Origin of the sequence: Rahnella bruchi (assembly GCF_003614975.1) — a bacterium.
Classification (GTDB): Bacteria; Pseudomonadota; Gammaproteobacteria; order Enterobacterales; family Enterobacteriaceae; genus Rahnella; species Rahnella bruchi.
In genome coordinates this window covers 57,672-288,096 of record NZ_QZWI01000005.1, presented here as the reverse complement: position 1 = coordinate 288,096, position 230,425 = coordinate 57,672, and the positions used below count along the sequence as shown (strand labels likewise).

Genomic DNA, 230,425 nt, shown 5'->3' with positions numbered 1-230,425 from the left:
GATATTTTTTGCCACCGAGGTGGCTGATATCGTCTTGTGAGTGCCCACACAGATTGTCTGATAAATTGTTAAAGAGCGTACGTTGCGAGACTTAACTCAGCAACGTGGGAGGCAGATAATACTCTTTCTCCCTGAAGAGTCAACCATTTTCTTTTACAAGATGCGGTGTTTTCACCGGGTTGATTCTTCCTGACTGGGCGACTTGGTTCTCGTTAGAGGAGTCGTTGTTCCCGGTCAGTGGAGGCGCATTATAGGGAGTTCTCTGAAGGCCGCAACCCTTAATTTGAAATAATTTACTGACCGTTCATTAATTCGACAAATCCGCCCGAAATGGGTAAATAACGACCTATTTCAGCGAAAAACACGCCAGTTTAAAGCCAAAGGCTGGAGTAAACTCTCCTTTATAATAAGAGAAAAACATTCAGGAATACCTTACATGCAACTTAATGCCCACCAACAAGCGGCTCAGCGTAACCTTTCTTATCTGCTGGCAGAGAAAATTGCACAACGCGTTTTGTCTGGCGAGTATCCGGAAGGCGCAATACTGCCTGGCGAGAATGAGTTAGGGGAGATTTTTGGCGTCAGCCGCACGGCCGTACGTGAAGCAGTGAAAACGCTGGCAGCTAAAGGAATGCTTTTACCCCGTCCGCGGATTGGTACCCGGGTGATGCCACAATCGAGCTGGAATTTTCTCGATCAGGAATTACTGACCTGGTGGATGACACGTGAGAACTTTGATCAAGTGATGGCACATTTCATTGTTTTGCGCAGAGCCCTTGAACCTCAGGCTTGCGCTCTGGCAGCTCTCACCGCCAGTCAGGAACAAAAGCATCAGCTCTCTCTATATATGTATGAAATGCGCCAGTTGCATAACAGCTTTGATCGGGAACGCTGGATAATGGTTGATACACAGTTTCATCAGCTTATCTATGAGGCGGGGAAGAATCCTTTCCTGACGTCTTTCTCTAATTTGTTCAGTTCGGTGTATCAGAGCTATTTCCGGGCGATTACCGGTAATGAAGTGATTAAGCTGGAACATCACCAGCGGCTGACGGATGCCATTCTGGCTGGTGACGCCAATGCCGCTCTTCTGGAATGCCAGAGTTTGTTACTTGCCGATGAATGATCCGACGGACTGACGCACGACCAGTTCTGGTGTGAGCACTAAAACCTGTGGCTCGGAATCCGGGTCCTGCAACCGATGTAATAAAGCATCAACGGCCAGTTCACCCAGAGAGTCTTTGGGCTGATGAATAGTGGTCAGCGGCGGCATCATATATTGCGCCAGCTGGATATCATCGTAGCCCATTACGGCGACATCATCAGGTACACGTAATCCGCGCTGATAGAGCGCCTGATATACACCCACAGCCATAGCGTCGTTACCGGCAAAAACAGCATGCGGAGGTTCCGGCAGTGCCAGCAATTCCTGCATCGCAGCTAGTCCGCCTTCGAATTCAAAATCACCACTCACTTCATAACCGGGCAAAACATTCAGACCGGCTTTATTCATGGCCTGACGATAGCCGCTCAGACGCTCCTGTGCGGTAGTTTTATCTAACGGGCCGGTAATACAGGCAATACGCTGATAGCCCTGACGGATTAAATACTCCGTCGCCATTTCGCCGCCCAGCAGCGCGTTGTCCTGAATGATATCGATGGCGCCATCGAAGGGTGACCAGTCCATCATCACAATCGGCAATGACGGATAACGGCTGATAGCCTCCTTCGAAGGCCGGTGGTTTTCCGTACACATAATAAGCAGCCCGTCGACCCGCTTTTGCAGCAATGTTTCCAGACTACGGTTCATACGTTCCGCATCATTATCGGTATTACACAAAATCAGACTGTAACCACGCTCATAGCAACTGCGTTCGACGCCACGCACCACTTCTGAATAGAAGGGGTTACTGCTGGCGGTCAGCAACATGCCGAGAGTACGTGTCTGGTTCAGTTTAAGACTGCGGGCTAACGCGGAAGGTGCGTAGTTGAGTTGTTCCACGGCGGCATTCACTTTGTCAGCGATGGATTCGCTAACAAAACGATTCTTGTTGATCACATGGGAGACGGTCGAGGTTGAAACGCCCGCGAGGCGGGCGACATCTTTCATGGTGGCCAATCAGGCCTCCTGTTGTGCAAGAAAATCGTCGATTTCTTTACGCCACGGAACGGAAGGCTGAGCACCAGGACGCGTGACGGCAATCGCCGCAGCGGCGTGAGCAAAACGCACCGCACTGTCCATTGGTTTGCCTTCCAGCAACGCCGTTACCAGCGCCCCGTTAAAAGTATCGCCCGCCGCAATGGTATCGACGGCTTTCACGCGAAAACCTGGGACTAATTTGCCCTCACCGTTCTGGCTTAACCAAACACCTTTACTGCCTAAAGTAATGATGACAGTCGCGATACCTTTATCATGCAGCGCTTTCGCAGCACGTTCGGCATCTTCATTACTGTCGACTTTAATTCCTGTCAGCTTTTCGGCTTCGGTTTCGTTCGGGGTGATCATATCCACCCGCGCCAGCAATTCATCAGGTAATTCGCAGGCCGGAGCCGGATTGAGAATCACCTGCGTGCCGTTGTCTTTGGCAATCTTCGCCGCCTCAATCACCGTCTCGAGCGGTGATTCCAGCTGCATCAATAAAGCCGCAGCGCCAATGACCTGCTGTTTATAGCGATCGAGGTATTCCGGCGTGACGGCTTTATTGGCCCCTGCATCGATACCAATAACGTTCTCACCTTCCGCATTAACGAAAATCAGCGCTACGCCGGTGGTTGTGTCTTTGATGGCTTCAATGGGTTGAGTATCAATATGGTCACTGGCCAGCTGTCTGCGAACACGCTCGCCAATATCGTCATCTCCCACACAGGCAATAAACGAAATATCAGCGCCACTACGACCGGCAGCAACCGCCTGATTCGCCCCTTTACCGCCGAAGGCAACGGTGTACTGCTTACCGATAACCGTTTCGCCCGGCTGCGGGAAGTGGTTGATATTCAGAATGTGGTCAGCGTTGATGCTGCCGAGCACCACCAGTTTGCCTGTCTTCATGTGGAAATCCCTGAGTTAAATAGCGCCCCCGTAAGGAGGCGCAGTGACAGCGTAGATAAAGAGGGTATTACGGCTGAGCAACCAGTTTCAAATCAACAGGGATAACAGCCGGCACTTTCTCGCCTTTCAGCACTTTGTCAGCGGTCTGCACCCCAATCACGCCGATTTGTTCAGGACGTTGTGCCACGGTCGCGCCCATTTTACCGCTGTTAACCGCTTTAATACCGTCTTCGGTGCCGTCAAAACCGACAACCAGAACATCTGTTTTACCGGCAGTCTGCAGGGCGCGCAATGCACCCAGCGCCATTTCATCGTTCTGAGCGAAAACAGCCTGTACATCCTGATGCGCGGTCAGCAGGTTCTGCATGACGTTCAGGCCTTTAGTACGGTCAAAATCAGCTGGCTGGCTGGCGAGGATCTGGAAATGATGCTTTTCAGCTGCCTGAGCGAAACCTTTACCGCGCTCACGGGCAACAGACGTACCGGCAATGCCTTCCAGCTCAATGACTTTGGCGTTTTCGCCCAGTTTCTTGGCGATGTAATCGCCGGCCATTTTACCGCCGAAGGCGTTATCTGAAGCCACGTGACTGGCAACGACACCTTTGGTTGCCTGACGGTCAAGGGTGATCACCGGGATTTTCGCCTGGTTGGCCATCGCCACCGCGTTGCCTACTGCGTCAGAATCTGTCGGGTTAATCAGCATCAATTTGGTGCCGCGAACGGTCAGGTCCTGCACGTTAGCCAGTTCTTTCGCCGGGTTATTTTGAGAATCAAGAACCACCAGGTTATAGCCCAGTTTGTCCGCTTCTTTTTGCGCGCCGTCTTTCATGGAAACGAAGAACGGGTTATTCAGCGTGGAAACGACCAGCGCAATGGTGTCTTTCGCCAGAACGTTTGCACTGAAAGAAGCGGTGATCGCTGCGGCGGAAACCCAGACAGCCAGTTTTTTCATATTCATGGTCATAAGTCCTGTAGGAGAGGTTATTTGTTGCTTTTGTTATCCACCAGAACCGCCAGCAGGATGACAACTGCTTTTACGATCATCTGGTAGTAGGAAGAAACACCCAATAAGTTCAAACCGTTATTCAGGAAGCCAAGGATCAATGCCCCGATTAGCGTTCCTACAATGCGTCCTTTACCCCCGGACAGGCTGGTTCCCCCTAATACCACTGCGGCAATCGCATCCAGCTCATAACCTGTACCTGCGTTAGGCTGCGCAGAAGACAAGCGCGCCACTTCGATGATACTGGCCAGTGCCGCTAACAAACCGCACAGGGAGTAGACAATAATTTTGACTTTATCGACGCTGATACCTGACAGACGCGTCGCAGATTCATTACCGCCCAGCGCGTAGATATAACGTCCTAAGCGGGTGTGATGTAGCATGTACCACGCCGCAATAAACACCACCGCCATCAGCCAGACCGGCGTAGGAATACCCAGCGGGCGACCGATACCAAACCAGCCAAAGACATCAGCGACATCATTAAAACCGGTGCTGATCGGGCTGCCGTTGGTGTACACCATGGTGATACCGCGCAGCAGCAACATCATGACCAGGGTGGCGATGAACGCCTGAACTTTACCTTTGGCGACTATCATTCCAGTCACCGCGCCGACGGCGGCACCGAGCGCCAGCGCGCCTGCAACCGCAACTAATGCATTCACTTCCAGCCCGACAATAGAGGCTGCTACCGCGCCGGTCAGCGCCAGCAGGGAGCCGACGGATAAATCAATGCCCGACGTCAGAATTACCAGCGTCATGCCCACGGCCATAATGGCGTTGACCGACGTCTGCTGAAGGATGTTAAACAGGTTGTTGACCGTAAAGAAATTCGGGCTCATTGAAGAAACCACGGCAATCAACACCAGCAGCGCAATCAGAGACTTTTGCTCCAGCAACCACTCTCTACTGATCCAGCGCTTCTTGGCTGGCAATGTCTGAGAACTCATATCTGATTACTCCTGCGTCACGCCGTATTGCTTGCCGACAGCGGCTGCCATCAACACTTCTTGCGTTGCCTGTTCTATCGGGAATTCACCGCTTAAATGACCTTCATGCATCACCAAAACCCGGTCACTCATGCCGATCACTTCCGGCATTTCTGAGGAAACCAAAATGATGCTCAGCCCTTCGCGCTTGAACTGGTTTATAAGCTGGTAAATCTCTTTTTTGGCACCGACGTCAACGCCACGCGTCGGTTCGTCGAGGATCAGGACTTTTGGCCGCGTCATTAATCCGCGGGCAATCGCCACTTTTTGCTGATTACCACCGGAAAGCAGGCCAATGGTCTGCATCATCGACGGCGTTTTAATATTGAAGAGGCGGATAAAATCGCCGACTGCCTGTTGTTCTTCCGCATGCTTCAGGCGTCCGCCGCCGTGGCTGAAATAACGCAGCGCGGTCAGCGACATGTTCTCTTTCACGGACATGCCGAGTACTAAACCATCGCGCTTACGGTCTTCAGAGATATAAACGATGCCGTTTGCCAGTCCGTCCTGAGGCGAGCGCGTCACGACTTCGCGGCCATCAAGCGCCACGTAGCCACTTTTACGCGGTAATGCGCCGTAGAGAATTTTCATCAGTTCGGTACGTCCAGCGCCCATCAAACCGGAAATCCCCAGAATTTCGCCGCTGTGCAAATCAAAGCTGACGTTATCCACCCCAGGCCCGCTGACATCGCGCACTTGCAGACGCAACGCACCACGCTGATGGTTGATACGCGGATATTGTTCTTCGAGGCGACGGCCGACCATCATTTCAATCAGCGTGTCTTCTTCCAGCGAACTGACCGGACGCTCAGCGATAAACTGCCCGTCACGGAATACCGTCACGTCATCACAGATTTCAAAGATTTCTTTCATGCGGTGGGAGATATATACCACGCCACAACCGGCAGCTTTCAGCTCGCGGATCACGCTAAATAAAGAAGCGGTTTCAGTGTCGGTCAGGGCATCCGTCGGTTCATCCATGATGATGACTTTGGACTCAAAGCTCAGCACCTTGGCAATTTCGACCATCTGCTGGTCGCCAATCGATAACTCGCCGACCAGACGATCACTTTTGTAACGCAGATTCAGGCGTGCCAGCAGTTTATCGGCTTCGGCATACATCTTTTTCCAGTTGATGCGGCCAAAACCGTTCACAAACTCACGGCCCAGGAAGATGTTTTCAGCGATGGTCAGCTGGGGGATCAGGTTCAGTTCCTGATGGATGATACCAATACCGGCTTCCTGAGAAGCCTTAGGGCCATTGAATGCCGCTTCCTTACCAAGAAAATGGACTGAACCGGCATCTTTTTGATAGATGCCGGTCAGCACTTTCATCATGGTGGACTTACCCGCGCCGTTTTCTCCCACCAGCGCCATCACACGTCCCGGATAGACGCTGAGCGCCGCGCCGGAAAGTGCTTTTACGCCGGGAAAGGCTTTATCAATGCCTGTCAGTTGCAGCAAAGGTTGCATAAAGGCCTCAGAAGGTTACGCCGGCACACAGAATAACGTTCGCGTATGGCGAACATTCCCCGCTGCGGATCACAGCCCGACTTTTTTCGCTTTGCGCTTTGAATGCCTCATGACTGACGTAATCCAAAGCAATGGTGTTTCCCTGGTGTTGTTCGAGTTGTGTCAATTGGGCGAGTAACGCTTCATGGAGTTGAGGATTTTTGGTGAGGATTTCCTCGGCGAGGATAGCCCGCTCAACCTGCATCTCATGTGTCACTACCTCTAAGACTTGTAAAAAGGTGGGGACTCCCTGGGTCAGAGCCAGATCGATGCGTTGGCAAGCTGCTGGCACCGGAAGCCCGGCATCGCCAATAACCAGCTGATCGGTGTGACCTAACCGGGCAATAACATTTGAGATTTCGGCATTTAACAGCGGTGACTTCTTCATTGTGAACTCCTACAGCGAAACGTTTCGCTCACTGATGAGTTTATAAAGTTCACCGGACATGGCAACGGGGTTGTGATGGAATTGTGATCAACGTCGAAACGTTTCGCTGAATGATTCGCAAACAACCTGAAAATTTGAGTTTGGCTATTTACTGAGGGGAGGATGAAATAACAAAGGACACCCGGAGGTGCCCTTTGGCTGGCAGAAATAAGCGTTAAATTTCTACCTGCGTACCGAGTTCTATCACGCGGTTCGGCGGAATTTCGAACTGATCCGGTGCGCGCAAGGCATTACGGCTGAGCGCCATAAAGAGTTTGCCACGGAAGTAAAGATACCACGGTCGCTTGGTCAGGATCAGGGATTCATGCGACATAAAGAACGACGTTTCCATCATCCGGCATGGCAATCCTTCCAGACCGCAGCGGTGGAAGACTTCTTCCACATTCGGTGTCTCTTTAAATCCGTAACTCGCCACCACCCGCCAGAACGTCGGCGAAAGCTGTTCGATGGTAACGCGGCGGACGTTATGCACATAAGGTGCATCTTCGGTGCGTAACGTCAGCAAGACCACGCGCTCATGCAGTACTTTGTTGTGCTTGAGGTTATGCAGCAATGCAAAGGGAATGACGTTGATAGCACGCGACATATATACCGCAGTACCCGGAACCCGAACTGGCGGCGATTTCTCCAGGGACGCGATCATCGCTTCAAGAGAATTGCCGTGCTCGTTCATGCGACGCATAAGGCGGAAGCGCTCGCTTTTCCAGGTTGTCATGACGATAAACATGCACAGACCCAGCGTCAGCGGCAACCAGCCACCGGAGAACAGTTTCGTGGCGTTCGCCGCGAAAAGCGGGATATCTATAAACAGCAGACCGATCAGCAAAAGTCCGACCAGGAACGGTTTCCAGTGCCAATTTTTAAGTGCCACCGTGCAGGAAAGAATGCTGGTCAGCACCATCGTGCCGGTTACAGCAATACCGTAGGCCGCAGCCAGATTGCTGGAATGTTCAAAGCTTGCGATAACGATAACCACCGCAAAATACAGCAGCCAGTTAATGGCCGGGATGTAAATCTGACCCGCTTCCATTTCTGAGGTGTGAATAATGCGCATTGGCGGCAGATAGCCCAGACGCACAGCCTGACGGGTCAGGGAGAACACGCCGGAGATAACAGCCTGAGACGCGATAATGGTCGCCAGCGTTGCCAGCACCAGTAAAGGAATTAATGCCCAATCCGGCGCCAGCAGGAAGAACGGGTTTTTAATCGACTCAGGGTTTTTCAGCAGCAACGCGCCCTGGCCAAAATAGTTCAGCACCAGAGAAGGTAGCACAACGGTGAACCATGCGAGCCGGATAGGGAATTTCCCGAAGTGGCCCATATCCGCATACAGCGCTTCCACGCCGGTAATCGACAGAACGACCGCACCGAGTGCCAGGAAGGAAAACGACTTATGCTCGATGAAGAAGTTGACCGCCCACATCGGGTTCATGGCGCGGAGTACTTCAGGGTTCTGCATGATGCTGTTCACGCCAAGCACAGCCAGCGTCAGGAACCACAGCAACATCACTGGCGCAAATAATTTGCCCACGATGCCGGTGCCATGCTTCTGAATAATGAAAAGCAGCGTCAGGACAGTAATAGAAAGAGGGACGATATAAGGATCAAGCGAAGGTGCTGCGATCTCCAGACCTTCCATCGCGGAAAGAACAGAAATAGCCGGGGTGATCACCACTTCACCATAGAAGAAGCTTCCCCCGATCAGGCCGAGAATGACCAGAACGGCGGTGGTTCGTGCAGAGGTGTTTCTACCCGCCAGAGACATCAGCGTCAGAATACCGCCCTCACCTGCGTTGTCCGCCCGCATCACGTAAGTGAGGTACTTGAGCGAAACAATGAGGATTAACATCCAGAAAATCAGAGAAAGAAAACCAAAAACGACGCTGGGTTCAACGTTGAAACCATAATGACCGGAAAAACACTCTCTTAAGGTATAGAGAGGACTGGTACCAATATCGCCATAGACCACACCAATGGCGGCCAGGGTTACTGCGGGGAGTGACCGTTTATGTTCAGTGCTCATATTTCGTTTCTTTTCTTTTTTGCTCGAACATCTGTAAGCGATGCGTGCGCTCAGTCTTATGATGCCCACTAAAAGGCGCACAGTATGCACGAATAAATCAGATTGCCTACCCTTAAATGTGAGGTCAAACCGGCGTTCAGATGAACGGGGTCACATTTTTGATAATAGAAAATTTCTAGTAATCAACAAGCTATAACGATAAAAATAATCGTCGCTTCTCATAAGAACCCAGTACACTATTCAACAACTAAATGGAAACCGGAAGAGACAGTATGGCGCAATCTCCCCTTCTGGCAGAACGGATCGCCCGTCTTGCTAATGCACTTGAACATGGCCTGTACGAGCGGCAGGATGCCATACGACTTTGCCTGCTGGCCGCCCTGTGCGGTGAAAGCGTTTTCCTGCTTGGCCCGCCGGGTATTGCAAAGAGCCTGATTGCCCGCCGCCTGAAATTTGCCTTCCGCCACGCCCGCGCCTTCGAATATCTTATGACGCGCTTTTCCACACCGGAAGAAGTCTTTGGTCCGCTCTCAATTCAGGCCCTGAAAGATGAAGGCCGCTATCTGCGTCTGACCGAAGGCTATCTGCCGGAAGCTGAAATTGTCTTCCTTGATGAAATCTGGAAAGCCGGGCCCGCCATCCTGAATACGCTCCTGACGGCCATTAACGAACGCCGTTTCCGTAATGGCGAACGCGAAGACCCTATACCGATGCGTTTGCTGGTCAGTGCATCCAACGAATTACCCGAAGCAGATGGCGGTCTGGAAGCGTTGTATGACCGTATGCTGATCCGTCTGTGGCTGGATAAAGTGCAGGATAAGCAAAATTTCCGCTCACTGCTTACCAGCCGTAATAATGAAAGCAGCAATCCGGTGGCAGAGTCCCTCAGTATCAGCGATGAAGAATATCAACAATGGCAGCCGGAAATCGACAAAGTTAATCTTTCTGACAGCTGCTTTGAACTGATCTTCCAGTTGCGCCAGCGTCTTGATGCCCTCGATACTGCACCTTATGTCTCCGACCGTCGCTGGAAAAAAGCTTTGCGTCTGTTACAGGCCAGCGCATTCTTCAGCGGCAGAAATGCGATCACACCCGTGGATCTGATCCTGCTGAAAGATTGTTTATGGCATGACCTGAATACCTATAACCTGCTGCAAACACAGATTGAACAGCTGATTACTGAGCAGGCTTACCAGCAGCAAACCTTGCTGATGAAAATCCAGCAACTAAATCAGCAATGGATGCAGCATCAGCAGCAACAGAGTTCCCGTCAGTCCGTCAAGCTCGGCAAGAAAGCCGGAATATTCAGTCGCAAACCGCAATATTCTTTGCCGGATACAATGACCACCTCCAGCCTGACATTATTACTGCAAGCACCTTTGCATCTGCATGACATTAAAGTCACGCATCTGTTGTTCGAACGTACTGTTCTGGAAGAGTGGCTTAATAAAGGTGGCGTCCTGAAAGCCAAAATGAATGGCATTGGCTTTGCTCAGAGCATTGATTTAGAAATCGACGATAAACAGCAATTGCTGGTGCTGGACGTCAGTCGCCAGAGCACGCCGCTGACACTGCCGGGCAATGAGCACATCGCCGTTCCTGATGAGATGAAAAATACGCTCAGCGATCTCACTGCGAAACTGGCTCAGCAAAGGCATGAATTCGGCCAGCAGCAAAACTGTCTGTTTGTACCGGCAGCTTGGATGGCAAAAATAGAAGCCAGTCTGTTGCAAGTCTCCGAACAGTTACGCCTTCAGCAACAGACATTCAGTGGTCACTGATCATGTTCAGCCTGGAATCTCTGGATCTGCTGCTGGCCATCAGCGAAGCCGAACTGATTGAGGAATCCATCATCGGTCTGCTGGCAGCACCCGCAATGGCGGTTTTCTTCAAGAAATTCCCCCGTCTCAAACGGGCACTGACCAAAGATCTTCCCGAATGGAAGATGCGCCTTCGTCAGAGGATCCACGAAACTCCTGTGCCGGAAGAACTGGCGAAAGAGTTCTATCTTTACCAGCATGCTCAGCAGACGGATGCGGTGACATTCCAGACTGAACTGACTTCACTTCTGGCCGAACTCGGGCGGCTAAATTCTCCCTTTCTCACTGAAGCCCGCACGTTGCAGGAAAATCACGAAGCCTCCCGCACAGCCAAAACAGGTAGCAGCTTTCAGACCTTGTTCCTGCAACGCTGGCGCCTGAATCTGACCTTCCAGACGGTGAACGTTCATCAGCAGTTACTGGAGCAGGAACAGGAGCAACTGCAGGAGGAATTGCTGCAACGCCTGGAGCTCAGCAGCGAGCTCTCTCCTTTATTAGCAGAGAACGATACGGCGGCTGGCCGTTTGTGGGATATGAGTAAAGGAAAGCGCATGCGGGGCGATATTCAGTCGCTGGCGCGTTTCGGGGCATTTCTCCAGCAGCAACCTGAACTGATGCACCTGGCCGAACAGCTGGGACGCAGCCAGACTGTCAAAACCAGCCCGCATGAAGATGCGAAAATGGAAACGCACCGGCTGATGGTGCGTGAGCCGGCAACGGTACCGGAAGAAGTGAACGGCATTCATCAGAGCGATGATATTTTGCGCCTGATGCCAACGGAGCTGGTGACGCTGGGGCTTCCCGAACTGGAATACGAATTTTACCGACGACTGCTGGAAAAGCGTCTGATGACCTATCGCCTGCAAGGCGATGTCTGGCGCGAGAAAGTCGTCAAACGCCCGGTGGTGTATCAGCAACAGGAACCGCAACCGCGCGGGCCTTTTGTGGTCTGCGTCGACACTTCGGGTTCTATGGGCGGCTTTAATGAACAATGTGCGAAAGCGTTCTGCCTGGCATTACTGAAAATTGCGCTGGCGGATAACCGCCGCTGTTACATCATGCTGTTTGCCAGCGAAGTGATCCATTATGAACTGACGTCCAACAGCGGCCTGGATCAGGCATTGCGTTTTCTGGGCCAGCATTTTCGCGGCGGAACCGATCTGGCAGCCTGCCTGAATGCCACACTGGATAAACTGACTTCGCCACAATGGCATGATGCCGATGCCGTCGTCATTTCCGATTTTATCGCTCAGCGTCTGCCTGATGAGGTGCAAAGAAAAGTCAGAGCGTTGCAAAAAGAAAGGCAGCATCGCTTTCATGCTCTGGCAATGTCACATTACGGCAAGCCAGGAATTCTGCGCATCTTCGATCATATCTGGCGCTTTGATACCGGTGTTAAAAGCCGCGTCCAACGTCGCTGGCAGAGAAATTAAGCCTACAGAGAAAATAAAACCATGACTGAAATCTATCAGCTCGATGAGCTGGATCGCGGGATCCTCAACGCGTTGATGGAAAACGCCCGTACCCCTTATGCAGAACTGGCAAAAGTGTTCACGGTCAGCCCGGGGACCATCCACGTCCGCGTGGAGAAAATGAAGCAGGCGGGCATCATTACCGGTGCGCATATCACCATTAATCCCAAGCAGCTGGGCTATGACGTGTGCTGCTTTATCGGCATCATTTTAAAAAGCGCCAAGGATTATCCTTCGGCTTTGAAAAAGCTCGAAAGTATAGAAGAAGTAGTCGAAGCCTATTACACCACCGGACATTACAGCATTTTCATTAAGATCATGTGCCGCTCGATTGATTCCCTTCAGCATGTACTTATCAACAAGATCCAGACAATTGATGAGATCCAGTCAACAGAGACCCTGATCTCCCTGCAAAACCCCATCACACGTACCATCCAGCCCTGAGCACTGATTTCTATACCCCTATTATCCACAGGTAGATCCCAGCTCATTCACAGCGTACAATAGCCTCCTTTTCCCGGGTGAGAGCATTATGTCTGACATTACCCTGATCAGTGGCAGTACGCTTGGCAGTGCCGAATATGTAGCTGAACACGTGGCTGAGAAACTGGAAGAAGCCGGTTTTACAACCCAGACGTTCCATGGTCCGGAACTGTATGAAGTTCCGCAGGAAGGGATCTGGCTACTCGTGTGCTCGACACACGGTGCTGGCGAGTTGCCTGATAACCTGCAGCCTTTTATGGAGCAGCTGGAAGATGGTCAGCCGGATCTGTCAAAAGTACGCTTTGGCGCATTAGGTCTGGGCAGCAGTGAATATGACACCTTCTGTGGCGCGATCAGTTCTCTGGATCAAAAACTGACGTCATTAGGGGCAAAACGGATCGGTGATCGTCTTGAGATCGACGTGACTCAACACGAAATTCCTGAGGATCCGGCCGAGGTTTGGGTGATCAACTGGATTAATTTGATCAAATAAGTGTAAATTTCAGGCGATCAGATGTGGATAACTATGCTTAAAAGCAGGGTAAAACCCGTAGTTATCCCTCTAACAACTCCTGTACGCTTTTCATGCTGTGCATAACTCTCAATTCTGATCCCAGCTTATACTGTTCAGGATCACCGATCATTCACAGCATTCGATCCTTCTTAGCATACTGATCTTCATAAACAAAAAAGACTTATGCACAGAGGATCGCGATCTTAATAGAAGTATTAATAAGAGATCTTTAAATAAAAAAGATCTTCTTTTAATTAGTGAAGATCCCCGGGGACTTGTGGAAGCTTAAAACTTGAGTAGAATCCCTCCTCCCAACGCCATACAAAGAAAGTTCGCTTGAACGCCGAGGTGCAGTCGCATGTTTTATCCGGATCAATTTGACGTCATCATCATAGGTGGTGGTCATGCAGGTACTGAAGCCGCCATGGCTTCTGCCCGTATGGGACGTCAGACCTTATTATTAACCCACAATATCGACACGCTGGGACAGATGTCGTGTAACCCGGCAATTGGCGGGATCGGGAAAGGACATCTGGTAAAAGAAGTGGACGCACTGGGCGGACTGATGGCTACGGCTATCGATCATGCGGGCATTCAGTTTAGGATACTAAACGCGAGTAAAGGCCCAGCAGTCAGGGCAACACGAGCCCAGGCTGACCGCGTGTTGTATCGTCAGGCAGTACGTACTGCATTGGAAAACCAGCCAAACCTGACTCTCTTCCAGCAACCTGTTGAAGACCTGATCGTCGAAAACGATCGTGTCGTGGGAGCTGTGACCAAAATGGGTCTGAAATTCCGCGCTAAATCCGTGGTTCTGACCGTCGGTACCTTCCTCGATGGGAAGATCCACATTGGTCTTGAGAATTACAGTGGTGGCCGTGCAGGGGATCCTCCTGCGATCTCCTTGTCTCAGCGCCTGCGTGAATTGCCTTTACGCGTTAACCGTCTTAAAACCGGTACACCTCCGCGTATCGATGCCCGCACCATTGATTTCAGCGTGCTGGCACAACAACACGGAGATAATCCGGCTCCGGTATTCTCGTTCATGGGCAACGTGTCGCAACATCCGCGCCAGATCCCGTGCTACATGACGTATACCAACGAAAAAACCCATGACGTGATCAGAAATAATCTGGATCGCAGCCCGATGTACGCCGGGATCATCGAAGGGATCGGCCCGCGTTATTGCCCATCGATCGAAGATAAAGTCATGCGTTTTGCCGATCGCAATTCTCATCAGATCTTCCTTGAACCGGAAGGCCTGACCAGCAATGAAGTTTATCCAAACGGAATTTCCACCAGCCTGCCATTCGATGTGCAGATGCAGATCGTCCGATCTATGCAGGGGATGGAAAATGCCGTCATCGTTCGCCCAGGTTATGCGATTGAATACGATTTCTTCGATCCGCGTGATTTGAAACCAACGCTGGAAAGCAAATTTATTGCCGGCCTGTTCTTTGCAGGACAGATCAACGGCACTACCGGTTACGAAGAAGCTGCTGCGCAGGGCTTACTGGCCGGTATGAACGCTGCCCGCTGTGCCACTGAGCAGGAAGGCTGGGCACCGCGCCGTGACCAGGCGTATCTCGGTGTACTTGTCGATGACCTGTGTACCTTGGGCACTAAAGAACCGTACCGCATGTTTACTTCCCGTGCCGAGTACCGCCTGATGCTGCGCGAAGACAATGCTGATTTGCGCCTGACAGAAAAAGGCCGCGAGCTAGGTCTGGTTGATGATGCACGCTGGGCGCGCTTCAACGAAAAACTGGAAATGATCGAACAGGAACGTCAGCGCCTGCGTGGTATCTGGGTGAACCCGCACCATGCACAGGTTGAAGAAATTAACGCGCATCTGTCTGCTCCGCTTTCTAAAGAAGCCAGTGCGGAAGAGTTACTGCGTCGTCCTGAAATGACCTATGAGCTGATCACCCGTCTTTCCCCATTCGCACCTTCTGTTCCGGATGTGCAGGCGGCTGAACAGGTAGAAATTCAGATCAAATATGAAGGCTATATTGCCCGCCAGCAGGAAGAGATCGAAAAACAACAGCGTAACGAAAACACCGTGCTGCCAGTTGATCTTGATTACCGTCAGGTGAATGGTCTTTCAAATGAAGTGATCGCCAAGCTTAACGATCACAAGCCGACCTCCATTGGTCAGGCATCGCGGATCTCGGGTATTACACCGGCTGCTATCTCGATCTTACTGATTTGGCTTAAAAAACAAGGCTTACTGCGCCGCAGCGCATAAATCACATCTCTTATGGCCGCCCTTTGAAACCAAGTGGCGGTCAGTTCTTACTTTTCCCATCTTTCTGAGTGTTTTATCATTTCTTCACCGGGCTGTTCCCGGAATATCGACTCTGTCTGAGGATTCACTGTGCAAAAGAAACTGGACTCGCTGCTTGCTGCGGCAGGAATAGCGTTACCCGATCAGCAAAAACAGCAACTGATTGGCTATGTTGAACTGCTGCATAAGTGGAACAAAGCCTACAACCTGACGTCTGTTCGTGACCCGATGCAGATGCTGGTACGTCATATCATGGACAGTATCGTCGTGAATGAACACCTGCAAGGCAGCCGTTTCATTGATGTCGGTACAGGCCCTGGTTTGCCAGGCGTTCCTCTCGCCATTGTCCGCCCGGACTCCCACTTCACTCTGCTGGACAGCCTGGGCAAGCGTGTACGCTTCCTGCGTCAGGTCCAACATGAGCTGGGACTGAAAAACATCGAGCCGGTACAAAGCCGTGTGGAAGAGTTTATGCCAGAGCCGCCGTTTGATGGGGTGATCAGCCGTGCTTTTGCGTCTCTGCAGGACATGCTTTCCTGGTGTCATCACCTGCCGCAAAAAGGGCAGGGGCGGTTTTACGCTCTGAAAGGGGTCAGTCCTGATGAAGAGCTGGCTGCATTACCAGAAGGTATTACTGTGGAATCGGTCATAAAACTGCAGGTACCAGAACTTGACGGCGAACGTCATCTCGTCATTCTTCGCTCAAACTAAAGTTGCGTTTTATCAAATAATATTTAAAAAATGCCTGTGTTAACACAGTTAAAATGAGCAGACTAATTATATAGGGGTGATGAAGTCTTGATCACCGCTTGTTTACAGACTGATAGCATTTCAGAGATGTTTTTATTTTAATCAGGACTGTAATAGTCACTTTTGAAACTGAACAGTCCTCAGTCCTCTGATATTCAATTTGTAATGAAAATGTTGTTATTTGTTGGGTTGTTGTATCAATAAATCGTGGTTATTTTTAAATAAGATTGTTTTACAAGCAGGGTTTTATTAACAAATTGATTTATAAAGGTTTTAAAAGGCCTGATTAGCTAAAGACATTCAAACGGTGCAGGGTATATAAAGTGGTCTGAGTTAATTATGTGATCCAGAGCACGCTTCTTTGTCGGGTGATGAAATAACCGTATCAAACCAAAAAGGGCAAATTCGGCTATAGTTTGGTTGTCAAAATAGTCGTGAAGCGGAAAATTTAAATTATTGTTCACCTTTTCGCTACTTATCCATTGAATTCGTCCCTGTGCACCGTATAATTTGCTCGGTTTTTGCTGCTTGACTCAAAACAGTAAAGGCAGTGATATACGGCATTCAGTCTACCTCCAGCTAGGTACTTGATACGGAGAGAACAAACGTCATGTCTGTATCCGGTATTTTACACAGTACAAATAGTGTGAAGGTTGCCAGAAAGCTGTTGATACTGCAGTTATTGACCTTTGTTCTGCTCAGTGCAGTATTTGGTTTTAAAAGCCTGGAATGGACCACATCGGCTCTTATGGGTGGTTTGGCCGCCTGGGTGCCAAATGTACTGTTTATGCTGTTTGCATGGCGCCACCAGGCGCAAACAACGGTCTCTGGACGGGTTGCCTGGTCCTTTGCTATCGGAGAAGCGCTGAAGGTGCTGGTTACCGTGATCTTAATGGTTATCGCACTTGGCCTGTTTAAGGCGGCATTTACTCCGTTGGGGTTGGCCTATTTATCGGTGTTGATGACACAGATTTTGGCACCGGCCGTCATTAACAGTTACCGAACTTAACTAATAAAGGGTAAGAGGCATCATGTCTGCATCAGGAGAAATCTCTACTCCACAAGAGTATATCGGTCACCATCTGACTCAGCTTCAGATCGGGACGGGATTCTGGTCGATTAACATCGATTCGATGTTTTTCTCCGTGTTCCTCGGAGTACTCTTTCTGGTTATTTTCCATCGCGTAGCCAAAAACGCCACCAGCGGTGTACCGGGTAAACTGCAAACCGCAGTTGAACTGGTCGTTGGTTTCGTCGACAGCAGTGTGCGTGACATGTATCACGGCAAAAGCAAAGTGATTGCACCTCTCGCGCTGACCGTCTTCGTCTGGGTGTTTATGATGAACCTGATGGATTTGCTGCCAATCGATTTGCTGCCATTCATCGGCGAGCACATCCTTGGTCTGCCAGCGTTGCGTGTGGTTCCTACGGCTGACGTGAACATCACGTTGTCCATGGCACTTGGCGTATTCATTCTGATTCTTTTCTATAGCATTAAGATGAAAGGCTTTGGCGGTTTCATTAAAGAACTGACAATGCAGCCATTCAATCATCCGGTTTTCATTCCGGTTAACCTGATTCTTGAAGGTGTCAGCCTGCTGTCTAAACCAGTTTCACTGGGTCTGCGACTGTTTGGCAATATGTATGCGGGTGAGTTGATCTTCATCCTTATTGCTGGCCTGTTGCCGTGGTGGTCACAGTGGATCCTGAATGTGCCTTGGGCCATTTTCCACATCCTGATCATTACGCTACAAGCCTTTATTTTCATGGTTCTGACGATTGTCTATCTCTCGATGGCATCTGAAAAACACTGATTTTCTTTCAACACTACTGCGTTTTAACTGAAACAAACTGGAGACTGTCATGGAAAACCTGAGTATGGATCTGCTGTACATGGCTGCCGCTGTGATGATGGGCCTGGCGGCAATCGGTGCTGCGATCGGTATCGGCATCTTGGGTGGTAAATTCTTGGAAGGTGCTGCACGTCAGCCTGACCTGATCCCTCTGTTGCGTACACAGTTCTTTATCGTTATGGGTCTGGTCGATGCAATCCCAATGATTGCGGTTGGTCTGGGTCTGTACGTGATGTTTGCTGTCGCCTAACACTGAGTTCGCTCAGCGTTAATCGAACTACATCAAATAATTCACTTTGAAAGAGGCATTGTGCTGTGAATCTTAACGCAACAATCCTCGGCCAGGCTATCGCGTTCGTCCTGTTTGTCTGGTTCTGCATGAAGTACGTATGGCCGCCAATTATGGCTGCCATCGAAAAACGTCAGAAAGAAATTTCTGAAGGTTTGTCTTCCGCAGAACGTGCAAAAAAAGAGCTGGACTTAGCGCAAGCCGATGCGACCGACCAACTGAAGAAAGCCAAAGCTGAAGCTCAGGTAATCATCGATCAGGCGAATAAGCGTAAAGCTCAAATCGTCGACGAAGCAAAAGCTGAAGCCGAGCAGGAACGTAACAAGATCGTGACGCAAGCCAAGGCAGAGATCGACGCCGAACGCCAACGCGCCCGTGAAGAGTTGCGTAAGCAAGTCGGAATTTTGGCCATTGCTGGCGCCGAGAAGATCATCGAACGTTCCGTGGATGAAGCTGCTAACAGCGACATCGTTGATAAACTGGTCGCTGAACTGTAAGGAGGGAGGGGCTGATGTCTGAATTTGTAACTGTAGCTCGCCCCTACGCCAAAGCAGCTTTTGACTTTGCCGTTGAGCACCAAAGCTTAGACCGCTGGCAGTCCATGTTAGCGTTCACGGCTGAAGTCACGCGCAATGAACAAATTGAAGAACTGCTTTCCGGTGCTAGCGCGCCTGAAACTTTGTCTAAAACGTTTATTGCCGTATGTGGTGACGAACTCGACGACGCAGGCCAAAACCTGATTAAGGTAATGGCTGAAAATGGACGTTTACGCGTTCTTCCGCAAGTGCTGGAGCAGTTCATCGAACTGCGCGCCTCTCTGGAGGCTGTTGCTGAAGTTGAAGTGACCTCAGCAAATCCGCTTTCGGAAGAACAGCAGGCAAAAATTGCTGCTGCGATGGAAAAACGTCTGTCTCGCAAAGTTAAGCTGAATTGCAAAATTGACAAGTCTGTTCTTGCCGGTGTCATAATCCGTGCAGGTGATATGGTGATTGATGGCAGCGTTCGCAGTCGTCTGGAACGCCTGGCAGACGTCTTGCAGTCTTAAGGGGACTGGAGCATGCAACTGAATTCCACCGAAATCAGCGAACTGATCAAGCAGCGCATTGCTCAGTTCAATGTGGTGAGCGAAGCTCACAATGAAGGTACTATCGTTTCCGTCAGTGACGGGATCATCCGCGTGCACGGCTTAGCCGATGTCATGCAAGGCGAAATGATTGCGTTGCCGGGTAACCGCTACGCTATCGCCCTGAACCTGGAGCGAGACTCTGTAGGTGCCGTTGTAATGGGCCCTTACGCTGACCTCGCCGAAGGCATGAAAGTAAAATGTACTGGTCGTATCCTGGAAGTTCCAGTTGGCCGTGGCCTGTTAGGTCGCGTTGTTAACACCCTGGGTGCACCAATTGACGGTAAAGGTCCGGTAGAGCACGACGGCTTCTCAGCTGTCGAAGCGATCGCACCTGGCGTTATCGAACGTCAGTCCGTAGATGAACCTGTGCAGACAGGTTATAAGTCCGTTGATGCCATGATCCCAATCGGTCGTGGTCAGCGTGAACTGGTCATCGGCGACCGTCAAACCGGTAAAACAGCTCTGGCGATCGATGCGATCATCAACCAGCGCGATTCCGGCATCAAATGTATCTATGTGGCTATCGGCCAGAAAGCGTCCACCATTTCTAACGTGGTTCGTAAACTGGAAGAGCACGGCGCACTGGCAAACACCATCGTTGTTGTTGCAACTGCATCAGAATCTGCTGCACTGCAATACCTGGCACCGTACTCCGGTTGCGCAATGGGTGAATACTTCCGTGACCGCGGCGAAGACGCATTGATCGTTTATGATGACCTGTCTAAACAGGCTGTTGCTTACCGTCAGATTTCCCTGCTGCTTCGTCGTCCACCAGGTCGTGAAGCTTACCCAGGCGACGTTTTCTATCTCCACTCCCGTCTGCTGGAACGTGCTGCGCGTGTTAACGCCGAGTATGTTGAAGCATTCACTAAGGGTGAAGTGAAAGGCAAAACCGGTTCCCTGACTGCGCTTCCAATTATCGAAACGCAAGCGGGTGACGTTTCCGCGTTCGTTCCGACTAACGTAATCTCGATTACTGATGGTCAGATCTTCCTGGAATCCAACCTGTTCAACGCCGGTATTCGTCCTGCGGTTAACCCGGGTATTTCGGTATCCCGTGTTGGTGGTGCTGCTCAGACTAAGATCATGAAGAAACTGTCCGGTGGTATTCGTACCGCTCTGGCACAGTATCGTGAGCTGGCTGCGTTCTCGCAGTTCGCATCAGATCTGGACGAAGCAACGCGTAAACAGCTGAACCATGGTCAGAAAGTGACCGAGCTGCTGAAACAGAAACAATACGCTCCGATGTCAATCGTTGCGCAGTCTCTGATCATCTTCGCAGCAGAACGTGGTTATCTGGAAGACGTTGAATTGTCTAAAGTCGGTAGCTTCGAAGCGGCACTGTTGGCTTACGCCGACCGTGAGCACGGCGAGCTTCTGCAGCAAATCAACCAAACTGGTGCGTATAACGATGAGATTGAGGGTAAATTCAAAAATATCCTCGATACCTTCAAAGCAACCCAGTCCTGGTAACACTAGACGGTCCTGCTGGTATTAAAACCCGGCAGGCCGTTTGGTCTTGAGGAGAAGCAGAGATGGCCGGCGGAAAAGAGATACGTAGTAAGATCAGCAGCGTGCAAAACACGCAAAAGATCACTAAAGCGATGGAAATGGTCGCCGCCTCCAAAATGCGTAAAACGCAGGATCGCATGGCGGCCAGCCGTCCTTATGCAGAAACCATTCGTGAAGTGATTGGTCACCTCGCGCTAGGGAATCTGGAATACAAGCACCCGTACCTGGATGAGCGTGAAATTAAGCGCGTCGGGTATCTGGTGGTGTCTACCGACCGTGGTCTTTGTGGTGGTCTGAACATTAACCTGTTCAAAAAGCTGCTGTCAGAGATGAAAGGCTGGTCCGAAAAAGGTGTTGAAGTTGATCTCGCACTGATCGGTTCCAAAGCAGCCTCTTTCTTCGGCTCCGTGGGTGGCAACGTTGTTGCTCAGGTGACTGGCATGGGGGATAACCCTTCTCTGTCAGAACTGATCGGACCGGTGAAAGTGATGTTGCAGGCTTTCGACGAAGGTCGCTTAGACAAGTTATGCGTTGTCAGCAATAAATTTATCAATACCATGTCTCAGGAACCCCGCATCGTTCAGCTGTTGCCACTGCCACCGGCAGAAGACGGCGAACTGGCGAAGAAATCCTGGGATTACCTGTATGAGCCGGACCCTAAAGCCTTGCTGGACACCCTCCTGCGTCGCTACGTGGAATCCCAGGTTTATCAGGGCGTCGTAGAAAACCTGGCCAGCGAACAGGCCGCGCGAATGGTAGCGATGAAAGCCGCAACCGATAACGGCGGCAGCCTGATCAAAGAGCTGCAGTTGGTATACAACAAAGCTCGTCAGGCCAGCATCACTCAGGAACTCACCGAGATCGTCGGGGGAGCCTCCGCGGTTTAAGCTAGGTTTACGAATTACGTAGAGGATTCAAGATGGCTACTGGAAAGATTATCCAGGTAATCGGCGCCGTGGTGGACGTCGAGTTCCCTCAGGATGCAGTACCGAACGTGTACAATGCTCTTGAGGTAGAAAACGGTACCTCCAAACTGGTGCTGGAAGTACAGCAACAGTTAGGCGGCGGCGTTGTTCGTTGTATCGCAATGGGTACCTCAGACGGCCTGCGTCGCGGTCTGAAAGTGAACAACCTGGAACACCCAATTGAAGTGCCGGTGGGTGTTGCAACTCTGGGTCGTATCATGAACGTATTGGGTGAACCAATCGACATGAAAGGTGCAATCGGCGAAGAAGAACGTCGTGCGATTCACCGTGCTGCGCCTTCTTATGAAGAGCTGGCAAACTCCCAGGAACTGCTGGAAACCGGTATCAAAGTTATGGACCTGATGTGCCCGTTCGCTAAGGGCGGTAAAGTCGGTCTGTTCGGTGGTGCGGGTGTAGGTAAAACTGTAAACATGATGGAGCTGATCCGTAACATCGCGATCGAGCACTCCGGTTATTCTGTGTTTGCAGGCGTGGGTGAACGTACTCGTGAGGGTAACGACTTCTACCACGAAATGACCGAATCCAACGTTATCGACAAAGTTTCCCTGGTCTATGGTCAGATGAATGAGCCACCAGGTAACCGTCTGCGCGTTGCACTGACCGGCCTGACCATGGCGGAGAAATTCCGTGATGAAGGTCGTGACGTACTGCTGTTCGTTGATAACATTTATCGTTATACCTTGGCCGGTACCGAAGTGTCCGCACTTCTGGGCCGTATGCCTTCTGCGGTAGGTTATCAGCCAACGTTGGCGGAAGAGATGGGCGCTCTGCAAGAACGTATCACCTCGACCAAAAGTGGTTCAATCACTTCCGTACAGGCCGTTTACGTTCCTGCGGATGACTTGACTGACCCATCCCCAGCCACCACCTTCGCTCACTTAGATGCGACCGTGGTACTGAGCCGTCAGATCGCGTCACTGGGTATCTACCCGGCGGTTGACCCACTGGATTCTACCAGCCGTCAGCTGGATCCACTGGTTGTTGGTCAGGAACACTATGATGTGGCTCGTGGCGTGCAGTCTATTCTGCAACGTTACAAGGAACTGAAAGACATCATCGCGATTTTGGGTATGGATGAGCTGTCAGAAGATGACAAGCTGGCTGTTTCCCGTGCGCGTAAGATTGAACGTTTCCTTTCCCAGCCATTCTTCGTGGCCGAAGTCTTCACCGGTTCTCCGGGCAAGTTCGTATCGCTGAAAGATACCATTCGTGGTTTCAAAGGCATTATGGACGGCGACTACGATCACCTGCCGGAACAAGCGTTCTACATGGTTGGCACCATTGATGAAGCAGTGGAAAAAGCCAAGAAACTGTAACACTAGCTTGTTGTGAGAGAGGATGACATGGCTGAAAAAGCTTACCATCTGGATGTTGTAAGTGCTGAAAAACGTATGTTTGCTGGCATGGTACAAAAAATCCAGGTGACGGGTAGCGAAGGCGAACTGGGTATTTTCCCAGGGCATGCTCCGCTGCTCACCGCCATCAAGCCTGGCATGGTGCGCATTGTTAAAGAACACGGTGAAGAAGAGTATATCTATCTTTCCGGTGGCATCCTTGAGGTGCAGCCGAATGCAACGACCGTGTTGGCTGATACTGCAATCCGTGGGCAAGACCTCGACGAAGCGCGCGCGCTTGAAGCTAAGCGCAAAGCGGAAGAACACATTAGTGGTTCTCACGGCGACGTTGATTACGCTCAGGCGTCAGCGGAACTGGCTAAGGCGATCGCGAAACTTCGCGTTATCGAACTGACCAGAAAAGCGATGTAACGACATCAGTTAGAAAAGCGACCTTCGGGTCGCTTTTTTTTTGCCTTTAATAAAGTGCATTTTCAGTATTTTTCCCAACGCAAATTCTTGCTTTTAGTGGAATACTTGCGTGATTAATCGACACTTTACCCTCAGTTTTTTTGGTGTAGTCTATACAGCATACAACCCTTGCAGGCTGCGGTCTGTGGGTGGTTTTTGAAGCGAAATATGTAGTAATCCGTACATTGAACGGGTTACTTTTGTCACTCAAACTGGATTTGTCAGGTTACCTATGTCGAACAGCGCACTGAGTGTGGTGATCCTTGCCGCGGGCAAGGGGACACGCATGTACTCCAACCTTCCGAAAGTTCTTCACCCGTTGGCCGGCAAGCCAATGGTTCAGCACGTCATTGATGCTGCCACGCAAGTGGGTGCCCGGAACGTGCATCTGGTCTATGGCCACGGCGGCGATTTACTGAAGAAAAATCTGGCAGGCAGTGATCTGAACTGGGTATTGCAGGCTGAGCAACTGGGTACCGGCCATGCGATGCAACAGGCTGCGCCGTATTTTGCCGATGATGAAGATGTGCTGATGCTGTACGGCGATGTTCCGCTGATTTCTGTCGATACGCTGAATAATTTGCTGAAAGCTAAGCCTGAAGGTGGCATTGGATTACTGACCGTTGTGCTGGATGACCCGTCCGGTTATGGCCGTATCGTTCGTGAGAACGGCATCGTTACCGGCATCATAGAGCAAAAAGATGCCAGTGAAGAGCAGCTGAAGATTCAGGAAATTAACACCGGTATTCTGGTGGCAAATGGTGCGTCATTCAAACGCTGGCTCGGTCAGCTGAATAACAACAACGCACAGGGCGAATATTACATCACCGATATTATTGCGATGGCTCACGCGGAAGGGCACCTGATTGCTACCGTTCATCCGGCACGAAACAGTGAAGTGGATGGTGTGAATAACCGCCTGCAACTTTCCCGACTCGAGCGCGTATATCAGAGCGAACAGGCTGAACGCCTGTTGCTGGAAGGCGTGATGCTGATGGATCCGGCGCGTTTTGATCTGCGCGGCGAGCTGGCGCACGGCATCGATGTGGTGATTGACACGAACGTGATTATCGAAGGTCACGTAAAACTGGGCGATCGCGTCAAAATTGGTACAGGCTGCGTGCTAAAGAACTGTGTGATTGGCGATGACTGTGAGGTCAGCCCGTACAGTATTTTCGAAGATGCGGTGCTGGAAAGCGGTTGTACAGTTGGGCCTTTTGCCCGTCTGCGCCCTGGCGCTGAACTGGCCGAAGGCGCGCATGTCGGCAACTTCGTCGAAATCAAAAAATCCCGTCTTGGCAAAGGCTCCAAAGCGGGTCATCTTTCTTATCTCGGCGACGCTGAGATTGGTGACAACGTCAATATCGGCGCGGGCACCATCACCTGTAACTACGACGGCGTGAACAAACACAAAACTGTCATCGGGAATGATGTCTTCGTCGGTTCTGACACGCAGCTGGTCGCGCCAGTGAGCGTGGGCAATAACGTGACTATCGCTGCGGGTACGACCGTTACGCGCGATGTACCGGACAACGGCCTTCTGTTGAGCCGTGTGCCGCAGGTGCATAAACCTGACTGGCAGAAACCGGTAAAGAAAAAATAAGCTATTCTGAGACTTAAGTATTCAGGCGCAGTTTTCTGCGCCTGATGTGTGTTTATCACGTTGTGTTTTGGTCTGCGTTTTATCGTCGGAATGCAGACCAAAACATAATAATCCCCAACTCTCTACAAGGCTCGGGGAACCGCAAGTACACCGGAAAACGGGGCTTGTGGATAAATCAGGTCAGGCATCAAAAAGGTCCCGAAAGACCTTATATAGGAATAAAACTGATGTGTGGAATTGTAGGCGCTGTAGCGCAACGCGATATTGCTGAAATTTTGTTGGAAGGTTTACGCCGTCTTGAATACCGCGGTTATGACTCAGCCGGTCTGGCTGTGATTGATGCCGAAGGAAAAATGGGACGTCTGCGTCGTTTGGGCAAAGTCCAGATGCTGGCCGATGCGCTGGATGAACATCCTTTGCACGGTGGCACCGGTATTGCCCACACGCGCTGGGCAACCCACGGCGAGCCTTCTGAAGCCAATGCTCATCCGCATGTCTCTGATTACATTGCGGTGGTGCATAACGGTATTATCGAAAACCACGAACCTCTGCGGGAATTACTGATTGAACGCGGCTACCGTTTTGACTCTGAAACGGATACCGAAGTCATCGCGCATCTGGTGCATTGGGAACAACTTCAGGGCGGCACGCTGCTGGAAGTCGTTCAGCGCGTAATTCCGCAACTGCGCGGTGCATATGGCACCGTTGTGATGGACCGACGCGACCCGTCCGTTCTTGTCGCCGCCCGTTCCGGCAGCCCGCTGGTGATTGGCCGTGGCGTAGGTGAAAACTTTATCGCTTCCGACCAGCTGGCGCTGTTACCCGTGACCCGCCGCTTCCTGTTCCTGGAAGAAGGGGATGTTGCTGAAGTTAAACGCCGTTCTGTCAGCGTTTATGACAAAAATGGTCATGCTGTAGAACGTGAAGAGATCGAATCCAAAGTGCAGTACGATGCCGGTGATAAAGGCACTTACCGTCACTACATGCAAAAAGAGATTTACGAACAACCGCTGGCCATTAAAAACACCCTTGAAGGGCGTTTCAGTCACGGCGAAGTGAATCTGAGAGAACTGGGCGAAAAAGCGGACGAAATCTTATCGCGTGTTCAGCACGTGCAGATCATTGCCTGCGGGACTTCCTACAACTCCGGCATGGTGGCTCGTTACTGGTTCGAATCTCTGGCCGGTATGCCATGCGACGTCGAAATCGCGTCTGAATTCCGCTATCGCAAATCTGCTGTTCGTCCGGGCAGTCTTATCATCACGCTTTCTCAGTCCGGTGAAACGGCCGACACGCTGGCAGCGCTGCGTCTGTCGAAAGAACTGGGTTATCTCGGTTCCCTGGCGGTCTGTAATGTGGCCGGTTCTTCTCTGGTTCGTGAGTCCGATCTGGCGCTGATGACCAAAGCGGGCACAGAAATCGGCGTGGCCTCCACCAAAGCATTCACTACACAGCTGACTGTTCTGCTGATGCTGGTGGCGCGTATGGGTCGCCTGAAAGGGATGAGCCCGCAAGTCGAGCACGACATTGTTCACGCGCTTCAGGCTCTGCCTGCGCGTATCGAGCAGATGCTGTCGCTGGATAAAACCATCGAATCTCTGGCTGAAGGTTTCTCTGATAAGCATCACGCCCTGTTCCTTGGTCGCGGCGATCAGTATCCAATCGCGATGGAAGGTGCGCTGAAGCTGAAAGAGATTTCATATATTCACGCAGAAGCTTATGCGGCAGGCGAGCTGAAACATGGCCCTCTGGCGCTGATTGATGCGGATATGCCGGTGATCGTCGTTGCACCAAATAACGAATTGCTGGAAAAACTGAAATCGAATATCGAAGAAGTACGCGCCCGCGGCGGCCTGTTGTATGTCTTCGCCGATCAGGATGCCGGTTTCACCGACAGCGAAGGGATGAAGATTATCCAGCTGCCACACGTTGAAGAAATCGTCGCACCGATTTTCTATACCGTGCCGTTACAGTTACTGTCCTACTACGTTGCGCTGATTAAAGGGACTGACGTCGACCAGCCACGTAACCTAGCGAAATCTGTGACCGTGGAATAAGTTCGTCTGCTTCTGCGACCGATTGTAGAAATTTTATAAGCGCCTTTCGAGGCGCTTTTTTATTGTTTCCGGTTTTTCTCTTTCTCGGCAACTGGTCACGATTTTATTCTCTCAGACTTCGTAACCCGCGCCGGATAAGGTATAGTTCGCGTTTTTCTGAAGGTGCTTTGCTCAATGCTGACCGACTCCTCCATTCGTCTTAACAAATACATTAGCGAGAGCGGAATTTGCTCGCGCCGCGATGCCGATCGTTACATCGAACAGGGAAATGTTTTTATCAATGGCAGGCGTGCCGCGGTAGGGGCTCAGGTATTTGCCGGCGATGTGGTGAAAGTGAATGGTCAGATTATCGAGCCGCGAGATGAAGAAGATCTGGTGCTTATCGCGCTGAACAAGCCTGTCGGCATCATCACCACGATGGAAGAAGGTGAGCGGGACAACATCCGCGATTTCGTTAACCACAGCAAACGCGTCTTCCCGATTGGCCGCCTGGACAAAGATTCACAGGGTCTGATTTTACTGACCAACCATGGTGATCTGGTCAACAAAATCCTGCGCGCCGGTAACGACCACGAAAAAGAATACATCGTGACCGTCAACAAGCCGATCACTGACGAGTTTATTGCCGGTATGGGCGCGGGCGTACCCATGCTCGGTACTGTGACCAAAAAGTGCAAAGTGAAGAAAGAAGCGCCGATGTTGTTTCGCATTACGCTGGTGCAGGGGCTTAACCGTCAGATCCGCCGTATGACCAAGCACTTTGGTTTTGAAGTCACTAAGCTTGAACGTGTGCGCATCATGAACATCAATCTGAAAGGATTGCCGCTGGGCGAATGGCGCGACCTGACCGATGATGAACTGATCGAGTTATTTAAGCTGATTGAAAACTCGTCTTCGGAAGATAAACCGGCGAAAAAAACGCAGTCAAAACCGGCTCAGGCTAAAAAACCGGCGGCCAAACCGGCTGTCACAAAAACAAAAAATTCCGATAAACCGGAAGGTAACGCCGCCTCCCGTAAGCGCTTTGCGCAGCCAGGACGTAAGAAGAAAGGGCGCTAATTTCGTCCTTATCTGCGTCTGCGAAAAGCCTGTCTATTCAGGCTTTTTTTTCGCCTGAGGCAAAGAAGTGGGGATTCCTGCCGTCCCGAGCAAAAAGATAGCGGTCATTATGGTCATGGAAAACAGTCCTGCACGCGTTACGCGCGCACGCACATGTTGATAAACCGGCATGAGTAGGGGAAGGTCTTGCGGGTTGGCTCCTGACTTTACAATCATGGATTGAAATGCACAGTCGCTGAGATAAGGGATGACTCTCAGATTTTTCACGGTCAGAAAGGTTTGCGGGGTAACCGTGGAGATTTCTGCCGTAAACTTTTTCATGCTGAAAGTAATCGCCGTCAGCATAACCATACTGACCAGCGCGATCCCCAAAGCCTGTCCGATATCTCTGGCCGCCGCCTGGATCCCTCCCGATTGTTGCGCGTCCCGTTCCGGTAACGCACTGGTGATGAGATAGGGGGCATTAGCGGCAACGGTTCCCATGCTGGCGCCAATCAGGCACAAGCCCAGTGTAACAAACGTAATATCAAAATGACCGTCGGTAATGCCGGTAGCCGCCAGGACCGAACCGGCTATGCCCAATAATAATCCAGCCCTGCACTGACGCCGGGGATTTCGTTGCTGGAAAATTAATGGCAATCCTATCGACGAGGCCGCCAGGCATACGGCGAAAGGAATGATGAGCAGACCGGTGTGAACCGCATTCAGCCCTCCCACGACCTGCACAAAACTCACCACCACAAAAATGCCCGAGCTGTAAGCGAAGAAAATGTACATCGTCAGGTATAAACCTGCCCGCACCTGTGGCGTTTTCAGAAATGTTTGGGGGATTAATGCGCTGCCACAGCTCCTTTCCCGGTGCTTTTCCCAGCGCAGCATAAATACCAGAACCAGTAGTCCGGCGGCCACCAGCGCAAGTGCCGGGCTCTGGCCGAAAATCGTGAAGGGAGGATTGAAGGGGGTTAGCAATCCCCAGGTGGAGATTTGCAAGATGCCAAATACCACCAGAAACAGACCTAGCGTGGAAAGGATAAAACCAGGTAGATCAAAACGGGCGCGGGAATCGGGTTTAACCGGCAAAGGGATCAGAACAGAACAAAGCAGTATGATAATTGCCAGTCCCCCCATAGTACCGAACGCCCAGCGCCAGCCGAGGTAATCGAGCAGTAACCCACAAACCACAGGCCCCATTGCGAAAGAGAAACCGCTCGCTGCCCCCAGCGCACCAAAGGCGATAGCTTGTTGTCTTCCCTGAAAGCTGCTTGTGATGATGCCAAACACAGCCGGGATCATCAGGCTTCCGCCTATCCCTGCCAGTATTCTTGCCACGCAGGTAAATACCGTCATAGAGGGTGAGAAAACGGCAATCGCTTCCGCGATGAAATAGATCAGGCACCCGCTACGAAAGGTTTTTAACCATCCTGTAATCAGCCCAAGCATTCCTCCTGCAACCATAAAGGTGCCCGCAACCAACGGATACATGGTGTTGGCGGTGCTGATTTGAGACATTGAAGCGCCGAGATCGCGGATAAGTGCACTTGTGGCGATACTCAGCGTAACGTTATCTGCCGATGCCAGAAATTGAGCGAGGCACAGAATCAGAAGGGGCAAGCCAATAGCCTGTCGGTTAAGGCTTCTTTTCTCAGCCATAATATTTTCCTGATGATTTCAGCTACGCAAAAGCGCGCAACCTGAAAACAGGATGCGCGCTAACGACATCTGAATAATAATCCATGGATTACTACCCGGACTGTCAGGTTAGTTTTTCTTTTTACGATCACCTGACACGTTGTCAGGCTGCGCACCTTTGTTTTTGGTGGGTAGATTTCGAGTCCCGAACAGGAACAGCACTGTCATGAGGGCAGTGGCAATCATCCCGGCGCGCGTCGCATTGAGTCTTGAAGTTTGATAAACCTTCGTCAAAGCGGGAACGTCTTTTTGCACGATGCCATGCTCGAGCATCAAAGCTGAAAAACCGGTATCACTCAGATAAGGGATTACTGTCATTTCTGACACTTTGGTTTGAGTATCAGGACTTAATGCCGTATCGCTACGTGCAGCCCCCTGAACGCCCATAGTGACTGCCGTCAGCATTACCATGCCGCATACTGCCACGCCAATCGCCTGACCGACATTGCGCGACGTCGCTTGTACTCCACCTGATTGCTGTGCATCCCGGGGTGGTAATCCGCTGGTGACAATATAACTGGAGTAGGCTGAAACGATACCCATACTTACGCCAATCAAACACATACCCACGGGGACAATGGCGGAGAAGCTGGTAGGGCCGAAACCGAAAATACACAGCACGGATCCCAAAGTGCCAATTAACAGCGCCGCCTGACACATGCGTTTCGGATTGGCATTTTTCCATACGACCGGCAGCCCCAGCGAGAAGATCACCACGCCTAAAGCGAAGGGTAAAATCATCAGGCCAGTCTGAATACCATTCAACCCCGCCACGACCTGTACAAAACTGACGGTCACAAAAATGCCGGAGCCATAGGCCAGGAAAATAAAGGCTGTCAGATATAAGCCGTTACGTACCTGGGGTGTAGAGAGGAATGACATCGGGATCAGCGCACTGCCCACCGACGCTTCACGGTGACGTTCCCATTTCAACATCAGTGCCAGAACCACTAAACCCAATAACACCAGGAACGGCGCAGGGCTTAAACCAAACACAGTGAAAGGCGCGGCAAAGGGTGTAAACAGCCCCCAGCTTGATACTTTGAGGAAGCCAAGAATGACGCTGAACAGACCGATGACCGTCAGCACTACGCCCGGTAAATCGAAACGGACTTTGCGTTCCGGTTTTGCCGGTGTAGGAATAATGAAAGAACCGACGAAAATCACGACGCACAGGCAGGCGATTGCCGCAAAAGCGTAGCGCCAGCCAAACTGGTCTACAAGGGTACCGCAGATCAGTGGCCCCGCGGCGAAAGAAACTCCGCTGGCGGCACCGATAGCGCCGAATGCCACGGCCTGATCGCGGCCTTTAAAGTTACTGGCAATTAGTCCGAGAACGGATGGGATCATAAAGCTGCCACCGACGCCGGACAGCAGACGGGCACCGTAAGTGAAAATTTGCATATTAGGTGAGAAAAAGGCAGTCAGCTCGGCGCAAAACAATAACGCACAGCCGATACGGAAGGTTTTCTTCCAGCCGATAATCAACCCGACCATCCCTGCTGCGACCATCAGTGAGCCTGCGGCCAGTGAGTACATGGCATTGGCAATACTAATTAAATCCATCGAAGCATGCAGATCTTTGACCAGCGCACCGGTGGCGATACTCAGCGTGGCGTTATCGCCGGAAGTGGAAAGCTGGGCCAGACAAAGCACCAGTAAAGGAAGCCATTTGGCCCAGCCTGACACCGAAGCGGTGGAGGACGGTATAGCCAGTGGCTCGGCGGCATGTGTAGCCATAAAAATTACCTCGTCAAAGTATGCAAAAACAAAATTTCATTAAAAATGAGCAGCAGGAAGCCGTCCGGCTGTTTCCAGGCGGAGAAATAGCTTGTCTAAAGGAAGCTCCCTGACCGTGCAGATCAGGGAGGGAAACTCAGGTTATCTGGAAATCGGTTGGACTTTTCCGCCCAGCACAGTGCCCCAGACCTGAATGTCTTTCAGATGCATCGGCTCTACGGTCAGCGGGTTTTCTTCCAGAATCGTGAAGTCGGCCAGCTTGCCGCACTCGATGCTGCCAATCAGATGATCGAGCTTCATGGTGTACGCAGCGCCGACGGTCATGGCGTGCAGAGCTTCTGCTACGCTGATTTTTTCCTGTTCTCCCAGTACGCGTCCCGAAGCAGTCACACGGTTTACCGCGCACCAGCCTGTAAACAGCGGGTTAATTGGCGTGATGCCGCAGTCGCTGTGGAAAGCGAAAGGAATACCATGGCGAACAGCACTGCCGCAGGCGTTCATCCGGTTGGCGCGTTCAGGCCCCATGGTTTTACTGTAATGTTGATCACCCCAGTAATAGATGTGGTTGCTGAAGAAGTTAACGCACATACCGAGCGTTTTTATGCGCTTAAACTGATCTTCGCGCAGCATCTGCGCATGCTGCATACCGGCGCGATGGTTCACTGCCGGAATACGGTTCAGTGTTTTCTCTACCGCTTGAATAAAAGCCTCTGAAGCTTCATCACCGTTACAGTGGCAATGGACCTGATAACCGCGCTTCATGATTTCATACACCTGCACATCAATTTCTGCCGGTGTGGCATTCCAGGCACCGTTATGGCCTGTTTTGAAATAACCCGGCGCCAGCATTCGGCCAGATCCGCCCTGAATCGAGCCGTCGAGGAAAATTTTCATCGGGCCGAACATCATCTTATCGTGGCCGTGTTTCATCACATCTGCGGCAAACTCTACCGCTTCAATAAAGGGTTTCTTCACAAACGGAGGGCCATAAGCCACCAGCAGACGGATTGGGAATTCTTCGGCACGGGTCATACGGATATAGTTGGCAGCCAGTTCCGGATTATCAAAATCGGTTAAACCCATATCGGCAGCGGAAGTACACCCTGCGCGGAAGGCTTCCTGACCAAAATTGCGAATGGCCTGTTCGGTCGTTAACGCATCCCAGAAGCCGTATTTTTGTAATACAGGCCCCATGGCGGCGAATTCCACCAGCTCGCCATGCAGTGAACCGTCTTCATTTTTAACAATGCCTTCAATCTTGCTGTCAGCAAAAATGCCGCAATCGTTGAGCGCCGCCGTGTTGGCCCCCATCAGATGGATACTCATGTGGATCACCGCCACCGGGCGGGTAGTCGATACTCTGTCCAGATGCTCGCGGCCAAGCTTCTCACTGCCGAAATAGATCGGGTCTACGCCCCAGGCAATCAGCGGTGCATGCGGGTCCGTCATGGTTTTTTCAACTTTCTGCAAAGCCTCAACCACTTCATCAAATGAGCGGCAGCCTTTCCATACTTTGCCTGTGTAGTCCGGGCGGTCATAAAAACCGACATACGGGAACTGCCACATTCCGCCGCCAGTAGCGTGAGAGTGCGCTTCAATCAGCCCTGGAATAATGACCTTGTCGGCGAACTGGTCATTGACCACATAGTCGCCCCACTCTTTTAGTTCATCCAGTGAACCCACACCCAGAATCTTTCCGTCCTTCACTGCCACATGGCTCGCTTCCGGTTGGGAAGGGCACATGGTGATGATTTTTCGGGCTGAATAAATAACAGTCGTTTGAGCAGACATAAATAACCCTCAAAGAAATTGAATTTCCCTGGCGTCGCCTGATGCGTTACCAGCGGATTGGTAAGATTGGCGCTATGCTAGTCTTGGTATTGGATGTATAAAAGAGCCAAATTACTTCTATATAAAGGTGCCAATTTGTCTGCGCCACAGTCCTTAGAACTCACCGGGATTACCCTTAAACGGGGGCGTAAGCTCTCGGCCCAGCTCTACGACGCGTTGCGTGAACTGATTATTGGAAATCCCCGCAGCAGCGGCATGAAACTTCCCGCCAGCCGTGAGCTGGCTGAGATGCTGGATATCTCCCGCAATACCGTGGTGAACGTTTACGAGCGACTGTTTGCTGAAGGATTTATAGAAACGCGGGTGGGGGATGGCACCTATGTCGCGCGATTGCCTGCGTTGCCAAAAATATCGGCGCAGAGCGATCCCCTCGTTGTTGAACCGCAAATGCATAAAAGCTACCGGTTGCCCGTAGCCTCCCTTTTCAATCAGCATCGTATTCATGATGGTGCGCCGAAAGCTTTTCGTATTGGTATACCCGCGATAGATCATTTCCCTTTTGAAACCTGGGCCCGTCTGCAAACGCGCTTTTGGCGCAGCAGGCCGGTAAACCATATGGGATACGGTCATCCGGCGGGTGAGCCGCAGCTGCGGGAACTGATAGCTCACTATTTACGCCATGCCCGCGGACTGAAATGTGAGCCTTCCCAGATTATTATCACCGCTGGGGCGCAACAGGCGATTATGATTTGTGCGGCGCTGTTACTGCGGGTAGATGATGAAGTCGTGGTTGAAAACCCCTGTTACTGGGCGGCGGCGGGCGCATTTTCCAGCGTAGGAGCGAAGATCTATGGGCTTGATGTCGATGACGAAGGTATGCAGACCTCGCAACTTCGCCTGATCCCCGACGCCCGGCTGGCCTATGTCAGCCCTTCCTGCCAGTACCCGACGGGTGCGACGCTTTCGATGGCGCGCAGGCTGGAATTATTACAATGGGCGCAGGAAAGAAAGTCGTGGATCATCGAAGATGACTACGATGGCGAATACCGTTACAGCGGAACCCCGCTGACTCCGCTGGCCGCCATCGATCAGAGCAATCGCGTGTTGTACATCGGCTCTTTTTCCAAGGTGATGTATCCGGGTTTACGGCTGGGATATCTCGTGGCCCCCAAACAACTGGTGGAACAATTTCTACTGGTACGTACCATGGCCAGCCGTCAGCCGCCGATGAGTGATCAGATGGCGATGGCGCTGTTCCTCAGCGAAGGACATTTTCAGCAACATAGCCGCCGTATGCGCCGTGCCGCGCTGGCCCGGCGTGATGCTTTGTTAGAAGCCTGGGATCAACATCTGCAACATATCGGTCATATGAGCAAAGTGTCTTCTGGCCTGCATGTCACAATTCGTTTAGAAACTTATGAAAAAGAACAGCGACTGATCGCACTGGCCAACGCCGCAGGAGTTGAAATAACGCCACTCAGCGCCTCCTGGATCCCCGGCAGTTCTGACGCCAGTGCAGGCCGTTATGGCCTTGTCCTGGGCTTCGCCAGCGTTAAAGTGCCGGACATTGTCTTAGCTATAGAGTCCCTGAAAAGAGTGTGGGCGAATGAATGATTTTCCGCATTAACGCCCGCATTGCCTGCTTTGTGACCAGTGTCATAAAACTGTCATATAACGTACATTTTACTGTCACTAAACTGTCCTATTTTCCTCCTGTGCCAAACACTTTAATTAACGTCGACATCAGTCGGGAAGTTTAAAACCACCAGGAGTGGAACATGAAATTGATGCGTAACACCGTCGCCGGTCTTGTAGCAGCGACTTTCTCCCTCACAGCAATGTCTGCTTTCGCTGCCACTAACCTGACTGGCGCTGGCGGTACCTTCCCAGCACCTGTCTACGCTAAGTGGGCTGATGCATACCAGAAAGCAACCGGTACTCAGGTTAACTACCAGGGCATTGGTTCTTCCGGCGGCGTGAAACAAATCATCGCCAAGACCGTAGATTTCGGCGCCTCTGATGCTCCGATGAAAGACGAAGACCTGGCTAAAAATGGCTTGTTCCAGTTCCCTACCGTGATCGGTGGCGTGGTACTGGCGGTTAACATCCCGGGTATCAAATCAGGTCAGCTGACGCTGGATGGCGCCACGCTGGGTGACATCTACCTCGGCAAAATCAAAAAGTGGAACGACGCGGCGATCACCAAGCTGAACCCAGGCGTGAAACTGCCAGACACCAACATCGCAGTGGTTCGCCGTGCTGACGGTTCCGGTACCTCTTATGTCTTCACCAGCTATCTGGCTAAAGTGAGCAGCGAGTGGAAAGACAAAATCGGTGCAGGTTCTACGGTGAACTGGCCAACCGGTCTGGGCGGCAAAGGTAACGATGGCGTTGCAGCCTTCGTACAGCGTCTGCCAGGCTCAATTGGTTATGTAGAATATGCTTACGCTAAGCAAAACAATCTGGCTTATACCAAGCTGGTTGATGCTGACGGCAAAGCGATCAGCCCGACGGAAGAATCGTTCAGTGCAGCGGCTAAAGGCGCTGACTGGAGCAAAACCTTCGCTCAGGACCTGACCAACCAGAAAGGTGACAATGCGTGGCCAATCAGCTCCACCACCTTCATCCTGGTTTATAAAGATCAGCAAGACGCAGCGAAAGGCACTGAAGTGCTGAAGTTCTTCGACTGGGCTTACAAAAACGGTAACAAACTGACTACTGATTTGGATTACGCCGCACTGCCAGATTCTGTTGTAGAACAAATCCGCGCAGCCTGGAAAACCAACGTCAAAGACAGCAGCGGCAAAGCACTTTACTAGGAATATCCGTCATACTTGAAGCTGTACCGGCGTTAGCTGCACTCGTTCACCCGAATCACTTACTTGAGTAAGCTCATCGGGATTCACTTGCTTGCTGCCTTGGTGCAACTCCAATTATTTTGGGTATAGTAACTCTGCTTCATTCCCTCTCCGACCGGGGAGGGAATTAAATCTGAATTAAAAGAGAGTGGTATGGCTGAATACAAGCCGGCTATCAAGGCACCCAGCAAAAACGGGGACATCATCTTCGGCGCTCTGGTCAAACTGGCTGCGCTGATTGTGCTATTAATGCTGGGCGGTATTATCGTCTCGCTGTTTATTGCTTCCCTGCCGAGCATTGAAAAGTTCGGATTATCCTTCCTGTGGAATAAAACATGGGATGCCCCGAACGAACAATTCGGTGCACTGGTGCCCATTTACGGCACAGTAGTCACTTCGATTATCGCCTTGCTGATTGCCGTACCGGTCAGCTTTGGTATCGCCTTATTCCTCACCGAACTCGCACCGAACTGGATGAAACGTCCGCTCGGTATTGCGATTGAACTGCTGGCGGCAATCCCCAGTATTGTTTACGGCATGTGGGGTCTTTTCGTCTTTGCGCCATTGTTTGCCACCTATTTCCAGACGCCGGTGGGCGATGTGCTTTCCGGTATCCCGATTGTTGGCGCACTGTTCGCCGGTCCGGGGTTTGGTATTGGCATTCTGGCAGCAGGCGTTATCCTGGCCATCATGATCATCCCGTACATTGCTTCCGTCATGCGTGACGTGTTCGAGCAAACGCCGGTGATGATGAAAGAATCTGCTTACGGAATCGGCTGCACTACCTGGGAAGTGATCTGGCGCATCGTGTTGCCGTTCACCAAAAACGGGGTCATTGGTGGTGTGATGTTAGGTCTTGGCCGCGCGCTGGGTGAAACCATGGCGGTGACCTTTATTATCGGTAACACCTACCAGCTCGACAGCGCATCACTTTATGCGCCGGGCAACAGTATTACCTCCGCGCTAGCCAACGAATTCGCCGAAGCGGAAGCCGGTCTGCATACTTCCGCGCTGATGGAACTGGGACTTATCCTGTTCGTCATTACCTTTATTGTTCTGGCGCTGTCGAAAGTGATGATCCTGCGTCTGGCTAAGAAAGAGGGCCGTTAAGATGACGACACTCGACATGCAAAGTAACGCAGCATTACTGGAATCACGCCGTAAACGTCAGGCATGGCGCCGTCAGAAAAACCGTCTGGCGCTGATGGTCTCTATGATGACCATGGCGTTTGGCCTGTTCTGGCTGGTGTGGATCCTGTTTACCACCATCGTCAAAGGTGTGGACGGGATGTCGCTGGCGCTGTTCACGCAAAATACTCCCCCACCGAATACCGCGGGCGGCGGTCTGGCGAACGCCATTGCAGGCAGCGGCTTACTGATTTTATGGGCAACGGTCATCGGTACGCCACTGGGCGTGATGGCAGGGATTTATCTGGCCGAATATGGTCGCAAGTCCTGGCTCGCTGAATTCATTCGCTTCATTAACGACATTTTGCTTTCTGCACCGTCCATCGTTGTGGGCCTGTTTGTGTACACCATTATGGTGGCAAAAATGGGGCACTTCTCCGGATGGGCAGGCGTTCTGGCGCTGGCGTTGTTACAAATTCCGATTGTTATCCGTACCACGGAAAACATGCTGAAACTGGTGCCGGACAGCCTGCGTGAAGCGGCTTATGCGCTGGGTACGCCGAAGTGGAAAATGATTTCGGCCATCACCCTGAAAGCCTCTGTTTCCGGCATCATCACCGGGATCTTGCTGGCGATTGCCCGTATTGCCGGTGAAACCGCGCCGCTGCTGTTCACGTCGCTCTCCAATCAGTTCTGGAGCACCGACATGATGCAGCCGATTGCCAACCTGCCGGTGACCATCTTTAAGTTTGCGATGAGCCCGTTTGGCGAGTGGCAACAACTGGCCTGGGCGGGCGTGCTGCTGATTACCGTGTGTGTACTGCTGCTGAACATTCTGGCGCGTGTGATTTTCGCCCCGAAAAAGCAATAACGTAATTCATTACTGAGGGCAGACGATAACGGCTGCCATCACTGTTTACCCGGCGTCGCCACGCGGCGCGCGAATAAGAGAGATGTCTGAGAATGACTGACGCATCCAACAGCAAGATTCAGGTTCGCGATCTGAACTTTTATTACGGCAAATTCCACGCGCTGAAAAATATTTCCCTGGATATCGCTAAGAACGAAGTCACGGCATTCATCGGTCCGTCAGGCTGTGGTAAGTCCACGCTGCTGCGTACTTTCAACAAAATGTATCAGCTGTACCCGGAACAGCACGCAGAGGGCGAAATCCTGCTCGACGGCGAAAACATTCTGGTTGATAAACAGGATATCGCGCTGCTGCGCGCCAAAGTCGGCATGGTTTTCCAGAAACCGACCCCATTCCCGATGTCGATTTACGACAACATCGCGTTTGGTGTACGCCTGTTTGAAAAGCTTTCCCGTACCGATATGGACGAGCGTGTGCAGTGGGCGCTGACCAAAGCCGCACTGTGGAATGAATCCAAAGACAAGCTGCATCAGAGCGGTTACAGCCTGTCAGGTGGTCAGCAACAGCGTCTGTGCATCGCGCGCGGTATAGCGATCCGCCCTGACGTTCTGCTGCTCGACGAGCCTTGTTCAGCGCTGGATCCGATTTCTACCGGCCGTATCGAAGAGCTGATCACCGAACTAAAATCTGATTACACCGTGGTGATCGTGACCCACAACATGCAGCAGGCTGCGCGTTGTTCAGATCGCACGGCGTTTATGTATCTGGGCGAACTGATCGAATACAGCGATACCGACTCGCTGTTCACGTCGCCAGCGCGCAAACAGACTGAAGATTACATTACTGGCCGCTACGGTTGAGGTAAGAAGAATGGACAACCTGAACTTAAACAAACATATTTCCGGCCAGTTCAACGCCGAGCTAGAACACATCCGTACTCAGGTTCTGGCAATGGGCGGGCTGGTAGAACAGCAACTGACCGACGCTATTACGGCGATGCACAATCAGGACGCCGAGCTGGCGCAGCGCGTCATCAAAGGTGATGACAAAGTTAACCTGATGGAAGTGGCAATCGACGAAGCCTGCGTGCGCATTATTGCCAAGCGGCAGCCCACCGCCAGCGATTTGCGTCTGGTGATGGCGATCATCAAAACTATTTCCGAATTGGAACGTATCGGTGACGTGGCAGATAAAATCTGTCGTACGGCGCTGGAAAAGTTCTCGCACCTGCATCAGCCGCTGCTGGTCAGCCTGGAATCTCTGGGCCGACATACGGTAGAAATGCTGCATGATGTGCTGGATGCGTTCGCGCGTATGGATCTTGATGAAGCGGTGCGTATTTACCGTGAAGATAAGAAAGTGGATCAGGAATATGAAGGCATTGTGCGCCAGCTGATGACCTACATGATGGAAGATCCGCGCACTATTCCAAGCGTGCTGACGGCATTGTTCTGTGCCCGTTCCATCGAACGTATCGGTGACCGTTGCCAGAATATCTGCGAATTTATCTTCTACTTCGTGAAAGGCCAGGATTTCCGTCACGTCGGCGGCGATGCGCTGGACAAGCTGCTGACAGACGGCAAAGACGCGCCGAAAGAATAAGCGCTGACTGACATTGCCCCACAAAAAAGGCCTCTTACGAGGCCTTTTTGCTATCCGCTGTATATCAGCGTCCGATCAGCGCAATTACTTCATCACGTAGCGCAGCGCGACCATCACGGCCAGCTGGCGGTAATGGGCGGTCTGCAAATCCACTTCATCGGGATTTTCAAACAATGCACCGAACGTGTACTGGTTGGCGACCTGATGCACACACAGACTGCTGATCAGACGGTGTACGTCGCGGGCCTGGGCATCTTCTTTGAACAGATGGCTTTGCTTACCGCGTGCAAGAATATCTTCCAGCAGCGTTAATGCCGTTTTATTGATTTCACGGATGCTGGTGGACTGGCGAATAAAGCGGCCACGCAGCATGTTTTCCGTTGAAACAATACGAATGAATTCCGGATGTGAAACGTGGAAATCAAAGCTGGCTTCGACCAGTTTGACGATGGCTTCCGCGGGCGGAAATGACGACAGATCCAGATCCAGCTCATGCTGACGGATGCCACGGTAAACGTGCTCCAGCACCAGCATGTACAAGGCTTCTTTGGTCTTGTAGTGATAGACCACCATACGTTTCGTGGTGTTGGCGTTGGAAGCGATATTTTCCATGCGCGCGCCCATCAGACCGGATTCTGCGAATTCAGCCAGAGCGCTGTCGAAAATGCGCTGCTTCAGTCCTATCGGATCATTTTTACGTCCCGGCGCCGGGGAACTTTGGCTGCTCAGCGTCTTATCCTCATCATTAACCACATTCTCGCCACAGAGATTAACCATTGCTTCGCTCAGTTACAATCTGCGCGTTCATACAAGTTCGCTGCACTTGACGAACGTGGCGTGAGGGTCCACTACTGTAAGTATCGAAGCCTGAATAAAAGGACGCTATTTTGCCTGCAACCACCCGTTTACGTTCGATTGCGACAGTTTCAGTCCCAGGAACCTTGCCTGAAAAACTCACGGCGATTGCTGCTGCGGGATTTAATGGCGTGGAAATATTCGAAGAGGATTTGCTTAAAAGCCCGGTCAAACCGGCGGCTATCCGTAACCTTGCCGATTCCCTTGGCCTGCGAATTTTCCTGCTGCAACCTTTCCGTGATTTTGAAGGCGTTCCGGCAGAAAAACGTATCGAAAAACTCGCCAGCGCACGCCGTCAGTTTGACCTGATGCGTGAACTGGGCTGCAATCATTTACTGGTTTGCAGCAACACTGACCCTGAAAGCTCGCCTGAACGTGATGTGCAGATTGCGGATCTCGCTGCGCTTGCCGAAATGGCGGAGCCGTATGATGTCCGTATCGGCTTTGAAGCGCTGGCGTGGGGCAGACACATCAACCGTTACCGGCAGGCGTGGGATCGCGTACGGGAAGTCAATCACCCTGCGCTGGGCATTGTGCTCGACAGCTTCCATATTCTTGCCGTGGGCGACAATCTTGACCGGCTGGACGAAGTACCTCTGGATAAAATCAGCTTCCTGCAACTGGCCGATGCGCCGTACAAAGATATGAACGTGCAGCAATGGAGCCGCAGTTACCGTTGTTATCCTGGGCAGGGCGATTTACCGCTGGTGGATTTCGTCAGTACGCTCAACCGCAAAGGTTTCACCGGCCCGTGGTCGCTGGAAATTTTCAATGATAAAACCCTGCCGCTGGCGGATGGCCTGCGTTCCCTGAGCGAACTGGAAAAGCGCATGCAGGCCTACGAAAAATCTCTCAGCGAGTAATCTGGTACCCCATCTGGCGCCAGATCTCCGGCAGCTCACGCATGTCGTGGAATGTCGTTACCAGCGGATGATCAAGCGGCGGGTTATGCGGGTCTGCGCAGTAATAAAATACCGGGATCCCGGCGGTGATCCCGGCCTGCGCGCCCGCGACCGAATCTTCCACCAGAATGCAGTTTTCTACCGGTACGTTCATGACGTCTGCGGCTTTATACAAAACGGCCGGATCGGGCTTCCAGCGCTGTAAATCATAGCCGCTGAACAATTTGTCACCCATGAAAGGCAGTAAACCGGTCAGGCCGAGAGAGTGCTGCATCTTGGTGACCGGGCCGTTGGAGACGACGCACATCGGCACGGAAATTTGTTCCAGCAACTCGCGCGCACCGTCAATCGGCTCAAGTTTACTGTCGAAAAGACGCGCAACATGCTGGCGGAATACCCCTTCCATCTCTTCTTTCGGCACGTCGATACCGTGCTCTTTATTGACGATTGCGACGATTTCGTAAAGTTTGACGCCTTTGTATTTTTTATACATTTCGTCGAAAGAAACCGTCACGCCAAAATGCGCGAACATCTCGACATAGGCTTCGCAGCACAACAATTCACTGTCCACCAGCGTACCGTCGCAATCAAAAAAGACACATTCAACCTGTGACATACTTTCTCCCTGTGAGCGTTTCATCTATTGGCGTGCATGATGGCACTGTACCCGAACGATAGATTTAATCCCATACATCCAGTGCTGGCGCTTTTGGGCTAAAATCCTTAGGATACCCCCCGATTGTTTTCCCCCCATTTTGGAACTCACCAATGAGCACACCACAGAGCAATGCGACTGCGGGTAAAGGTCTGGCTGAACGTCTGTTTAAACTGACGCAGCACGGCACCACCGTACGCACCGAAACTATCGCCGGTTTAACCACCTTTCTGACCATGGTCTACATCGTTTTCGTAAACCCGCAAATTCTGGGCGTCGCGGGCATGGATAAACAGGCCGTCTTCGTGACCACCTGCCTGATTGCCGCATTCGGCAGCATCCTGATGGGGGTGATCGCCAACCTTCCGGTCGCTCTGGCACCGGCGATGGGTCTGAATGCGTTCTTTGCTTTTGTCGTCGTGGGCGCGATGGGCGTTTCCTGGCAGGTCGGGATGGGCGCGATTTTCTGGGGTGCGGTCGGTTTGCTGCTGCTGACCATTTTCCGCATCCGTTACTGGATGATTGCCAATATTCCGGTCAGCCTGCGCGTGGGTATTACCGCAGGTATCGGGTTATTTATCGGCATGATGGGGCTGAAAAATGCCGGTATTATTGTTCCGAACCCTGACACCATCGTGACCATCGGCAATCTGACCTCGCACAACGTGCTGTTGGGCGTGCTTGGTTTCTTCATTATCGCCGTTCTGGCGTCGCGTAATTTCCATGCCTCAGTGCTGGTGTCAATTGTTGTGACCACCGGGATTGGCATGATGATCGGTGATGTGCATTACACCGGCTTCTGGTCGATGCCTCCGAACATCACCACGGTTGTTGGTCAGGTGGATCTGAAAGGCGCGCTGAACATCGGCCTGGCGGGCGTCATTTTCTCCTTTATGCTGGTAAACCTGTTTGACTCCTCAGGTACATTGATCGGCGTGACCGACAAAGCGGGTCTGGCGGATGAGAAAGGTAAATTCCCGCAGATGAAACAGGCACTGTATGTAGACAGTATCTCCTCTGTCGCGGGCGCATTTATCGGGACGTCTTCCGTCGGCGCTTATATTGAAAGCACCTCCGGCGTTTCCGTCGGTGGCCGTACCGGTCTGACCGCCGTCGTCACCGGTTTACTTTTCCTGCTGGTTATCTTCATTTCCCCGCTGGCGGGTATGGTGCCGGAATACGCGGCAGCCGGTGCGCTGATTTATGTCGGCGTACTGATGACCTCGAGCCTGGCGCGTGTTTCATGGGATGACCTGACCGAAGCGGTACCGGCGTTCGTGACCGCGGTGATGATGCCGTTCAGTTTCTCGATCACTGAAGGTATCGCGCTGGGCTTCATCTCATACGTGGTGATGAAACTGGGCACCGGTCGCTGGAGAGAAATCAGCCCGTGCGTAGTTGTGGTTGCGCTGCTGTTCGTGCTGAAAATCGCGTTTGTAGACGGGCATTAATCCGCTGACGTCAGCTGAACGCCGCTAAAAAAACAGCCCGCATTTGCGGGCTGTTTGCATTTCTGATGACAGGAATTATTTACTGACGCGACGGGTATAGTCTGCAAACGCGGTCAGCTGGCCGCGCAGGAAATCCAGCGTTCCCTGATCAACCACTTCACCCGTCTGTTCATCTACTTTGCTCTGAATGACGCCACCCATGAATTCAGGTTTGTTCATGACCATTGCATCGAGGAAAACCAGAATCTGGCGCAGGTGATACTGGCAACGTGCGCCACCAACCGGCCCCATTGAACTGGTCTGGATGAGCACAGGCTTGCCGGCCAGCGGCTGGTTTGGCAGGCGGGAAATCCAGTCTATGGCATTTTTCAGACCACCCGGCACGGAATAGTTATATTCCGGCGTGACGATAATGACGCCGTCGGCCTGACGAATTTGTTCTGCAATAGCTTCAATATCCGCCGGAAAGCCGTCTTCCTGCTGAATATCCGCATCATAGAGCGGGACTGTACCAATAGACGGCAACGCTTCAATAGCGATGCCCTCAGGGGCGACATTCGGCAATGTGCGCGCCACCATGCCGTTGTAAGACGCTTTACGAAGACTACCTAACAGTGTGACAAACTTCAGTGGTGTAACTGACATGGCTAACTCCTGTTATGGATGATTTTCCGAAAGGGCTGCCTGTAACCATAAACGAAAATCGACACGGCGGAGGAAAACAAACGTGAAGTTTTATTTAGCGGGCGGCAGGCTGATGAATTTCATAAAGTGCGGTGATTCGGATTGCTGGTCTGCGGAGAGGGTTTGCGTGCGGGTGAAGCCGTTTTCGGGTTCATAGCGCCAGCACTGCAACCTGATGATCGAGGGCGATTGCGCGCAGGACCAGGTAATCGACCCTTCAATGTCACTCATCACCTGCGCCTCCGGTGTCACGGTAGATCGCAAACGGCCAGAAGCCGGATTCAGGCTGAGCGTCAGCGGGCTCTGATCGTTCAGGCCGGACATTTTCAGCATGCTTTGTCGGATACACCACAGTTGCAGTGAGGATTCCACCGGATCCGATTGCATGGCGATCCAGGTTTTTTCCACTGGGGAAAGCTGTAACTGCTGTTGCGGATTCACCAGCGCACTGCGGGCATGAATAATTTCGAGGTCGAGGCCGACTTTTCCTTCGCTGCTGATTAACACGCCAACGGTGCTTCCGGCATACGCCAGACTGAAATCAGGGAGATCGGAGGATTCAAAACTCGGGCGGCCACTGGCCAGGGTGATGATGTGAGGAAGTTCAGCAATTCCGTACAGATAGAAAATCATTTCTGCCAGCAGAACGCGGCCATTCAGGAAACGCCTGCGCTGTTTCTCGGAAAGGTGTCTTGCTGATAATACGATTTCTTTGGGCAACCGGTGTGTATCCGGTTCTGCATCCGTCATTGCCCATCTTGCAAAATGGCACGCCATTGTTCACTCCATGATTAATGGTTCGACCGTATTTTCTCAATTGTTCTAAAGAATAACATTAAGAAAAATCATTAAAAACCGCTTAAAACCCGCAGTGGCGCACACTTCTTTCACTTTTCAGACAGTTTTTCATCACCATAAAGTGAAACTAATCACAGATTTAAACGCTTAATGAGAGGAGATCTCGCTGGAATGATGTTCTGGATTTTCACCCATACGATCCGGACACCAGATATATCTACTATAGCAACATAAAGAAACGTCAGAAAATGCCGTTACTAGTTAAGCAGCGATCTCGCTGCTTTGCCTGTGAGTACCCTAAAATGTTAAAAACAACGCAATCCCGCTTTATCGCATTGATCAGCTTGTTTTTTATTGTGCTGGTCATCGTTACGCTCATCGTGATCCAGGTCTTTATTGCTCCTCAACTTAAACAAACAGAAAGCAATCTGGTGGCTAATCAGGTTGATGATGTGGCGGTCGCTATTAACGATCGTCTGAATAAAGTTGAGTCTCAGGTACGCACAATCACCCAGACTGTCGCACAAATGGACAGCGACAGTATCGACCGGTTACTGCCTGCTCTGGTCGATCAGTACGGGGACGCCGCCGTGTTTGGTGGTGGCATCTGGCCGCTGCCGAACCAGCGCGACCCGGCAAAAATCAAATTCAGCACCTTCTTTGCCCGTAACAGTAATAATCAGCTTACGGTGAATACTTTCTGGAACAGCGCAGAATCGCCAAACTATTTCGATCAGTCCTGGTATCTGGCAGCTTCCAAAGGTGAAAAAGGTCAGTGCGTCTGGGCTCCGGCCTATTTCGATGACGCCAGCACCCAGCCACGCACCAACTGCGCCATGCCGATTTATAAAGGCGACAAACAGTGGGGCGTTGCCACCATCGACGTCACGCTGGGTTTCTTTAACCAGCTGGTGACGGAAATGGAGAAAAAGGTTCACGCGACGATTTATATCGTCCAGAAAGACGGCACCATCGTCGGGACCAGTCATTCCTCTGATGAAAAGTTGCCGAAACTGGCTTCACTGGGCGAAGGCTCAACGCTGGCGATGCAGATCCGCAAAAGTCTGGATCAGATCAACGACCAGTCAACTCTGGTCGCGGATTACGACAACGACGGTACCTCACATACGATGTTCATGAGCAACATTCAGGGGCCGTGGTATATCGCCACTGACATGCCAACCAGTCAGCTGCTGGCGCGCAGCCACAGTATTCTGACCAGCCTCGGTCTGGTGCAAATCCCGATGGTCTTACTGCTGCTGATTGTGCTGATTGCGGCGATTAAAGTGTTTATGCGCCAGCTCGGCGCGCTGAACAAAAATATCGCTCAGCTTTCTGCGGGCGGTGCAGATTTAACCCAGCGTTTACCGGAAAGCCGCAGTCCGGAGTTCAATCAGATCAACCAGAGTTTCAACAGCTTCCTGTCTTTCCTGCAATCGATTCTGCGTCAGGTCGGTGATAGCAGTTTGGCGATCACCTCGGCTTCGCGCCAGATTGCCAGCGGTAACCTCGACTTATCTGCGCGAACTGAAGAACAGGCCAGCTCGATTGTTGAAACGGCAGCCTCGATGGAACAGCTGACCAGCACCGTAAAACAGAACGCCGCCAATGCGGAAGGTGCTAACCAGCTGGCGCGTGATGCGTCAGCAGTAGCGGAAAAAGGCTCCGAAGTGGTGAAACAGGTTGTCGATACGATGGGGTCGATCACCCGTTCTTCTCACAAAATCGTCGATATCATCAGTGTGATCGATGGCATTGCTTTCCAGACCAATATTCTTGCGCTGAATGCGGCGGTTGAAGCGGCGCGTGCCGGTGAACAGGGGCGCGGCTTTGCAGTGGTGGCTTCCGAGGTGCGCAGTCTGGCACAGCGTTCGGCGACCTCTGCGCGTGAAATCAAAAAACTGATTGAGGATTCTGTGGCGGATATCTCCACCGGGAGCCAGCTGGTGGCGACGGCGGGGACGACAATGGATGAAGTCATGGGCGGCGTGAATAACGTAGCGACGCTGATGAACGAAATTATGTCTTCTAGTCAGGAGCAAAGTCTGGGCATCGAACAGGTGAATGTCGCCATCACCCAGCTGGATAATGCTACGCAGCAGAACGCCGCGCTGGTCGAGCAGGTTTCTGCCGCCGCGCAGGCGATGCAGGATCAGACCGTTCAGCTGGAAACTGTCGTTGCTGGCTTTAAGCTCTGAGAAGTTGTTATAACGTACTGAAAAGTAATGCCCGAAGTATAACGCTTCGGGCATTTTTTCAATAAACAGGCGTTTTTTTGCTGTATTTTGAAAAAATAGCACAAATTATCCGCAAGTCTGATTCCCTCTTTTTTCGCCTCTCCCTTGCCTTTTATTCTGCCGTCCTCTTTTTTAACCCTCCTTATCCTGTGGTTATTCTTGTATGGCAGTAGAATATTTTTTCGGCAAATAAATACCGGACGTTTTGTAATCATTTGCAACCTAACCTTGATTAACAATCTATATACAAAACCCTATTATTTTAAACGAAATTGTTTATTGATTGTTAATGATTAGTGTGAGGATCACCTATGTCGGAAAAAAATAATATCCCGTCCTCGAGGCGTGGATTTCTCAAAAAGACACTCGCCTTAGTCCCTTTGGTGGCGACAGCCTCGACCGGCGCGCTGGCGCTTTCCCCAAAAAGCAGTAAAGCGGCCGAGGGTGTTTCCCAGCACTACGTGCCGATTTTTTTCAATAACGAAGAGTGGCGTTTCCTGCTGGCTGCTTGTGAACGTCTGATCCCAACCGATGCCAACGGGCCGGGCGCGGTCAGCCAGGGCGTGCCGGAATACATCGACAAACAGATGGAGCTGCCCTACGGCCACGGCGGCCTGTGGTACATGCATCCTCCCTTCGTCGAAGCCGCTCCCACCCTGGGTTATCAGTCTAAACTGACGCCGCGTGACACCTATCGGCTGGGGATCAAAGCCGTAGATGCCCACTGCCAGCAGCAGTTTCAGAAGAAATTCGCCGATTTAACCGTACCTCAGCAAAACGATCTGTTGACCTCCCTCGAAGCTAACCATCTCAAATTCGATGAGCTGACCGGCAATGCATTTTTCACTCAGCTGCTGATGAATACCAAAGAGGGCTATCTGTCAGATCCTATCCACAGTGGCAACCAGAGTCTTGCGTCGTGGAAGCTGATTGGTTTCCCTGGCGCCCGCGCCGACTACAAAGACTGGGCAGGGAAACATAACCAGGCTTATCCGCTTGGCCCGGTCAGTATTTCCAGCAAAAGGAATGCGTAATGAGTACTCAAAAGAATAAGCATGTTGATGTGGTGGTGGTGGGTCTGGGCTGGACGGGCGCCATTATGGCGATGGAACTGGCGGAGGCGGGTCTTGAAGTCCTGGCGCTGGAGCGTGGCGAGCAGCGTGATACTTACCCTGACTTTGCTTACCCGCGTATTGCTGATGAGCTGACTTACGGTATCCGCCTGAAGTTATTCCAGGAGACAGCGAAAGAGACGGTGACCGTACGCCATACCTCGGCAGATTTCGCCGTGCCTTATCGCCAGTTTGGCGCATTTCTGCCGGGCAATGGCGTGGGCGGTGCCGGGGTTCACTGGAATGGTATGCAGTGGCGGGCGCTGCCTGCGGATCTGACCATGCGCTCTACGGTGGTGGATCGCTACGGGGAAAAATTTATCCCTGCGGATATGACCGTTCAGGATCATGGGGTGACTTATGATGAACTTGAACCCTTCTTCGATAAATTCGAGCGATTGTGTGGCACGTCGGGAACGGCGGGTAATATTCAGGGAAAAATCATTGAGGGCGGAAATCCCTTTGAAGGGGTTCGCCAGCAGGGCTATCCGACGCCTGCGCTGACGCAGCTCTATTCGGGTTCACTGTTTGGTGACGCCGCGAAGTCACTCGGCTTCCATCCGTTCCCTATCCCTGCTGCTAACGCCTCAGAACCTTACACCAACTTTTATGGTGTGCAGTTAGGTGCCTGTAACTTCTGCGGTTTCTGCGAACGTTTTGGTTGTTACAACTATTCTAAAGCTTCCCCGCAAAGCACGATTTTGCCTGCGCTCTATCAGAAGAAGAACTTTTCACTCAGGACACGCGCGCAAGTGGTGAGTATCAACACAGATTCCACCGGCAAAAAAGCCACCGGCGTTACCTACATTGATGCTTATGGTGAGAAAGTCGAACAGACCGCGGATCTGGTGATCTTAAGCGCCTTCCAGCTGCATAACGTCCGTCTGTTGCTGATGTCGAAAATCGGTACACCTTATGATCCGAAAACCGGCGAAGGCGTGGTGGGTAAAAACTTTGCCTACCAGATGAACAGTGGTATCTCGCTTTTCTATGATGAGAGCAAAACGTTCAATCCGTTTATCGGTGCCGGAGCAGCAGGCACGGTTATTGATGACTTCAATGCAGAAAACTTTGATCACGCCAAACTCGGGTTCATCGGTGGCGCATACATCTCGGCAGTCCGCACCGGTGGTCGTCCGATCCAGCAAATGTCGTTACCTAAAGGCACCCCGACCTGGGGCAGCGGCTGGAAGCAGGGTATTAAAGATAATTATCTGCATTCGATGTCCATTGGTTCCGAAGGGTCGGTTATGCCCTATAAGCAGTGTTACCTCGATCTCGATCCTACTTATAAAGACAGCTATGGCTATCCCTTATTGCGCATGACCTTTGACTGGCAGGATAACGAATACAAGATGACCGATTACGTCACTGAAGAAATGAAAAAAATCGCCAAAGTGATGAATCCAAAGAGTATGTCAGTCAGTCAGCTAAAACCCGGCGACCATTTTGACGTGAAACCTTACCAGTCTACGCATATCACCGGCGGCGCGATCATGGGTGACTCACCGAAAAACAGCGTTGTGAACAAATATCTGCAGAGCTGGGATGTGCCCAATCTGTTTGTGCTGGGTGCTTCTGCGTTTCCGCAGAATCTCGCCTACAACCCGACGGGCGTGGTGGGGGCGCTGGCCTACTTTGCCGCCAATGCCATTCGTACTCAGTACTTAGCCCATCCGGGACCTTTGGTTCAGGCATAATCAGGACGATATCATGATCAAAGAAAACAAGAGTTCATTATGGCGCTGCGGATTATGGCTGAGCCTGGGAATGACCGGTATGACGCTGACTGCTCAGGTTATGGCGGCAGCAGATAGCGACATCAGTGCGCAGATTAAACAGGGTGAATACCTTTCCCGTGCCGGTGACTGTGTGGCCTGCCACACCACGCCAGGGGGCAAAAGTTTCGCTGGTGGCCTGAAAATGAGCACGCCGGTCGGGGCCATCTACTCAAGTAATATCACACCGGATAAAAACACCGGCATCGGCAATTACACTGAGGAAGATTTCAGTAAAGCCCTGCGTGAGGGGATTGCCAAAGATGGTCACCATCTTTATCCGGCGATGCCTTATCCGTCATTCAGCAAAATGTCCGACGCCGATGTACATGATCTGTATCTCTATTTCATCCATCAGGTTCCGGCGGTTGATCAGAAGAACCGTGACAGCGATATTCCGTTCCCGCTGAATATGCGCTGGCCGCTAGCGGTATGGAACAGCGTCTTCCTGGAGAAAAAGCCCTATCACTCTGATCCGCAGCAGACCGCTGACTGGAACCGGGGTGCCTATCTGGTTCAGGGCTTAGGCCATTGTGGCAGTTGCCATACCCCGCGCGGCATTGGCTATGAGGAGAAAGCGCTCGACCAGAATGACAGCGATTATCTCTCCGGAGGTACGCTCGAAGGCTGGCATGCACCTAACCTGCGCGGCGAAGCCACCACCGGACTGGGACAGTGGAACGAGGAGGAGATCAGTCAGTTCCTCGGGCGCGGACACACGGAGCGCACGGCGGCCTTCGGATCGATGGTGGAGGTGATTCAGGACAGTACTCAGTATCTGAACGATAGCGATCGTCATGCTATTGCGGTGTACCTGAAGTCGTTGCCAACGAATGACAAAGCCGGAGTGCAGGTCAATAACAACAGTACCACTGAGGCTCTGCAGAAAGGGGATGTCTCGAAGACCGGTGCGCAGGTCTATCTGGAAAACTGCTCGGGCTGCCATCTGTCCAGCGGACAGGGGGAGAAAAACGCCTTCCCACAACTGGCGCAGAACCCGGCAGTGCTGAGTGATGACCCCTCTTCGGTGATCAATATTGTGTTAAACGGCTCTCACGCGCCTAAAACACAGGCCGCGCCGACGGGGCTGGCGATGCCTGGCTTTGCATGGCGGCTTGATGATCAGCAGGTCGCGGATGTGGTCAACTTTATCCGCAATGGATGGGGGAATCAGGCGTCTGCGGTCAGTGTCTCGCAGGTGAAAGAACTACGTAAACTCACGAAACCTGCCGAGCCTGAAAAACAGTAACTCACGGGTAATGCTATAAAAAATGAGAGTAAGTGATTGCTCGCTTACTCTCATTCATTACGGATCCAACCTGAATTATTTGCCGATGCAGAAGCTTGAGAAGATGCGTCCCAGCAAATCATCTGACGTAAATTCGCCGGTAATTTCACTCAGTGACAGCTGTGCCAGACGCAGTTCTTCTGCCAGTAATTCTCCGGCCCATGCACCCAGCAGCTGGTCTTTACCCTGCACCAGATGTTGTGCGGCCTGTTCCAGCGCCTGTAAGTGACGGCGACGGGCGAGGAATCCGCCTTCCATATTGTGATTAAAGCCCATCACCTGTTTCAGATGATCGCGCAGCAAATCCACGCCATCTCCGGTACGGGCGGAAAGTCGGATAAGTGAGTGACCATTCACTTCTGTTTGTCCCAGCGCTTCACCGGTGATATCCGCTTTATTGCGTACAACGACAATAGGTAATGTTGCGGGCAGACGGGCCATAAACTCCGGCCAGATCTCCGCAGGCTCCGTCGCCGCTGTTGTCGTGCCGTCGACCATAAATAGCACTAAGTCAGCCTGTTCGATCTCATTCCACGCACGTTCGATACCAATTCGCTCCACTTCGTCACTGGCTTCGCGTAAACCGGCTGTGTCGATGATGTGCAATGGCATCCCATCGAGATGAATGTGCTCGCGTAAAACATCACGCGTGGTGCCTGCGATATCGGTAACAATCGCCGCTTCACGTCCCGCCAGGGCATTCAGCAGGCTGGATTTACCAGCGTTCGGACGTCCGGCAATCACCACTTTCATCCCTTCACGCAGCAGACTGCCCTGACGCGCCTCGGCACGCACTGCGTCGAGATCCCCCATCACCGTGTTGAGTTTTGCCTCGATTTTACCGTCAGAGAGGAAGTCGATTTCCTCATCCGGGAAATCGATAGCCGCTTCGACAAAGATCCGCAGGTGAGTGAGTGCTTCCACCAGGTGATGAATTCGGTTTGAGAAAGCACCCTGTAACGAGTTGACCGCCGAACGTGCGGCCTGCTCGGAACTGGCGTCGATAAGATCGGCAATCGCTTCGGCCTGCGCCAGATCGAGCTTATCGTTAAGGAAAGCACGCTCAGAAAATTCGCCCGGACGCGCAATACGTATGTTTTCCAGTGCGATAATGCGTTTAAGCAACAAATCCAGGATCACCGGTCCGCCGTGGCCTTGTAGCTCAAGGACGTCTTCACCGGTAAAAGAGTTCGGACCGGGGAACCAAAGCGCGATGCCCTGATCAAGCGTGCTGCCGTCTGTATCCTGGAACGGCAGATAATCGGCATAACGCGGCTTGGGCAGCTTACCTAAGACAGCCTGTGCCACATCCCGCGCCGCACGGCCGGAAATGCGCAAAATGCCCACACCACCGCGTCCTGGGGGTGTTGCCTGGGCAATGATGGTATCTGAGGTGCTCATAACGTTTGATCTCTTTGGGTCTTTTTACGGATATGCAAAAGGCGGTCAAAATGACCGCCTTTGTCTTTAATCATCAAGTTTAGCTGTCAGGACGAAAGCCGTCCTGACATTCACTTATGACTTTTTCTTGTCGCGGCTGTGCAGGCCACGTTTTTCCAGCCCGCGATAAATCAGCTGCTGCTGGAGAATGGTGACCAGGTTACTGACGATGTAATAAACCACCAGACCAGACGGGAACCACAGGAAGAACACGGTGAAGATGACCGGCATGAAGGTCATGATCTTTTGCTGCATCGGGTCAGTGACGGTAGTCGGCGACATCTTCTGAATGAAGAACATCGTGATACCCATCAGAACCGGCAGAATGTAGTACGGGTCTTGCGCTGACAGGTCATGGATCCACAGGATGAATGGCGCGTGGCGCAATTCAATGGAACCAGACAGCATGTAATACAGTGCCAGGAAGATTGGCATCTGAATAACCAGCGGCAGACAACCACCCAGCGGGTTCACTTTCTCAGACTTATACAGCGCCATCATTTCCTGACTCATGCGCTGTTTGTCATCACCGATACGTTCACGCATCGCGGCCAGTTTCGGCTGCAACATACGCATTTTCGCCATCGACGTGTACTGAGCGCGGGTCAGTGGATACATGATACCGCGGACAATAAAGGTGATAACGATGATCGAGAAGCCCCAGTTGCCGACAAACCCTTGAATAAATTTCAACAGTTTGAACAGTGGCTGAGAGATGAACCATAACCAACCGTAATCAACAGTCAGGTCAAGGTGAGGCGCGATTGCCGCCATCTTGTCCTGAATTTCAGGGCCAACCCACAGGGTGGAAGCCACTTGCTGTTGTGCACCGGGTGCAACGGTAAACGGCGTGCCTTTGAAACCAATCGAAGAAATGCCGTTATTGGTATTGGTAAAGAAGTTGTTGGTGTCTTTCGCTGACGGGATCCACGCAGTCGCAAAGTACTGCTGCAGCATCGCAACCCAACCGCCCTGAGTGGTGACATTCAGCACTTCGCTCTTATCGAACGCGTATTTCTGATATTTGTCATCGCTTGAGGAGTATGCCGCGCCGCGGAACGTGTGCAGAGCAAAGTTATTGCTGCCTGTGTCACGGTGCTTAGGCAATTCGGTGGTTTGTTTCAGCTGACCGAACAGGGTCAGTTCAAGCGGAGCTGCCGTGGTGTTGTTGATGTTGTATTCAACACTCACCGCGTAAGAGCCACGTTTGATCACGAAGGTTTTGGTGTAAATCGCACCGTTTGCCGCCGTGTAAGTCATCGGAATGCGCAGTTCAGACTGGCCTTCAGCCATTGTGAAGGTATCCGAGCTGGTCTGGAACAGAGGACGTTCGCCGTTCGCCGGATTATCTGGACCGTTTTTACCTGTCAGACCGCTTTGTGCCTGATAGAGGAAATTAGGAGTGGTTTCCAGTAACTGGAAAGGCTGGTCAGAGCCCAACGTTGTTGGGTAAGCAGTCAGCAGAGCCTGCTCAATATCGCCGCCACGGGTGTTGATAGTTAATGACAGCACATCACTGTTAACTGTAATTAATTTGCCCTGTCCGCTACCAGGAACAGCCTGGTTAGCAGCATCACCGTTTGCAGTGTTCGCAGTCTGTTGCGTGGTCTGGTTGGCCGGTTGCGGAGCGTGGTCCGTTTGCCATGCCTGCCAGATCATGAAAGACACGAACAGCAGAGCGATGAGGAAAAGATTGCGTTGCGAATCCATCGTTAGTGTTCTCTGTTATTGTCGGTTTTCGGCGGTACGGGGTCATCACCACCTGGGTTCAAAGGATGGCATTTTAATACGCGTTTCAAAGTCAACCAACTGCCTTTTAACATGCCAAAACGACCAATTGCTTCAATACTGTATTGAGAGCAGGTTGGTCGAAAGCGGCAATGTGGCCCGAGCAACGGACTGATGAATAACTGATAACCACGTATCAGCTTTATCAGGATGCGGGAGCCTGTCGGCAATGTCGACGCCATAATTTCTCCAACGCTTCCGTCAGCGCGCGATTATCTAAATCGGCGACACCCTTCTTGGCGACCACCACAAAATCCATCGACGGCAGCGTATGTTGATTCAACCGGAAACTTTCGCGGGTTAGGCGTTTAATCCGATTGCGTTCATGTGCGCGTTTGACGTGTTTTTTTGCGACGGTGAGACCGATGCGGGGATGCCCCAGCTCGTTCAGGCGGCCGAGTATAGTGATTTGCGGCGTGCCAGCCCGTTGTGGCTGCTGGAAGACGAAAGTGAAATGACGGGGAGTTAACAAACGTAACTCCCTGGGAAAAGCGAGCTTAACCACTAAATAGGTTAGCTTTTATTACTTAGAAGCTGACAGACGGGTACGGCCTTTCGCACGACGGCGAGCCAGAACCTGACGACCATTTTTGGTGGCCATACGAGCACGGAAGCCGTGGCTACGGTTGCGCTTCAATACGGACGGTTGGAAAGTGCGTTTCATGGCGATTTCTACCTAAACTTAAATTATTACTGATCAGTAAACGCGAAGACATTTCGGCGAAAAAACGACCGGTGCCTTTGTCGCAACATATAAAGAAGCGGGATTGTAATAACTGTACAGTCCTGAGTCAATTTACATTGCCAGAAATGGTTCAAGTGTTTACCAGAATTGCCCGTGGTCACACCGCAATATCCATCTGGTTATGACCATCAGGAACACAGGCTTCACACGTAGGGCTGAGGATTATACGGACTCTGTCGCAAATCGCAAGGATCCTCGGCTGATCCTTATCCACAGGGCTGAGATCTTTCTCTCAGTCTGATGATATTTAGCTCAGCGGACTCCTATTTTTTCACCAGAGTGATGATTACATCGCCTAATTTAAAAAGGATCGGCTAAGCTTACCCACTTGCCGATCGCTGCCTGTGGATAAAAAGGATCTAAACTGTCAGGAAGGGGAGGATCTCTGTGTCGGATTGCGTTATGATCCGCCATTCCGATCGCGATCCCGTCTGGGCAGCTGTCGACCAAAACCGCAAAAAGCGGTTCGCACGTAACTTTACGCCACTGACAGGGTGGTGAGAGAAATTTCCCCCTTCTCCTTATAGAGGCAGGCGGGACGTGTGCCAAAAATCATGATTTAAAAATATCCTGATCCTTTTCTTTTTTGATACTTGTTCGAGTGGAGTCCGCCGTGTCACTTTCGCTTTGGCAGCAATGTCTTGCCCGTTTGCAGGATGAACTACCTGCCACAGAATTCAGTATGTGGATACGCCCCCTACAGGCGGAACTCAACGACAATACGCTGGCGCTTTACGCCCCGAATCGTTTTGTCCTTGATTGGGTTCGTGACAAATACTTAAACAATATTAACGGCTTGCTCAACGATTTCTGTGGGACGGATGCTCCGTTGCTGCGTTTTGAAGTCGGCAGCAAACCGGTCATTCAGCGCGTCAGTCAACCTGTTGCGGCCAACGTCAGTTCTCAGTCTGCGCCTGCTATTCCGCGTCTGGCGCCATCACGTCCAAGCTGGGACAGTTCGCCTGTTCAGCCCGAGCTTTCATATCGTTCAAACGTCAATCCCAAACACACTTTTGATAACTTCGTCGAAGGTAAGTCTAACCAGCTGGCACGCGCGGCGGCGCGTCAGGTGGCGGACAATCCGGGCGGCGCATATAACCCGCTCTTCCTTTATGGCGGCACGGGTCTGGGTAAAACCCACTTATTGCATGCAGTCGGCAACGGCATCATGGCGCGTAAAGCCAATGCCAAAGTGGTGTACATGCACTCAGAGCGTTTTGTTCAGGACATGGTAAAAGCCCTGCAAAACAACGCCATTGAAGAGTTCAAACGCTACTATCGTTCCGTCGATGCATTGCTCATCGATGACATTCAGTTCTTTGCTAATAAAGAACGTTCGCAGGAAGAGTTTTTCCACACCTTTAATGCCCTGCTGGAAGGTAATCAGCAGATCATCCTGACCTCAGATCGTTATCCGAAAGAGATCAACGGTGTTGAAGATCGTCTGAAATCGCGTTTTGGCTGGGGTCTGACGGTGGCGATCGAGCCGCCTGAATTAGAAACCCGCGTGGCGATCCTGATGAAAAAGGCCGACGAGAACGATATCCGTCTGCCAGGCGAAGTTGCCTTCTTTATTGCTAAACGTCTGCGTTCAAATGTGCGTGAGCTTGAAGGCGCACTGAACCGTGTGATCGCCAATGCCAACTTTACCGGCCGTGCGATCACCATCGACTTCGTTCGTGAAGCGCTGCGCGATTTGTTAGCGCTTCAGGAGAAGCTGGTCACTATCGATAATATTCAGAAAACAGTGGCCGAATATTATAAAATCAAGGTCGCTGACCTGCTTTCCAAACGGCGCTCCCGTTCGGTAGCCCGCCCACGCCAGATGGCGATGGCGCTGGCGAAAGAGCTGACCAACCACAGCCTGCCAGAAATCGGCGATGCGTTCGGTGGTCGGGACCATACCACGGTGTTGCACGCCTGCCGTAAAATCGAGCAGTTGCGTGAAGAAAGTCACGACATCAAAGAAGATTTCTCCAACTTAATCAGAACATTATCTTCCTAGCGCTATGAAATTTATTGTTGAACGTGAGCATTTACTGAAACCACTGCAACAGGTCAGTAGCCCGCTGGGTGGACGACCGACGTTGCCTATTCTGGGTAACCTGTTATTACAGGTGACGGATGGCGCGTTGTCGCTGACCGGGACGGATTTGGAAATGGAGATGGTGGCGAAAGTCGCGCTGTCTCAACCACATGAAGCGGGTGCTACTACGGTACCGGCGCGTAAATTCTTTGATATCTGCCGTGGACTGCCGGAAGGCGCGGAAATTTCCGTTGCTCTCGATGGCGACCGCATGCTGGTAAAATCGGGCCGCAGCCGTTTCTCGCTGTCGACCCTGCCGGCAACAGATTTCCCTAATCTCGACGACTGGCAAAGCGAGGTGGAATTCACCCTGCCGCAGGCCACGTTGAAACGTCTGATCGAAGCCACGCAGTTTTCCATGGCGCATCAGGACGTTCGTTACTATTTAAACGGTATGCTGTTCGAAACCGAAGGTGAAGAACTGCGTACTGTCGCGACCGATGGTCACCGTCTGGCCGTGTGTTCCATGCCAATCGGCCAGTCCTTGCCTTCACATTCGGTGATCGTGCCGCGTAAAGGTGTGATGGAACTGGTGCGTCTTCTTGACGGCGGTGACAATACGTTGCAACTGCAAATCGGCAGCAACAATATCCGTGCCCATGTGGGTGACTTCATCTTTACGTCCAAGCTTGTTGATGGTCGTTTCCCTGATTATCGCCGCGTGTTGCCGAAAAATCCGGACAAAACCCTGCAGGCTGGCTGCGATTTGCTGAAACAGGCGTTTGCCCGTGCAGCGATCCTGTCCAATGAAAAATTCCGCGGCGTGCGTTTGTATGTCAGCCATAATCAGCTGAAAATTACGGCGAACAACCCGGAACAGGAAGAAGCAGAAGAAATTCTGGATGTCGGCTACGAAGGCACAGAAATGGAAATCGGCTTTAACGTCAGTTACGTGCTCGATGTGCTTAATGCGCTCAAGTGCGAAGACGTTAATCTGCTGCTGACAGACTCTGTGTCCAGCGTGCAGATCGAAGATGCAGCCAGCCAGTCGGCCGCGTACGTCGTCATGCCAATGAGGCTCTAGTCTGAATTAATGGCCTTAACGCGCTTACTGATAAAAGATTTCCGCAACATCGAGGCGGCGGATTTAGATCCGTCGTCCGGTTTTAACTTTCTGGTCGGTCCCAACGGCAGCGGTAAAACCAGCGTGCTCGAGGCGGTTTATACGCTCGGGCATGGCCGCGCTTTTCGCAGTTTGCAGGCAGGGCGCGTTATCCGTCACGATCAGCCGGAGTTTGTACTTCATGCCCGTGTGGATGATGGCGGCGATCGCGAATTGTCGATTGGTTTGAGCAAAAGCCGTCAGGGCGACAGTAAAGTGCGCATTGATGGCAGTGACGGACACAAAGTGTCTGAACTGGCGCAGATGCTGCCTATGCAACTTATCACACCCGAAGGCTTCACCCTGCTAAATGGCGGGCCGAAGTACCGGCGGGCGTTTATTGACTGGGGTTGTTTTCATCACGATCCCGGTTTTTTTATCGCCTGGAGCAACCTGCGACGGTTACTCAAGCAGCGCAACGCCGCGCTGCGACAGGTGAGTCGTTATGCGCAAATTCGTGCCTGGGATCAGGAATTGATCCCGTTAGCCGAGCGCATTAGCGAATGGCGGGCAGCATACAGCGACGCGATCGCGGCTGATATCAGCGCGACCTGTGCGCAATTCCTGCCTGAATTCGCCCTCAGTTTTTCTTTCCAGCGTGGATGGGACAAGGAAACGGAGTACGGCGAGTTGCTGGAGCGTAATTTTGAACGTGACAGAGCCTTAACTTATACCGCATCAGGCCCGCATAAAGCGGATTTCCGCATTCGTGCCGACGGCACGCCGGTGGAAGATTTACTGTCCCGTGGACAGCTGAAGTTACTGATGTGCGCGCTGAGACTGGCGCAGGGTGAGTTCCTCACCCGACAGAGCGGGCGGCGTTGCCTGTATCTTCTTGACGATTTTGCCTCTGAGCTGGACGCCGACCGACGTCGGTTGCTGGCCGATCGCCTGAAAGCCACCCAGGCACAGGTTTTTGTTAGTGCGATAAGCGCTGAACAAGTGACCGATATGATGGGTGAAAAGGGCAAGATGTTCCGCGTGGAACAAGGTAAAATAGCCGTTCTATCACAGGACTAAAAATGAGCGAGAAACGTTGATGTCGAATTCTTATGACTCCTCAAGTATCAAGGTATTAAAAGGGCTGGACGCGGTGCGTAAGCGCCCCGGCATGTATATCGGCGATACCGATGACGGCACTGGTCTGCACCACATGGTATTCGAGGTTGTGGACAACGCTATCGACGAAGCCCTCGCGGGCCACTGTAAAGAGATTCAGGTCACGATCCATGCGGATAACTCTGTTTCCGTACAGGATGATGGTCGTGGTATTCCGACCGGTATTCACGAAGAAGAGGGCGTTTCCGCTGCTCAGGTCATCATGACCGTTCTTCATGCCGGCGGTAAATTTGACGATAACTCGTATAAAGTTTCCGGCGGTTTGCATGGCGTGGGTGTTTCCGTCGTTAACGCCTTGTCGGAAAAACTGGAACTGGTTATCCGTCGTGAAGGTAAAGTGCATACCCAGACTTACATGCACGGTGAGCCTCAGGATCCGCTGAAAGTGATTGGCGATACTGACCTGACCGGTACCACGGTTCGTTTCTGGCCGAGCTTCAATACCTTCACCAATCACACTGAATTCGAGTATGACATTCTGGCGAAACGCCTGCGTGAACTGTCATTCCTGAACTCCGGCGTGGCAATCCGCCTGCTGGACAAGCGTGATGGTAAAAACGATCACTTCCATTATGAAGGCGGTATTAAAGCCTTCGTGGAATATCTGAACAAAAACAAAACCCCAATCCATCCGACCGTATTCTATTTCTCCACGGTGAAAGATGACATTGGCGTTGAAGTGGCGTTGCAGTGGAATGATGGTTTCCAGGAAAACATCTATTGCTTCACCAACAACATTCCTCAGCGCGATGGGGGTACTCACTTAGCCGGTTTCCGTTCGGCGATGACCCGTACTCTGAACGCGTACATGGATAAAGAAGGCTACAGCAAAAAATCTAAAATCAGCGCCACCGGTGACGATGCCCGTGAAGGTCTGATTGCTGTGGTGTCTGTGAAGGTTCCGGATCCTAAGTTCTCTTCTCAGACCAAAGACAAACTGGTTTCTTCTGAAGTGAAAACGGCCGTTGAAACGCTGATGAACGAAAAGCTGGTGGATTACCTGATGGAAAACCCGTCAGACGCCAAAATCGTTGTCGGCAAAATCATCGATGCGGCGCGTGCCCGTGAAGCGGCGCGTAAAGCCCGTGAAATGACCCGTCGTAAAGGCGCGCTGGATCTGGCTGGCTTGCCAGGCAAACTGGCGGACTGTCAGGAACGCGACCCGGCTCACTCCGAACTGTACTTAGTGGAAGGGGACTCAGCGGGCGGCTCTGCAAAACAAGGCCGTAACCGTAAGAACCAGGCGATTCTGCCGTTGAAAGGTAAAATCCTCAACGTTGAGAAAGCGCGCTTCGACAAAATGCTCTCTTCTCAGGAAGTCGCGACGCTGATTACTGCGCTCGGTTGTGGCATTGGCCGTGACGAATACAACCCGGACAAACTGCGCTATCACAGCATCATCATCATGACCGATGCCGACGTCGATGGTTCACACATCCGTACTCTGCTGCTGACCTTCTTCTACCGTCAGATGCCTGAAATTGTAGAACGTGGCCACGTGTTTATCGCACAGCCGCCGTTGTACAAAGTGAAGAAAGGCAAGCAGGAACAGTATATTAAAGATGACGAAGCGATGGATCAGTATCAGATCTCCATTGCGATGGACGGGGCAACGTTACACGCCAACGCCCATGCACCAGCCCTGGCGGGTGAACCGCTGGAGAAACTGGTGGCTGAACATCACAGCGTACAGAAAATGATTGGCCGTATGGAGCGTCGTTATCCGCGTGCGCTGCTGAACAATCTGATCTATCAGCCAACCCTGCCGGGTGCTGACCTGACTGATCAGACAAAAGTTCAGGCCTGGATGGAATCGCTGGTGGCTCGCCTCAATGAGAAAGAGCAGCACGGCAGTTCTTACAGCGCGATCGTGCGTGAAAACCGTGAACATCAGCTGTTCGAACCGGTTCTGCGTATCCGTACGCACGGCGTCGACACTGATTACGATCTGGATGCAGACTTCATTCAGGGCGGCGAATACCGCAAAATCTGTGCGCTGGGCGAACAGCTGCGCGGCCTGATCGAAGAAGACGCTTACATCGAACGTGGCGAACGCCGTCAGCCAGTGACCAGCTTTGAGCAGGCGCTGGAATGGCTGGTGAAAGAGTCCCGTCGTGGTCTGTCGATTCAGCGATACAAAGGTTTGGGCGAAATGAACCCTGATCAGCTGTGGGAAACCACGATGGATCCTGAGCAACGTCGCATGTTACGTGTGACCGTGAAAGACGCCATTGCCGCTGACCAGTTGTTCACTACGCTGATGGGCGATGCGGTTGAACCGCGCCGCGCCTTCATCGAAGAGAATGCCCTGAAAGCTGCCAACATCGATATCTGATAACGGCATAAGCTGATAAAGAGTCCGAAACGGGAAACCGCTTCGGACTTTTTTTTCGTCTGTGCGAACCCGCATTCTGACTGGCTTTAAAGCAGGTAATCGCGATAGCATTGAGGAAGATTTCTTAAACTCTGAGGATGCTATGGCTATTGAATTAATTGCAATTGATATGGACGGGACGTTGCTCAATCCGCAGCATGAAGTGACACCTGCCGTTAAAAAAGCGTTGTCAGAAGCACGGGCGAAAGGTGTGCAAATCGTTCTGGCGACCGGGCGTCCGTTCGTTGGTGTACAGCGTTATCTGATGGAACTGGATTTACAGCAGGACGGATGTTACTGCATCACCAACAACGGTGCGCTGGTGCATAATGCCAAAGATGGCAGCGTGATTGCCGAAGTAGCCCTCAGTATTGAAGATTATCACTACTTTGAGAAACTGGCGCGTGACCTTGGCGTCCATTTCCATGCACTGACCAAAACCGATCTGTTTACTGCCAACCGTTTTATCAGCAAATACAGCGTGCATGAATCATTCACCACCGGTATCCCGTTGCAATTCTGCCCGGCAGAAGAAATGGATCCGGCGCTGACCTTCCCGAAAGTCATGATGATTGATGATCCTGAACTGCTGGATCGCGCCATCAGCCAGCTTCCGGCTGAAGCCAGAGAACGCTATACCATCATGAAAAGTTCGCCGTATTTCCTCGAAATCCTCGATAAACGCGTCAATAAAGGCGCAGGCGTGAAAGTGCTGGCCGAAAAACTGGGCCTCTCACGTGAGAATGTCATGACGCTGGGTGACCAGGAAAACGACATTGCTATGCTGGAATACGCTGGTATTGGCGTCGCAATGGGTAACGCGCTGGACAGCGTAAAAGCCGTCAGCCAGTTCGTGACGAAAACTAACACCGAAGACGGTGTGGCGTTTGCCGTGAATAAGTTCGTCTTAGGCCATTAATCCCTCCTGATCTTCCCGGCCTGTTTTTATTTCTGAAAACAGGCCGTTTCATGACGTCTTTTCCTTCCTCCCGAAAATACCTTCCCTGTGAATAAATGTGGATTGTCTGTTTTGTGATCTTGATTGTAGTACAAGATAATCATTTGGTACTACTATGCTCGTGAATTTAGCAAAGTGACTTATAAGATTGTGCAACAATCCAGAGACCGGAGTGGGTCTGAGCGGTAAAGTAAGGTTTTATCCTTCAGCCCCGGAGTATTTATGTCTTCACACGAACTCAGCAAAACCGACCGTCTGGTACTCGAAATGGGGCAGCAAATTGTCAGCGGAAAATACATTCCCGGCGCAGCGCTGCCTTCTGAAATGGAGCTTTGCGAGCAGTTTGAAACCTCACGCAACATTATCCGTGAAGTGCTGCGCTCTCTGACGGCGAAACGGCTGGTCGAAATCAAACGTTATCGCGGCGCGTTTGTCAGCGCGCGAAATCAGTGGAACTACCTTGATACCGACGTTTTGCAGTGGGTGCTGGCCAGCGATTATGACCCGCGACTGATTGCCGCTATGAGCGAAGTGCGTAATTTGGTTGAGCCGACGATTGCCCGCTGGGCCGCCGAAAGGGCGACATCTGGCGAACTGGCAGTGATCGAAGAAGCGCTGAACAACATGATTGCCAATCATCAGGATCGCGACGCGTTTAACGAAGCGGATATTTGCTTCCATGAAGCGGTGCTGGCGGCGGTGCATAACCCGGTGTTGCAGCAGCTGAGTATTGCAATCAGCTCATTACAACGGGCTGTGTTTGAAAGAACGTACATGCCGGATGACGACAACATGCCGGTGACGTTGCAGGAACATCAGGAATTGTTCCATGCCATCCGGCATCAGGATGCCAACGCGGCGGAGCAGGCGGCCATGAAAATGATTGCCTCTTCGACGAAACGACTCAAGGACATTACATGACAGCAAGCTATATCGCGCTGGACTGGGGTTCAACCAACCTGCGCGCTTTTTTGTACCAGCAGGGAGAATGTACCGCCCAAATCCGGTCAGAACGGGGTATTACCCGGCTGGAAGGCACCACACCAGAACAGGTATTTAACGACACTATTGCGCCCTGGCAGTCCTTAAATCTCCCCGTGATTATGGCGGGGATGATTGGCAGCAATGCCGGATGGGTTGATGTGCCTTATCTTTGCGCGCCTGTTTCACTGGATACCCTCGGACAACATCTTTTCCCTGTCAACGCCGCGCTACCGGCAAAAGCATGGATTGTGCCGGGTATTTGTATCAATCGTGACGACAACTGCAACGTTATGCGCGGCGAGGAAACCCAGCTGCTGGGCGCACTTCACGATTCTCCCGCTTCGCTTTATCTGATGCCCGGCACCCACAGTAAATGGGTTGAGACCGACGGCAGTCAGATTCGTGATTTTCGCACGGCAATGACTGGCGAACTTCACCATCTCCTGATGAATCATTCGCTTCTGGGCAAAGGTTTACCCGCGCAGCAATCTGCTACCGACGTCTTTCGTCAGGGGCTTAGCACCGGCTTCAGCCAGCCGGACATCACCGGCCGCTTGTTCGAAGTGCGCGCCGCACATGTGCTGAACCGGCTGGAAAAATCCGCCGTCAGCGACTGGCTTTCCGGGTTGCTGATTGGCAGTGAAGTAGCCCAGATGCTCAGGCTTTTTGGCCATCAGCATTCGGTCACGATCATTGGCAATCCGCAACTGACAGAACGTTACGCGCAGGCCCTGAGTCTGGCGGGTGTCAGATGGCAGGCTTTCGACGGCGATCAGGCTTTTCAATCAGGTATAAGGAGGATCGTAAATGCAATGGGCGACTAAAATCCCGCTGATCGGCATTCTGCGCGGCATCCGCCCGCAGGAAGTGAGTCAGCATATTTCCGTTTTGCTGGAGGCCGGTTTTGACGCGATAGAAATTCCGCTCAATTCACCGGACTGGCAGGAAAGTATCAGGCTGGCAGTGAGCACTTTCGGTGCGCAGGCGCTGCTGGGCGCGGGCACGGTACTCGAACCGCAACAGGTTGATGTGCTTCATTCACTCGGCAGCAAACTGGTGGTGACGCCAAATATTAACCCGCAGGTTATCCGCCGTGCGGTTGAGCTGGGAATGACGGTTTGCGCCGGTTGCGCGACCGCCACCGAAGCTTTTACGGCGCTGGAAGCCGGTGCGCAGGCACTGAAAATCTTCCCGTCCTCGGCGTTCGGCCCTGACTACATTAAAGCGCTGAAAGCGGTTTTGCCCGCCAGTGTTCCGGTCTTTGCCGTCGGCGGCGTGACGCCGGAAAATCTGGCGGTTTATCTCAGTGCGGGCTGTGCCGGAGCAGGGCTCGGCAGCGATTTATACCGCGCAGGCCAGACGCCAGAAACGACATCGCTCAAGGCCAAAGCATTTATTCAGGCTTATAAGGACGCAACACAATGAAAGTCACCAAACTGACCACTTACCGGCTGCCACCGCGCTGGATGTTTCTGAAGATTGAAACCGATGAAGGCATAACTGGCTGGGGCGAACCGGTTATCGAAGGGCGTGCGCGCAGCGTCGAGGCGGCGGTGCATGAGCTGAGCGAATACGTTATTGGGCAGGATCCGGCGCGTATCAACGACATCTGGCAGACCCTGTATCGCGGCGGATTTTACCGTGGCGGCCCGATCCTGATGAGCGCCATTTCAGGTATCGACCAGGCGCTGTGGGACATTAAAGGTAAAGCACTGGGCGTACCGGTTTACCAGCTTCTGGGCGGTCTGGTGCGCGATAAAATCAAAGCATACAGCTGGGTGGGCGGTGACCGGCCTTCCGAACTGATTGATGGCATCAATAAACTACGCGCCATCGGATTTGATACCTTCAAACTGAACGGTTGTGAAGAAATGGGCATTATCGAAAACGCACGTCAGGTTGATGCTGCCGTTGCACAGGCCGCACAAATCCGCGCTGAGTTTGGCAATGAAATTGAATTTGGTCTGGATTTCCACGGTCGCGTCAGCGCGCCGATGGCGAAAATCCTGATCAAAGAACTTGAGCCTTATCGCCCGTTGTTTATCGAAGAACCGGTGCTGGCCGAGCAGGCTGAATATTATCCGCGCCTTGCCGCTCAAACACATATCCCGATTGCGGCCGGTGAACGAATGTTCTCCCGCTTCGATTTCAAACGCGTGCTGGCGGATGGGGGTCTGGCGATTGTGCAGCCTGACTTGTCACATGCCGGAGGAATTACCGAGTGCTTCAAAATTGCCTCGATGGCCGAATCTTACGATGTCGCGCTGGCACCACATTGCCCGCTCGGGCCGATTGCGCTGGCTTCCTGTCTGCATCTTGATTTCGTCGCACGCAATGCCGTGCTTCAGGAACAAAGTATGGGCATTCATTATAACAAGGGCGCGGAATTACTCGATTTCGTCATTAATAAAGACGACTTTAAAATGACCGACGGTTATTTCTATCCGTTAAATAAACCGGGTCTTGGCGTAGAAATTAATGAAGAGTTAGTGATTGAAAGAAGTAAAAACGCGCCAGACTGGCGAAATCCATTGTGGCGTTATCCGGACGGTGCTGTCGCTGAATGGTAATTATCTGCCATCCTTCGAACGTTCTCTGCGTTGGCTGCTTTCATTCCTCCAGATCACTTACTTAAGTAAGCTCCGGGGATTCATTCAATTGCCGCCTTGATAACGCCAGAATGATTTAAGGTAATAAATTAAGTGATCAACAATATTAAAATATCAGGAAATTCCTGAGTCACGCTTACGTCTGCTCTATACTATAACCATTACCAGGAAATATATAATGGATACGACCCTACAAGTCAAACCAACAAAAAGACGTTACGTCACATTATTCATGATCTTCATTACTGTTGTTATATGTTATGTCGATCGCGCTAATCTGGCCGTCGCGTCTGCCCATATTCAGAAGGAATTTGGAATAACTAAAACGCAGATGGGCTATATCTTTTCCGCCTTTGCGTGGACCTACACCGCCTGCCAGATCCCCGGCGGCTGGTTCCTTGATCGCGTCGGCTCAAGGATTACCTATTTTATCGCCATTTTCGGCTGGTCAGTCGCCACCCTGTTCCAGGGATTTGCTGGCGGATTAGCGTCTCTGATTGGCCTGCGGGCAGTCACAGGCCTGTTCGAAGCACCGGCATTTCCGACTAATAACCGCATGGTGACCAGCTGGTTCCCTGAAGAAGAACGCGCTTCAGCGGTGGGCTTCTTCACCTCCGGTCAGTTTGTCGGCCTGGCATTCCTGACGCCTCTGCTTATCTGGATCCAGGAAATGCTCAGCTGGCACTGGGTATTCATTATCACCGGTGGTATTGGCATCATCTGGTCGCTGCTATTTTTCATAGTTTACCGCTCACCACGTAAGTGCAAACACGTTAATGCTCAGGAACTGGAGCATATCCGCGCGGGTGGCGGGCTGGTTGACGGGGACGCGCCGGCGGATAAAAAAACACGTGTTCCGCTGACATCCGCCGACTGGAAACTGGTCTTCAACCGTAAACTGGTGGGCGTTTATATCGGTCAGTTCGCGGTCGCTTCCACCCTGTGGTTTTTCCTGACCTGGTTCCCTAATTATCTGACTCAGGAAAAGCATATTTCGGCGCTTACTGCTGGCTTTATGACGACCGTGCCTTTCCTGGCCGCATTTTTCGGCGTGTTATTATCAGGCCTGGTCGCGGATAAATTAGTCCGTAATGGAAAATCGATTGGCTTTGCGCGTAAATTACCGATCATCTGCGGATTATTATTATCCACATGCATTATGGGTGCGAATTACACCAATGACCCGATGTGGATCATGATATTAATGGCGCTGGCTTTCTTTGGTAATGGTTTTGCATCTATTACCTGGTCACTGGTTTCATCACTGGCGCCTGTAAGATTAATCGGCCTGACCGGCGGCGTATTTAATCTGGCAGGGGGGCTGGGCGGAATCACCGTGCCGTTAGTGGTCGGGTATTTAGCACAATATTACGGTTTCGCACCTTCTTTAACTTATATCGCCGTCGTGGCATTGCTGGGCGCACTGTCTTATATCTTCCTCGTCGGTGAAGTGAAACGCGTCGGAGATTACTGATGATTGCCACTGCCGTTTGAGTCCCCTATCCTTAGGCATTCCTTGAACGGCAGGGCATTCCTGAACGTATGACTGAAAAACAATTAACCTCTGATGCCCGCGGGCATCAGCTTACCAACATTAACGTCTGGACGCCGGACAGCCAGTGGCTGGTGTATGACGTGCGTCCCCATGGTGGTTCTTTTACCGGCTCAACCATTGAGCGGGTAAATGTCGTGACCGGCGAGACACAAGTGCTTTATCAGGCAAAAGACGGCGCGAACGTGGGTGTGGTAAGTGTCAGTCCGCATGAGCCTGTCCGTTATGCTTTTATTCATGGTCCGGAAAAACCGGATGCCAGCTGGCGGTATGATTTCCACCATCGTCGCGGCGTCATCGTATCTGAGCCCGCGTGCGAAAAGGCGGTCACGCTGGATGCGATGGATATCACCACGCCTTTTACCGCCGGAGCCCTGCGTGGCGGCACGCACGTTCACGTTTTCAGTCCGGACGGTTCGCGTCTGAGCTTTACTTATAACGACCACGTGATGCGTGAGCGCGATCCTGGTTTCGATCTGCGCAATGTGGGCGTCGCCATTTCCGGCTATCCCGTGACCCCACCGAAACAGCACCCGCGCGAATATGATGGCAGCCATTTCAGCGTGCTGGTGAGCGAAACAACGCATAATCCTCAGCCCGGCAGCGATGAAATCAACCGGGCTTACGAGGAAGGCTGGATCGGTCAGGAAGGTTACACAAAAGCCGACGGCTCCCGTCAGCGCTGGGCGCTGGCCTTTATTGGCGACACACTTTCAGTTCACGGTGAAAAGCATCCCGAAATTTTCGTGGTGGATTTGCCTGAGAACGATGCGGATTTTCAGCGTGCCGGTGACAAACCCTTGCAGGGCACGCCTGAAACGTTGCCTGCGCCACCGGCAGGCGTAAAACAGCGCCGTATTACTTTCACGGAAAAGGGCATTGCTCAGCACCCGCGCCACTGGTTGCGCGTGTCTCCGGATGGCGGGCGTATTGCGTTTCTAATGAAAGACTCACGCGATGTGGTTCAGGTCTGGAGGGTGTCGCCCAACGGCGGCGAACCGGTGCAAATCAGTGATTCTGAAAGCGGAATTCAGTCGGCGTTCAGCTGGAGTCCGGACGGAAAATCGCTGGCGCTGGTGTGCGATAACAGCGTGATGCGTCTTGACGCTGAAAGCGGAGAAATGCAGCGGTTAACGCAGCGAACCGAGATTGCGCCTTGCGCCGATGCCGTGGTGTATTCGCCGGATGGCAGCAAAGTGGCGTTTATGCGTCAGTGCGGAGAGTTTGCTCAGATTTTCGTAACGACATAGATTTATGTCGCAGACGTTAAGGCGCCTTTTATCAAACCGGCTTGCTAAGGCCGGTTTTTTTACGCTTATTTCTTATGCGTCGAAGATTTGCGACCGCGTTCGGTGGTGGTCATTGGCGGAATGTGGTCGATATCCACACCGTTGCTCAGCGCAATGTTGTGTTCTTCGCTGGCTTGAACACGATCGCGCGTCGTCACTTTTCCGCTGCGGTAATAATCATACGGCAGCAAAACCGTATCCAGCAGGGCGCTGAACGGTAAATCAATGAGCAGCAGAGGCGTCATCGCCCAGCTGGTATCATCGCTTTTCATCATATTCACATCAGCGCGTGCGCCTGAGTAATATCCGGTGTCTCCGCCGGTATGGCTCATTACGCTGGAACAACCGCTCGTCGCTAAAAAAACACATCCTGTCATCAGCGGCGTCAGTGCAAATCTCATCATGTTAGAACTCATCTTATGCTGTCAGTCTGAGTTTTTAAGTCAAAAATGACTTATACCACTCAGCAAAAAAAATTAACAAAGCAAGCTGTAGCTCTGTGGCTGCGATCCCATTAAGTGTAATTACTATTTGAAATCTTGCAGAAAACCGCCTGCATTCCCTGTTATTTCACTTCAGCCTGTCGTGTATTTTTGCCATCAGGTTGTCAAAAATTTCCTGATTTTTTTGTTTATACCGTCTTGAAAAAATTCCTTTCGTCTCCATTTTTACTGTACGACGCAGGAAGAGATACGCCGGAAGGGATCTCGATTCACGATGTATGACACATCGCTGAATCCGTCGCTGGCCTGTCCAAACGGAAGGCTATTACTCTTTAAAAAGCACTCGCTGAATATCAGGAGAAGCAGTAATGCGCAATTTTGATTTATCCCCGTTATACCGTTCTGCCATAGGTTTTGACCGTTTATTTAATCTTATCGAATCGGGTCAGAATCAGGGCGGCGGCTATCCCCCATATAATGTCGAGCTGGTTGACGAAAACCATTACCGGATTGCTATCGCGGTAGCAGGTTTTGCCGAGTCAGAGCTGGACATCACGGCCCATGACAACATGCTGGTGGTCAAAGGCGCACATGCACCGACTGAAACCGACCGGACTTATTTATATCAGGGTATCGCTGAACGTAATTTCGAACGCAAATTCCAGCTGGCTGAACATATTCAAATAAAAGCAGCCAATTTGTCGAACGGTTTGCTGTATATCGACCTGGAACGCATCGTTCCTGAAACGTCCAAACCGCGGCGTATCGAAATTCGCTGATTTACCCGCGATCTGTCACCTGAGGTCAGCGTTGTAATAAACAGTATTGACCGCCAGAAAATGAAAAAGTTTAGGCTCGCCGTCAGGGAGCTGCACCGTCACGCCCGAACCGGATGACGGAATTATAAATCTCGCTTCAAAGAAGGAGTTATACCATGCGTAATTACGATATTTCCCCATTACTGCGTCAGTGGATTGGTTTCGATAAATTAGCCAGTTCAATGCAGGGCGCGGATCAGGCATTCCCTCCCTACAATATTGAAAAGTCTGACGACAATCATTATCGCATTTCACTGGCGTTGGCCGGTTTCCAGCAGAGCGAGCTGAATATTGAAGTCGAAGGGCCGCGTTTAACCGTCAGCGGTACGCCTGCTCAGCCGGAAGCCAAAGTGGAATATCTGCATCAGGGGTTAGTGATCAAGCCTTTCACCCTGAGCTTCACGCTGGCAGAGCATATGCATGTCTCTGCGGCAGAATTCATCAACGGACTGCTGCACATCAGTCTGGTGCGCGATGTGCCACAAGCGTTACAGCCGCAGAAAATTGCGATTGGTACAGAAAAACCGGCGCTGGAAAATCAGTCTGTATAAAACAGTCAGTGTAAAATAAGAAGGGGAGGACAGATGTCCTCCCCTTTTTTTGTGCTGTGAACGTAGCGGGGTTACTGATTTTCCGCGTGCGCTTTTTCCACTTCTTCCGCCAGAATCTTCACACCGCGCTCGATCTGCTCAGCATCAGGCACGTAGTTCATGCGCATACACTGATGTGTGTGCGGCCACGGATGTTCCAGCCCAGGGAAGAAATAATCCCCCGGCACCATCAGTACTCCGCGCTGTTTAAGACGCTGATACAGCACTTCGGTGGTGATCGGCAAATCTTTGAACCACAGCCACAGGAAAATCGCGCCTTCCGGTTTATGGATAAGACATCGTTCTTCCGGCAGATAGCGACGCAGCGTGGCAATAGTTTCCTGTACGCGCTGGAAATAGAACGGTTTGATCACCTCTTCGGAAAGGCGCAGTAAATCGCCACGCGCAATCATCTCATGAGCAATCGCCGGTCCGACGCTGCCAGGAGACAGGCTGATAATGCCGTTCATGTTACTGATCGCTTTGATAATTTTCTCATCGGCAATCACGATACCGCAGCGCGACCCTGGCAGCCCGAGTTTCGACAGGCTCATGCACAGGATGATATTTGGGTTCCACAGCGGCGTTGCTTCAGTGAATACGATGCCAGGGAACGGCACGCCATAAGCATTATCGATGAGTAATGGAATATCTTTCTGCTGCGCCAGTACATCGAGGCGGACAAGCTCTTCGTCGGTAATCACGTTACCCGTCGGGTTGGTCGGACGGGAAACGCAGATCAGGCCGATATCATCGGTAATGTTCAGGTGATCGAAATCGACGTGATATTTGAACTGGCCTTCAGGCAGTAATTCGATATTCGGCTTGGCCGAAACAAACAGATTTTCGTCCAGTCCGGCATCGGCGTAACCGAGATATTCCGGTGCCAGCGGGAACAGAACTTTGGACATACTGCCGTCGGCGCGACGTCCGGCGAACAGATTGAATAAATAGAAGAAGGCACTCTGGCTGCCGTTGGTCAGCGCAATATTTTGTGCATCCAGCTGCCAGCCGAGCTCTTTCTCTAACATTTCTGCCAGCGCGTGACGCAGGACGTCTTTGCCCTGCGGGCCGTCATAATTACACAGCGCCTCGGTCAGCTTGCCTGCGGCCAGCATTTCCGACAGCAGCGTCTGGAAATAATCCTGCATCTCAGGAATTTGTGCCGGATTGCCGCCGCCCAGCATGACTGCGCCAGGTGTGCGTAAACCGTCATTCATATCGCCCATCAAGCGAGTGATGCCTGAAAAACGGGTAAATTTGTCACCGAAAGCAGAAAACGTCATAGAAAGCTTTGTATGTTATCGAAATGTGTCGTCCACCATAACGCCTGCGGCAAAACAGTGCAATCGGACCACGGGGATTTGAATTTCTCATTCCCTTTCTGATGATGACGAAAGGGAATGAGACGGGGGATTACTTTTTCAGAACTTCCGGGTTCACGCAGAATTCCTTCACGTCGCCTTTCAGGGCGGCGATCAGGTTATCCACCGCACAGGCCGCCATGTCGTAACGAGTTTCGTGTGTGGCGGAACCGATATGCGGCAGCGCCACCACGTTAGGCAGAGTCAGCAGCGCAGAATCTTTTGGCAGAGGCTCCGTCTCGAACACGTCCATACCTGCGCCATAAATCGTACCGGCTTTCAACGCTTCAATCAGAGCCGGTTCATCAATAACCGGGCCACGTCCTGCGCTGATTAAAATCGCGCTGGATTTCATTTTCGCCAGTTCTTCTTTGCCAATCAGATGGAACGTTTGTTCGGTCATTGGCAGCAAAATACAGACGAAATCAGACTCTTTCAGCAGTTCGTTCAGCTCACATTTACGGGCACCGAAACGCTCTTCCGCTTCCTTATGCTGGCTGCGCGCGTTATACAAAATCGGCATGTCGAAGCCGAAATGCGCACGTTGTGCCAGCGCCAGACCGATACGGCCCATGCCGACGATGCCCATGGTTTTATGGTGTACATCGATGCCGAACCAGTCTTCGCCAATGTTTTCGTTCCATTCACCGGCTTTTACACGCTCGGCCACGTTCACCACGCGGCGTGCGGTTGAAAGCACCAGCGCCATTACGGTATCAGCCACGGTATCGGTCAGCGCCGTCGGCGTGTGCATCATCGGGATTTCGCGGCGGGTCAGTTCAGCCACATCAAAATTATCGTAGCCGACGGAAATGGTGGATACCGCACGCAGGCGCGGGGCATGGTCAAACAGCTCTTTATCGATTTTTCCGCCAGAACCCAGCAGGCCTTCTGCGTTTTGCAAAGCATCAAAAACCTCAGCACGGTTTTTGTCGGTGATGCCATCGAATTCGGTAATAGCAAAATGCTCTTCAAGACGTTGATGCAAATCGGCAGGCAGTTTTTTGTACAGAACAATTGACGGCTTATTCATTACAAACTCCAACTCTTCAAATGAGTATTTTCAGATTTCAGGTTAAGGAAACATTCCCTTTCGGTTTAATTTCAGCCTTGCGCGGTCGGACTAACAGCGTTATTCCGGCAGACAGCAGCAGCGAGACGGCCATAAAAATAAACGAGGCGGCAGGACTGCCAGTGTTGCCATTGAGGTAACCGACAAACCACGAACCAAAGAACGAGCCCAGCGCACCCAGGCTGTTGATTAATGCCATGGCTCCGCCGGAAACATTCTTCGGCAGCATTTCAGGAATGATGGCAAAGAACGGACCATACGGGGCATACATTGCGGCAGCCGCGACCACCAGTAAACTGTACGAAAGCCAGAAATTGTTTGTGCCAGCTGCCCAGGAGCCGAAGAACGCCAGGGCGCCGACCAGCAACAGCGGCCAGACAAACAGTTTACGGTTTTGCATTTTGTCGGATGCCCATGACACTAGGATCATCGCGATGGTCGCCGCCAGATAAGGAGCAGAAGAGAGCCAGCCCGCTTCGACCATGCCCATTGATTTACCATCGCGCAAAATCGACGGCAGCCAGAGCACAAAGCCATACACGCCGATGCTCCAGAAGAAATATTGCAGACAGAGGAGGATGACATTTCTCGAGCGGAAAGCTTCGCGGTAACCGCCGACTGCCTGAATATCTTTCTGTTCTTTTTCCAGCTGCGCGGCCAGGGCTTTTTTCTCCTGCTCGCTCAGCCAGCTGACTTGTTCGGGTTTATCTTTGACGCTGAACCACCAGATAATCGCCCAGATCACCGCCGGAATACCTTCAAAGATAAACATCTCCCGCCAGCCAAACGATTTGATCAGATAGCCGGAAAGCACCGACATCCACAGCACCGTCACCGGATTGCCCAAAATCAAAAACGTATTGGCGCGCGAGCGTTCGGATTTCGTAAACCAGTTGCTGATGTACACCAGCATGGCGGGCATCACGGCGGCTTCCACCACGCCGAGGGCAAAGCGGATCACCGCCAGCATCGGGATATTCGTCACCACGCCGGTCAGTGAAGCAAAGCCGCCCCACAGCAATAAGCACCAGAAAATCAGCTTCTTAACGCTGCGCCTTTCGGCATAAATGGTGCCGGGGATCTGGAAGAAAAAGTAGCCAAGGAAAAACAGGGCACCCAGCAGGGAAGACATGCCTTTGGTGATGTGAAGATCATCATTGATACCGGCAGCCGACGCGAAACTGAAGTTTGAGCGGTCGACATACGCCAGACTGTAAGTGATGAACACGATTGGCATAATGTACCACCAGCGGCGCGAGGCCAGTCTGGACTTGTTCATAACGGTATCTCCTGATAATGCCTCAGCTTTCCCGCACCCGTGGGGCGCCGCGAAATCAGCCGCGTAAAACGTCAACGTAATGGCGCGTCACGGCGGTCAAATCATCCCCTTCAAGCGGGAATTCGATGCCGCGCGGGACATCCTGAGGCAACATTTTCAACAAAGATTCCCAGCTGCCATCGCTGTTATCGAGTGCCACGGCGTGCCATTTTCCAGCACGTTTTTCCGCTGCTTTCACATGCACATAACCGACATGACGTGCCAGACGTTCAGCGGCAATCGCCGGATCCTGTCCGACCCACAGCCAGTTGGCCATGTCGAAAGTCATACTCAATGGCAAATGCAGGGATTCTGCGGCAAACATGAAGGCATTAATGCGCGACAGAATTCCACATTCCGGGGTCTGATCGTTCTCCACTACCAGCTTCACCGGGCTTGATGCCAGCACCACCTTCAGCGGTGTCAGATCCTGGCCCGGCTCAAATTCACCGAGAGAAAACTTAATCGTGCGGGCATTCAGAATGCGCGCCTCTTCAAAATATTGTGGTGCATCAGGATTAAGCTCGCCACCCGACAAAAACAGCGGGAAGGGTACCGAGTAAACTGCAAACAGGCCATGATGCTGAATTTTCTCCGCCAGCGCCGGTAAAGAATCCAGTTCCTGCGGGGAGAACAATTCACGGCGGATTTCGACGCCATCGGCCTGTGCAGCGGCAATGACGGAGAGCAGTTCTGCCTGACCACCGAGTTCTTTCACCACGCTGTTGCCGTAGGCGGCGGTGACAATGACGATTTCTTTTTTCATGAACGTTTTTCCTGTGAGGGCGGGTTGCCAGGAAGTGACAGGCAATCATTTCGAAACCTCATTTTAGTCAAGCAAATGAGATATCGTGCCGTTGTTAACGTTTTGTTTCGTTTTATACAAGCTAATTGGAACCGGTTCCAGACGACAGAACAAAAGCCCAAAAATATGATCCCGCTCACGAAGAACGGGCAGGAAATCGGAGAAGTAAATGGGATCAGCGTGCTGCGGTGGAACCGCGCGCAACGAGTTCGCCGGAAAACTCCAGGTCTTTGACCGGTTCAGAATTGCCCTGAATGCGTGTCACCAGCTGTCTGAGCGCTGCTACGCCCATGTCGTATGTCGGTTGTTTTAGCGTGGTTATGCCCACGCCCGCCAGATCGGCCCATACCAGTTCATCGAAGCCGGATAAGCCGATGTCCGGCCCCCAGCGAAGATTCAGCCGCTGCATGGCACGTGCGACCTGTAATGTCAGTGCGCCGTTTACACACATCACGGCTTTGTGTTTATCCGCATGCCGCGCCACAAAGTCGCGCAGTAAATTGTCCAGTCCTTCGGCGTTATACAGCTCAATTTCACCCTGTTCGCCCGTCAGTTGCGGGGACTGCTGCATACGTTGCAGGAACGTACGCAGACGGTCGAAACGGGTATTGACGGTGGCGGGTTCGCTGACGAAAAGCAGTGCCTCGAAACCCTGTTGCACGAGGTGATCGGTCATCATCTGCGTGGCTTCTACGTTTTTCAGGCCGATGACGTCGCAGGCGAAATTCGCGACTTTGCGGTCGATCAGCACCATCGGTAGATTGGCCTGTTGCAGCGTGGAAATCGCCGCCTCGCGCATGCCGACAGCATTCACCACAATGCCGTCAACTCGGTAACTGCTGAGCAATTGCAGGTAATGCTTTTCCTGATCCAGCTCGTTGTTGGTGTTACACACCAACAGCGTCAGTCCTTCCTGACGGCAGGCGGCTTCAACGCCGCGCATCACATCGACAGAATAGGGATTGGTAATATCGGCGAGGATAAGCCCGATTAACCGCGTCTGACCGCTTTTCAGGCTGCGCGCCATCTGGCTCGGTTGATAATCGAGCAGGGAGATCGCCCGTCCGATGCGCTCTTTCAGCGAATCGGACAGCAGGTGTTGTTCACCGTTGAGATAACGTGAAACGCTGGTTTTACCCGTTTTGGCGGCGCTGGCGACGTCACGTATCGTGGCGCGAACCACCGCGCCCGGTTCCTGTTTTTTACTCACAGCCTTTCTCCCCTCATGCTTGTCCCACGGAGACTAGCACAGAGTGCCGAAAGGCTGCATCCGCAAGTCAGCGCAAACCTTCTGCCGTTTGCACCCCGGAAACCGTTTCGGTCTTCGGTCTGCTGCTCAGGGTAAAGGCCGAAATAATCGTCACGCTAAAGGCAATACCGCCGAGGATCAGATAGGTATCGCTGAAACCGATGCGGTCATACAAATTACCGGCGAAAGCCGAGAGGAAGATGGCCGCAAGTTGTTTGGCGAAATTAAAGCCGATCAGATAAATGGTCGCGGAGAACCGGACATCAAAGATTTGCGTGATGTATTTGAACACCCCCACCAGCAGGAACGGGACTTCCAGCGCATGCAGCATTTTCAGCAGGATCACTTCAATGGCCGTCGTCGCGAATGACGAACCGACTATGCGGATGGACATAATCGTACCCGCCAGCAGCAGCGTATTTTTTGCGCCGATGCGGTTAATAATCCACGGTGAACAGAACATAATCAGCGCGTTACACAACTCACCGGCAGTGGTGACGTAGCCAAACATTTCCGTGCCCTGCTGCGGGGAGGCAAAGAAGGTTTTGAAGAAAGTCGCGAACTGCTGATCGAATACGTCATACACACAGGCCACGCCGATGACATATAAAATCAGCATCCACAGTTTGCGTTCTTTCAGCAACAAAGCCGCCGTTTTCAGCGAAAATTGCGGCTGATTAGCACCGAGTTTATCCAGAACCTGCGCGTTTTTGTTTTCCTGCGGACGGGCAATCAGCAGCAAAATCATCAAAATGATCGCTGCGCCGGAACCCATCCAGAACACGATGTCCGGATTGATGTTAAACAGCACTCCCGCCGTCGAGGCGCAAATCCCCCAGCCGAAGCACCCGAACATCCGCGCCTTACCGTATTCGAACGAACTGTTGCGGCTGACTCTTTCAATGTAAGCCTCAGTCGCGCCTGAACCGCCCGCAAACACGAAACCGATATACGCGCCGCCGAGAATGGCGCCGAGTACGATATTCAGTTTTAACAATGGCGCGAAAACGTAAATGAAGAAAGGCGCGAAAAGAAACAGCAGCACGGCGATGATCCACAGCAGGTGTTTTTTCAGGCCAAGCTTGTCAGAAATGATGCCGAAAATCGGCTGAAACAAAATCGCAAACAGCGACATGCTGGAAAACACGATGCCGGTTTCCGTTTTGCTCAGGCCGATCACATCGGAAAGCCAGATCGGTAAAAACGGATAACAGGTCGCCATAATGAAGAAATAGAGGAAGAAATAGCTGCCAAATATCCAGAAGTTAGTATTGTTTTTATAGAAGCAACGATCGGAAGTTTGTGTAGGGTTCATAGTGATTTCCTTGCCGAAACCATGAAAACCGGCACTGTAGTACCGGCGTTTTTTGTTGTTATCTGATTTCTTCGAAGCCGAGAAGCAGGGCGCTTTCCGGATCCAGCACCGGCAATGCCAGCCCTGCATTCGCCAGCCATTCACCGCTCAGTACCGGCGACGCATGCAGCCACGCCGGTTGCACGCGCATGGTGTGACCGCTGCCACCGCCTTTGAGTAATGCCGGTTCGTCGAGCACCGTCACGCGATAGCGGGCATCCGCTTTCAGCCCCGGCACGCGTAACGCACCGGGCAATGACCATGTCGGCATCGCCAACTGGCTGACCAGAAATACGGCCCGATCCCTGCTTTCACTGACCACCCCATTGATCAGCACGGTCTCGTCGTGTGTATCCACGCGGTACACGTCGCCGCTGTGCAGTAACGGACGCAGCTGCTGATGAAGGCGGGTATATTTCGCAAAACCGGCGCGTTCAGCCTCGCCTTCTTTCACCGGATCCAGCTCAATGCCCATATGGCCGAACAGCGCCGTCAGGCCGCGAAATTCAATGCTGTGCTGGCGCGAGGTGGCGTGACACAGCTTGTTGCCAATGTGTGAGCCCATCACTTCCGGCGGGAAGAAGTAGCTCATGCCGCGCTGAATTTTTTGTCGTTCCAGCGCGTCGTTATTGTCGGATGTCCAGAAACGGTGGCTGCGCTTGAGCACCTCGAAATCAATGCGACCGCCACCGGACGCGCAGGATTCAAACTCAATCTGCGGGAAGCGTTCGCCCAGAACATCCAGCAGACGGTAGAACTGCTGCGTTTGTACCGTCAGCGCCGCGCGACCTTCGTGCCCCGGCTGGACGATTTCGCGGTTCATGTCCCATTTCACGTAATCGACATCATGCTCGCCGAGCAGCCAGCTCATACGTTCCACCAGATAATCAAAGACCTGCGGATTGCTTAAATCGAGCACGAACTGATGACGCCCGCTCGGCTGCTGATAACCGGGCAACGCCAGCAGCCAGTCCGGATGGGCGCGATACAAATCGGAATCCGGATTAATCATTTCCGGTTCGACCCAGATACCAAATTCCATACCCAGTTTTTTGACGTGGCTGATGACCGGGGTGAGGCCGTTGGGATACTTTTTCTCATCGAGATACCAGTCACCGAGCGCCGCGCGGTCGTGATCGCGCCCGCGGAACCAACCGTCGTCGATAATGAAGCGTTCAACGCCTAACGCGGCAGATTCTGTCGCCATCTGCATGATATAGTCAGGATCGTGATCGAAATAAATCCCTTCCCAGGTATTGAGATGCACCGGACGCGGCTTTTCGGTCGGGAATCGTAAAATCTGCTCACGTACAAAACGGTGGAATTGCTGACTCATGCGGTTCAGACCGCTGGCGGAATAGCTGGCGTACAGCCACGGCGTTTCCAGCATTTCGCCCTGTTCAAGGCGTTGTTCGCCCGGAAAATAAAGTGCTTCGGCCTGTACCAGACGACGGCCATCGATTTTGATGTCAGCGCGCAGGCGATGATTGCCGCTCCAGCCCAGATGCATTCCCCAGACTTCGCCCTGTTCTTCGCTGAAACCCTGATGACCGATCATCATCGCCGGGAAATATTCAGAGGACGTTTTGCCGCGGCGGTTTTCCTGAATGATGCCGCCGTGATCCAGCTGCGTGCGGTGTGGCTGAAACTCTTTGATCCAGCGCCCATGAAACGCCATCACTTCGGTGGCGCGCTGCGGCAGCGGCAGCGTCACGGCCAGCCGTGTCACCTGATAAGTGCCGGGTTTAAGATTGGTCAGTGCGTTACGTGCCTGCAAAACCCCGTTGTCATCAAGGCGCAATTCGCTGCGAAATTGCAGACCCGCAATCGCGTCTTCGGTATTGATGATGAGCTGATTTTCGTCGTGACTGACCTGCGTGGTATTGAATACTGGCGACCAGTCCTGCCCGTTACGATGGCCTTCCATTCCCGGCGTGCCGAATGAACCGCGTCCGGAATCGACGCTGAAATTCACCGGTGCCTCTACATCAATCCGGCCATTGGGCACGGCGCGGCTCAGCGAAATGATGTCATCAGCCGAAAACTGACTGAGGCGGTTTCCCCAGTAAAGAATTTCAGCGTAAGGCGTACAACGGACGATCAGGCTGGTCTGTCCGCCGGTTAAATGAACAATCTTGTTTTCCATATAGTCACTGCTCCAGACAAAGATTTGCGCTGATAAGACGCGATCAGGTGCAGTAACTATTGATCCGAAACGTTTCGGATGGGAAATGTGAAGGTGAAAAAATGTGATATAGGGTGGAAAAATAACTTAAGAGGGAAGTATCAGCGTGGTGGATGTGCTGTAACGCCTGCCTGCAATTCGGGCTGCCAGAGAACCTGCAAATCCTTCAGCGGTTCGTTGCGGATCAGCGCCATCGTCATAGTGGCGATTTGTAACCCGACCGCTTCACGCGTGCCCTGACGGACGGCTGTGACGGCCACATCGGGCACACTGTCGCACGGCAAGCCGTCAAAGATAATCAGGGAAACACCACCGGTGAGCAGCAGGCCGGCTTCATGCAACGCCAGCGCTGCACCTTCGCCATGCATATTACAGTCGCAGACAATCGCCGTCGGAGGCACTGGCAAGGCCAGCAGCGCCTGAGTAGTCTGATAACCGGCGCGACGACTCGGGCTGATTTTATGCACGTAATCAGGATTATGCAGCAGCATGTTTTCGCGTAATCCGTCGAGATAACCCTGAAAGCGCTGACCGATAAACGATTGCTGATTGCTTTCGCCCAGAAACGCGATGCGCTGATGCCCGAGAGCGGCGAGGTGATCGACCGCCATTTGCATACCCGCGCGGTTGTCGAAATCAAACCAGGCGTAATCCTGCGTCAGACAGCCGCTGCGCCCGAGCGCCAGAAAAGGAAAATTACGCTGCTGCAAATCCATCAGTCGCGGGTCGCTATCCAGCGTATGTGCCACCAGCATGGCATCGACGCGTTTACTTTCGATGAGTCTGCGCCAGGAATATGTGCCCAGTTCATCCGGTACCAGCAGCAAGTCGATTTCATATTTTGCCAGCTCGCGGGTGATACAGCCGACCATTTCGATAAACGCGGAATTGCTTAACGGATGAGAACTGAACGGGAAAATGAGGCCAACGGCGTCGATCTTACCCATCTTTAACCGGCGGGCGAGGGTGTTAGGCCGGTAACCACGTAAATCGGCCGCCGCCTGAACCCGCGCTTTGGTGTCTGCTGAAACGTCATCGTAGCCGTTCAGCGCGCGGCTGACGGTAGTGACAGAGAGACCAAGATCTTTCGCAATAGCTTTCAGAGACATACTGGCATCCGTTACACAGGTGGAAGGGCACGTGGCGGCAGAATATCACAAACGCGAAAACGGAGCCGAATGGCTCCGTTTTTATCAGGGGTAGGACGAAATTTACTGTAACGGGCTGAGGGTAATCTCGACGCGACGGTTCTGCGCTTTGCCCGCTTCGGTGCTGTTGGTCGCAATCGGATTGTCCGGGCCAGCGCCGGTGGTGTGTACGCGGCTGCCTTCAACGCCCTGAGTGATCAGCGCGCTGCCCACGCCGTCAGCACGTTGCTGCGAAAGCTTCATGTTGAGTGCTCGGGTACCGGTGCTGTCCGTATAACCGACAACGTTCACGGCAGTTTTCGGATACTCTTTCAGTACCATCGCCACGCCGGTCAGCGTGTTAGCGCCCGCCGGTTTCAGCGTGCTGCTGTTGGTGTCAAACGTCACATTGTTTGGCATGTTCAGCACGATGTTATCGCCCTGACGGGTCACGCTGACGCCGGTGCCTTTCATTTTGTCGCGCAGTTTAGATTCCTGCACATCCATGTAATAACCTGCACCGCCACCCAGTGCGGCACCCGCTGCAGCGCCGATCAGCGCGCCTTTGCCGCGATCGTGTTTGGAGGAAGACAGCATCCCGACGCCTGCGCCGAGCGCGGCCCCAATACCTGCGCCAATGCCGGATTTCCCTGCTTCTGATTCGCCGGTGTAAGGGTTAGTGGTACAGGCTGACAGGCCCATGGTGACGCAAAGTACGCCCGCAACCACAAGTAATCTTTTGCTCATCTTATTTCCTTCATGATGTTTTTATTAAGAACTTTACCGCTGCATTATGACTGCCTGCTTTCCAACAAGTTGCACAGAAAAAGGTGTCAAAACATAAACAAATGCAACGGGAGGACATCTGTCCTGCGGCGTTCTGGCGCTCTTTATGCGCAATTTTGCGGTGTTAAGCAGTAGGAGAATTCCGGATATCCCTTTTTGTATTTTTACGCATTTCAGGAACTTATTCAGAAAGTGGCAGGAACCAGCGCAGGATATAGGTCGGTAAGTCAGTGCCGGGATGGCGGGTACGGGCCGATATTTCAAACTTTTCTTTATGATAGAACGCAACCGCACGGTGGTTTTGCTGATAGACCTCCAGTAACAGCACCGGATATTCGTCTTTAGCCGCTGCCATCAGCCGCTGCGCGGTGCCGTCGCCGTAGTGAGATTCTTCGACAAACAGCGCACCGATAAACTGCTGATTCATCACGCCGATAAATCCGCAAATTTCATCATTTGTATCGCAATCCACCCAGACGCGGGCTTTGGGGAGAAAATCTTCTCTGACCATTTGCAGACTTTCGATCCAGTAAGAATCGGCAATAAAAGGATGGGAAAGCAATGAGCTGCGCAGCCAGAGCAACAAAATGGCTTCGGTATCGCGCGGTTGCGCAGCGCGGATCATGACGGCTGATTCGCGGGATGGCAGAAGCAATAAGACTGATGATCGTTCACCAGGCCGGCGGCCTGCATGAAAGCGTAACAAATCGTGGATCCGATGAATTTAAAGCCTTTCTTTTTCAGCGCTTTGGACATCGCATCTGACACCGCTGTTTTTGCCGGTACGCCTTCGGGACCGAGGGGATTATTGATGACCGGCTGACCACCCACGAAGTTCCAGATGAACTCAGAGAAGCTTTCTCCGCTGGCTTCCATGGCCAGATACGCCTGTGCGTTGCCGATAATGGCTTTGATTTTACCGCGATGGCGAATGATACCGGCGTCGAGCACCAGACGTTCCACATCGTCATCGGTCATTTTCGCGATGCGTTTGGGATCAAATTTGTGAAAGTTCTGACGATAATTTTCACGCTTTCTCAGCACCGTTATCCACGATAATCCTGCCTGCTGGCCTTCAAGGCACAGCATTTCAAACAGTTGGCGGCCATCCAGGACCGGAACGCCCCATTCTTTATCATGATATTCGAGGTAAACCGGTTCTTTCGAAACCCAGCTGCATCGTGTGGTCGCCATTCTGTTGTCCTTATAAGAGGCTTAAACGCGTGGCGTCAGTGTGTGGCTTCTCGGATAACTCTGCAACGTCGCAATTTCTAAACCTCTGCCTTGACGCTGGTCGGATCTGAACAATATTTAAAGCCAATCATTACGTAATCCTTACGTTAAATCCTATCGTTACCACGCCGATTTTTTAGGGAAATCACACTTATGACCGGCAAAAAAATTTCTGTCCTGCGGCTGACCAAAGGGGCTTTCGCGGTGGCGCTGTGTCTTGGCGTACACACAACGGCACAGGCTTACGATCAGCTTTATGTTTTCGGCGACAGTCTCAGTGATACCGGCAATATTGGCCGCTGGACTTATGACAGCAATATCCATCCGCTCTATGACGAAATTCTGGCAAAAAACATCGGCACGACGTTAACGCCTTCTTCACAAGGCGGGCTGAACTATGCCGAAGGCGGCGGCGTTGCGGTGCCGGGGCTGGATTCTGACTATACCACGCAGGATCAGGTCAAAAATTATCTGGCATCAACTGGCGGAAAAGCCGATCCGAGCGGGCTGTATATTCACTGGATTGGTGGCAATGATCTGGCGGCTGCCGCGCTCAGTCTGAACCCTGTCACGGCGTTACAAATTGCCACCAACAGCGCTACGCAGGCGGCGTCGCAGGTGAATGATTTACTCAAAGCCGGGGCCGGAACGGTCATCGTGCCGACGGTGCCTAACATCGGTCTGACGCCGGTCCTGATGGAGAGCGTGATCCAAATCGGATTGCTGCCGGTGCAGCAACAGGCGCTGGAAGCGGCTTATGCCTATCTGAACGCACAAAACACGCCAAATACGGATGCCCGCACCGAAGCGATTCACAACGCGCTGGCAGCTGCTGCGGTAGAAGGTTCGCGAATTCCTCTGGTGCAGGACACTATCGCTAAAGGGCTGGCGGTCGCGTATGACACCTTAAAAGTGGCGGCGGGCGGCCTGACAGAAACCTACAACACCACCGAAGATATCGCGCTGGCGAAAACTGGCGGCAATATTGCGCGCGTAGATATCAACGGGCTGTTCAATGAAGTGGTGGCGGATCCGATGATGTACGGATTTGCCAACACGGCGGGCACCGCCTGTCCGGTCGGTACATCCGCGTCGGAATGTACCTCCGATATGCCGGGCTTCGATGCCAGTAAAGCGTTCCTGTTTGCCGACCATTTCCACCCGACGCCGCAGGCACATGCGCTGATCGCGCAATACATGCAGTCAGTACTCAACGGGCCGCTGGAAGTCACCGCGCTGAATCAGGGCTCGCTGGCACTGGCGAGAAATACGCAGGGATTGCTCGACAGCCGCTATCAGCAGTTGCGCACGCAGGATAACGATGCCGGTACCTTTGGCATGTTTGGCGGCTACGCCGGACAAAGCGCAGACAGCAAAATTAATCCGTCACTGGGTGATGGTGATTTAAACGCTAATTCGCTGAATATCGGGATGGATTATCAGATGACCGATCGCTGGATGATGGGGCTGATGATCTCCGGTTCAGATGACAAGCAGGATCCGACCGACCATTACAGCTACCGTACTCGCGGCAAGATGACGACGGTCTTTACCGGCATTAAAATCGCCGAAAATGGCTGGATCAACGGCGATATTCATTACGGATCGCTCAACTATGACGATATCAAGCGCAGCATCCAGCTCGGGCCGACGACCCGCACTGAACGTGGCGAAACGGACGGCAAACAGATGGGCTGGCGCGTAGCGGCGGGTTGGGACTTCCCAATCTTGCCGGTGCTGAAAACGGGCCCGGTGGCGCAGTACAGCTGGGATTACAGCAGCGTTAACGGCTACCGTGAAGACGGGGATAACAGTACCTCGATGCGCTTTGGCGACCAGACCTCCCATTCGCAAATCGGTGCACTGGGCTGGCGGCTCAATGCGCAACTGGGCATCGTCAATCCGTATGCGCAGGTCACCTACGACCGCCAGTTTGGCGATGATACTTACACCGCCACCGGCGCAATCAAATCCACCCGAACCCGATTCAGCCGCACCACCGGCGAGCAGGATGACGACTGGGTAGATATGACCGCAGGCTTAAACGTGCAGATAACCCATAGTTTCTCGGCCTTTGCCGCTGTTTCGCAAACCACCGGTCTGGATTCCGGCGAACAAACCTCTTACAACGCCGGGATCAGCGCGCGGTTTTAACGAAAAGGGGCTGTTGCCCCTTTTACTTCCTCTCGAATTAGCGCTGAAAACTAAACACTGCCTCTCCGGATCTCTTAGTCGCCTGATTCTGGCTGATTATCTTCCGTTCAGCGGGTATACTGTCGGACTCTCTTTAAACCCACTTTCTCGCGTGCGAATCCAACATGCAAAAGTTTGATACCAAGACATTTCAGGGCCTGATCCTGACACTGCAAGATTATTGGGCGCAGCAGGGCTGCACCATTGTTCAACCGCTGGATATGGAAGTCGGCGCGGGCACTTCGCACCCGATGACCAGCCTGCGCGCACTTGGCCCTGAGCCTTTTGCGGCAGCGTATGTTCAGCCATCACGCCGTCCGACTGATGGCCGTTACGGCGAAAACCCGAACCGCCTGCAGCACTATTATCAATTCCAGGTGATGATCAAACCTTCACCGGAAAACATTCAGGAGCTGTACCTCGGCTCGCTGAGAGAGCTGGGCCTCGACCCGCTGATCCATGATATCCGCTTCGTTGAAGATAACTGGGAAAACCCGACGCTCGGCGCCTGGGGTCTCGGCTGGGAAGTGTGGCTGAACGGCATGGAAGTGACGCAGTTCACTTACTTCCAGCAGGTCGGCGGCCTGGAATGTAAACCAGTGACCGGTGAAATTACTTACGGTCTGGAACGTCTGGCGATGTACATCCAGGGCGTGGACAGCGTTTACGATCTGGTCTGGAGCAACGGTCCGCTGGGCAAAACGACGTACGGCGACGTATTCCATCAGAACGAAGTTGAGCAATCGACCTATAACTTCGAATACGCCGATGTCGATTTCCTGTTCACCTGTTTTGAACAGCATGAGAAAGAAGCGCAAACCCTGCTGGCTCTCGAAAAGCCACTGGCACTGCCGGCGTACGAGCGCATCCTGAAAGCGGCCCATTGCTTCAACCTGCTCGACGCGCGTAAAGCGATTTCTGTGACTGAACGTCAGCGCTACATTCTGCGCATCCGTACCCTGACTAAAGCGGTAGCTGAGGCGTATTACGCTTCCCGCGAAGTACTGGGCTTCCCGATGTGCAAAAAGAACGAGAAGTGAGATAAGTCAATGACTGAAAAAACATTTCTGGTGGAAATCGGCACGGAAGAACTGCCACCGAAGGCTCTGCGCAGCCTTGCTGAATCTTTTGCAGCTAACCTGACTGCGGAGCTGGATGCGGCGAATCTGCCACACGGCGAAGTTAAGTGGTTTGCAGCACCGCGCCGTCTGGCGCTGAAAGTCTCCGGCCTGCATGAATCTCAGGCTGACCGCGAAGTTGAAAAACGCGGCCCGGCTGTGGCCCAGGCGTTTGATGCTGAAGGCAAACCAAGCAAAGCCGCTGAAGGCTGGGCTCGCGGTTGCGGTATTACAGTGGAACAGGCCGATCGTCTGGTCACCGACAAAGGCGAATGGTTGGTTTATCGTGCGCACGTTAAAGGCGAAAGCGCGCAACAGCTGCTGCCTGCGATGATCGCGACGTCACTGTCCAAACTACCTATCCCTAAACTGATGCGCTGGGGCGATTCCGACGTGCAGTTTGTCCGTCCGGTTCACACTGTCACTCTGCTGTTAGGCGATGAACTGATCCCGGCGAAAATCCTCGGTATCGATTCTGCCCGCACCATTCGCGGTCACCGCTTCATGGGCGAGCCTGAATTCACGATTGATAACGCCGATCAGTATCCGCAAATTCTGCTGGAACGCGGCAAAGTCATCGCTGATTACGAACAGCGTAAAGCGCTGATCAAACAGGATGCAGAGAAAGCAGCGAAAGAGATTGGCGGTATCGCTGATCTGAGCGAAAGCCTGTTGGAAGAAGTCGCGTCTCTGGTTGAATGGCCGGTGGTTCTGACTGCTAAATTCGAAGAGAAATTCCTGGCGGTTCCTGCTGAAGCGCTGGTTTACACCATGAAAGGCGACCAGAAGTATTTCCCGGTGTATGACGCCGCGGGCAAACTTCTGCCAAACTTCATCTTTGTGGCCAACATCGAATCGAAAGATCCGCAGCAAATCATTTCCGGTAACGAAAAAGTGGTGCGTCCGCGTCTGGCCGATGCCGAATTCTTCTTCAATACCGACCGCAAGAAACGCCTCGAAGATAACCTGCCGCGTCTGGAAACCGTACTGTTCCAGAAACAGCTGGGTACGCTGCGTGACAAAACCGACCGTATTCAGGCGCTGTCTGGCTGGATCGCCGATAAAATCGGTGCCAACGTTGAGAACGCAAAACGTGCCGGTCTGCTGTCAAAATGTGACCTGATGACCAACATGGTCTTCGAGTTCACCGACACACAGGGCGTGATGGGCATGCATTATGCGCGTCATGATGGCGAGCAGGAAGAAGTTGCCGTTGCACTGAACGAGCAGTATCAGCCACGTTTCGCGGGCGACGAATTACCGGCTTCGCTGGTCGCGTGCGCGCTGGCAATCGCTGACAAGATGGACACCCTGGCCGGTATTTTCGGCATCGGTCAACATCCGAAAGGCGATAAAGACCCGTTCGCACTGCGCCGTGCAGCGCTGGGTGTTCTGCGTATCATTGTTGAGAAAAACCTGTCACTCGACCTGCAAACCCTGACCGAAGAAGCGGTGCGCCTGTACGGCGACAAGCTGACTAACGCCAAGGTTGTCGATGATGTGGTTGATTTCATGCTCGGTCGTTTCCGCGCGTGGTATCAGGAAGAAGGTCACGCGGTCGATACCATTCAGGCCGTGCTGGCACGTCGTCCAACCAAACCGGCAGATTTCGATGCGCGTGTGAAAGCGGTGAGTTACTTCCGTACTCTCGACGAAGCAGCAACGCTGGCGGCGGCTAACAAACGCGTATCCAACATTCTGGCGAAATCCACCGACGTTCTGCTGGATCACGTTCACGCTTCCGTGTTGAAAGAACCTGCTGAGCTGAAACTGGCGACGCATCTGGTGGTTCTGCGCGACAAACTGGAGCCGCTGTTTGCTGCCGGTGAGTACAAAGAAGCGCTGGTAGAACTGGCTGCGCTGCGCGAAACCGTCGATACTTTCTTCGATACCGTCATGGTAATGGATGAAAACGAAGCGATCCGCATCAACCGCCTGACACTGCTTTCTAAGCTGCGTGAACTGTTCCTGCAGGTCGCGGATATTTCGCTGCTTCAGTAAGTTACGTTTCACTCCCTCCCCTGCGAAGGGGGGAGGGAGCAAGGCACACTATCAGATGCCAATTTCTGCGCTTTTTTAAAAAGCGTTCTCCCCCCAATTGTTCTATCCTATAACCCGCATGGAATGCACAGCATCGGCAGGGAACTGGCCGGAAGAAGAACATTGAAATCAGGAGTCAGGACTCATGGCTGTAGGGATCAGAAGCGGTGTATTTTCTCGCTGGCTGGCGCCGTTTATCGCACTGCTGGTTGTTTTCCAGCTCACTGCATGTGGCGATAAAGAACCGGAACAACGCAAAGCCTTCATCGATTATTTGCAAAATACCGTCATGCGCAGCGGGCAAAACCTGCCTTCGCTGAGTGAAGATCAAAAGCAACGTTTTGGTAATTACGCGAATGACTACAGCATTATCCTGTCGTTCTCCCGCCAGATGAAGGGTGCCGTTGAAGGCAGCCTTGTACCGGTGGTCAGCGCGATTGGTCAGGTGCGTACTCCGCAGGATTACATCACTCAGCGCAGCGCGTTGCAGCAGGCTGCCAGCACGATGAGCATGCTGAATGCACAGTTGCGTGACTCAAAAGTGAAAGCTGATACTGCGATGGCTGCACTGAAACAACCGGACGATCTGAAAGCGGTTTATGGTCAGGTGTACAACACCGTGGTCACTCAGCCGGCGAACGTGCTGACTCCGCTGGTACCAGCGCTGCAAAGCTTCACGCAGGATATCGTCTCTGTCGGTGATTACCTGCAACAGCAGGGCACGCAGGTCGCCTTTGCCAATGGCGGCGTACAGTTCCCGACGCAGCAGCAGGCAACACAGTACAACACCATGATGTCCAGTCTGGTGGGTAAACAGCAGACATTGCTTCAGGCGCAGAAAGTCGCCCAGGGCGATTTCAGCAACTAAGTCAGTTAAAGATGTGATAAACAGAAGCCACGCTCAAACGCGTGGCTTTTTTATTAAAGAAAACCAAACGCAATAAGGCAAATCAGATGCTGATCACAAAATACGATAATAATAAAAAATAATATTTTGCAGTGTGGTTCACAAATAGCCTGTTGCGTTTATTTTTAATTCATGAAAAGCATGTTATTCGTGTGATCGCTGTCGGCTTTTATTATTGCTCTTACGCTTTTTATAATACAGATCACAAATCCTTGTCGGTTTGATTAAAATCATTTCAGAGAATATGCTCCTTAATATAAAGCCTCATCGATATAAATAAGGATGAATAATGTCATCATTAATAAATTTCTTCGAACATGAAAGCATTGCCATATATTCATCCGCTGACGACTGGTCTCAGGCGATAGATTTATCAATGAAAAACTTGCTGGAAAGGAAATATATTACCCCCGATTACATTCAGGCGATTAAAGATACCACCCGTGAAATCGGTCCTTATTATTTACTCGCCCCCGGTATCGCCATGCCCCATGCAAGGCCGGAATGCGGCGCTTTGCAAACGGCGCTGAGTGTTACGCTGCTGCGCCAGGGCGTCAGCTTTGAGGCTGAAAGCCCGCCAGTTCGTTTGCTTATCGGATTAGCCGCTAAAGATTCTGATTCACATATAGAGGCGATCCAAGCGTTAAGTGAAATGCTTTGCGAAAATGAAGTTATTGATGAATTACTCGATGCAAAAAATACTGAGGAATTAATTAATATCATTCAACGTTATTAGTTTTATCCTAACATCACACAGGATTTAAATATGGCTAATAAATCTATGCGCGCCAGAGTGCAGGCTTTTGGTGGATTCCTCACTGCTATGGTCATTCCCAATATAGGCGCGTTTATCGCCTGGGGTTTTATTACGGCGTTATTTATTCCGACCGGATGGACACCTAACCCGCACTTCGGCCAGCTTGTAGGGCCAATGATCACCTACTTATTGCCGCTGATGATCGGTTCTACCGGTGGCCATTTGATTGGCGGAAAACGCGGTGCCGTGATGGGCGGTATCGGTACGATGGGCGTGATTGTCGGGGCCGATATTCCGATGTTTATTGGCGCAATGGTGATGGGCCCGCTGGGTGGATATATCATCAAAAAGGTCGATAAACTGCTGGAGAAGCGCATTCCGGCGGGCTTTGAGATGGTCATCAATAATTTCTCTCTCGGCATACTCGGTATGCTGCTTTGTCTGCTGGCATATGAAGTGATCGGCCCGGCGGTGATGGCAGCCAATAACGTGGTTAAAGAAGGGATTGAAGCACTGGTGGCGACCGGTTATCTGCCGCTGCTGTCAGTGATTAATGAACCAGCCAAAGTGTTGTTCCTCAATAACGCGATTGACCAGGGCGTTTATTATCCGCTGGGAATGCAGGACACTGCCGTTGCGGGAAAATCGATATATTTCATGGTGGCCTCCAATCCCGGCCCCGGTCTGGGCATCCTGCTGGCGTTTTCGCTTTTCGGCAAAGGGCTGAGCAAAAAGTCCGCGCCAGGCGCGATGATCATCCATTTTCTCGGCGGTATCCACGAGCTGTATTTCCCGTATGTGCTGATGAAACCGCTGATGATTATCGCCATGATTGCGGGCGGTATGACCGGCATTTATGTCTTCGAATTGTTTGGCGCAGGGTTAGTGGCGGGACCAAGTCCGGGATCCATCTTTGCTTATCTGGCGCTGACGCCGCGCGGGGGCTTTATGGGAACCTGTGCGGGCGTGCTGGCCGGAACCGTGGTCTCTTTCGTCGTCGCCTCTGCCATTCTGAAATTCGATAAATCTCCTGCTGAAGACAGTTTTGCGGATTCTCAGGCCGCCAGCAAAAAACGCAAAGCCGAAGGCAAAAACGGGATGCAGCCAGTTGCCGCCAGTATCCGGTTAATCGCCTTCGTGTGCGATGCGGGTATGGGATCGAGCGCGATGGGTGCGACGACATTTCGCAAGAAGCTGCAAAAAGCCGGTTATGAAATCGAAGTGAAGCATTACTCGATCGAAAACATACCGGCCAGTGCCGACATCATTGTGACCCACGCCAGCCTTGAAGGCCGTGCTCAGCGCGTGACCGACCAGCCACTGATTCTGATTAAAAACTATCTCGGCGATCCGGCGCTTGATGCGTTGTTTGCCGACATCACTTCCCCGGTTCAGCAAGGAGCAACAGCATGAAAACCAAAGTTGCCGCCATTTACGGTAAAAAAGATGTGAGACTGCGCGAGTTTGAACTGCCGGAAATCACTGATGACGAATTGCTGGTGAGCGTGGTCTCAGACAGCGTTTGCCTGTCGACCTACAAAGCGGCATTGCTGGGCGGTGAACATAAACGCGTGCCGGAAGATATCGCCGAGCATCCGGCCGTCACCGGACACGAATGCGCAGGCGTGATTGTGCAGGTGGGTAAAAATCTCAGGAATCGTTTTGAAGTGGGGAAACGTTTCGTACTGCAACCGGCGATGGGGCTGCCAAGCGGCTATTCCGCCGGATACAGCTACGAAACTTTTGGCGGCAACGCGACGTACATGATCATCCCGAAACTGGCTATCGATCTGGGCTGTGTTTTGCCCTACGAAGGCCGCTATTTCGCTGCTGCCTCGCTGGCCGAGCCGATGTGCTGCATCATCGGCGCCTATCATGCCAGTTATCACACTACGCAATATGTGTATGAACATCAGATGGGCATCAAAGCGGGGGGGAATCTGGCGCTGCTGGCGTGCGCCGGGCCGATGGGCATCGGTGCGATTGATTACGCGATCAATGGCGATATACGTCCGGCGCGGGTTGTGGTTGTGGATATCGACGAACAGCGACTGGCGCGTGCAGAACAGCTTCTGCCGGTGGTGATGGCGGCAGAAAAGGGCATCGAGCTGGTGTATATCAACAGCAAAACATTGTCCGATCCGGCGGCGACTTTGCGCGAATTGACCGGCGGTGCAGGTTTTGATGATGTCTTTGTTTTTGCGGCTGTGGCTGAAGTCATCGGGCTGGGCGATGCGCTGCTGGGTGAAGACGGTTGCCTGAATTTCTTTGCCGGGCCGACCGACAAAAACTTCAGCGTTCCCTTCAATTTTTACAACGTCCACTACGGTTCGACGCACATTGTCGGTACATCCGGTGGTTCGACCGGTGATATGGAAGAGGCGCTGGCGCTGACGGCAGCCGGTCGAATTCAGCCTTCTTATATGATCACACATATCGGCGGCCTGGATGCTGTACCTGAAACTGTCCTCAATCTGCCGCATATTCCGGGCGGTAAAAAGCTAATCTATAACGGAATTTCTCTGCCGCTGACGGCCATTGAGGATTTTGCAGAATTAGGCAAAACTGATCCGCTGTTTGCCCTGCTGGCGGAGCGGGTGGCACAGACGTACGGCGTCTGGAATGAGCAGGCCGAGCAGGCTCTGCTGAACCACTTTGGTGTTTCTACCGGGCTGTAATATCATCGGTTCTCCTCATTACTGATAACGTTTAAGGGAAGGATGACTGTATTCAATGAAGATCAGGTGCTGGAGACGTTATCCAGCCAGACGAATCTCAATGATTTTCTGCATGCCGCTAATGTCATTTTGCTCAGCGGCATAAAACAGTTCCTTCCCCACCTGTTTATTAATAATGACGAGGATATCCGCGAATTTGCCGTAAAGCCTTTACTCGCTAAATCAGGCCCGCTGGACAGTATAGATGTGTCCCTGAGACTGATTTATGCGCTGGGGAAAATCCAAAAACCGGTATATGCAGATATTTTGCTGTTTTCTCAGCTGGACGAGCACCTGAAAGCAGGCACCGAAATTGTGGAATTTCATCAAGAAACCGCTTATGAATTTATCCAGAATTTGAGCTGTGTGACGGATAACACTCTGATGTTCCAGTCTGTTGAGAAAATGAAGTTTGCCGGTTTTGAAACCTTTAGTAAGGCGCGTTACGGCAATTTGGTGAGGACGGCGCTGTCGCTGGCAGTGACGGATTTACTCAAGGAACTGACTTATGAACGTGACGCTGACCATTAATGAACTGACCACGCAGGCTTTTTTCCCCGACGAAGATATCGAACGGCTACACCTTCCCCTTCTGCAACGTTTTTCCTCACAGCAGCGCCAGCTTAACCGACCTTTGGTGGTATTTCTGGTTGCGCCTCCCGGCACCGGTAAATCGACGCTTTCCGCATTCTGGCAAAAGCTTTCCACTCAAACACCCACCCTGGTTCCTGTGCAGACCTTGCCCATGGACGGTTTTCATCATCGCAACGACTGGCTACAGACGCATAACTTACGTCAGAAAAAAGGCGCACCCCAAACGTTTGATGTGACGAAACTGCGCGGCGCACTGATGGCTTTACGCGAACCGGGAAGCCGCTGGCCGGAGTACAGCCGCACACTGCATGAACCGGTCGAAGGAGCCATTCACGTTACCGCGCCAATTCTGATTGTCGAGGGGAACTGGCTTCTGCTCGGCGATGAAGGCTGGCGGCAACTGGCAGAATATTGTGACCTGAGCATCTTTATTCGTGCCAGCCCGGACGTCCTGCGCGGCCGGTTAATTGACCGTAAAATTCGCGGTGGCCTGACGCCTGCACTGGCCAGTGATTTTTACGCTGCCACGGACGGACCCAATGTGGCACGGGTTCTGACCGGGAGTCGCCAGGCCGATATCACCCTGCACATGTCGGGCGATGGCGCATATCATTTTGAGTAATGGCTACGGAGGGATTTATAAAAAATGACAATTTTCCGCCTGCAAATCCGGCTGAATTCCTCTACTTTTGAAGGCAACTGTCCGTTTTTCTCCGTATTTCACTTTAAGGATTTTTGATGAAACGTCAGACGATGACTCTGTTGGCTTCTCTGGTGCTGGCTCCGACGCTGGCTTTTGCTGCTGACAGCGCAACCGCAGACTTCACCCCGGCACAGCAGGAAGCCATTGGTAAAATTGCGGCGGATTACATGTTGCAGCATCCTGAAATTCTGGTGCAGGTCAGCCAGAAATTACAGGCGCAGCAGGCGGATCAGCAGCAACAGCAAACCCTGAGCGCAGTGCTGGCCAATTCCAAGGCGCTGGTAAATGATCCTGCGACCCCAACCTACGGCCCGAAAGATGCCAAAGTGGCGTTTGTGGAATTCTTCGATTACCAGTGTCTGTATTGCAGCCACATGGCGCCGGTGGTCGAGCAGACCGTGAAAGCCAATCCGAACGTACGTTTCGTCTTTAAAGAATGGCCAATCTTCGGTGACCGCTGGAAAGCGTCCATCACTGCCGCTGAAACAGGTATGGCAATCTGGAAAGAAAAAGGTGCTCAGGCGTACTTTGATTATCACAACAGCATTTACCGCACCGGCCATGACGAAGGCAAACTGACGGATGCCGATATCGCGGGCGCAGTGAAAGCCGCGAAAGCCACCGCGCCAACTGACGCGCAGCGTAAAGCGACGCATGACGCTATTGCTGCAAACGATGAGCTGGCCCGTACGCTGGGCTTCAGCGGCACGCCAGGTTTCGTAGTGATGCCAACCAGCGGCGCAACCGCTGAAAACACCACCGTGCTGCCAGGCGCCGTGTCTGCCGAAGAGTTGCAGGCCGCGATCGTGAAGGCACAGGGCGGGAAATAATCCCCTCTCAGAAAACCCTTTAATAAACGGCGGACTGTCAGACAGTTCGCCGTTTTGCTTTTCTTCCCCGACCTGTAATTTTATTTCAACATCTCTCCCGTAAACTCAGTTTTCCATTCCTGGGACACGTCTGAATGCTTTTTAAGCGAAATGGCCAAGCCAGCCTAAAAATACTTTGTGATGAACATCACGTTTTAATGATAAAGACTCGTTAATAAATGGTGACTCAAGTCACATTTTTCCGAGTTGTAAGTTCAAAATATCGCCTGTGTAGCTCGGTTACAGCCTGTTTTTGTGATCGCGATCACCAAAAGGCAGGGGGTGATGGTCCTATACGTGTGATCTCTGTCACGGGCTGTCGGGTGGCTACGCGAGGCCTATAATCACGTGGTAGAGTCCGCCTCGCAGACAGCAATTCGACGGACGGATTTTTAAAGCAGTGGCACAAAAACCGAAACAACCGTCACCGATAATTAACTGATATCACGCGCTCTATTGTCAGCGCGTATCAATAGGGGTGCGTTTTATGTTTTCACCAGACGTTAAGATCAAAGTTCAAAACTTTGGTCGCTTCCTGAGTAACATGGTAATGCCCAACATCGGCGCGTTTATCGCCTGGGGTATCATTACCGCTCTGTTCATTCCTACCGGCTGGATCCCTAATGAAACATTAGCGAAGCTGGTTGGCCCGATGATCACCTATCTTCTGCCATTGCTCATCGGTTATACCGGTGGTCGTCTGGTTGGTGGTGACCGCGGTGGTGTGGTCGGCGCAATCACCGTCATGGGTGTTATCGTTGGTGCGGATATGCCAATGTTCCTCGGCGCAATGATTGCCGGTCCGCTGGGCGGTTGGTGCATTAAGCGTTTCGACCGCTGGGTTGACGGTAAGATCAAAAGCGGCTTTGAGATGCTGGTTAACAACTTCTCTGCCGGTATTATCGGTATGCTGCTGGCAATCCTGGCCTTCCTGGCCATCGGTCCGCTGGTAGAAGCACTGTCTAAAGTGCTGGCAGCAGGCGTGCACATCATGGTTATTCATAACCTGTTGCCGCTGGCCTCTATTTTTGTTGAACCGGCGAAAATTTTGTTCCTCAACAACGCCATCAACCACGGTATCTTCTCTCCGCTGGGTATCCAGCAGGCGACTGAAACCGGTAAATCAATCTTCTTCCTGATCGAAGCGAACCCAGGTCCGGGTATGGGCGTCCTGATGGCGTACATGTTCTTCGGTCGTGGCAGCGCTAAGCAATCTGCTGGCGGCGCGGCAATCATCCACTTCCTGGGGGGTATTCACGAAATTTACTTCCCATACGTTCTGATGAACCCGCGTCTTCTGCTGGCGGTTATTCTGGGCGGTATGACTGGCGTGTTCACTCTGACTATGCTGAACGGCGGTCTGGTCTCTCCGGCTTCTCCGGGTTCCATCCTGGCAGTGCTGGCGATGACGCCAAAAGGCGCGTACTTCGCTAATATCGCGGCTATCGTGGCAGCATTTGCAGTGTCCTTCGTTATCTCTGCTTTCCTGCTGAAAACTACCAAAGCGAAAGAAGGCGATGACCTGGACGAAGCAACCCGTCGTATGCAGGACATGAAAGCACAGTCTAAAGGCGGCAAACCTGCTGCAACTGGCGTGGCTGGCGACCTGTCTACCGTTCGTAAAATCATCGTGGCCTGTGACGCCGGTATGGGTTCCAGCGCAATGGGTGCCGGTGTGCTGCGCAAAAAAGTGCAGGATGCAGGGCTGACCAATATCAGCGTGACCAACAGCGCCATCAACAATCTGCCTGATGATGTGGATCTGGTGATTACGCACCGTGACCTGACTGAACGCGCTATGCGTCAGGTACCCCATGCGCAGCACATTTCGCTGACCAACTTCCTCGACAGCGGCCTGTACACTGATCTGACTTCCCGTCTGGTTGAAGTGAACAAAGCCAGCCAGTACAAAGAGAAAGTGACCACCACGCTCGGCGACAGCATCGTGGCGGATACTGATAACGAAAACCTGTTCCGGATGAGCGAAAGCAATATCTTCCTCGGCCTGAGCGCTGGCACGAAAGAAGAAGCGATTCGTTTTGCGGGTGAGCAACTGGTGAAAGGCGGGTATGTTCAGGCAGAATATGTCGAAGCGATGCTGGCCCGTGAGCAACTGACCTCCACGTATCTGGGTGAATCCATCGCTGTGCCACACGGCACCATCGAAGCGAAAGACCGCGTACTGAAAACCGGTATCGTGTTCTGCCAGTATCCGGCGGGAATCCGCTGGGGCGATGATGAAGATGACCGTGCACGTCTGGTCGTTGGTATTGCAGCACGTAATAATGAGCACATCAATGTCATCACCAAGCTGACCACAGCGCTGGACGAAGACGGTGTTATCGAGCGTCTGGCGAATACCACCAGCGTTGAAGAAGTTCTGTCCATTCTTCGCGGCTGATATTGAGCAGTTAATCGAAAAGTAATTACTAAGCGGGTCTTGCGAGACCCGCTTGTTGATTCGGAGCCCGGTGCTCCTCACGATTTGAAGGAATAAATATGAAAGCATTACATTTTGGTGCAGGTAACATTGGTCGCGGTTTTATCGGTAAATTACTTGCTGATGCCGGGATTGAACTGACGTTTGCCGATGTCAGCCCTGCTTTGCTGGATGCGCTGAACAGCCGTAAAGGTTACGACGTGCACGTTGTCGGTGAACAGGCCACCGTTGAGCCTGTCAGTAATGTGAATGCCGTGAACAGCGCCGGTCAGGATGCCATTAACCTGATCGCTGAAGTTGACTTAGTCACTACCGCCGTCGGCCCGACCGTGCTGGAAAAAATCGCACCAAATGTCGCCAAAGGTCTGGTGCTGCGTCATCAGCAGGGCAACGAAAAGCCGCTGAATATCATCGCCTGTGAAAACATGGTGCGCGGTACCAGCCAGTTCAAACAGCATGTATTCAACGCGTTGCCGGAAGATGAAAAAGCCTGGGTTGAAGCGCACATCGGCTTTGTCGATTCCGCCGTAGACCGTATTGTTCCGCCAGCGGCAGCAGGCACCACCGATCCGCTGGAAGTCACCGTTGAAACCTTCAGCGAATGGATTGTGGACAAAACCCAGTTCAAAGGTGAATTGCCGCAAATCGCCGGTATGGAACTGACTGATAACCTGATGGCTTTCGTTGAGCGTAAACTGTTCACCCTGAACACCGGTCATGCGATCACCGCGTATCTCGGTCAGCAGGCAGGTCACGCGACAATTCGTGATGCGATCCTCGACGAGAAAGTGCGTCTGGTGGTTCGTGGTGCGATGGAAGAAAGTGGTGAGGTGCTGATCCGCCGTTACGGGTTTGACCCGGAAAAACATTTTGCCTACATCGAAAAGATTCTGACCCGTTTCGAAAATCCGTACCTGCATGACGACGTTGAGCGCGTTGGCCGTCAGCCATTGCGTAAACTGAGTGCCGGCGATCGACTGATTAAACCGTTGCTGGGCACGCAGGAATACCGTCTGCCGAACGACAATCTGGTCAGAGGGATTGCTGCCGCGATGCATTATCGCAGCGAGCAAGACCCGCAAGCTAAAGAACTGGTAGTATTGCTGGAGAAACTAGGGCCAAAAGCTGCCCTCGCCCAGATTTCAGGTCTGCCAGAAGATGGCGAAGTTGTGGCGAAAGCCGTCGCTCTCTACGAATCGATGCACTAATACTGCGTTTATTTTGATTTCGCCAACACCAGGCAAAGAAAGCCCTGTCGGGCAGGATGTTTCTGCCCGACATGCGCGCATCATGGATGACGCCAGGGGCGCTGTCAGCATCGGCACTTTACTGCAAATAAGCCCTATGGAAAAAGCTCAGGCGTTTGAAAACCGTGTACTTGAAAAGCTTAATGCGGGTAAAACCGTGCGTAGCTTTTTGATGACTGCCGTGGAATTACTGGCCGAAGCGCTGGATATTCTGGTGGTGCAGGTTTTTCGCAAAGACGATTACGCGGTGAAATATGCAGTCGAACCGTTACTGACCGGTACCGGTCCGCTGGGTGATCTGTCGGTGCGCCTCAAACTGATTTATGCGCTGGGCGTGATCAGTCGTCATGAATATGAAGATGCCGAATTACTGATGGCGTTGCGTGAAGAGCTGAATTACGACGGCGAAGAGTACCGGTTTACTGATGATGAAATTCTCGGCCCCTTCGGTGAACTGCATTGCGTGACCGAGTTGCCTCCGGCACCCACTTTTCTCAAACCGGGTGAAGCTGACGAATCACTGATCGCCATGCAACGTCAGCGTTACCAGCAAATCGTTCGCTCCACCATGGTTCTTTCTGTGACCGGGCTGATCGCCCATATCAGTAATCAGCAGCCGTCACGTTTATCCCCGGTACAAAAGTAAACCCCCGTCATACTTCGAGCCGCAGATGCGTTTTAGTTAAGCGCATGACGCACTTCGCCAATCAGCAGCCACAGTGCGGTCAACGCCATCATGCCGCCCATGATGGTATTGAACATTTTCAGCTTCCATTCAACACGTAACGCCTGACGTAACCTGTCACCCATCACCACCCAGACCAAAATGCATGGCAGATTGATCAGCGCGAAACCGATGCAAATCAGCAGCGTGTGATGCAGCATATTGCCATCCGGCGGCGTGAACAGGATCGCCACGTTAGTCGCCATCAGCCAGGCTTTCGGATTCACCGCCTGAAATAATGCGCCATTAACCATATTCATCGGTTGCTGCTTCTCGCCTTCTTTTGGCGAACCTGAACGGTAAATTTTCCACGATAGCCAGAACAGATACGCGCAGCCGATTGCCGCCATCGGCAGCCGCACCACCGTCATCCAGCTGAGTAAAATCGCCAGCATGGAGGTCATCAGGGCGCATTGCACCACGCAGCCGAGCGTGATCCCGAGCATCATCGGCACGCTGCGGCGCAGTCCGAAATTGACGCCGGAAGCGGCGAGCAACAGATTGTTCGGACCGGGCGTAATCGACATCACGGTGACGTAACTGACAAAAGCGGTATCTATCATTTTAGTTTTCCTGCATCCCCTGTTTTCCAGAGAACCAGAATAATCAGAGACCGGAAAAGGTAACAGAACCAAAAATACGCTATTGTCATGGTTACAGATTGCATTACGAAAAACTGTACCCATCACTTTTTCACGGAACTGACACCATGACTGACACGGCGGAACTCAGCGACACCCGATATAACCAGCTGGCGGAACAACTGGCGGACGCCATCCGCCGCGGCACACTCGCGCCGGGCAGTCGTTTGCCATCAGTGCGGCGCAGCGCGCAAACCTGGTCAGTCAGTATTAATACCGTGGTGGCGGCTTACCGGCGGCTGGAAGATCGCGGGTTTATCGAGGCGCGTCCGCAGTCCGGATTTTATGTCCGTGCCGCTCTGCCAGCTCTGACCCATCCACCCCATGAACAGCCGCAGACGCCCGCCGCAGAACCGGCAGATGAAGTGCTGGACTTGATCGACAAAGTATTCGCCTCGCAAATTGACCCGACTTACACCAATCTTTCGCTGGCCTGTCCGCAGTCGAACGATTTTTATCCGACCGGCAAGCTCGGGCGGATCATGTCGTCTCTTTTGCGACGTCAGCCGAACCTCATCGGACAATATGCGCTGCCGCCGGGCAGTCCGGCGTTACGTCAGCAAATCGCCCGCCGTGCGCTGACGCTCGGCATGATTTTAGAACCCGCCGACATCACCATTACTCACGGTTGCATGGAGGCGTTGCAGCTGGCGCTGCGCGTCACCACTAAACCGGGCGACAGCGTCGGGCTGGAAACGCCGACCTATTTTTATCTGCTGCCGATGCTGGCGAGCCTCGGGCTGAAAGCGGTGGAAATCCCGACCGATCCGCAAACCGGCTTATCGCTGGATGTGCTGGAAATGCTGCTCACCGAAAAGCGGCTGAATGCAGTGATCGCCATGCCGACGGCGCAAAATCCGCTGGGCTTTACCATGCCGCTGGTCGCAAAGAAACGTCTGGCGCGCCTGATGAACGATCACCAGGTGCCGTTGATTGAAGATGGTTTGTATGCTGAGATTCAGTTCGGTGCGACGCTGTCTCCGGCTGTGAAATCTTTCGACCGCGATGGCTGGATCCTGTTTTGCACCAGCTTTACCAAAACGCTGGCACCCGATTTTCGTATCGGCTGGGTGGAAGGCGGGCGCTTTGCCGATAAGCTGCATAAACTGAAAGCCGTGTCGTCGATGGCGGAATCCGCATTACTTTCCCAAACGCTGACGGTGTTTTTGGAATCGGGCGGTTATGACCATCATCTGCGGGCTTTGCGTAAGCGCTACGCGTCACAAGTCGAACAGGCACGCGCGCTGATCGCCCGCCATTTTCCGCAGGGAACGCGCGCCACACAACCGGCCGGTGGCTTTGTGATTTGGGTCGATTTCCCGCCGGGTGTGGATTGCGTCACGCTGTTCCGGCAGTTGCTGAAAGATAAAATTTGTATGACGCCGGGACAGTTATACTCACCGAGCGGGCGCTACAGTAACGGCCTGCGTTTGTCGTGCTGCTATGTTTTTGATACGCGTTATGTTTCGGCGATGATACGGATTGGCGAGCGGGCGTGTGAGATGTGCGGTTTGCCTGCGGGGCTGGCAGAAACGCAGGAGCAAGCTGAAGAATCGCGCACTTCCTGATACACTGACGTTTATTATTCCCAATTTACAGTCGTGCCGGTTTTGGCATGAACGGATCTGAAATCATGAAAGAAGTCGAAAAAGTCGAGATTAAACGCCTCAGCGATATGCTTGATGCACTGAATCACAAAGACGCCACCGTTATTCAGGCAGGTAATTCTGAGCTGATTGCCAAGCATGAAGAAGAAAAAGAGAAACTGGCTGCTGAAATCGCGCGTCTGAAAGATGTACGTGTGAAAAAACTCAGTACCGAAGCGCAGAAACTGGAAAAGCTGTTCAGCCGTGAAATCACCAAGAAAGAACAGGCAGATATGGGCACGCTGAAGAAAACCGTGCGCGGCATCGTGGTGGTTCACCCGATGACGGCACTGGGCCGCGAAATGGGCCTGAAAGTCGTGACCGGTTTTGCGAAAAAAGAATTCTGATGTAACTCCCGGGCTGACCAGTCGGCTCTGCCCCTCCCCTTCGCAGGGGAGGGAGCTACACATCATTTTCCTTCCGTTCCAAACAATCTCCGTCCAAAATCCTCGATCTTCCTGTTAACCAGCCGCATTTGCATGGTTTTGCTCCAGCTGGCAGAAATCCCCGCCGCAGACATCAGACGTCGGTACTGTTCTTCATCGAACGGCATATGAAAAGCGATTGAAATCGCTTCGGCAACGGAGACATCACTGTTGCGCGTCAGTAATTCCAGCGGACGATCGCCGCTGGTTTTGCCGGTGCCGACGACGCGATATAACCATCCGCAGCGGCCGCTTTGTTGCAACAGCGGCGATAAATTCTGGCAATCGAGAAAATGGTTCAGCTTGTAGCAGGGCGCCCGCGGTTGCGTGACCTGAATCAGCGTTTCGCCCCAGCGAAAAATATCGCCGATAAACACGTTATCTTCGGTCATGCCCAGCGTTGAAAGGTTTTCGCCAAAAGCCGGTGGATGGAAACGTTCTTCTTCTTCGGGAAACTGCTGACGCAGCCAGGCGTAATGTTCACGCGGGAAATGACACAGGGCGCGGTCAGCACCACCGTGATATGACTTTTCGGCCTGCTGATCGCCTTCCAGCCCTGAAGGGGTGAGTAACACGCCGCCATCCACCTGGCGTTTAGCAATCGCGCTGGGTGAAAAATCGGGGTATTGCTCGATAGCACCGATGTACACGTCGGGATAATGCATAAGCTCTCCGCTGCTGAAATGTCACTCGTTCAAGCATAACCTGCATTGGGCAGCGGGAATAGAAGGAATACCTGCGCGCAATCAGGCGACTGCGCGCAGAAAACACAGATCAGAACGTTTCCCAGTTTTCCTGGCTGGTTTTGTTTTGTACCGGGGCAAGCATTGGACGACGAAGCCGGGAAGACGCCGGAGCATTCATCGTGTTGCCGTTTTCTGCCAGACGGAATACCGAGACCGCCTGCGTCAGTGTCGCGGCCTGATCTTCAAGGGAGTCTGCGGCGGCAGAAGACTGCTCAACCAGCGCGGCGTTCTGCTGGGTAGTGCTGTCCATCTCGACAATCGCCTGTGAAATCTGAGCGATACCCCGGCTTTGCTCGTCAGATGCCGAGGCGATTTCACCCATGATATCGCGCACGTGTGAGACGGATTTCACGATGTCCTGCATGGTGCGACCGGTATTTTCCACCAGCCTGGCACCCGTACTGACGCGTTCAACCGACTCAGCAATCAGCCCTTCAATCTCTTTTGCCGCCTGCGCACTGCGTTGTGCCAGTGTGCGGACTTCCGAGGCCACCACGGAGAATCCGCGACCTTGTTCACCGGCCCGTGCGGCTTCAACGGCGGCATTCAGTGCCAGAATGTTGGTCTGGAAAGCGATGCCGTTAATGACTGACGTAATTTCGGCAATCCGTTTTGAGCTGCCGGAAATCTGCTGCATGGTATCAACCACTTCGCCGACCTGTTTGCCGCCGAGCGTCGCCGTGCCCGAGGCTTCGCTGGCCAGTTTGCTGGCGTGATGGGCGTTATCGGCGTTCTGCTTCACCGTCGCGCTCAGTTCTTCCATGCTCGCGGCGGTTTCTTCTACTGCCGCGGCCTGCTGTTCGGTACGTGAGGAAAGATCGGTATTCCCCGCAGCGATTTCAGCTGCTGCGTGAGACACCTGCGAAACGCCAGAACGGATCTCATAAATCATGGTGCTGAGATTCTGGCTCATTGCGGACACCGCGTTCATCAGCATACCCAGCTCGTCGCGACGTGTTGTCGGATGTGCGGCGGTCAGATCACCCTGAGCAATGGCTTCGGCGGTTTTCAGCGTATCGCGCAGCGGCTGGGCAATCTGACGGGTAATGCGCCAGGCAATAATAATCCCCGCCAGCATGACGGCCAGGGTAATCACCAGCATGATCATCTGCGCACGGCTGATATCCTGATGTGTATTATCCAGCTCGTTTTTGAAGATTTTCGCAACCAGTGCATTCATTTCCGCTGCTTTTACTGACAGCAGTTGAGAGTTTTTTTGCTCTTCTTCATAGGCGGGCATATATGCCAGAACATTGCCTTTATACGTTGCCAGCGCGCTCATCAGCGGGGCGAGAGTCGCCTGCTGATTTGGCAGCAGCAGCGCATTCAGCTTTTTGGCATTTGTCTGCGTGTCATCAATCGACTGCAAAAGTTTGGCTTCGGATTCTTTATTAATGCTCAGCAACAGGCCGCGCACGTCATAGCGCACGCTGATCAGTTTCTGAATCACTTCAGCAAGAGAAAGACGAATGGACGGATCGGCGTCTTCCACGCGCAACTGATCCTGCAAACGCTTCACCACGGCTTCAGTTTCCGAAAGGTTCCAGCTCGCGCGAACGGCATCTTTTTTATCGACAGCCAGTTTGAATGCATCCTGAGCCTGCTGATATTCGTGGATTTTAACCGGCACCTGATTGAGGTTTGCCAGGCTGGTCGCGTCCCACTCCAGCTTGTCTTTCGACTGTGTAATCAGCTGAGAAAGCGCGTGAATTTTGTCCTGATTTTGTTTGAGGTAAGCGGGATCGTAATTGAGCTGATACAACGTGCGGCTTAGCCGGGCGTCGTTAAGCAACGCATTCATCTGGTTGCTGAAATCGACTTTTTCGGCACGCTGACTGATGTCGTTAAATTTGATCATCCCCGCCGCGGTGATAGCCACTGCGATCAGAAGGACCAGCCCGAAGCCCAGGCCCAGTTTGGTGCCGACTTTAAGATTATTCATCCACTGCGAAAGACCTGTTCCGTTGCTCATTCTCATTCTCCGTCGAACATCCCTTTAAAATTAATAAGTGGTTTTGTGACGCCTTTGTGAACAACCTATCGGTGGACTTAAGAGAAACTTTATAGGGAACGGAGCGTATTTTTGATTAATGCGAGCGGGATCGGCAAAGGACAGAGGGAATATGAATCATTGCCAATAAAACAGTGATCGGGCTTAGAATTGGTGACATAAAAAAAGGCGGGTCAGTGACCCGCCATTGGCGAAAACATCTTGCCCGTTAAGGGCGGTAAAACGAAATTACTTCGCTTCAGCCAGACGTTTTGCTGCTTCGTCCCAGTTTACAACATCCCAGAAGGCTTTGATGTAATCAGGGCGTTTGTTCTGGTATTTCAGGTAGTAAGCGTGCTCCCAAACGTCCAGACCCAGCAGCGGGTAACCGGATGCGCCGGAAACAGCTTCGCCCATCAGCGGACTGTCCTGGTTAGCAGTAGAAACAACGGCCAGTTTGCCGTCTTTCAGAACCAGCCACGCCCAGCCTGAGCCGAAACGAGTGGTTGCTGCTTTCTCAAAAGTTTCTTTGAAAGCGTCAACGCTGCCGAAATCGCGTTCGATAGCAGATTTCAGTTCGCCCTGCAGGGTGGTGCCGGTTTTCAGGCCTTTCCAGAACAGGCTGTGGTTAGCGTGGCCGCCTGCGTTGTTACGCAGTGCAACTTTCTTATCCGCAGGCACTTTGTCCAGGTTTGCGATCAGCTCTTCAACAGAAAGTTTTGCCAGTTCTGGCAGGCTTTCCAGTGCAGCGTTCGCGTTGTTCACGTAAGCCTGGTGGTGTTTAGAGTGATGGATTTCCATCGTTTCTTTGTCGAAGTGCGGTTCGAGTGCGTCGTATGCGTAAGGCAGTGATGGCAGTGAATAACTCATGTTCATCGTCTCCATAGTGTAGGGCGGCACCGTCATTGTGAGCACCGCGTAATCAGTCGGATCATTATAGTTAATTAAATGATATTGAAAATGATTATCTATGCGCCATGCTTTGTGCGGGTACTCGTAAGCGCCTGTTATACGGGGCTTAGAACCAGATAACCGCAAACAATCCTAAATTGTCTAAAGGCACGTGATGCTTAAACCTTTAACGCAGTCTCTGCGGATGCGTATACACCGTGGCGCGTCCTGGTTTGCTGAAACCCACCAGCGTCAGATTACATTTTTCGGCGACATCGACTGCCAGCGTTGTGGCGGCCGAGACGGCAAACAGGATCTCGACGCCGCACATCGCGGCTTTCTGCACCATTTCATAGCTGGCACGGCTCGACACCAGCGCGGCACCGGATTTCCATTCGCTTTGCTTTTCACGCAGGCCGAGCATTTTATCGAGTGCCACGTGACGTCCCACGTCCTCGCAGCCACCCAGTAATTCACCTTGCGATGTTATCCACGCGGCGGCGTGTGTACAGCCGGTCAGCTGGCCAATTTCCTGCACGGATTTCAGCTGATTCAGCGCGTTATCCAGGTTCGCCAGCTCAAACGTTTGGGTAAACGGCAGCGGCGCGAGCGGACGGAACAAATCGCCCAGTTGTTCGATGCCGCAAACCCCGCAGCCGGTGCGGCCCGCCATGGCGCGACGGCGCTCTTTCAGCCCGGCAAAACGGCGGCTCGATAACTCAATGTTAACTTCAATACCGTTACAGTTTGGTGTCACATCCAGTCCGAAAATATCCGCGGCAGATTCGATAATTCCTTCCGACAGCGAAAACCCGAGCGCAAAAGCTTCAAGATCTTTTGGCGACGCCATCATCACCACATGTGAGATGCCGTTATAGACCAGCGCAACGGGGATTTCTTCTGCAATCCAGTCGTCTTCCAGTTCGCCAGGATGTGTGCGCTGCATCACCTGTTTTTGGCTGGCTCCGATGATCTGAGTCACTTTTTTATCATCTTTTTCGCCCGGTTCTTTTACTTGATGGACATCCATTGGCAATAACCTTATAAACATTCCGGCTACATAAGCCGCACAAACTGTCAGGACTTTAAGCCCTAATTTTACCGCTTCCGCGTTGGTCGGGGAAAGCGCCAATTTGAAAGCAATGTGTTAACGAATGATGGAAAGGAGTCTTTCATGCAAGTCAGCAGAAGACAATTATTCAAAATATGTGCGGGCGGTATGGCCGGCACTACAGCAGCATTATTGGGGTTTGCCCCGACAATAGCGCTGGCGGAAACTCGCCAGTATAAGCTGCTTCGCTCACGTGAAACCCGCAACAACTGTACTTACTGCTCAGTCGGTTGCGGTATGTTGATTTACAGTCAGGGCGATGGTGCGAAAAACGTCACTGAAAATATCTTTCACGTAGAGGGTGACGCCGATCATCCGGTCAGTCGTGGATCGTTGTGCCCGAAAGGCGCAGGCGTGCTGGATTACATCCACAGCGAAGGTCGTCTGAGATATCCGGAGTACCGCGCTCCGGGTTCAGATAAATGGCAGCGTATCAGCTGGGATGAGGCGATTTCCCGTATCGCCCGTCTGATGAAAGATGACCGCGACGCTAACTTCGTTGAGAAAAATGAAAATAACGTCACCGTTAACCGCTGGCTGACCACCGGGATGCTTTGTTCGTCTGCGGCCAGTAACGAAACCGGCCTGCTGGATCAGAAATTCACTCGTGCGCTGGGCATGGTGGCGATCGACTGTCAGGCCCGACTTTGTCATGGCCCGACGGTCGCGGCATTAGCGCCAAGCTTTGGTCGCGGTGCGATGACCAATAACTGGGTGGACATCAAAAACGCCAACGTCATTTTGATTATGGGCGGAAATGCGGCAGAAGCGCATCCGGTCGGATTCAAATGGGTGATTGAGGCGAAAACCAAAAATAATGCCAAAGTCATCGTCGTCGATCCGCGTTTCAACCGCAGCGCTGCTGTGGCAGATATCTACGCGCCGATCCGCGCCGGTTCGGACACCGCTTTCCTGCTCGGCATGATCAACTACCTGATTACCAATAATAAAATTCAGACTGAATATGTCAGGGAGTACACCAACGCCAGCCTGCTGGTGCGGGAAGATTATGCCTTCAACGATGGCCTGTTCAGCGGTTTCGACGCGACGAAAAAATCCTACAACAAAGACAGCTGGCACTATCAGCTGGATGAAAAAGGTCTGGCGAAACAGGACAAAACCTTGCAGGACCCGCGCTGTGTCTGGAATCTGCTGAAAGAGCACGTTTCACGTTACACGCCGGAACTGGTGGAGCGCCTGTGCGGTACCTCCAGAGAAGATTTCCTGCTGATAAGTTCTATTTTGGCGCAAACCTGCGCGCGCGATAAAACCTCGACCATTTTGTACGCACTGGGCTGGACGCATCACACCGGCGGCGCGCAAACCATTCGCTGTGCGGCGATGATCCAGTTGCTGCTCGGCAACATTGGTATGCCAGGCGGCGGCGTGAATGCCCTGCGCGGACACTCCAATATTCAGGGTTATACCGACCTCGGTTTGCTGTCGCTGAACCTGCCGGGCTATATGCCTTTGCCTTCGGAAAAACAAACCAACTTTACCGATTATCTGCAACAGATTACGCCGACGCCGCTGGTGGACGGGCAGGTGAACTTCTGGAAAAACACGCCGAATTTCTTCGTCAGTATGATGAAAAGTTTCTGGGGTGATCATGCCACGGCAGAGAACGACTGGGGCTTTGACTGGTTGCCGAAATGGGACAAAAGCTACGACGTCATGCAACAGGCCGAGCTGATGACCGAAGGTAAACTGAACGGTTACATCGTGCAGGGCTTCAACCCGCTGGCGGCGTTCCCGGACAAAAACAAGTCTTCGCGCGCACTTTCAAAACTGAAATATATGGTGGTGATTGACCCGCTGGTGACCGAGTCCTCGAACTTCTGGCAAAACCACGGCGCGATGAACGACGTGCAGACTGCCGATATTCAGACTGAAGTTTTCCGCCTGCCATCTTCCTGTTTTGCAGAAGAAAACGGTTCGATCGTGAATTCCGCCCGCTGGCTGCAATGGCACTTTCAGGCCTCTGAGCCACCAGGTGAAGCGCTGCACGACGGCAAAATCATCGCACGCCTGTTCATGAAACTGCGCGAGCTGTACCAGAAAGAAGGTGGTGCAAATCCGCTGCCGGTGATGAATATGGCGTGGGATTATCAGGATCCGCTCGACCCGCTGCCGGAAGAAATCGCTCGTGAAGCCAACGGCAAAGCGCTGGCCGATATCCATGACGATCAGGGCAATCTGCTGGCGAAAAAAGGTCAGCAAATTTCGACCTTTGCGCATCTGAAAAACGACGGCAGCACCGCCAGTTTCTGCTGGATTTACGCCGGTAGCTGGACAGAAGCCGGTAACCAGATGGCGCGCCGTGATAACGCCGATCCCTCCGGCCTGGGCTGCACGTCAGGCTGGGCATGGTGCTGGCCGCTCAACCGCCGCATTCTGTATAACCGCGCCTCCGTCGATCCGCAGGGCAAACCCTGGGATCCGAAACGCGAAATCATCCGCTGGGATGGCGCGAAATGGACCGGCTTTGATGTCCCGGATTACAGCGCCGCAGCGCCGGGGACAGGCGTGGGCCCGTTCATCATGCAACAGGAAGGCGTCGGACGTTTATTCGCGACCGACAAAATGGCCGACGGCCCGTTCCCTGAGCATTACGAACCGATTGAATCGCCGATTGGCACCAATCCGCTGCACCCGAACGTTATCTCAAATCCGGTCACGCGTATTTTTGCCAGCGATTTGCCGAATATGGGCACCGCCAAAGATTTCCCGTATGTGGCGACCACCTATTCGATCACCGAATTATTCCGCCATTGGACCAAACACGCGTTACTGAATGCCATCGCTCAGCCTGAGCAGTTTATCGAGATCGGCGAAGGTCTGGCCGCCGCGAAAGGCATTGCGCAGGGCGACGAGGTGAAAGTCTCCTCGAAGCGCGGATTCATCGTGGCGAAAGCCGTGGTGACCAAACGCATCCGGCCGCTGACCATCGACGGTAAACACGTCGACACCATTGGCATTCCTTGCCATTGGGGCTTTGAAGGCGCGACGCGTAAGGGCTACTTAGCCAACACGCTGACGCCGTCAGTCGGTGACGCTAACTCGCAAACGCCGGAGTTCAAGGCGTTCCTGGTTAACGTGGAAAAGGTCTAACGGAGGCGAATTATGGCAATGCAATCACAGGACATACTTCGTAAGTCCGCAACCAACGGGTTCACGCCAGCGCCGCGTGCCCGTGACCATCAGCAGGAAGTGGCGAAACTCATCGACGTCACCACCTGCATCGGCTGTAAAGGCTGTCAGGTCGCCTGTTCCGAATGGAACGACCTGCGCGATGACGTCGGGATTAATACCGGCGTTTACGACAACCCGATGGATCTCAGTGCGAAATCCTGGACGGTAATGCGTTTCTCGGAAGTGGAACAAAACGGCAAGCTGGAATGGCTGATCCGCAAAGACGGCTGCATGCACTGCGCCGATCCGGGCTGCCTGAAAGCCTGTCCGGCGGAAGGCGCGATTCTGCAATACGCCAACGGTATCGTTGATTTTCAGTCCGAACACTGTATCGGCTGCGGTTACTGTATCGCCGGTTGTCCGTTCAACGTTCCGCGTATTAACAAACAAGATAACCGTGCCTACAAATGCACGCTGTGCGTTGACCGCGTGAGCGTCGGCCAGGAACCCGCTTGCGTAAAAACCTGCCCGACCGGCGCGATCCATTTCGGTACCAAAACCGCGATGCAGGATTTAGCCGCAGAGCGCGTCAGCGAGCTGAAAGACCGTGGTTTTGAGCATGCCGGATTGTACGATCCGCAGGGCGTTGGCGGAACACATGTGATGTACGTGCTGCATCATGCTGACAACCCGCAGCTGTATCACGGCCTGCCAAAAGACCCGGCGATCAGCGCGGCGGTGACTTTATGGAAAGGTGTCTGGAAACCACTGGCCGCCGTGGGCTTCGCGGTGACCTTTGCGGCTGCGGCCTTCCATTTCCTCGGCGTAGGGCCGAATTACGTGAAAGAGGAAGAGCACGCGGAAGGGGAAGATAAACATGACGATGAGGAGAAACGGCCATGAAAAAAGAGAAGTTAATCCAGCGTTATAGCCTGGCGGAACGCCTCAATCACTGGATCGTAGCGTTTTGTTTTGTGACGCTTGCGCTCAGTGGCATCGGCTTCTTTTTCCCGTCGTTTAACTGGCTGATGAACGTTTACGGCACCCCGCAACTGGCGCGCATTCTCCATCCGTTCTTCGGCGTGGTGATGTTCGTGTCTTTCCTCGGCATGTTCTTCCGTTACTGGAAGCACAATCTGCCTGAAAAAGACGACATCGTGTGGGCAAAAAACATCGGCAAAGTGCTGACCAACCATGAAGTCGGCGACACCGGTCGCTATAACTTCGGCCAGAAATGCGTGTTCTGGGCGGCGATCAGCTGTCTGGTGCTGCTGATGGCCAGCGGCGTCATTATCTGGCGTCCGTGGTTTGCGGACTACTTCCCCATCCCGCTGATCCGCCTGGCGCTGCTGGTGCATTCGCTGGCCGGTATCGGGCTGATTCTGGTGATCATCATGCACGTCTACGCCGCGACCTGGGCGAAAGGCTCGATTGACGCGATGACCGGGGGCAAAGTGCCGGTCTCATGGGCGAAGTATCATCATCCGCGCTGGTATCGCCAGGTGCGCGCTGAAGAGCAGAAAAAAGAACAAGACCAGAGGAAAACCGGATGAGCATCCAGATAGTTGCACAGGACTTGCTGGCTGACGGTAAAAAAACGGCGGGAAACATCCCGCCGGTACTGTTCGCTAACCTGAAAACGCTCTACCAGAATCGCGCCGGTCGTCTGAAAAAACTGGCAGAAGACAGCCCGCTCGACGGGTATCTGAACTTTGCCGCCACGATTTGCAATGCGCAGCAGCACGTGCTTGAGACGTTCCCGCTGGATATCGACCTGAGCGACGAATTACAAAAAGCCGCCGGTAAAGCGCCGCTCGATTGCAGTCTGTTTCCGCGTACGTCGCACTGGCTGACTCTGCTGGATGCGCTGATTGCTGTCCTGAAACCAGGGGCATCGGAGCCTGTACGCGCGGTGCTGGAACGTCTTGAACAGTCTCCGAACCTTCAGCGCGAAATGATGGCGACAGAACTGCTATGCCAGGATTTCAAACATGTTCCCGCCGACAAAGCGCCGTTTATCTGGGCTGCGCTGTCCCTTTACTGGGCGCAGATGGCGGCGCAACTGCGTGGCGTCGGGCGTGCGGATTACGGCGAAAACCGCCAGTTCTGTCCGGTCTGCGGCAGCATTCCGGTTTCTGCGGTGATAGCGGCCAGCGGTCTGCGCTATCTGCACTGCAATCTTTGCGAAAGCGAATGGCACGTGGTGCGGGCGAAATGCAGCAACTGTGATGAGATGGAACACCTCAACCTGTGGTCGATTGACGATGAACAGGCGACGGTAAAAGCGGAATCTTGCGATGACTGCGGGGCTTACCTGAAACTGATTTATCAGGACAAAGACCCGCAGGCCGACGCGGTGGCTGACGATCTCGCCACGCTGCTGCTTGATGACCGCATGGAAGATAAAGGCTTTTCCGGCAGCGGTATCAACCCGTTCCTGTTTCCCGCGCAATAACCTGTAAATCTGGCAGCCGTGACTGGTAAACCCCGGCACGGCTGCTAGCTTTAAAAGAGGTTCCGCTGAAAACGAGGAGGGTCTGATGGAGTTGATCGGCAGTTATACCAGCCCGTACGTGCGCAAAATTTCGGTGATGTTGCTGGAAAAAGGCATTCCCTTTGATTTCATTAACGACACGCCCCACGAACCGGGCTGTAAAATCACGCAGTTCAATCCCCTCGGTAAAGTCCCCGCGCTGGTCGCCGACGATGGCGAAATTTTTTATGATTCCCCAATCATTGTGCAGTTCATCGAGCTGATGAATGTCGCACCGACGCTGTTGCCGTGGCAGCCGTTGGAGGCCTTGCGCGTTAAGCAAATCGAAGCGCTGGCCGACGGCGTGACGGACGCCGCCGTGGCGTTAGTGCTCGAAGGCCGTCGCGATGCCGATAAGCGTAACGAAGCCTGGATTTTGCGTCAGCGGGAAAAACTTCTGCGCGGGCTGGATGCACTGGAAAAACACGCCGCCAGCCGCACGCTGCTCAATTCTGAAAGCCTGAATGTGGCCGATATCGCTGTCGCCTGCTGTCTGGGTTACATCAACTTTCGTCGTATTGCGCCGGGGTGGTGCGTCGAACATCCTGAGCTGATAAAACTGGTTGAACGCCTGTTCCAGCGTGAGAGTTTTGCGCGCACAACGCCCCCCGGAAGTGGTAACGCCAGCGTTGCAGCAAAAAAGGTGTGAAGCCGCTCGAAGAGTTCTCATTACATCCCGCCGGTTAGATTTTCACTGCCTAAACTTTATGCAGCGCTCTGCTAAAACCTGCTGCATAAAGGAGTTCCATCATGGCTTATGATAAAAACCCTCATGCCGTCAAACCGGAAGAATACGGTTTCCCGCTCAAACTCAAAAAACAATACGACAACTTCATTGGCGGTGAATGGGTCGCGCCGGTGAAAAAAGAGTATTACGACAACCTGACGCCGGTGACCGGCGAAGTGCTGTGCAAAGTTGCCAGTTCCAGCACGGATGACGTTGAGCTGGCGCTGGACGCCGCCCATAAAGCCAAAGACGACTGGGGCAAAATGCCGGTACAGCAACGGGCAAACCTGCTGCTGAAAGTCGCCGATAGAATGGAACAAAACCTCGAACTGCTGGCCAACGCCGAAACCTGGGATAACGGTAAACCGATCCGCGAAACCAGTGGTGCCGATGTGCCGTTAGCCATCGACCATTTCCGCTATTTCGCGTCCTGCGTGCGTGCGCAGGAAGGCGGGATCAGCGAAATCGACAGCGAAACTGTTGCCTATCACTTCCACGAACCGCTGGGCGTGGTGGCGCAAATCATTCCGTGGAACTTCCCGCTGCTGATGGCGTGCTGGAAAATGGCACCGGCGCTGGCGGCAGGTAACTGCATCGTGCTCAAACCGGCCAAACTGACCCCGCTTTCTGTCCTGCTGCTGATGGAACTGGTGCAGGATATTCTGCCTGCGGGCGTCATCAATGTGGTCAACGGTGCGGGCGGTGAAATTGGCGAATATCTGGCGACGTCCAAACGCATCGCGAAAGTTGCTTTCACCGGTTCGACCGAAGTCGGCCAGCAAATTGCCGGATATGCCGCGCAAAACCTGATCCCCGCCACGCTGGAACTGGGCGGTAAATCTCCGAACATCTTCTTTGCCGATGTGATGGATAAAGAAGACGAATTCTTCGATAAAGCGCTGGAAGGCTTCGCGCTGTTCGCTTTCAATCAGGGCGAAGTCTGTACCTGCCCGAGCCGTGCGCTGGTGCAGGAATCCATCTATGAACGCTTTATGGAACGCGCCATCAAACGCGTCGAAGCGATTAAAACCGGTAATCCGCTGGATATGGAAACGCAGATGGGCGCGCAGGTCTCTGCCGGTCAGATGAAAACTATTCTGGATTACATCGAAATCGGTAAAAAAGAGGGCGCGGAAGTGCTGACGGGCGGCGCGAAGAAAAAACTGGAGGGCACGCTGAACGAGGGTTATTACCTGCAACCGACCATTCTGCTGGGTAAAAACAACATGCGCGTTTTCCAGGAAGAAATCTTCGGACCGGTGCTGGCGGTGACGACGTTTAAAGATATGGATGAGGCGCTGCAAATCGCCAACGATACGGCGTACGGGCTGGGGGCGGGTGTCTGGAGCCGCGACGGCAACGTGGCCTATCACATGGGACGCAACATCCAGGCTGGCCGTGTCTGGACCAACTGCTACCACGCCTATCCGGCGCATGCGGCGTTCGGCGGCTACAAACAGTCAGGTATCGGGCGTGAAACCCACAAGATGATGCTGGATCACTACCAGCAAACTAAGTGCCTGCTGGTGAGTTACTCGAGTAAACCGATGGGGTTGTTCTAGGGGCGAAGTCGTCTGCTAAACCCGCCTCCCCCTTCGCAGGGGGAGGAGTAAAAGCATCCCTGCGAAGAGGAGAGGTGGAGGGGAAAAGCAGGCAATTCAGTACGAAGTCACACCACGCCATTCGGCGGTAACACAACCTGGCGACTGCGCAGGAAAACCACCACCAGCGCCAACCACGCCAGGCCGCTGAACAGATTGAACATGTTAAACATGCCCGCACCGCCTTCGACGTAAGCCACTTTTGCCAGCTCAATTCCCAGCGTGAAAATCATCATGCTGATCACACCCATTGCAGCAGAAACCGTGCCTTTACTCATGTCGCTGGAGAACAGCGTCAGGCGGTACAAACCGGCGTTGGCAACACCAATTCCGAAAGCGTACAGGCTCAGACCGGCGGTCATCCACAGATACGCATGCGCAGAAAACAGCGTGGCAACGGCGGCGATCAGCAAGCCAACCACCATCGGTCCTGCACCCAGCTTAATCAGATATTCGACCGTGCGTTTGCCGGTCAGGCGCGCGAGTGTCATGTTGCCGATAATCAGCGCGCCGAAAATAGGCACCTGTAGCATGCCGTAATCGTAGGCCGCTAAGCCTTCGCCGCTGATTAAAATGACCGGCGACTGGGCAATCCATGTCAGCAGCGGCAGGCTGGCAAAACCAATCGCCAGCGCGCCACACACGAACTGACGGTTATTCAGCACATGTTTGTAATCACGCAGCAGGCTGGGCATGGAGAACGGTTCACCGAGGCGGGAAGCCGTTTCCGGCATGGATTTCCACAAACCCCACAGCGCAATGGCGGCGAGCACGGCAAATATTACAAACATCAGCTGCCACGGCGCGACGTGGATCAGCGCCGCACCGGCCAGCGGGCCGAGCAGAGGTGCAATCAGCGCGACGTTGGCCATCATGGCGGTAATTTTGATACACACCGATTCTTCAAAAGATTCCTGTATCGCGGCATATCCGACGGCGCCGATAAAGCACAGGCTGATCCCCTGAAGGAAACGCATCACCATGAACTGTTCGATATTTTGTACGAACAAAATCGCCAGACAGGTGATGATGAAAAAGGTCACGCCGGTCAGCAGTACCGGACGACGCCCGCGGCGGTCTGACAACGGCCCGAGCAGCCATTGCAGGAACATCCCGCCAGCAAGATAGGCGGTCATGGATGTCGGCACCCATTCTTCCCCGGCATTGAAATTAGCCACGACGGCCAGCATACCCGGTTGGATCATATCGTTACCGATATAGGTCGCGAACTCGAAAAGTACCAGACACAGAGGGAACAAAAGTGCCTGCCGACCCAAAAGGGACGCAGTATTTGGAGAATTATGCATTTTTAGTTATTTCACAGGCGTAAGGCTAATCGTTTGAAAATTAGCAGAAAATAAGAGACTGTCCGGGCGGGTTTCGCAAGCGAGGCAGCAATGTCGGCTATTTTGCCGATTATTTGAGCGCAACGCAATCTTCTGATTTATGTTCAGCACAATCTGAGATCAGCGCTTTTGCCTTGTTAGCCGCGTAAAAGCTCGCTACGCTGCAAAGACACCATCGTAAAGAAGGAATTCGCAGGTAATGAGCCAAAAAATAAGCTGGATAAATAATCTGCGCGCGCTCGCCTGCATGATGGTGGTGCTGATCCACGCCAGCACGTCGCTGGTGGTCAATTTCGCTGCGGTCCATACTGCTGAATGGACCATCGCCAATTTGCTCAATTCGGCTTCACGTGTCTGTGTGCCGCTGTTCTTTATGATTTCCGGGGCGCTGTTTTTTGGTGAGCGCAGCGCGCAAAAAAGGCATTTCCTGCGCGTCACTTTATGCCTGTTGTTCTACAGCGCCGTCTCGCTGATTTATATTTTCACGATGACAAAAATTGGATTTTGGCCGTCTTTGCGTTTGATTCTGGAAAAACCGGTGTTTTATCACCTTTGGTTCTTCTACGCGATAATCGTGATTTACCTGCTTTCGCCGCTGATTAACGTCAAAGCCGTCTCCGGCAGATACCTGCTGGTCGCAGGAATGCTGCTCGGTGTGCTGGCGAATCCACAACTCCCGGTTCTGACATGGCAGAAAATCCATCTTCTGCCGCTGGATTTGTACATCAGTGGCGATGCGTTTTATTACGTTCTCTATGCCCTGATGGGGCGCGCTATCAGCCAGCTTAATACCGAAAAAACGGCAATCACGCTGGCCGCCAGCGGCATATTCATTCTCAGCACGCTGGCGATTGCCACGGGAACCTACCGGCAGATGCAGATTAATCAGAATTTCGCCGACACTTTCTACGTCTACAGCGGCCCGCTGGTGTTTATCTCCGCCATGTCACTATTTGTGGTTTTCAAAAACGCGGTGGCGCAACGTATCCTGCCGGGATTTGCGCTGATCTCCCGTCATTCGCTGGCTATCTACGGCTTTCATGCGCTGATCATCATCGGCTTACGCAGTCAGCACTTTGATCTCCCACAATATCCGCTGCTGAACGTCGCGTATCTGTTTGCCTGCGGACTGGGCGGTGGTTTATTGCTGGCGATGGCGCTGGGGAAAATAGACCGGCGCAATTGGGTGAGTTAAACACCTTCAGCTCCATCGTTCCTGCGCCCGCCGGAATTGCCTTGCTGATGAGAATCCGGCGGCGAGGGCGGCTTTTTCGATACCCGAGCCTTGTTGCAGGCGCTGCTGTGCGACGGCGATGCGCAGTTGTTCGTGGTAGTCGCGCACGCTGATGCCCAGATGCTGGCGGAATAAACGGGTGAGGTGACGGCCGCTGATGTGCGCTCTGGCGGCGACGTCTTCCACCTGCCAGGCGGATTCAGGCTCGGCGGCCATCAGGTTTTGCGCGCGATGTACGGCGGGATGCAGGTGATTGCGGTAGCGCAGCCACGGGGAAAGTTGCGGATCATCGCCGCCACGACGAAAATACACCACCATTTCGCGGGCGACATCCAGCGCGGCCTGCGGCCCTGAATGCGTGGCGATCAGATGCAGCGCCAGATCGATACCGGCGCTGATGCCCGCGCTCGTCAGTACAAAACGGTCTTCGACAAATATCCGGTTATCTTTCACCTGCGCCGCAGGCACCTGCTGGCGTAAGCGGTCAATCACATCATGGTGCGTGGTGCACTGATAGCCATCGAGCAGCCCGGCTTTCCCGGCCAGCAGGCTGCCGGAGCAGATACAGACCAGCGTTAAACTCCCCGCTTCAATCGCGCTTTTCTGCTGATGCAGCCAGTCACAGGCCGTTTCGGCGACCGGCGAGGCAAAGTTTTCGGCGGATTCCGCCACGCCCGGCATGATCAGAATACTGCCTGCGGGCAGGCTCTCAGGCAATGGCTGCAAATGGCTGACCGTCAGACCGGTCGACATCATGACTTCCGCCTGCGGCCCGATGTAATGCAGGCGGAATTGCCCGCTCAGGCGCAGCGCTTCCGCCGGCCCGGTAAGATCTAACGACATCACGCCGGGGAGCGTCACAAAGTAGACATTTCGCTGCATAGTGTTTCATCCGTCCGCAGGGGAAAACGCTATCTTCACACAGCGCGGTCGAGTTTCGCCAGCGCACCGGATACGTCGGTGACGGTGGCAAAGCGGTCAGCGAGAACCAGTTCGGTACGCAGTTTGATGTCCTGCGCGCTCAGCGTGATGCCGCTGGCGTGGGTCATCGGGAAGGTCAGTGTCGCTTCGGTCACAAAGGTCACGGAATAGCCCAGATCTGACGCCACGCGCGCCGTGGTTTCGCAGCACTGTTCGGTGCGCATTCCGGCGATGATCAGATGCGTGATGTCGCTTTCACGCAGCCAGCCGTCGAGGCCGGATTCAGTCAGGGAATTGTGGACGTGTTTATGCACCACATGTTGCGGCTGATGACTGAGGAAGGACATCGGCGTCACCAGACCGGAATCGAGCGAAAATACGCCATCGGGATTGACGTGAAATACGTCGATGACCGGCACGTTACGGGTCTGACAGCCGTCGATCAGGCGGGTTAATGCTGCGCTGAAAGCCGGTAAATCATCCTGCTGCCAGAAATCTTTTTGTTCGAAGGAACGCTGAACGTCGATGTTTAACAGGGCGCTGTGTGTCATTTTCGGACTCCATCTGATGTGTGTGAAGTCAGTGTGCGCCTGAAAGATAAAAGGGAGAATGCCAAAAACGGACATGATACTGACAGCGGCGGACGACCTGTGCCATCCGCCGGAAGTGAAGCATTTTAATCACAGCATTTTGATCAAAGTTTCTGGTCGGCGCGCCAGTGGTGGTAATCGATATGATCAGCCTGGAAATTCGTGGTTTCAGCGTCACCGGTCAGGCGGTACGCCAGCTGGAAAGCAAAATCGAATGCCAGTCCTAATCCTTTACCGCTGAGTAAATTGCCATCTTCAACAAAGGACTGATTGACGTAAACACCGTCTTTTACGTCTTGGTATAAATCGCCGGAACACACATAGCGACGCCCTTTCAGCAGGCCGTTGCCGCCCAGCACGCGTGCCGCAGCGGAGCACAGCGGACAGATCAGTTTACCGGCTTCATCATGACGCCGGACAAATTCCACGACCTCTTTGCTGGCCGCCAGCGCCACTGAGCCTTCCGGCCCGCCGGGCATGACGACGGCATCGAATAAACGGTCGCCCTGCGCAGAAAGCAATTCGTTGGCTTGCATCTGAATACCGTGATACGTGCGCAGCGTCAGGCTTTTCTGGCAGGCCAGCGTAGTGACCTGAATTTCCAGCCGCTCGAGAATATCGAGCACAATCACTGCTTCGCCTTCTTCAAATCCGTCCGCCAGCAGCAGTGCGACCTGCTTTTTCGCGTTGTCCTTTACCATAATGCCAATGTCCTCTGAGGATAAAAATCAGAGGACATCATAAAATGAAACGGTGTTTTAATATTGTGATTGTCGTTGCAGACTGAACTAGAAAACCAGCTGCACTTTCGATGCTTTGGATTTATCCGTCGCATAATCCAGCGCTTCCACCAGACTTTCCTGCGGGAATTCGGCTGACAGTAACGGCATTGGATCGACGGTTTTATTCGCCAGCCATTCCACTGCGGTATTGAATTCTTCCGTGAAACGGAAGCTGCCGACCCAGTTAATTTCTTTAGCAATCAGCATCATCAGCGGGAATTCATTGACCACTGGTCCCATACCCACCTGCACCAGCGTGCCGCGTGCGCGGGTCACTTCCAGACAACGGCGGATGGAAGACGGATGGCCGGAGGCATCAAAGGAGACATCAAAGAAGCCTTTCTCTGCCTGATATTCGCTGAAATCGCCCTGTGCGGCATCCAGTGCTTTGCTTGCGCCCACGGCCAGTGCCAGCGTGCGGCAGCGTTCGCTGGGGTCTGTCACCACGATTTGCGCGGCACCTTTGGCCTTCGCCGCCAGCACGATCAGGCAACCAATCGGGCCGACGCCGGAAACAAACACTGTTTTGCCATGAATATCGCCTGCCTGATTCACGGCATGAATGGCGACGGCCAGCGGTTCTGCGAACACCATCAGACGGTCACTGACCTGATTGTCGTAAGGAATACACTGATTGCTGTCGACGATTTTGTACTGCGTGAACGCGCCGTTGATGTGCGGGAAATACATCGCGCTGCCGAAAAATTTCATGGTGGTGCACTGATTTTCATCGCCTGACAGACAATATTTGCAGGCCTTGCACGGCTTGCTCGGGTTCAGCGCGACTTTCTGACCGGGTCGCAAATCCGGGTTATCCGATTTCTCTACCACACCGACCACTTCGTGACCGAGCACCATTGCCTCGCGCACCTTGAAATCACCCACTGCGCCGTGTTCGTAATAATGCAGGTCAGAGCCGCAGATGCCGCCGCGGGTGATTTTCACCAGCGTGCCCTGGCCTGTGTAGTTGATGGTCTGGTCGATCACCGAGACGTCTTTTTTCCCGGTCACGACGCAGGATTGTGTGGCAATAGTCATGGAATTCTCGCTCTTTAAAGGCCCTGATTGCGCCCAGTAAAGAGGGTTTATCGGTCAGAAAATGTGATCGTCGTCACTTTGCGCTGTGTTACGAAAACCTGTTACCCATAACTTGAACGGACTCAACCTTTCCCGGCGGATTTATCACGATTTCGTGCCGGAATGCTGAGGATAAGATGCGTGATTACGCCACCCACCAGCCCCCAGAATGCCGAACCGACACCCAGCAGCGTGACACCCGAAGCAGTGATCAGAAAGGTGATAATCGCCGCATCGCGCTGACGCTCGTTTTCCAGCGCGCGATACAAACTGCCCGCAATGGTGCCGAGCAACGCCAGCCCGGCGATGGTGTGGATCAGCGCTTCAGGCAATGCGGTAAAGACCATGCCGATAGATCCGCCAAACACACCGGCAATCAGATAGAAAACCCCTGCCGCGACGGCGGCCATATAACGTTTTTTTGGATCAGGATGGATATCCTCGCCCATACAAATTGCGGCGGTAATGGCGGCAATACAGACGGTAAATCCGCCGAACGGCGCCAGAATTAACGCTGTCAGCGCCGTCCACGAAATCAGCGGTGAAACGGGCAGGTGATAGCCATGCGCTTTCAGCGTGGCGATCCCCGGCGCATTTTGCGAAGCCATTGTCACGACGAAAAATGGTATGCCGACGCCAATCAGGGTAGAAAGCGTGAAATGCGGCATCACAAATGCCGGAGCCGCGAACGTCAGCGTCTGGCCATGCAGCGCAATACCTCCCTGTAATCCGGCGACAATCAGGCCGGCCGCCAGCGCGAGTACCACCGCATAACGCGGCAGGGCGCGTTTCGCCAGCAGGTACACCAGACACATGGTGCCCGCAAGGGCGAAATTGCTTTGCAGCGAGGTAAACGCATTCAGCCCGAAACGCAGCAGAATCCCGCCCAGCATCGCCGCCGAAAGCGCCTGCGGAATAGAGTGCATCAGTCTGGCAAATAAGCCGGTGACGCCGCACAGCAGGATCAGGCCGGTGGCAAAAACAAACACGCCGATGGCGTCGTTAAGCGATGTGCCGGGCAGGCTGGTGACCAGTAACGCTGCACCGGGCGTTGACCAGGCAGTCACTACCGGCGTGCGGTAGTAAAGCGAAAGGCCAATACTGGTGACGCCCATTCCCAGGCCCAGCATGCTCAGCCATCCGCCGATTTGCGCCACACTGGCACCCGCCGCTTCTGCTGCCTGAAAGATAATCGCCGCTGAGCTGGTATAACCGACTAAAACCGCGACAAATCCGGCGATTACCGCCGAAAAAGTGACATCCTGCAAACTGAAACGTGTGGTCATTTGTGAAAATCCTTCGGGTTACCGGTCGCTGGCGGTATGCTGTTGTGCGTTATAGCGCACATCTGATGCGCTCACGATATCACTGTGCGTTATAACGCACAATCGCGATGAACGATCATCGCGCCGAGGAGACAAAATGCAGGAACTCACCCGTCATATTGGCAGCCAGTTGAAAGCGGTACGCAGCGAGCGCGGCTGGAGTCTCACTCAGACGGCAGAGCAGACCGGCGTCAGTAAGGCCATGCTGGGTCAGATTGAGCGCGGCGAATCCAGCCCGACGGTGGCAACATTGTGGAAAATCGCCAGCGGGCTGAATGTGTCTTTCTCAGAGTTTCTCGAAACGCCACCTGAACAGTCAGCGGCGTTGCATCGTCACGGTTTACTGACCACGTTTAACAGCAAAACCTCGGGGATGCGTGTCGTGCCGTTATTCCCTTACGACACAACCTTGCGTATGGACATGTTTGTTATCGATCTCGAGCCGGACGGTTGCAGCGAATCCACGCCGCACGAGGCCGGTGTCATTGAGCATGTGATTGTGATTGAAGGCGAACTGACGATGACCGTGGATGGCGTGACGCGCGTACTGGGTGCCGGTGAAGCGCTGCGTTTTGCCGCCGATTGCCCGCACGCATATCGCAACGAAAGTGGCCATTCCGTGCGTTTCCACGACCTGATACATTATCCGCAGTCGCGTCCGTAACGTTTTCATTTCCTGAGGAGAATGACCTGATGAGCCAGCCGCAAGATGTTGTGATCCGCCCGTTAACGCCCGCTGACCGCGAAGGTTGGGAAATTCTGTGGCGTGATTATCTGGATTTTTACCAGTCAGATTTGGATCCGGCGCAGTTTGATTACACTTTCGAGCGTTTGTCGCAGCCTGACTATGCCGACATGTTTGGCTATGTGGCACAGTACGAAGGGAAACTGGTCGGCCTGGTGAACTGCATCAATCACGATCATGGCTGGCACATGCAGCAGGTGGTCTATTTGCAGGATTTATACGTTGATGACAGCGCAAGAAAACTGGGGATCGGGCAGAAGCTGGTCGAGGCGGTTTACGCTTACGCCGACCAGAATGACAAAGCCAATGTCTACTGGACGACGAAAACCACTAACCACACGGCCCGCAAACTTTACGATCGTATCGGAAAACTCACTGAATTTATCAAGTATTCCCGCTAAGCGGTTTACGCATATTCATTTTGGTCGTGACGTAACCGAGGCTGGCGTACAGCGCCTGTGCACCGGGATTGCTGGCAAAGACATTCAGTTCGATAGCCATGCAACCCTGTTCCCGCAAGTGTTCTTCCATCAGTCTGAATGCTGCCGCCGCATGACCCTGACGGCGAAATTGCGGGTGCACCGTCAGTTCGTACACGAACGCACTGCGCACGCCATAGCGTTCCACGTTGGAAAACCATAAATAACCCGCGGTCTCGCCGTGCGCTTCCGTTCTGATTTCAAAAAGATGATGATCCGGCGTATCAACACCTTGTGGCAGCGCACTTTGCGTAGAACTGCGCGCGCGCTCCAGCGCTGACTCCGCCTGCCAAAGACCGGCGGTCACGTTCTCTTCGGCATAATCCTTCGCCAGCTGTTCGGCGAAACTCTGATAAAACGCGGCACTCATCGGTACTAAAACGGTCATCATTTCCCTCTGATTTATTTAGTGTTTTCCGGCTTCTTATAGGGCGTGACGTAACATTCGCTGATGGTCGTGGAGTGGCTTTCGACCTGCGTGATGATGTAGCCCTTATCGGTCAGCGCCACGGAGCTGTAAGGCGTTTCATTATGCTTGTCGGAAATCACGTCTTCGAATGACTGAATGATTTTCGCTTTCTCATTGGCACGCGCCGGATCGTCCAGCCCGTCAACCTGAATCATGGCCTGCTTGAACTGGTTGTTGAAAGAGGTTTTCCCGGCGCGGCTTTCGATGATCGCCTTGATGTTCACCGTAACGTCATTGCCGAGCAAAAAAAGCGTATTGCTCTGATAAATCAGCACGTTTTTTCTCTTCGAGACCACAAAACCGTTCTCAATGACTTTCATTTTGTTGTTGTTCGCATAGGTCACGTCATCGAGGCAAATGGTTTTATCCCCGACCTTAAACTGGCTGAAGCGCGCTTTGATTTCTTTCGGCGTGGAAGCCGCCTGCGAACACAGTGGGGCAAGCAGCAAAAGAGGTAAGAGCCATGACTTCATAGGAGTTCCCTGGAAAGGTGCTGAATCAGCCGACATAACAGCAGTATAGGGAGACGTGGGCAGGATGCGAACGTTTATCTTTACCGGCCGGTTTTTTAACGACACATCCCGCTTTCTGCGCTATGTTTTTCTTCCTTTGCTTTATTTTTTCAGGAGATTTCCATGAGCCAGTCTTCGCTGATTTTGTATTCTGATGCTAATTTTTTCAGTCCTTACGTGATGTCTGCTTTTGTGGCGCTGACTGAAAAGGGCATCCCGTTTGAACTGGAGACAGTCAGCCTGGCAGATGCGGAGAACCTGCAAGAAACCTATTCCGCGCTGTCCATGACCCGTCGCGTTCCGACGCTGACCAACGGCACCTTTGTGCTGTCCGAATCTTCGGCGATTGATGAGTATGTTGAAGAACTTTTCCCCGCGCCGACGTTTCCGGCTATCTATCCGGCGGATCCGGAAAACCGTGCCAAAGCGCGTGAAGTGCAGGCGTGGCTGCGCAGTGATCTGATGCCCATCCGTCAGGAACGCTCAACGGAAGTGGTGTTTGCCGGGGCAAAATGTCCGCCGCTTTCTGCTAACGGGGAGCAGGCCGCTGAAAAGTTATATGCCGCTGCGGAGCGTTTGCTGGGCGACAAAGAACATTTGTTTGGTGAATGGAGTATTGCGGATGTGGATCTGGCGCTGATGCTGAACCGTCTGCGGCTCAACGGCGATGCAATGCCGGAGAAACTCGCGGCTTACGCTGAGGCACAGTGGCAGCGACCTGCGGTTCAGGAATGGCTGGCCCTGTCTGCTAAATAACTGAAAAACTGCGCGGCCCGTGCAGCCGCGCTTTGATCATTCAGCCTAATTTTTTGGTCAGGAAATACCGCGTATGGGTAGAAGGTGCATCCTCAGGCGTGCGCGTATCGCGGATATAATCTTCCAGCTCCATCTGCATTTCGTACCCCATCCGCTCATAGAATGGCCGGGCCTGAAAACTAAACGTATCGACCAGTGAATAGCGACAACCCCGCGTTTTAGCTTCTGCTTCCGCTTCTGCAATCAGCTGTGTCCCTACATCTTTTCCACGTAACGACTCATCTACCCACAACATTTGGATATACATCCAGTTGCCGACCGTTTCCGCCACAATCCCCGCTTGTTTACTTCCGTTCTCATCTTCCACAAAAATACCTAACGCACGAAACTTCGACTGCGGGACAAAGTTGCGGTTGAAATTACGCAGGGCAGTTTTGATCTCCTCAAGATCGTTTTCAGTCGGGGCATGGCTGAGGCGGGTCTTCATGACAGCATTCCTTTTAGTTAGCGTTTAGTCATAGCGAGTCGTACTGCAAAGGCGAGAAAAACGGTGCCGGTTAAGCGATCAAGCGTTCTGACCACCGCCGGGCGACGTAACCAGCGCGACAGCGGGCGCGTGGCAGAAATCATCGTGACTGACCACAGGGTGCCAATGACGGCGTGCATGGCAGCGAGTCCAAAAATATAAGGCCCGAGCGGATAACCTGTGGCGACAAACTGCGGCAGGAAAGAGACATAGAACACGCCGACTTTCGGGTTCAGTACATTGCCAAACAGCCCTCTCATGAACGGAGAATTGCCGATACGTAGCATTTTTCCGCCGTTCTCAGGCGTGGCCATATTCATTTCGCTGCGGGGTTTGAGAAGCATTTGCAGACCAAGCCAGGCCAGATACGCCGCACCGGTCCACTTAAGTAACGTAAACGCCATTTCAGAAGCTGCCAGCACCGCCCCCAGCCCCAGAGCGACCATCGCGCCCCAGATAAGACAGCCGGTACTGATACCAAATGCTGACGATAACGCTTTTTTGCTGCCCTGACTGGCTGCCGTGCGCAGAACTAAAGCGGTATCAAGTCCCGGCGTCAGCGTTAAAATTCCCGCAGCAAGCGCGTAAGAAAGGAGAGATTCGGTAACAGTCATGGCTTTTCCTGATGAGCGAAAAAACCAGAATAGTGAACAGGATGGGAGAGATGCAATCGCGAAATAAGGAAAAATTTGGCATAAAAATACTGGCAAATAAAAAAGCCTGTGGAAGTCGGGCTTCCACAGGCTTTTCAGAGGGTTTTATGCGGGAGATTATTTATAGATTTCAGCGTCAGCGTGCAGTTTGTTATTACCGGTCACGGAGATGATGCGGTAAGAAGATGCGCCTGCGTCTTTCGCCTGCTGAGATAATTTCGCTTCCAGACCGCCGAGGGTGGTGGAGTTAGCCGCGGAAATTACGCCGATTTTCTGCATGTCTCCGGATGGCTGAGTAATCTGTTGAGCCGCGAAGCTGCCAAAAGAGATCAGGGAAAGGGTTGCAGCTACAGCAAAAATTTTGACGTTTTTCATGATGATTAATCCATTCAGGTTTATGAGAGTGAAAGGTGTTTGCCTTTCGATGGATGCATAATAGGCCGGATGGCTGACGATGAAAAACGGATTGATTTGAGTATCTCATTCAAAATATTTGGTCTAAATTTTACGCAATTTTACGTCCCCGTGCGGGTGGCTGACGAAACCGCATTCGTGCTGACACAGCCTGAAATTGCCTTAGATTTCTCTGCGTTTCTGTCCCTTCCTGCTGATTTTGGGCGGTTTTGTCGAAAGGGTGCTAGACTTTACTTGCAGTTCAAGAAGAGGGGCGTTGGTGTAAAACACACTTTCAGCTCGCAGGGCCTAAATAGTTCTGCTCTTGTTTAGCTAACTTGGTTGAACAATATTCACGGTAACGGAAATTTATTCGGAGGAGTCGAAAATGGGAATTTTATCCTGGATTATCTTTGGTCTGATTGCAGGTATTCTGGCGAAATGGATCATGCCTGGCAAAGATGGCGGCGGATTTATTCTGACTGTCGTTCTGGGTATTGTCGGTGCCGTGATCGGTGGCTATATCAGTACTTTCTTCGGCTTTGGTCGAGTAGACGGCTTCAACTTCGGCAGCTTCGTTGTCGCAGTGATCGGTGCGATCGTCGTTCTGTTTATCTACCGTAAAGTCAGAAGCTAAGGTTTCAGCCTTGTGTTGAAATGCTAAAAGCCGCGCAAGTCGCGGCTTTTTTGTCTCTGTTACTTACTCAACAGGTGATGTAGGCAGCCGTACGATGTCCTGGTTGTCATTGCCCATCCAGTAAACGCCTTCCTTCGCCCAGAACGGGCCTTCGATAAAGTCGAGAAGATCGGAATACTCTTCGTAGAACTGTTTGCCGTCACGGTTGTACACACGCATATAACCGGAATAATGCCCGCCATCGCCTGGCATGGTCATACGCGGGATAAATTCGAATGTCCGGTACTCGCGCACCACATACTCTTTATTCGGGCTCCACTGCTCGGAGACGAGTTTCCCCTGTTTCCACCACTGATAACCTCCCGCGATAACCGCGAACAGTACCACCAGCATGATCCAGCGCTTACGCTGACGCACCAGGGCTTCCTGACTTTTGATTTTCATACTTTGTATTCTTTTCAGCGGGACTTGGAAATGGCTGTAAATGTGGCTGAAAAGTAGCAGCTTGTCTTGAAAAAGTCAGTATCGACTAAATCGCCACCAGCGCCCGCACGCCTTCCGCCTCCATTTCTTCTCCGCGACCGCGTTTGACGATGCTGCCGCGCGACATCACCAGATAGCTGTCGGCGAGTTCGGCGGCGAAATCGTAGAATTGCTCGACCAGCAGGATTGCCATGTCTCCTCGGGCGGCAAGCTGTTTAATCACTGCGCCGATTTCCTTGATAACTGATGGCTGAATGCCTTCTGTCGGTTCGTCGAGGATCAGCAGGCTGGGTTTGCAGGCCAGCGCGCGGCCAATCGCCAGCTGTTGCTGCTGACCGCCGGACAAATCCCCGCCGCGACGATGTTTCATTTCCAGCAGGATCGGAAACAGGTGGTAGATCTCGTCCGGCACCTGCCTGGAATCGCTGCCGGAAAAGCGCGATAAGCCCATTAGCAGATTTTCTTCGACCGTCAGGCGCGGAAAAATTTCGCGACCCTGCGGGACGTAGGCAATTCCCGCCTGCACGCGCTGGTGCGGTTTGCGGTTATTGATCACCTGATCCTGCCAGCTGATGGTGCCGGATTTCGCCGGGACTAGCCCCATCAGGCATTTCAGCAGCGTGGTTTTGCCGACGCCGTTTCGCCCGAGCAGGCACGTCACTTCGCCGATTTTGGCCTCGAAGGACAGGCCGCGCAGAATATGGCTGCCGCCGTAAAACTGATTCAGTTCATTTACCTGCAACATAATGCAATTCCTCAGCGCCCTAAATACACGTCGATAACCTGCTCATTGGCCTGCACTTCCCGCAGCGAACCTTCGGCCAGAACCTGTCCCTGATGCAGAACCGTCACGTGATCGGCGATGGTTTCTACAAACCCCATATCGTGCTCGACCACCATCAGCGAATGCTTTCCCGCCAGCTGTTTGAACAGCTCGGCGGTGTACTCCGTTTCGGCATCGGTCATGCCTGCTGCCGGTTCATCGAGCAGCAACAGATGCGGCTCCTGGACCAGCAGCATACCGATTTCCAGAAACTGTTTTTGACCGTGTGACAGCAGCCCTGCCGGACGATGACGTTCAGCCGCCAGACGCAGTGTGCCGAGCATTTCATCAATGCGGTCGCGCTGTTCGCTGTTCATTTTGGCGCGCAGGCACGCCCACACCGACTTATTGGTTTTCTGCGCGATTTCCAGATTTTCGAACACCGTCAGCGCTTCAAACACCGTCGGTTTCTGGAATTTGCGGCCGATGCCGGACTGCGCAATGCGTACCGGATCCAGCTTCGTCAGGTCGGTGCGCTGATCGTAAAAAACACGGCCACTTTGCGGTTTGGTTTTTCCTGTTATCACGTCCATCAGCGTGGTTTTCCCTGCGCCGTTCGGGCCAATCACACAACGTAATTCGCCGACGCCGATGTTCAGCGACAAATTGGTCAGCGCCTTAAATCCGTCAAAACTGACATTGATGTTTTCCAGCTGCAAAATCGGATCGGTTTGCAGGCGATGCCTGTCCGCCAGATGCGGCTGGGTAAACAGATCTTCGGTCATGGTCATCGGGCTCATCAGGATTTCCTCTTGCGCAGCAGGCCAATCACGCCTTGCGGCAGGAACAACGTCACCAGAATAAACATGCCGCCGAGAACAAATTGCCAGTATTCGGGAATGGCGACGGTGAACCAGCTTTTCGCACCGTTGACGATGCCCGTGCCGATAATCGGGCCGATCAGCGTACCGCGCCCGCCGAGCGCCACCCAGATGGCGGCTTCGATGGAGTTGGTTGGTGACATTTCGCTCGGATTGATGATGCCGACCTGTGGCACATACAGCGCGCCCGCCAGACCGCACAGCATGGCGGAAATCGTCCAGACGAACAGCTTGAAACCTTTCGGATCGTAGCCGCAGAAAATCAGCCGGTTTTCGGCGTCGCGCACTGCCGTCAGCACGCGGCCATATTTACTGCGTGCCAGCGCGAAACCGAGCGCAAGGCTCGCGACCAGCACCAGAACCGTCGCCAGAAACAGGCCGACGCGCGTGCCGGTGGCGGTGACCGGAAAGCCGAGCAGGGTGGTGAAACCGGTAAAACCGTTATTGCCGCCGAAGCCGGTTTCATTGCGGAAAAACAGCAACATACCGGCGTAGGTCAGCGCCTGCGTCATTATGGAAAAATACACGCCTTTGATTTTTGAACGGAAGGCAAAATAGCCGAACACAAATGCCAGCGCGCCGGGCACCAGAACGATCAGGCACAGCGCCCAGGCGAAATGCTGAGTACCTGCCCAGAACCACGGCAACTCGTTCCATGACAGAAATGACATAAAGTCTGGTAACCCGCTGCCTGCGGCCTGGCGCATTAAATACATGCCCATCGCATAGCCGCCGAGCGCAAAAAATAATCCGTGACCGAGCGATAACAAACCGGCGTAGCCCCAGACCAGATCGAGCGCGATCGCGACGATCGCATAACAAAGGATCTTTCCTGCCAGCGTCAGCGTATAGGTGGAGATCGCCAGCGGATTTGTGGCGGGCAGCAGCGCCAGAAACGGCATCACAATCAGGATGATGAGCACCAGCGCGCCCACCGAAATCGCAATCTTCGGCGCTTTTTGTACGCCGGTAATCGTCAGAGGCTGGCTCATCAGTCAATCACCCTGCCTTTGAAGGCGAAGAGTCCTTGCGGACGTTTCTGGATAAACAGGATTATCAGCGCGAGGATCAGGATTTTGCCCAGTACCGCGCCGATTTCCGGCTCAAGGATTTTGTTCACGATGCCCAGACCAAAGGCCGCCACCACGGTGCCTGCCAGCTGTCCGACGCCGCCGAGTACCACTACCAGGAACGAGTCGATGATGTAGCCCTGACCGAGTTCCGGGCCGACGTTGCTCAGTTGCGACAGCGCGACGCCGCCTAGTCCGGCAATGCCGGAACCGAGGCCGAACGCCAGCATATCGACGCGTCCGGTCGGCACGCCGCAGCAGGCCGCCATCGCGCGGTTTTGTGTCACGGCGCGTACGTTCATGCCGAGGCGCGTTTTATTGAGCAGCAGCCAGGTCAGGCCGAGTACCAGCAATACAAAGATGATCACCGCGATGCGGTTGTATGGCAGCACCAGATTGGGCAGCAACTGAATGCCGCCTGAAAGCCAGCCGGGATTCGCTACTTCGACGTTTTGCGCGCCAAACAGCACGCGCACGCCCTGAATCAGGATCAGGCTGATGCCCCAGGTCGCCAGCAGAGTTTCCAGCGGACGACCGTATAAATGGCGGATGACGGTGCGCTCGAGCACCATACCCATCCCCGCCGTGATGAAAAAGGCCACCGGCAGCGCGACCAGCGGATACAGCGCCAGCAGCCCCGGCGCGTAATGCTGAAACAGCGACTGCACCATGTAAGTCGAATAGGAGCCGAGCATTAACATCTCGCCGTGCGCCATGTTAATCACGCCCAGCAAGCCGTAAGTGATCGCCAGACCGAGCGCAGCGAGCAGCAGAATTGAGCCGAGCGATAAACCGGTAAAGGCCTGCCCCAGTAAATCGCCGATCATCAGACGATGCTGCACCGCTTTCAGGCTGGCGAGCGCGGCGTCACGCACCGTGGCATCAGGCTCAGTTTTCGGGTCAGTCAGGCTCTGCAAACGGCCTTGTGTGTCCGGATCGCCCGATGTGCCGAGCAGCTCAACGGCTTTCAGGCGCACCTGCGGGCTGGCATCGGTCAGCTGTAAATTCGCCAGCGCGATGGAAAGGGCGTCGTGAACCGCACTGTCTTTTTCCAGTTCAAGACGATGAGTCAGCAGCGGCAACTGGTCGGCCTGCGCTTCACGCTGTAAGGATTTGGCGGCCTGCAATCGAACGGCGCTGTCGGTGCTGACCAGGCGATGCGCGGAAAGCGCATTGGCAATCAAAATACGCAGGCGGTTGTTCAGCCAGACTTTTTTAGCTTCACCCTGCGGTTTTACGTCGCCTTCCAGCGGTGTCAGCTGATCGCCGTTCCGGATGAACGCGTGTTTCGCTTCGTCGGTGACGACGTTTTCCTGCTTCAGCGCCTCAAGCAGCGGCAGCCTTTCCGGCTGCGGATCCGCCGCCCATTGCTGTAATAACGTCGCCTGCTGACTGCGGCTGGCGGCAGCAAAGTCATTCGCCGCACCCGCCTCGGCCAGAAGCGGAAGGCAACAAAGCAGGAAAAGCAGTGGCCTGATGAGGATTCTCATAATGTTCTCGCCGCATAAAGTTGATGCTGGTTGGCTCCTCCCCCTGCGAAGGGGGAGGCCGGGAGGGGGTTTTGCAGACAACCTGAGATTCCATGTTGCCATTAATACCCCACCCCAACCCTCCCCTTCGCAGGGGAGGGAGCTGACCGGTTTATCCAACCACCCCTTCGTTCGAGGGAGCTTAATCAGTTAACCGTTTTCACCGGGGTATCTGGCTTTTTATCGTTACCCGCGATGTACGGGCTCCACGGCTGGGCGCGGATAGGTTTGTCGGTCTGCCAGACCACGTTGAACTGACCGTTGGATTCGATTTCGCCGATCATCACGGGTTTGTGCAGGTGATGGTTGGTTTTATCCATGGTCAGCGTGAAACCGGAAGGTGCAGCGAAGGTCTGCCCGGCCATGGCGGCGCGGACTTTATCCACATCCGTCGTCCCGGCTTTTTCCACCGCCTGAGCCCACATATGGATGCCGACATAGGTCGCTTCCATCGGGTCGTTGGTCACAGCGGTATCGGCATTTGGCAGTTTGTGAGCTTTGGCGTAGGCCTTCCATTCGGCCACGAATTTCTTGTTGGTCGGGTTATCGACAGACTGGAAGTAGTTCCATGCGGCCAGATCGCCGACCAGCGGTTTGGTATCGATGCCGCGCAGTTCTTCTTCGCCAACCGAGAACGCCACTACCGGCACGTCGGTCGCTTTTACGCCCTGATTCGCCAGCTCTTTGTAGAACGGCACGTTGGAATCGCCGTTGATGGTGGAGATCACCGCAGTTTTTCCGCCCGCGGAGAATTTCTTAATGTTGGAAACGATGGTCTGGTAATCGCTGTAACCGAACGGCGTATAGACTTCTTCGATGTCGCTGTCTTTCACGCCTTTGGAATGCAGGAAGGCGCGCAGGATTTTGTTGGTGGTGCGCGGATACACGTAGTCGGTGCCGAGCAGGAAGAAGCGTTTAGCGGCGCCGCCGTCTTCGCTCATCAGATATTCCACCGCCGGAATGGCCTGCTGGTTAGGCGCGGCGCCGGTGTAGAACACGTTTGGTGACATCTCTTCACCTTCGTACTGCACCGGATAGAACAGCAGACCGTTCAGCTCCTCAAACACCGGCAACACAGATTTACGCGACACCGACGTCCAGCAGCCGAACACCACCGCGACTTTATCCTGTGTCAGCAACTGGCGGGCTTTTTCGGCGAATAACGGCCAGTTAGAGGCCGGATCGACCACCACCGGTTCCAGTTTTTTACCGAGCACGCCGCCTTTGGCGTTGATGTCGTCAATGGTCATCAGCGCCACGTCTTTCAGCGGGGTTTCTGAAATGGCCATAGTGCCGGAAAGCGAATGCATGATACCGACTTTAATGGTGTCGGCAGCCTGCGCGCTCCAGGCTAAGCCCATGCTGACTACGGTGGCGGAAAGAGCAAAGGCTTTAATAAAACGTCGACGTTGCATAGATGTACCCTCTGAAAAAAGTTAAGAGAACGCTGTTATGTAGAAAGTCGAAAAAACATTTAAAAAAGTCATGACGGGTTGCCCTCGTCACTCTCCGCCCGCGCCTGGTGCAGCATATGCAGAGTAATTTTGCGCACCTCGGCTTTACTGACGGCAATGTGATCGTGTAGCTGGCGCTGTGCCTCCTCAGTTTGTTGATGAATGATGGCGAGCAAAATGCTCGCGTGCTCTTGGTAAGTGGCGTTCACACGCTCACCTTTAGTGAAATCCAGCCGCCGGATGATGCGGATTTTCTCCGTCAGCTCGCGGTGGATACGCGCCATTTCGGCGTTTCCGGCCGCAGCCACCAGCGTCATGTGAAACTCTTCGTCATAGCGCGAAACCAGCTGACCATCAGCCAGTTGCGGCTGATCGACCCAGAACGCTTTCAGTTCAGCCAGTTGCAACGGCTGCAAGGACGGCGGAAGGGCGCAAAGACGCTTCACCGCTTCCAGTTCCAGCACGATGCGCAGATCGTAAAGCTGTTCGAAAAAGTCGAAATCGAACGGGCGAACCTGCCAGCCGCTGCGAAAAAACACCTCGACGTAGCCTTCGTGTTCCAGCCAGAACAGCGCCTGACGCACCGGTGTCCGGCTGACGTCCATCCGGTCAGCGATGTCGTTTTCGCTGAACCGGTCACCCGGCAGCAGGCGGAAACTGAAAATGTCGTCTTTCAGCTGTTGATAAATACGTTCCGCCAGTCCTTCCGGACGGCTTTTACTGCGTGAAGATTTCGGGCCCGTCAGTTGCATGAGTTGTTCCCTGTTTGTCGATAGCGTTAAACGGCTGTGTCCAGCCACAGCAAGGCATCACCCGGCCCGACCGGACGACCCTGCTGGCAACTGATTTTCAGTACGGTTCCGGCACAGGGCGCATTCACCGAGAGTTCCATTTTCATGGCTTCGACGACGATCAGCGGCTGGCCTTCTTCGACCTGCTGACCCGGCTCCACCAGGATTTTCCAGACGTTACCGTTCAGATCGGCGCTGACTAAATGACCGTCCTGACCCGCATCGTCTTCTACTAACTGCACGGCATTGGCGGCGGCTTCCACGGCAACGCTTTCCGCTTCCTGCCAGTGCGCAACTTCGCGAGTAAAAGCTTGTGACTGTTTTGTGCGAAAATCAGCAATATCGGCGGCGTTGTCGGCAAGAAATTGCGTATATTGCGCAAAATCGAACTCGGTCTCTTCGATGCGAATTTGAGCGCGGCCTTCGCGGAACGCGTCGCGCTGAATGTCCAGTTCGGCTTCGGTGACCTCGTAGAAGCGCACCTGATCGAAGAAGTGCAGCAGCCACGGCTCGCCGTTTTTGAACTGCTCGTTTTTCAGGAACTTGTTCCAGATAGGCAACGTGCGGCCCACCAGCTGATAGCCGCCCGGCGAATCCATGCCATAAATGCACATGTACATGCCGCCGATACCCACCGTGCCTTCGGCGGTAAACGTGCGCGCCGGATTGTATTTGGAACTGAGCAGGCGATGGCGCGGATCGACCGGCACCGCGCACGGCGCGCCGAGGTACACGTCACCCAGTCCGAGGATCAGATAGCTGGCATCGAAAATGATATTTTTCACTTCATCGCGGTTCGCCAGTCCGTTGGTGCGCTGGATGAAATCGACGTTATTCGGCAGCCACGGCGCGTCGGCGCGCACGGTTTGCTGATAGCGTTCGACCGCGCCGAGCGTGGCGGAATCTTCAAATGCCATCGGCATATGCACGATACGGGTCGGGATTTTGAGCTGGCTGACATCGGTCAGGTTGTGTTCCAGCGTCAGTAAATGCTGGAGCAGCGCCGTCTGATGCAGCACGCGGCTGTCGTAGCGGATTTGCAGCGAACGCACGCCCGGAGAAAGTTCTTCAATGCCTTGCTGACCCGCGGCTTTGATGGCGTTCATCAGCAGATAAATGCGCATACGCACCGCCAGATCCAGCACGTTATCGCCGTACTCAATCAGCACGTAGCCATCGCCCGCCTGACGATATTCCACCGACGGACGCTCTGCTGTGGCCGGTAAGGCCGCAAGAACAGTGGCGGATGCGGTGGTATCCGGCAGCAGTGACGGCACTGGCAGTGCCATTGCATTGACCGGCATCAGCGAATCGAGCGTGCCCTGCTGCGCCAGTTCCAACGCCTGCGCCTGTTCAAAACTGATCGGATGGAAACGGATTTTATCGCCCGGTTTTACCTGTCCGACTTTCCACAATTCGGCTTTCGCTATGGTCACCGGACAGACGAAACCGCCGAGGCTCGGCCCGTCTCGGGTCAGGATGACCGGGAAATCGCCGGTGAAGTTAATCGCGCCGATAGCGTATTCACAGTCGTGCACGTTCGACGGATGCAGACCGGCTTCGCCGCCATCCTGGCGCGCCCATTGCGGTTTCGGGCCGACCAGCCGCACACCGAGACGGTTAGAGTTGTAATGCACCTGCCATTCGGATTCGAAGAAGGTATCGATGGAGGCTTTAGTGAAGAAATCCGGCGCGCCGTGCGGCCCATAAAGCACGCCGATATTCCAGATATCACCGTAAGGCGGCACGATATTTTCCGCTGCTGCCTGCGGCAGACCGACCGGCGCAGGCGTGGTGCAGGCGGCGAGTTCCGGCTGCGAAACGGTGAGCATATCGGCGACGCGCAGCGTGCGACCGGCGTGGCCGCCAAACTGCCCGAGCGCAAAGGTCGAGCGGCTGCCGAGATAGACCGGCACGTCGAAACCGTTACGCACCGCGAGATAGGTGCGGCAGCCCTGCGTCGCGCGCCCCAGTGTCAGCGTCTGACCGGCTTTTACATCCACCGGCTGCCAGTAAGAAACCGGTTCGCCATCGAGCGTGGCGGGACAACGTGCGCCGGTCAGGGCGATAGTGGCGTCGCAATGAAAACGCAGCGTTGGCCCCTGTAATGTGAACTCCAGACCGGCGGCATCCAGGTGATTACCGACAATGCGGTTGGCGAGGCGGAAGGCAAAATCGTCCATCGGGCCGGAAGGCGGCACGCCGATATCCCAGTAACCGAGACGCCCCGGATAATCCTGCACGCTGCTGTACGTGCCGGGCGCGATGACTTCGATGGCTTTTGGCGCGTAGGCAAAACTGTCAAGCATGCGCGTCCACATTTCGCTGTCTCGAAACACCGGCGTGGCGACCACCTGACGCAGATAATCAATGTTGGTGGCGATGCCGTGCAGACGTGTAGCGGCAAGCGCAGCCGACATTTTTGCCAGCGCGTCCAGACGATCCGTACCGTGAACAATCAGTTTGGCGATCATCGGGTCGTAAAACGCGGAGACTTCGCTGCCGGTTGAAACCCAGCCGTCGACACGCACGTCTTCGGGGAAAAACACTTCGGTCAGAACGCCGGGACTAGGCTGAAAATTTTTCAGCGGATCTTCGGCGTAAATACGCACTTCCATCGACGCGCCCTGCGGGGCTTTTTCCATCGCAGGCCAATCCAGAGGCTCGTCTGCGGCGACTTTCAGCATGCAGTCGATGAGATCCAGACCGGTGACCATTTCGGTGACCGGATGTTCCACCTGCAAGCGGGTATTCACTTCGAGGAAATAGAATTCGTCACGCGCGGCGTCATAGATAAATTCAACGGTACCGGCGCTGCGATAATTCACCGATTCACCCAGCTGCACGGCGGCGCGGTGTAATGCTTCGCGGCTGGCCTGTGGCAGATTCGGCGCAGGCGTTTCTTCCACCACTTTCTGATTACGACGCTGCAACGAACAGTCGCGTTCACCGAGCGCTACCACGCGGCCTTTGCCGTCGCCAAAAATTTGTACTTCGACGTGACGGGCACGATCGACAAACCGTTCCAGAAACACACCGGCGTCGCGGAAAAATTGCTCGCCGAGACGCTTCACGCTGTCCCACGCGGCGCGTAATGCCTCTTCGTCGTCACAACGTGTCAGGCCAATGCCTCCGCCGCCAGCGGTGCTTTTCAGCATGATCGGATAACCGATGTCCGCAGCAGCTTTCACGGCATCTTCAATACTTGCGAGCAAACCGGTACCCGGCGTCATTGGAACATTCGCGGCCCCGGCTAATTCGCGGGCGCGATGTTTGAGGCCAAACTCGCGGATTTGTCCGGCGGTCGGGCCGATAAAGGCAATCCCCGCCGCTTCACAGGCATCGGCGAATTCTGCGCTTTCAGATAAAAAGCCGTATCCCGGATAAATTGCCTGCGCGCCGGTTTCTTTCGCGGCGGCCAGAATTTTGTCGATCATCAGGTAGCTGTCACTGGCCTTTTCGCCGCCCAGTGCGATAGCGATATCGGCCTGCGCGACGTGTGGCGCATTGCGGTCAGCGTCGGAATAGACAGCCACGCTGGTGACGCCCAGACGTTTCAGCGTGCGGATGGCGCGGCAGGCGATTTCGCCACGGTTAGCAATTAATACGGTGTTAAACATGTGCGCGCCCTCAGTTTTTTACCGGTGATGAATTCAGGCTTTGGATGTAACTTCTCCAGCCGCCAAATACCGTGATATCCGTGGCTTCCGGGATCGCCCACGGCTCGCAGATAAAGCCTTTCACGGTGCGACCATCGGCGAGTTCAAGCGACCCGATACCGAGTGGTGCAGGGATTTCAGCGACGAATTCTCCAAAGCGCGCCAGCGGGATATCCCACAATTCGACGATAATTGCGCTGCCGCTTTCAGCCCGCACCAGCCCCGGTTTTGGCGGTTTGGTGTTGGCGAGGGCGTAAAGTTTGTAGGTCGCGGCGGTCGTGGTTTGCTCGACGCGCACCGCGTTTCGGCTGGTGAGCTGGAAATTGAGCGGCATACCGGTCAGATGAGCACCCACCACGGCGACGCGCACGCTGGCAGCACTGGCCGGCGCGGCGGTCATGAATTCTTCGGGCTTCATCGCAAGCCCGGTAGCACCGAGCGGCAGGCTCAGGCTGCGCTGCCATTGGCGGCCAAAGCTCGCCAGCGCATCGTCATGCCAGGCAGGGGCGATCAGCGTGATACCGGCGGGCAGGCCGTCGGCGCGCAGACTGGAAGGCAGTGCCAGCGCGGACAAATCCGCCAGATTAGTGAAGTTGGTGTAAATGCCGAACTGCGAGTTGTAGAGCACCGGCTCCTGCACCATCTCTTCCTGCGTGCGGATGGTCGGGGAGGTGGGCACGACCAGCGCGTCAAATCCTTCCAGTGCCAGATTGATTTTGCGTGAAAGCTCAGCCCGTAAATATTCGGCGCGCCAGGCGTCGCACGCGGTGTAGTTCAGGCCGTTGGCAACAATCCCACGGACTACCGGATCCATCACCTCAGGGCTTTCTTCGAAAATTTCGCCGACGGCCACGGTGCGCTCAGCCACCCATGCGCCGTAATACAACTGCTCCGCCAGCTCGCGGAACGGAGTGAAATCAATCGCTTCCAGCGTGACGCCATTGTGACGCAGGCGATCGATTGCCTCACTGAACGCTGCTTGTGCCAGATCATCACCAAAAAATTCCACACGGTCAGGGATGGCGATGCGCGGCTGAGCCGGAAAGGCCACCGGCGCGGTATGCGGATTTTTGCGCGAATAGGCATCGGCGGCGTCATATCCGCCTGCGGCATGGGCTATGGTTTGGGCGTCGCCCACGGTGAGTGCAAAAATGGAGACGGCATCATTGAGGCGACAGGCCGGAACCACGCCGGTATTCGACAGCCAGCCTTTGGTCGGTTTCAGCCCGACGACATTGTTAAAGCCAGCCGGCACACGCCCGGATCCGGCGGTATCGGTGCCCAGCGAAAAGGCGACCAGACCGCGTGCCAGAACAGAAGCCGAGCCGGAGCTTGAACCGCCGCTGACGTATTCAGGATTGAAGGTATTGCGCACCGCGCCGTAAGGGGAGCGGGTACCGACCAGTCCGGTGGCGAACTGATCGAGATTGGTTTTACCGATGACCACCGCGCCTTTGGCTTTCAGATTGGCAATCACGGTGGCGTCGGCTTCTGCGGTATAGGCAAATGCCGGACACGCCGCCGTCGTCGGCCAGCCCGCGATATCCATATTGTCTTTAACGGCAAACGGCACGCCAAACAGCGGCAGGGCGCTCAGCGAACCTTCGGCTTGGTCTCGCAGGGTTTCAAGACGGATGATTTGTGCTTCAAGCTGTTCTGCCGTGGCGAGATAAATCCAGGCATTGTCAGTTTCACTCAGGCTCCCGAGAACCAGAGAAAGCGTGGTGCGCAGACTGCCCGGCGCACTGCGGTAATGCTGCTGCCATTCCCGCAAGGTAAAACCGCGAAAGGGTGATGCGACTGTATCTGGAGCTGGAGGCATGGTTTGAATCCCATCTGGTATACAAGATTGAATTCATCTAAGCAAAGCCTGTGCCATATTATTATTCATTGATATTGTTGGGTTTATGTTTTGTTGCATGACCGTGTTGTATATTTGTTGCACCACAGAGGGAATGCAACTGAACAAAAATGGGGCGAAAATTTGCGCTTCGCGCCGTCCTCACCAATCCTGATAACATTATGGTGTTTCTCTTATTGCTCAGAAGCGGCATATTTTTTAACTCAATCTTTGCGCCAAACTTTCTTTAGGAATCTCCGACCTGATGCAACTTCGTCGTCTTTCTGAACGCCTGAAAAAACTGTTACTGGCGCTGATTCTGGTGATTATTACTCTTTTGGGTGTGCGGACTTATGACGCCTTGCAGGGGCCGCCGCTCGAGCCGTGGCACAAACTGGTGCCGGACGAGCTGAGTACCGAGCAACTGGATAACAGCGACTGGCCCGCCTATCTGCGCGCCGAGCAGCGGGCTTTTGTTGAAGTAAAGCAGGAAGTGACGGACAAACTCGACAGAGAAGACCGTATCCCGCTGAACCGCTATTACGATCGCAGTCCGATTTATCCTGAACATTTTGCGCAGGACTGGAACCGTTCTTATGAGCTGATGCCAAAAGGAAAACCGGTCGGTGCGGTGGTGCTGTTGCACGGCCTGACCGATTCGCCTTACAGCCTGCGCCATATAGCTGAAGATTATCGTCGTCGTGGGTTTGTCGCGGTCGGTATCCGCCTGCCGGGACACGGCACGGTGCCGGGCGGGCTGATCGGCGTGGACTGGGAGCAGTGGATGGCGGCAACGCGGCTGGCAATTCGTGAGGCGCGGCGTGCAGCCGGCGCGGAGGTGCCTTTGCAACTGGTCGGTTTCTCCAACGGCGGCGCGCTGGCGATGAAGTACACGCTGGATTCGCTTGATGATCCGGGCCTGGCGCGGCCATCCCGTGTGGTGTTGATTTCCCCAATGATTGGCGTGACGAGTTTCGCGCGCTTTGCAGGATATGCGGGCTGGCCGGCGATTTTCCCGGCCTTTGCGAAAACCGCCTGGCTGAATCTGATGCCGGAATTTAATCCGTTCAAATACAATTCCTTTCCGGTGAAAGCGGCGCGTCAGTCTTATCTGCTGACCCATGTTTTGCAGCAGCAAATCAGTAAAGATGCGCAGGCCGGTAAGCTGGCACAGTTGCCGCCCGTGCTGGCTTTTCAGTCGGTGGTCGATTCTACGGTCAGTGCCCGCGCGGTGGTGACGGCGTTGTTTAATCAGCTTCCCGCCAATGGCAGTCAGCTGGTCCTGTTTGATATCAATCGCAGTGCGTACGTCGGCCCGTTGCTGCGTCCTTCCTCTGAAACCGCCGTGGAGCGCCTGTTGCCAGCGCCTGCGCGTGCTTATCAGACGACGGTGATTACCAATGCTTCGCCGGATGAGGCGGCCACAGTAGCGAAAACCACGTTGGCGGGGCAGGACAGCACTTCCGTTATGCCGCTCGGTCTGAATTATCCCTCAGAGTTTTATTCGCTTTCCCATGTCGCGCTGCCTTTTCCGACAGACGATTCACTGTACGGGCGCAATCCGCAAGGTCCAGCGCAATTTGGACTCCGGCTTGGTACACTGGCCGCACGGGGCGAAAGTGGCGCGCTGGTGGTGAGTATGGATCAGCTGATGCGGGTTTCATCTAATCCGTTTTATCCGTATATGTTGCAGCGAATTGAAGGGTTCTGATCCTGACCGGTTCAGTTAAGAATAAAAAGAGCTTGCGATTATATCGCGTGCTATATATATTGGCGACATGAACATGACAACAGATACCGACTCAACACAAAACGGCATGCTGCATCTGGATCAACAGATGTGTTTCGCGCTGTACTCCGCGAATCTGGCACTGCATAAGGTTTACCGTAAGTTACTCGGGCAACTCGACCTTACGTATCCACAATATCTGGTGATGCTGGTGCTGTGGCAGCGTGATGAAGTGACGGTATCTGAAATCGGCGAAAAGCTGTTTCTCGATTCTGCCACCTTAACGCCGCTGTTAAAGCGTCTGGAAACCGCCGGTTTACTGATGCGTCAGCGGGCGAAAGCGGATGAGCGTCAGGTGATTATCTCCCTGACCGCAGAAGGCAGGGCGTTACGCGAGAAAGCGCAGGGTATTCCCGAAGCTATTTTGTGTGCGACGGATTGTGAGGTCGGCGAAATTGTCGCGCTCAAACAGCAACTGGAAGTATTGCGGTCTAAACTTCAGGATAAAGCGTAAGCCTGTTTGCGTTGAATATTGTTAAACAGACGAGTCTGAAGGAGCATCTTAGATTCGTCTGGTAGAATCAAATAAGTAGCGTGCGATTAAATCGTTTAATATTTTTATAACCCTCACTGATTAAGGAACGAAATATGTCTATTGAAAAAGTTGTGTATCGTGCTCATGCCTCAGCCACCGGTGGCCGTGATGGTCGTGCGACTTCTGACGACGGCGTTCTTGACGTCAAACTGGGTGTTCCAAAAGAAATGGGCGGTATGGGCGGCGGCACCAACCCTGAGCAGCTGTTCGCAGCGGGCTATTCCGCTTGTTTCCTCGGCGCACTGAAAGCTGTGGCAGCCCAGGAAAAGATTAAGATCCCTGCGGATGCGAAAATTGAAGGTGCAGTAGGTATCGGTGCAATTCCTGGCGGTTACGGTATTGAGGTTCAGCTGGATATCACCCTGCCGGGCTTCGAGCGCAGTGAAGCTGAAGCACTGGTCGCGAAAGCCCATCAGGTGTGCCCGTATTCCAATGCGACCCGTGGCAACATCGATGTCACATTGAATATTAAGTAATTTTCCAGTGATACCGCCTTCACCAGGGGCGCTATGAGGAAATATCAGGGAGGCTTCGGCCTCCTTTTTCACGTCTTAAATACTCTCTCTGGATTTGTTAACTCCTCTGTGCAGCGCTTATGTCATGCTGTTCATGCAGGTGTGTATATAAACGTAATCTCAGCATATTCCGTGAACTCGATGAGCATAAACATGTCACAATGATTCAGAATCTTTCAAAAAACTTCCGGAAAATCACATTACATGAATAGAGTGAAGACTCTATCGCAGCAAAATATCTCAATATTGTTAGCGATTTACATTGGCATTTTCCTGAATGTCTCCGTGTTTCAACGCCGGTTTGCCGCTTTAATTAACCATTTCACTTCCATTGAACTGTTGCAGGCGGTCACTGAAGTTTGTGCCATCGTGTTGTTTACCTTTTTCGTCCTGCGTTTAATTTCGCTGGGGGGGAAACTGTTTTTCCGCATTATCGCCTCATTACTGGTGCTGATTTCGGTAGCAGCCAGTTATTACATGGTGATGTTCAACGTAGTGATTGGGTACGGCATTGTGGTTTCAGTTATGACCACAGATATCGATCTCAGTAAAGAAATCATCGGGTGGCATCTGTTTATCTGGATGGTGCTGGTCAGTGCTGTTCCGTTGTTCCTTATCTGGAAAAACAACCTGAGCCTGACATTGAATGAACAGATAAGGACGCCGGGAGCGCGCGCGCTGCCGCTGATCGTTCTGCTGGCGACGGCACTTCTGGTCTGGCTGCCGCTGCGTTATCTCGACCACGAACAAAGTGTGAATGAGAAGAAAACCAACGTTGATTTGCCGAGCTATGGCGGCGTAGTGGCGCACTCCTATCTGCCTTCTAACTGGCTGGCAGCACTGGGTTTATATGCTTATACGCAGGTCGATGAGAGCCAGGACTCCAGTCATTACTTTGATCCGGCCAAGGAATTTACCTATGTGCCGCCTGCGGATATCGACGATACCTACGTCGTGTTTATCATCGGTGAAACGACCCGCTGGGATCACTTAGGCATTCTGGGATATGAGCGCGATACAACGCCGCGTTTGTCGAAAGAGAAGAATCTCGTAGCGTTCCGTGGCACGTCTTGCGATACGGCCACGAAGCTGTCGTTGCGGTGTATGTTTGTGCGTGAAGGCGGTACGGCGGATAACCCGCAGCGTACGCTGAAGGAGCAGAATATTTTTGCGGTGATGAAGTCTCTGGGCTTCACCTCAGAGCTGTTCGCCATGCAAAGCGAGCTGTGGTTCTACAACAACGCGGATACCAACAACTTCTCTTTCCGTGAAATCATCGCCTCCGAGAAGCGTAACGACGGTAAACCGGTCGATGACATGCTGCTGGTCAACGAGTTACAGGAATCGCTGAGGACGCATCCGAAAGGCAAGCATCTGGTGATCCTGCATACCAAAGGCTCTCATTATCTGTATTCGCAACGTTATCCGCGCAGTTATGCCCGTTATACACCGGAATGTAAGAGTAATACCTGTACCAAAGCGGAACTGATCAATGCCTTTGATAACAGCGTGTTGTACACCGATACTTTCATCGACAGCGTGATTGATCAGTTGCGTGATAAGAAAGCGCTGGTGTTTTATGCTTCCGATCACGGCGAATCGATTGATGAGAACTCTCATCTGCACGGTACACCACGCGAAATGGCGCCACCGGAGCAATTCCGCGTGCCGATGATGGTATGGGCATCAGACCGTTTCCTGGAGCAACCGGATCACAAACTGGCGTTTGAGCAGTTACAGGCGCAACAGCGGGTCGGTGCTAAGAAACGTCACGTTGAATTGTTTGACTCAATTTTGGGTTGTCTGGGCTATACCTCGCCGGACGGTGGCATCAATCCGGCGAACAACTGGTGTGCAAAACCTCAGGCAGAACAGAAGCTATAGGTGAATTTGTCGGCGTATCGGATGAAATCTGGTCAGTCAGTTCGGATGTCATAAAAAGCCATTGACGCTCTGAGGGGGTCGCAGTAAGATGCGCCCCATTCGGCGAGTAGCGCAGCTTGGTAGCGCAACTGGTTTGGGACCAGTGGGTCGGAGGTTCGAATCCTCTCTCGCCGACCACATTTGAAAAACCTGCTTTTAAAGCAGGTTTTTTTTCGTCTGTAGTAAATGAGGATGAGAACCTCCGAAGGAGGTTTGAGCCGAGCGAAGCGAGACCACGTTGCTTTAGCAACGGCCCGCAGGGCAAGCATCGAAGATGCGCGTCATCCTCTCTCGCCGACCACATTTGAAAAACCTGCTTTTAAAGCAGGTTTTTTTTCGTCTGTGAACAGCCCGCGGCCTTCAGGTTGCGGGCTTTTCGCTTTATGAGATGTCATTTCATCATCTTCAAATCACCTTTACGGTGATTTTTATGTTCCTGATAGAAGTTCTCATGTGAATCCAGGCTCAGCAGATACAGCTCTATTTTCTCTTCCCGCCAGCAATAGCCCAGCAAAGCCTGCTGTTTTTCGAGCGGAAATTTATGCACTCTTAAATAGCGGAGATCGCCTTTCTTCAGTTCTCCGATCAGCGGATTTCCCTGTATGCGTTCGATTTCATCTTCGACGACAATCTGCTGTGATAAAGGCAATCGTCCAAACGCTCTGGTAAAGCGATGAGATTCAAACGTATCAATCCTTTGACCGCTCAGTCCTTCTGGCATAGCGCGTTACCTTGTTGTTATCCATCTCGCTTTTGGCTAATAACGTTTCCACAATGAACCGGTAAGTCAGATCAGGATTGTCTTCCGCGATCCGGCCGATTTTTGCCCAGTGTTCAATCTGCTTGGGAATGCTCCGGTGGGAGGCTTCCGCATGTATTTTCACTTCACTCACAAAATCGTCGTCTAAACGAATACTGGTTGCCATGGTTTACCTCTGGTCGTTTTTTATACCCGATAGCAGGGTGCGCCATAACATTGCTTTATGCAACAAATTGTCGCGTTTATAACCCAGTTTCCCTATTCCTCAGCACCGAGAATAGACGACGCTCCACAGGCAATGAAGGGAATTTTCGGGGAGTTTTTGAGTACTGCGAGACGTCGTGTAAAAAGATTTTACAGTGGCCTTCCGTTGCACCCGCCTTCAGAGTTATCCCGCAAATCTGCCGGAGGATATACGCGCAAAACCTAGCAATAAGTGCGCCAGACTCAAAAAAAACCTAAATATATTCGTTTCGATGCATGTCCATCCGCCACAACCCTTATGCCGGAAAAACAGCCTAAATCCGTACAGATACTTACCTGCACCACCCGTGTGCAATTGCGCTGTTTTGGGGTTTTTTGCTGGTGCCGGTGTCAACACGTTCCCTGAATGGCCGCAGCCGTTTGCTGCACTTGTCAGCATTTTCAGCTGGTTTCCACCCCTATCTCAAAAATAACCGTTCATATATTCATCATTTAGCCAGAAATTTTTAGGGTTTTAAAATGGGTGATTGAGCCAGGAATACTCTTTTACAAAGTGAATTGTGTGGTTAATTGGTGTTCAGGCTGAACATTCATCCTGATTCTGTTAAAGAAATGTTTTTTTATGTTTGTTTGTTGTAACTCACAGTCTGTGTAAATGCCTGATGGTTATATTGACGTCAAGGATAGGAGTTGCCAAATTGATAGCCCCAAGGAAGACCAGTGATTATTTCCGGTAAGCTTTTGTAAGGAAAACTTTACAGATTGCAGGAAAAAAAATGGCAGTTCACCATGCTCTGGTTGGACTTATTGCAGCACACGAGCAAACACAGTCACCCGCAAATAAAAATAAAGGGTGACGTGAGCTGTATACACAACACACACATCCACATCACCATTAATCGATGGAGCAGAAGCGATGACAATCTCTTTAGGTAAGTCGGGGCTACTGAAATTCAGTATGGGCCTGATTGCGCTGACCGTTGCGGCCAGTGTCCAGGCAAAAACGTTAGTATATTGCTCTGAAGGTTCACCTGAAGGCTTCAACCCTCAGCTGTTCACCTCAGGCACCACGTATGACGCAAGCTCCGTGCCTATCTACAACCGTCTGGTTGAATTCAAGATCGGGACCACTGAAATCCAGCCTGGCCTGGCTGAAAAGTGGGACATTTCTGCCGATGGCAAAACCTACACCTTCCATTTGCGCAAAGGCGTGAAATGGCAGGACAACAAAGAATTCAAACCGACCCGTGATTTCAACGCGGACGACGTAGTGTTCTCCTTTGAGCGTCAGCTGGACAAAAATAACGCATACCACGGTGTTTCTGGCGGCAGCTACGAATACTTCGAAGGTATGGGTATGGGCGATCTGATCAACAAGATCGTGAAAGTGGACGACAACACTGTGCAGTTCGTACTGAACCGCCCTGAGTCTCCGTTCCTGGCTGACCTGGCGATGGACTTCGCTTCTATCCTGTCTGCGGAATACGCTGACAACATGATGAAAGCGAAAACGCCTGAGAAAGTTGACCTGGATCCAATCGGTACGGGTCCGTTCCAGCTTGTGCAATACCAGAAAGACTCACGCATCCTCTACAAAGCATTCCCCGGCTACTGGGGCACCAAGCCGCAGATCGACCGTTTAGTCTTCTCCATCACGCCTGACGCTTCCGTGCGTTACGCGAAATTGCAGAAAAATGAATGCCAGGTGATGCCGTACCCGAACCCGGCTGACATCGCAGCAATGAAAAAAGATAAATCCATCAACCTGATGCAACAACCAGGTCTGAACGTGGGTTATCTGTCCTTCAACGTTGAGAAAAAACCACTGGATGAAGTGAAAGTGCGTCAGGCACTGACCATGGCTGTGAACAAAAAAGCCATCATCGAAGCGGTTTATCAGGGTGCTGGCCAGCCGGCTAAAAACCTGATCCCACCAACAATGTGGGGCTACAACAAAGACGTGGTGGATTACCCGTATGATCCAGCCAAAGCCAAAGAACTGTTGAAAGAAGCAGGACACCCAGACGGTTTCACTATCGATCTGTGGGCGATGCCGGTACAGCGTCCGTACAACCCGAACGCACGCCGTATGGCTGAAATGATCCAGGCTGATTGGGCGAAAATTGGCGTGAAAGCCAACATCGTGACTTACGAGTGGGGCGAATACCTCAAGCGTGCGAAAAACGGTGAGCATCAGTCTGTCATGATGGGCTGGACCGGCGACAATGGGGATCCTGATAACTTCTTCGCGACTCTGTTCAGCTGTGCTGCGGCAAAAGACGGTTCCAACTACTCCCGCTGGTGCTACAAGCCGTTTGAAGATCTGATCCAGCCAGCCCGTGCTGAATCTGATCACGCTAAACGTGCTGCCCTGTACCAGCAGGCTCAGGTTGTGATGCATGATCAGGCTCCTGCGCTGATCATCGCCCACTCCACTGTGTACGAACCTGTTCGTAAAGAAGTCAAAGGCTATGTGGTTGATCCACTTGGCAAACACCACTTCGAAAACGTCTCAATGGAGTGATCGCTTACTGAATAACCCGGGAGCTGCGTTGTGTGGTGCTCGCAATCTTCGCCTACCTGAAGGTATGTCTTGATTGCTTCGCTCCTCCGCCTTGCTCACGGGCCATTCAGTACAGCCTTGATTCTCAAGAAAGAAATGTGAGCCACAATAAGCCCGGCGAGCTACGGTTTTCCGGGCATTTTATACAGAGAGTACGGGATATGTTGCAGTTCATACTCCGACGTTTGGGGTTAGTTATCCCAACGTTTATCGGCATTACTTTGCTGACTTTTGCCTTCGTACACATGATACCAGGCGACCCGGTCACCATCATGGCAGGCGAGCGCGGGGTTTCCCCCGAACGTCACGCCCAGCTGATGGCAGATATGGGGCTCGACAAGCCTCTCTACCAGCAATATTTCAAATACGTGAACGGGGTGCTGCATGGCGACCTGGGCACCTCCTTAAAAAGCCGCACCCCTGTCTGGCAGGAATTTGTACCGCGTTTTAAAGCGACATTGGAACTGGGCATCTGCGCGATGATTTTCGCGATCATTGTCGGCATTCCGGCGGGCGTACTGGCGGCGGTAAAACGGGGATCGATATTCGACCACACGGCCGTGGGGATATCGCTGACCGGCTATTCGATGCCCATATTCTGGTGGGGGATCATGCTGGTGATGCTGGTCTCGGTGCAGCTGAATCTGACGCCCGTATCGGGGCGAATAAGCGATACTGTTTTCCTGGATGACAGCCTGCCGCTGACCGGCTTTATGCTGATCGATACGCTGTTCTGGGGCGAGCCGGGTGATTTCGTTGATGCCGTAATGCACATGATTTTACCGGCTATCGTTCTGGGCACTATTCCGCTGGCAGTGATTGTGCGTATGACCCGTTCTTCCATGCTGGAAGTTCTGGGCGAAGACTATATCCGTACTGCGCGCGCCAAAGGCGTCAGCCGTATGCGGGTGATCGTCGTCCACGCACTGCGCAATGCGCTGTTGCCGGTGGTGACCATCATTGGTTTACAGGTCGGTACGCTGCTCGGTGGCGCCATTCTGACGGAAACCATCTTCTCCTGGCCGGGACTCGGCCGGTGGCTGATCGACGCACTCCAGCGCCGCGACTATCCGGTCGTGCAGGGCGGGGTGTTGCTGGTCGCTACTCTGATCATCGTGGTTAACCTGCTGGTAGATGTGCTCTACGGCGTGGTCAACCCGCGTATTCGCCACAAGAAATAAGGGGCGCACAATGTCTCAAACCACTGAGCCGGTCGCTAACGAGTTAGTGACGGCTGCGCCAGTGCCGATGCCGCCTTTGCGCGAATTCTGGCATTACTTCAAGCGTAATAAAGGGGCCGTTGTCGGCCTGGCTTACATCATTATCATGCTGGTCATTGCGATTGGCGCGAACGTGATTGCACCTCACCTGCCTGCTGAACAGTTCCGTGATGCGCTGCTGCGCCCACCGGTCTGGATGGAAGGCGGCAGCTGGAAATTCCTGTTGGGCACGGACGACGTGGGCCGCGATATTATGTCGCGACTGATGTACGGCGCGCGTTTATCGCTGCTGGTCGGTTGTCTGGTTGTGGTGTTGTCGCTGATCCTCGGCGTGGTTTTCGGCCTTTTTGCCGGTTACTACGGCGGTGTGATTGACGCCATCATCATGCGCGTGGTCGATATCATGTTGGCCCTGCCAAGTCTGCTGCTGGCGCTGGTGCTGGTGGCGATTTTCGGTCCGTCGATCGTCAATGCCTCGCTGGCGCTAACGTTCGTGGCCCTGCCGCACTATGTCCGCTTAACCCGTGCAGCGGTGCTGGTGGAAGTAAACCGCGACTACGTGACCGCCTCGCGCGTTGCCGGTGCCGGTTCTGCCCGCCAGATGTTCGTCAATATTTTACCTAACTGCTTAGCGCCCCTGATTGTTCAGGCATCGCTCGGCTTCTCCAACGCCATCCTCGATATGGCAGCGTTGGGCTTCCTCGGTATGGGCGCACAGCCGCCAACGCCTGAGTGGGGCACCATGCTGTCGGACGTCTTACAGTTTGCTCAAAGTGCCTGGTGGGTTGTGACCTTCCCTGGCGTGATCATTCTGCTGACGGTACTGGCATTTAACCTGATGGGTGATGGCCTGCGTGATGCCCTCGACCCTAAACTCAAGCAGTAAGGGGTTGGAGATGGAAACAACATTAACGAATGACATTCAGGTCGGCAAAACATTGCTGACGGTGGATAAGCTCTCCGTTCACTTCGGTGACGAAGGGACGCCGTTCCGCGCCGTAGACCGTATCAGTTACAGCGTGAAACAGGGCGAAGTGGTCGGGATCGTCGGCGAATCCGGCTCCGGTAAATCGGTCAGTTCACTGGCGCTGATGGGGCTGATCGACTTCCCCGGCAAAGTGATGGCGGAAAAGCTGGAGTTTGGCGGGCGTAACCTGCAAGGCATCAGTGAAAAAGAGCGCCGCCAGATTGTCGGTGCCGAAGTCGCGATGATTTTCCAGGATCCGATGACCAGCCTCAATCCCTGTTACACCGTCGGTTTCCAGATTATGGAAGCTATCAAGGTGCATCAGGGCGGCAACAAAAAGACCCGTCGTCAGCGCACTATTGATTTGCTGAATCTGGTCGGGATCCCTGACCCGGCTTCACGTCTTGACGTGTATCCGCATCAGCTTTCCGGCGGGATGAGTCAGCGCGTGATGATCGCAATGGCGATTGCCTGTCGTCCAAAACTGCTGATTGCCGATGAGCCGACGACGGCGCTTGATGTGACCATTCAGGCGCAGATCATCGAGCTGCTGCTTGAGCTGCAACAGAAAGAAAACATGGCGCTGATGTTGATCACCCATGACCTGGCGCTGGTGGCGGAAGCCGCGCATCACATCATCGTGATGTACGCCGGTCAGGTCGTGGAATCGGCAAAAGCCACGGAAATTTTCCGTGCACCGCGCCATCCGTATACGCAGGCGCTGCTGCGCTCATTGCCAGAATTCTCCGCTGATAAAGCCCGTTTACAGTCATTGCCGGGCGTGGTGCCGGGCAAATATGACCGTCCTAACGGCTGTCTGCTGAATCCGCGTTGCCCGTATGCAACTGACCGTTGCCGTAAAGAAGAACCTGCGCTGCGTGACCTCGCAAACGGTCGTCAGTCGAAGTGCCATTATCCGCTGGATGATGCCGGGAGACCTACTTATGAGTCCTGATAACACCCAATCGCAGCCGCTACTGCACGCGATTGACCTGAAAAAACATTACCCGGTGAAGAAGGGCCTCTTCGGCCAGGAACGCACGGTGAAAGCGCTCGATGGCGTCTCTTTTACGCTTGAACGCGGTAAAACGCTGGCGGTGGTAGGAGAATCCGGTTGTGGTAAATCCACGCTGGGCCGTCTGCTGACCATGATTGAAGTGCCGACCGGCGGGGAGTTGTATTACCGCGGTCAGGATTTGCTGAAACCTGATGCGACGGCTGAAAAGTTGCGCCGTCAGAAGATCCAAATCGTGTTCCAGAATCCTTACGGATCGCTGAACCCGCGTAAGAAAGTCGGTCAGATCCTCGAAGAACCTTTGCTGATCAACACCAAGCTGACCCGCGAAGAGCGCCGTGAGAAATCACTGGAGATGATGGCGAAAGTCGGCCTGAAAACCGAGCACTATGACCGTTATCCGCATATGTTCTCCGGCGGTCAGCGCCAGCGTATCGCTATCGCCCGTGGTCTGATGCTGGATCCGGATGTGGTGATCGCCGATGAACCGGTATCCGCGCTCGACGTTTCCGTGCGTGCGCAGGTGCTGAACCTGATGATGGATTTACAGCAGGATTTGGGGTTGTCGTACGTCTTCATCTCTCACGATTTGTCGGTGGTGGAGCATATCGCTGACGAAGTGATGGTGATGTATCTGGGACGCTGTGTGGAGAAGGGCTCGAAAGACGCCATTTTCAGCAATCCGCGTCATCCGTACACGCAGGCATTGCTGTCAGCGACGCCACGACTGAATCCGGATGAGCGCCGTGAACGCATCAAGCTGACCGGCGAACTGCCAAGCCCGCTGAATCCGCCTGCCGGTTGTGCGTTTAACGCCCGCTGCCGTCGTGCGTTCGGCACCTGCAAACAGTTCCAGCCTCAGCTGAAACAATATGGCGACCAGCTGGTTGCCTGCTTTGCTGTCGATCAGGATGAAACCGGGACTACGCAGACTGTGGCGTAAAACCGGTTTAACCGCAGAAGTGAAAAAGCCCGCGAAAGCGGGTTTTTTTATGAGGGTTAGCCTGAAAAAATGCCAAAAAAAAGCCCGATAACGTGTATTGGGCAAAGGGACTTAATGAAATTTCGGATGCTATTTCTACGATCTAAGTGTGAAGGAAGATCGGTTATTGAGGTTACTGCTACCACATTAATGGTTCATTTATCCGCATGGCGGGCTTCTGAGCACGGTATGAATTCGTGACTCAGCAGCCCGCAGAGGGAAATTTGGGGCTTATTTCTGACCGGTAATTTCAATCACGACACGGCGATCTGGTGCAAGGCAATCCTTCAGTTGTGCGGAAGGCATACCATTATCGCACTGAGTACCGGTGACGGAATTATTGCTACCGCGACCTTCTGAACTGACGTTCTGAGCTGACAGACCCTGAGCAATCAGTGCATCAGCAACGACCTGAGCACGTTTTGAAGAGAGCTGCTGATTGTATTGATCAGAACCCAGACGATCGCTGTAGCCGATAACCATCGTGGAGCTGTTTTTGGCCGCCTGCATTTCCGGGCTGTTATACAGCTGAGTAATGGCTGCGTTACCTTCAGGTGTCAGCGTCGCTGAATCGTAAGCGAACAGGACGTCAGATTTCATGTTGAAGGTGGTGACTTCTGGTGCCGCCTCTGCTGCAACAGCGACAGGAACGACAACCGGGGTTTCGTCATGCTGACCAAATCGGTAAACCACGCCTGCGGAGACGGAGCTGACATCGCTGCTGATGCCGATCTGATTAGAATTACCTACGTTGCTGACCCATTGGTATTCCAGACGGCCAGCCCAGTTTTTGTTAAACGCATATTCAGTACCGACGGCTGCCAGCGGACGTACGCCGGTCTCAAAATTGTCATGACCGGCAATTTTGGTTTCTGCACGATAAGCCATCGCACCCGCACGGCCATAAAGATCCCAGCTGTCGGTCAGGCCATAGCTGGCTTTCAGGGACATTTGCAGACCCTGGCTTTCAAGTTTTGCGCCGGAAGCACCGTGATTGCCGTGAATACCCATATTACCGAGATAATCGTAACCGCCTTCTACGGCCAGCCAGGGAGTAATCTGATAGCCGCCGAACACGCCGCCGCTGACATTATCTTTGTTAAAATCGAAGTCGGTAGCTTTGCTCAGGTTGTCGTCGAAATTGCCTTTGCCGCTGGCATCGAAGTAATGAGACCAGCCAAGTTTTGCGCCGCCGTACCAGGTGTTGGTGTCAGCTGCGGCATAAACGCTGGAAACCGCGCAGGCGTTTACCACGATTAAAGCGATAAGAGTCTTTTTCATATTATTTCCCAGATTTCTTTTCTGCCCGTGCAGGACAGAATCTAATGTGCATGATGCTGTGTGGGGGGAATACTAATTAAAAACGCCGGCGCTTTATAAGGTTAATACGTTTAAATCTAAATTTTGTGAGAATGAGACCCATTTACGCATAATGAGTTATTAAAATTCTTCAGGTAAAGGATTCATTTCCAGTAAATATCCACCGCGGCTTGTAGAAATATAATCACCCTGTTTGAGAGCATGAATAATATTTAATACAGTGCTGCGAGATAAATGTGTTCTCTCCTGAATATATTCCAGAATGGAGATGCGTAAACGGGTCTCGAGAGGCAACTGGATCATTTCCTGCAGATGGTTGCTGATGACTGAGTAGGTGCGCTGCTGCACGACAAGCGCATCCCGATAAAAAAGATAACTGCTGAAGTATGAAAGCGCCGCAGCAACATCCTGCCAGAGGTCGTTCTCGCTGAAAATTGCCATCGCTTGCGCAGCATCCGTACGCTGAATGATTGCCTGGGTATCCACCCGTAATGTCTGGCAGTGAACTGCCTGCATCGCTTCGGCCACGCCAAACAGCAGCGGTTCGTAAGCGGTGGCCATCACCAGTCCGTCAGAGGCGCGCAGGACAGACACTTCACCTTCCAGGAACAGATAAAATTGTGGCTTGCCTTGATACGACCATGACAATCTTTTGCGCGGAACCACGCTCACCGGCGTACTTACCGGCATAAGGGCAGAAATCAGGCGCTGAATTGACGCTTCCGGGCGTTCGGGGGGCATTATTTTCACGGTTTCTTCTCGTTTCAAAAGACAGCTTTATGTTAGCTATTATAGCCAAATAAGCCCAGCTTACTTTTTATCGTAACGGATTCTTATAATTTTCTCTACATTCCGGCGAATGATGCAACATCTGTTGTTTTTCATGCGCGTTTTTATTTAATTCTTAAGTTTGCAAACCAGATCAATAATTATTTAAACAATAATACTAATGTAATGTTCATAGCAAAGTTGCGCGATGTATTATTCGCATGAATTTATTATGATTGGCCATAAGCGAGTTATATCTATTCGCTATGTGAATGGAATGATTTCATTTTATCTAAAAGGAATTTATATGTCACAAATTAGATTGCCTGCTAGAATATATACCACCCCCGCAGGAGCGAGGTCCTCAGACGATTTGCAGTACGGTGATATGACGGAGCAGCAACTCAGGTCTGTCTACCATCTGGATGATGTTTCAGCAAGAGTAAACCCTTATACCCTGACTAAAATTGAAGAGATAAAAGCCTCTCCTTTTTCGGATTTTAATTTCCCTGACCGGCCATCTTCTTTACTCATCGATTACTTTCCAAAAAAGACGTCACGTCTTCTTCATACTTATCCGGAAATAAAAAGTACGCTTTCAGTGAAACAATGCAGCGATATTCTTTTTGATGAAATGAGGGAGCTGTCTAAGCCTTTCGCGTTATATGGTGTTTATAGCGGACTGATCGTGAAGATGATCAACCATATGCAAAAGAACAGTGGGTTGCCATTCAGGGATTATCTTTTAAATAAGGCACTTGAGGAACAGATTAGATATGACATATCAGGTAACAGCAGTTTAAAAAACATACAAATTGCACTTAGGAAAGGAATTGATTGGAAGAAAGAAGAATATCCAGAGGTATTGAGAAGTGAATTGAATAAATCGATGCAGAGAAGTGTCCTTCCAAAATTCAAAAGATTCAAAGATAAGTTTAATGGTTTGGGGATCACTGTTCATGATACTTACGCCACTCAGATAACACTGACGTCACTCTTCATTGCCAATAAGGAATACAGGGCAAATATTAATTATAAAGTTCAGGATCATTTTGGGTTAGATAAGAAAGATATTTCAAATCCTCAATTTAAAATGTTACGTTTTTTCCGAATCTGGTTTGTTTTGCAACGTTGGGAAAAATTGGGATTTAAACCATTTACGACTGAGATGGAAGCAAATGTTTCTATTAGAGGAAGCATTCGTTGAATAAAAATTACGGCATCTTCATAATTTTTCTACTAATTATAGTAACTTATTTTTTTTATTTTAAGAGAACCGAAGATTATCTACGTTCACGAGGATGAAGATAGTACCGTCATCATAGTTAGAAACTTTCCCATTACGCAGTGGGGTAAGATTTACTGGTGGGAAAATAATAAGGATTATATTAAAGAGAAATATAATCTACCCAAAAGTGATATTAACGGTAATTATAATATGGTTATATTTAATGAAAATGGTGGATTTAAGAGGAACACTGGCTCTGATTACTATTGGTTTAGTTTTGAACATGTCGATCTCTATTGCTTCGATGAGATTAAGTCAGAGGAGAGATGCATAGAACGAAGCAATTTAATGATGATTCAAAACGGAAGGGATAACAAAACCTACTACTATATCGACGGGGATTCAATAACAAAATGATAAGGATATTTTTACGCCATTGTATCAAATGGAATGTCAAGTTGCTGACGAGAAGAAATTCTGCAGTCTGCATTGTGTTGTATCCATTTATCCTTGTTAAATATTATTATGAAAATTAAAATGACGATTACACTCATCACGTTAGTGATTACAGTTATTTATTTTATTTTATTTAGAATTCCTGAGGTTATGCTTGTTCAACAAACTGATACCTACACAGATATAGTGGCAAAAAATTTCCCTTTAACAAAATATGGAAAAATAAAATGGTGGAATGAAAATAAATTATTTTTGAAAAATAAATACCAAATCCCCAAGCCAGATCAGCATGGAAACTATAATATAGTTATTTGGGATGGAGGTAGTGGCTTTAAGAAGATGCCTGTAGGCTCAACACTTTTTAGTCTTGGCACCAATGATCTCTACTGTTTTTCGGTAATAGACTCCGATAAAAATTGCATTGAGAAAAATATTTTTATGGAAATAGAAAATTGGAAAAACGGGCAAACAATGATCCGTATTGGGAATGATGAAATAATACAATATCCATATATTAAATGATGTTCGTTTGTTTCTATAATAAGGAATTTATATGATAACAGATCGGACTAAAGAGCAATGTAAACGAGACGTTATGGAATTAGGATATAATTCGTTTAGATTTTTTAGGATTTGGTTTTGTTTACAGCTCTATAACAAAATGGCTTTTAAACCTTTCGTCACCGAGATGGAGTTAACTATACGTATTACAGAGGGAAGGCCATGAGGGTTAAGGTAATACTATTAATTATTGGAGTATTAATTTTCCAAATTTATTTATTTCTTTCTTTAAGGAAAGCTGAAATTATATTAGTACACCAAGGGGAGGAGTTCACAGATATAGTCGTGAGGAATTTTCCTATAACCAATATTGGAAGGGCTAAGTGGTGGCAAGAGAATCAACTTCACATTAAGGAGAAATATAATGCACTAAAAGTAGATGAATTTGGTAACTATCATGTGTTTATTTTTGATATCGGAAAAGGGTTTAAAAAAAATTCAGAGGCTGATTCAATATGGTTTTCTTTTTCTACCACTGATCTGATTTGTTTTGATGAAATAAAATCTGAAGACAGATGTATCGAGAAGAATATTCTTATGCGAGTAACAAGGAAAAAAACGGGTGAGACGAATTACATGTTCGATGGTGACTAATTTCACCAAAACATTCTGATGAAGTATACCAGTGAAGATTTTTAGAATTACTTCGGTAGGGATAAATATAGCATGCTGAAAGTAAAATATAGCACTCTCAGATTTTTCAGAATTTGGTTTGTTTTGCAACACTATGAGAAATTGGCATTCAGACCTTTTGTGACTGAAATGGAAACGGATATTTATCTGTCAGGTGGAAAACCATGAGAAAAATAGTATTGATAGTCACTGTTCTATGTTTTTCTATATCAGCATACTTCTTGTTTTTTAGAAAAACAGAAATAATTTTCGTACACCATGCAGAAGGGGTTACTGACATAGTTGTAAAAAATTTCCCTATAACTCAGATCGGTAAAATACCCTGGTGGGAAGCTCACGAAGGCGCTATTAAAAAGAAATATGGTTTACCGAAGTCTGATGAAAATGGAGTTTATTACATTTCTGTAACAGATGGCGGAAATGGATTTAAGAAAGTATCTCAAGATAATTCAAATTGATTTTCTTTTTCTAACAGAAAACTTTATTGTTTTGATGAAGTAAAGTCAGAAGAAAGTTGCCTTGAATATAATGATGTAATGACAATTATTCATGATGGAAATAATAAAATTTCTTATTTAATAGGTAATGACCAAATAGTGAAGTAGCCACAAAATGAATAATAAAATCCATTTTGTGGCGATGTCTTCATTAACCCAACACGTTATAAAAATAGTGGGGGTTATTTCAAATCGTATTTACCCTTTATGACTCGCCCACCAGCTCAGCAGTTGCAGAGTGGAAGAGTAGTAATCGTCTTTCGGGGCCAGGTTCGCGCTGATGGCACCGGCGTTGGCCATAGTGAAATCACGGATGGCTAACAGACCCGGCGACATGTTGTAGCTGGCTTTAGTGCCGGTCATAACGTCAATCCAGGCGGGCGTCGTGTTACGTGGCGATTTCTGCCACCATAGGATAAACGGTGCCAGCTGCGGGCTGCCAGGATGCGCCCAGCCGAGATACAGCGGGATGCGCACGGCATCGTAACTGAAACGCGTCGGCCAGCGGCTTGCCGGTTTCATGGTGCCATCAGCCTGCATATCCACCCAGTCGGTCGGCAGACGGAATTCGCCAAACGCCATTTTACTGAGCATTGCGGTACCGCTTTCATCGAGATCTTTCCAGACTTTTAAATGACTGTGCGCGTAAAACGCCTGCCACGCCGGGAAGATGAAATAGGACGGATTGACGGTCACGTTGCTGGTCTGATTAAAACCCTTCACGCCCGGCAACATCACTTTATAGCCGGCATAATCAATCACATTGTATTTGATCAGCGCCGCCTGCAATTTCTCGGAGGCTTTGGTGTAACGGCTGTCGTTCCACTTATCACCCGCCAGCAGCAGCGCCCAGGCCATCAGCGTATCGCCATCGGAGGCATTGTTGGTGTCCGCCACATGCGGGGTGCTGTTCGGGTCATAACGCCACGAATACAGGCCGATATCTTTGCGGTAAAGCGCGGTGTTTGCCCACTGCCAGAGTTTGTCGAACGTCGCCTGATCGTCATTGAAGACCGCCAGCAACATGCTGAATCCCTGGCCTTCAGTGTGACTGACGTTTTTATTGGCGGTATCAATGATACGCCCGTCCGGCATCAGAAAGCGGCTTTTGTACGCTGACCATCCAGAGTCCTGAGCCATTACGGCAGAACTGAAAAACGCGAAAACAAGGCCGAACCACAGCACCAGACTGTAGCGTCGAAATAACAACATAAGGAGCCCTTACAAACCATTTTGATAACGGAAAACGAACGCGCCTTCCTGTGTGCTTTCCTGCCAGCGCAGCGGAACATACGACTGTCCGCCCTGCGATAACAACCACTGTGCATACAGACCTTCGAACAGAGAAATCAGCGCAATGCGCCAGAGTTCGTCATCCTGCCCCTGCGGTGACACCGGCCACGCAATGTGCACCAGCGCCAGCTGTTGCTGGGTGGCTTCCAGTTTCACCACACCCCAGTCGAACCGGCTGAGGATGTGATTGATATTGTCTTCCAGCTCGCCCAGTGTCGCAGAGGCAGGAAGCTGATGCTGACGCGCCAGATTATTTCCCATCAGCGTGAGAAAACGACGACCATCTTCGTCATCGGCGGAGGCCAGAATACCTGAAAATAGCACCTGCACCAGGCTTTGCCAGCCCGGAGTGGTATGACGCTGGCGATAATATTCCTGCGCGACCTGAGTATAGTTTTGTTCTTGCATGGTTTTATTTCACCGCGATTAATTTTGACCCATCAGGTAACGGAAGTAGACCTGCGCGGTACTTTCGTTGTAATCGCCGAAAGTATCGTAGCCAACCTTGCCGCCAATCTGCATGCTTTTATTCAGATGATAGTTGCCGCCCACGCCTGCGTTCCAGCCGATGCCGTTCTGCGTTTTCCCGCCGTAGTAAGCTTCAGTGCCATAACCTTCTGCCACCAGGTCTTCCAGCTGTTTCTGCAGGTCCGGGTTATTCGGGAAGTAGGCGCTCTTATCCTGAGAATAAGACTGATAACCCACTGCGCCGGACAGTTTCAGATCCCAGTCGTCATACTTCTGGGTATATTCCACCGGGAAGGAGACGCTGACATAGTTTTGCGGGCTAAAGTAACCCCCCTGACCATACGTGTAGTAGCTGAGGTTTTTGTCGAAGTTCATATAGCCGACGTTGATACCGGTTTTCAGCTCGCGATCGTCATAACGGTAAGGGCGGACATACAGACCGGCATTGGCGTTCACCGACTGGTTGCTCTTCACGTTATTACCCAAATAGCTGTAGTAACCGCCTTCAGCATAGAAACCGGCGTCGCCATCGTCGTAGGACAGATTGATACTGCCGCCGTTTTTGGTGACCTGTCCCCATTCCTTGCCGCTGTAATTATCTTTGGTCCCGACATAAGACAGAATACTGTCGGTGACGGCGCGACGCTCAGCCGTCACGCGCAGGGTGGTGAAATCGGTCAGTTTCGGTGCCCATTGCACGCCACCGACCAGCGAGTTCAGATCCTGCCCGAGCGGTGTACTGCCGATATCGGCTTTATAGCTGTCACCGGTCAGCGCGGCGTTCACTTCCACGCCGGTCGCGCTCTGATTTCCAGCGGATGGTGCAGAATAGGTTGTCGGATCCGTGCCGGTAATGGTGTTGTACGCTGCGCACTGATCGGACGTTGCGTTGGCTGACGTACAATTAGTGCTGGAATTCGCTGCGGCTGCCGCCTGCAATTTGGCAAAGGTACTGTAATTGGCGATATCCAGACCGGCGGCTGCGGCTGCAGCGGCCACGTCTTTTTGCGCCGACTGCGCTGCCGCCAGTGCGCCCTGACCGAAGCGGGAATTGCCGGTGCCGGATGGGCTGCCTGCGCTGAGGGAAACCGGCGTGACGCCGATGCTCAGACGTGACGTATCAAACGGCACGAAGGCAAAGGTCATCGGTGCTTTGGCTTCGGTCAACTGGCTGAGACCGCTTTCGCCGTCACGACCACGAATTGACATATCGCCCTGCGCCCAGGTGGCCGTTTTGCCCTGCAAATCGTCGAGCATCTCGTCGATCTGTTTTTCAGTCGCATTACGTTGCGCCACGGCTGTGGGTTGCGCAGTGGCTGTCGGAATATTCCCTGGTGTTGAGATCTGATCAGACACCTGCCACGGCAACACGGTACCGTAAGAGGATTGTGTCGCCGGACGTGAGGCCGAAGTACGCGTTGAGCGGTTGATGAACGGGTTGTCGCTTATCTGCAATCCGGCGACCTGCGCCGAACTGTCCGCGCCTTCCAGTCCGATCATCTTGCCCTTCGCTGAACGCAGTAACGCCAGCGCCTGCTGGTGATCGCCCTGTGCTTCGGCGACGCGTGCTTCTAACAACAGACGGTCTGGTGTACGCGGCCCGGTCAGGCCTTCCATCAGGGTTTTCGCCCGCTGATTATCGCCTTCGCCCAGCGCCACGTTAATCGCACCCACGCGGGCATCCTGCGTCGGCGTATCGTTGCTCATCAGGTAGTTATAAACCTGACCTGCCTGTTTATTGAGTTTGCCGGACTGATACAAACGCGCCATCGCCAGCATCAGGTCACGGTTTTGCGGATCCGCCTGCAATGCGACCACCAGCTTATCGTAAGCCGCGGCGTACTGACCCTGCTCGCGCAGCTGATCAGCCTGAGTAATCACGAAACCGTTACGCAGATTGGCCAGCGCGGTGGGTGATGTGCCGGACTGAATCTGCGGGTTCTGCAGGAAGGCTTGCGCCTCGTTGCTCAGACCGGCCTGGTTGAGCACGGTAACCTGATCGGCATAATCACCAGCATTGCCTTTAACACCCTGACGCATATTCTGACGAACCAGCTGCACCGCCAGCGGAAGCTGACCGGAGGCCGCGAGGTTTTTCGCCAGCGTACCCACATCCGCCGGTGCGCTTGGTGGATTTTGTGCCAGGGCGCGCAGCGTATTCGATGCCGCAGCGGTATTGCCCTGTTGCAGATAACTTTCGGCATCAGCCATTTGCGCATTGAAATTGGCGCGTTGCGCCAGTTCACGCATACCCTGATTCTGACTATTGCGCGGAATGCGCGAGAGCAGGGCGCTGGAGGTAGACCAGTTTTTGGTTTCAGAGGCAAAAAGCGCAGCCGCGTACAAATCAGCCGAAGACGCACCCGGACGCGAAGACGGCGCCATGATCGACTGTGCCTGTGCGGTCTGCCCCTGCGATTGCAGGATGCGCGCCATATCCAGTTTCACCCAGACATTGGAAGGCTGACGTTCCTGCGCCTGTTGCAAAATATTCAGTGCGCGCTGCGGATCGTTGTTCGCCACAGCCTGTGCGGCCTGACGACGCATCGGCTCGATAACATCGGCCACGGTCGGTGGATTCATCTTCGCCTGCAATCCTGCTGGCAGAGTTTTCAGCACCTGATTAGCTTCGGCGGTTTTATTTTGCTGACGGAGTACGTAATACAATCCTGCACGGGCATCGGCATTATCGCCCAGCGCACTGTATTGCTGCTCAGCTCCGGGCAGATCGCCTTTGCGGCGCAGAATGTCCGCCCGCAATAAGCTGGCAGACTGACCTTTCTCGCCACCGACCTGTGTCAGCGGGGTGACAGCGGCCAGCGCTGCGTCGTAACTGCCGGAACCGGCGGCTTCTTTGGCTTTGGCTAACTGCGCGTAAAACGCCGAATCCTGCGCCTGATTGCTCAGCTGCGCGCTGTTCGGACCGCCTTGTGCAGCGGCTTTGCTCAGATATTGCGACGCTTGTTCAAAGTTGCCGCTGCGCTGAGCGATATACCCCAGACCGGCCAGTGCATCGGCATCGTTCGGATTATCAGCCAGTACTGTTTCAAACTTGGATTTTGCACTGGTGACGTCGCCGCTGTTCAGGGCAGTAAAGCCCTGACCTTTCGCCGCGCCGCCAATGTTTTTCTGGAAATAGGCCATCACGCCGGTGTCATTAGGATGACGCGCCTGATAACCCTGATACAAATCACGGTCACCTTCCTGCGGCGCCATCCACAACAGGGCCTGACGCAACGAGCGATCTGCTTCAGTGCTGGAACCGGCCATGGTGCTCAGCAATTTGATGCCGTCGCGCCGGGTCGATTCCTGATAGGTCAGCACTTTACCCAGACCGAGACGCGCCTGCGTATCGTCCGGACGTGAGGCGACGCGCTGTTGTAATCCGGCAATCGCCTGCGGCTGCAGCGATTTATCGCCCGCCATTGTCAGATAATATTCGGTCGCCAGACTGTCGAGCGGCTGGTTGCCGTTAAAAATAGTGCGGTAAGCCGAAAGCGCACCACTGACGTTCCCCTGTGCCGCCATCTGACGGGCAGAAGCCAGCTGAGCCGGTGGAATAGACTGCATCGCTTTGGCGCTGTTGAGCGACGCCAGACGCGGATCATCCGGTGATACGCTGACCAGTTTCTCGCGCCACTGATTAGCTGCCGCTTTATCACCGCTTTGCATGGAATACAGCGACATCAGATACATCGCCTGGGCATTGTTCGGTTCCACCAGCAGCACTTTCTGCAAGGCGTCTTTGGCCAGATCATCATGTGCGCGTTCGTGCCAGTAAGCGGCCTGATCAAACAGGGCTTTCATGGCGGGGTTGGTGGTGTCCGCTGCAAACGTAGCGGCGCTAAAACTCGCGACTCCGGCGATCCCTACCAGATAAATAGCCCTGATCACCGCCAGGGACAGTTTATGTTTTTTCATTTTCCAGCTCCGGTAATCGCCAGAGGGTCGCCTGCAACACAGGCGACTTTCATTGTTATTGTTATACAGCCGATGCTTTTCATTTCTGACCCAGACGTTTAGCCGCATGACGACGCAGGACAACGAACAGGCTCAGTCCAATTACCAGCGAAAGCAGGGTGGCAATCAGCGACAGGATCACGATATGCGTGCTGGCGTACCAGAGCACCATCATGTACCACGGCATTTGTCCGGTCGGGAATTGCTGACCGACGGAGAAACTGCGGATGCCATTTTCATCGGTAATGATCGCCAGGTCGCCGCGCACGTTGGCGTTAATTTTTGGCGATTTCAGATCGTTATGGATTTTCAGCAACTGCTGGTCGTCTGTGCCGGTCGCGACCACGACCACGTGATCGTTAGACCAGCGTGAACGGTAACTGACGAAGCCACGCCATGCGCCGGTCGAGGACAGATAACGGTCAGCATCCACCGGCTGGCGGTACCAGTCACCGGTCAGCCAGGCCACGAGGCGCTGCACTTCGGTTGGCGTTTTCACGCCCATCGAACCGGCATTGACGCTAAACGGCGAGTCAGCCAGAAGTTGCTGATTGAACGGCGTATCGCCAAGCGTGGTGACAGCCAGAATATCGCGATCAAACAGCGGGTTATTCTGTTCATCGCCCTTCAGGCCGAAGGCCACCTGAACGTGATTGACCGGCACACCGGTGGCTTTACCGGCGCGCGAAGCGAGGTTCAGCAGGGTATGAATTTCATCCGCCGTTGGCGTTTGCGGCAACAGCATCAGGGTGTCGGAGAAATCAGCCAGTTTGGAATACGGATATGAAGCACCGACGAAATACGACAGGTTCGGTAACTGGGCGAAGTGATAGCTTCCGCTCAGGTCAATGAAGGATTTCGGATCGATACGGCTCTTGATGTTATCGCTGGTCAGAATGCTGCACGGCGCATCTTTTTTCGGCTTGATGTCGAAATAGAATTGCAGCTGGTTATCCCCGTAAATCAGGTATGGCGCGAGCTGAATGGTGTAACGTTCCTGACGGCTGTCGCCGCCAAGCCGACGCCAGAGATTCTCGATCAGTCCGACTTTGTTTACCGTCAGGCTGCGCAGATAGTTGCTGTTGATGGAGACATTAAGCTTCGAATTATCTTCATCAATCCAGTTTTCCGTCGGAAAACGATAATCAATGCGCACCGGAATATTGTGGCCATCCCACATGAACAAGTCCGGCGCGGCGCGGAACGCCACCTGAATACCGTCGTGATAAATCCCGTTCGAAATCAGTGAATCCTGATCTTTACCCGCCAGTTCACCCAGCGTGACCGGACGTGACGTATCTATCCAGCGCGGCGCGTCATACGGTTTGCTAGATGGAATGGTTTGCTGCGCGACATCCAGATGATCGGCATTGTTCGGCATACCGCCGTTAATCAGCCGGTATGCAGCCTGACGCAGTTCATTGTCGTCATTGCCGAGCACCAGCAGCAGTTTGTAGACCGGATTAATCGGGTTATCGATAATCTGAATGGATGCGCCGTTGCTGGGTGGCAGCGTCAGCGAACCGATTTTATCGCCGGGCTTGCCGAACAGAATGCCGTTCTGATCCGGCAAATCGTTCAGAATGACCGGGAAATCGACGCTGCGATAATCAGACAACATGCCGAGATAAGAAGAGACCATCGCCGCTGCGCTGACATCGCCGGGTTTCATCGACGCCGAGAAGCCCATGGTGATTTTGGACTCCTGCATTTGCAGGCCATCAAAGAACGGACGCGGGAAGTTACCCAGATTGCGGCCGATATTCAGCTGCTGACCTTCCAGACCAATGCTGGTGGTCGGCAAAATCGTGACCCAGTATTTATCCGACTGATCTTTCTCGCAGGTCATGGTGTTGCTGTCATGCACGCGGAAGCTCAGGTTGTTGCTGGACACCACCATCGCAGACGGGATGTCCAGATCGTAAACATCGCCACCGTTGCTGCTCTGATTCAGCGGCAGATTACCCAGCGGCTGGCCGTTGAGCATCAGCTCGAGTGTGGTATCGCGGGCAATCAGCGCCGGAGAAATTTTCAGTGCCAGCGAAAGATGCGCGTTAGTCACGACCTCATCCGCAGGCAGGGTGAAAATAATGCCGGACTGCAACTGACCGCCGCTGAGCGTCAGGCCGTTTGGCTGGCCCATTTCTGCCACGGTAATATTACTGGTGACCGGCTGAACCAGCGGGATCACCGGTGCTGGCGTGGCACCCGGATCGGTAACCGGAGCCACAGGCGCGGACAGTGAGCTGCTGTTGTTCACCGGCGTGGTATCGGCCTGCGGTGTGTCAGCGGAAGGCGCCGGGGCAGACGCTGCGGGTGCAGCGTTGCTGGCAGGCGCTGTCGTGTCATCCGGCATCGGTGTCACCGGCGGCAGCCAGGACGGCGCGGCGGGCAAACTGGTCGCAGGATCAACCGCCGGTGCAGGCGTTTCTTCAGCCTGCGTGAACGGCAGACTGCTGAACGTCAGTAATAAACCGGTGGTGATTTTCCTGAGCAGGGATGAGCCCGGCACAGCAGAGAAACGGCGCTTTACGGTCGGTTTACGTGGTCGATTCATGCTGCTTCACTCTTGCTGGTGGCGTCAGCGGGTTTAGTTTTAGCGCGGCGTTCTTTCCACGTGTTGTAGAACAACTCGAACACGCAACGGATGATGCTGAGCAATGACTTGAACGGGTTATCCTGCGGGTATTCTTCGCCAATCCAGGCATCCGCACGGCATAACACCACGCGCACCAGTTCACGACGTTTCGAGAGCGGCAGGTTTTCAAATTGCAGACGAATGCGCTCTTTGTTACCGCTCACCTGGCTGACCGGGAAACTCTCGGCGCCTGATGAAAGCTGGATTTCCACTTCTTCAATTTCTTCTTCGAGATAACGCACATCCGGCGTGACCAGCTGCACGCCACCCATCGACATATCGATCGTGGTCGTGCGCAGTGAAATCCCGTTGGCGTAATGAATGATGGCCGGGATCGCCACATCAATACGGATGGTTTTGCGCACCTGACGCGTTTCTTTTGCCACTGCAATTGCCGCCAGCAGGATCAGCACACTGAAGCTGCCCCACGCCACGTTCAGCGCGATAACGTTGGGATCAATGGCAAAGTAATCGTGGAAAATGGCACGCACCACGCCGTAGCCGATACCGATAATCATCAGAATGGCGACAATCAGGTGGGGTTTTACGATGTTAAAGTCAAAGAAGCCGACATCAAGCAAACCGCCTTTGTCTGTCACGTTGAACTTGCCGCGTTTTGGCGCGAACAGGGTCACAATCGTTGGCAGGATCAGATGGAACGCCATGACGGTTTCATAAATTTCACCCCAGAAGGTGTAACGGAAACGGCCATTCATACGGGAGTTGATGTACAGCGACATCACCAGATGCGGCAGCGCGTAAGCGAAAATCAGGCTGGCGGATGAGGAAATGATGTTCAGGTTAAACAGCAGGAACGCCAGCGGGGCGGTCAGAAACACCACGCGCGGTAAACCGAACTGGAAATGCAGCATGGCGTTCAGATAACACAGACGTTGCTGCCATTTCAGGCCACGGCCAAAAAGCGGATTATCGACGCGGAAAATCTGCGTCATGCCGCGTGCCCAGCGGGTACGCTGAATGACGTGCAGGCCGAGACGTTCCGTTGCCAGACCGGCAGCCAGCGGGATATCCAGAAACGCGGTGTTCCAGCCACGACGCTGCATTTTCAGCGCGGAGTGAGCATCTTCGGTGACGGTTTCTACTGCAAAGCCGCCCACTTCTTCCAGTGCTACGCGGCGGATAACTGCACAGGAACCGCAGAAGAAAGTCGCGTTCCAGTTGTCATTACCCTGCTGAACCGGACCGTAGAACAGCGCACCTTCGTTAGGCATGGTGCGCCCGGCGGAAAGGTTACGTTCAAACGGATCAGGCGAATAGAAATAGTGAGGCGTCTGGATCAGCGCCAAACGCGGGTCTTTCAGGAAGCTGCCGACGGTCGCTTGCAGAAACGCGCGGGTGGCTACGTGGTCACAGTCGAACACGCAAATCAGCTCGCCTTTGGTGAGTTTCATCGCATGGTTCAGGTTACCGGCTTTGGCGTGGAAGTTGTCGTTACGGGTGATATAACCGACACCCGCATCCGCCGAGAACACCGCAAATTCGTCGCGTTTACCGTCATCGAGGACGTAAATTTTGATTTTATCTTTTGGATAATCGATGCACTGCGCCGCCAGGACGGTATCGCGTACCACATCAAGACTTTCGTTATACGAGGGAATATAAACATCGACTGTTGGCCACAAACTGGTGTCATCCGGCAGCGGTTCAATAGTGCGTTTTAATGGCCAGGTCGTTTGCAGATAGCCCAGCAATAAAATCAGCCAGACGTACAGCTCCGCGAGGAATAACCCGATCCCTAAAATGGCTTCAATCGTCGAATTAAAATGCAGCGTTTCTGTTGCGCGCCAGTAAATATAACGGGTCGACATCATTATGGACATGATGACCATGACCACACTAATGCGGCGGCTTTTACTGATGCCGAGCAGGAATAATAGCCCGATGCTGATCAGACCAAAAATGTACTGCTTCTGGCTGTCCATCGGAGTGATGATAATGACTGCTGCCACAGGCAGCAGCAGAAGCACAAGCAGGGAAAACAGGAATTTATTCATCGCTTTGGGGTCGCTGTTAACAGTGATAGTTAATAACTGCCAGATTTAGGCGCGGCGTGTAATTCACCATCACCAACTTTAATCCCTAAAATGGCGGCGACTTTTTTGCTGATCAGTTCAATATCAAATGCGGAAGCTGATACCGGACTGAAATCAATAATAGAGCGCTGCGAGGCATTGGCCTCTGGCACGCATTCATCCCTGTGGATTGTGCCTAATAATCTTTCGTTCAAACGTTGTTCAAAAAATTGTGTGACGTCACGGCTTAAAGTCCGGCGGGTGTCACTTTGGTTAACAACGTAATATTCACCCTTTTTATTATTCAACGGGGTGCCTATTAATTTGTTCTTTTCCATTAACGGCAATAAAGATAATGACGCCGTATCTGCCAGCATGACCACCACATGTAAATCGGCAATCGCCTGAACCGCTTTTAATGCTGGGCTCGGTCCCGGAGGAAAATCGGCGATAATAATTAAACCCGGATAATTTAAGACGGTATTTAATCCACGCTGTAAAAAATGTGGATCGGTCGCCAGCTGATGTTCGAATTCCAGACGCTGGTCTTCGGTGACTTCGCCGTAAGGTAATACGAAGGTGTTGGAACCGGCTTTGAGAATAAACTGGCTCCAGTCGGATTCATTACCAGAACCGGCAACAAAACCGCGGGTATCGGAAATGGGGACACCGAAATGAAGGCGAAGGGCGTTCTGCACATCAAAATCGATGACCAGCACTTTGCTGCCACTGCGGGCAAGCGAATAGGCCAGATTGGAGGCCACCGTGGTTTTTCCAACTCCACCTTTCGGTGAACAAACGCAAACTAACGGCATGAGGCAATCATCTCTAACAATGGTTGAAGCGGTGTGTCGCGATGTAAATAAGCGCTGGCAGGTTGCGGAGCCCGCTGTTTAAACATCTGTTTAAAGCGCTGGTTAACATCAGCAGACGCCGGTGAAGCAGGCACCCCAGGCGCCGGACCGCGAACGGGTGCAGGGCTGTATGCGGGCGCGGGATCCTGTACCGGCGGCTGGTGATAAACCGGCGCGGCGGGTTGTTGTACTGGCTGAGGCGTATGAACTGGTGCGGACTGAACCGGAGCAGGTGCCGGCGGTACCTCAGGCATGGCTTTACGCAGCGAATCGAGTAAACCCGAACCGCTGTCAGGAATGACAGACTGTGCATGCAGCGTCGGGGCCGTATGAACCGGCTGATGCTGTGCGGGCTGAACCGGTGCTGGCGCAGGCTTTGCCGCCGCAGGAGGCAGCGTTTCACGCACAGCATCCAGCAAACCAAAACCGGCAGCCGGAGGAGGCACTTCCAATGACAACGGCGCGCTGTGCGCATGCGTTACTGGCTGTTGCGGTGCCTGGTATTCATGCACAGGCTGTGCAACAGATAGAGAAAATTCATCCGCAGATATGGACTGGGGGGTAGGTTGCGTTGAACGGCCGTTATCGAGAGGTCCCGCAGGCTCTTCGCTGGCTGAGACTTGTTTAATCAGTGTCCATTGATTCATTGAGCCGGAAAGGGATTCACCGGCCGATTTTTCATTAAGCTCTTTATAATCAAGATTTTCCAACTTCGTCTTATCCATAAAACGTTTAATATCGTCATATTTATTCATAAATCCCGCCCGGTAGGATTATATATATCGGTGTTTTCTGGACGTCAAAACGACCCTGAATGGCCGCTAACAAAGAGTGTGAAAAAGTTTAATTTTTTTAAAGTTTTATGTGGGAATAAGACTCGTCTTAATATATCAGTTCTTTTACAGCATAGAGCACTTTTTACAAAAATTAGGATTTTCCCGTATAAAAAAGTTGCCTATATAAATGGTTGTCACAAAAGGTTTTTAGCATTTATCCGCTGGATGTTTGAGTTAAAGCAGTTGAAATGTTCATCTTTAATGTGATGAATAGCACACAAACTTCATCAGTCGCGCTTAAGTTAGTATGTTCTTTTTTGAGTGATTTTCGATTACGTCCCGTAATGTATGTTTTTCGTAAGTGAATAAGCTTAACGATTAATTAGTGTAGAAGGCTTCCTTCAAACGTGTTGTTTTTTATAGTCAAAATATTGAGTTTGGCCTCGTCTTTACCGGTTATCAGGTATACTGCGCATAAGTACCGTTCCTGATAAAGTGTGCGGGGAAAATCGTGTCTGCGGTGAATGGAGAATTAAGTTGCGGGTCAGGCGTTCATTAACGATCAAACAGATGGCGGCGGTATCAGGCATCGCTGCATTCACTATCTGTATCTTCATCGTCATCCAGCTGTTTCACTTTGTACAGCAGCGGAGGGACGATTACGCCCAGCAACTTGAAAATATTGCACATTCTGTCCGTGAGCCACTGTCGCAAGCCGTGTTGGATGTCGATCTGGAAGAAACTCAGGACATCCTCAATACGCTGCAACCGGTGGGGATTCTGAGTCGGGCCGATGTAGTGATGCCTAACCAAATCGCGGCGCTACATACGCATTTCCCGCCTGGTCGCCCGGTGCCGCAATGGGTAATACGCGGGTTTAATTTACCGGTGACCATTTCAGTTCCTCTTTATTCTGCTGCCGCCAGCCCGAAAGCGCCTAAACCTCTGGCCTTTTTAGTTCTTCAGGCCGATTCCTACCGCATGTATCAGTTTATCGTCAGCGCCCTGTCTACCATGCTGACAACTTATCTGCTGCTGGCGCTGATCTTGACGATTTCTCTGAGCTGGATTATCAACCGCCTGATCGTTAAACCGCTGCGCACGATTGCCAGTGAGCTGGAATCCCTGCCGGAAAGTGACGTCCCTTATCACCAGCTGACCCTGCCTGAACGTCATGAAGATGACGAAATCGGTATGCTGGTACGCAGCTACAACCGCAATCAGCAACAACGAGAAAAGTTACCGCAAAATAGTGAAGGCGCGCTGCCACTTTCCGAAACCGGTCTTAATAATGAAGAACAGTTCATTGAGCGCCTGCAACAACGGCTCGGTTCAGAGGAGCCGGAAAAAGGTTTCCATCTGCTGCTGATCGGTATCGAAAGTCTGCGCGATGACGGGCATGTCGATTGCCCGCTGATATCTTCTATTATGGAGGTGCTGCCGGAACATTGTCTGATGGCACGTCTGAGTTACAACGAATTTGCCTTGCTCGCGGGGGACATTGCGCGTCCCTTCATGGCAATGCGGCTGGCACGACAAATCATGGAACGCATCAATGCGCCGCAGGAAAGTCACGCGGGCAATATGTCCCTGCATCCGACGGGCAGTATCGGCATCGTTCAGCACACGGACGAATTCCCGGTAAGTGCGCAGCAGATGATGTCTAACGCGCGTGCCGCCAGACTTTCCGCTTATCAGCAGGGTAAAAATCAGATTCTGTTCTTCGAGCCTGAGCTGACCGAAAAGATTCAGAAACGCTTATTGCAGGAAAACGAAATTCTGCATGCCATGGAGCAAAACGATTTCACGCTGTTTATCCAGCCGCAGATGAATATGAAAACCGGCGCAGTAGTCGGCGCGGAAGCCTTGCTGCGACGTAAAATGGCCGACGGCAGTTACGGGCTGGAAAGTGATTTCATCGTGCTGGCTGAAGAAATTGGCGTGATGAGTCTGCTGGGTTACAAAATTCTCGAGCTAGGTTGCCAGATACTCGCGGACTGGCAACAGCGCGGGATCACGCTGCCGTTGTCGGTTAATCTTTCCGGCGTTCAGGTGCAGCAACGTAATTTTCTGCCGGAGCTGCGCAGCCTGCTGAGCCGTTACAAAATCAATCCGGGACAGCTGGTTCTGGAAATTACCGAAACAGCGCGGATTGAAGATTTGGATCGCGCACTCGTGCTGCTGAGTGAATTACGCGCAGCGGGCGTATCGATTGAGCTGGATGATTTTGGCCTGGGTTATTCTGGTCTGGAATATCTCAACCGCCTGCGTTCTCTGCCGATTGATGTCATCAAAATCGACCGCAGCTTTGTCAGCGTTCTGCCTGAGGACGAAGTCATGGTGAACATTGTGGCGTCCATCGGGCGTGCAATGAATATCCAGCTGGTCGCCGAAGGGGTCGAAACAGAGGAGCAGCGTATGTGGCTGCTGAATGAAAATATTCACCTTGGGCAGGGTTATTTATTCTCCCCGCCGCTTTCCAAAAATGAATTTGAACGCAAATTCTGTCAGCCTTCCTGAATGCTCTGAAAGGCAGGAAACCCCCTCCTGCCAGCTACTTTTCTCACTCTCTATGATTTTTTTACTTACTTAATTCCGCGCTGAATGGTTTCCGCTCTGGTTTTTAATGAGTCGTCATTGCACAGAGAAACGAAATATTTCCATCATGTTGTGTTGATGTTACTTCAATGCACTCGCCTCATTATCTTTAATCTTAAAAAACCAAGGGCGATGCACTCACTTCAGGATGGGTATTCATGAAAAAATCACTCTTCAAGAGTCTGTATTTTCAGGTTCTTTTGGCAATTACTGTGGGCGTGCTGCTGGGACATTTCTATCCGGATATCGGCGCGCAAATGAAACCATTAGGTGATGGTTTTGTTAAGTTAATCAAAATGATCATCGCGCCGGTTATCTTCTGTACCGTTGTCACCGGCATCGCCGGCATGGAAAGCATGAAAGCAGTGGGGCGCACAGGAGCCATCGCGCTGCTTTATTTTGAAATCGTGAGTACTCTGGCGCTGATTATCGGGCTGGTGATCGTCAACATCGTGCAACCGGGCGCCGGGATGAACGTCGATCCTGCCGCGCTGGATGCCAAAGCCGTCGCGGTTTACGCCGAGCAGGCACAGAGCCAGGGCATCATTCCTTTCCTGCTCGATGTGATCCCATCGAGTGTGATTGGTGCGTTCGCCAGCGGTAATATTTTGCAGGTACTGCTGTTCGCTGTGCTGTTTGGCTTTGCGCTGCACCGCATGGGCCACAAAGGCCAGCTGATTTTCAATGTGATTGAAAGTTTCTCAGGGGTCATTTTCGGCATCATCAACATGATTATGCGCCTGGCTCCTTTGGGTGCCTTCGGGGCGATGGCGTTCACTATCGGTAAGTATGGCGTCGGTTCTCTGGTGCAGCTCGGCCAGCTGATCCTGTGCTTCTACCTGACCTGTATTCTGTTCGTGGTGGTGGTACTCGGGCTTATCGCACGCTTCACCGGCTTCAGCATCTTCAAATTTGTGAATTATATTAAAGAAGAATTACTGATCGTTCTCGGCACGTCTTCTTCTGAATCCGCGCTTCCGCGCATGCTGGATAAAATGGAGCGTCTTGGCTGTAAGAAATCGGTGGTCGGGCTGGTTATTCCGACGGGCTATTCCTTTAACCTGGATGGCACCTCGATTTATCTGACCATGGCGGCTGTGTTTATCGCTCAGGCCACTAATACCCACATGGATATCTGGCATCAGATCACCCTGATTGTAGTGCTGCTGCTGTCGTCAAAAGGCGCAGCGGGCGTAACCGGCAGTGGCTTCATCGTGCTGGCGGCCACACTGTCAGCAGTTGGGCACTTGCCGGTTGCGGGTCTGGCGCTGATTCTGGGTATTGACCGCTTTATGTCTGAAGCGCGTGCGCTGACTAATTTAGTGGGTAACGGCGTTGCTACTATCGTGGTTGCAAAATGGTGTGATCAGCTCGATGAAGGGCAGTTAAAAGCGACATTAAACGGCCAGAAAGGCCTGACAGAGGCCGAGAAATCCGCTTCAGGTTTCTGAATAAAGGCCTGAGGAGGGATGAAATATTGTTAAACGCTTCTAAAAACGCATCTTTTTAGCCTCAAATCCCCCTAATATCCACCGGTTACTTGATGTAACCGGTGGATTATCTTCATAATATGTCCGCAGAACGCCGCATCCGGCGATCATTCCCAGAATATTTTTGCTGACTGCGCGACTTTGCAGGAAAAGCGCGGTCTAACGAAGGGCTGTATTTTTCGTCCTTAAACTTACGCATTCAGTTCCTGTGGGCGAGTCAACTGACACCGGCAGGACAGCAAATTTTAAAATTAGATTGTCATTACGTAGGGGTTCACATGCAGGGCACCAAAATCCGTTTACTCATTGGTGGATTGTTGCTGGCAGCAGCCGCAAGTCATGTGCAAGCTGAAGCATTACAGCCTGATCCTGCCTGGCAGCAGGGCAAGCTGGACAATGGATTTACCTGGCAGTTGCTGACCACGCCGCAACGCCCGAGCGATCGTATTGAATTACGCCTGGTGGTTCGCACCGGCTCGCTGGCAGAATCTCCCCAGCAATCGGGCTATGCCCATTTCCTTCCGCGTCTGGCACTGATGCACAGCGAAGGATTCAGCACGTCTCAGTTACAGTCTTTATGGCAGCAAAGTATCAATCCGCAGCGCCCGCTGCCACCGGCTGTCAGTTCTTACGATTTCACCATGTACAACCTGAGCCTGCCTAATAACCGTCCTGATCTTCTCAAGGATGCGCTGAACTGGCTGGCAAATACCGCCGGTAAAATCTCTGTCACCCCGGCGCTGGTGAGTGCCGCGCGTCAGGAATCTCAGGATCCGGTGGGGTCTTTACCGCAAAATACGCAGGATGCCTGGTGGCGTGCTCGTATGGCCGGTTCGACTCTGGTCGGGCACAGCCCGGATCAGTTACCGACAAAACCCGTCAATATCGAAGCATTAACCAAATTCTATCATCAGTGGTATACCCCTGATGCGATGACGCTGTTTGTGGTCGGGAATGTGGATGGCCGTGGTCTGAGCGAACAAATCAACCGGACTTTCTCCGTTCTCAAGGGCAGCCGTCAGACGCCACAAACCTTGCCGACGCTTTCGGAAGTCACCACCAAGTCGATGACAGTGATGGATGAAAACCTGACTCAGGATCGTCTTTCGTTAATGTGGGACAACGTCTGGCAGCCGATTCAGGATTCGCAGGCACTCTCCGCATACTGGCGCAGTGATTTAGCCCGTGAGGCGCTGTTCTGGCATTTGCAGGAAGCTCTGAAAAGCGCTTTCGAAACTAAGAAAGATGCCACCACATCAGGCCCGGCTCTGGGCTTTGACTGCAACGTGCAATATCAGCGCGCCCAGTGTGCTATCCGTATTGAAGCGCCACAGGCGAAACTTGCCGAGCTGTTTAAGCGTTTATCCGAAGAGTTGCTGGTTGTGCGTGATAAAGGTATTTCACAGGCTGAGTTTGATGCGCTGATTGCGCAGAAAAACGATCAGCTGAGCAAGCTTTTCGCAACCTATGCGCGCACCGATACGGATGTGCTGATGAGCCAGCGTTTACGCTCGCAGCAGAACGGCGTCGTGGATATCGCACCTGAGCAGTACCAGCAGTTGCGTCAGCAGTTCCTCACCACGCTGACGTTGCCGGTACTGAATCAGGAGCTGAAACAGCAGCTTTCCCGTGAACCGGCCATGCTGATTGCACAACCAAAAGGTGAACCTGAACTGAATGCAGGTGAACTGCGGGCGGTGTATGACAAAGTGATGGCACCGGCGGAGACCGCGCCAGCGGCTGATGCACCTGCAACTGAGGTGCCGGCGGCTTCGGCGGCGACGAGTGCACAATAATCGTTGAGTAAAAATCGATCTGCTCCCTCCCCCTTCACAGGGGGAGGAGTAAAGGTTATGCCCGGTCTGGCATAAACTCCATCGGGATGATCGCCCCGCGATGCTGAATCACGGTGCTCGCCGTTTCATGTCCGCGAACCGCTGCTTCCACCGCACTTCCGCCGGTGAGCCTCACCGCTAAATATCCGGCGCTGAAGGAATCTCCTGCTGCGGTCGTATCAATCACTTTCTCTTTCGGCAATTTCACTGCTGGCACATCATGCTGCTCGCCTTCGGCGCTGGACACGATGCAGCTGTCGGCTCCGCGTTTCACCACCACTTCGCTGACGCCCAGCGCGTGAGTGCGCGCAATCACTTCGTCATACGGTTTCTGGCCCCACAACATGTCTTCGTCGTCGAGCGTCAGGAACGCGATATCCGTGCAGGAAAGCATCGTGTTGTAGGCGGCTTGCGTCTGTTCTTTGCTGGCCCACAGACGCGGACGGTAGTTGTTGTCAAAAATGACTTTGCCGCCGCGTGAACGGCAGGCTTTCAGCAGGGTCATCAGGCGGTCGCGGCTTTCATCGTTAAGGATCGCCAGACTAATACCGCTCAGGTACAGATAGTCGAACTCTGCCAGCTTCTGGCAAATCTCTTCGGATTGCGGGCTGTCGAGCCAGTAGCGCGCGGCGGCATCATTGCGCCAGTAGTAAAAAGTGCGCTCGCCGGTGGCGTCGGTTTCAATCACATAAAGGCCAGGCAGTTTGTTTTCCAGACGCTGAGTCAGACTCGTGTTCACGCCTTCTTCCTGCCACGCCTGCAACATTTCATTGCTGAAACTGTCGGTGCCGAGCGCGGTAACGTAATGCACGTTCAGCGCCTCAGGGGAAACCTGACGGGAGATATAAACAGACGTATTTAGCGTGTCGCCACCGAAACCGCGGTGAAGGGCATCGCCTTTCTGAGATAATTCGATCATGCATTCGCCGATAACGGCAATGTTTTTGCGGGTCATTGTACCTGGCCTATGTCTGAAGCATTAAAACGAAAGGAAAGAAAAGACTGTCATTATTGCGCTCTAGTCTCTTCATAAGAATGCGGTCAGTCAAACAAATTAAAACGAGGTTTTATTTTTTGTGCAGGAGATAGAAAAAAGAAGGAAAAGCGAAGCAAAAACGAAGGCAAAAGTGGAAGCAGCAGCACTTCCACCTGAGGACGTTACTGACTTTCCTGGCGCAGTTCAGTTACCGGACGGCCACCCAGACCCCAGTTATCGGTATCGACCTCATCAATAATGACGAAAGTGCTGGCCGGATTTTTGCCCAGCGTATCCACCAGCAGCTGTGTCACACCGGCAATCAGGGCTTTCTTCTGTTCTGCCGTCGCACCCTCACGGGTGATTTTGATATTTACGTAGGGCATATTTCTCTCCGGATTGTGAATAAAACGTCAATGAAATGTTTCATTCTTCCCAATGTAGAGCTTGCACAAAGGAACTTCCAGCCCGGTTTTCGGGTTTTTTATGCGCAAATCTTGCAGAGAAATGCGCAGTGATTAAAGTTTCCGCGCGCTACGCCGATAGATAACTCTACTAATGAAAGCCAGGAAACCGGGCTACTTTGCCGCTGTGAAACGCCGTGCTTCCCTGAAGTCCGGTTTGTTGACAGCACCCATTGTAGTCACGCAACACATGTTGCCGCATGTCACCTGATGATCTGATTCTTATTCATGACGGCAGAAAAATATGATAACTAAGATGATGTTAGGGCTGATTACGCCTTCTTTTACCGCGATAGAACGCGTAAAAGCACAGTCTTACTGGCGTCAGTGTCAGAGAGTGTACCGTTTTCAGCCCATTTATCGCACGACAGGAAAGTTGTTGGGGATTGAATTGCTGACCGGGGTTTTCCACCCTGCGAATCCGCACAAATTCATTTCGCCAGAAGAATATTTCGTTGCGATAGCCGTGGGCAAGCGCCTGCAAATTGTGCAGGAGCAACTTGACCTGTTACAGCGCTGGCAAAGTCTGTTTATCGACCATGAATTACTGGCATCTATCAACGTCGATGGACAGGTGCTCGAAATGCTGCAATCTGATACGGCGCTGCGTGCGCAAATCAGCGCGATGCCTTACGTGCGTTTTGAACTGGTCGAAAGTGCTGAACACGCGCTGAGTATTCCGCTGTCGCAAATTGAGCAATCGGACCGGTTATGGCTCGACGATTTCGGGCAGGGGATCGCTAACTTTTCTTCCTTCACTACCTGGCATTACGAATACATCAAAATCGCCCGCGATTTGTTTATTCTTTTAGGACAGAGCGAAGAGGGCTCGCGCCTGTTTTACACGTTGGTGACGCTGATGAACCGCTACAGCAAAGGCGTGATCATCGAAGGGGTTGAAACTGCCACGGAATGGGCGATGGTTTGTAATTCCGATGCGCTCGCCGCCCAGGGCTATTATCTGGCGCGTCCGGCGACGTTCGACAATCTCGATAACCTGCCAATACATTTCAAAGGATAATGGATCACACCTTACTTGCTGAGGCGAAGTCTCAAATTGCCAGGTGTGTAGAGGTGGTGTGATTCATTGTTATTTTATTGATTTAAATGATTTTATAGTCAGATTCTCTGCCTCGTTTTACTTCCTATGCCCATGCCGTTTCCGGCAAGCTGTGACGAATTCAACTATGGTTAAACTCTGGGATTCGTTAACTGTCTGAAAGGAACAGCTTTATGACGCGCACAGGTAAAGTGATCTCCTGGGTTGTGGGCATCATTATCATTCTGTTGATCGCTATCGTGATTTTTATCGCGACCTTCGACTGGAACCGCCTCAAACCTACCATCAATCAAAAGGTCAGCGCCGAACTGAACCGAACTTTCGCCATTCGCGGCAATTTAGGCGTGGACTGGTCGCGTCAGAAAGACGAGGCGGGCTGGCGTGCATGGGTTCCGTGGCCGCACATTCATGCCGAAGATCTTGTGCTCGGCAACCCTTCAGACGTTCAAACCGGCGAAAAAGACGCGCAGATGGTGAAACTTGCCCGCGTGGACGCCAGTATTGCTCCGCTGGCGTTGCTGCATAAAGAAGTGCTGATCCCACGTATCTGGCTGAAACAGCCGGATGCTTCGCTGTTGCGCCTGGATAACGGCAAAAATAACTGGACGTTCAATCTCGCCAACAGTGATAACAAAGATCCGGCGCAGCCACCCTCAGCCTGGTCATTTACCCTCAATGACATCGTGTTTGACCGCGGACAAATCGATTATAAAGACGCGAAGCTGAAAGCCGATTTCCGCGCTGTGATTGATCCGCTGGGCAAACCGCTGCCGTTTACCGAAGTGGTTGGCGATAAAAAAGACGCGCCGAAAACCAAAACACCTCCGTACGTTTTTGGCTGGAAAGTTGAGGGTAAATACAACGGCGAATCGCTCTCCGGCAGCGGTAAAATCGGCGGCATGCTGGCGCTGAAAGACCCTGATGCGCTGTTCCCGTTACAGGCCGACGTACGCTCCGGTAACACACGGGTGGCGGTAGCCGGTACCTTGCAGGATCCGATGAATCTTGGTGGTCTGGATTTACGCCTGAAATTCTCCGGCCAGACGCTGTCTGATTTGTACGGTCTGACCGGCGTGCTGTTGCCGCAAACCCCGCCATATTCTACCGATGGCCATTTATCGGCGACGCTGCACGGTAAAAACGGTGCAATTTACCGTTATCAGAACTTTAACGGCGAAATTGGCGACAGCGATATTCACGGCTCTCTGACCTACCAGGCCAGCAAACCAAGACCTAAACTGACCGGGGACGTGGTATCCAAACAGCTGCGCTTTGCCGATCTCGCGCCGCTGATTGGTGCGGATTCCAATAAAGACAAAGCCAAACGTGGGGAAACCACCCGCCAGCCTTCCGATAAAGTGCTGCCGGTGGAGAAATTCGATACCAAGAGCTGGCGCGTCATGGACGCCGATGTGAAGTTCAGCGCCAAACGCATCGAGCACGGCAAATCCCTGCCGCTGAGCGACTTAAGCACGCACCTGAAACTGACCGACGGTGAAATCCTGCTGGATCCGCTGCGTTTCGGTGTGGCGGGCGGTAACCTGAATTCTACTATCCGTCTTGAAGGCGACAAATCGCCGATGCAGGCGCGGGCTGACATTCATGCCCGTAAGCTGAAACTGAAACAGCTCCTGCCAAGTGTGCAGTCGATGGAGCGCAGTCTGGGCGATCTGAACGGTGACGCTACACTGACAGGTACCGGTAATTCTGTCGCAGCACTTCTCGGTACCAGCAATGGCGACATGAAAATTCTCATCAACGACGGCGTGATCAGCCGCGGGCTGATGGAACTGGCGGGCCTGAATGTGGGTAACTACGTGGTCAGCAAACTGTTCGGCGATGACGAAGTGGCCATCAACTGTGCGGCCGCCAACGTCAACGTGAAGAACGGGCTGGTGACACCAAGGCTGTTTGTTTTCGATACCGAAAATGCGGTCATCAACATCACCGGTAATACCAATATGGCGACCGAGCGGCTCGATTTGTCGATCAACCCGGACAGCAAGGGCGTGCGTATCCTGACCTTGCGTTCACCGCTGTATGTTCGCGGCACTTATAAAAATCCGGATGCCGGTGTGAAACCGGGACCGCTGATCGCCCGTGGTGCGGCGGCTGTCGCACTCGGCGCAGTGGTGGCTCCGGCCGCTGCATTACTCGCTCTGATTTCCCCAAGCGACAATGAAGAAAACCAGTGCGGCCCGATATTGAAGCAAATGAATGAGAAGTAATCCTGTTGAGTAAACTCCTCCCCCTGAGAAGAGGGAGGCCGGGATAGGGTTTTAAGGCTGAGGCACCGGATCCAGTACCGCGCACTTATGGTCCTGGATTTCCTCGGTCGAGGCGTTATTGAGTTTCAGTAAGTCCCGTTCGCTGGCGAGCAGCAGGAAGTCGCCGCCCGGCAGACTGACCATTGCCATGCCGAAATGCCCCATCTTCTTATCTGCTTCAGGCACGCCTTCAGCCAGAATACGGAAAGCGCCTTTCTGATTCAGTTCAGAAGCGGTGACTTTGCGCGCCAGATAAGTGTGCCCGAGCAGCTTATCTGGTAGCTCCTGCCAGTTGTATCCCATCTGCGCGCCGTCTTTACTTAGCGTGGTTTTCACCTGCGGGAGAAGGCAGGAAATATGAATATGCAGCTGGTTTTGCGAGCGTCCGTATTGCGAATTAATCGCCAATGAGACATTGCTGTCATCAATCGGCTTACCGTATTTATCCGCCATAAAATGCCGCGCATTCCATGCCTGACTGAAAAAGTTCGGCGTTGCGGGTTCCAGCAGGGCCGGGCTTTCCATGCCGGTGATCCGCGCGGTCGGCATCAGCAGATATTGCAACGGGCCGTTAAGGTCTTTCAGCACCACAAAACCTTGCTGTTCATCGACCTGCGCGCAGGGGGCAGGTTTGCCTGTGCTTTGCTGATTTGGCACGCATTTCTTGCTGATGATGTTCCACAGAGCGTTGGGATTAGAAGTGTGGGGCCACAAATACCAGAAGGCCGCAGCAATAACGATAAGCAGGATCAGGACTGGCAGGATAAGTCGTCGTAAGCGCATAAGAAACCTTCGCTGAAGGCACCGTGCCGGGCGCGTACCGGGCACGGTGTCGGTGTCAGTTACAATGACTGATGGGCGGTTTCTTTGGACAACAGCAGCGCGATCAGTGTCAGCGTTGCCATCGAGGCCAGATACACGCCCACGTAGAACAACCCGTAATGAGTTGCCAGCCAGGTGGCGATATACGGCGCGACGGACGCACCCAGTATCGAAGACACATTATAGGAGAAGGATGCGCCGGTATAACGAACTTCTGTCGGGAAAAGTTCCGGCAACAGTGCGCCCATCGGACCGAAAGTCAGCCCCATGACCATAAAGCCGCACAGCAGGAACACCATCACCAGCGCCTGTGAACCGGCACCCAGAATGGTCGGGAAGCACAGCGCGAAGACGATCATCAGCAGCGTAATGCAAATCATGGTTTTGCGACGGCCAAACTTATCCGCCAGCTGACCGGCAACCGGCACCATCACGCCGAAACCGATCACGCCAAGCATCAGCATCAGCAGGAATTCGTTACGCGGAATGCCCAGACCGAGCGGCTGCGCGGCTGTGCCGTAGCCCAGCGAATACACGGTCATGATGTAGAACAGCGTGTACGTCGCAACCATGATGAAGGTGCCCAGCAGCGTCGCTTTTTTGTATTTGGTGAACAGCGTACCGATGGGTACTTTTACCTGTTTGCCGGCTTGAGCGATTTTGGCGAACACCGGCGTTTCATGCAGGGAAACACGTACGTATAGACCCACAATCACCAGCACGGCAGAAAGCAGGAATGGCACACGCCAACCCCAGGCAATGAACTGTTCGTCGGTGAGCAGCCATGACAGCAGCAGGAACATGCCGTTGGCGAAGAAGAAGCCAATCGGCGCGCCAAGCTGCGGGAAAGAACCGTACAGGGCACGTTTCTTCGCCGGTGCGTTCTCGGTGGCGAGTAATGCCGCGCCGCCCCATTCACCGCCCAGCCCCAGCCCCTGACCAAAACGCGCTAATGCCAGCAGTAACGGTGCGAAGACGCCAATGGTCGCGTAGGTCGGCAGCAGGCCGATGACTACGGTAGATACGCCCATCGTCAGCAAAGAGGCCACGAGGGTGACTTTACGCCCGACGCGATCGCCGAAGTGACCGAACAGTGCGGAACCGATCGGACGTGCAATAAAAGCGATAGCGAAGGTGGCCAGAGACTGAAGCGTGGCGGCAGTCGGATCACCCTGAGGGAAGAAAATGTGCGGGAAAACGATCACCGCGGCCGTGGCGTAAATATAAAAGTCGAAGAATTCGATGGCCGTACCGATTAGCGATGCCACGATGACTTTGCCGCGGGAGTTCTGACTCACCAGGTTGGCGTCAGCTTCTAATTCTGGAGTGATAGTGGCTTGCATAAGTGTTTCTTATTTGTAATGAGTGGGAGGGATCTAATGTAAATAAATGTATATCGAAAAGGCATCTTATGCAGAGCAGGGCGGTATTTCAACGCAGCGGAAGCCCTGAAAAAGGGCGTTTAAAGCCGGATCGGGGGAAAGTTTTAACAGGGCGGGATTTCACCAATCATAAGTTTGGCGAATAGATAAAAAGCAGAGTAACTGACTGCAAAACCGCGAAATAAAAGTGCGGCCCTCAGTCAGTTATTCTGGTTTCAGCAGTGGTGCAATACCTTATCTGGCATTATTCACTGCTTATCGAGCTTATTTTCAGAATTAACGGCGGTTATATGCATTTCATCTGGCACGATGAGGTTGTCAGGTGTGTATTCGCTGTCGTTTTCCGTCGCGGTTTTCCCGCTTTTAGTGTCTTTCAGCTGCGGATCGGGCATCTTCGGGTCATCTTTGTATTTCGCGGTGGCAATCCACGCGGCGACAAACAATGTCAGACGGGCGAAGAAATAAAAGAAAGCCATCAGCCCGATCACGGAACCGAATGCCGCGCCGGAAGGCGAAGTCGCCAGTTTCGGCAGCGTCATGGTCATTACGAATTTGATCACCTCAAAGCCAATCGCCGCCAGCAATGTGCCGCGAAGCAGCGCTTTTTTGCGTGGTTTGTGGCGCGGCAGCATCCAGAAAATCCACAGGAACAGCAGATAATTGGCGGCAATCGAAATCACCAGCGTGATGCTGGTCATCACCGGACGTAGCCATTCGATACCGCCCAGACCCAGCGCATCGACAATGGTTTTTTGCGCCGCACCGGCAATGGAGGTCAGCGACAATGTAATAATCAGCGCCAGCACCAGCCCGGTCAGCGAAATAAAGTCGCGGAAATAGCGGCGGTAAATCTTTTCCTGATCCTGCGGATTTCGTTCCCACACATCGCGCGATTGTGCGCGGATCGCTTCGCGCAGATTCCCCATCCAGCTGATACCTGAATAGAGCGCAATCAGCAAACCGGAGATCCCGACGGCAGTACGCTGCTGGATAGCGGTATTCACGGTGTTTTTGAGAGTATTCGCCAGATTCGGATCGCTGATACTGTTAACTATTTTATTAATCAGCTCCGCCAGCAGGTCGGGATTTGAGGCCAGCACAAAACCCACTGCGGCGAAGGACACCATCAGGATAGGGATCAGTGACAGGAAGGAAAAGTAGGTGATAGCAGCGCCAAACTGGCTGCCCAGGCGGTCGTTAAAGCGTTCCGTTGTCCGCAGCAGGTGCGCGACCCAGCCCCATGACTGAACATTTTCCACCAGCCGTGAAAATCTGCCGATGTTTTTATCCACCGTTGAATTGCCGGTTTTGATATTAATCAGCGGCTCGGATTTTTCCTGAGTTTTCGTTTCTTGTTTAGAGGTGATGGGCATTGATCCATGTTGTCCTTAAAAATTCATCCAGCTTTAAGTATAGACCCCTGAGCGGTGAGGGATATGCCAGAGCCGTCCGAAAGGTCAGGCAATGAACGTTTGGGTGAGTTCCGTCAGCCAGTCCATAAACACTTTTACGCGGCGGGAAAGATTCAGCCTGTGCGGATATACCAGCGTCACCGGCATCGGCGGCGCGCGAAACTGCGGCAGAATACTTACCAGCTGACCACTCGCCAGCGAATCACGCACACCCAGCAGCGGCGCCTGAATGATCCCAAGTCCCGCCAGACAGGCCGACACGTAGGTTTCGGTACTGTTAACCGTCACCGCGCCACCGCTTTTAACGGTTTTCACCTGTTTGCCGTCGAGATATTCAAAAGCCGACGTGTGGCTGCCGAGGGTTTGCTCGTAATGCACCATCGCGTGCTGGGCCAGCTGGTCAGGGTGGTCCGGCGTACCATAGCGGCGCAGATAGCCTGGGCTGGCGCAGTTCACCACGCTGAGCTGTCCGAGCGGGCGGGCGATCAGCCCGGAATCTTTCAGCGCTCCGGAGCGGATCACGCAATCGAACCCTTCACGCACCACATCCACCCGGTGATCGGTACAACTGAGCTCTATTTCCAGCGCCGGATAACGGTTAAGGAATTCAGCCAGACGCGGTAAAACCAGGTGCGTCGCCATACCGGTGGACATATCGACCCGCAACCGTCCGCTGACGCTGGCAGGATTGGACTGAAACATCGACTCCAGTTCTTCCATGTTTGCCAGCAGCTCTTTGCAGCGCTGATAAAATAGCTGCCCGTCCTGCGTCAGCTGCACGCGGCGCGTGGAACGGTGCAGCAGGCGTGCTGACATCCGCGTTTCCAGCTGCTGCACCAGTCGGGACACACTGCCTTTGGGTAAACCGAGACTTTCAGCCGCACGGGTAAAATTACTCAGCTCAGCCACACGTACGAAAACCTGCATTGATTGAATTTTATCCACATTTCGCCTGATTGTTGTTGGTGATGAGACAGTGAAACTCATTATGAACCATTTATCGCTCTGTCGTAATCCAATAGGCTATGTTTCAACCAGTGTCGTAGTGACATAAAGCCAAAGAGGTCTTAAATGAATCGTAAAATCGCTATTGTGACCGGCGGAAGCCGTGGATTAGGTAAGAATGCCATTGAAAAGCTGGCAAAAAATAACGTTGATATCATTTTGACTTACCACAGCCAGGCGCAAGCGGCGCAGGCGGTGGTGCAAACTGTCGAAGCGCTGGGCGGTAAAGCCGTTGCCTTGCAACTGAACGCCGGGGAGTCCGGCAGCTTTGATGCTTTCGTCGCGCAGGTGAAAACCCAGCTGCAACAGGTATGGCAGCGCGATACTTTTGATTTTCTGGTCAACAATGCCGGTGTTGGTCTTCACGAATCTTTTGCAAATACCACCGAAGAGCAGTTTGATCTGATGATGAATGTCCACCTGAAAGGGCCATTCTTCCTGACTCAAAAACTGCTGCCGCTGATAAGCGACGGCGGCCGCATTCTGAACGTCTCCAGCGGACTGGCGCGTTTCGCCCTGCCGGGTTCTTCGGCTTATGCCATCATGAAAGGCGCAGTTGAAGTGCTGACCCGCTATCAGGCAAAAGAGCTAGGTGCGCGCGGCATCACCGTTAACGTACTGGCACCGGGAGCGATTGAAACCGATTTCAGCGGCGGCATGGTGCGTGATAACCCGGAAGTGAACAAAATTGTCTCCGGGAACACGACTCTGGGACGCGCCGGTTTGCCGGACGATATTGGCGGAATGGTGGCGATGATGCTCAGTGATGAAGCAGGCTGGATGACCGCCCAACGTGTGGAAGCTTCAGGCGGTATGTTTATCTAAACCTTAATCGTGCTGGAAACGCTTCGCTTTCATATGCTGCTGTTTTTCCAGCTCGAAAATCGCCCGTTGCAGATCGCGTTCCTGAGCGGGCGATAAATGAGGAAACTTAAAACTCAGCCGCTGAGTGCTGACAGTTTCGCCTTTATTGCTCACCGATTTTCGCGGCATAGCGCCGATATACTGCAAATCGACTTTGAATTTCCCAAGCTCTGCCAGTTCAATCAGGGAATCTTTCAGTACTGCGCCTGAATTGATTTCCGGCGGCGTCATGCCGTCAATCTCCAGCCCCAGCCCGCCAAGAGAAATATCCCTGACACGATAAGCAAAGTCAGTCGTATCCGGTAGTTTTCCACTGCAACGATAATCCGGCAGCCACGGCACATTCACGCGAAAATACTCACGACGCTGAATGGAATATAAAACGGGCGGGATATCACAGGTGAAAGTGGGCAACCCTTCATACGTCACCTGACGAACTTTACTGCATGAGAACTCGACTTTTGCACCGGTAGGCTCCGCCACAAAACTCAGGGATTCTGCTTCCATCGCCAGACCGTTTTCGTAATCTGAGCTGCCCAGATCGAATAAGAACTGATGGTCGTCGGAATTCACATCCAGAATTTTGCTGATAAACTGCCCGCGGGAATGGCTGACCATGACCAGCGTCTGGTTCTTCTTTAAGTCACGCAGAACGGACAAGATTGCCAGCGTGTTCCGCTTCGCAAACGACTCTTTAGATACTTCGCTCACCTGCCACACCTCATAAGAAATAAATGCAAATTGATGGCGCAGCCGTTGACGTATAAGGCGCCCAATACGGTTTATCGGCCACTCAGAACAAAACTTTATTGTGTAATAACGGGTATTTTGATGCTCACAAAGGGACATCAGGGCAAGGGGCACGCCATGCCCGCCGCCTGTCTTTATATATAGGCTATCTTTCAGATTACTGAAGGCCAATTTTCCCGCCGTTATTGATTTTTATTACCCCATTTGCGAATTTCGACAGGAGAGTTATGGATCAGGTTATTAAGTCACTGGACTCGTTATATAAATATCTGTGTGACTTACGCCAGCCTCGGATTTTTCTATTTCATTCTGAGCAGCGACAGCCCGCTGGACCGAAGTCACCCGTCCATAAACGTATTTTGTTTGGAATACTTTGCGGTGTGGTTTCGGCCTATCTCGACCGCGATGTTTGTCTTCGACAACTCTTTCGTCGCCGTCATGATCGCCGCCATCTGTTTTTTCAAACCCTGGAAAGACTACAACATCCGCACTTTTCTCATCGTTATTGCCATCATCGTGGCGGACGGTGCGCTGTATCACTCCAAACAAAATGGCCGCAACAAAACGACCAGTGTCTGATTCTCTTTTCCCCCGCTGAAAAATATTTTCAATTCCACCGAATAGAAACCGGTGTTCAGGTGTTTACCTTATATCGAACACTTACGGACCCCGATTCTATGCAACGATTAACTTCAACTTCCACGCCCTCTCCGGTTCTTCGCAGCCGTTATGACGGTCTGACTATTTTGCTGCACTGGCTGACGGCGCTGGCCGTGATTTTCCTCTTTGCCAGCGCGCATATCTGGGAAGTCCTCGAGCGCGGCACGCCGCTGCGCAAAGGGCTGCAATCGGTACATATCTCGGTCGGGATTTTGCTGGCGGCGATTATCATCGGGCGTCTGCTGTGGCGCCTGTTTACCGTCAGCACCGGTCGCAGCAAACAGCAACTGATCGCCATGCCGGCGCTGATGAAAGCCGCCGCGCATCTGACCCATCTGGCCCTCTATTTATTGCTGGTCGCGCAAATCATTCTGGGCTTTTTATTCCGCTGGTCGCAGGCGGAGCCGTTCTATTTCTTCGGCTTATTCCCCATTCCTGACGTATTCAATTTCGACAGCATCATGACCAGAACCTTCGGCTCACTGCATAACAACGTCGCCTGGGCGCTGATCATTATTGCGGGCGTTCATGCGCTGGCGGCACTTTTCCACCATTACGTTCTCCGCGACGGCATTTTGCGCCGCATGTTACCGGGCAGCGCAGGCCGCCCGTAAGTCATCAGTCAATCCCCTACAGGACATCATCATGAAGACAAAAACGGTAATAAAGGCGCTGTCAGTTGTGTGTCTGGCTGGCAATCTGCTGTGGTTCAGCACAGCGGCTAACGCGATGGGCGACGATTCCGATGCGAAGAAAACACCGGACTGCCCGAAAGGGCAAATCTATGACAGCAAAACCAAAAGCTGCATGGTGGATAAGGGCAGCATGATTTCCGATCAGGATAAAACTCAGTATGCGTACCATCTGGCGAAAACCGGCAGATATCAGGAAGCGCTGACCGTGCTGGATACGCTTAAAGATAAAAACACCAAAGAAGCCTGGAATTACCGCGGTTATGCCACGCGCAAACTCGGGCGTACCGATGAAGGCATCAGCTATTATCAGAAGTCGATTGCGATTGACGCGAATTACGCCAAAGTCCGGGAATATCTCGGCGAGGCTTATATGATTAAAGGGCGTCCGGATCTCGCTAAAGCCCAGCTGGCGACCATCAAAGGCTTATGCGGCACCGGCTGCGAGGAATACCGCGACCTGAGCGCTGCTATCGACGGTCATCCGGAATCCTGAATACGGAGAAACGATAAATCTCACCGGCAGACTTACGTTCTGAACTGAGCCAGTGCCTGTCACGTTTGTGGCGCTACGCGATGGTGTTATCGCGCAAGCACGATGTGGCAGACGATCTGGTGCAATCCACCTGCGTGCGGGCGCTGGAACGCTGCGCGCAGGTGGCTGACAGCACCGGCGTAGATCGCTGGCTCTTTTCGATTTTGCACTCGATATGGGTTAATGAACTCAGGGCGCAGCACGTCCGTCAGGGTCAGGGATTTGTGGATGCCGGGGAAACGGATGCGCCCGCCGATACGCTGTCTTTCGAAGAGCGCCACTGGCATACGCAGGTGATGCAGCGGGTGAACCGTCTGCCGGAAGCCCAGCGCAATGCCGTCTTTCTGGTGTACGTCGAAGGTTTTACCTATCAGGAGGCGGCAATGACGCTGTCAGTGCCTGCGGGCACTATCATGAGCCGTCTGGCGGCTGCACGGCTGACGCTGGCAAAAGACGCCGGTGCCGCCACACAACCGCAGCAGGGAGAGAATAAATGACCCGTGAAATCCCGTCTGCGCCTTATTCCGATGAGACGCTAGTCGCTTATCTCGACAATCAGTTAAGCGAACCGCAGCGCGCAAAACTTGAAGCGCAACTGGCGCAGGATGACGTGCTGTCGCAGCGTCTGGCACAGATGTCGCGCAGCAATTTACCTTTCCACGACGCCTTTGGCGCGATGTTGCAGGAAGCGCCGGTCGGGAAATTACAGGCCGCACTGGATGCTATTCCTGATGTTCCGGCTACCGTTTCGCGCCGTTTCAGTCGTCGCGCACTGCTCGCTGCATCGGTCAGTTTTCTGGCCGTCGGGGTGCTGGCAGGGCGCTATTCCACGCTGTTTGTTTCCGACGATGGCTGGCGTGCCCGCGTGGCGGATTACATGTCGCTGTATACCGCGCAGACGCTGGCGGATGTTTATGATTCCGCCGGACAGCAACAAATCCAGCTCGCTCGGGTGCAGAATGCCTTAGGCATTGCTTTAAACCCTGCGGCGCTGGCGGTGCAGGGCGCGAGCCTGAAAGATGCGCGGATGCTGCATTACGACGATTACGATATCGCGCAAATCACCTATCTCGACCGGAAGTATGGCCCGATGGCGTTATGTATTACGCGCAGCGAACACAACGGGAATACCGCGCAGGAAAGTGAAATCCGCCGGGGAATGAACGTGGTTTACTGGCGTCACGCCGGTTACAACTTCATGCTGATCGGCCACAGCCCGGCGGACGACATGGCCGCGCACGCCGTGGCGTTGCAGGGAAATATCCGGCAGGTAGTTTCGTAACGGAACTAACTTATGTAATTATTTAAAGTATTAAACAATTTTTAATGTACGTAACCACGATGTTAAATTGTTTACGAAATCTCGATAATATGAGTATTCGTTAACATTTATGTGGTTGATTTGTCATTCTGCGCCGCTGTTTCGTTGCTCCCCATTATTGTCCTTTCATACTCTGTGGAAATAATCGCTTATTTCCCGCTCACCGGGTTGTTGATTTCGTTTATCCAGGGAATTTTGGATAGCTTTCACCTGCAAAACTAAAACTAAACATTCAGAGAAACAGACGTCATGAGAAAGATACTTGCCATGATCCTCTGCCTTAACGTGGTGGCCTTCAGCCAGTCCGCGCGGGCAGAAGATGAAAAGCCCGTTGATGTGTTACTGATCGGCGGCGGCATTATGAGCGCGACGCTGGGGACATACCTTCAGGAATTAGAACCAGACTGGTCAATCGACATGGTTGAGCGCCTTGACGGCGTGGCGCTGGAAAGCTCCAATGGCTGGAACAACGCCGGTACCGGCCACTCTGCGCTGGCAGAAATGAACTACACGCCGGAAAAAGCCGACGGCAATATTGATATCTCCAAAGCGGTCGAAATCAACGAGTCCTTCCAGATTTCCCGTCAGTTCTGGACTTATCAGGTTGAGAACGGTGTGCTGCACAATCCGCGCTCCTTCATCAACAGCACGCCGCACATGAGTTTTGTGTGGGGCGATGACAACATCAATTTCCTGCGTAAACGTTTTGCGGCGCTTCAACAAAGCACGCTGTTTCGCGGCATGGAATATTCAGAAGATCCGGCACAAATTAAACAGTGGATCCCGCTGGTGATGGAAGGGCGCGACCCGGCGCAGAAAGTTGCCGCGACCCGTATTCCGATCGGTACCGACGTGAACTTCGGCGAAATTACCCGCCAGCTGGTGGCATCTTTGCAGAAGAAGCCTGGCTTCTCGCTGAGCCTCGGCCATGAAGTCCGTGACATTAAACGTAATCCGGATAACACCTGGAATGTGACTGTCGCTGACCTGAAGAACGGCAGCAAAGAAAGTGTCATCAAAGCGAAATTCGTGTTCATCGGCGCAGGCGGCGCATCCCTGACGTTGCTGCAAAAATCCGGTATTCCGGAAGCGGATAACTACGGTGGCTTCCCGGTGGGCGGCGAATTCCTGGTGACTGAGAATCCGGACGTGGTGAAACGCCATCTGGCAAAAGTGTACGGTAAAGCGTCTGTCGGCTCGCCGCCGATGTCCGTTCCGCACCTCGACACCCGTATTCTGGATGGCAAGCAGGTTCTGCTGTTCGGGCCGTTCGCGACCTTCTCCAGCAAATTCCTGAAAAACGGTTCTCTGTGGGATCTGTTCGGCAGCGTGAATTTCTCCAACATCATGCCGATGACCCACGTGGGTATCGACAACTTTGATCTGGTGAAATATCTGGTCAGCCAGGTAATGTTGTCTGACGACGACCGTTTCGATGCGTTACGTGAATACTTCCCTGATGCGAAGAAAGAAGACTGGCGTCTGTGGGAAGCGGGCCAGCGCGTGCAGATCATCAAAAAAGATGAGAAAGAAGGCGGCGTTCTGCGCCTCGGCACCGAAGTGGTGAGTTCGAAAGATGGCAGCATTACTGCGCTGCTTGGGGCTTCTCCGGGGGCTTCCACCGCGGCACCTATCATGCTGCACCTGATGGAAAAAGTGTTTAAAGACAAAGTCGCGACACCAGAATGGCAGGCCAAACTGAAGGAAATCATCCCTTCTTACGGCACCGAACTGAACGGCAACGTGGCCGCGACCGAGAAAGAGCTGGGCGATACCAGCCGCGTTCTGATGCTCGATAACCCGCAGCCAAAAGCGGCACAACCGGCTCCGGCAGCAGATGCTTCTGCACCGAAGAAAGAACAAAAAGTGGTGGCTGACGTCGCGCTTTAAGCCGTATCGTCATTTCATCCTTCAAAGGCGCGGGTAACCGCGCCTTTTTCACATGCCACTTTCGCTTTAAAATGCGATTTAGCACGAATAGCTCGTTGTTTGTACGCCCCAAAGCGCTCCTCAACTACTTCCCGAAACCCTTCAAACCCAGATATGACGCGGCCTGAACTGTTTTCCTCTCTTCCGTTTGCCTGTTTTTTTGAAAGGTTAAATCCTTTTTTAAATTATGTAGTGATAATGTTATATTCGTAGCCAGTAGTTTAAAAAATGAAGTTTCAGTAACGATCCCACGTGTTTTTTTGCTAATTTCTTGTTCGACAACCATAACAATATTCTTAAACGAATCGCCAAAAACAGAACTGAACATTTAGAGAAACAGACGTCATGAGAAAGATACTTGGTATGCTTCTCAACCGTGACTCACTGGGTGCCAGCGAGCTTGCGGCCGCAGAAGACGAAAAATCCGTTGATGTATTGCTGGTCGGCGGCGGAATTATGAGTGCTACCCTGGGGACCTATCTCCAGGAACTCGAACCGGACTGGTCAGTCCATATGATTGAACGCATGGACGGCGTGGCGCAGGAAAGCTCCAACGGCTGGAATAATGCCGGTACCGGCCATTCCGCACTGGCAGAAATGAACTATACCCCGCTGATGCCCGACGGTTCTGTCGATATCACCAAAGCGGTGGCGATCAACGAAGCCTTCCAGGTTTCCCGTCAGTTTATGGCGTATCAGGTTCAGAAAGGCGTGCTGAATAATCCGCGCTCGTTCATTAACAGCGTGCCGCACATGAGCTTTGTCTGGGGCGATGACAACATCGATTTCCTGCGCAAACGCTTCGCTGCGTTGCAGGAAAGTACCCTTTTCCGCGGGATGGAATATTCAGAAGACCCGGAACAAATCAAACAGTGGATCCCGGCAGTTATGGAAGGCCGTGATCCGGCGCAAAAAGTGGCCGCGACCCGCACCACTGCAGGCACCGACGTGAACTTCGGCGAAGTCACCCGCCAGCTGGTTGAGGCGTTGCAGAAAAAATCCAATTTCAAGCTGGCAAACGGTCAGGAAGTGCGCGACATCCAGCGCAACCCGGATAAAAGCTGGCGCGTGACGATTACCGATCTCAAACACAGTCACAAGCACCATGTCGTGAATGCAAAATTTGTGTTCATCGGCGCGGGCGGCGCTTCACTGACGCTGCTGCAAAAATCCGGCATTCCAGAAGCACGTGAATATGGCGGTTTCCCGGTCGGCGGCGAGTTCCTGGTGACTGAAAATCAGGATGTGGTGAAACGCCATCTGGCGAAGGTTTACGGCAAAGCTGCCGTGGGCGCGCCACCGATGTCCGTTCCGCATCTCGACACCCGTATCATTGACGGTAAACAGGTTCTGTTGTTCGGGCCGTTCGCCACTTTCTCCAGCAAGTTTCTGAAAAATGGCTCTTTGTGGGATTTGTTCGGCAGTGTGAACAGTTCCAACCTGTTACCGATGACCCGCGTGGGTATGGGCAACTTCGATCTGGTGAAATATCTGGTCGGGCAGGTCATGCTCAGTGATGAAGACCGTCATGCCGCGCTGAAGGAGTTCTTCCCGCAAGCCGAGCAGAAAGACTGGAAACGCTGGGTGGCGGGACAGCGCGTGCAGGTCATCAAAAAAGATGGCAAGCACGGCGGCGTATTGCGTCTCGGCACCGAAGTCGTCAGCGCGAAAGACGGCAGTATTGCCGCCTTGCTGGGGGCGTCACCGGGTGCCTCTACCGCAGCGCCTATCATGATGAAACTGCTGGAAACCGTCTTTAAAGAGAAAGCCGCCAGTGCCGAATGGCAGGCCAAATTCCGGGAAATCATCCCGTCTTATGGCACCAAACTGAATGGTAATATCGAAGCGACCGAGAAAGAGCTGTTGGAAACCAGCCGTATTCTGCAACTGGAAACGCCGTCGATGATCACAACGCCGGTAGCCGAAGTGGTTCAGTTGCGACCACTCGACGTTCAGGCGAAGCAAGAACCGAAACAGCCTGCGGACATCGCGCTGTAAGTTATTGAGCAGAAAAACTAAAACCGCCTTGTGAGGCGGTTTTTTTATGTCTTTATTTTATCTTCATACGCCGGAGTGTTACGCCCCGTAAAGCGATTTCGCTATCTTCTCTTTTTTCACCCTTGCCGTTTCATTCTGCGATTCCAGCACAATTCTCGCCAGTGGCGTGTCCTCGTGATAACGGGTTTTATCGTCCAGACCTTTAGAATATTTATTGTATTTCCACCAGGCATAGCCGAGGAACAACACCAGGCCGCCGACGTTATAAAATACAATCGTAATAATACTGGCGCCGGTGGGGAAGGTAGAGGCGATGAACCCGACGGTGAAAATCACGATCAGCGTACTGACGATAGTGATCCCCTGCATTCTGGAACCCATCTTAAAATCGCGCTCGACGCTGTCGTATTTCAGACGAAGATTCAGGTACGCCAGCATAATAAACAGCGGCGGCAGCATCGATGCGGCGGCGGTCATGTTAATCAGCGTATTCATTAAATCCTGCACGCTGTCGGAGCCCAGTGTGGGAATTAACATCAGCGGGATAACAATAAGAAATTGGATCCAGGCCGCGCGTGTCGGGACGCCATGTTTATTCAGGCGAATGGTTTTCTCGCCAAAAATCCCCTTAGGAATTTCAGTAAAGAAGATTTTCACCGGTGCGGCTGTCCACATCAGCAATGAGCCAAACATCGCGGTAAACGAAATAACGCCGACAAAACGGTTCATCAGCACTGCCGGTAATCCAAAGTGCGCGGATAAACCTTCAAATACCTGCACTGTGCCGCCGGTAAAATGCAGCGCGGATTGCGCCACAAACACGTTAATCAGCAGCGAGGCGATGGAATACAACACGCCGATCACCAGGCCGGAAATAATGATGACTTTTACGAAGGCGCGGCTGCCGCCTTTAACGTCATTCACGTACACCGCCACAGATTCCGCGCCGCCCGCGGCCTGAAATATCCACGCAATAATACCTAAAAATGCCCAGTTAAAATGCGGCGTCATTGCCTGAACGTTAATCGGGTCCGCCGGTTCCACGCCGCCCATCAGCGCCGCGCCCGCCAGCACGATATAAGAGAACGTCAGCAGCAGCATTAATGTCGATGTGACCGAGGTCATTGGCCCGAGTAATTTCGCACCGCTGTTGGAAATCATCGTGGAAAAGGCAAACAGGCAGATGCTGATAATGGCGGTCGTGAAGGGCGTGAAAATATAATCGTGCCCTAAGAAGGCATAAGACGCATACGCGATAACGCGGGGAAGCAGGGCCGTGAAGAAAAACAAATTCACGAACCAGTACGTGTAGGCAGTCATAAATGCCCAGCGGCCGCCGAGGGCACTTTTCACCCAGGCATAAACACCGGCTTCCGAGTTTTTATTTAACGAGACAAATTCGGCGATGATCAGACAAAACGGAATAAAGTAAATGAGGGTCGCCACCAGAAATACCGGTGCGGAGGCGATGCCTAACTGGATGTTATTGTTGATGACATTATTGAAGCTAAACACGGCGGCAAATGTCATGGATAACAATCCAAATTTGCCTATGGTATTTCGACTGGACCCGGCCATAAATACTCTCCAACTGCGATGTTTGTAGGGTAAGTGGTTCTTATTTTTTTATTATTTATTAACGAAATAACTCTCTTCGACAGTCACTTTTAAGATGACTTTCCTGAGGTCTTTTTCCGGCCTGAACCGGCAGGCTTCGTGGTTTTCAAAAATGATCACGCGGCCCTTATTCACCTTTACCGTTTCACCCTGACCGGTAAAAAACTCGCGATCGGTTTCATCGTCATAAGGTGTCACGCAGTGCAGGGCAGATTTCGCGGAAAACTCAATTTCTTCTGCGCCTTCAAGGTAATAATGCACATCGAAATAACGGCGGTGACCTTCGAATTCCGCCCGTTGTTTTTCGCTGCCGCTGACGAGCCGGTAAACCAGCGAATCGCCAACAGAATGGAAAACGCCGGGGCGAATATTTTCCAGGTTATTAATGGCTTCCATGCAGCGCTGCCATTTTTTTCCACTGCGGTACAGCCGCTGAAATTCAGTTAAAGAATCGAGAATAATCATCAGTTTTCCTCCCTGGGATGAAAGGTGAATTCCGCAAGATGCTGGCTGTCCGTGTCTTTCTGGCTGAAGGGCACTATCGTGAAGCCGTAGCTGAACGCCGAGAAATACACGCGATAAGAATCGAGCACTTCAGAACCCCAGGAATTGGAGCCCAGACCGGAAATTTTGTGGTCGAGATTGAGCGTCAGGCAGGTGTCCGGCGTCAGTTCATCAATATGCTGCGCCTGTTGCAGCATCTGCGAGCTGTAAGGCCACAGGCTGAAATTGAGCGGCTGGCGTGGCTGAATGAAAATCCCTTTTCCCGCGTCATCGCGAAGACTCAGCCAGCGGATGTCCTGCCGGTTGCCGTTGTCCTGCGGCATCGGATAGTTTTCAAATAAATGGCTCACCGGCTGCTGATAATGTCCGATGAGATTGGCCTGACAGCTGTCCTGATAGTTTTCATCCGGCCCGCGACCGTAATATTCCACCTGCGTGAAACGACGGCTGATGCCAAAATCGAGGCCGATTTTCGGGATAATAGAATCGAAATTACCGTAAGGCGTGCCGGATAAATCGAGGCTCACCACACCCTGAGGCGATATCCGCCAGCGATAAGTGCAGCGCATACCGAAATCGAAAACAGGTGGTGCAATGATGCTCTGCACTTCAATCACCACATCGTCCTGCTGCCACTCCCAGTGCATCTGCCGGAAATGCTGTTGCATGATATGCAAATGATTCGGCTGCCAGAGGCCTTCAAATTCCTGTTTATGGTTGTCGATGACCGGCTTAAAGAAATTGAGTTTCGGCGCGCGGCCTACAATCTCTTCGTCATCTGTTTGCCAGCTTTTCAGTTCGCCATCCAGACGTGAAAATTCCAGTCTGAAGCCATCGCCGCTGACGATAAGCTGATGTTTTTGCTCATCACATGCCAGCGTTGCGGCTTTTTGTGGCGCAGGTTTTGCCGGGAAGGATTCGGCTGCCTGCAACAGCATCTGGTAATGACCGAGAGGATGCTGCGCTTCACTGTAGGCCGTCGGGCTGTTTTTCCGGATGTCGACATTAAGGAAGATTTCCTGCTCGCTGGCGGCAAACTCAGGCAATTTAAGTGTTTCGCATTCGCCGGGTTGCAGGTGCGGCAGGAAAATTTCTCGGGTTTCCAGACAGCTTCCTGCAACCTGAACGGTCAGCGACAATGTGATGTCTTCCAGCGAACTGAACCAGTAACGGTTTCTGATGCGCAGCGCATCGCCGCTAAGACTGACCTCTACCGGGCACAGCACTTGTTTATATTCCCGCAGGCCAGGGCCGGGCGTCTGATCGGGGTAAATCAGTCCGTCCATGCAGAAGTTGTAGTTGTTCGGGTAATCGCCGTAATCCCCGCCATAGGTATAACGCGTCTGACCGTTTTCACCGGTTTCCAGCAATCCGTGATCGCACCATTCCCAGATGTAATGCCCCTGAAGGCTGTCATGGCGATTCAAAACGGCCTGATATTCGGCTAATCCGCCGGGTCCGTTGCCCATTGCATGAGCGTATTCGCAGATGATGCGCGGTTTGGCGTGCGGGTATTCGCCGAACGCATTCATCATTTGTACGCGGGAATACATGGTGCTGATGATATCGGTCACTTCGGCATCGCGGTCTTCTTCGTAGTGAATCAGACGTGTCGGATCGAGCGCTTTACAACGTTTCGCCATTGCGCGGATGTTGCAGCCATATCCGGATTCGTTGCCGAGCGACCACATAATGATCGACGGATGATTTTTTTGCGCCATCACATGACGCTCAATACGCTCCACATAGGCATGTTCCCAGCGCGGATCGTCGGTGATGCGGCTCAGATCGCCGACGTTGGCGAAACCGTGACTTTCAAGATCCGTTTCAGCCATCACGAATAAACCGTAAATATCGCACAACGCGTAAAAGCGAGGATCGTTGGGGTAATGTGCGGTACGTACCGAGTTAATGTTGTGTTGTTTCATCAGGATGATATCCCGCTCAACCCGCGCCATATCGACCGCGCGCCCTTTGCGATGATCATGGTCGTGGCGGTTGACGCCGTGCAGCTTGAGATAACGACCATTGACGAAAAAAAGCCCGTCGCGCACGCAAATATCGCGAAAACCTACGCGCTGCGGCACGACGGAAATCGCCTGCCCCGCGTCGTCATACAGCGTCAGCAGTAGCTGATATAACTCAGGATGTTCGGCATTCCACTGGCGTGGATGACTGACCGGAATTTGCAGGCGGCAGCGCGTTTCATCGTCGATATTCAGGTTATCCACCGATAACTCCGCCACACAGGCGGTATCGTCGAACAACTGCGCGCTCAGGCGGTAGCCGCTGACTGGCTCCCGAGTATTAGCCAATACGGCATCGATGCTCAGCACGGCGTCGCAGTAGTTTTCATCAAAGGTGGTGACCACGGTGAAATCATTGAGATGAACAGGATTTTGGCCGGTCAGATAAACATCGCGGAAAATCCCGGCCATCCACCACATATCCTGATCTTCGATATAAGTCGAATCCGCCCACTGTAAAACGCGCACCGACAGCAAGTTTTCACCCGTCTTCACGCAGGCGCTGATATCGAACTCTGCGCACAGGCGGCTGCCTTTGCTGAATCCGACATATTGCCCGTTCACATAGACTTCGAAATAGGTTTCCACGCCGTCAAATTTGATCAGCGTTTGTTTGCCAGCCCAGGCTGCATCGAGAGTAAAACGCTGCTGATAAGCACCGGTCGGGTTATTGGTCGGAACGTAAGGGATGTCGATCGGGAAGGGGAAACCTTCGTCGGTGTATTGCAGCTGGCCGTGGCCATGCATCTGCCACATGCCGGGAACGGTGATGTTGCCCCATTCGGTCATCGGCTGACGGTAGAATTCTTCCGGCACTAACGCCGGATGCTCAAAGAAGCGGAACTGCCAGCTGCCGCTGAGCAACTGAAAGTACTGGCTGGCGGCGCGGTCAAAACGCAGCGCCTCCTGTGGATTTTCATAGCTGAAAAAGGAGGCGCGTGGCGGTAAACGGTTTTCTGACTGCTTCTCGATATTTTCCCAATTATTCACGTGATCTCTCCTGAGACGTGTTTCTATGGGAGAGAAGATAGTAAATATTTAGTAAAAATAACTAAAAAGTTTTACTGATTGTCTGAGAGATCACAAAAAATAAAAAATCTGTTCGGCGATCATGCAGTTAAATTTTACCGGCGGGTGGTGTCCCGCAGCTGCAACGATCCCGGCACAAATACCGACAACGGCACGGTGCGTTCATCGCGCAGACGTTCGGTCAGCAGGTTAACTGCCTGAGCGCCCATGGTTTCAGAATGGATGCGAACTGTTGATAAAGAAGGGAAGACAAAGCGGGCTGTCGGAATGTCGTTGACGCTGATCAGCGCGATTTGTTCGGGGATTTTAACGCCATGTTCCAGCAGCGCGCGGGTCACGCCCAGCGCAATGGTATCGGTGGCAATCAGCAACGCCGGAGGATAGGGCGCATTTTGCTGCAACATTTTCTTCGCACACTGATAGCCGGACTGGCTGGTGAAATTGCCGTACCAGATATCGTCTGGCTGGACGACGTTTTTCAGACGGCCATATTCCACAAAGGCCTGTTCGCGCTGATCCGGGAATTCAGGATGATCGCGACCGCCGATAAAGCCGATCCGGGAATATCCCTGGCCGATAAAGAAGTCGATGACCTTCTGGCTGATCTTAAATAAATCTACGTTAACGCAGTCAGACTGCGGGTCTTCCATCACGCCATCAATGAAAACAACCGGTATGGGTTGTTGCGCGAGCTGTGTATGCAGCGCGGCCTGAGGTTGGCCGATAACCAGAAAACCGTCGGCAGAAGGCAGTGCCTTTTCGCCGGTAAAATCGTAACCCGAAATCAGGGTGACACCCTGTTTTTCGCATTGTGTTTCAATGCCATAGCGCATGGAAAGATAGTAAGGATCGTCAATTTCCAGCCCCTGCCGGTAAGTGAACAATGCAGCAAACGTCATGCGTTGCGTGGCATTGCGCCGGGAGGGAGAAACTTTATATTCCAGGCGTTCTGCCGCTTCTAAAATCTTCTGGCGGGTCTGCGCTTTCACGCTCAGGCTCGGATCGTCATTGAGCACACGTGAAACCGTCGCAACGGATACGTTCGCGGCCTCAGCGATTTCCTTCAAAGTAGCCATCAGCGTCTCATAATCAGGTAAACCAAAGCCGTAGCTTAATGTGATCAGCGCCTTATGTACACCGCTCACCCGCCCGCCAGCCCGTAAAAACTCACTGTGACAGAGTTAACGCTTTACCTAATTTTAAGTATATTTTAGTAAAATATTTACTAGTATGCGTTTTACTTCTGCTTTTCCTATTCATAATAATCAAAACAGTGAAGCGCATACCGATGAAGAACACATCACTCAACAAAATATTATTACCTTCATTATTATTCTTATCAATGAATTTGCTGGCGCAAGAGCCGGTAGTTCCTGCCGAACATAATGATTTATCGCCGCCGGAAATAACCCCGGCCAGCCACGATGCTACCGCCTATCGTTTTTATGGTGAAATGGGTGGCGGTGGCAGCGTGTATTTAAACGGCAAAGATCAGCATAAATACAGCGACGGAACATATATCGAGGGCGGCCTGGAAATAAAGCACGGCAACTGGTTCGGGCTTATTTACGGCGAAGGCTGGACGGTGCAGGCCGATCATCAGGGAAATGCCTGGGTACCCGATCATGGCTGGGGCGGATTCGAAGGCGGGCTGAACCGTTTTTACGGCGGTTACCGTACTGATCAGGGCACTGAGTTTATCCTGAGTATGCGCAATGATTCTTCGCTGGATGACCTGCAATGGTGGGGCGATTTTACACCGGAATATGGCTACGTTATTCCTAATACCCGCGATTTAACCCAGGCCGTAAAGGTGCAGAACCTGACCGGTAAGTTTCGCTACAGCGTGACCGCCGCGCCGCAGAGCCGCGTTAATGAAAGCACCGCATTACTTCATTTCGGGAAATATGACCGCTATTCAGATAAATATACGTATCAGGCAATGGTCAATGGCTATACGCAATATGATTTGGCGGAGGGGCTGACGTTGCTTAACGGTCTGGAACTCACCGATGGCACCGGGCAATTGTTCCTCGCAGGTTTACAGGGCAAAAATCTGGCAGGACGCGTCTGGCATCACACCGGCAAAGGGGACAGCAGCCATTCTGGCCACGAGTCAGGAATGATGGTCAGCGCGATGGTGGAAGCGACCACCGGTCTGTATTTATCGACTGCCTACAGTTACGCCGAACATTCGCGTGATAATACTTTCGACACGACCACCTCTTACGCACAGGCCGGTATCTGGTACGAATATTACGGCGGCCGTTTCGCAACGGCATTAGACAGCAAATTCTATATGAGCAATGACAATACCGGTGCCAGCAATTCGGTATTTCTTATGCAATATTTTTATTGGGGTAAATCATAATGAAACATAGTAACCAGCGTCGGCCGCTCAGTTTACTTATCTGTGCTGCTTTATTTATTTCCGGTCATGCACTGGCAGAAACAGCCAATACTTTGCGGGCGGACTCTTTTAAAAACGTCATTAACCGCACCGGTGCGCCGCAATATATGCTCGATTATGATTTCGACGAGCATCAGCGTTTTAATCCTTTATTTGATGACGGTGCCTGGCACGGTCATTTACTTCCGGCAGGTCCTGAAGGCATGGGCGGATTTCCTGGCCCGGCGCTGCTGACCGAAGAGTATATCAATTTTATGGCCGATAATTTCGACCGGCTTACTGTGTATAAAGCAGGGCAAAAAGTCGCGCTGAGCATGAACGCTTACAGCATTCCCGGCGCGCTCATTCAAACGCTGACCGCGCCGGGTATCCGCATCGACATGACGCTTCGTTTTGTGACTTCACGGACTTCGCTGCTGGAAACGAAGATCACCACCGATTCTCCGCTTGAACTGGTCTGGGACGGTGAACTGCTGGAAAAACTCCGCGCTCAGGAAGGGAAACCGCCATCGGATAAAACCATCGAACAGGAATATCCGGGGTATACGCGCCAGATCCTGCCGGTCGCTGATGGCCTGCGAGTGACTTTCGGCAAAGTTCGTGAGGCATCCAGCCTGATGACGTCCGGTGAGTCCGAATATCAGATCCACAAATCCCTGCCGATGCAGACCGAAATCAAGGGGCATCGGTTCACCGGCAAAGCCAAAATCGCCGGTTCTACCACGATTTACACCACCTATTCGCATCTGCTGACCACCGCTGAGGTTAATAAAGAGCTGCCGAAAATCCAGGATATTCTGGCGCATCCGCAGCCCTATCTGGACGCCTCGCAAAAGCGCTGGGAAGGCTATCTGAATGCCGGTCTGACTAACCCGAAAGCGACGAAAGATCAGGAACGCGTGGCGGTGAAAGCTATCGAAACATTAACCGGAAACTGGCGCGGTGCGGCGGGTGCGATGAAGTTTGATTCAGTCACGCCTTCGGTGACCGGTCGCTGGTTCTCCGGTAATCAGACCTGGCCGTGGGACACCTGGAAACAGGCGTATGCGATGGCGCATTTCAATCCCGACGTGGCGAAAAACAATATCCGCGCCGTTTTTGCCTTTCAGATCCAGCCCGGTGATGCCGTTCGTCCGTGGGATGCCGGTTTTGTGCCGGACCTGATTGCCTATAATCCGAGCCCAGAACGTGGCGGCGACGGCACCAACTGGAATGAACGCAACACAAAACCGAGTCTGGCCGCATGGTCGGTGATGGAAATCTACAAAACGACCGGCGATAAACAATGGCTGACTGAAATGTATCCGAAACTGGTCGCTTATCACGACTGGTGGCTGCGCAACCGTGACCACAACCATAATGGCGTGCCGGAATATGGTGCAACGCGTGATAAAGCGCATAACACTGTTGATGGCAAAATGCTGTTTACCGTCAGGGAAGGACAGAAAGAACAGAACGAATCCGGGCTGAAAAACTACGACCGCGTGGTGAAATCCGGTCATTACGACAGCATCGAAATTCCGGCGCAGGTGGCGGCTTCCTGGGAATCTGGGCGCGATGATGCGGCGGCCTTTGGATTTATCGACGCCGATCAGCTGGCGAAATACATTAAAAATGGCGGTAAAAAACAGGACTGGCAGGTTAAATTCGCTGAAAACCGATCCGCAGATGGCACGTTGCTGGGGTATTCGCTGTTACAGGAGTCCGTCGATGAAGCCAGCTATATGTACAGCGATAATAAATACATGGCTGAAATCGCCGACATTCTTGGCAAGAAAACTGAAGCCGCAGATTTTCGTGAGAAAGCGGTCAGACTGGCGGGATACATCAACACCTGCATGTTCGATAGCCGCAGCGGTTTCTTTTATGACATCCGAATTGAAGAAAAACCGCTGGCCAATGGCTGCGCGGGTAAACCGATTACCGAGCGCGGCAAAGGTCCTGAAGGCTGGTCACCGTTATTTAATGGCGCAGCGACTCAGGCGCATGCCGACGCCGTCGTGAAAGTGATGAAAGATGCGCGCGAATTCAACACCTATGTGCCGCTCGGTACCGCCGCTCTGACTAATCCCGCGTTCGGCGCAGATATCTACTGGCGCGGGCGCGTTTGGGTTGACCAGCTGTATTTCGGGCTTAAGGGCATGGAGCAATACGGCTACCGTGAAGACGCCGTAAAAATGGCGCAAGCCTTCTTTGAGCACGCTGATGGTCTGGTTTCTGATGCGCCTATCCGGGAAAACTACAATCCGCTAAATGGTCAGCAACAGGGCGCACCCAACTTCTCCTGGAGTGCAGCGCATCTTTACATGCTGTACAACGATTTTTTCGGGCAGGGGAAATGAGGGAGTAGGGGCGAATTTCAGGTACAAAAACAAGCGATCTGGAAGGCATCTTCCAGATCGCGAAAAGTATTATCAGAATATGTGGATCCAACCTCCCGCCAGGCGAATGATTGGTGCCATTATACATTTCAGGGAGAATGGCGAGATACATGGAAAGCGTAAATATCATACAAACTGGAGATTCAGATGGTATGATTTATGATACTAAATTTAGTATTTTAAATCTTACCAAAGAGGTCTCTATGCCAGTCCAATCTGTTTATGCTAATGCTGCCGTAAGCATCAGTGACTTTAAAAAATCGCCGAATGCCGTATTGAAAGAATCCAACGGGCAGCCAGTTGCCGTACTCACTAATGGCAAGATTTCCGGCTATTACGTCTCAGCCGAAACATGGGAAATGCTTTCTGAATACTTAGAAGATATGGAACTGGGGGAAATAGCCCGCTCACGGATGAACGGTAAAAGTAAACGTATCAGGGTTAAACTTGATGATCTATAGCCTGGAGTTTGATTCACGGGCACTGAAAGAATTTCAGAAAATAGGTGAGCCTGTAAAACGCCAGTTCAAAAAGAAACCGGCTGAGGTCTTAGAGCAACCGCATATTCCCGCTAACCGTCTGCGCGGATTGCCTGACTGCTATAAGATAAAGTTGCGCGCTTCAGGTTACCGGCTGGTGTATCAGGTTATAGATGAGCAGATTGTAGTTTTGGTCTTGTCCGTTGGAAAGCGTGAGCGGTCCAAGGTTTATCAGACCGCTAAGCTTCGCCTTTAACGACTGCTGTTTCCCCGCCCTAATCCCCAGCACATCAGCCCTGCCACCAGCAGCGACGGAATCGTTGCGCCCACGTCAGGCAGCAGATTTGCCATCAGATGATAGACCGCGATACCGATAAACCAGGCCGCGACGGAACGCAGATTCAGGTTCTCGGTGGTCTGACGGCGCAGTACAAAATGATGCGTCAGCACCACGCCGAACAGCGGCGCAAATACTGAACCAATCAGCAACAGGAAGTTTTCGTATTGCGTCAGCGGAACCGACCAGGCAATCAGCGTACACAGCAGACCTATGGCCAGCGTCAGCTTACCCACGCTGACCGGCACAGATGTACCCGCGGAAACCGCCGCCGAGTGGATATCCGCAAAGGCATTTTCGTGTTCATCCACCAGGATCAGCAGCAGCGGAATACCCAGCGCAACGCCTGAGAGCGCCAGCAGCAGCGCATTAGCATCGGTCGATGTGCTGACAAAAGCCAGCGTATACGCCACTCCGAGAGACATCATCCACACGCTGCCGAGGAAATATCCGCAGGCAGTTCCCCAGAAATTCTGCCGCGCAGATTTGCCGAAACGGGTGTAATCCGACACCAGCGGCAGCCACGAAAACGCCATCGACACCACGATATCGCAGGCCAGCGCGAACGGCATCGAACCGTCTCCGGCCTTATGCCACAGCGTCGATAAATCCGCATGCAGAAACAGATAACCGGTCAGCCACGCACAACTCGCCAGTAACAGCCAGATACCCCAGCGGCGCAGCACTACGCGGATAAACGCCAGTGGTCCGCTGGCCGCCAGAAGGGTCGCAACGATGCCGAAAATAAACGTCCAGAGCGTCGGATTCGCCCAAAAACTGCCGTCGCCCCAGGCCCGTTTCGCCAGCAAACTGGCCGCATCGCGCATCACCACAATTTCGAACGCGCCCCAGCCAATCAGCTGGATCAGATTGAAAAGCACCGGCAATGCTACGCCGCGTTTACCGAGGCTCAGCTTCAGCGATGCCATTGATGACATGCCTGTCTGCCCGCCGATCACTCCGACCAACGCCAATAGCGCAACGCCGACGGCAGATCCCAGCACAACCGCCGCCAGCGAGCCCGCCAGTCCCAGGCCGGGTGCCAGAATCGCACCGGCCTGAAGCACCATCAGACCCATGCCGAGCGAAAACCATAGTGAGAATAAATCAGACCAGCCAAGGACCCGCGACTGTTGCGGAACAGACGCCTGAGGAGAGTAAATACTATTATCTTTCATGAGGTTAATTTAGTGGCTACAGCGAACCTTTGTTATAGCATAATGCGGAGAGTTTCTGATGACGGGCGAGGGAGAAGCGCACTTTTCGGTTTTCACCTCACCTCCCTTCATTTCGAATGAATCACAATCATCCCCAGTTTTTCCAGCAAATGGCTTTGCTGCCAGTCGTCGATTTTCACACCATCGAGATCGACTTTGCGGATATTCAGCTCGCCCAGATCGGAGTTCGTCAGGTCGCAATGGGTGATGTTGACGTTATTCCAGTCGAATTCGGTGAATTCGCCGCCGGAAAGGTCGGAGCCGCTGAAGTTTGCGCCCTGCGCATTCGCGCCGGTCCAGCGGTTTTCCCACAGCTCGCATTTTTCCAGAATGACTTTGCTGAAGTTCGCGTAGCTGAAATTATTTTTGGTCATGAACGCGCTGCAAAACCAGGTGCGTGAGGTGATCATATTCATAAAACTCGCGCCGCTGAAATCTGCGCCGGTGGCTTTGCATTCGCGGATTTCACAGCCCAGCGCCTGAGCGTTTTTGAAATCCGCCATCGTCATGTCGCAACGTTTAAAACTGGCATCCTGCAATTTTGCATGCTGGAAAGAGCAGCCTTTTTGGTCTTCATCATCGTAAAACAGACAATCGACGAACGCCGTTTCTGACAGATCGGCGCTGTCGAAACGGCAGCGGTAAAAGCGACAATTCTCCAGCGTTTCACCGGTAAATTGCTTCATGCTAAAACGCTGGTCGCTGAAAGTCTGGTCTTTGATCATCGGATCCTCTGTCTTCTTTTATGCCCTGCTAAGGCCGGTATCCTGACAGAAATCTTTTATCGAAAATATGGAATCCGCTTCGTAATAACACGATTTACCTACGTTTGCCTTTTGCCGGATCGGTAAGTGAGGTCTATTCTCAATGACTTAACGGAGCACTTCTCTCACTCAGATAAGGAAGACTGAAATGCGTTTGTCATCTCTCTTTTTGGCAACCAGCCTGGCGCTCAGCCAGTTTGCAGGGGCCGCGGAAGCCGCACAGCCCGCCACGCAGGAGCATGCTATGAATCACGCCATCAATGCAGATAACCCATTTCTAAAACCCAGCCCGCTGGAATATCAGGCGCCGCAATTTAATCTTTATAAAGACAGCGATTACGAGCCGGCTATTCTCGAAGGCATTCGCCAGAAGCTGGCAGAAGTCGACAAAATTGCCAGCGATACAGCACCACCTACTTTTGAGAATACCTACGTGGCGCTGGAAAAATCCGGTGTCATGCTGCAACGCGTACAAAATATTTTTGGCGCGATGACCGGCGCGAACACCAACGACACGCTGCAAAAAATTGACGAAGATACGTCGCCAAAACTGGCCGCGATGGATGACAGTATCCATCTCAACAGCAAACTGTTTGCACGTCTGAAAGCGGTGTATGACCAGCGTGGCGGCCTGAAAATTTCGCCGGAATCGCAGCGTCTGATTGAAGTGACATTTAAGGATTTTGAGCTCTCAGGTGCCAATCTTTCCGATGCAGATAAAGACAAACTTAAGGCGCTGAATCAGCAGGCCGCGACGCTTAGTACCCAGTTCACCAACAAATTACTGGCCGCAACCAAAGCGGGCGGGCTGACGGTGAAAGACAAAGCGCAGCTTTCCGGGCTGAGCGACGCTGAATTGTCGGCTGCCGCGCAGGCTGCCAAAGACCGTAAGCTGGATAACGCCTGGCTTCTGGTGCTGCAAAATACGACTCAGCAGCCGTTATTGCAGTCGCTGGATGACCGCGATACACGCAAGGCGCTGTATGAAGCATCCATTAATCGCGCCGAAAAGGGCGATGCGAATGATACCCGAGAACTGATTGCCAAGCTGGCAAAAGTCCGCGCGCAGCAGGCTCAGGTGCTGGGTTTCCCGAGCTATGCGGCGTGGAAGCTGGAAGACCAGATGGCGAAAACGCCCCAGGCTGCGCTGGATTTCATGCAGAAAATTGTTCCGGCCGCGGCTGCCCGCGCAGAGCGTGAGGCGCAGGATATTCAGGCGGAAATAGATAAACAGAAAGGCGGCTTCAAAGTGGCGGCCTGGGACTGGCAGCACTATGCACAGCAGGTGCGCAAAGAGAAATATGATCTGGATGACGCGCAGATCAAACCCTATTTCGAGCTGAACAATGTGCTGGAAAATGGCGTGTTTTATGCCGCTAACCTGCTGTACGGAATCACCTTTAAAGAACGTAAAGACCTGCCGGTCTATAACCCTGATGTGCGGGTTTTTGAAGTGTTCGATAAAGACGGTAAATCGATGGCACTGTTTTATGCCGATTATTATCAGCGTGATAATAAAGGCGGCGGTGCGTGGATGAGCAACTATGTCGATCAGTCGACACTGCTGGGCAATAAGCCGGTAATTTACAACGTGGCAAACTTCCAGAAGCCGGCGGCGGGGCAACCGGCGCTGCTGTCGTGGGACGACGTCATCACCCTGTTCCACGAGTTTGGACATACGCTGCACGGTCTGTTTGCCAGTCAGGAATACCCGAGCCTTTCCGGCACCGCGACGCCGCGCGATTTTGTCGAATTCCCGTCACAGTTTAACGAGCACTGGGCGAGCGACCCGAAAGTGTTTACTCACTTCGCCAAACATTACCAGACCGGCGAAGTGATGCCGCAGGCATTGCAGGATAAAATCGAGAAGGCCAGCAAGTTCAATAAAGGTTATGACATGACCGAGCTTCTGGCCGCTGCGTTGCTGGACATGCACTGGCACAGTCTGAGCGCGGACGCACCGCAGCAGGATGTGGATAAGTTTGAAGCAGATTCGCTGGCGAAAGATAAAGTGAATCTGGCATATGTGCCGCCGCGCTACCGTTCCAGCTATTTCCAGCACATCTGGGGTAATGGCTATGCGGCCGGTTATTACGCCTATTTGTGGACGGAAATGCTGGCCGATGACGCCTTTGCGGGCATCACTGAACAGGGCGGACTGACGCGGGAAAATGGTCAAAAATTCCGGGATCAGATCCTCTCGCGCGGTAACAGCGAAGACCTCGAAAAACTTTATGAAACCTGGCGCGGCAAAGCTCCGTCGATTGAACCGATGTTGAAAAACCGCGGTCTTGAAGAGTAAAAATGGCCGTGCCTGGTATCCCGCCGGGCACGGATTTTCTTGCCGGGAAGAGTGAACGGAAAGAGTTAAAATCAACGCCCGAAAAACGTCGCTACGCCTGTTCAAATTCCCTTATGCTTTTCCTCAATGTTTCCGGTCTGCGAGTTAAATCATGCTCTTCGATTTGCCTGACGATGATGTTCTCTATTCTGCGCTGATTGCCCGTGATCCGGCCTATGACGGCTTTGCCTTTGTCGGCGTGAAAAGCACCGGGATTTTCTGCCGGCTGACCTGTCCGGCGCGCAAGCCCAAACGCGAGAATTCGGTGTTTTATCCGTCGATGGTCAGCGCGATGGAAGCCGGATTCCGGCCCTGCAAACGCTGCCGTCCGCTGATGCAGGGCGGAGAAAAAGACCCGCTGGTGCTGAAATTACTGGCTGCGCTGGAAAATGAGCCGGACAAAAAATGGAGCGAAGGTGATGTGCAGGCACTGAGCGTCGATCCTTCCACTGCCCGCCGGGCTTTTAAGCGGCAGTTTGGCATCACTTTTCTGGAAATGGCGCGCCTGCGCAGGGTCGGGAAAGGTATCGATGCGCTGGCCGGAGGTGAACAGGTTATTGATGCTCAGCTGGATGCCAGCTTTGAATCTGGCAGTGGATTTCGTGCGGCGATCACCCGGCAAATCGGGCTCAATCCCAGCCAGGCCAGAAAGCATCAGTTTCTCAACGCAGACTGGCTGGATACGCCGATCGGTTCGATGCTGGCGATTGCCCGCCATGACGCGCTGTACCTGCTGGAGTTTATTGACCGTCCGGCACTGCCCAATGAAATTGAGCGGCTGAAAAAAATGACGTCATCTGAAATTATTTTTGGCCGCAACGCGCTGATTGAGCAGGTCGAACAGGAACTGGCGGCGTATTTCTCGGGCGGGAAACAGGCGTTTGTCACGCCGCTGGCAGAGTTCGGTTCCTTGTTTACCCGTAAAGTCTGGGATGCGCTCAGAGCCATTCCTGCGGGCGAACTGCGCAGTTATTCCGCGCTGGCAGCGGACATCGGGCAGGCAACGGCATCGCGCGCCGTCGCCAGGGCAAACGGCGCTAACCAGATTTCTATTCTGATCCCTTGCCATCGCGTAATCGGTGCCGACGGTTCGCTGACCGGTTATGGCGGCGGATTGTGGCGCAAGCGCTGGCTGATTGAACACGAACGAAGAATGGCGCTGAGCCGCTAAACAAGGAGCAGAGTATGAGTCAGCAACGTCAGGCACTGGCATTTTCATCGCTACATCAGAAACACAATCTGGTCATTTTATATAACATCGTGGTCAGCAGCCTGACGCCGCCGCTGGCCGCGCTCACAGCGGCGGGTGACAGCCGCTTAAGCTAGGATCTTTATGCTTATATCGGGCTGATGGAAACCCTTAAACAGCCGGCGCGCGCACTCTATCAGCCGCCAGCCGGTGTCCCATCCAGAAGAATACCAGGCCGCCGACTGAGGAGGCGATCAGCGCAATAAACATTACCGGCGGTGCGGCGTAGCTGAGCAGAAAACCGCACATAACCGGGTTGATGGCGCCGCCGAGATTGCTTAGGTTCTGCATCCCGTAGTAGCTGCCTTTCATGTTTTCCGGCGCAATGAAGTCGATAAACATGTATTCCACCGGAATGACGATCAGTTCGCCGAAACTGAAAATCGCCATCGCGATCACCCAGAACAATACGGATTGTCCGGCGGTCATAAAGCCTATCAGGCCGATGATGAAGAAAAGGGTGCCCAGCAGCAGCCATTTCAGCAGCGTATTCTGCTTCATCCGGCTGCTTAAAACGTACTGGAAGGCAATCACAATCACGGCGTTGGTGATCATCACCGCGCCGATGATTTTGTACGCGAACGCAGCGTTCGAGACCAGAATCAGATATTGCGACAGATACCCGGCGAACTGCCCGAAGACAATCGACCCCAGCGTACTGCCCAGCGTGAAGTAAATCAGGCGGCGGTCATGAGCCAGAATGCTCAGCGTCTGGCGCAGATTAGGTTTGGGCAGTGGCTTTTGCTCCACTGACATCGGCGGCGGATTATTTGGAATGTTACGCAACCCCCAGGTCAGGGAAATCACGGTGCCGAGGGCCAGCGCGCCTGATATCACAAACGGCAGCATCGGGCTGAAACCCGCCAGCCACACGCCAAGCGACGAACCCACCGCCCAGCCGACGTTTACCAGCGTGTAGTTCATCGAAAAGGCTTTCACCCGTTTTTCCACCGGCAACCAGCTGGCGATACAAGCCTTAAGCGTAATGCTGAGCAGAGCGTAAGAGGCGTTCAGCAGCGCCAGAACCAGAAGAACACCGGTCACATTGGGCAGAAACGGCAGCAGTAAAAAGCTCAGACCAAACAGGCTGACAGAGACGGTTATCAGCGTCCGGTGATTAAATTTATCCACCAGATAGCCACCGTACAGACTGCTGAGAATACCGATAGCCAGACTGGCCCCGAGAATAATCCCGACGCTTTTTGGCAGCAGATGATAATGCTCAGTCAGATAAATAGTGATAAACGGCAGCGTGACACCGCGTCCGATAGTAAGCACTAACGAACTGGTGAGCAGAGCGAGGATCAGCGGTGGCATTCCCTTCATGTTAAACGGCATTCCCTGAGTAACGGCAACATTTTCGTTACATCATAAAGGAGTCTGCGCAGTTTTTTTCATTACAAAATAAAGGGATTTAAGTGAGTTGCGCGGCAGTACCCGCGCCCGCCAGAATTTCGCTTAGGGTTTCTGTGGTGCAACGCCATGGAACAGCAAAAGTGAGACGTGTTTGCGCAGCATATCAGGAGAAATTGGCGATGCGCCTTCCTGCCGCATTTTCATTGAGGCCATCGGGAACAGCGTCAGACCAAACAGTGAAATGAACAGTAATGCCGGATTGAGATCCGGATTCAGCCGTCCTTCGGACTGCCAGCGGCTAATACATTCCTGCACAATTTTGCGATTCTTATCGCCGTTACGTTCTTCCATGCGTTTTTTCAGCATGCCGCTTTCGCTGATGACTTCACGTACCCACAGCGGCGCCACCCACGGATATTTTTCTGCCGCATCAATCATGCACTGCGCCATGTTAGTGATTGCCATCAGCGGATCGTCGGCGTGGGTTTCAAAAATGTCGGTAAAACCAGCGCGAACCGGCTGAAAACGTTCATCAATCATCACGTCCAGCAATTGTTCGCGGGTCTTGAAATAGTAATGCAACATGGCGGTGGTAACGCCCGCTTCTTTGGCGATCATGCTCAGAGGTGTTTCGGCAATGCCGTATTGGGCAAACAGCTTCAGGGCGGCATCCAGCAACAGTTCACGTTTATCCGCTCCGGTTTTCCCACTGCGCGGACGCCCCGGTCGACGCCCCGTCGTTGTCTCCAGTTTTTGATCCATTTGTGCGGATTTAGCCGTTTCTGAGATTTTTCTGTCTGCCATAAGGTGTTTGATCCATTGACCAGATGAATTTGATGCTTCAATATTAATTATACAGTTAATTAATTACAAGTCAGGATGTCATTTATGACGACAATAAATTCGGCACAGAGTGATGTGACGGAGCAGAAGCCATCGATAAAGCTGCTGTTCTCCGCGCTGATGCTGGTGATGCTGCTGGCCGCACTCGACCAGACCATTGTGTCCACCGCGTTGCCGACCATCGTCAGTGAGCTCGGCGGACTGGAACAGCTTTCATGGGTTGTGACCTCTTATCTGCTGGCTTCCACGATAGTGGTGCCGCTGTACGGTAAGTTTGGTGACCTGCTCGGGCGCAAAATCGTGCTGCAAACGGCGATTGTCGTGTTCCTTATCGGTTCGGTATTGTGCGGACTGGCGCAAAATATGACGCAGCTGATCCTGATGCGCGCCCTGCAGGGGCTGGGCGGAGGCGGACTGATGGTGGTCAGTATGGCGGCAGTCGGTGATGTCATCTCGCCCTCTGAACGCGGAAAATACCAGGGTCTGTTCGGCGGCGTATTTGGTCTGGCGACGGTCATCGGGCCGCTGATTGGCGGTTTTCTGGTTGAACATATTTCCTGGCGCTGGATTTTCTATATCAACGTGCCGCTGGGTATTTTTGCCCTGCTGGTTATCGGCGTAGCACTGAAATCGCAAAGCGTGCGTATCCGCCATGAAATCGATTTTCTCGGCGCGGGCTATCTGGCCGCAGCGCTGACCAGCATCATTTTGTTCACCAGCGAAGGCGGTACGGTGTATCAGTGGTCTGATCCACAGCTGTGGTGCATTCTGGCCTTCGGACTGGTGACGCTGGGTGGTTTTATTTATGAAGAGACACTGGCGGCCGAGCCGATCATCCCGCTCGGCCTGTTCCGCGAGCGGACGTTCCTGCTCAGCTGTGCGATAAGTTTTATTATCGGTATGTCGCTGATGGGCTCGATGACGTTCCTGCCGCTGTATTTGCAGGTGGTGAAAGGTTCGTCGCCGTCGCAAGCGGGGATGCAATTGCTGCCGCTGATGGGGGCGTTGCTGGTCAGTTCGATTATCAGCGGACGCCTGATCAGCCGCATCGGTCGTTATCGCATCTTCCCGATTATCGGGACACTCCTGAGTTTCGTCGGCATGGTGCTGCTGGGCTTTTTGAAAGTCAGTACACCGGTACATATGCTGTATCTCTATATCGGCGTACTCGGTTTCGGTCTGGGTATGGTGATGCAGGTGCTGGTGCTGGCGGTGCAAAACTCGGTTTCGATGAAACAGATGGGCGTGGCGACGTCCGGCGTTACCTTGTTCCGCTCGATTGGCGGTTCCATCGGTGTGGCGATGTTTGGCGCGATTTTCACTCACGTTCTGCGTGATCAGCTGATAGCGCGGATCCCCGAAGGCACTGTTCTTCCTCGTTCAATGGGCGCGCAGGCCGTCCAGGAATTACCGGCCGCCATCCGCGATGATTATTTGCAGTCGTTTGGTTCGGCGCTGCACTCGGTGTATCTGATTGCCGCATGCGTGATGGTGCTGGCGTTTGTCCTTTCACTGCTGCAAAAAGATGCGGTGCTGAAGAAATAGTGACTGGTTTAAATTTCTTTCTGCGGCGATGAGTTGATTACTCATGCCGTAGAAAGAATGATCAATAATCTCCGCAGTTCTCTCAAATCTGATATTTATAAAATACCTTCCTGCCTTTTCCTTGTTATTATTCATTGTTAGTAAACTATTTATTTAATGAATGTTTTATCACAACAGACTCGCTGTGAAATATAATTCACGGCGCGTGAATTCATAACAATAGGGATATTGAAATGCCTTCCTCTTTAAGCCGAAGTGTCGGATATTTTGGCGAGAACTTATTCCATGATGTAATCGAAGTTCAGTATCGTCTCAAGAATTCTGGATTTCCTGACTTGGTTGTTGACGGCAATTGTGGTTCGAAAACTGTCGCTGCCATAAGAAAATTTCAGCAACGGTTTATGTCATTACCTGATGGCCTGGTTGAACCTGGTGGTGCAACCCTCCGCCGGTTGCAATTTGGACATTTCTCGCAGGGAATGCCAAAACTGGATGCGGTTGTACCCCCTGCAAGTAATTCGCCGGTTGTGAGTAGGGTGAGAAAAAATGTGAACGAGTTATCGGTTAGCCCGCAGGGACATGCGCTAATCAAGAATTATGAGAGTTTAAGACTGAAACCATATTTTGATGGCACTGGCCATGAAATATCTGAATATGTCAAAGGCGCCACTATTGGATATGGACATTTAATAGATGGGAGGGTAGAGTTCGAAAAATATAAAAATGGTATTAATGAAATGCAATCTAACGAGTTATACCAAAAAGATATGAGCGAAATGGAAATTAAAACAAAAAAACTTATAAAAAACACTCTTTCTCAAAATGAATATGATGCCGTAATGATTTTAGTATTTAATATTGGTTACGGGGATGCAGAAAAAGATACAGGATTCATCACATCTGAAGTTTTAAAAGTCATCAACGGTGAATCACGGGCAGACATAGATGAAGCATGGTTACGCTGGAAATATGCAAATGGTCATATCACAAACGGATTGATTAACAGGCGAAAATCAGAGATTAATATTTTTCACAACGGGGTATATGCGCGATGAGATTATTGATGGTTTTTACGTTGATCACCTTAGTTTCTGTAAATTGTTATGCAGGAGGATATAAACTGCACCCTGGTATTCGTTCCTTTCAGGGAGAAAAATTCGAGATCGAACTGAAAGCGCGTTGTCCTGAAACCAGTCTGACATGTTACGACGTGAGCTATGAGGCTATTAATAGGAAGACAGGAGAGAGGCTTCATCTGACTGGCAAACTTTTATCTAACCCAACAAAGGATCGCCAATGGTATGAGTTCGAAAATGGAAAATATTTATATCAGTTAACGGCGGATTATTCACCTTCGACAAAGTCTAAAGAATGGTGGGTGTTGAATGTGATATATCAAGGGAAAACTATCGCAAGTGATGAAGGTAATATGTATTAATTTTCATTTAGTTAAAGCAGGTTTTATAATTTATGAAAATAAATATGATAATGGCGTTTATGTTCATGTTTAGTGTGAATTGTTATGGAAGCAATTACAAATTACATCCCGGTACTCCAACCTTTCAGGGGAAGCATTTCGATATTGATATACGGGAGCGTTGTCAAGAGGGAGAGGTTACATGTCCGGACGTGAGTTATGATTCTATCAATAAGAAAACAGGAGCCCGGTTGCACCTGAAGGGGCGGGTAATGTTTAATCCTAATAATTATAATTTTCAGGGGTATATATTTGATAACGGCGATTATAGTTACGTCCTCAACCCTAATAATTCAAAGGGGACTGAGTCAGTAAAAATTTGGAACTTAAATGTTTTTCATAAAGATAAAGTTATCGCATTTGATGAGGGGATTATGCAGTAGCATTAGCCAATTAAAATGGAACTAATGATATATGAAGAGACCGATATTAATATTACTTGCTTTGATTTTTAGCCTGAAGTTGTTTTGCAAACAACTTCAGGCTTCATTCCGGATTACCTGATTTTGAAGGCCAGCATTTTGATATAGATGTTAAGGCTAATTGTCTGGAAGGTGAAATGGCATGTGATGATGTAAGTTACGATGCAATTAATAAAAAAACGGGAGCAAGAATGCATCTTAAAGGCCGGGTGCTCACGAACTACTACAGTCATGATTTTCGGGGGTTTGAATTCAAAAACGGAGACTATATTTATACATTACGCCCTGACCCAGGTGCATTAAATGATATATCTCAAGTCTGGCATTTAAATGTTTCCTTACATGATAATATTATCGCTACTGATCAAGGTATCATGCATTAATTTCAAAATTCATTTCAAAGTCTTTTGAAAATGCCATTTCAAGTTCCCCAAATGGCATTCATCTCCATTACATGACTCTGTCAATCCATAGGCTATAGCCCGAGGTTCCGGCTATATGATGCGTCACATCAATGGTTTCATAGCGTAACGAGAGAGTTTCATAAGGTTGGGCATCTCCGCCAGGTAATGTGCTCGGGCAGGTTGAGGAAATACTTTCCAGAGTGGCATCGGTCAGTTTAATGGTGAGGTATTTCTCCTGAGCACCATATTGTGATGTTCTGTAATAGTCTAAAACACACTGAATAAGCTCGTTATTAGAAATTGCGACCAGCAGTAACGGCGTTGATTTATCAACGGGCTTGGTGATTCTTATCGGGTGATGATTCACATTCTGTTCACGGGTAATATCATGTTGGGAAGAATACACAAGTATTTGATCTGCATGGCCTGCCTGAAAGCGATTCCCAATCGAGCTATACGTTGAACAACCTGCTGAAATCAATCCTTGAGTCTTTCCTGTCATTGTCAGATAGGTACAATTTGACATCGTTAAATTTCCTTTTCAAAATGATTTTGGTTTCTGAATAATTCTTACAACGTATTTAATTGTCAGGGTGTTATATCATTAAAACCCTATTAAGAATAATGTCTAAATAGTCTCTGTAAATAATTTTTATTCCATTTAAATATGAATTATTAATTTGGCTTAATTTTATCTGTAAGCCAAAAGAATACTAATTTCTGGGGCGAACGGTAGAAATACTCTACTCTTATAGGTTCTGTCAGATTCTCCGAACCAGAACATCAAAGCAGGACAGCTTTGACGATGAACAACTTAAGAGGTGCGCCATGCTGTTTCGCCGTTTCGAGCGAATGATCGACATCTTCCGTGAGGCACCGGCTGCTGAGCCGCCGGATCAGGTTCTGCCTTTCTATCTATATTATCTGCGCCAGGTCTGGCCGAGTTTCGCAATTTTACTGGTGGTGGGACTGATCGGTGCGCTGATTGAAGTCTCGCTGTTCAGCTATCTCAGCCAGATTATCGACTTGACCAAAGACACCCCGCCTGGCAGTTTTTTCACCGACCATATGGGCGAGCTTTTGTGGATGGCGGCGGTGGCGATGATCCTGCGGCCGGTATTTATCGGGCTGCATGATTTGCTGGTTCACCAGACTATCAGTCCCGGCATGACCAGCATGATCCGCTGGCAGAATCATAAATATGTCCTCAAACAGAGCCTGAACTTTTTCCAGAGTGATTTCGCCGGACGTATTGCCCAGCGCATTATGCAGACCGGTAACTCGCTGCGCGATTCTGCGGTGCAGGCGGTCGACGCCATCTGGCACGTGGTGATTTACGCCGCCAGCGCATTATTCCTGTTTGCCGAAGCGGACTGGCGGCTGATGATCCCGCTGATTATCTGGATATTTGGTTATGGCGTGTGCCTGCGTTATTTCGTGCCGCGCGTGAAGCAACGCTCGGTGCAGTCGTCGGAAGCGCGCTCGAAACTGATGGGCTGCATCGTCGATGGCTATACCAATATCACCACGCTGAAACTGTTCGCGCATACCGATCTCGAGCAGAAATATGCCCGCGAAGCGATCACTGAGCAGACGGAGAAAACCCAGTTGGCAGGGCGTCTGGTCACCGGTATGGACGTGTCAATCACCACGCTGAATGGTCTGCTGATTGTCAGCACCACCGGTCTGGCCCTTTGGCTGTGGACGCAGTCACTGATAAGCGTCGGGGCTATCGCGCTGGCGACCGGTCTGGTGATCCGTATCGTGAATATGTCCGGCTGGATCATGTGGGTGGTTAACGGTATTTTCGAAAATATCGGTATGGTTCAGGACGGCCTGCACACCATTGCGAAACCACTGAGCGTCACTGATAAACCTCAGGCAAAAGCGCTGAAAGTCGATCGGGGTGCGATCCACTTTGATCACATTCAGTTTAATTACGGCAAAGAGAACTCCGGAGAAGGCGGAAGGGTGATCCCCAATCTGGATCTGGCGATCCGCCCCGGTGAGAAGATCGGCCTGATCGGGCCTTCCGGCGCAGGAAAATCCACGCTGGTGAATCTGCTGCTGCGTCTGTATGACATCGACAGCGGTCGCATTCTGATTGATCAGCAAAATATTGCCGACGTCACGCAGGAAAGCCTGCGCGCGCAAATCGGCATGATCACGCAGGACACCTCGCTGCTGCACCGTTCCATCCGCGATAACCTGCTTTACGGCAGGCCGGGTGCCACGGAAGAGGAGTTGCAGCTGGCTATCCGTCAGGCGCGGGCCGATGAATTCATTCCGCAACTGTATGATTCGCTGGGCAGAACCGGTCTGGACGCCCATGTCGGCGAACGAGGCGTGAAGCTTTCCGGTGGCCAGCGTCAGCGTATTGCTATTGCGCGCGTGTTACTGAAAAACGCGCCAATTCTGATTATGGATGAAGCCACGTCAGCGCTGGATTCTGAGGTGGAAGCTGCGATTCAGGAAAGCCTCGAGACGCTGATGGGCGGTAAAACGGTGATTGCGATTGCGCACCGCTTGTCGACGATTGCCAAAATGGACCGTCTGGTGGTGCTGGAAAAAGGGCAGATTGTTGAGATGGGGAACCACGCCGAACTGCTGGCACATGGCGGGCTTTACGCGCGCCTTTGGCAGCATCAGACCGGCGGTTTTGTCGGCATGGATTGAGCCCGCACTTAACAAACGTCGTGCCGGTAGGGCAGCACTTCACGGGCTTCATCCGCCCAGCGCTGCACGCCGGCACGTTCTTCCACTAAAAAATCTCCCACGGCATCACGTAAACCCGGATGGCGTAAATAGTGCCAGGAGTCGGTGATCACCGGCTCAAAACCTCGCAGCAATTTATGCTCGCCCTGCGCGCCCGCATCAAATCGTTTCAGACCGCTGGCAATCGCGTATTCCATTCCCTGATAGAAACAGGTTTCGAAATGAAGCCGGTCGAATTCTGCCAGACAGCCCCAGTAACGTCCGTAAAACGTATCGCCGCTGATTAAACTGAACGCCATCGCCACGTCGCGACCGTTTTGCTGCGCGAAAACCACGCGGATCGCCTCCGGCATACGTTCTGCCAGCAGGCTGAAGAACGCGCGGGTCAGATAAGGCGACTGGCCGCGGATATGATAGGTGTTGCTGTAGCAGGCATAGACGAAATCCCATTGCGCTTCAGTCACCTGTGCGCCTTCCCGCCAGATAAATTCGATGCCCTGCGACGCCACCTGTCCGCGCTCTTTACGAAACTGTTTGCGCTTACGCGACGTGAGTGCGTCGAGGTAATCCTGAAAATCGCGATAGTCACGATTTTGCCAGTGATACTGCAAACCCTGCCGGTGTTGCCAGACGGGTTCTGCCCCGATTATCCGGTTAGCGCGCTCGTCGGTAAAATTGATATGCGCGCCGGTCAGGCCGTTTTCTTCAAGATAATCCGGTATCGCCTGTAACAGTTGGATTGCCGCAGACTCATCGCCCAGCAGCCTTGCGCCGGTCACCGGGCTGAACGGCACTGCGCCGAGCCACTTCGGATAATAAGCGATACCAGAACGCTGACAGGCGTCTGCCCAGCCCTGATCAAACACATATTCACCATAAGAATGGCGTTTGCGATAACCGGGTATGGCGGCGCGGATTTCACCGTTTTCCTGCCAGAGCAGATGTTGCGGACGCCAGCCAGAATTTGGCCCCAGGCTGCCGCTGTCTTCCAGGGCGGATAAAAATGCATAGCTGAGGAAAGGCTGTTGCGCAGGCACCAGCGCATCCCACTGTGCGGCAGGACAATCGGCCAGACGGTTCAACGTGATAACAGGCATGAATTATTCTCGGTATGGCATTGAAGGAGAAAACAGTTAAGTGTCGTTCAGGTGGGGAAATATTGTCGGCTTAAAGGTGCGGATGAAATTATAAATTTGGTTAAATTGCCGGTTTATAATGCGGAACCAATTTAGACCTGTTTCGCATTAAATACCGGCACGACATCATGCCGGTATTTCTTATCAGCTGGCCCTGACTTCAGGATTATCTGACAGTGAAATAAAGGTGCTGCTTTTGGAATCGAAGGCTTCAATTGAACCCGATTCAATATCATATACCCAGCCGTGCAGGGTAATTTCACCTTTCGCCAGCGCCACTGCCACACAAGGGTGGGTGCGCAAATTGCTCAGCTGCGCGACCACGTTCTGATGCACCATACCGTTAACACGCGCTTCAGGTGATTCGTGTTCGAAGGATTCATTGATGGCTTTCGCCGCATCAGAATAACGCAGCCAGTGTGCGACCGCAGGCATGTGATCCAGACAGGTGCAGTTAGCGATTGCGCTCATTGCGCCGCAGTTTGAGTGTCCGCAGACCACGATATCTTTTACGCCCAGCGCCATTACCGCGTACTCGACCGTGGCGGAAACGCCGCCCGGTTCCGGCCCGAATGGCGGCACAATGTTACCGGCATTACGGATAACAAACAGTTCGCCCGGCTCACGTTGCGTGACTAATTCCGGCACTAAACGGCTGTCAGAACAGGATATAAAAAGAGTCTTAGGATTTTGATTTAATGCGAGCTTTTTGAAGAGCTTAGAGCGTTGGGGGAACGCTTCTTTCTGGAATCTGAGGAAGCCTTCAATTACGTCTTTCATAGGGGAATTCCATGTATTTCAATGCCAGTGAGTCTGCCACGAAAAAAAAAACAGATCAATCAGACGCAATATCATCACTATTTGCAGGGAAATAACCTGAAGCAAAATAATATAATTTTACCGGCTATAAGAATTTCACATTCTGTTTTTTTAATGCCATACCTTTATCTCAGCATTATCCGTCCCCATATTTACTCTACCCCCTGAGTGAAGGAGTCTGTATGACAATCGAATACGCTATTTTCGGTGGCGGCTGTTTCTGGTGTACAGAAGCGGTGTTCAAAGACGTCATCGGCGTGGAGTCGGTGGAAAGTGTTTATACCGGCGGGCGTCGACCGAATCCAAATTATGAACAGGTTTGCACCGGTACGACCGGCCATGCGGAAGCCATCCGTGTTGGTTTCGACCCGGAAAAACTGACCTACGGCGATCTGCTGGATATCCACTTTGTCACGCACGATCCGACCCAGCTTAACCGCCAGGGTAACGACGTCGGTACCCAATACCGTTCGGCGATTTTCCCGGCTAACGAACAGCAGAAGGCGGATGCGGAAGCGGCAATTCTTCGCGCGCAGCACGATCACAGCGACCCGATAGTCACCAGCATCGAACCGCTGGGGGAAGTGTATGTGGCCGAAGGCTATCATCAGAATTACTGGGATGGCGCGGGGCAGCAGAACCGTTACTGCATGGCGGTGATCCCGCCGAAACTGCAAAAACTGCGCAAGAGTTTTGCGCAGCGCACCAAATCTTTACAGCAGTAACAACGTCGTTATCCGTTGCTCAGCCAGCACTTTAATGCGTGCTGGCTGACGACGTTTCATATCTGCCGATTATTCTTCCGGTAACACTCCCCCTTTTGCCCAATGTGATTTCGGTATTTCAGTGATCACCACATCCACACTTTCAGGCTTACATTTGAGAGTTTCTACCGCCAGGCGGGTCACTTCACGGGCAAAGTCGCGCTTTTGCTCAGCTGTGCGACCTGGCAACATTTCCAAACGGATCATCGGCATAGTAAATCCTTAGTCATTGAGCCCTCACGGCGGGGGCAAAAACCATTCTACGTAAGGATGGTAAAGAATAAAGGCGTACTGCGCTCAATGAATTGAAACCAAAAGTGATTCATTCTGCGTAAAGTACCGCCATGATGATGAGCCAAAAAAAAGCCAGAACAAACGTTCTGGCTTTTGGACGCTTCAAAAATGTAGCGGATTGCATCCTGACTTTGCGACATCTGGCGTTACTTATTGGTGAGGAATGCCAGTAAATCGTCGTTCAGCTGATCCTGATGCGTGACGGCAAAACCGTGCGGCGCGCCTTCGTAGACTTTCAGCTCTGCGCCTTTAATCATTTCAGCCGCCAGTTTGCCGGTGGCCTCGAACGGCACGATCTGATCGGCGCTGCCGTGAATGACCAGCGTCGGCACGGTAATTTTTGCCATATCCGGGCGGAAATCCGTTTCAGAGAAGGCGGTAACGCAATCGACGGTGCCTTTCAGCGACGCCATCAGCGCGATGTTCAGTGTCTGCGTCATCACGCCGTCAGAAACGGTCATGCCCTGATTAGTGCCGTAGAATGGTGTAGCGAAATCACTGATGAACTGCGCGCGGTCTTTCAGCAAACCGGCTTTGATGCCGTCGAATGCCGTTTTATCAACGCCCTGCGGATGATCGTCCGTTTTGATAAACAGCGGTGTGACCGCGCCGAGCAGAACCAGGCTGGTGACACGTTCTGTGCCGTATCGGCTGATGTAGCGGGTGACATCGCCGCCGCCCATTGAAAAGCCGACCAGCGTGACGTCGTGCAGATCAAGATGTTCGATCAGATCGTTGATATCAGAGGCGAACGTATCGTAGTTATACCCTTCCCACGGCTGTTCTGAGCGGCCAAAACCCCGGCGGTCAAAGGCGATAGCTCGGTAACCGCGTTCGGCGAGGAAATTCATCTGGCTGTCCCACATGTCGGCATCCAGCGGCCAGCCATGACTGAATAACACCGGTTTACCTTTGCCCCAGTCTTTATAATAAATTTGAGTGCCGTCTTGTGTATTGAATGTGCTCATTTTTATATTTCCTCAGCGGTTAATTTGCAGGTTTTAAACGGGTTGTGCGTTGTGTTGCAAACAACATTAGGCGTGGCAGGAAAATATTGATAATGGGTTATTTTTGACAAGTCATTAAAAGATTTTGGTGTTTCTATCAGTCTGAAAATAATGGTGTTTTACGACTGTTTATAGAGAGGGATGTCTGTCAAAAAAATCTGAACAAGTTGCCAAATTCTTTCCGCTATCCGCTTTTGAAGTCCTGGCCTATTGTTAATTCCAGCAGCACAACAACACAACGTTAAATAAAACACACAACCCAACAATGCACTCTGAGAGGAAATGAAAATGTCTAAATTCGATCTGCTGGACCCACAGAACTCCACCCTGATTTTCATCGACCATCAGCCACAGATGTCATTCGGCGTTGCGAATATCGATCGCCAGCAGCTTAAAAATAATACCGTCGCCCTCGCCAAAGCAGGCAAAGTTTTTAACGTGCCGGTGATTTACACCTCGGTCGAAACAGAAAGCTTCAGCGGCTATATCTGGCCGGAATTACTGGCAGTGCATCCGGATGTGAAGCCGATTGAACGTACCTCCATGAACTCCTGGGAAGACGCTGCATTCGTGAAAGCGGTGGAAGCGACCGGGCGTAAAAAACTGATTATCTCCGCGCTCTGGACTGAAGTGTGTCTGACTTTCCCAGCCCTGATGGCGATGAAAGAAGGGTATGAAGTGTATGTGGTGACCGACACTTCCGGCGGCACCAGCGTGGATGCTCACGAACGTTCCATCGACCGTATGGTGCAGGCCGGTGCGGTACCGGTGACCTGGCAGCAAGTGCTGCTGGAATACCAGCGCGACTGGTCACGCAAAGAAACATACGACGATGTAATGAATCTGGTGCGTGAACATAGCGGTGCGTACGGTATGGGCGTCGATTATGCCTACACCATGGTGCACAAAGCCCCTCAGCGTAAAGCGTAATACCTCTGGTATTAATAATCGATAAGCCGGAACCGTGCTCAGGCAGGTTCCGGCAGGAGAGATATCATGCGTCATGCCCCTGTTTCCAGCCTGTCGGTACCTGCTATTCCTTTCGCGGCGATCCGCTGGTTAGCTTTACTGGCCTTATGTGCCGCCTATTTGCAGGGCGGTATCGTCAAACTTTTCGATTTTCCCGGTGCGATTGCCGAGATGCAGCATTTCGGTTTATCGCCCGCCGCGCCTATGGCTGCTGCGGTGATTGTGCTGGAACTGGGCGCTTCCGCGCTGATCCTCTCCGGGCGTTTTCGCTGGGCAGGTGCGCTGGCACTGGCGCTGTTTACTTTCAGCGCCAACTTTATGGCGAATGCTTACTGGCAGGTTTCCGGCCATGAACGCGCCATGATGATGAACGGTTTCTTCGAGCACATCGGCCTGGCGGGCGCCTTTATTTATGTCGCGTGGGATGACCTGAAGGGGAGAAAATAAAGCTCCGATGTATCACTGCTTTCAGTGCGGCAGTCGCAGTAAAAAGCCGCATTTAGCGGCTTTTTGTATTTCATTGCTGGCGGTACACCGCGGCAATACCTTCAAAATTCTGCAAATTCTCGCGCCACCACATGGCAGCATTGCCGGTGGCATTTTCGTTCCAGGCCATAAACGCCTGATCACGGCGGGTTTCGGTATCGAGACGGCGTTCCACCAGCGCACCGCTTTCAAGGTGCGGCGCAGCCAGATAACGCGGCAGATAGCCGCAACCCAGCCCGGCAATTTGCGCATGAACTTTGGCATTAAAGTCATGAACGCTGAGCATTTTCTGTTCATCGAGTACGCGTAAATCAGCACCGGTACTGTGGCGGGACGTGTCATGAACGACTACTGCGCGATACTGGCGGATTTGCTCGCGCACCAGCGGTTCCGGCATTGAGGCGAGCGGGTGGTGGGGTGCAACGGCAAACACATATTCCAGCCAGCCGATGGGGCGGTATTCAATGCCGCTGCGCGTGAGCGGTTCCTGCACGGCGCCAAATACAATGTCCGCTTCGCCATAACTCAGCGCTTCCCAGCAACCGGCGAGCACATCGTGACGGAATAATAACTGGGTATGCTGATGCTCTGCGTAAAAGCGGTCGATCAGCGGCGCAAGCAGCGCGAACGGTACGGAAGCATCAACGCTGATGGTCAGTTTGCTTTCCCAGCCGCTTTCGACGTACTGCGCCTGTTGCTCCAGCTCGCTGACGGCACGCAACAGCACGCGGCCTTTATCCAACATCAGACGGCCGGTAGGTGTGAATGTGGCGCGATGACCGGAGCGGTCCAGGAGTTTGATGTTCAGGTCACTTTCCATTTTCTGCACGGTATAACTCAGTGCGGAAGCCGTTTTAAACAGTCTGGCGGCCGCTGCGGCAAAGGTGCCGTGTCTGTCCAGCGCATCCAGGATCAGCAGCGCTTCAAGGCTTAATCGCATTATTTTCCCCACCCCAAAAATTGTTTAACAACAACCCAAAATATTTCCGTTATCAATAGCCGTGCCGATTTCGTATCGTTTATGAATATAACGCAACATTCAGTTAACCAGAACACCGGTTAATCAGAAGGAACATCCTGTGACTTATCCTCATCAACCTGACCACATTACCCTGGTGATCACCCACGGCGTACAGCGGGATAAGCTGGCGGAATACGAACTCTGGCTGGAGAATCTGATGGCCGATGCCGCAAGGTTTGCCGGTTATCAGAGTGTTAACGTACTGCGGCCTGTTCACGGCGAAACCATCTACACGCTGCTGGTGCGCTTCGATAACATTGATAATTTGTATCAGTGGATACAATCCGATCAGCGCGAAATCCGTGAGTCAACGCTTGCCAACTTGCTGATCGGACAGGAATATATCGAAATGCGCATGCAGGCATAATGTCCTGCCGCCCAAAATTTACACAAAGTTTGTCCTGCAAAAGGTTGAAGGCTGTATAAAACGCCAGTATGATTCGCCTGTTTTTCATACGGCATTTTTATTGAAAAAGTTAGCAGAGAAAACAGGTCAGCTATTTTGTGGAATCCCGAAAAAGAGCTTTTTACCGAGCTCTATCAGTACCCTGAACATCTTCGTCATACCTTAGAAAACTTACCCAATGGCAGCGGCGTCTATATTTTTTACGGCGACGATAACGCCTTTCCGTTGTATATCGGCAAAAGCGTGAATATCCGCAGCCGCGTAATGTCGCATTTTCGCAATCCCGCCGAAGCTAAACTTCTGCACATGACCCGCGATATCGAACACATCGAAACTATCGGTGAAGTCGGGGCGTTATTGCTGGAATCCGACCTGATTAAAACCCGTCGTCCGCTGTTTAATAAACGTCTGCGTACCGCCCGCAAGCTATGTTCTGTCAGGCTTCAGGGGCTGACTGCCTCGATTGTATTCAGCGATGACGTGGATTTTTCTCACAGTGAAGACTTGTTTGGCCTGTTTAAAACCAAAATGTCCGCAATCGAGAAAATCCGGGATATCGCCGATCAGGAGAAGCTGTGTTACGGCGCACTGGGGCTGGAAAAACTGGCAAAAAACCGGGCGTGTTTCCGCTTCTCGCTGGGGAAATGCGCCGGTGTGTGTTGCGGAAAAGAATCGCCGGAGGCTCATCAGGCACGTCTGCGGGAAGCGCTCAGCGCGCTGAAAATTCGCAGCTGGCCGTATCCGGGGCGCATTGCGATCGCCGAAGAAGCCAACGGACTGACCGATTATCACGTCATCAATCACTGGTTCTATCTGGGGACGGTGAAAACGCTGGAAGCAGCAAAAGCGTTCGATACCGCCGTGCCGCATTTTGATCGCGACAGTTATAAAATCCTCTGCAAGCCGCTGTACGCGGCAGACAGCCCGAAAGTAATTTTGCTGGATTAACGACAATAAAAAAGGCCTGAGATCAAAAATCTCAGGCCTTTATTTTTTTACTGCGTAACGTGAATTAACGCATGGTCACAAATTCTTCCGCGCCGGTCGGGTGGATAGCGACGGTGTTGTCGAAGTCTTTCTTAGTCGCGCCCATTTTCATTGCGACCGCGAAGCCCTGCAACATTTCATCCATGCCATAACCGATGCCGTGGATGCCGACGATTTTCTCCTCAGCACCAACACATACCAGTTTCATGCGACACGGCTGGCGGTGCTGGGTCACCGCGGTATACATCGCGGTGAAGGCGGATTTGTACACTTTTACGTTATCTTTGCCGAACTGCTCTTGCGCCTGCGGTTCGGTCAGGCCGACCGTGCCGATTGGCGGGTGGCTGAACACGACGGTGGCGATGTTGCTGTAATCCAGATGCTCGTCAGGTTTGTTGTTAAACAGACGCTCAGACAAGCGACGACCCGCAGCAACGGCAACTGGCGTCAGTTCAACCGCGCCAGTGTTATCGCCAACGGCATAAATGCCTTTTACGCTGGTGTTCTGGAATTTATCGACGACGATATAACCTTTATCGTTGGTTTTCACGCCAGTCGCTTTCAGGTTGAAGTTGTCCGTTTCCGGTTCGCGGCCAATCGCCCAGACCAGGCTGTCGACTTCAAACTCTTTACCGTTTTCCAGTTTCAACGTCAGGCTGCCGTCGGCATTTTTAACCACTTCTTTCGGAATGGATTCTTTATGCAGCGCCGGACCTTCGGTTTCCATCACTTCAACCAGGGTCTCAACGATCAGCGGATCGAAAGTACGCAGCGGTGCGTGTTTACGCACGAACAGGTGAGTTTCAGCACCCAGCGCGTTCATCACACCGGCGATTTCTACCGCGATGTAACCTGCGCCAACAACCGCAACGCGTTTAGGCATTTCGGTCAGATCGAAGAAACCGTCTGAATCGATACCGTATTCTGCACCCGGAATATTCGGGTGACTCGGACGTCCACCGGTGGCGATCAGGATGTGATCCGCAGTGATCTTCTCGCCGTTCACTTCAACGGTATGATCGTCAATGAAGCGCGCGAAACCTTTGATTACGTCCACTTTATTTTTGCCCAGTACGTTGTCGTACGAGGTGTGAATGCGGTCGATGTAAGCGGTACGGTTGGCGACCAGCGTTTTCCAGTTGAAGCTGTTCACGGTGGTATCAAAGCCGTAATCCGGGCCGTAATTGCGGATAGCTTCAGCGATTTGCGCGGCGTGCCACATCACTTTTTTCGGGACACAACCCACGTTGACGCACGTGCCGCCCAGCTCTTTAGCTTCGATCAGCGCACATTTTTTCCCATACATGGCTGCACGGTTGATTGATGCGATACCGCCGCTGCCGCCGCCAATTGCCAGATAGTCATAATGTTTGGTCATCGGATTTTCCATGAGTTGTCAAAAATGAAGAACGCCATACCAGCGTCGCTAATCTTAAAAATTGTCTGTGAGTTTAGCGCGTGAATGCGTTTTGTCGCAAAGTTTGGATCGATGGCTGCAATAGGTTTGATAGCTGAGACCTTGGGAAAAGGCCTCAGCGAGGGAAAAAGCTTTACTTACTCAGGCACTACCCAGTTAACCGTAGTATGACCGGTACCGGAAGGCACCAGCACTTTCAGCAGCCACGGCAGGACGTTGTTCATCTGCTGTTCGAGTTTCCACGGCGGGTTAATCACAATCATGCCGGAAGCAGTCATGCCGCGCTGATCGCTGTCCGGACGCACGCCCAGTTCGATTTGCAGAATACGGCGTATGCCGGTCGCTTCGAGATCACGCAGCATTTTTTTGATTTGCTGGCGCATAACGACCGGATACCACAGCGCGTAAGTGCCGGTGGCAAAACGCTTGTAGCCTTCCTGAATGCCTTTTACCACATCCTGATAATCGGTTTTCATTTCATACGGCGGGTCCATCAGGATCAGACCACGGCGTGAAAGCGGCGGCAGCTGGGCTTTCAGCTGCTGATAACCGTCAGCACGCGCAACGCGGGTACGGTCATCTTTCTGAAATTCACTGCGCAGCAGCGGAAAATCGCTCGGGTGCAGTTCTGTCAGATGCAGTTTGTCGTCTTCGCGCAATAACTGACGGGCAATCAGCGGAGAACCCGGGTAATAACGCAGATTCTCATTGCGGTTGAAGTGATTGACGACCGACATATACGCCGCCAGTTCTTCAGGAATATCGTCCCGCTGCCAGATGCGCGCGATGCCTTCCAGATATTCGCCGGTGCGTTCGGCATGTTCGCCGCTCAGCTGATAGCGCCCGGC

204 protein-coding genes, 1 tRNA gene, 1 other RNA gene and 3 pseudogenes (1 of these 209 running past the window's edge) are annotated in these 230,425 nt (G+C 52.4%); 119 read left to right on the top strand and 90 right to left on the bottom strand.

What is annotated here, in order from left to right; genetic code table 11:
• Window positions 1-436 precede the first annotated feature (436 nt).
• Entirely contained in the window at window positions 437-1,126 is a 690-nt protein-coding gene (locus tag D5398_RS12545) for a FadR/GntR family transcriptional regulator (RefSeq protein WP_120507934.1), read from the top strand.
• Here D5398_RS12545 and rbsR read toward each other — a convergent pair.
• The 7 genes from rbsR to kup form a co-directional block, all read right to left on the bottom strand.
• Window positions 1,109-2,119: a ribose operon transcriptional repressor RbsR gene (gene rbsR / locus D5398_RS12540; RefSeq protein ID WP_120507933.1), complete on the bottom strand. Its 1,011-nt coding sequence runs from the start codon at window positions 2,117-2,119 to the stop codon at window positions 1,109-1,111. The two genes, D5398_RS12545 and rbsR, sit on opposite strands and share 18 nt — an antisense overlap.
• Window positions 2,120-3,049, bottom strand: coding sequence for a ribokinase (rbsK, locus tag D5398_RS12535; RefSeq protein WP_120507932.1), 930 nt, complete (start codon window positions 3,047-3,049; stop codon window positions 2,120-2,122).
• 67 nt (window positions 3,050-3,116) lie between these two features.
• Window positions 3,117-4,007: a ribose ABC transporter substrate-binding protein RbsB gene (rbsB, locus tag D5398_RS12530; RefSeq protein WP_112290844.1), complete on the bottom strand. Its 891-nt coding sequence runs from the start codon at window positions 4,005-4,007 to the stop codon at window positions 3,117-3,119.
• Window positions 4,008-4,030: 23 nt separating this feature from the next.
• Window positions 4,031-5,002, bottom strand: coding sequence for a ribose ABC transporter permease (gene rbsC / locus D5398_RS12525; RefSeq protein ID WP_120507931.1), 972 nt, complete (start codon window positions 5,000-5,002; stop codon window positions 4,031-4,033).
• A 6-nt stretch (window positions 5,003-5,008) separates the two neighbouring features.
• Window positions 5,009-6,514: a ribose ABC transporter ATP-binding protein RbsA gene (gene rbsA / locus D5398_RS12520; RefSeq protein WP_120507930.1), complete on the bottom strand. Its 1,506-nt coding sequence runs from the start codon at window positions 6,512-6,514 to the stop codon at window positions 5,009-5,011.
• Window positions 6,515-6,521: 7 nt separating this feature from the next.
• Complete coding sequence (rbsD, locus tag D5398_RS12515; protein WP_101077844.1) at window positions 6,522-6,941, bottom strand: D-ribose pyranase; 420 nt, start codon at window positions 6,939-6,941, stop codon at window positions 6,522-6,524.
• Between the two features lie 214 nt (window positions 6,942-7,155).
• Window positions 7,156-9,024, bottom strand: a complete 1,869-nt coding sequence (gene kup / locus D5398_RS12510; RefSeq protein WP_120133809.1) for a low affinity potassium transporter Kup — start codon at window positions 9,022-9,024, stop codon at window positions 7,156-7,158.
• Between the two features lie 272 nt (window positions 9,025-9,296).
• Here kup and ravA point away from each other — a divergent pair, with 272 nt between their 5' ends.
• The 18 genes from ravA (at window position 9,297) to rluF (ending at window position 28,640) form a co-directional block, all read left to right on the top strand.
• Window positions 9,297-10,805 carry an ATPase RavA gene (gene ravA, locus D5398_RS12505; protein WP_120507929.1) on the top strand — a complete coding sequence of 503 codons (1,509 nt, stop codon included), beginning with the start codon at window positions 9,297-9,299 and terminating at the stop codon, window positions 10,803-10,805.
• A 2-nt stretch (window positions 10,806-10,807) separates the two neighbouring features.
• Complete coding sequence (gene viaA / locus D5398_RS12500) at window positions 10,808-12,277, top strand: ATPase RavA stimulator ViaA (RefSeq protein WP_120507928.1); 1,470 nt, start codon at window positions 10,808-10,810, stop codon at window positions 12,275-12,277.
• 21 nt (window positions 12,278-12,298) lie between these two features.
• Window positions 12,299-12,760, top strand: coding sequence for a transcriptional regulator AsnC (gene asnC, locus D5398_RS12495; RefSeq protein WP_120507927.1), 462 nt, complete (start codon window positions 12,299-12,301; stop codon window positions 12,758-12,760).
• Between the two features lie 88 nt (window positions 12,761-12,848).
• A complete protein-coding gene (mioC, locus tag D5398_RS12490; protein WP_120507926.1) occupies window positions 12,849-13,292 on the top strand; it encodes an FMN-binding protein MioC in 444 nt (147 codons plus the stop codon).
• 379 nt (window positions 13,293-13,671) lie between these two features.
• Complete coding sequence (gene mnmG, locus D5398_RS12480; protein WP_120507925.1) at window positions 13,672-15,561, top strand: tRNA uridine-5-carboxymethylaminomethyl(34) synthesis enzyme MnmG; 1,890 nt, start codon at window positions 13,672-13,674, stop codon at window positions 15,559-15,561.
• A 129-nt stretch (window positions 15,562-15,690) separates the two neighbouring features.
• Complete coding sequence (gene rsmG, locus D5398_RS12475; RefSeq protein WP_120507924.1) at window positions 15,691-16,311, top strand: 16S rRNA (guanine(527)-N(7))-methyltransferase RsmG; 621 nt, start codon at window positions 15,691-15,693, stop codon at window positions 16,309-16,311.
• Between the two features lie 649 nt (window positions 16,312-16,960).
• A complete protein-coding gene (atpI, locus tag D5398_RS12470; protein ID WP_120507923.1) occupies window positions 16,961-17,359 on the top strand; it encodes a F0F1 ATP synthase subunit I in 399 nt (132 codons plus the stop codon).
• A 22-nt stretch (window positions 17,360-17,381) separates the two neighbouring features.
• Window positions 17,382-18,164, top strand: coding sequence for a F0F1 ATP synthase subunit A (atpB, locus tag D5398_RS12465; RefSeq protein ID WP_120507922.1), 783 nt, complete (start codon window positions 17,382-17,384; stop codon window positions 18,162-18,164).
• Window positions 18,165-18,213: 49 nt separating this feature from the next.
• A complete protein-coding gene (atpE, locus tag D5398_RS12460) occupies window positions 18,214-18,453 on the top strand; it encodes a F0F1 ATP synthase subunit C (RefSeq protein WP_004093904.1) in 240 nt (79 codons plus the stop codon).
• A 65-nt stretch (window positions 18,454-18,518) separates the two neighbouring features.
• Complete coding sequence (atpF, locus tag D5398_RS12455) at window positions 18,519-18,989, top strand: F0F1 ATP synthase subunit B (protein WP_095924051.1); 471 nt, start codon at window positions 18,519-18,521, stop codon at window positions 18,987-18,989.
• A 14-nt stretch (window positions 18,990-19,003) separates the two neighbouring features.
• Window positions 19,004-19,537, top strand: coding sequence for a F0F1 ATP synthase subunit delta (gene atpH / locus D5398_RS12450; RefSeq protein WP_120507921.1), 534 nt, complete (start codon window positions 19,004-19,006; stop codon window positions 19,535-19,537).
• A gap of 12 nt (window positions 19,538-19,549) precedes the next feature.
• On the top strand, window positions 19,550-21,091 hold the full coding sequence (gene atpA, locus D5398_RS12445) for a F0F1 ATP synthase subunit alpha (protein WP_013577682.1): 1,542 nt from the start codon (window positions 19,550-19,552) through the stop codon (window positions 21,089-21,091).
• A gap of 62 nt (window positions 21,092-21,153) precedes the next feature.
• On the top strand, window positions 21,154-22,017 hold the full coding sequence (atpG, locus tag D5398_RS12440; protein ID WP_112290861.1) for a F0F1 ATP synthase subunit gamma: 864 nt from the start codon (window positions 21,154-21,156) through the stop codon (window positions 22,015-22,017).
• 32 nt (window positions 22,018-22,049) lie between these two features.
• Complete coding sequence (atpD, locus tag D5398_RS12435; RefSeq protein WP_095924049.1) at window positions 22,050-23,432, top strand: F0F1 ATP synthase subunit beta; 1,383 nt, start codon at window positions 22,050-22,052, stop codon at window positions 23,430-23,432.
• 27 nt (window positions 23,433-23,459) lie between these two features.
• Complete coding sequence (locus tag D5398_RS12430; protein WP_101077831.1) at window positions 23,460-23,882, top strand: F0F1 ATP synthase subunit epsilon; 423 nt, start codon at window positions 23,460-23,462, stop codon at window positions 23,880-23,882.
• A gap of 271 nt (window positions 23,883-24,153) precedes the next feature.
• Window positions 24,154-25,524: a bifunctional UDP-N-acetylglucosamine diphosphorylase/glucosamine-1-phosphate N-acetyltransferase GlmU gene (glmU, locus tag D5398_RS12425; protein ID WP_120507920.1), complete on the top strand. Its 1,371-nt coding sequence runs from the start codon at window positions 24,154-24,156 to the stop codon at window positions 25,522-25,524.
• Window positions 25,525-25,751: 227 nt separating this feature from the next.
• Complete coding sequence (glmS, locus tag D5398_RS12420; RefSeq protein ID WP_120507919.1) at window positions 25,752-27,581, top strand: glutamine--fructose-6-phosphate transaminase (isomerizing); 1,830 nt, start codon at window positions 25,752-25,754, stop codon at window positions 27,579-27,581.
• Window positions 27,582-27,755: 174 nt separating this feature from the next.
• Complete coding sequence (gene rluF, locus D5398_RS12415; RefSeq protein ID WP_120507918.1) at window positions 27,756-28,640, top strand: 23S rRNA pseudouridine(2604) synthase RluF; 885 nt, start codon at window positions 27,756-27,758, stop codon at window positions 28,638-28,640.
• Window positions 28,641-28,673: 33 nt separating this feature from the next.
• Here the strand turns inward: rluF and D5398_RS12410 are convergent, their stop codons facing one another.
• The 3 genes from D5398_RS12410 to D5398_RS12400 form a co-directional block, all read right to left on the bottom strand.
• Window positions 28,674-30,290 carry an MFS transporter gene (locus D5398_RS12410; RefSeq protein WP_120507917.1) on the bottom strand — a complete coding sequence of 539 codons (1,617 nt, stop codon included), beginning with the start codon at window positions 30,288-30,290 and terminating at the stop codon, window positions 28,674-28,676.
• Window positions 30,291-30,398: 108 nt separating this feature from the next.
• Window positions 30,399-32,069: an MFS transporter gene (locus tag D5398_RS12405; RefSeq protein WP_120507916.1), complete on the bottom strand. Its 1,671-nt coding sequence runs from the start codon at window positions 32,067-32,069 to the stop codon at window positions 30,399-30,401.
• A gap of 141 nt (window positions 32,070-32,210) precedes the next feature.
• Window positions 32,211-33,860 carry an amidohydrolase gene (locus D5398_RS12400; RefSeq protein WP_120507915.1) on the bottom strand — a complete coding sequence of 550 codons (1,650 nt, stop codon included), beginning with the start codon at window positions 33,858-33,860 and terminating at the stop codon, window positions 32,211-32,213.
• A 135-nt stretch (window positions 33,861-33,995) separates the two neighbouring features.
• On the opposite strand from D5398_RS12400, the gene pdxR reads away from it, so the two are divergent.
• The 6 genes from pdxR (at window position 33,996) to phoU (ending at window position 40,319) form a co-directional block, all read left to right on the top strand.
• Complete coding sequence (pdxR, locus tag D5398_RS12395) at window positions 33,996-35,474, top strand: MocR-like pyridoxine biosynthesis transcription factor PdxR (RefSeq protein ID WP_244216754.1); 1,479 nt, start codon at window positions 33,996-33,998, stop codon at window positions 35,472-35,474.
• Window positions 35,475-35,638: 164 nt separating this feature from the next.
• Complete coding sequence (gene pstS, locus D5398_RS12390; RefSeq protein ID WP_120507913.1) at window positions 35,639-36,679, top strand: phosphate ABC transporter substrate-binding protein PstS; 1,041 nt, start codon at window positions 35,639-35,641, stop codon at window positions 36,677-36,679.
• Window positions 36,680-36,871: 192 nt separating this feature from the next.
• Window positions 36,872-37,828, top strand: a complete 957-nt coding sequence (pstC, locus tag D5398_RS12385; protein WP_120507912.1) for a phosphate ABC transporter permease PstC — start codon at window positions 36,872-36,874, stop codon at window positions 37,826-37,828.
• Window position 37,829: 1 nt separating this feature from the next.
• Window positions 37,830-38,717: a phosphate ABC transporter permease PstA gene (gene pstA / locus D5398_RS12380; protein ID WP_120507911.1), complete on the top strand. Its 888-nt coding sequence runs from the start codon at window positions 37,830-37,832 to the stop codon at window positions 38,715-38,717.
• Between the two features lie 92 nt (window positions 38,718-38,809).
• A complete protein-coding gene (gene pstB / locus D5398_RS12375) occupies window positions 38,810-39,577 on the top strand; it encodes a phosphate ABC transporter ATP-binding protein PstB (protein WP_013577692.1) in 768 nt (255 codons plus the stop codon).
• 10 nt (window positions 39,578-39,587) lie between these two features.
• On the top strand, window positions 39,588-40,319 hold the full coding sequence (phoU, locus tag D5398_RS12370) for a phosphate signaling complex protein PhoU (protein WP_112290873.1): 732 nt from the start codon (window positions 39,588-39,590) through the stop codon (window positions 40,317-40,319).
• 84 nt (window positions 40,320-40,403) lie between these two features.
• Here phoU and D5398_RS12365 read toward each other — a convergent pair whose 3' ends face one another.
• A complete protein-coding gene (locus D5398_RS12365) occupies window positions 40,404-41,096 on the bottom strand; it encodes a TetR/AcrR family transcriptional regulator (RefSeq protein ID WP_120507910.1) in 693 nt (230 codons plus the stop codon).
• A gap of 110 nt (window positions 41,097-41,206) precedes the next feature.
• On the opposite strand from D5398_RS12365, the pseudogene D5398_RS12360 reads away from it, so the two are divergent.
• Window positions 41,207-42,004: pseudogene (locus D5398_RS12360) on the top strand (sugar phosphate isomerase/epimerase family protein); the annotation flags it as partial.
• Window positions 42,005-42,026: 22 nt separating this feature from the next.
• On the opposite strand, the gene yieH reads toward D5398_RS12360, so the two are convergent.
• On the bottom strand, window positions 42,027-42,692 hold the full coding sequence (gene yieH, locus D5398_RS12355) for a 6-phosphogluconate phosphatase (RefSeq protein ID WP_120507908.1): 666 nt from the start codon (window positions 42,690-42,692) through the stop codon (window positions 42,027-42,029).
• A gap of 152 nt (window positions 42,693-42,844) precedes the next feature.
• On the opposite strand from yieH, the gene D5398_RS12350 reads away from it, so the two are divergent.
• Window positions 42,845-44,182, top strand: a complete 1,338-nt coding sequence (locus tag D5398_RS12350; protein WP_120507907.1) for an NCS2 family permease — start codon at window positions 42,845-42,847, stop codon at window positions 44,180-44,182.
• Window positions 44,183-44,257: 75 nt separating this feature from the next.
• Here D5398_RS12350 and D5398_RS12345 read toward each other — a convergent pair whose 3' ends face one another.
• Window positions 44,258-44,827, bottom strand: a complete 570-nt coding sequence (locus D5398_RS12345; protein ID WP_120507906.1) for an NADPH-dependent FMN reductase — start codon at window positions 44,825-44,827, stop codon at window positions 44,258-44,260.
• Window positions 44,828-44,917: 90 nt separating this feature from the next.
• Complete coding sequence (locus tag D5398_RS12340; protein WP_120507905.1) at window positions 44,918-45,643, bottom strand: 4'-phosphopantetheinyl transferase family protein; 726 nt, start codon at window positions 45,641-45,643, stop codon at window positions 44,918-44,920.
• A 323-nt stretch (window positions 45,644-45,966) separates the two neighbouring features.
• Between D5398_RS12340 and D5398_RS12335 the strand changes: the two genes are divergently transcribed.
• The 4 genes from D5398_RS12335 (at window position 45,967) to D5398_RS12320 (ending at window position 52,040) form a co-directional block, all read left to right on the top strand.
• On the top strand, window positions 45,967-47,862 hold the full coding sequence (locus D5398_RS12335; RefSeq protein WP_120507904.1) for a methyl-accepting chemotaxis protein: 1,896 nt from the start codon (window positions 45,967-45,969) through the stop codon (window positions 47,860-47,862).
• Window positions 47,863-48,212: 350 nt separating this feature from the next.
• A complete protein-coding gene (locus D5398_RS12330; RefSeq protein ID WP_120507903.1) occupies window positions 48,213-48,935 on the top strand; it encodes a gluconate 2-dehydrogenase subunit 3 family protein in 723 nt (240 codons plus the stop codon).
• Window positions 48,935-50,713, top strand: coding sequence for a GMC family oxidoreductase (locus tag D5398_RS12325; protein ID WP_120507902.1), 1,779 nt, complete (start codon window positions 48,935-48,937; stop codon window positions 50,711-50,713). Before D5398_RS12330 ends, D5398_RS12325 begins: the two co-directional genes overlap by 1 nt.
• Before the next feature lie 70 nt (window positions 50,714-50,783).
• Window positions 50,784-52,040: a c-type cytochrome gene (locus tag D5398_RS12320; RefSeq protein WP_120507941.1), complete on the top strand. Its 1,257-nt coding sequence runs from the start codon at window positions 50,784-50,786 to the stop codon at window positions 52,038-52,040.
• Window positions 52,041-52,115: 75 nt separating this feature from the next.
• Here D5398_RS12320 and mnmE read toward each other — a convergent pair whose 3' ends face one another.
• The 5 genes from mnmE to rpmH form a co-directional block, all read right to left on the bottom strand.
• Window positions 52,116-53,480, bottom strand: a complete 1,365-nt coding sequence (gene mnmE / locus D5398_RS12315) for a tRNA uridine-5-carboxymethylaminomethyl(34) synthesis GTPase MnmE (RefSeq protein WP_120507901.1) — start codon at window positions 53,478-53,480, stop codon at window positions 52,116-52,118.
• A 114-nt stretch (window positions 53,481-53,594) separates the two neighbouring features.
• A complete protein-coding gene (gene yidC / locus D5398_RS12310; RefSeq protein ID WP_120507900.1) occupies window positions 53,595-55,229 on the bottom strand; it encodes a membrane protein insertase YidC in 1,635 nt (544 codons plus the stop codon).
• A gap of 2 nt (window positions 55,230-55,231) precedes the next feature.
• Window positions 55,232-55,489: a membrane protein insertion efficiency factor YidD gene (gene yidD, locus D5398_RS12305; protein WP_013577705.1), complete on the bottom strand. Its 258-nt coding sequence runs from the start codon at window positions 55,487-55,489 to the stop codon at window positions 55,232-55,234.
• Complete coding sequence (gene rnpA / locus D5398_RS12300; RefSeq protein WP_071823635.1) at window positions 55,453-55,812, bottom strand: ribonuclease P protein component; 360 nt, start codon at window positions 55,810-55,812, stop codon at window positions 55,453-55,455. Before rnpA ends, yidD begins: the two co-directional genes overlap by 37 nt.
• A gap of 18 nt (window positions 55,813-55,830) precedes the next feature.
• Window positions 55,831-55,971: a 50S ribosomal protein L34 gene (gene rpmH / locus D5398_RS12295; protein WP_009637487.1), complete on the bottom strand. Its 141-nt coding sequence runs from the start codon at window positions 55,969-55,971 to the stop codon at window positions 55,831-55,833.
• Window positions 55,972-56,665: 694 nt separating this feature from the next.
• Here rpmH and dnaA point away from each other — a divergent pair.
• The 11 genes from dnaA to D5398_RS12235 all read left to right on the top strand — a co-directional run bounded on the left by dnaA (window position 56,666) and on the right by D5398_RS12235 (window position 70,086).
• Entirely contained in the window at window positions 56,666-58,057 is a 1,392-nt protein-coding gene (dnaA, locus tag D5398_RS12285) for a chromosomal replication initiator protein DnaA (RefSeq protein WP_120133775.1), read from the top strand.
• A gap of 4 nt (window positions 58,058-58,061) precedes the next feature.
• Window positions 58,062-59,162, top strand: coding sequence for a DNA polymerase III subunit beta (gene dnaN / locus D5398_RS12280; protein ID WP_120507898.1), 1,101 nt, complete (start codon window positions 58,062-58,064; stop codon window positions 59,160-59,162).
• 9 nt (window positions 59,163-59,171) lie between these two features.
• On the top strand, window positions 59,172-60,260 hold the full coding sequence (gene recF / locus D5398_RS12275) for a DNA replication/repair protein RecF (protein ID WP_120133773.1): 1,089 nt from the start codon (window positions 59,172-59,174) through the stop codon (window positions 60,258-60,260).
• Between the two features lie 19 nt (window positions 60,261-60,279).
• Window positions 60,280-62,694 carry a DNA topoisomerase (ATP-hydrolyzing) subunit B gene (gyrB, locus tag D5398_RS12270; RefSeq protein ID WP_120507897.1) on the top strand — a complete coding sequence of 805 codons (2,415 nt, stop codon included), beginning with the start codon at window positions 60,280-60,282 and terminating at the stop codon, window positions 62,692-62,694.
• 142 nt (window positions 62,695-62,836) lie between these two features.
• The gene (gene yidA, locus D5398_RS12265) at window positions 62,837-63,652 is read left to right on the top strand and encodes a sugar-phosphatase (protein WP_120507896.1); all 816 of its coding nucleotides are present in this window, start codon (window positions 62,837-62,839) and stop codon (window positions 63,650-63,652) included.
• A gap of 261 nt (window positions 63,653-63,913) precedes the next feature.
• Window positions 63,914-64,612, top strand: a complete 699-nt coding sequence (locus D5398_RS12260; protein WP_120507895.1) for a FadR/GntR family transcriptional regulator — start codon at window positions 63,914-63,916, stop codon at window positions 64,610-64,612.
• Window positions 64,609-65,499, top strand: a complete 891-nt coding sequence (locus D5398_RS12255) for a 2-dehydro-3-deoxygalactonokinase (RefSeq protein ID WP_120507894.1) — start codon at window positions 64,609-64,611, stop codon at window positions 65,497-65,499. The genes D5398_RS12260 and D5398_RS12255 overlap by 4 nt, the downstream gene beginning before the upstream one ends.
• On the top strand, window positions 65,483-66,100 hold the full coding sequence (locus D5398_RS12250; RefSeq protein ID WP_120507893.1) for a 2-dehydro-3-deoxy-6-phosphogalactonate aldolase: 618 nt from the start codon (window positions 65,483-65,485) through the stop codon (window positions 66,098-66,100). Before D5398_RS12255 ends, D5398_RS12250 begins: the two co-directional genes overlap by 17 nt.
• Window positions 66,097-67,245, top strand: a complete 1,149-nt coding sequence (gene dgoD, locus D5398_RS12245; RefSeq protein WP_120507892.1) for a galactonate dehydratase — start codon at window positions 66,097-66,099, stop codon at window positions 67,243-67,245. The genes D5398_RS12250 and dgoD overlap by 4 nt, the downstream gene beginning before the upstream one ends.
• A gap of 217 nt (window positions 67,246-67,462) precedes the next feature.
• Window positions 67,463-68,758, top strand: a complete 1,296-nt coding sequence (locus tag D5398_RS12240; RefSeq protein WP_120507891.1) for an MFS transporter — start codon at window positions 67,463-67,465, stop codon at window positions 68,756-68,758.
• A 68-nt stretch (window positions 68,759-68,826) separates the two neighbouring features.
• A complete protein-coding gene (locus D5398_RS12235) occupies window positions 68,827-70,086 on the top strand; it encodes a YidR family protein (RefSeq protein ID WP_120507890.1) in 1,260 nt (419 codons plus the stop codon).
• Window positions 70,087-70,151: 65 nt separating this feature from the next.
• Here D5398_RS12235 and D5398_RS12230 read toward each other — a convergent pair whose 3' ends face one another.
• Entirely contained in the window at window positions 70,152-70,529 is a 378-nt protein-coding gene (locus tag D5398_RS12230) for a YceK/YidQ family lipoprotein (protein ID WP_120507889.1), read from the bottom strand.
• 407 nt (window positions 70,530-70,936) lie between these two features.
• Here D5398_RS12230 and ibpA point away from each other — a divergent pair, with 407 nt between their 5' ends.
• Together ibpA and ibpB are read left to right on the top strand one after the other, a co-directional pair.
• Window positions 70,937-71,347 carry a small heat shock chaperone IbpA gene (ibpA, locus tag D5398_RS12225; protein ID WP_112287226.1) on the top strand — a complete coding sequence of 137 codons (411 nt, stop codon included), beginning with the start codon at window positions 70,937-70,939 and terminating at the stop codon, window positions 71,345-71,347.
• Between the two features lie 155 nt (window positions 71,348-71,502).
• Window positions 71,503-71,937, top strand: a complete 435-nt coding sequence (ibpB, locus tag D5398_RS12220; RefSeq protein WP_120507888.1) for a small heat shock chaperone IbpB — start codon at window positions 71,503-71,505, stop codon at window positions 71,935-71,937.
• Between the two features lie 71 nt (window positions 71,938-72,008).
• Here ibpB and D5398_RS12215 read toward each other — a convergent pair whose 3' ends face one another.
• The 11 genes from D5398_RS12215 to D5398_RS12165 form a co-directional block, all read right to left on the bottom strand.
• On the bottom strand, window positions 72,009-73,262 hold the full coding sequence (locus D5398_RS12215; RefSeq protein WP_120507887.1) for a valine--pyruvate transaminase: 1,254 nt from the start codon (window positions 73,260-73,262) through the stop codon (window positions 72,009-72,011).
• 130 nt (window positions 73,263-73,392) lie between these two features.
• A complete protein-coding gene (ghrB, locus tag D5398_RS12210) occupies window positions 73,393-74,373 on the bottom strand; it encodes a glyoxylate/hydroxypyruvate reductase GhrB (RefSeq protein WP_120507886.1) in 981 nt (326 codons plus the stop codon).
• Between the two features lie 37 nt (window positions 74,374-74,410).
• Complete coding sequence (locus D5398_RS12205) at window positions 74,411-75,691, bottom strand: MFS transporter (protein WP_120507885.1); 1,281 nt, start codon at window positions 75,689-75,691, stop codon at window positions 74,411-74,413.
• A gap of 55 nt (window positions 75,692-75,746) precedes the next feature.
• Window positions 75,747-76,496, bottom strand: a complete 750-nt coding sequence (locus D5398_RS12200; protein WP_120507884.1) for a sugar phosphate isomerase/epimerase family protein — start codon at window positions 76,494-76,496, stop codon at window positions 75,747-75,749.
• A gap of 214 nt (window positions 76,497-76,710) precedes the next feature.
• Window positions 76,711-77,745 carry a LacI family DNA-binding transcriptional regulator gene (locus tag D5398_RS12195; protein WP_120507883.1) on the bottom strand — a complete coding sequence of 345 codons (1,035 nt, stop codon included), beginning with the start codon at window positions 77,743-77,745 and terminating at the stop codon, window positions 76,711-76,713.
• A 67-nt stretch (window positions 77,746-77,812) separates the two neighbouring features.
• Window positions 77,813-79,099, bottom strand: coding sequence for an MFS transporter (locus D5398_RS12190; protein WP_120507882.1), 1,287 nt, complete (start codon window positions 79,097-79,099; stop codon window positions 77,813-77,815).
• A 58-nt stretch (window positions 79,100-79,157) separates the two neighbouring features.
• Window positions 79,158-81,284, bottom strand: a complete 2,127-nt coding sequence (locus D5398_RS12185) for an alpha-galactosidase (RefSeq protein ID WP_120507881.1) — start codon at window positions 81,282-81,284, stop codon at window positions 79,158-79,160.
• Window positions 81,285-81,424: 140 nt separating this feature from the next.
• Window positions 81,425-82,432: a LacI family DNA-binding transcriptional regulator gene (locus D5398_RS12180; RefSeq protein ID WP_120507880.1), complete on the bottom strand. Its 1,008-nt coding sequence runs from the start codon at window positions 82,430-82,432 to the stop codon at window positions 81,425-81,427.
• Between the two features lie 102 nt (window positions 82,433-82,534).
• Entirely contained in the window at window positions 82,535-83,197 is a 663-nt protein-coding gene (locus tag D5398_RS12175; protein WP_120507879.1) for an OmpA family lipoprotein, read from the bottom strand.
• Between the two features lie 220 nt (window positions 83,198-83,417).
• Window positions 83,418-83,861: an N-acetyltransferase gene (locus tag D5398_RS12170; protein ID WP_120507878.1), complete on the bottom strand. Its 444-nt coding sequence runs from the start codon at window positions 83,859-83,861 to the stop codon at window positions 83,418-83,420.
• Complete coding sequence (locus tag D5398_RS12165) at window positions 83,858-84,430, bottom strand: DNA-3-methyladenine glycosylase I (RefSeq protein ID WP_120507877.1); 573 nt, start codon at window positions 84,428-84,430, stop codon at window positions 83,858-83,860. Before D5398_RS12165 ends, D5398_RS12170 begins: the two co-directional genes overlap by 4 nt.
• A 192-nt stretch (window positions 84,431-84,622) precedes the next feature.
• Here D5398_RS12165 and D5398_RS12160 point away from each other — a divergent pair, with 192 nt between their 5' ends.
• The 13 genes from D5398_RS12160 to D5398_RS12100 all read left to right on the top strand — a co-directional run bounded on the left by D5398_RS12160 (window position 84,623) and on the right by D5398_RS12100 (window position 100,700).
• Window positions 84,623-86,623 (top strand): autotransporter outer membrane beta-barrel domain-containing protein, encoded by a 2,001-nt coding sequence (locus tag D5398_RS12160; protein WP_120507876.1) that lies wholly within the window; start codon window positions 84,623-84,625, stop codon window positions 86,621-86,623.
• 164 nt (window positions 86,624-86,787) lie between these two features.
• Window positions 86,788-87,702, top strand: coding sequence for a glycine--tRNA ligase subunit alpha (gene glyQ, locus D5398_RS12155; RefSeq protein ID WP_120507875.1), 915 nt, complete (start codon window positions 86,788-86,790; stop codon window positions 87,700-87,702).
• A gap of 9 nt (window positions 87,703-87,711) precedes the next feature.
• Window positions 87,712-89,781: a glycine--tRNA ligase subunit beta gene (glyS, locus tag D5398_RS12150; RefSeq protein ID WP_120507874.1), complete on the top strand. Its 2,070-nt coding sequence runs from the start codon at window positions 87,712-87,714 to the stop codon at window positions 89,779-89,781.
• Between the two features lie 184 nt (window positions 89,782-89,965).
• Window positions 89,966-90,688 carry a DUF3053 domain-containing protein gene (locus tag D5398_RS12145; RefSeq protein ID WP_120507873.1) on the top strand — a complete coding sequence of 241 codons (723 nt, stop codon included), beginning with the start codon at window positions 89,966-89,968 and terminating at the stop codon, window positions 90,686-90,688.
• A 328-nt stretch (window positions 90,689-91,016) separates the two neighbouring features.
• Window positions 91,017-91,463, top strand: a complete 447-nt coding sequence (gene cmtB, locus D5398_RS12140; protein WP_120507872.1) for a PTS mannitol transporter subunit IIA — start codon at window positions 91,017-91,019, stop codon at window positions 91,461-91,463.
• A gap of 30 nt (window positions 91,464-91,493) precedes the next feature.
• A complete protein-coding gene (locus D5398_RS12135) occupies window positions 91,494-92,897 on the top strand; it encodes a PTS mannitol transporter subunit IIBC (protein ID WP_120507871.1) in 1,404 nt (467 codons plus the stop codon).
• Window positions 92,894-94,162: a zinc-binding dehydrogenase gene (locus tag D5398_RS12130; protein ID WP_120507870.1), complete on the top strand. Its 1,269-nt coding sequence runs from the start codon at window positions 92,894-92,896 to the stop codon at window positions 94,160-94,162. Before D5398_RS12135 ends, D5398_RS12130 begins: the two co-directional genes overlap by 4 nt.
• Window positions 94,163-94,204: 42 nt before the next feature.
• Window positions 94,205-94,732, top strand: a complete 528-nt coding sequence (locus tag D5398_RS12125; RefSeq protein WP_120507869.1) for an MltR family transcriptional regulator — start codon at window positions 94,205-94,207, stop codon at window positions 94,730-94,732.
• Entirely contained in the window at window positions 94,710-95,417 is a 708-nt protein-coding gene (locus D5398_RS12120) for a nucleoside/nucleotide kinase family protein (RefSeq protein ID WP_120507868.1), read from the top strand. Before D5398_RS12125 ends, D5398_RS12120 begins: the two co-directional genes overlap by 23 nt.
• 116 nt (window positions 95,418-95,533) lie before the next feature.
• Entirely contained in the window at window positions 95,534-96,328 is a 795-nt protein-coding gene (locus D5398_RS12115; protein ID WP_120507867.1) for a DsbA family protein, read from the top strand.
• A 526-nt stretch (window positions 96,329-96,854) separates the two neighbouring features.
• On the top strand, window positions 96,855-98,768 hold the full coding sequence (locus tag D5398_RS12110) for a PTS mannitol transporter subunit IICBA (RefSeq protein ID WP_120507866.1): 1,914 nt from the start codon (window positions 96,855-96,857) through the stop codon (window positions 98,766-98,768).
• 98 nt (window positions 98,769-98,866) lie between these two features.
• Window positions 98,867-100,015 carry a mannitol-1-phosphate 5-dehydrogenase gene (locus D5398_RS12105; protein WP_120507865.1) on the top strand — a complete coding sequence of 383 codons (1,149 nt, stop codon included), beginning with the start codon at window positions 98,867-98,869 and terminating at the stop codon, window positions 100,013-100,015.
• A gap of 136 nt (window positions 100,016-100,151) precedes the next feature.
• Complete coding sequence (locus D5398_RS12100) at window positions 100,152-100,700, top strand: MltR family transcriptional regulator (protein WP_014411435.1); 549 nt, start codon at window positions 100,152-100,154, stop codon at window positions 100,698-100,700.
• 32 nt (window positions 100,701-100,732) lie between these two features.
• Here D5398_RS12100 and D5398_RS12095 read toward each other — a convergent pair whose 3' ends face one another.
• Window positions 100,733-101,341, bottom strand: a complete 609-nt coding sequence (locus tag D5398_RS12095) for a LysE family translocator (protein ID WP_120507864.1) — start codon at window positions 101,339-101,341, stop codon at window positions 100,733-100,735.
• A gap of 146 nt (window positions 101,342-101,487) precedes the next feature.
• Here D5398_RS12095 and D5398_RS12090 point away from each other — a divergent pair, with 146 nt between their 5' ends.
• Entirely contained in the window at window positions 101,488-102,987 is a 1,500-nt protein-coding gene (locus D5398_RS12090) for an aminotransferase-like domain-containing protein (RefSeq protein ID WP_120507863.1), read from the top strand.
• A 65-nt stretch (window positions 102,988-103,052) separates the two neighbouring features.
• Complete coding sequence (locus D5398_RS12085; protein WP_120133816.1) at window positions 103,053-103,412, top strand: YibL family ribosome-associated protein; 360 nt, start codon at window positions 103,053-103,055, stop codon at window positions 103,410-103,412.
• A 62-nt stretch (window positions 103,413-103,474) separates the two neighbouring features.
• On the opposite strand, the gene yiiM is transcribed toward D5398_RS12085, so the two are convergent.
• The 4 genes from yiiM to fdhD all read right to left on the bottom strand — a co-directional run bounded on the left by yiiM (window position 103,475) and on the right by fdhD (window position 108,147).
• The gene (gene yiiM, locus D5398_RS12080; protein WP_120507862.1) at window positions 103,475-104,155 is read right to left on the bottom strand and encodes a 6-hydroxyaminopurine reductase; all 681 of its coding nucleotides are present in this window, start codon (window positions 104,153-104,155) and stop codon (window positions 103,475-103,477) included.
• Between the two features lie 109 nt (window positions 104,156-104,264).
• Window positions 104,265-106,208 (bottom strand): methyl-accepting chemotaxis protein, encoded by a 1,944-nt coding sequence (locus D5398_RS12075; RefSeq protein ID WP_120507861.1) that lies wholly within the window; start codon window positions 106,206-106,208, stop codon window positions 104,265-104,267.
• Window positions 106,209-106,475: 267 nt separating this feature from the next.
• Window positions 106,476-107,096 (bottom strand): superoxide dismutase [Mn], encoded by a 621-nt coding sequence (gene sodA, locus D5398_RS12070; RefSeq protein WP_056775847.1) that lies wholly within the window; start codon window positions 107,094-107,096, stop codon window positions 106,476-106,478.
• Between the two features lie 208 nt (window positions 107,097-107,304).
• A complete protein-coding gene (gene fdhD, locus D5398_RS12065; RefSeq protein WP_120507860.1) occupies window positions 107,305-108,147 on the bottom strand; it encodes a formate dehydrogenase accessory sulfurtransferase FdhD in 843 nt (280 codons plus the stop codon).
• 144 nt (window positions 108,148-108,291) lie between these two features.
• On the opposite strand from fdhD, the gene fdnG reads away from it, so the two are divergent.
• The 6 genes from fdnG to exaC all read left to right on the top strand — a co-directional run bounded on the left by fdnG (window position 108,292) and on the right by exaC (window position 116,182).
• Window positions 108,292-111,339, top strand: coding sequence for a formate dehydrogenase-N subunit alpha (fdnG, locus tag D5398_RS12060; protein ID WP_120507859.1), 3,048 nt, complete (start codon window positions 108,292-108,294; stop codon window positions 111,337-111,339).
• 12 nt (window positions 111,340-111,351) lie between these two features.
• A complete protein-coding gene (fdxH, locus tag D5398_RS12055) occupies window positions 111,352-112,263 on the top strand; it encodes a formate dehydrogenase subunit beta (RefSeq protein ID WP_120507858.1) in 912 nt (303 codons plus the stop codon).
• Complete coding sequence (gene fdoI, locus D5398_RS12050) at window positions 112,260-112,913, top strand: formate dehydrogenase cytochrome b556 subunit (RefSeq protein WP_120507857.1); 654 nt, start codon at window positions 112,260-112,262, stop codon at window positions 112,911-112,913. Before fdxH ends, fdoI begins: the two co-directional genes overlap by 4 nt.
• Complete coding sequence (gene fdhE, locus D5398_RS12045) at window positions 112,910-113,815, top strand: formate dehydrogenase accessory protein FdhE (protein ID WP_120507856.1); 906 nt, start codon at window positions 112,910-112,912, stop codon at window positions 113,813-113,815. Before fdoI ends, fdhE begins: the two co-directional genes overlap by 4 nt.
• Window positions 113,816-113,900: 85 nt before the next feature.
• A complete protein-coding gene (locus tag D5398_RS12040; protein WP_120507855.1) occupies window positions 113,901-114,542 on the top strand; it encodes a glutathione S-transferase in 642 nt (213 codons plus the stop codon).
• A 101-nt stretch (window positions 114,543-114,643) separates the two neighbouring features.
• Entirely contained in the window at window positions 114,644-116,182 is a 1,539-nt protein-coding gene (gene exaC, locus D5398_RS12035; protein WP_120133733.1) for an acetaldehyde dehydrogenase ExaC, read from the top strand.
• 107 nt (window positions 116,183-116,289) lie between these two features.
• Here the strand turns inward: exaC and D5398_RS12030 are convergent, their stop codons facing one another.
• A complete protein-coding gene (locus D5398_RS12030) occupies window positions 116,290-117,528 on the bottom strand; it encodes an MFS transporter (protein ID WP_120507854.1) in 1,239 nt (412 codons plus the stop codon).
• Between the two features lie 238 nt (window positions 117,529-117,766).
• On the opposite strand from D5398_RS12030, the gene D5398_RS12025 reads away from it, so the two are divergent.
• Complete coding sequence (locus D5398_RS12025) at window positions 117,767-118,762, top strand: acyltransferase (protein WP_120507853.1); 996 nt, start codon at window positions 117,767-117,769, stop codon at window positions 118,760-118,762.
• A gap of 6 nt (window positions 118,763-118,768) precedes the next feature.
• Here the strand turns inward: D5398_RS12025 and D5398_RS12020 are convergent, their stop codons facing one another.
• The 5 genes and pseudogenes from D5398_RS12020 to D5398_RS12000 all read right to left on the bottom strand — a co-directional run bounded on the left by D5398_RS12020 (window position 118,769) and on the right by D5398_RS12000 (window position 123,457).
• On the bottom strand, window positions 118,769-119,683 hold the full coding sequence (locus D5398_RS12020) for a GlxA family transcriptional regulator (RefSeq protein WP_120507852.1): 915 nt from the start codon (window positions 119,681-119,683) through the stop codon (window positions 118,769-118,771).
• A 47-nt stretch (window positions 119,684-119,730) separates the two neighbouring features.
• A pseudogene (locus D5398_RS12015) lies at window positions 119,731-120,273 on the bottom strand (isochorismatase family protein); the annotation flags it as partial.
• A gap of 143 nt (window positions 120,274-120,416) precedes the next feature.
• Window positions 120,417-121,013, bottom strand: coding sequence for a DJ-1/PfpI family protein (locus tag D5398_RS12010; protein WP_120507850.1), 597 nt, complete (start codon window positions 121,011-121,013; stop codon window positions 120,417-120,419).
• An 87-nt stretch (window positions 121,014-121,100) separates the two neighbouring features.
• Entirely contained in the window at window positions 121,101-122,132 is a 1,032-nt protein-coding gene (gene idnD / locus D5398_RS12005; protein ID WP_120507849.1) for an L-idonate 5-dehydrogenase, read from the bottom strand.
• A gap of 122 nt (window positions 122,133-122,254) precedes the next feature.
• Complete coding sequence (locus tag D5398_RS12000) at window positions 122,255-123,457, bottom strand: benzoate/H(+) symporter BenE family transporter (RefSeq protein ID WP_120507848.1); 1,203 nt, start codon at window positions 123,455-123,457, stop codon at window positions 122,255-122,257.
• 136 nt (window positions 123,458-123,593) lie between these two features.
• On the opposite strand from D5398_RS12000, the gene D5398_RS11995 reads away from it, so the two are divergent.
• Both D5398_RS11995 and D5398_RS11990 read left to right on the top strand, forming a co-directional pair.
• Entirely contained in the window at window positions 123,594-124,160 is a 567-nt protein-coding gene (locus D5398_RS11995; RefSeq protein ID WP_120507847.1) for a helix-turn-helix domain-containing protein, read from the top strand.
• 29 nt (window positions 124,161-124,189) lie between these two features.
• Window positions 124,190-124,642 carry a GNAT family N-acetyltransferase gene (locus D5398_RS11990; RefSeq protein WP_120507846.1) on the top strand — a complete coding sequence of 151 codons (453 nt, stop codon included), beginning with the start codon at window positions 124,190-124,192 and terminating at the stop codon, window positions 124,640-124,642.
• On the opposite strand, the gene D5398_RS11985 is transcribed toward D5398_RS11990, so the two are convergent.
• Entirely contained in the window at window positions 124,626-125,108 is a 483-nt protein-coding gene (locus D5398_RS11985; RefSeq protein ID WP_120507845.1) for a GNAT family N-acetyltransferase, read from the bottom strand. The genes D5398_RS11990 and D5398_RS11985 overlap by 17 nt on opposite strands.
• Before the next feature lie 14 nt (window positions 125,109-125,122).
• The gene (locus tag D5398_RS11980) at window positions 125,123-125,662 is read right to left on the bottom strand and encodes a hypothetical protein (protein ID WP_120507844.1); all 540 of its coding nucleotides are present in this window, start codon (window positions 125,660-125,662) and stop codon (window positions 125,123-125,125) included.
• Between the two features lie 162 nt (window positions 125,663-125,824).
• On the opposite strand from D5398_RS11980, the gene yfcF reads away from it, so the two are divergent.
• Window positions 125,825-126,457 (top strand): glutathione transferase, encoded by a 633-nt coding sequence (yfcF, locus tag D5398_RS11975; RefSeq protein WP_120507843.1) that lies wholly within the window; start codon window positions 125,825-125,827, stop codon window positions 126,455-126,457.
• A gap of 40 nt (window positions 126,458-126,497) precedes the next feature.
• On the opposite strand, the gene D5398_RS11970 is transcribed toward yfcF, so the two are convergent.
• The 3 genes from D5398_RS11970 to bhsA form a co-directional block, all read right to left on the bottom strand.
• Window positions 126,498-126,944 carry a GNAT family N-acetyltransferase gene (locus D5398_RS11970; RefSeq protein ID WP_120507842.1) on the bottom strand — a complete coding sequence of 149 codons (447 nt, stop codon included), beginning with the start codon at window positions 126,942-126,944 and terminating at the stop codon, window positions 126,498-126,500.
• Between the two features lie 17 nt (window positions 126,945-126,961).
• Window positions 126,962-127,597 (bottom strand): LysE family translocator, encoded by a 636-nt coding sequence (locus D5398_RS11965; RefSeq protein ID WP_120507841.1) that lies wholly within the window; start codon window positions 127,595-127,597, stop codon window positions 126,962-126,964.
• 156 nt (window positions 127,598-127,753) lie between these two features.
• The gene (bhsA, locus tag D5398_RS11960) at window positions 127,754-128,011 is read right to left on the bottom strand and encodes a multiple stress resistance protein BhsA (RefSeq protein ID WP_120507840.1); all 258 of its coding nucleotides are present in this window, start codon (window positions 128,009-128,011) and stop codon (window positions 127,754-127,756) included.
• A gap of 406 nt (window positions 128,012-128,417) precedes the next feature.
• Here bhsA and D5398_RS11950 point away from each other — a divergent pair, with 406 nt between their 5' ends.
• Window positions 128,418-128,666 carry a GlsB/YeaQ/YmgE family stress response membrane protein gene (locus D5398_RS11950; RefSeq protein WP_120132770.1) on the top strand — a complete coding sequence of 83 codons (249 nt, stop codon included), beginning with the start codon at window positions 128,418-128,420 and terminating at the stop codon, window positions 128,664-128,666.
• A 63-nt stretch (window positions 128,667-128,729) separates the two neighbouring features.
• Here D5398_RS11950 and D5398_RS11945 read toward each other — a convergent pair whose 3' ends face one another.
• The 9 genes from D5398_RS11945 to atzF all read right to left on the bottom strand — a co-directional run bounded on the left by D5398_RS11945 (window position 128,730) and on the right by atzF (window position 141,118).
• The gene (locus D5398_RS11945; protein WP_120507838.1) at window positions 128,730-129,110 is read right to left on the bottom strand and encodes a hypothetical protein; all 381 of its coding nucleotides are present in this window, start codon (window positions 129,108-129,110) and stop codon (window positions 128,730-128,732) included.
• Window positions 129,111-129,195: 85 nt separating this feature from the next.
• A complete protein-coding gene (urtE, locus tag D5398_RS11940; protein ID WP_120507837.1) occupies window positions 129,196-129,894 on the bottom strand; it encodes an urea ABC transporter ATP-binding subunit UrtE in 699 nt (232 codons plus the stop codon).
• Window positions 129,895-129,905: 11 nt separating this feature from the next.
• Window positions 129,906-130,703 (bottom strand): urea ABC transporter ATP-binding protein UrtD, encoded by a 798-nt coding sequence (gene urtD / locus D5398_RS11935; RefSeq protein ID WP_120507940.1) that lies wholly within the window; start codon window positions 130,701-130,703, stop codon window positions 129,906-129,908.
• Window positions 130,704-130,711: 8 nt separating this feature from the next.
• Window positions 130,712-131,785: an urea ABC transporter permease subunit UrtC gene (gene urtC, locus D5398_RS11930; RefSeq protein ID WP_120507836.1), complete on the bottom strand. Its 1,074-nt coding sequence runs from the start codon at window positions 131,783-131,785 to the stop codon at window positions 130,712-130,714.
• Window positions 131,785-133,353: an urea ABC transporter permease subunit UrtB gene (gene urtB, locus D5398_RS11925; protein WP_120507835.1), complete on the bottom strand. Its 1,569-nt coding sequence runs from the start codon at window positions 133,351-133,353 to the stop codon at window positions 131,785-131,787. Before urtB ends, urtC begins: the two co-directional genes overlap by 1 nt.
• A 185-nt stretch (window positions 133,354-133,538) precedes the next feature.
• Window positions 133,539-134,807 carry an urea ABC transporter substrate-binding protein gene (urtA, locus tag D5398_RS11920; RefSeq protein ID WP_120507834.1) on the bottom strand — a complete coding sequence of 423 codons (1,269 nt, stop codon included), beginning with the start codon at window positions 134,805-134,807 and terminating at the stop codon, window positions 133,539-133,541.
• Between the two features lie 68 nt (window positions 134,808-134,875).
• Window positions 134,876-135,598 carry a GntR family transcriptional regulator gene (locus D5398_RS11915; protein ID WP_120507833.1) on the bottom strand — a complete coding sequence of 241 codons (723 nt, stop codon included), beginning with the start codon at window positions 135,596-135,598 and terminating at the stop codon, window positions 134,876-134,878.
• Window positions 135,599-135,624: 26 nt separating this feature from the next.
• Complete coding sequence (uca, locus tag D5398_RS11910; RefSeq protein ID WP_120507832.1) at window positions 135,625-139,257, bottom strand: urea carboxylase; 3,633 nt, start codon at window positions 139,255-139,257, stop codon at window positions 135,625-135,627.
• Window positions 139,258-139,267: 10 nt separating this feature from the next.
• Complete coding sequence (gene atzF, locus D5398_RS11905; protein WP_120507831.1) at window positions 139,268-141,118, bottom strand: allophanate hydrolase; 1,851 nt, start codon at window positions 141,116-141,118, stop codon at window positions 139,268-139,270.
• Window positions 141,119-141,401: 283 nt separating this feature from the next.
• Here atzF and D5398_RS11900 point away from each other — a divergent pair, with 283 nt between their 5' ends.
• The 6 genes from D5398_RS11900 (at window position 141,402) to D5398_RS11875 (ending at window position 146,199) form a co-directional block, all read left to right on the top strand.
• On the top strand, window positions 141,402-142,847 hold the full coding sequence (locus D5398_RS11900; protein ID WP_120507830.1) for an alpha/beta hydrolase: 1,446 nt from the start codon (window positions 141,402-141,404) through the stop codon (window positions 142,845-142,847).
• A gap of 67 nt (window positions 142,848-142,914) precedes the next feature.
• On the top strand, window positions 142,915-143,379 hold the full coding sequence (locus tag D5398_RS11895) for a MarR family winged helix-turn-helix transcriptional regulator (RefSeq protein WP_415838478.1): 465 nt from the start codon (window positions 142,915-142,917) through the stop codon (window positions 143,377-143,379).
• 134 nt (window positions 143,380-143,513) lie between these two features.
• Window positions 143,514-143,936 (top strand): organic hydroperoxide resistance protein, encoded by a 423-nt coding sequence (locus D5398_RS11890; RefSeq protein ID WP_112291684.1) that lies wholly within the window; start codon window positions 143,514-143,516, stop codon window positions 143,934-143,936.
• A 243-nt stretch (window positions 143,937-144,179) separates the two neighbouring features.
• A complete protein-coding gene (eptB, locus tag D5398_RS11885; protein WP_120507828.1) occupies window positions 144,180-145,859 on the top strand; it encodes a kdo(2)-lipid A phosphoethanolamine 7''-transferase in 1,680 nt (559 codons plus the stop codon).
• Between the two features lie 100 nt (window positions 145,860-145,959).
• Window positions 145,960-146,036: transfer RNA gene (locus tag D5398_RS11880), tRNA-Pro, on the top strand.
• A 33-nt stretch (window positions 146,037-146,069) separates the two neighbouring features.
• Window positions 146,070-146,199: non-coding RNA, RtT sRNA (locus D5398_RS11875), on the top strand.
• A gap of 90 nt (window positions 146,200-146,289) precedes the next feature.
• On the opposite strand, the gene D5398_RS11870 is transcribed toward D5398_RS11875, so the two are convergent.
• Window positions 146,290-146,619 (bottom strand): type II toxin-antitoxin system RelE/ParE family toxin, encoded by a 330-nt coding sequence (locus tag D5398_RS11870; protein ID WP_120507827.1) that lies wholly within the window; start codon window positions 146,617-146,619, stop codon window positions 146,290-146,292.
• Window positions 146,588-146,824, bottom strand: coding sequence for a TA system antitoxin ParD family protein (locus D5398_RS11865; protein ID WP_120507826.1), 237 nt, complete (start codon window positions 146,822-146,824; stop codon window positions 146,588-146,590). Before D5398_RS11865 ends, D5398_RS11870 begins: the two co-directional genes overlap by 32 nt.
• A gap of 954 nt (window positions 146,825-147,778) precedes the next feature.
• On the opposite strand from D5398_RS11865, the gene dppA reads away from it, so the two are divergent.
• From dppA to dppF, 5 genes are all read left to right on the top strand, one after another.
• Window positions 147,779-149,386 (top strand): dipeptide ABC transporter periplasmic-binding protein DppA, encoded by a 1,608-nt coding sequence (gene dppA / locus D5398_RS11860; protein WP_120507825.1) that lies wholly within the window; start codon window positions 147,779-147,781, stop codon window positions 149,384-149,386.
• A 200-nt stretch (window positions 149,387-149,586) separates the two neighbouring features.
• Window positions 149,587-150,606 carry a dipeptide ABC transporter permease DppB gene (dppB, locus tag D5398_RS11855; RefSeq protein ID WP_120507824.1) on the top strand — a complete coding sequence of 340 codons (1,020 nt, stop codon included), beginning with the start codon at window positions 149,587-149,589 and terminating at the stop codon, window positions 150,604-150,606.
• Between the two features lie 10 nt (window positions 150,607-150,616).
• Window positions 150,617-151,531: a dipeptide ABC transporter permease DppC gene (gene dppC, locus D5398_RS11850; RefSeq protein ID WP_120507823.1), complete on the top strand. Its 915-nt coding sequence runs from the start codon at window positions 150,617-150,619 to the stop codon at window positions 151,529-151,531.
• Between the two features lie 10 nt (window positions 151,532-151,541).
• Entirely contained in the window at window positions 151,542-152,567 is a 1,026-nt protein-coding gene (dppD, locus tag D5398_RS11845) for a dipeptide ABC transporter ATP-binding protein (protein ID WP_120507822.1), read from the top strand.
• On the top strand, window positions 152,557-153,570 hold the full coding sequence (gene dppF / locus D5398_RS11840; protein WP_120507821.1) for a dipeptide ABC transporter ATP-binding subunit DppF: 1,014 nt from the start codon (window positions 152,557-152,559) through the stop codon (window positions 153,568-153,570). Before dppD ends, dppF begins: the two co-directional genes overlap by 11 nt.
• A gap of 270 nt (window positions 153,571-153,840) precedes the next feature.
• On the opposite strand, the gene ompA is transcribed toward dppF, so the two are convergent.
• Together ompA and D5398_RS11830 are read right to left on the bottom strand one after the other, a co-directional pair.
• Window positions 153,841-154,890: a porin OmpA gene (gene ompA / locus D5398_RS11835; protein ID WP_120507820.1), complete on the bottom strand. Its 1,050-nt coding sequence runs from the start codon at window positions 154,888-154,890 to the stop codon at window positions 153,841-153,843.
• 159 nt (window positions 154,891-155,049) lie between these two features.
• The gene (locus tag D5398_RS11830; RefSeq protein ID WP_120507819.1) at window positions 155,050-155,679 is read right to left on the bottom strand and encodes a helix-turn-helix domain-containing protein; all 630 of its coding nucleotides are present in this window, start codon (window positions 155,677-155,679) and stop codon (window positions 155,050-155,052) included.
• A gap of 325 nt (window positions 155,680-156,004) precedes the next feature.
• Here D5398_RS11830 and D5398_RS11825 point away from each other — a divergent pair, with 325 nt between their 5' ends.
• The 7 genes and pseudogenes from D5398_RS11825 to D5398_RS11795 all read left to right on the top strand — a co-directional run bounded on the left by D5398_RS11825 (window position 156,005) and on the right by D5398_RS11795 (window position 159,033).
• The gene (locus D5398_RS11825; RefSeq protein ID WP_120507818.1) at window positions 156,005-156,904 is read left to right on the top strand and encodes a DUF3289 family protein; all 900 of its coding nucleotides are present in this window, start codon (window positions 156,005-156,007) and stop codon (window positions 156,902-156,904) included.
• A gap of 48 nt (window positions 156,905-156,952) precedes the next feature.
• Window positions 156,953-157,342 (top strand): DUF943 family protein, encoded by a 390-nt coding sequence (locus D5398_RS25845; protein ID WP_120507817.1) that lies wholly within the window; start codon window positions 156,953-156,955, stop codon window positions 157,340-157,342.
• Between the two features lie 120 nt (window positions 157,343-157,462).
• Complete coding sequence (locus D5398_RS11815; protein WP_162940757.1) at window positions 157,463-157,903, top strand: DUF943 family protein; 441 nt, start codon at window positions 157,463-157,465, stop codon at window positions 157,901-157,903.
• A 31-nt stretch (window positions 157,904-157,934) separates the two neighbouring features.
• Complete coding sequence (locus D5398_RS11810) at window positions 157,935-158,108, top strand: DUF3289 family protein (protein WP_120507815.1); 174 nt, start codon at window positions 157,935-157,937, stop codon at window positions 158,106-158,108.
• Window positions 158,105-158,536 (top strand): DUF943 family protein, encoded by a 432-nt coding sequence (locus D5398_RS11805; protein ID WP_120507814.1) that lies wholly within the window; start codon window positions 158,105-158,107, stop codon window positions 158,534-158,536. The genes D5398_RS11810 and D5398_RS11805 overlap by 4 nt, the downstream gene beginning before the upstream one ends.
• A 60-nt stretch (window positions 158,537-158,596) precedes the next feature.
• Window positions 158,597-158,743: pseudogene (locus tag D5398_RS25840) on the top strand (DUF3289 family protein); the annotation flags it as partial.
• The gene (locus D5398_RS11795) at window positions 158,740-159,033 is read left to right on the top strand and encodes a DUF943 family protein (RefSeq protein WP_120507812.1); all 294 of its coding nucleotides are present in this window, start codon (window positions 158,740-158,742) and stop codon (window positions 159,031-159,033) included. The pseudogene D5398_RS25840 and the gene D5398_RS11795, both read left to right, overlap by 4 nt.
• 237 nt (window positions 159,034-159,270) lie before the next feature.
• On the opposite strand, the gene D5398_RS11785 is transcribed toward D5398_RS11795, so the two are convergent.
• The 7 genes from D5398_RS11785 to D5398_RS11755 form a co-directional block, all read right to left on the bottom strand.
• A complete protein-coding gene (locus D5398_RS11785; RefSeq protein WP_120507811.1) occupies window positions 159,271-160,284 on the bottom strand; it encodes a family 8 glycosyl hydrolase in 1,014 nt (337 codons plus the stop codon).
• A gap of 9 nt (window positions 160,285-160,293) precedes the next feature.
• Entirely contained in the window at window positions 160,294-160,773 is a 480-nt protein-coding gene (bcsD, locus tag D5398_RS11780; RefSeq protein ID WP_120507810.1) for a cellulose biosynthesis protein BcsD, read from the bottom strand.
• An 18-nt stretch (window positions 160,774-160,791) separates the two neighbouring features.
• Window positions 160,792-164,754, bottom strand: coding sequence for a cellulose biosynthesis protein BcsC (locus D5398_RS11775; protein ID WP_120507809.1), 3,963 nt, complete (start codon window positions 164,752-164,754; stop codon window positions 160,792-160,794).
• 79 nt (window positions 164,755-164,833) lie between these two features.
• Window positions 164,834-167,350 carry a cellulose biosynthesis cyclic di-GMP-binding regulatory protein BcsB gene (gene bcsB, locus D5398_RS11770; protein WP_120507808.1) on the bottom strand — a complete coding sequence of 839 codons (2,517 nt, stop codon included), beginning with the start codon at window positions 167,348-167,350 and terminating at the stop codon, window positions 164,834-164,836.
• The gene (gene bcsA / locus D5398_RS11765) at window positions 167,347-169,446 is read right to left on the bottom strand and encodes a UDP-forming cellulose synthase catalytic subunit (RefSeq protein WP_120507807.1); all 2,100 of its coding nucleotides are present in this window, start codon (window positions 169,444-169,446) and stop codon (window positions 167,347-167,349) included. Before bcsA ends, bcsB begins: the two co-directional genes overlap by 4 nt.
• 29 nt (window positions 169,447-169,475) lie before the next feature.
• Window positions 169,476-170,279 carry a cellulose biosynthesis protein BcsQ gene (bcsQ, locus tag D5398_RS11760; protein ID WP_120132802.1) on the bottom strand — a complete coding sequence of 268 codons (804 nt, stop codon included), beginning with the start codon at window positions 170,277-170,279 and terminating at the stop codon, window positions 169,476-169,478.
• The gene (locus D5398_RS11755; RefSeq protein ID WP_120507806.1) at window positions 170,270-171,073 is read right to left on the bottom strand and encodes a cellulose biosynthesis protein BcsO; all 804 of its coding nucleotides are present in this window, start codon (window positions 171,071-171,073) and stop codon (window positions 170,270-170,272) included. The genes bcsQ and D5398_RS11755 overlap by 10 nt, the downstream gene beginning before the upstream one ends.
• 558 nt (window positions 171,074-171,631) lie before the next feature.
• On the opposite strand from D5398_RS11755, the gene hmsP reads away from it, so the two are divergent.
• The 3 genes from hmsP to D5398_RS11740 all read left to right on the top strand — a co-directional run bounded on the left by hmsP (window position 171,632) and on the right by D5398_RS11740 (window position 176,978).
• On the top strand, window positions 171,632-173,614 hold the full coding sequence (hmsP, locus tag D5398_RS11750; RefSeq protein WP_120507805.1) for a biofilm formation regulator HmsP: 1,983 nt from the start codon (window positions 171,632-171,634) through the stop codon (window positions 173,612-173,614).
• Between the two features lie 236 nt (window positions 173,615-173,850).
• Complete coding sequence (locus D5398_RS11745) at window positions 173,851-175,143, top strand: dicarboxylate/amino acid:cation symporter (RefSeq protein WP_112291844.1); 1,293 nt, start codon at window positions 173,851-173,853, stop codon at window positions 175,141-175,143.
• A gap of 317 nt (window positions 175,144-175,460) precedes the next feature.
• Window positions 175,461-176,978 carry a M16 family metallopeptidase gene (locus tag D5398_RS11740; protein WP_120507804.1) on the top strand — a complete coding sequence of 506 codons (1,518 nt, stop codon included), beginning with the start codon at window positions 175,461-175,463 and terminating at the stop codon, window positions 176,976-176,978.
• 55 nt (window positions 176,979-177,033) lie between these two features.
• Here the strand turns inward: D5398_RS11740 and kdgK are convergent, their stop codons facing one another.
• The gene (gene kdgK, locus D5398_RS11735) at window positions 177,034-177,972 is read right to left on the bottom strand and encodes a 2-dehydro-3-deoxygluconokinase (RefSeq protein WP_120507803.1); all 939 of its coding nucleotides are present in this window, start codon (window positions 177,970-177,972) and stop codon (window positions 177,034-177,036) included.
• 203 nt (window positions 177,973-178,175) lie between these two features.
• Entirely contained in the window at window positions 178,176-178,379 is a 204-nt protein-coding gene (locus D5398_RS11730) for a 2-hydroxymuconate tautomerase family protein (protein ID WP_120132807.1), read from the bottom strand.
• 322 nt (window positions 178,380-178,701) lie between these two features.
• Between D5398_RS11730 and pdeH the strand changes: the two genes are divergently transcribed.
• Together pdeH and D5398_RS11720 are read left to right on the top strand one after the other, a co-directional pair.
• Window positions 178,702-179,478, top strand: a complete 777-nt coding sequence (gene pdeH, locus D5398_RS11725; protein WP_120132808.1) for a cyclic-guanylate-specific phosphodiesterase — start codon at window positions 178,702-178,704, stop codon at window positions 179,476-179,478.
• 212 nt (window positions 179,479-179,690) lie between these two features.
• A complete protein-coding gene (locus D5398_RS11720; RefSeq protein ID WP_120507802.1) occupies window positions 179,691-181,745 on the top strand; it encodes an AsmA family protein in 2,055 nt (684 codons plus the stop codon).
• A gap of 51 nt (window positions 181,746-181,796) precedes the next feature.
• On the opposite strand, the gene D5398_RS11715 is transcribed toward D5398_RS11720, so the two are convergent.
• The 4 genes from D5398_RS11715 to D5398_RS11700 form a co-directional block, all read right to left on the bottom strand.
• A complete protein-coding gene (locus tag D5398_RS11715; protein WP_120507801.1) occupies window positions 181,797-182,567 on the bottom strand; it encodes a CDP-diacylglycerol diphosphatase in 771 nt (256 codons plus the stop codon).
• Between the two features lie 59 nt (window positions 182,568-182,626).
• A complete protein-coding gene (locus D5398_RS11710; protein WP_120507800.1) occupies window positions 182,627-183,949 on the bottom strand; it encodes an MFS transporter in 1,323 nt (440 codons plus the stop codon).
• A 287-nt stretch (window positions 183,950-184,236) separates the two neighbouring features.
• Complete coding sequence (gene yhjD / locus D5398_RS11705; RefSeq protein WP_120507799.1) at window positions 184,237-185,361, bottom strand: inner membrane protein YhjD; 1,125 nt, start codon at window positions 185,359-185,361, stop codon at window positions 184,237-184,239.
• 84 nt (window positions 185,362-185,445) lie between these two features.
• Complete coding sequence (locus D5398_RS11700; protein WP_162940756.1) at window positions 185,446-186,345, bottom strand: LysR family transcriptional regulator; 900 nt, start codon at window positions 186,343-186,345, stop codon at window positions 185,446-185,448.
• A gap of 126 nt (window positions 186,346-186,471) precedes the next feature.
• On the opposite strand from D5398_RS11700, the gene D5398_RS11695 reads away from it, so the two are divergent.
• Complete coding sequence (locus D5398_RS11695; protein WP_120507797.1) at window positions 186,472-187,230, top strand: SDR family NAD(P)-dependent oxidoreductase; 759 nt, start codon at window positions 186,472-186,474, stop codon at window positions 187,228-187,230.
• Between the two features lie 3 nt (window positions 187,231-187,233).
• Here D5398_RS11695 and D5398_RS11690 read toward each other — a convergent pair whose 3' ends face one another.
• Window positions 187,234-187,980, bottom strand: a complete 747-nt coding sequence (locus D5398_RS11690; RefSeq protein ID WP_120507796.1) for a flagellar brake protein — start codon at window positions 187,978-187,980, stop codon at window positions 187,234-187,236.
• Between the two features lie 417 nt (window positions 187,981-188,397).
• Between D5398_RS11690 and D5398_RS11685 the strand changes: the two genes are divergently transcribed.
• The 7 genes from D5398_RS11685 (at window position 188,398) to mqo (ending at window position 195,154) form a co-directional block, all read left to right on the top strand.
• The gene (locus tag D5398_RS11685; protein ID WP_162940755.1) at window positions 188,398-188,598 is read left to right on the top strand and encodes a hypothetical protein; all 201 of its coding nucleotides are present in this window, start codon (window positions 188,398-188,400) and stop codon (window positions 188,596-188,598) included.
• Between the two features lie 98 nt (window positions 188,599-188,696).
• Window positions 188,697-189,293 (top strand): cytochrome b, encoded by a 597-nt coding sequence (locus D5398_RS11680; RefSeq protein ID WP_120507794.1) that lies wholly within the window; start codon window positions 188,697-188,699, stop codon window positions 189,291-189,293.
• Between the two features lie 31 nt (window positions 189,294-189,324).
• Complete coding sequence (locus tag D5398_RS11675) at window positions 189,325-189,867, top strand: tetratricopeptide repeat protein (RefSeq protein WP_120507793.1); 543 nt, start codon at window positions 189,325-189,327, stop codon at window positions 189,865-189,867.
• An 80-nt stretch (window positions 189,868-189,947) separates the two neighbouring features.
• On the top strand, window positions 189,948-190,403 hold the full coding sequence (locus D5398_RS11670) for an RNA polymerase sigma factor (protein WP_244216753.1): 456 nt from the start codon (window positions 189,948-189,950) through the stop codon (window positions 190,401-190,403).
• A complete protein-coding gene (locus tag D5398_RS11665; RefSeq protein ID WP_120507791.1) occupies window positions 190,400-191,188 on the top strand; it encodes an anti-sigma factor family protein in 789 nt (262 codons plus the stop codon). The genes D5398_RS11670 and D5398_RS11665 overlap by 4 nt, the downstream gene beginning before the upstream one ends.
• Window positions 191,189-191,476: 288 nt before the next feature.
• A complete protein-coding gene (locus tag D5398_RS11660; protein ID WP_120507790.1) occupies window positions 191,477-193,117 on the top strand; it encodes a malate:quinone oxidoreductase in 1,641 nt (546 codons plus the stop codon).
• Window positions 193,118-193,501: 384 nt separating this feature from the next.
• Window positions 193,502-195,154 carry a malate dehydrogenase (quinone) gene (mqo, locus tag D5398_RS11650; protein WP_120507788.1) on the top strand — a complete coding sequence of 551 codons (1,653 nt, stop codon included), beginning with the start codon at window positions 193,502-193,504 and terminating at the stop codon, window positions 195,152-195,154.
• A 78-nt stretch (window positions 195,155-195,232) separates the two neighbouring features.
• Here mqo and D5398_RS11645 read toward each other — a convergent pair whose 3' ends face one another.
• The 4 genes from D5398_RS11645 to ebgR form a co-directional block, all read right to left on the bottom strand.
• The gene (locus D5398_RS11645; protein ID WP_120507787.1) at window positions 195,233-196,732 is read right to left on the bottom strand and encodes an amino acid permease; all 1,500 of its coding nucleotides are present in this window, start codon (window positions 196,730-196,732) and stop codon (window positions 195,233-195,235) included.
• Between the two features lie 51 nt (window positions 196,733-196,783).
• Window positions 196,784-197,236, bottom strand: a complete 453-nt coding sequence (locus tag D5398_RS11640; RefSeq protein ID WP_120507786.1) for a beta-galactosidase subunit beta — start codon at window positions 197,234-197,236, stop codon at window positions 196,784-196,786.
• On the bottom strand, window positions 197,236-200,292 hold the full coding sequence (gene ebgA, locus D5398_RS11635) for a beta-galactosidase subunit alpha (protein WP_120507785.1): 3,057 nt from the start codon (window positions 200,290-200,292) through the stop codon (window positions 197,236-197,238). The genes D5398_RS11640 and ebgA overlap by 1 nt, the downstream gene beginning before the upstream one ends.
• 134 nt (window positions 200,293-200,426) lie before the next feature.
• On the bottom strand, window positions 200,427-201,407 hold the full coding sequence (gene ebgR / locus D5398_RS11630) for a transcriptional regulator EbgR (RefSeq protein ID WP_208645945.1): 981 nt from the start codon (window positions 201,405-201,407) through the stop codon (window positions 200,427-200,429).
• Window positions 201,408-201,619: 212 nt separating this feature from the next.
• On the opposite strand from ebgR, the gene ygjJ reads away from it, so the two are divergent.
• The 4 genes from ygjJ to D5398_RS11610 all read left to right on the top strand — a co-directional run bounded on the left by ygjJ (window position 201,620) and on the right by D5398_RS11610 (window position 205,857).
• The gene (gene ygjJ / locus D5398_RS11625) at window positions 201,620-202,702 is read left to right on the top strand and encodes a protein YgjJ (RefSeq protein ID WP_120507783.1); all 1,083 of its coding nucleotides are present in this window, start codon (window positions 201,620-201,622) and stop codon (window positions 202,700-202,702) included.
• Window positions 202,702-205,083 (top strand): alpha-glucosidase, encoded by a 2,382-nt coding sequence (ygjK, locus tag D5398_RS11620; RefSeq protein ID WP_244216752.1) that lies wholly within the window; start codon window positions 202,702-202,704, stop codon window positions 205,081-205,083. Before ygjJ ends, ygjK begins: the two co-directional genes overlap by 1 nt.
• Window positions 205,084-205,325: 242 nt before the next feature.
• A complete protein-coding gene (locus tag D5398_RS11615; protein ID WP_120507938.1) occupies window positions 205,326-205,583 on the top strand; it encodes a prevent-host-death protein in 258 nt (85 codons plus the stop codon).
• Entirely contained in the window at window positions 205,573-205,857 is a 285-nt protein-coding gene (locus D5398_RS11610) for a type II toxin-antitoxin system RelE family toxin (protein WP_120507782.1), read from the top strand. Before D5398_RS11615 ends, D5398_RS11610 begins: the two co-directional genes overlap by 11 nt.
• On the opposite strand, the gene cytX is transcribed toward D5398_RS11610, so the two are convergent.
• Together cytX and D5398_RS11600 are read right to left on the bottom strand one after the other, a co-directional pair.
• The gene (gene cytX, locus D5398_RS11605; protein ID WP_120507781.1) at window positions 205,854-207,116 is read right to left on the bottom strand and encodes a putative hydroxymethylpyrimidine transporter CytX; all 1,263 of its coding nucleotides are present in this window, start codon (window positions 207,114-207,116) and stop codon (window positions 205,854-205,856) included. The two genes, D5398_RS11610 and cytX, sit on opposite strands and share 4 nt — an antisense overlap.
• 107 nt (window positions 207,117-207,223) lie before the next feature.
• Entirely contained in the window at window positions 207,224-207,880 is a 657-nt protein-coding gene (locus D5398_RS11600; RefSeq protein ID WP_120507780.1) for a Qnr family pentapeptide repeat protein, read from the bottom strand.
• 187 nt (window positions 207,881-208,067) lie between these two features.
• On the opposite strand from D5398_RS11600, the gene dcp reads away from it, so the two are divergent.
• The 3 genes from dcp (at window position 208,068) to D5398_RS25455 (ending at window position 211,586) form a co-directional block, all read left to right on the top strand.
• The gene (gene dcp / locus D5398_RS11595) at window positions 208,068-210,221 is read left to right on the top strand and encodes a peptidyl-dipeptidase Dcp (RefSeq protein ID WP_120507779.1); all 2,154 of its coding nucleotides are present in this window, start codon (window positions 208,068-208,070) and stop codon (window positions 210,219-210,221) included.
• Window positions 210,222-210,372: 151 nt separating this feature from the next.
• The gene (locus tag D5398_RS11590; protein WP_120507778.1) at window positions 210,373-211,431 is read left to right on the top strand and encodes a bifunctional transcriptional activator/DNA repair enzyme AdaA; all 1,059 of its coding nucleotides are present in this window, start codon (window positions 210,373-210,375) and stop codon (window positions 211,429-211,431) included.
• A gap of 14 nt (window positions 211,432-211,445) precedes the next feature.
• Window positions 211,446-211,586, top strand: coding sequence for a hypothetical protein (locus D5398_RS25455; RefSeq protein WP_162940754.1), 141 nt, complete (start codon window positions 211,446-211,448; stop codon window positions 211,584-211,586).
• Between the two features lie 34 nt (window positions 211,587-211,620).
• On the opposite strand, the gene D5398_RS11585 is transcribed toward D5398_RS25455, so the two are convergent.
• Window positions 211,621-212,835, bottom strand: coding sequence for an MFS transporter (locus tag D5398_RS11585; RefSeq protein ID WP_120507937.1), 1,215 nt, complete (start codon window positions 212,833-212,835; stop codon window positions 211,621-211,623).
• A gap of 132 nt (window positions 212,836-212,967) precedes the next feature.
• Window positions 212,968-213,669: a TetR/AcrR family transcriptional regulator gene (locus D5398_RS11580; RefSeq protein WP_120507777.1), complete on the bottom strand. Its 702-nt coding sequence runs from the start codon at window positions 213,667-213,669 to the stop codon at window positions 212,968-212,970.
• An 84-nt stretch (window positions 213,670-213,753) separates the two neighbouring features.
• On the opposite strand from D5398_RS11580, the gene D5398_RS11575 reads away from it, so the two are divergent.
• The 5 genes from D5398_RS11575 (at window position 213,754) to D5398_RS11555 (ending at window position 217,535) form a co-directional block, all read left to right on the top strand.
• A complete protein-coding gene (locus D5398_RS11575) occupies window positions 213,754-215,253 on the top strand; it encodes an MDR family MFS transporter (protein ID WP_120507776.1) in 1,500 nt (499 codons plus the stop codon).
• 233 nt (window positions 215,254-215,486) lie between these two features.
• Window positions 215,487-216,308 (top strand): glycoside hydrolase family protein, encoded by an 822-nt coding sequence (locus tag D5398_RS11570; RefSeq protein WP_120507775.1) that lies wholly within the window; start codon window positions 215,487-215,489, stop codon window positions 216,306-216,308.
• Window positions 216,305-216,691 carry a hypothetical protein gene (locus D5398_RS11565; RefSeq protein WP_120507774.1) on the top strand — a complete coding sequence of 129 codons (387 nt, stop codon included), beginning with the start codon at window positions 216,305-216,307 and terminating at the stop codon, window positions 216,689-216,691. The genes D5398_RS11570 and D5398_RS11565 overlap by 4 nt, the downstream gene beginning before the upstream one ends.
• 32 nt (window positions 216,692-216,723) lie before the next feature.
• Window positions 216,724-217,113 carry a hypothetical protein gene (locus tag D5398_RS11560; protein WP_120507773.1) on the top strand — a complete coding sequence of 130 codons (390 nt, stop codon included), beginning with the start codon at window positions 216,724-216,726 and terminating at the stop codon, window positions 217,111-217,113.
• Between the two features lie 176 nt (window positions 217,114-217,289).
• Complete coding sequence (locus tag D5398_RS11555) at window positions 217,290-217,535, top strand: hypothetical protein (protein ID WP_120507772.1); 246 nt, start codon at window positions 217,290-217,292, stop codon at window positions 217,533-217,535.
• A gap of 67 nt (window positions 217,536-217,602) precedes the next feature.
• Here the strand turns inward: D5398_RS11555 and D5398_RS11550 are convergent, their stop codons facing one another.
• Window positions 217,603-218,082: an Hcp family type VI secretion system effector gene (locus D5398_RS11550; RefSeq protein WP_120507771.1), complete on the bottom strand. Its 480-nt coding sequence runs from the start codon at window positions 218,080-218,082 to the stop codon at window positions 217,603-217,605.
• A 302-nt stretch (window positions 218,083-218,384) separates the two neighbouring features.
• Between D5398_RS11550 and D5398_RS11545 the strand changes: the two genes are divergently transcribed.
• Entirely contained in the window at window positions 218,385-220,232 is a 1,848-nt protein-coding gene (locus tag D5398_RS11545) for an ABC transporter ATP-binding protein (RefSeq protein ID WP_120507770.1), read from the top strand.
• An 8-nt stretch (window positions 220,233-220,240) separates the two neighbouring features.
• Here D5398_RS11545 and D5398_RS11540 read toward each other — a convergent pair whose 3' ends face one another.
• Together D5398_RS11540 and D5398_RS11535 are read right to left on the bottom strand one after the other, a co-directional pair.
• The gene (locus D5398_RS11540; RefSeq protein ID WP_120507769.1) at window positions 220,241-221,368 is read right to left on the bottom strand and encodes a GNAT family N-acetyltransferase; all 1,128 of its coding nucleotides are present in this window, start codon (window positions 221,366-221,368) and stop codon (window positions 220,241-220,243) included.
• A gap of 183 nt (window positions 221,369-221,551) precedes the next feature.
• Complete coding sequence (locus D5398_RS11535; protein WP_120507768.1) at window positions 221,552-222,187, bottom strand: carbonic anhydrase; 636 nt, start codon at window positions 222,185-222,187, stop codon at window positions 221,552-221,554.
• 221 nt (window positions 222,188-222,408) lie between these two features.
• On the opposite strand from D5398_RS11535, the gene msrA reads away from it, so the two are divergent.
• Complete coding sequence (msrA, locus tag D5398_RS11530) at window positions 222,409-222,951, top strand: peptide-methionine (S)-S-oxide reductase MsrA (protein ID WP_120507767.1); 543 nt, start codon at window positions 222,409-222,411, stop codon at window positions 222,949-222,951.
• A gap of 69 nt (window positions 222,952-223,020) precedes the next feature.
• Here the strand turns inward: msrA and D5398_RS11525 are convergent, their stop codons facing one another.
• Together D5398_RS11525 and D5398_RS11520 are read right to left on the bottom strand one after the other, a co-directional pair.
• The gene (locus D5398_RS11525; protein WP_120132848.1) at window positions 223,021-223,203 is read right to left on the bottom strand and encodes a 4-oxalocrotonate tautomerase; all 183 of its coding nucleotides are present in this window, start codon (window positions 223,201-223,203) and stop codon (window positions 223,021-223,023) included.
• A gap of 227 nt (window positions 223,204-223,430) precedes the next feature.
• On the bottom strand, window positions 223,431-224,252 hold the full coding sequence (locus D5398_RS11520; RefSeq protein WP_120507766.1) for an alpha/beta fold hydrolase: 822 nt from the start codon (window positions 224,250-224,252) through the stop codon (window positions 223,431-223,433).
• Window positions 224,253-224,579: 327 nt separating this feature from the next.
• Between D5398_RS11520 and D5398_RS11515 the strand changes: the two genes are divergently transcribed.
• On the top strand, window positions 224,580-225,221 hold the full coding sequence (locus D5398_RS11515) for a hydrolase (RefSeq protein ID WP_120507765.1): 642 nt from the start codon (window positions 224,580-224,582) through the stop codon (window positions 225,219-225,221).
• Window positions 225,222-225,287: 66 nt separating this feature from the next.
• Window positions 225,288-225,707: a DoxX family protein gene (locus D5398_RS11510; protein ID WP_120507764.1), complete on the top strand. Its 420-nt coding sequence runs from the start codon at window positions 225,288-225,290 to the stop codon at window positions 225,705-225,707.
• Between the two features lie 70 nt (window positions 225,708-225,777).
• On the opposite strand, the gene D5398_RS11505 is transcribed toward D5398_RS11510, so the two are convergent.
• Window positions 225,778-226,686 carry a LysR family transcriptional regulator gene (locus D5398_RS11505; protein ID WP_120507763.1) on the bottom strand — a complete coding sequence of 303 codons (909 nt, stop codon included), beginning with the start codon at window positions 226,684-226,686 and terminating at the stop codon, window positions 225,778-225,780.
• 139 nt (window positions 226,687-226,825) lie between these two features.
• Here D5398_RS11505 and D5398_RS11500 point away from each other — a divergent pair, with 139 nt between their 5' ends.
• Both D5398_RS11500 and cho read left to right on the top strand, forming a co-directional pair.
• The gene (locus tag D5398_RS11500) at window positions 226,826-227,134 is read left to right on the top strand and encodes an antibiotic biosynthesis monooxygenase (RefSeq protein ID WP_120507762.1); all 309 of its coding nucleotides are present in this window, start codon (window positions 226,826-226,828) and stop codon (window positions 227,132-227,134) included.
• A gap of 135 nt (window positions 227,135-227,269) precedes the next feature.
• A complete protein-coding gene (gene cho / locus D5398_RS11495) occupies window positions 227,270-228,121 on the top strand; it encodes an excinuclease Cho (RefSeq protein WP_120507761.1) in 852 nt (283 codons plus the stop codon).
• 64 nt (window positions 228,122-228,185) lie between these two features.
• Here the strand turns inward: cho and gorA are convergent, their stop codons facing one another.
• The gene (gene gorA, locus D5398_RS11490) at window positions 228,186-229,538 is read right to left on the bottom strand and encodes a glutathione-disulfide reductase (RefSeq protein WP_120507760.1); all 1,353 of its coding nucleotides are present in this window, start codon (window positions 229,536-229,538) and stop codon (window positions 228,186-228,188) included.
• Window positions 229,539-229,714: 176 nt separating this feature from the next.
• Window positions 229,715-230,425 carry the 3' portion of a 23S rRNA (adenine(2030)-N(6))-methyltransferase RlmJ gene (locus tag D5398_RS11485; protein ID WP_120132855.1) on the bottom strand. Its footprint extends 132 nt past the window's final position, so the window shows 711 of its 843 coding nt (coding positions 133-843); the start codon falls outside the window, past its right edge — the gene reads right to left on this strand; the stop codon is at window positions 229,715-229,717.

Bases quoted from the DNA above. Each gene is read 5' to 3' on its own strand.
- D5398_RS12545 (WP_120507934.1), top strand. From the start codon at position 437: ATGCAACTTAATGCCCACCAACAAGCGGCTCAGCGTAACCTTTCTTAT.
- rbsK (WP_120507932.1), bottom strand. From the start codon at position 3,049: ATGAAGACAGGCAAACTGGTGGTGCTCGGCAGCATCAACGCTGACCAC.
- rbsB (WP_112290844.1), bottom strand. From the start codon at position 4,007: ATGAATATGAAAAAACTGGCTGTCTGGGTTTCCGCCGCAGCGATCACC.
- rbsC (WP_120507931.1), bottom strand. From the start codon at position 5,002: ATGAGTTCTCAGACATTGCCAGCCAAGAAGCGCTGGATCAGTAGAGAG.
- rbsA (WP_120507930.1), bottom strand. From the start codon at position 6,514: ATGCAACCTTTGCTGCAACTGACAGGCATTGATAAAGCCTTTCCCGGC.
- rbsD (WP_101077844.1), bottom strand. From the start codon at position 6,941: ATGAAGAAGTCACCGCTGTTAAATGCCGAAATCTCAAATGTTATTGCC.
- kup (WP_120133809.1), bottom strand. From the start codon at position 9,024: ATGAGCACTGAACATAAACGGTCACTCCCCGCAGTAACCCTGGCCGCC.
- ravA (WP_120507929.1), top strand. From the start codon at position 9,297: ATGGCGCAATCTCCCCTTCTGGCAGAACGGATCGCCCGTCTTGCTAAT.
- viaA (WP_120507928.1), top strand. From the start codon at position 10,808: ATGTTCAGCCTGGAATCTCTGGATCTGCTGCTGGCCATCAGCGAAGCC.
- asnC (WP_120507927.1), top strand. From the start codon at position 12,299: ATGACTGAAATCTATCAGCTCGATGAGCTGGATCGCGGGATCCTCAAC.
- mioC (WP_120507926.1), top strand. From the start codon at position 12,849: ATGTCTGACATTACCCTGATCAGTGGCAGTACGCTTGGCAGTGCCGAA.
- mnmG (WP_120507925.1), top strand. From the start codon at position 13,672: ATGTTTTATCCGGATCAATTTGACGTCATCATCATAGGTGGTGGTCAT.
- atpI (WP_120507923.1), top strand. From the start codon at position 16,961: ATGTCTGTATCCGGTATTTTACACAGTACAAATAGTGTGAAGGTTGCC.
- atpB (WP_120507922.1), top strand. From the start codon at position 17,382: ATGTCTGCATCAGGAGAAATCTCTACTCCACAAGAGTATATCGGTCAC.
- atpE (WP_004093904.1), top strand. From the start codon at position 18,214: ATGGAAAACCTGAGTATGGATCTGCTGTACATGGCTGCCGCTGTGATG.
- atpH (WP_120507921.1), top strand. From the start codon at position 19,004: ATGTCTGAATTTGTAACTGTAGCTCGCCCCTACGCCAAAGCAGCTTTT.
- atpA (WP_013577682.1), top strand. From the start codon at position 19,550: ATGCAACTGAATTCCACCGAAATCAGCGAACTGATCAAGCAGCGCATT.
- atpG (WP_112290861.1), top strand. From the start codon at position 21,154: ATGGCCGGCGGAAAAGAGATACGTAGTAAGATCAGCAGCGTGCAAAAC.
- atpD (WP_095924049.1), top strand. From the start codon at position 22,050: ATGGCTACTGGAAAGATTATCCAGGTAATCGGCGCCGTGGTGGACGTC.
- D5398_RS12430 (WP_101077831.1), top strand. From the start codon at position 23,460: ATGGCTGAAAAAGCTTACCATCTGGATGTTGTAAGTGCTGAAAAACGT.
- glmU (WP_120507920.1), top strand. From the start codon at position 24,154: ATGTCGAACAGCGCACTGAGTGTGGTGATCCTTGCCGCGGGCAAGGGG.
- glmS (WP_120507919.1), top strand. From the start codon at position 25,752: ATGTGTGGAATTGTAGGCGCTGTAGCGCAACGCGATATTGCTGAAATT.
- rluF (WP_120507918.1), top strand. From the start codon at position 27,756: ATGCTGACCGACTCCTCCATTCGTCTTAACAAATACATTAGCGAGAGC.
- D5398_RS12410 (WP_120507917.1), bottom strand. From the start codon at position 30,290: ATGGCTGAGAAAAGAAGCCTTAACCGACAGGCTATTGGCTTGCCCCTT.
- D5398_RS12405 (WP_120507916.1), bottom strand. From the start codon at position 32,069: ATGGCTACACATGCCGCCGAGCCACTGGCTATACCGTCCTCCACCGCT.
- D5398_RS12400 (WP_120507915.1), bottom strand. From the start codon at position 33,860: ATGTCTGCTCAAACGACTGTTATTTATTCAGCCCGAAAAATCATCACC.
- pstS (WP_120507913.1), top strand. From the start codon at position 35,639: ATGAAATTGATGCGTAACACCGTCGCCGGTCTTGTAGCAGCGACTTTC.
- pstC (WP_120507912.1), top strand. From the start codon at position 36,872: ATGGCTGAATACAAGCCGGCTATCAAGGCACCCAGCAAAAACGGGGAC.
- pstA (WP_120507911.1), top strand. From the start codon at position 37,830: ATGACGACACTCGACATGCAAAGTAACGCAGCATTACTGGAATCACGC.
- pstB (WP_013577692.1), top strand. From the start codon at position 38,810: ATGACTGACGCATCCAACAGCAAGATTCAGGTTCGCGATCTGAACTTT.
- phoU (WP_112290873.1), top strand. From the start codon at position 39,588: ATGGACAACCTGAACTTAAACAAACATATTTCCGGCCAGTTCAACGCC.
- D5398_RS12365 (WP_120507910.1), bottom strand. From the start codon at position 41,096: ATGGTTAATCTCTGTGGCGAGAATGTGGTTAATGATGAGGATAAGACG.
- yieH (WP_120507908.1), bottom strand. From the start codon at position 42,692: ATGTCACAGGTTGAATGTGTCTTTTTTGATTGCGACGGTACGCTGGTG.
- D5398_RS12350 (WP_120507907.1), top strand. From the start codon at position 42,845: ATGAGCACACCACAGAGCAATGCGACTGCGGGTAAAGGTCTGGCTGAA.
- D5398_RS12345 (WP_120507906.1), bottom strand. From the start codon at position 44,827: ATGTCAGTTACACCACTGAAGTTTGTCACACTGTTAGGTAGTCTTCGT.
- D5398_RS12340 (WP_120507905.1), bottom strand. From the start codon at position 45,643: ATGGCGTGCCATTTTGCAAGATGGGCAATGACGGATGCAGAACCGGAT.
- D5398_RS12335 (WP_120507904.1), top strand. From the start codon at position 45,967: ATGTTAAAAACAACGCAATCCCGCTTTATCGCATTGATCAGCTTGTTT.
- D5398_RS12330 (WP_120507903.1), top strand. From the start codon at position 48,213: ATGTCGGAAAAAAATAATATCCCGTCCTCGAGGCGTGGATTTCTCAAA.
- D5398_RS12325 (WP_120507902.1), top strand. From the start codon at position 48,935: ATGAGTACTCAAAAGAATAAGCATGTTGATGTGGTGGTGGTGGGTCTG.
- D5398_RS12320 (WP_120507941.1), top strand. From the start codon at position 50,784: ATGACCGGTATGACGCTGACTGCTCAGGTTATGGCGGCAGCAGATAGC.
- mnmE (WP_120507901.1), bottom strand. From the start codon at position 53,480: ATGAGCACCTCAGATACCATCATTGCCCAGGCAACACCCCCAGGACGC.
- yidC (WP_120507900.1), bottom strand. From the start codon at position 55,229: ATGGATTCGCAACGCAATCTTTTCCTCATCGCTCTGCTGTTCGTGTCT.
- yidD (WP_013577705.1), bottom strand. From the start codon at position 55,489: ATGGCGTCGACATTGCCGACAGGCTCCCGCATCCTGATAAAGCTGATA.
- rpmH (WP_009637487.1), bottom strand. From the start codon at position 55,971: ATGAAACGCACTTTCCAACCGTCCGTATTGAAGCGCAACCGTAGCCAC.
- dnaN (WP_120507898.1), top strand. From the start codon at position 58,062: ATGAAATTTATTGTTGAACGTGAGCATTTACTGAAACCACTGCAACAG.
- recF (WP_120133773.1), top strand. From the start codon at position 59,172: ATGGCCTTAACGCGCTTACTGATAAAAGATTTCCGCAACATCGAGGCG.
- gyrB (WP_120507897.1), top strand. From the start codon at position 60,280: ATGTCGAATTCTTATGACTCCTCAAGTATCAAGGTATTAAAAGGGCTG.
- yidA (WP_120507896.1), top strand. From the start codon at position 62,837: ATGGCTATTGAATTAATTGCAATTGATATGGACGGGACGTTGCTCAAT.
- D5398_RS12260 (WP_120507895.1), top strand. From the start codon at position 63,914: ATGTCTTCACACGAACTCAGCAAAACCGACCGTCTGGTACTCGAAATG.
- D5398_RS12255 (WP_120507894.1), top strand. From the start codon at position 64,609: ATGACAGCAAGCTATATCGCGCTGGACTGGGGTTCAACCAACCTGCGC.
- D5398_RS12250 (WP_120507893.1), top strand. From the start codon at position 65,483: ATGCAATGGGCGACTAAAATCCCGCTGATCGGCATTCTGCGCGGCATC.
- dgoD (WP_120507892.1), top strand. From the start codon at position 66,097: ATGAAAGTCACCAAACTGACCACTTACCGGCTGCCACCGCGCTGGATG.
- D5398_RS12240 (WP_120507891.1), top strand. From the start codon at position 67,463: ATGGATACGACCCTACAAGTCAAACCAACAAAAAGACGTTACGTCACA.
- D5398_RS12235 (WP_120507890.1), top strand. From the start codon at position 68,827: ATGACTGAAAAACAATTAACCTCTGATGCCCGCGGGCATCAGCTTACC.
- D5398_RS12230 (WP_120507889.1), bottom strand. From the start codon at position 70,529: ATGATGAGATTTGCACTGACGCCGCTGATGACAGGATGTGTTTTTTTA.
- ibpA (WP_112287226.1), top strand. From the start codon at position 70,937: ATGCGCAATTTTGATTTATCCCCGTTATACCGTTCTGCCATAGGTTTT.
- ibpB (WP_120507888.1), top strand. From the start codon at position 71,503: ATGCGTAATTACGATATTTCCCCATTACTGCGTCAGTGGATTGGTTTC.
- D5398_RS12215 (WP_120507887.1), bottom strand. From the start codon at position 73,262: ATGACGTTTTCTGCTTTCGGTGACAAATTTACCCGTTTTTCAGGCATC.
- ghrB (WP_120507886.1), bottom strand. From the start codon at position 74,373: ATGAATAAGCCGTCAATTGTTCTGTACAAAAAACTGCCTGCCGATTTG.
- D5398_RS12205 (WP_120507885.1), bottom strand. From the start codon at position 75,691: ATGAACAAGTCCAGACTGGCCTCGCGCCGCTGGTGGTACATTATGCCA.
- D5398_RS12200 (WP_120507884.1), bottom strand. From the start codon at position 76,496: ATGAAAAAAGAAATCGTCATTGTCACCGCCGCCTACGGCAACAGCGTG.
- D5398_RS12190 (WP_120507882.1), bottom strand. From the start codon at position 79,099: ATGAACCCTACACAAACTTCCGATCGTTGCTTCTATAAAAACAATACT.
- D5398_RS12185 (WP_120507881.1), bottom strand. From the start codon at position 81,284: ATGGAAAACAAGATTGTTCATTTAACCGGCGGACAGACCAGCCTGATC.
- D5398_RS12180 (WP_120507880.1), bottom strand. From the start codon at position 82,432: ATGTCTCTGAAAGCTATTGCGAAAGATCTTGGTCTCTCTGTCACTACC.
- D5398_RS12175 (WP_120507879.1), bottom strand. From the start codon at position 83,197: ATGAGCAAAAGATTACTTGTGGTTGCGGGCGTACTTTGCGTCACCATG.
- D5398_RS12170 (WP_120507878.1), bottom strand. From the start codon at position 83,861: ATGATCCGCGCTGCGCAACCGCGCGATACCGAAGCCATTTTGTTGCTC.
- D5398_RS12165 (WP_120507877.1), bottom strand. From the start codon at position 84,430: ATGGCGACCACACGATGCAGCTGGGTTTCGAAAGAACCGGTTTACCTC.
- D5398_RS12160 (WP_120507876.1), top strand. From the start codon at position 84,623: ATGACCGGCAAAAAAATTTCTGTCCTGCGGCTGACCAAAGGGGCTTTC.
- glyQ (WP_120507875.1), top strand. From the start codon at position 86,788: ATGCAAAAGTTTGATACCAAGACATTTCAGGGCCTGATCCTGACACTG.
- glyS (WP_120507874.1), top strand. From the start codon at position 87,712: ATGACTGAAAAAACATTTCTGGTGGAAATCGGCACGGAAGAACTGCCA.
- D5398_RS12145 (WP_120507873.1), top strand. From the start codon at position 89,966: ATGGCTGTAGGGATCAGAAGCGGTGTATTTTCTCGCTGGCTGGCGCCG.
- cmtB (WP_120507872.1), top strand. From the start codon at position 91,017: ATGTCATCATTAATAAATTTCTTCGAACATGAAAGCATTGCCATATAT.
- D5398_RS12135 (WP_120507871.1), top strand. From the start codon at position 91,494: ATGGCTAATAAATCTATGCGCGCCAGAGTGCAGGCTTTTGGTGGATTC.
- D5398_RS12130 (WP_120507870.1), top strand. From the start codon at position 92,894: ATGAAAACCAAAGTTGCCGCCATTTACGGTAAAAAAGATGTGAGACTG.
- D5398_RS12125 (WP_120507869.1), top strand. From the start codon at position 94,205: ATGACTGTATTCAATGAAGATCAGGTGCTGGAGACGTTATCCAGCCAG.
- D5398_RS12120 (WP_120507868.1), top strand. From the start codon at position 94,710: ATGAACGTGACGCTGACCATTAATGAACTGACCACGCAGGCTTTTTTC.
- D5398_RS12115 (WP_120507867.1), top strand. From the start codon at position 95,534: ATGAAACGTCAGACGATGACTCTGTTGGCTTCTCTGGTGCTGGCTCCG.
- D5398_RS12110 (WP_120507866.1), top strand. From the start codon at position 96,855: ATGTTTTCACCAGACGTTAAGATCAAAGTTCAAAACTTTGGTCGCTTC.
- D5398_RS12105 (WP_120507865.1), top strand. From the start codon at position 98,867: ATGAAAGCATTACATTTTGGTGCAGGTAACATTGGTCGCGGTTTTATC.
- D5398_RS12100 (WP_014411435.1), top strand. From the start codon at position 100,152: ATGGAAAAAGCTCAGGCGTTTGAAAACCGTGTACTTGAAAAGCTTAAT.
- D5398_RS12095 (WP_120507864.1), bottom strand. From the start codon at position 101,341: ATGATAGATACCGCTTTTGTCAGTTACGTCACCGTGATGTCGATTACG.
- D5398_RS12090 (WP_120507863.1), top strand. From the start codon at position 101,488: ATGACTGACACGGCGGAACTCAGCGACACCCGATATAACCAGCTGGCG.
- D5398_RS12085 (WP_120133816.1), top strand. From the start codon at position 103,053: ATGAAAGAAGTCGAAAAAGTCGAGATTAAACGCCTCAGCGATATGCTT.
- yiiM (WP_120507862.1), bottom strand. From the start codon at position 104,155: ATGCATTATCCCGACGTGTACATCGGTGCTATCGAGCAATACCCCGAT.
- D5398_RS12075 (WP_120507861.1), bottom strand. From the start codon at position 106,208: ATGAGCAACGGAACAGGTCTTTCGCAGTGGATGAATAATCTTAAAGTC.
- sodA (WP_056775847.1), bottom strand. From the start codon at position 107,096: ATGAGTTATTCACTGCCATCACTGCCTTACGCATACGACGCACTCGAA.
- fdhD (WP_120507860.1), bottom strand. From the start codon at position 108,147: ATGGATGTCCATCAAGTAAAAGAACCGGGCGAAAAAGATGATAAAAAA.
- fdnG (WP_120507859.1), top strand. From the start codon at position 108,292: ATGCAAGTCAGCAGAAGACAATTATTCAAAATATGTGCGGGCGGTATG.
- fdxH (WP_120507858.1), top strand. From the start codon at position 111,352: ATGGCAATGCAATCACAGGACATACTTCGTAAGTCCGCAACCAACGGG.
- fdoI (WP_120507857.1), top strand. From the start codon at position 112,260: ATGAAAAAAGAGAAGTTAATCCAGCGTTATAGCCTGGCGGAACGCCTC.
- fdhE (WP_120507856.1), top strand. From the start codon at position 112,910: ATGAGCATCCAGATAGTTGCACAGGACTTGCTGGCTGACGGTAAAAAA.
- D5398_RS12040 (WP_120507855.1), top strand. From the start codon at position 113,901: ATGGAGTTGATCGGCAGTTATACCAGCCCGTACGTGCGCAAAATTTCG.
- exaC (WP_120133733.1), top strand. From the start codon at position 114,644: ATGGCTTATGATAAAAACCCTCATGCCGTCAAACCGGAAGAATACGGT.
- D5398_RS12030 (WP_120507854.1), bottom strand. From the start codon at position 117,528: ATGCATAATTCTCCAAATACTGCGTCCCTTTTGGGTCGGCAGGCACTT.
- D5398_RS12025 (WP_120507853.1), top strand. From the start codon at position 117,767: ATGAGCCAAAAAATAAGCTGGATAAATAATCTGCGCGCGCTCGCCTGC.
- D5398_RS12020 (WP_120507852.1), bottom strand. From the start codon at position 119,683: ATGCAGCGAAATGTCTACTTTGTGACGCTCCCCGGCGTGATGTCGTTA.
- D5398_RS12010 (WP_120507850.1), bottom strand. From the start codon at position 121,013: ATGGTAAAGGACAACGCGAAAAAGCAGGTCGCACTGCTGCTGGCGGAC.
- idnD (WP_120507849.1), bottom strand. From the start codon at position 122,132: ATGACTATTGCCACACAATCCTGCGTCGTGACCGGGAAAAAAGACGTC.
- D5398_RS12000 (WP_120507848.1), bottom strand. From the start codon at position 123,457: ATGACCACACGTTTCAGTTTGCAGGATGTCACTTTTTCGGCGGTAATC.
- D5398_RS11995 (WP_120507847.1), top strand. From the start codon at position 123,594: ATGCAGGAACTCACCCGTCATATTGGCAGCCAGTTGAAAGCGGTACGC.
- D5398_RS11990 (WP_120507846.1), top strand. From the start codon at position 124,190: ATGAGCCAGCCGCAAGATGTTGTGATCCGCCCGTTAACGCCCGCTGAC.
- D5398_RS11985 (WP_120507845.1), bottom strand. From the start codon at position 125,108: ATGACCGTTTTAGTACCGATGAGTGCCGCGTTTTATCAGAGTTTCGCC.
- D5398_RS11980 (WP_120507844.1), bottom strand. From the start codon at position 125,662: ATGAAGTCATGGCTCTTACCTCTTTTGCTGCTTGCCCCACTGTGTTCG.
- yfcF (WP_120507843.1), top strand. From the start codon at position 125,825: ATGAGCCAGTCTTCGCTGATTTTGTATTCTGATGCTAATTTTTTCAGT.
- D5398_RS11970 (WP_120507842.1), bottom strand. From the start codon at position 126,944: ATGAAGACCCGCCTCAGCCATGCCCCGACTGAAAACGATCTTGAGGAG.
- D5398_RS11965 (WP_120507841.1), bottom strand. From the start codon at position 127,597: ATGACTGTTACCGAATCTCTCCTTTCTTACGCGCTTGCTGCGGGAATT.
- bhsA (WP_120507840.1), bottom strand. From the start codon at position 128,011: ATGAAAAACGTCAAAATTTTTGCTGTAGCTGCAACCCTTTCCCTGATC.
- D5398_RS11950 (WP_120132770.1), top strand. From the start codon at position 128,418: ATGGGAATTTTATCCTGGATTATCTTTGGTCTGATTGCAGGTATTCTG.
- D5398_RS11945 (WP_120507838.1), bottom strand. From the start codon at position 129,110: ATGAAAATCAAAAGTCAGGAAGCCCTGGTGCGTCAGCGTAAGCGCTGG.
- urtE (WP_120507837.1), bottom strand. From the start codon at position 129,894: ATGTTGCAGGTAAATGAACTGAATCAGTTTTACGGCGGCAGCCATATT.
- urtD (WP_120507940.1), bottom strand. From the start codon at position 130,703: ATGACCATGACCGAAGATCTGTTTACCCAGCCGCATCTGGCGGACAGG.
- urtC (WP_120507836.1), bottom strand. From the start codon at position 131,785: ATGAGCCAGCCTCTGACGATTACCGGCGTACAAAAAGCGCCGAAGATT.
- urtB (WP_120507835.1), bottom strand. From the start codon at position 133,353: ATGAGAATCCTCATCAGGCCACTGCTTTTCCTGCTTTGTTGCCTTCCG.
- urtA (WP_120507834.1), bottom strand. From the start codon at position 134,807: ATGCAACGTCGACGTTTTATTAAAGCCTTTGCTCTTTCCGCCACCGTA.
- D5398_RS11915 (WP_120507833.1), bottom strand. From the start codon at position 135,598: ATGCAACTGACGGGCCCGAAATCTTCACGCAGTAAAAGCCGTCCGGAA.
- uca (WP_120507832.1), bottom strand. From the start codon at position 139,257: ATGTTTAACACCGTATTAATTGCTAACCGTGGCGAAATCGCCTGCCGC.
- atzF (WP_120507831.1), bottom strand. From the start codon at position 141,118: ATGCCTCCAGCTCCAGATACAGTCGCATCACCCTTTCGCGGTTTTACC.
- D5398_RS11900 (WP_120507830.1), top strand. From the start codon at position 141,402: ATGCAACTTCGTCGTCTTTCTGAACGCCTGAAAAAACTGTTACTGGCG.
- D5398_RS11895 (WP_415838478.1), top strand. From the start codon at position 142,915: ATGAACATGACAACAGATACCGACTCAACACAAAACGGCATGCTGCAT.
- D5398_RS11890 (WP_112291684.1), top strand. From the start codon at position 143,514: ATGTCTATTGAAAAAGTTGTGTATCGTGCTCATGCCTCAGCCACCGGT.
- eptB (WP_120507828.1), top strand. From the start codon at position 144,180: ATGAATAGAGTGAAGACTCTATCGCAGCAAAATATCTCAATATTGTTA.
- D5398_RS11870 (WP_120507827.1), bottom strand. From the start codon at position 146,619: ATGCCAGAAGGACTGAGCGGTCAAAGGATTGATACGTTTGAATCTCAT.
- D5398_RS11865 (WP_120507826.1), bottom strand. From the start codon at position 146,824: ATGGCAACCAGTATTCGTTTAGACGACGATTTTGTGAGTGAAGTGAAA.
- dppA (WP_120507825.1), top strand. From the start codon at position 147,779: ATGACAATCTCTTTAGGTAAGTCGGGGCTACTGAAATTCAGTATGGGC.
- dppB (WP_120507824.1), top strand. From the start codon at position 149,587: ATGTTGCAGTTCATACTCCGACGTTTGGGGTTAGTTATCCCAACGTTT.
- dppC (WP_120507823.1), top strand. From the start codon at position 150,617: ATGTCTCAAACCACTGAGCCGGTCGCTAACGAGTTAGTGACGGCTGCG.
- dppD (WP_120507822.1), top strand. From the start codon at position 151,542: ATGGAAACAACATTAACGAATGACATTCAGGTCGGCAAAACATTGCTG.
- dppF (WP_120507821.1), top strand. From the start codon at position 152,557: ATGAGTCCTGATAACACCCAATCGCAGCCGCTACTGCACGCGATTGAC.
- ompA (WP_120507820.1), bottom strand. From the start codon at position 154,890: ATGAAAAAGACTCTTATCGCTTTAATCGTGGTAAACGCCTGCGCGGTT.
- D5398_RS11825 (WP_120507818.1), top strand. From the start codon at position 156,005: ATGTCACAAATTAGATTGCCTGCTAGAATATATACCACCCCCGCAGGA.
- D5398_RS11815 (WP_162940757.1), top strand. From the start codon at position 157,463: ATGACGATTACACTCATCACGTTAGTGATTACAGTTATTTATTTTATT.
- D5398_RS11810 (WP_120507815.1), top strand. From the start codon at position 157,935: ATGATAACAGATCGGACTAAAGAGCAATGTAAACGAGACGTTATGGAA.
- D5398_RS11805 (WP_120507814.1), top strand. From the start codon at position 158,105: ATGAGGGTTAAGGTAATACTATTAATTATTGGAGTATTAATTTTCCAA.
- D5398_RS11795 (WP_120507812.1), top strand. From the start codon at position 158,740: ATGAGAAAAATAGTATTGATAGTCACTGTTCTATGTTTTTCTATATCA.
- D5398_RS11785 (WP_120507811.1), bottom strand. From the start codon at position 160,284: ATGTTGTTATTTCGACGCTACAGTCTGGTGCTGTGGTTCGGCCTTGTT.
- bcsD (WP_120507810.1), bottom strand. From the start codon at position 160,773: ATGCAAGAACAAAACTATACTCAGGTCGCGCAGGAATATTATCGCCAG.
- D5398_RS11775 (WP_120507809.1), bottom strand. From the start codon at position 164,754: ATGAAAAAACATAAACTGTCCCTGGCGGTGATCAGGGCTATTTATCTG.
- bcsB (WP_120507808.1), bottom strand. From the start codon at position 167,350: ATGAATCGACCACGTAAACCGACCGTAAAGCGCCGTTTCTCTGCTGTG.
- bcsA (WP_120507807.1), bottom strand. From the start codon at position 169,446: ATGAATAAATTCCTGTTTTCCCTGCTTGTGCTTCTGCTGCTGCCTGTG.
- bcsQ (WP_120132802.1), bottom strand. From the start codon at position 170,279: ATGCCGTTAGTTTGCGTTTGTTCACCGAAAGGTGGAGTTGGAAAAACC.
- D5398_RS11755 (WP_120507806.1), bottom strand. From the start codon at position 171,073: ATGAATAAATATGACGATATTAAACGTTTTATGGATAAGACGAAGTTG.
- D5398_RS11745 (WP_112291844.1), top strand. From the start codon at position 173,851: ATGAAAAAATCACTCTTCAAGAGTCTGTATTTTCAGGTTCTTTTGGCA.
- D5398_RS11740 (WP_120507804.1), top strand. From the start codon at position 175,461: ATGCAGGGCACCAAAATCCGTTTACTCATTGGTGGATTGTTGCTGGCA.
- kdgK (WP_120507803.1), bottom strand. From the start codon at position 177,972: ATGACCCGCAAAAACATTGCCGTTATCGGCGAATGCATGATCGAATTA.
- D5398_RS11730 (WP_120132807.1), bottom strand. From the start codon at position 178,379: ATGCCCTACGTAAATATCAAAATCACCCGTGAGGGTGCGACGGCAGAA.
- pdeH (WP_120132808.1), top strand. From the start codon at position 178,702: ATGATAACTAAGATGATGTTAGGGCTGATTACGCCTTCTTTTACCGCG.
- D5398_RS11720 (WP_120507802.1), top strand. From the start codon at position 179,691: ATGACGCGCACAGGTAAAGTGATCTCCTGGGTTGTGGGCATCATTATC.
- D5398_RS11715 (WP_120507801.1), bottom strand. From the start codon at position 182,567: ATGCGCTTACGACGACTTATCCTGCCAGTCCTGATCCTGCTTATCGTT.
- D5398_RS11710 (WP_120507800.1), bottom strand. From the start codon at position 183,949: ATGCAAGCCACTATCACTCCAGAATTAGAAGCTGACGCCAACCTGGTG.
- yhjD (WP_120507799.1), bottom strand. From the start codon at position 185,361: ATGCCCATCACCTCTAAACAAGAAACGAAAACTCAGGAAAAATCCGAG.
- D5398_RS11695 (WP_120507797.1), top strand. From the start codon at position 186,472: ATGAATCGTAAAATCGCTATTGTGACCGGCGGAAGCCGTGGATTAGGT.
- D5398_RS11680 (WP_120507794.1), top strand. From the start codon at position 188,697: ATGCAACGATTAACTTCAACTTCCACGCCCTCTCCGGTTCTTCGCAGC.
- D5398_RS11675 (WP_120507793.1), top strand. From the start codon at position 189,325: ATGAAGACAAAAACGGTAATAAAGGCGCTGTCAGTTGTGTGTCTGGCT.
- D5398_RS11670 (WP_244216753.1), top strand. From the start codon at position 189,948: ATGGTGTTATCGCGCAAGCACGATGTGGCAGACGATCTGGTGCAATCC.
- D5398_RS11665 (WP_120507791.1), top strand. From the start codon at position 190,400: ATGACCCGTGAAATCCCGTCTGCGCCTTATTCCGATGAGACGCTAGTC.
- D5398_RS11660 (WP_120507790.1), top strand. From the start codon at position 191,477: ATGAGAAAGATACTTGCCATGATCCTCTGCCTTAACGTGGTGGCCTTC.
- mqo (WP_120507788.1), top strand. From the start codon at position 193,502: ATGAGAAAGATACTTGGTATGCTTCTCAACCGTGACTCACTGGGTGCC.
- D5398_RS11645 (WP_120507787.1), bottom strand. From the start codon at position 196,732: ATGGCCGGGTCCAGTCGAAATACCATAGGCAAATTTGGATTGTTATCC.
- D5398_RS11640 (WP_120507786.1), bottom strand. From the start codon at position 197,236: ATGATTATTCTCGATTCTTTAACTGAATTTCAGCGGCTGTACCGCAGT.
- ebgR (WP_208645945.1), bottom strand. From the start codon at position 201,407: ATGGCTACTTTGAAGGAAATCGCTGAGGCCGCGAACGTATCCGTTGCG.
- ygjJ (WP_120507783.1), top strand. From the start codon at position 201,620: ATGAAGAACACATCACTCAACAAAATATTATTACCTTCATTATTATTC.
- ygjK (WP_244216752.1), top strand. From the start codon at position 202,702: ATGAAACATAGTAACCAGCGTCGGCCGCTCAGTTTACTTATCTGTGCT.
- D5398_RS11615 (WP_120507938.1), top strand. From the start codon at position 205,326: ATGCCAGTCCAATCTGTTTATGCTAATGCTGCCGTAAGCATCAGTGAC.
- D5398_RS11610 (WP_120507782.1), top strand. From the start codon at position 205,573: ATGATCTATAGCCTGGAGTTTGATTCACGGGCACTGAAAGAATTTCAG.
- cytX (WP_120507781.1), bottom strand. From the start codon at position 207,116: ATGAAAGATAATAGTATTTACTCTCCTCAGGCGTCTGTTCCGCAACAG.
- D5398_RS11600 (WP_120507780.1), bottom strand. From the start codon at position 207,880: ATGATCAAAGACCAGACTTTCAGCGACCAGCGTTTTAGCATGAAGCAA.
- dcp (WP_120507779.1), top strand. From the start codon at position 208,068: ATGCGTTTGTCATCTCTCTTTTTGGCAACCAGCCTGGCGCTCAGCCAG.
- D5398_RS11590 (WP_120507778.1), top strand. From the start codon at position 210,373: ATGCTCTTCGATTTGCCTGACGATGATGTTCTCTATTCTGCGCTGATT.
- D5398_RS25455 (WP_162940754.1), top strand. From the start codon at position 211,446: ATGAGTCAGCAACGTCAGGCACTGGCATTTTCATCGCTACATCAGAAA.
- D5398_RS11585 (WP_120507937.1), bottom strand. From the start codon at position 212,835: ATGAAGGGAATGCCACCGCTGATCCTCGCTCTGCTCACCAGTTCGTTA.
- D5398_RS11580 (WP_120507777.1), bottom strand. From the start codon at position 213,669: ATGGCAGACAGAAAAATCTCAGAAACGGCTAAATCCGCACAAATGGAT.
- D5398_RS11575 (WP_120507776.1), top strand. From the start codon at position 213,754: ATGACGACAATAAATTCGGCACAGAGTGATGTGACGGAGCAGAAGCCA.
- D5398_RS11570 (WP_120507775.1), top strand. From the start codon at position 215,487: ATGCCTTCCTCTTTAAGCCGAAGTGTCGGATATTTTGGCGAGAACTTA.
- D5398_RS11565 (WP_120507774.1), top strand. From the start codon at position 216,305: ATGAGATTATTGATGGTTTTTACGTTGATCACCTTAGTTTCTGTAAAT.
- D5398_RS11560 (WP_120507773.1), top strand. From the start codon at position 216,724: ATGAAAATAAATATGATAATGGCGTTTATGTTCATGTTTAGTGTGAAT.
- D5398_RS11555 (WP_120507772.1), top strand. From the start codon at position 217,290: ATGGCATGTGATGATGTAAGTTACGATGCAATTAATAAAAAAACGGGA.
- D5398_RS11550 (WP_120507771.1), bottom strand. From the start codon at position 218,082: ATGTCAAATTGTACCTATCTGACAATGACAGGAAAGACTCAAGGATTG.
- D5398_RS11545 (WP_120507770.1), top strand. From the start codon at position 218,385: ATGCTGTTTCGCCGTTTCGAGCGAATGATCGACATCTTCCGTGAGGCA.
- D5398_RS11540 (WP_120507769.1), bottom strand. From the start codon at position 221,368: ATGCCTGTTATCACGTTGAACCGTCTGGCCGATTGTCCTGCCGCACAG.
- D5398_RS11535 (WP_120507768.1), bottom strand. From the start codon at position 222,187: ATGAAAGACGTAATTGAAGGCTTCCTCAGATTCCAGAAAGAAGCGTTC.
- msrA (WP_120507767.1), top strand. From the start codon at position 222,409: ATGACAATCGAATACGCTATTTTCGGTGGCGGCTGTTTCTGGTGTACA.
- D5398_RS11525 (WP_120132848.1), bottom strand. From the start codon at position 223,203: ATGCCGATGATCCGTTTGGAAATGTTGCCAGGTCGCACAGCTGAGCAA.
- D5398_RS11520 (WP_120507766.1), bottom strand. From the start codon at position 224,252: ATGAGCACATTCAATACACAAGACGGCACTCAAATTTATTATAAAGAC.
- D5398_RS11515 (WP_120507765.1), top strand. From the start codon at position 224,580: ATGTCTAAATTCGATCTGCTGGACCCACAGAACTCCACCCTGATTTTC.
- D5398_RS11510 (WP_120507764.1), top strand. From the start codon at position 225,288: ATGCGTCATGCCCCTGTTTCCAGCCTGTCGGTACCTGCTATTCCTTTC.
- D5398_RS11505 (WP_120507763.1), bottom strand. From the start codon at position 226,686: ATGCGATTAAGCCTTGAAGCGCTGCTGATCCTGGATGCGCTGGACAGA.
- gorA (WP_120507760.1), bottom strand. From the start codon at position 229,538: ATGACCAAACATTATGACTATCTGGCAATTGGCGGCGGCAGCGGCGGT.